The 230686-nt window shown below is 47.7% G+C and carries 190 protein-coding genes, 5 tRNA genes, 1 pseudogene and 1 riboswitch; of the genes and pseudogenes, 95 read left to right on the top strand and 101 right to left on the bottom strand.

The window, feature by feature from the left end:
• Positions 1–155: 155 nt before the first annotated feature.
• Together H6F73_RS25195 and H6F73_RS25190 are read right to left on the bottom strand one after the other, a co-directional pair.
• Entirely contained in the window at positions 156–1214 is a 1059-nt protein-coding gene (locus H6F73_RS25195; RefSeq protein ID WP_190761496.1) for an aromatic ring-hydroxylating dioxygenase subunit alpha, read from the bottom strand.
• Positions 1215–1409: 195 nt separating this feature from the next.
• Positions 1410–3359 carry an FAD-dependent oxidoreductase gene (locus H6F73_RS25190; protein ID WP_190761495.1) on the bottom strand — a complete coding sequence of 650 codons (1950 nt, stop codon included), beginning with the start codon at positions 3357–3359 and terminating at the stop codon, positions 1410–1412.
• Positions 3360–3382: 23 nt separating this feature from the next.
• On the opposite strand from H6F73_RS25190, the gene H6F73_RS25185 reads away from it, so the two are divergent.
• Positions 3383–4156 (top strand): ABC transporter permease, encoded by a 774-nt coding sequence (locus H6F73_RS25185; protein WP_190761494.1) that lies wholly within the window; start codon positions 3383–3385, stop codon positions 4154–4156.
• A 64-nt stretch (positions 4157–4220) separates the two neighbouring features.
• Positions 4221–5114 carry an ATP-binding cassette domain-containing protein gene (locus H6F73_RS25180; RefSeq protein ID WP_190761493.1) on the top strand — a complete coding sequence of 298 codons (894 nt, stop codon included), beginning with the start codon at positions 4221–4223 and terminating at the stop codon, positions 5112–5114.
• Between the two features lie 129 nt (positions 5115–5243).
• Here the strand turns inward: H6F73_RS25180 and H6F73_RS25175 are convergent, their stop codons facing one another.
• Both H6F73_RS25175 and fba read right to left on the bottom strand, forming a co-directional pair.
• The gene (locus tag H6F73_RS25175; protein WP_190761492.1) at positions 5244–11204 is read right to left on the bottom strand and encodes an AAA family ATPase; all 5961 of its coding nucleotides are present in this window, start codon (positions 11202–11204) and stop codon (positions 5244–5246) included.
• Positions 11205–11526: 322 nt separating this feature from the next.
• Positions 11527–12606 (bottom strand): class II fructose-bisphosphate aldolase, encoded by a 1080-nt coding sequence (gene fba, locus H6F73_RS25170; protein ID WP_190761491.1) that lies wholly within the window; start codon positions 12604–12606, stop codon positions 11527–11529.
• A 388-nt stretch (positions 12607–12994) separates the two neighbouring features.
• Here fba and H6F73_RS25165 point away from each other — a divergent pair, with 388 nt between their 5' ends.
• Positions 12995–13147 carry a hypothetical protein gene (locus H6F73_RS25165; RefSeq protein WP_190761490.1) on the top strand — a complete coding sequence of 51 codons (153 nt, stop codon included), beginning with the start codon at positions 12995–12997 and terminating at the stop codon, positions 13145–13147.
• Here the strand turns inward: H6F73_RS25165 and H6F73_RS25160 are convergent.
• Together H6F73_RS25160 and H6F73_RS25155 are read right to left on the bottom strand one after the other, a co-directional pair.
• Positions 13129–13659 carry a heme-binding protein gene (locus H6F73_RS25160; protein WP_190761489.1) on the bottom strand — a complete coding sequence of 177 codons (531 nt, stop codon included), beginning with the start codon at positions 13657–13659 and terminating at the stop codon, positions 13129–13131. The two genes, H6F73_RS25165 and H6F73_RS25160, sit on opposite strands and share 19 nt — an antisense overlap.
• A gap of 158 nt (positions 13660–13817) precedes the next feature.
• Complete coding sequence (locus H6F73_RS25155; protein WP_190761488.1) at positions 13818–15188, bottom strand: glycosyltransferase family 61 protein; 1371 nt, start codon at positions 15186–15188, stop codon at positions 13818–13820.
• Positions 15189–15675: 487 nt separating this feature from the next.
• Between H6F73_RS25155 and H6F73_RS25150 the strand changes: the two genes are divergently transcribed.
• Positions 15676–17382 carry an alpha/beta hydrolase gene (locus tag H6F73_RS25150; protein ID WP_190761487.1) on the top strand — a complete coding sequence of 569 codons (1707 nt, stop codon included), beginning with the start codon at positions 15676–15678 and terminating at the stop codon, positions 17380–17382.
• Positions 17383–17710: 328 nt separating this feature from the next.
• Here H6F73_RS25150 and H6F73_RS25145 read toward each other — a convergent pair whose 3' ends face one another.
• Both H6F73_RS25145 and H6F73_RS26815 read right to left on the bottom strand, forming a co-directional pair.
• On the bottom strand, positions 17711–18238 hold the full coding sequence (locus H6F73_RS25145) for an orange carotenoid protein N-terminal domain-containing protein (protein WP_190761486.1): 528 nt from the start codon (positions 18236–18238) through the stop codon (positions 17711–17713).
• A 442-nt stretch (positions 18239–18680) separates the two neighbouring features.
• Positions 18681–26183, bottom strand: coding sequence for a PAS domain S-box protein (locus H6F73_RS26815; RefSeq protein ID WP_190761485.1), 7503 nt, complete (start codon positions 26181–26183; stop codon positions 18681–18683).
• 273 nt (positions 26184–26456) lie between these two features.
• Here H6F73_RS26815 and H6F73_RS25135 point away from each other — a divergent pair, with 273 nt between their 5' ends.
• Positions 26457–27281 (top strand): stomatin-like protein, encoded by an 825-nt coding sequence (locus H6F73_RS25135; protein WP_190761484.1) that lies wholly within the window; start codon positions 26457–26459, stop codon positions 27279–27281.
• 134 nt (positions 27282–27415) lie between these two features.
• On the opposite strand, the gene H6F73_RS27160 is transcribed toward H6F73_RS25135, so the two are convergent.
• From H6F73_RS27160 to rppA, 3 genes are all read right to left on the bottom strand, one after another.
• Positions 27416–27730 carry a transposase gene (locus H6F73_RS27160; RefSeq protein WP_190761482.1) on the bottom strand — a complete coding sequence of 105 codons (315 nt, stop codon included), beginning with the start codon at positions 27728–27730 and terminating at the stop codon, positions 27416–27418.
• A gap of 279 nt (positions 27731–28009) precedes the next feature.
• Positions 28010–29290 carry an ATP-binding protein gene (locus H6F73_RS25120; protein WP_190761481.1) on the bottom strand — a complete coding sequence of 427 codons (1281 nt, stop codon included), beginning with the start codon at positions 29288–29290 and terminating at the stop codon, positions 28010–28012.
• Between the two features lie 9 nt (positions 29291–29299).
• Positions 29300–29986, bottom strand: coding sequence for a two-component system response regulator RppA (rppA, locus tag H6F73_RS25115; RefSeq protein WP_190761480.1), 687 nt, complete (start codon positions 29984–29986; stop codon positions 29300–29302).
• Positions 29987–30142: 156 nt separating this feature from the next.
• Between rppA and H6F73_RS25110 the strand changes: the two genes are divergently transcribed.
• From H6F73_RS25110 to H6F73_RS25095, 4 genes and pseudogenes are all read left to right on the top strand, one after another.
• Positions 30143–30520: a hypothetical protein gene (locus H6F73_RS25110; protein ID WP_206211203.1), complete on the top strand. Its 378-nt coding sequence runs from the start codon at positions 30143–30145 to the stop codon at positions 30518–30520.
• A 259-nt stretch (positions 30521–30779) separates the two neighbouring features.
• Positions 30780–33494, top strand: coding sequence for a cation-transporting P-type ATPase (locus tag H6F73_RS25105; protein ID WP_190761479.1), 2715 nt, complete (start codon positions 30780–30782; stop codon positions 33492–33494).
• Between the two features lie 75 nt (positions 33495–33569).
• Complete coding sequence (locus H6F73_RS25100) at positions 33570–34112, top strand: hypothetical protein (RefSeq protein WP_190761478.1); 543 nt, start codon at positions 33570–33572, stop codon at positions 34110–34112.
• Positions 34113–34197: 85 nt separating this feature from the next.
• A pseudogene (locus H6F73_RS25095) lies at positions 34198–35078 on the top strand (IS982 family transposase).
• Positions 35079–35295: 217 nt separating this feature from the next.
• On the opposite strand, the gene folP reads toward H6F73_RS25095, so the two are convergent.
• On the bottom strand, positions 35296–36156 hold the full coding sequence (gene folP / locus H6F73_RS25090) for a dihydropteroate synthase (RefSeq protein WP_190761477.1): 861 nt from the start codon (positions 36154–36156) through the stop codon (positions 35296–35298).
• Between the two features lie 17 nt (positions 36157–36173).
• Positions 36174–36899 carry a triose-phosphate isomerase gene (gene tpiA / locus H6F73_RS25085; protein WP_190761476.1) on the bottom strand — a complete coding sequence of 242 codons (726 nt, stop codon included), beginning with the start codon at positions 36897–36899 and terminating at the stop codon, positions 36174–36176.
• Between the two features lie 239 nt (positions 36900–37138).
• On the opposite strand from tpiA, the gene H6F73_RS25080 reads away from it, so the two are divergent.
• Positions 37139–37702 carry a hypothetical protein gene (locus H6F73_RS25080; RefSeq protein ID WP_147684147.1) on the top strand — a complete coding sequence of 188 codons (564 nt, stop codon included), beginning with the start codon at positions 37139–37141 and terminating at the stop codon, positions 37700–37702.
• A gap of 59 nt (positions 37703–37761) precedes the next feature.
• Here H6F73_RS25080 and H6F73_RS25075 read toward each other — a convergent pair whose 3' ends face one another.
• Both H6F73_RS25075 and H6F73_RS25070 read right to left on the bottom strand, forming a co-directional pair.
• Positions 37762–39918 carry a polyribonucleotide nucleotidyltransferase gene (locus H6F73_RS25075; protein WP_190761475.1) on the bottom strand — a complete coding sequence of 719 codons (2157 nt, stop codon included), beginning with the start codon at positions 39916–39918 and terminating at the stop codon, positions 37762–37764.
• Entirely contained in the window at positions 39887–40201 is a 315-nt protein-coding gene (locus tag H6F73_RS25070; protein WP_190761474.1) for a hypothetical protein, read from the bottom strand. The genes H6F73_RS25075 and H6F73_RS25070 overlap by 32 nt, the downstream gene beginning before the upstream one ends.
• A gap of 379 nt (positions 40202–40580) precedes the next feature.
• On the opposite strand from H6F73_RS25070, the gene H6F73_RS25065 reads away from it, so the two are divergent.
• On the top strand, positions 40581–43886 hold the full coding sequence (locus H6F73_RS25065) for a DEAD/DEAH box helicase (protein WP_190761473.1): 3306 nt from the start codon (positions 40581–40583) through the stop codon (positions 43884–43886).
• Positions 43887–44163: 277 nt separating this feature from the next.
• A complete protein-coding gene (locus H6F73_RS25060; protein WP_190761472.1) occupies positions 44164–45006 on the top strand; it encodes an SWIM zinc finger family protein in 843 nt (280 codons plus the stop codon).
• A gap of 137 nt (positions 45007–45143) precedes the next feature.
• On the opposite strand, the gene H6F73_RS25055 is transcribed toward H6F73_RS25060, so the two are convergent.
• Positions 45144–47045, bottom strand: coding sequence for an AAA-like domain-containing protein (locus H6F73_RS25055; RefSeq protein ID WP_190761471.1), 1902 nt, complete (start codon positions 47043–47045; stop codon positions 45144–45146).
• Between the two features lie 28 nt (positions 47046–47073).
• Positions 47074–48381 carry an AAA-like domain-containing protein gene (locus H6F73_RS25050; RefSeq protein ID WP_190761470.1) on the bottom strand — a complete coding sequence of 436 codons (1308 nt, stop codon included), beginning with the start codon at positions 48379–48381 and terminating at the stop codon, positions 47074–47076.
• 341 nt (positions 48382–48722) lie between these two features.
• Between H6F73_RS25050 and H6F73_RS25045 the strand changes: the two genes are divergently transcribed.
• The 4 genes from H6F73_RS25045 (at position 48723) to H6F73_RS26805 (ending at position 52186) form a co-directional block, all read left to right on the top strand.
• The gene (locus H6F73_RS25045) at positions 48723–49148 is read left to right on the top strand and encodes a hypothetical protein (protein WP_190761469.1); all 426 of its coding nucleotides are present in this window, start codon (positions 48723–48725) and stop codon (positions 49146–49148) included.
• Positions 49129–49578 carry a hypothetical protein gene (locus H6F73_RS25040; RefSeq protein WP_190761468.1) on the top strand — a complete coding sequence of 150 codons (450 nt, stop codon included), beginning with the start codon at positions 49129–49131 and terminating at the stop codon, positions 49576–49578. The genes H6F73_RS25045 and H6F73_RS25040 overlap by 20 nt, the downstream gene beginning before the upstream one ends.
• A 23-nt stretch (positions 49579–49601) precedes the next feature.
• Positions 49602–49898: a hypothetical protein gene (locus tag H6F73_RS25035; RefSeq protein WP_190761467.1), complete on the top strand. Its 297-nt coding sequence runs from the start codon at positions 49602–49604 to the stop codon at positions 49896–49898.
• 77 nt (positions 49899–49975) lie between these two features.
• Positions 49976–52186 (top strand): D-alanyl-D-alanine carboxypeptidase family protein, encoded by a 2211-nt coding sequence (locus H6F73_RS26805; RefSeq protein WP_242072648.1) that lies wholly within the window; start codon positions 49976–49978, stop codon positions 52184–52186.
• 31 nt (positions 52187–52217) lie between these two features.
• Here H6F73_RS26805 and H6F73_RS25025 read toward each other — a convergent pair whose 3' ends face one another.
• On the bottom strand, positions 52218–52688 hold the full coding sequence (locus tag H6F73_RS25025) for a VOC family protein (protein ID WP_190761466.1): 471 nt from the start codon (positions 52686–52688) through the stop codon (positions 52218–52220).
• Positions 52689–52770: 82 nt separating this feature from the next.
• Between H6F73_RS25025 and H6F73_RS25020 the strand changes: the two genes are divergently transcribed.
• Positions 52771–53253 (top strand): DUF4385 domain-containing protein, encoded by a 483-nt coding sequence (locus H6F73_RS25020; protein ID WP_190761465.1) that lies wholly within the window; start codon positions 52771–52773, stop codon positions 53251–53253.
• Between the two features lie 94 nt (positions 53254–53347).
• On the opposite strand, the gene H6F73_RS25010 is transcribed toward H6F73_RS25020, so the two are convergent.
• The gene (locus tag H6F73_RS25010) at positions 53348–55183 is read right to left on the bottom strand and encodes a WG repeat-containing protein (RefSeq protein ID WP_242072647.1); all 1836 of its coding nucleotides are present in this window, start codon (positions 55181–55183) and stop codon (positions 53348–53350) included.
• Between the two features lie 466 nt (positions 55184–55649).
• On the opposite strand from H6F73_RS25010, the gene H6F73_RS25005 reads away from it, so the two are divergent.
• Positions 55650–57911: a Tex family protein gene (locus H6F73_RS25005; RefSeq protein WP_190761464.1), complete on the top strand. Its 2262-nt coding sequence runs from the start codon at positions 55650–55652 to the stop codon at positions 57909–57911.
• A 45-nt stretch (positions 57912–57956) separates the two neighbouring features.
• Here H6F73_RS25005 and H6F73_RS25000 read toward each other — a convergent pair whose 3' ends face one another.
• Positions 57957–58727: a class I SAM-dependent methyltransferase gene (locus H6F73_RS25000; RefSeq protein WP_190761463.1), complete on the bottom strand. Its 771-nt coding sequence runs from the start codon at positions 58725–58727 to the stop codon at positions 57957–57959.
• A gap of 239 nt (positions 58728–58966) precedes the next feature.
• Between H6F73_RS25000 and H6F73_RS24995 the strand changes: the two genes are divergently transcribed.
• From H6F73_RS24995 to H6F73_RS24980, 4 genes are all read left to right on the top strand, one after another.
• On the top strand, positions 58967–59632 hold the full coding sequence (locus tag H6F73_RS24995) for a YqiA/YcfP family alpha/beta fold hydrolase (RefSeq protein ID WP_190761462.1): 666 nt from the start codon (positions 58967–58969) through the stop codon (positions 59630–59632).
• A 135-nt stretch (positions 59633–59767) separates the two neighbouring features.
• The gene (locus H6F73_RS24990) at positions 59768–60058 is read left to right on the top strand and encodes a hypothetical protein (protein ID WP_190761461.1); all 291 of its coding nucleotides are present in this window, start codon (positions 59768–59770) and stop codon (positions 60056–60058) included.
• 27 nt (positions 60059–60085) lie between these two features.
• Complete coding sequence (locus H6F73_RS24985; protein ID WP_190761460.1) at positions 60086–61117, top strand: BadF/BadG/BcrA/BcrD ATPase family protein; 1032 nt, start codon at positions 60086–60088, stop codon at positions 61115–61117.
• Positions 61118–61653: 536 nt separating this feature from the next.
• Positions 61654–63279 (top strand): GGDEF domain-containing phosphodiesterase, encoded by a 1626-nt coding sequence (locus tag H6F73_RS24980; RefSeq protein WP_242072646.1) that lies wholly within the window; start codon positions 61654–61656, stop codon positions 63277–63279.
• A 98-nt stretch (positions 63280–63377) separates the two neighbouring features.
• Here the strand turns inward: H6F73_RS24980 and H6F73_RS24975 are convergent, their stop codons facing one another.
• Positions 63378–63692 carry a WGxxGxxG family protein gene (locus H6F73_RS24975; protein ID WP_190761458.1) on the bottom strand — a complete coding sequence of 105 codons (315 nt, stop codon included), beginning with the start codon at positions 63690–63692 and terminating at the stop codon, positions 63378–63380.
• Positions 63693–63898: 206 nt separating this feature from the next.
• On the opposite strand from H6F73_RS24975, the gene hisB reads away from it, so the two are divergent.
• Genes hisB through H6F73_RS24960 form a run of 3 tightly spaced genes read left to right on the top strand, consistent with a single transcriptional unit; the run spans position 63899 to position 65876 of the window.
• A complete protein-coding gene (gene hisB / locus H6F73_RS24970; RefSeq protein WP_190666390.1) occupies positions 63899–64543 on the top strand; it encodes an imidazoleglycerol-phosphate dehydratase HisB in 645 nt (214 codons plus the stop codon).
• Between the two features lie 39 nt (positions 64544–64582).
• Entirely contained in the window at positions 64583–65713 is a 1131-nt protein-coding gene (locus H6F73_RS24965) for a histidinol-phosphate transaminase (RefSeq protein ID WP_190761457.1), read from the top strand.
• Between the two features lie 4 nt (positions 65714–65717).
• Entirely contained in the window at positions 65718–65876 is a 159-nt protein-coding gene (locus tag H6F73_RS24960) for a hypothetical protein (protein WP_190761456.1), read from the top strand.
• Here the strand turns inward: H6F73_RS24960 and H6F73_RS24955 are convergent.
• Together H6F73_RS24955 and H6F73_RS24950 are read right to left on the bottom strand one after the other, a co-directional pair.
• Complete coding sequence (locus H6F73_RS24955) at positions 65848–66375, bottom strand: hypothetical protein (protein ID WP_242072645.1); 528 nt, start codon at positions 66373–66375, stop codon at positions 65848–65850. The genes H6F73_RS24960 and H6F73_RS24955 overlap by 29 nt on opposite strands.
• Before the next feature lie 313 nt (positions 66376–66688).
• Complete coding sequence (locus H6F73_RS24950; RefSeq protein ID WP_190761455.1) at positions 66689–67312, bottom strand: GNAT family N-acetyltransferase; 624 nt, start codon at positions 67310–67312, stop codon at positions 66689–66691.
• Between the two features lie 854 nt (positions 67313–68166).
• Here H6F73_RS24950 and H6F73_RS24945 point away from each other — a divergent pair.
• From H6F73_RS24945 to H6F73_RS24920, 6 genes are all read left to right on the top strand, one after another.
• A complete protein-coding gene (locus H6F73_RS24945; protein WP_190761454.1) occupies positions 68167–70689 on the top strand; it encodes a GAF domain-containing protein in 2523 nt (840 codons plus the stop codon).
• A 1405-nt stretch (positions 70690–72094) separates the two neighbouring features.
• Positions 72095–75709 (top strand): response regulator, encoded by a 3615-nt coding sequence (locus H6F73_RS24940; protein WP_190761453.1) that lies wholly within the window; start codon positions 72095–72097, stop codon positions 75707–75709.
• 132 nt (positions 75710–75841) lie between these two features.
• On the top strand, positions 75842–76567 hold the full coding sequence (modB, locus tag H6F73_RS24935; protein ID WP_190761452.1) for a molybdate ABC transporter permease subunit: 726 nt from the start codon (positions 75842–75844) through the stop codon (positions 76565–76567).
• A 147-nt stretch (positions 76568–76714) separates the two neighbouring features.
• On the top strand, positions 76715–78064 hold the full coding sequence (locus H6F73_RS27155) for a TonB family protein (protein WP_190761451.1): 1350 nt from the start codon (positions 76715–76717) through the stop codon (positions 78062–78064).
• Positions 78065–78139: 75 nt separating this feature from the next.
• Positions 78140–78210, top strand: a tRNA-Gly gene (locus tag H6F73_RS24925).
• 177 nt (positions 78211–78387) lie between these two features.
• Positions 78388–79548, top strand: coding sequence for a DNA cytosine methyltransferase (locus tag H6F73_RS24920; protein ID WP_190761450.1), 1161 nt, complete (start codon positions 78388–78390; stop codon positions 79546–79548).
• Positions 79549–79623: 75 nt separating this feature from the next.
• Here the strand turns inward: H6F73_RS24920 and H6F73_RS24915 are convergent, their stop codons facing one another.
• The 3 genes from H6F73_RS24915 to H6F73_RS24905 form a co-directional block, all read right to left on the bottom strand.
• Positions 79624–79908, bottom strand: coding sequence for a hypothetical protein (locus tag H6F73_RS24915; RefSeq protein WP_190666408.1), 285 nt, complete (start codon positions 79906–79908; stop codon positions 79624–79626).
• A 38-nt stretch (positions 79909–79946) separates the two neighbouring features.
• Positions 79947–80951, bottom strand: a complete 1005-nt coding sequence (locus H6F73_RS24910; protein WP_242072663.1) for an ABC transporter permease — start codon at positions 80949–80951, stop codon at positions 79947–79949.
• A gap of 185 nt (positions 80952–81136) precedes the next feature.
• The gene (locus tag H6F73_RS24905) at positions 81137–81649 is read right to left on the bottom strand and encodes an adenine phosphoribosyltransferase (protein ID WP_190761448.1); all 513 of its coding nucleotides are present in this window, start codon (positions 81647–81649) and stop codon (positions 81137–81139) included.
• Between the two features lie 421 nt (positions 81650–82070).
• Here H6F73_RS24905 and H6F73_RS24900 point away from each other — a divergent pair, with 421 nt between their 5' ends.
• Positions 82071–82697 (top strand): DUF3038 domain-containing protein, encoded by a 627-nt coding sequence (locus H6F73_RS24900; protein ID WP_190761447.1) that lies wholly within the window; start codon positions 82071–82073, stop codon positions 82695–82697.
• On the top strand, positions 82694–84067 hold the full coding sequence (locus H6F73_RS24895) for a DUF4335 domain-containing protein (protein ID WP_190761446.1): 1374 nt from the start codon (positions 82694–82696) through the stop codon (positions 84065–84067). The genes H6F73_RS24900 and H6F73_RS24895 overlap by 4 nt, the downstream gene beginning before the upstream one ends.
• 69 nt (positions 84068–84136) lie before the next feature.
• Here H6F73_RS24895 and H6F73_RS24890 read toward each other — a convergent pair whose 3' ends face one another.
• The 5 genes from H6F73_RS24890 to H6F73_RS24870 form a co-directional block, all read right to left on the bottom strand.
• The gene (locus H6F73_RS24890) at positions 84137–85324 is read right to left on the bottom strand and encodes an aspartate aminotransferase (RefSeq protein ID WP_190761445.1); all 1188 of its coding nucleotides are present in this window, start codon (positions 85322–85324) and stop codon (positions 84137–84139) included.
• A 286-nt stretch (positions 85325–85610) separates the two neighbouring features.
• The gene (locus H6F73_RS24885; protein ID WP_190761444.1) at positions 85611–86783 is read right to left on the bottom strand and encodes an iron-containing alcohol dehydrogenase family protein; all 1173 of its coding nucleotides are present in this window, start codon (positions 86781–86783) and stop codon (positions 85611–85613) included.
• Positions 86784–87021: 238 nt separating this feature from the next.
• Positions 87022–87543, bottom strand: a complete 522-nt coding sequence (locus H6F73_RS24880; protein WP_190761443.1) for a Ycf51 family protein — start codon at positions 87541–87543, stop codon at positions 87022–87024.
• A 64-nt stretch (positions 87544–87607) separates the two neighbouring features.
• The gene (sufU, locus tag H6F73_RS24875) at positions 87608–88087 is read right to left on the bottom strand and encodes a Fe-S cluster assembly sulfur transfer protein SufU (RefSeq protein WP_190666427.1); all 480 of its coding nucleotides are present in this window, start codon (positions 88085–88087) and stop codon (positions 87608–87610) included.
• Between the two features lie 242 nt (positions 88088–88329).
• On the bottom strand, positions 88330–88482 hold the full coding sequence (locus H6F73_RS24870) for a hypothetical protein (RefSeq protein WP_190761442.1): 153 nt from the start codon (positions 88480–88482) through the stop codon (positions 88330–88332).
• An 81-nt stretch (positions 88483–88563) separates the two neighbouring features.
• Here H6F73_RS24870 and pheS point away from each other — a divergent pair, with 81 nt between their 5' ends.
• The 5 genes from pheS (at position 88564) to H6F73_RS24845 (ending at position 91624) form a co-directional block, all read left to right on the top strand.
• Positions 88564–89568 (top strand): phenylalanine--tRNA ligase subunit alpha, encoded by a 1005-nt coding sequence (gene pheS / locus H6F73_RS24865; protein WP_190761441.1) that lies wholly within the window; start codon positions 88564–88566, stop codon positions 89566–89568.
• 113 nt (positions 89569–89681) lie between these two features.
• Positions 89682–90602 carry a bestrophin family ion channel gene (locus tag H6F73_RS24860; protein ID WP_190761440.1) on the top strand — a complete coding sequence of 307 codons (921 nt, stop codon included), beginning with the start codon at positions 89682–89684 and terminating at the stop codon, positions 90600–90602.
• 143 nt (positions 90603–90745) lie between these two features.
• On the top strand, positions 90746–91069 hold the full coding sequence (locus H6F73_RS24855) for a hypothetical protein (protein WP_147688378.1): 324 nt from the start codon (positions 90746–90748) through the stop codon (positions 91067–91069).
• A 67-nt stretch (positions 91070–91136) separates the two neighbouring features.
• Complete coding sequence (locus H6F73_RS24850) at positions 91137–91502, top strand: DUF1818 family protein (RefSeq protein ID WP_147685521.1); 366 nt, start codon at positions 91137–91139, stop codon at positions 91500–91502.
• 48 nt (positions 91503–91550) lie between these two features.
• A tRNA-Pro gene (locus H6F73_RS24845) sits at positions 91551–91624 on the top strand.
• Between the two features lie 287 nt (positions 91625–91911).
• Here H6F73_RS24845 and H6F73_RS24840 read toward each other — a convergent pair.
• The 7 genes from H6F73_RS24840 to cysS all read right to left on the bottom strand — a co-directional run bounded on the left by H6F73_RS24840 (position 91912) and on the right by cysS (position 97721).
• Positions 91912–92745: a hypothetical protein gene (locus tag H6F73_RS24840; RefSeq protein WP_190761439.1), complete on the bottom strand. Its 834-nt coding sequence runs from the start codon at positions 92743–92745 to the stop codon at positions 91912–91914.
• Between the two features lie 36 nt (positions 92746–92781).
• The gene (locus H6F73_RS24835; protein ID WP_190761438.1) at positions 92782–93318 is read right to left on the bottom strand and encodes a hypothetical protein; all 537 of its coding nucleotides are present in this window, start codon (positions 93316–93318) and stop codon (positions 92782–92784) included.
• Between the two features lie 211 nt (positions 93319–93529).
• Entirely contained in the window at positions 93530–93865 is a 336-nt protein-coding gene (locus tag H6F73_RS24830; protein WP_190761437.1) for a XisI protein, read from the bottom strand.
• Positions 93853–94269 carry a XisH family protein gene (locus H6F73_RS24825; protein WP_190761436.1) on the bottom strand — a complete coding sequence of 139 codons (417 nt, stop codon included), beginning with the start codon at positions 94267–94269 and terminating at the stop codon, positions 93853–93855. Before H6F73_RS24825 ends, H6F73_RS24830 begins: the two co-directional genes overlap by 13 nt.
• Before the next feature lie 116 nt (positions 94270–94385).
• Entirely contained in the window at positions 94386–95492 is a 1107-nt protein-coding gene (locus H6F73_RS24820) for an AI-2E family transporter (RefSeq protein ID WP_190761435.1), read from the bottom strand.
• 62 nt (positions 95493–95554) lie between these two features.
• Positions 95555–96220, bottom strand: a complete 666-nt coding sequence (locus tag H6F73_RS24815; protein WP_190761434.1) for a glutathione S-transferase family protein — start codon at positions 96218–96220, stop codon at positions 95555–95557.
• Between the two features lie 43 nt (positions 96221–96263).
• Positions 96264–97721 (bottom strand): cysteine--tRNA ligase, encoded by a 1458-nt coding sequence (gene cysS / locus H6F73_RS24810; protein WP_190761433.1) that lies wholly within the window; start codon positions 97719–97721, stop codon positions 96264–96266.
• A 140-nt stretch (positions 97722–97861) separates the two neighbouring features.
• On the opposite strand from cysS, the gene H6F73_RS24805 reads away from it, so the two are divergent.
• The 5 genes from H6F73_RS24805 to H6F73_RS24785 all read left to right on the top strand — a co-directional run bounded on the left by H6F73_RS24805 (position 97862) and on the right by H6F73_RS24785 (position 103550).
• Complete coding sequence (locus H6F73_RS24805) at positions 97862–98992, top strand: GTP-binding protein (RefSeq protein ID WP_190761432.1); 1131 nt, start codon at positions 97862–97864, stop codon at positions 98990–98992.
• Between the two features lie 89 nt (positions 98993–99081).
• Positions 99082–99258, top strand: a complete 177-nt coding sequence (locus tag H6F73_RS24800; RefSeq protein WP_190761431.1) for a hypothetical protein — start codon at positions 99082–99084, stop codon at positions 99256–99258.
• Positions 99259–99599: 341 nt separating this feature from the next.
• Complete coding sequence (locus H6F73_RS24795; RefSeq protein WP_190761430.1) at positions 99600–101792, top strand: protein kinase; 2193 nt, start codon at positions 99600–99602, stop codon at positions 101790–101792.
• Positions 101793–102159: 367 nt separating this feature from the next.
• Positions 102160–102951, top strand: coding sequence for a nickel pincer cofactor biosynthesis protein LarB (gene larB, locus H6F73_RS24790; RefSeq protein WP_190761429.1), 792 nt, complete (start codon positions 102160–102162; stop codon positions 102949–102951).
• A gap of 197 nt (positions 102952–103148) precedes the next feature.
• The gene (locus H6F73_RS24785) at positions 103149–103550 is read left to right on the top strand and encodes a hypothetical protein (RefSeq protein ID WP_242072644.1); all 402 of its coding nucleotides are present in this window, start codon (positions 103149–103151) and stop codon (positions 103548–103550) included.
• Between the two features lie 28 nt (positions 103551–103578).
• Here the strand turns inward: H6F73_RS24785 and H6F73_RS24780 are convergent, their stop codons facing one another.
• The gene (locus H6F73_RS24780) at positions 103579–104019 is read right to left on the bottom strand and encodes a hypothetical protein (protein ID WP_190761428.1); all 441 of its coding nucleotides are present in this window, start codon (positions 104017–104019) and stop codon (positions 103579–103581) included.
• A 232-nt stretch (positions 104020–104251) separates the two neighbouring features.
• Positions 104252–104605, bottom strand: a complete 354-nt coding sequence (locus H6F73_RS24775; RefSeq protein ID WP_190666462.1) for a DUF4258 domain-containing protein — start codon at positions 104603–104605, stop codon at positions 104252–104254.
• Between the two features lie 636 nt (positions 104606–105241).
• Between H6F73_RS24775 and H6F73_RS27150 the strand changes: the two genes are divergently transcribed.
• Together H6F73_RS27150 and H6F73_RS24770 are read left to right on the top strand one after the other, a co-directional pair.
• The gene (locus tag H6F73_RS27150) at positions 105242–105370 is read left to right on the top strand and encodes a hypothetical protein (protein WP_277882649.1); all 129 of its coding nucleotides are present in this window, start codon (positions 105242–105244) and stop codon (positions 105368–105370) included.
• 207 nt (positions 105371–105577) lie between these two features.
• The gene (locus H6F73_RS24770; RefSeq protein WP_190761608.1) at positions 105578–106315 is read left to right on the top strand and encodes a Uma2 family endonuclease; all 738 of its coding nucleotides are present in this window, start codon (positions 105578–105580) and stop codon (positions 106313–106315) included.
• Positions 106316–106456: 141 nt separating this feature from the next.
• On the opposite strand, the gene H6F73_RS24765 is transcribed toward H6F73_RS24770, so the two are convergent.
• The 4 genes from H6F73_RS24765 to H6F73_RS24750 form a co-directional block, all read right to left on the bottom strand.
• A complete protein-coding gene (locus tag H6F73_RS24765) occupies positions 106457–108298 on the bottom strand; it encodes a DUF3685 domain-containing protein (RefSeq protein ID WP_190761427.1) in 1842 nt (613 codons plus the stop codon).
• Positions 108299–108520: 222 nt separating this feature from the next.
• Positions 108521–110818, bottom strand: coding sequence for a hypothetical protein (locus H6F73_RS24760; protein ID WP_190761426.1), 2298 nt, complete (start codon positions 110816–110818; stop codon positions 108521–108523).
• Positions 110819–110869: 51 nt separating this feature from the next.
• Entirely contained in the window at positions 110870–111067 is a 198-nt protein-coding gene (locus tag H6F73_RS24755; protein ID WP_190761425.1) for a hypothetical protein, read from the bottom strand.
• Between the two features lie 203 nt (positions 111068–111270).
• The gene (locus tag H6F73_RS24750; RefSeq protein ID WP_190761424.1) at positions 111271–111789 is read right to left on the bottom strand and encodes a Fur family transcriptional regulator; all 519 of its coding nucleotides are present in this window, start codon (positions 111787–111789) and stop codon (positions 111271–111273) included.
• Between the two features lie 255 nt (positions 111790–112044).
• Between H6F73_RS24750 and H6F73_RS24745 the strand changes: the two genes are divergently transcribed.
• On the top strand, positions 112045–112530 hold the full coding sequence (locus H6F73_RS24745; protein ID WP_190761423.1) for a CRR6 family NdhI maturation factor: 486 nt from the start codon (positions 112045–112047) through the stop codon (positions 112528–112530).
• Positions 112531–112665: 135 nt separating this feature from the next.
• Here the strand turns inward: H6F73_RS24745 and H6F73_RS24740 are convergent, their stop codons facing one another.
• The 3 genes from H6F73_RS24740 to H6F73_RS24730 all read right to left on the bottom strand — a co-directional run bounded on the left by H6F73_RS24740 (position 112666) and on the right by H6F73_RS24730 (position 116622).
• Positions 112666–114222, bottom strand: coding sequence for a peptidoglycan DD-metalloendopeptidase family protein (locus H6F73_RS24740; protein WP_190761422.1), 1557 nt, complete (start codon positions 114220–114222; stop codon positions 112666–112668).
• Positions 114223–114964: 742 nt separating this feature from the next.
• Positions 114965–115561, bottom strand: a complete 597-nt coding sequence (locus H6F73_RS24735; RefSeq protein ID WP_190761421.1) for an HAD family hydrolase — start codon at positions 115559–115561, stop codon at positions 114965–114967.
• Positions 115562–115650: 89 nt separating this feature from the next.
• Positions 115651–116622, bottom strand: a complete 972-nt coding sequence (locus tag H6F73_RS24730) for a glycosyltransferase family 9 protein (RefSeq protein ID WP_190761420.1) — start codon at positions 116620–116622, stop codon at positions 115651–115653.
• Between the two features lie 164 nt (positions 116623–116786).
• On the opposite strand from H6F73_RS24730, the gene ispD reads away from it, so the two are divergent.
• On the top strand, positions 116787–117482 hold the full coding sequence (gene ispD / locus H6F73_RS24725; protein ID WP_190761607.1) for a 2-C-methyl-D-erythritol 4-phosphate cytidylyltransferase: 696 nt from the start codon (positions 116787–116789) through the stop codon (positions 117480–117482).
• A gap of 64 nt (positions 117483–117546) precedes the next feature.
• Here ispD and H6F73_RS24720 read toward each other — a convergent pair whose 3' ends face one another.
• On the bottom strand, positions 117547–119331 hold the full coding sequence (locus tag H6F73_RS24720; RefSeq protein ID WP_190761419.1) for a tetratricopeptide repeat protein: 1785 nt from the start codon (positions 119329–119331) through the stop codon (positions 117547–117549).
• A gap of 298 nt (positions 119332–119629) precedes the next feature.
• Positions 119630–119941, bottom strand: a complete 312-nt coding sequence (locus tag H6F73_RS24715; protein ID WP_190761418.1) for a DUF4278 domain-containing protein — start codon at positions 119939–119941, stop codon at positions 119630–119632.
• Positions 119942–119976: 35 nt separating this feature from the next.
• A riboswitch (Glutamine riboswitch) is annotated at positions 119977–120065 on the bottom strand.
• Positions 120066–120240: 175 nt separating this feature from the next.
• On the opposite strand from H6F73_RS24715, the gene H6F73_RS24710 reads away from it, so the two are divergent.
• The 3 genes from H6F73_RS24710 to accC all read left to right on the top strand — a co-directional run bounded on the left by H6F73_RS24710 (position 120241) and on the right by accC (position 123338).
• Positions 120241–121155: a hypothetical protein gene (locus H6F73_RS24710; RefSeq protein ID WP_190761417.1), complete on the top strand. Its 915-nt coding sequence runs from the start codon at positions 120241–120243 to the stop codon at positions 121153–121155.
• A 108-nt stretch (positions 121156–121263) separates the two neighbouring features.
• On the top strand, positions 121264–121731 hold the full coding sequence (smpB, locus tag H6F73_RS24705; protein WP_190761416.1) for an SsrA-binding protein SmpB: 468 nt from the start codon (positions 121264–121266) through the stop codon (positions 121729–121731).
• 260 nt (positions 121732–121991) lie between these two features.
• Positions 121992–123338, top strand: a complete 1347-nt coding sequence (accC, locus tag H6F73_RS24700; protein WP_190761415.1) for an acetyl-CoA carboxylase biotin carboxylase subunit — start codon at positions 121992–121994, stop codon at positions 123336–123338.
• A gap of 62 nt (positions 123339–123400) precedes the next feature.
• On the opposite strand, the gene H6F73_RS24695 is transcribed toward accC, so the two are convergent.
• Positions 123401–123685, bottom strand: a complete 285-nt coding sequence (locus H6F73_RS24695; protein WP_190666491.1) for a YggT family protein — start codon at positions 123683–123685, stop codon at positions 123401–123403.
• A gap of 269 nt (positions 123686–123954) precedes the next feature.
• On the opposite strand from H6F73_RS24695, the gene H6F73_RS24690 reads away from it, so the two are divergent.
• The 5 genes from H6F73_RS24690 (at position 123955) to H6F73_RS24670 (ending at position 128319) form a co-directional block, all read left to right on the top strand.
• On the top strand, positions 123955–124074 hold the full coding sequence (locus tag H6F73_RS24690; protein ID WP_190761414.1) for a photosystem II reaction center X protein: 120 nt from the start codon (positions 123955–123957) through the stop codon (positions 124072–124074).
• 236 nt (positions 124075–124310) lie between these two features.
• Positions 124311–125213: a Ycf66 family protein gene (locus H6F73_RS24685; protein ID WP_190761413.1), complete on the top strand. Its 903-nt coding sequence runs from the start codon at positions 124311–124313 to the stop codon at positions 125211–125213.
• 76 nt (positions 125214–125289) lie between these two features.
• Positions 125290–125829 carry a PD40 domain-containing protein gene (locus H6F73_RS24680; protein ID WP_190761412.1) on the top strand — a complete coding sequence of 180 codons (540 nt, stop codon included), beginning with the start codon at positions 125290–125292 and terminating at the stop codon, positions 125827–125829.
• 88 nt (positions 125830–125917) lie between these two features.
• Positions 125918–126442: a PD40 domain-containing protein gene (locus tag H6F73_RS24675; RefSeq protein ID WP_190761411.1), complete on the top strand. Its 525-nt coding sequence runs from the start codon at positions 125918–125920 to the stop codon at positions 126440–126442.
• Between the two features lie 407 nt (positions 126443–126849).
• Entirely contained in the window at positions 126850–128319 is a 1470-nt protein-coding gene (locus tag H6F73_RS24670; protein WP_190761410.1) for a trypsin-like peptidase domain-containing protein, read from the top strand.
• A 23-nt stretch (positions 128320–128342) separates the two neighbouring features.
• On the opposite strand, the gene H6F73_RS24665 is transcribed toward H6F73_RS24670, so the two are convergent.
• The 3 genes from H6F73_RS24665 to H6F73_RS24655 all read right to left on the bottom strand — a co-directional run bounded on the left by H6F73_RS24665 (position 128343) and on the right by H6F73_RS24655 (position 132554).
• The gene (locus H6F73_RS24665; RefSeq protein WP_190761409.1) at positions 128343–131060 is read right to left on the bottom strand and encodes a diguanylate cyclase; all 2718 of its coding nucleotides are present in this window, start codon (positions 131058–131060) and stop codon (positions 128343–128345) included.
• A gap of 196 nt (positions 131061–131256) precedes the next feature.
• Entirely contained in the window at positions 131257–131448 is a 192-nt protein-coding gene (locus tag H6F73_RS24660; RefSeq protein ID WP_190761408.1) for a chlorophyll a/b-binding protein, read from the bottom strand.
• Positions 131445–132554 carry a succinate dehydrogenase/fumarate reductase iron-sulfur subunit gene (locus tag H6F73_RS24655; RefSeq protein ID WP_190761407.1) on the bottom strand — a complete coding sequence of 370 codons (1110 nt, stop codon included), beginning with the start codon at positions 132552–132554 and terminating at the stop codon, positions 131445–131447. Before H6F73_RS24655 ends, H6F73_RS24660 begins: the two co-directional genes overlap by 4 nt.
• A 178-nt stretch (positions 132555–132732) precedes the next feature.
• Between H6F73_RS24655 and H6F73_RS24650 the strand changes: the two genes are divergently transcribed.
• The 6 genes from H6F73_RS24650 (at position 132733) to H6F73_RS24625 (ending at position 140842) form a co-directional block, all read left to right on the top strand.
• On the top strand, positions 132733–133437 hold the full coding sequence (locus H6F73_RS24650; protein WP_190761406.1) for a Uma2 family endonuclease: 705 nt from the start codon (positions 132733–132735) through the stop codon (positions 133435–133437).
• A 176-nt stretch (positions 133438–133613) separates the two neighbouring features.
• Positions 133614–134135, top strand: coding sequence for an RDD family protein (locus tag H6F73_RS24645; RefSeq protein ID WP_190761405.1), 522 nt, complete (start codon positions 133614–133616; stop codon positions 134133–134135).
• Between the two features lie 43 nt (positions 134136–134178).
• On the top strand, positions 134179–134367 hold the full coding sequence (rpmG, locus tag H6F73_RS24640; protein WP_190761404.1) for a 50S ribosomal protein L33: 189 nt from the start codon (positions 134179–134181) through the stop codon (positions 134365–134367).
• A 90-nt stretch (positions 134368–134457) separates the two neighbouring features.
• A complete protein-coding gene (rpsR, locus tag H6F73_RS24635; RefSeq protein WP_190761606.1) occupies positions 134458–134673 on the top strand; it encodes a 30S ribosomal protein S18 in 216 nt (71 codons plus the stop codon).
• Between the two features lie 144 nt (positions 134674–134817).
• Positions 134818–136836, top strand: coding sequence for an RNB domain-containing ribonuclease (locus H6F73_RS24630; protein ID WP_190761403.1), 2019 nt, complete (start codon positions 134818–134820; stop codon positions 136834–136836).
• Between the two features lie 124 nt (positions 136837–136960).
• Complete coding sequence (locus H6F73_RS24625; RefSeq protein ID WP_190761402.1) at positions 136961–140842, top strand: DUF2157 domain-containing protein; 3882 nt, start codon at positions 136961–136963, stop codon at positions 140840–140842.
• 175 nt (positions 140843–141017) lie between these two features.
• Here H6F73_RS24625 and H6F73_RS24620 read toward each other — a convergent pair whose 3' ends face one another.
• Positions 141018–143855, bottom strand: coding sequence for a hypothetical protein (locus H6F73_RS24620; RefSeq protein WP_190761401.1), 2838 nt, complete (start codon positions 143853–143855; stop codon positions 141018–141020).
• 425 nt (positions 143856–144280) lie between these two features.
• Here H6F73_RS24620 and H6F73_RS24615 point away from each other — a divergent pair, with 425 nt between their 5' ends.
• Positions 144281–145657: a 1-acyl-sn-glycerol-3-phosphate acyltransferase gene (locus tag H6F73_RS24615; protein ID WP_190761400.1), complete on the top strand. Its 1377-nt coding sequence runs from the start codon at positions 144281–144283 to the stop codon at positions 145655–145657.
• Between the two features lie 97 nt (positions 145658–145754).
• On the top strand, positions 145755–145973 hold the full coding sequence (locus H6F73_RS24610; protein ID WP_190761399.1) for a hypothetical protein: 219 nt from the start codon (positions 145755–145757) through the stop codon (positions 145971–145973).
• 6 nt (positions 145974–145979) lie between these two features.
• Here H6F73_RS24610 and H6F73_RS24605 read toward each other — a convergent pair whose 3' ends face one another.
• Entirely contained in the window at positions 145980–147479 is a 1500-nt protein-coding gene (locus H6F73_RS24605; protein ID WP_190761398.1) for a DUF2079 domain-containing protein, read from the bottom strand.
• A 142-nt stretch (positions 147480–147621) separates the two neighbouring features.
• On the opposite strand from H6F73_RS24605, the gene dxr reads away from it, so the two are divergent.
• The 3 genes from dxr to H6F73_RS24590 all read left to right on the top strand — a co-directional run bounded on the left by dxr (position 147622) and on the right by H6F73_RS24590 (position 150259).
• On the top strand, positions 147622–148818 hold the full coding sequence (gene dxr, locus H6F73_RS24600; protein ID WP_190761397.1) for a 1-deoxy-D-xylulose-5-phosphate reductoisomerase: 1197 nt from the start codon (positions 147622–147624) through the stop codon (positions 148816–148818).
• Between the two features lie 35 nt (positions 148819–148853).
• Positions 148854–149525 carry a Uma2 family endonuclease gene (locus H6F73_RS24595; protein ID WP_190761396.1) on the top strand — a complete coding sequence of 224 codons (672 nt, stop codon included), beginning with the start codon at positions 148854–148856 and terminating at the stop codon, positions 149523–149525.
• A 512-nt stretch (positions 149526–150037) separates the two neighbouring features.
• Positions 150038–150259 carry a hypothetical protein gene (locus H6F73_RS24590; RefSeq protein ID WP_190761395.1) on the top strand — a complete coding sequence of 74 codons (222 nt, stop codon included), beginning with the start codon at positions 150038–150040 and terminating at the stop codon, positions 150257–150259.
• A 12-nt stretch (positions 150260–150271) separates the two neighbouring features.
• Here H6F73_RS24590 and H6F73_RS24585 read toward each other — a convergent pair whose 3' ends face one another.
• Complete coding sequence (locus tag H6F73_RS24585; protein WP_190761394.1) at positions 150272–151081, bottom strand: ABC transporter ATP-binding protein; 810 nt, start codon at positions 151079–151081, stop codon at positions 150272–150274.
• Between the two features lie 189 nt (positions 151082–151270).
• Entirely contained in the window at positions 151271–152620 is a 1350-nt protein-coding gene (locus tag H6F73_RS24580) for an FtsX-like permease family protein (RefSeq protein WP_190761393.1), read from the bottom strand.
• 975 nt (positions 152621–153595) lie between these two features.
• Here H6F73_RS24580 and H6F73_RS24575 point away from each other — a divergent pair.
• Positions 153596–154936 carry a choice-of-anchor K domain-containing protein gene (locus H6F73_RS24575; protein WP_190761392.1) on the top strand — a complete coding sequence of 447 codons (1341 nt, stop codon included), beginning with the start codon at positions 153596–153598 and terminating at the stop codon, positions 154934–154936.
• A gap of 168 nt (positions 154937–155104) precedes the next feature.
• Positions 155105–155950: a transglutaminase family protein gene (locus tag H6F73_RS24570; RefSeq protein ID WP_190761391.1), complete on the top strand. Its 846-nt coding sequence runs from the start codon at positions 155105–155107 to the stop codon at positions 155948–155950.
• A 240-nt stretch (positions 155951–156190) separates the two neighbouring features.
• Here the strand turns inward: H6F73_RS24570 and H6F73_RS24565 are convergent, their stop codons facing one another.
• The 9 genes from H6F73_RS24565 to trmD all read right to left on the bottom strand — a co-directional run bounded on the left by H6F73_RS24565 (position 156191) and on the right by trmD (position 166345).
• Positions 156191–157861, bottom strand: a complete 1671-nt coding sequence (locus H6F73_RS24565; RefSeq protein ID WP_347239613.1) for a glycosyltransferase family 39 protein — start codon at positions 157859–157861, stop codon at positions 156191–156193.
• Positions 157862–158056: 195 nt separating this feature from the next.
• Entirely contained in the window at positions 158057–159853 is a 1797-nt protein-coding gene (locus H6F73_RS24560) for an ABC transporter substrate-binding protein (protein ID WP_190761390.1), read from the bottom strand.
• Between the two features lie 29 nt (positions 159854–159882).
• Positions 159883–161670, bottom strand: a complete 1788-nt coding sequence (locus H6F73_RS24555; RefSeq protein WP_190761389.1) for an ABC transporter substrate-binding protein — start codon at positions 161668–161670, stop codon at positions 159883–159885.
• Positions 161671–161710: 40 nt separating this feature from the next.
• Positions 161711–162322, bottom strand: coding sequence for a PIN domain-containing protein (locus H6F73_RS24550; protein ID WP_190761388.1), 612 nt, complete (start codon positions 162320–162322; stop codon positions 161711–161713).
• On the bottom strand, positions 162322–162810 hold the full coding sequence (locus H6F73_RS24545) for a hypothetical protein (protein WP_190761387.1): 489 nt from the start codon (positions 162808–162810) through the stop codon (positions 162322–162324). The genes H6F73_RS24550 and H6F73_RS24545 overlap by 1 nt, the downstream gene beginning before the upstream one ends.
• Before the next feature lie 88 nt (positions 162811–162898).
• Positions 162899–163381 carry a 2-C-methyl-D-erythritol 2,4-cyclodiphosphate synthase gene (gene ispF, locus H6F73_RS24540; protein ID WP_190761386.1) on the bottom strand — a complete coding sequence of 161 codons (483 nt, stop codon included), beginning with the start codon at positions 163379–163381 and terminating at the stop codon, positions 162899–162901.
• A 74-nt stretch (positions 163382–163455) separates the two neighbouring features.
• Positions 163456–164052 (bottom strand): DUF1517 domain-containing protein, encoded by a 597-nt coding sequence (locus H6F73_RS24535; RefSeq protein ID WP_190761385.1) that lies wholly within the window; start codon positions 164050–164052, stop codon positions 163456–163458.
• 278 nt (positions 164053–164330) lie between these two features.
• Entirely contained in the window at positions 164331–165593 is a 1263-nt protein-coding gene (locus tag H6F73_RS24530; RefSeq protein ID WP_190761384.1) for a DUF1517 domain-containing protein, read from the bottom strand.
• 44 nt (positions 165594–165637) lie between these two features.
• A complete protein-coding gene (gene trmD / locus H6F73_RS24525; RefSeq protein WP_190761383.1) occupies positions 165638–166345 on the bottom strand; it encodes a tRNA (guanosine(37)-N1)-methyltransferase TrmD in 708 nt (235 codons plus the stop codon).
• A 305-nt stretch (positions 166346–166650) separates the two neighbouring features.
• Here trmD and H6F73_RS24520 point away from each other — a divergent pair, with 305 nt between their 5' ends.
• Both H6F73_RS24520 and cphA read left to right on the top strand, forming a co-directional pair.
• Entirely contained in the window at positions 166651–167514 is an 864-nt protein-coding gene (locus H6F73_RS24520; protein WP_190761382.1) for a cyanophycinase, read from the top strand.
• Positions 167515–167910: 396 nt separating this feature from the next.
• A complete protein-coding gene (gene cphA, locus H6F73_RS24515) occupies positions 167911–170610 on the top strand; it encodes a cyanophycin synthetase (RefSeq protein WP_190761381.1) in 2700 nt (899 codons plus the stop codon).
• A gap of 175 nt (positions 170611–170785) precedes the next feature.
• Here cphA and tatA read toward each other — a convergent pair whose 3' ends face one another.
• From tatA to H6F73_RS24470, 9 genes are all read right to left on the bottom strand, one after another.
• The gene (gene tatA / locus H6F73_RS24510; RefSeq protein WP_190761380.1) at positions 170786–170965 is read right to left on the bottom strand and encodes a twin-arginine translocase TatA/TatE family subunit; all 180 of its coding nucleotides are present in this window, start codon (positions 170963–170965) and stop codon (positions 170786–170788) included.
• 68 nt (positions 170966–171033) lie between these two features.
• A complete protein-coding gene (locus H6F73_RS24505; protein ID WP_199330763.1) occupies positions 171034–171603 on the bottom strand; it encodes a prepilin-type N-terminal cleavage/methylation domain-containing protein in 570 nt (189 codons plus the stop codon).
• A 114-nt stretch (positions 171604–171717) separates the two neighbouring features.
• Entirely contained in the window at positions 171718–172305 is a 588-nt protein-coding gene (locus H6F73_RS24500; protein ID WP_190761378.1) for a type II secretion system protein, read from the bottom strand.
• A gap of 12 nt (positions 172306–172317) precedes the next feature.
• Positions 172318–173361, bottom strand: a complete 1044-nt coding sequence (locus H6F73_RS24495) for a prepilin-type N-terminal cleavage/methylation domain-containing protein (protein WP_206754764.1) — start codon at positions 173359–173361, stop codon at positions 172318–172320.
• Between the two features lie 48 nt (positions 173362–173409).
• Complete coding sequence (locus H6F73_RS24490) at positions 173410–174129, bottom strand: prepilin-type N-terminal cleavage/methylation domain-containing protein (RefSeq protein ID WP_190761376.1); 720 nt, start codon at positions 174127–174129, stop codon at positions 173410–173412.
• A gap of 15 nt (positions 174130–174144) precedes the next feature.
• Entirely contained in the window at positions 174145–179205 is a 5061-nt protein-coding gene (gene hpsA, locus H6F73_RS24485) for a hormogonium polysaccharide biosynthesis protein HpsA (RefSeq protein ID WP_190761375.1), read from the bottom strand.
• 138 nt (positions 179206–179343) lie between these two features.
• Positions 179344–179949, bottom strand: a complete 606-nt coding sequence (locus tag H6F73_RS24480; protein WP_242072642.1) for a hypothetical protein — start codon at positions 179947–179949, stop codon at positions 179344–179346.
• 133 nt (positions 179950–180082) lie between these two features.
• Positions 180083–181261: a bifunctional diaminohydroxyphosphoribosylaminopyrimidine deaminase/5-amino-6-(5-phosphoribosylamino)uracil reductase RibD gene (gene ribD, locus H6F73_RS24475; protein WP_190761373.1), complete on the bottom strand. Its 1179-nt coding sequence runs from the start codon at positions 181259–181261 to the stop codon at positions 180083–180085.
• Between the two features lie 28 nt (positions 181262–181289).
• Complete coding sequence (locus H6F73_RS24470; protein WP_190761372.1) at positions 181290–181445, bottom strand: hypothetical protein; 156 nt, start codon at positions 181443–181445, stop codon at positions 181290–181292.
• Between the two features lie 62 nt (positions 181446–181507).
• Here H6F73_RS24470 and H6F73_RS24465 point away from each other — a divergent pair, with 62 nt between their 5' ends.
• From H6F73_RS24465 to secA, 6 genes are all read left to right on the top strand, one after another.
• Positions 181508–183307 (top strand): mechanosensitive ion channel family protein, encoded by a 1800-nt coding sequence (locus H6F73_RS24465; protein ID WP_190761371.1) that lies wholly within the window; start codon positions 181508–181510, stop codon positions 183305–183307.
• A gap of 633 nt (positions 183308–183940) precedes the next feature.
• On the top strand, positions 183941–184846 hold the full coding sequence (locus H6F73_RS24460) for an MBL fold metallo-hydrolase (RefSeq protein ID WP_190761370.1): 906 nt from the start codon (positions 183941–183943) through the stop codon (positions 184844–184846).
• A gap of 385 nt (positions 184847–185231) precedes the next feature.
• Positions 185232–186299, top strand: a complete 1068-nt coding sequence (locus tag H6F73_RS24455) for a bifunctional riboflavin kinase/FAD synthetase (protein WP_190761604.1) — start codon at positions 185232–185234, stop codon at positions 186297–186299.
• A gap of 211 nt (positions 186300–186510) precedes the next feature.
• The gene (locus tag H6F73_RS24450) at positions 186511–187419 is read left to right on the top strand and encodes a MoxR family ATPase (RefSeq protein WP_190761369.1); all 909 of its coding nucleotides are present in this window, start codon (positions 186511–186513) and stop codon (positions 187417–187419) included.
• Positions 187420–187490: 71 nt separating this feature from the next.
• Positions 187491–188021 (top strand): diheme cytochrome C, encoded by a 531-nt coding sequence (locus H6F73_RS24445; RefSeq protein ID WP_190761368.1) that lies wholly within the window; start codon positions 187491–187493, stop codon positions 188019–188021.
• 137 nt (positions 188022–188158) lie between these two features.
• Positions 188159–190969, top strand: a complete 2811-nt coding sequence (gene secA, locus H6F73_RS24440; protein ID WP_190761367.1) for a preprotein translocase subunit SecA — start codon at positions 188159–188161, stop codon at positions 190967–190969.
• A 68-nt stretch (positions 190970–191037) separates the two neighbouring features.
• Here secA and H6F73_RS24435 read toward each other — a convergent pair whose 3' ends face one another.
• Positions 191038–191196 (bottom strand): hypothetical protein, encoded by a 159-nt coding sequence (locus H6F73_RS24435; protein ID WP_190761366.1) that lies wholly within the window; start codon positions 191194–191196, stop codon positions 191038–191040.
• Positions 191197–191205: 9 nt separating this feature from the next.
• Positions 191206–193998 (bottom strand): GAF domain-containing protein, encoded by a 2793-nt coding sequence (locus H6F73_RS24430; RefSeq protein WP_190761365.1) that lies wholly within the window; start codon positions 193996–193998, stop codon positions 191206–191208.
• Positions 193999–194125: 127 nt separating this feature from the next.
• On the opposite strand from H6F73_RS24430, the gene H6F73_RS24425 reads away from it, so the two are divergent.
• The 3 genes from H6F73_RS24425 (at position 194126) to H6F73_RS24415 (ending at position 196891) form a co-directional block, all read left to right on the top strand.
• Positions 194126–195289: a quinone-dependent dihydroorotate dehydrogenase gene (locus tag H6F73_RS24425; protein WP_190761364.1), complete on the top strand. Its 1164-nt coding sequence runs from the start codon at positions 194126–194128 to the stop codon at positions 195287–195289.
• Positions 195290–195397: 108 nt separating this feature from the next.
• Positions 195398–196057, top strand: coding sequence for an ElyC/SanA/YdcF family protein (locus tag H6F73_RS24420; RefSeq protein WP_190761363.1), 660 nt, complete (start codon positions 195398–195400; stop codon positions 196055–196057).
• Between the two features lie 195 nt (positions 196058–196252).
• On the top strand, positions 196253–196891 hold the full coding sequence (locus H6F73_RS24415) for a transaldolase family protein (RefSeq protein ID WP_190761362.1): 639 nt from the start codon (positions 196253–196255) through the stop codon (positions 196889–196891).
• A gap of 195 nt (positions 196892–197086) precedes the next feature.
• Here H6F73_RS24415 and H6F73_RS24410 read toward each other — a convergent pair whose 3' ends face one another.
• Together H6F73_RS24410 and H6F73_RS24405 are read right to left on the bottom strand one after the other, a co-directional pair.
• The gene (locus H6F73_RS24410; protein ID WP_190761361.1) at positions 197087–197302 is read right to left on the bottom strand and encodes a hypothetical protein; all 216 of its coding nucleotides are present in this window, start codon (positions 197300–197302) and stop codon (positions 197087–197089) included.
• The gene (locus H6F73_RS24405; RefSeq protein ID WP_190761360.1) at positions 197289–198467 is read right to left on the bottom strand and encodes a PAS domain S-box protein; all 1179 of its coding nucleotides are present in this window, start codon (positions 198465–198467) and stop codon (positions 197289–197291) included. The genes H6F73_RS24410 and H6F73_RS24405 overlap by 14 nt, the downstream gene beginning before the upstream one ends.
• A 323-nt stretch (positions 198468–198790) precedes the next feature.
• Between H6F73_RS24405 and H6F73_RS24400 the strand changes: the two genes are divergently transcribed.
• Positions 198791–199027, top strand: coding sequence for a KGG domain-containing protein (locus H6F73_RS24400; protein ID WP_190761359.1), 237 nt, complete (start codon positions 198791–198793; stop codon positions 199025–199027).
• A 227-nt stretch (positions 199028–199254) separates the two neighbouring features.
• On the opposite strand, the gene H6F73_RS24395 is transcribed toward H6F73_RS24400, so the two are convergent.
• Positions 199255–199431, bottom strand: coding sequence for a hypothetical protein (locus H6F73_RS24395; RefSeq protein ID WP_190761358.1), 177 nt, complete (start codon positions 199429–199431; stop codon positions 199255–199257).
• A gap of 287 nt (positions 199432–199718) precedes the next feature.
• Here H6F73_RS24395 and H6F73_RS24390 point away from each other — a divergent pair, with 287 nt between their 5' ends.
• Positions 199719–199901 (top strand): hypothetical protein, encoded by a 183-nt coding sequence (locus H6F73_RS24390; protein ID WP_190761357.1) that lies wholly within the window; start codon positions 199719–199721, stop codon positions 199899–199901.
• A 19-nt stretch (positions 199902–199920) separates the two neighbouring features.
• Complete coding sequence (locus H6F73_RS24385; RefSeq protein ID WP_190761356.1) at positions 199921–200160, top strand: hypothetical protein; 240 nt, start codon at positions 199921–199923, stop codon at positions 200158–200160.
• A 351-nt stretch (positions 200161–200511) separates the two neighbouring features.
• Here the strand turns inward: H6F73_RS24385 and H6F73_RS24380 are convergent, their stop codons facing one another.
• Positions 200512–200691 carry a hypothetical protein gene (locus tag H6F73_RS24380; RefSeq protein WP_190761355.1) on the bottom strand — a complete coding sequence of 60 codons (180 nt, stop codon included), beginning with the start codon at positions 200689–200691 and terminating at the stop codon, positions 200512–200514.
• 918 nt (positions 200692–201609) lie between these two features.
• Here H6F73_RS24380 and H6F73_RS24375 point away from each other — a divergent pair.
• A complete protein-coding gene (locus tag H6F73_RS24375) occupies positions 201610–202239 on the top strand; it encodes a peptidoglycan-binding protein (protein ID WP_190761354.1) in 630 nt (209 codons plus the stop codon).
• A 154-nt stretch (positions 202240–202393) separates the two neighbouring features.
• Here H6F73_RS24375 and H6F73_RS24370 read toward each other — a convergent pair whose 3' ends face one another.
• Positions 202394–202537 carry a hypothetical protein gene (locus H6F73_RS24370; RefSeq protein ID WP_190761353.1) on the bottom strand — a complete coding sequence of 48 codons (144 nt, stop codon included), beginning with the start codon at positions 202535–202537 and terminating at the stop codon, positions 202394–202396.
• 77 nt (positions 202538–202614) lie between these two features.
• Between H6F73_RS24370 and H6F73_RS24365 the strand changes: the two genes are divergently transcribed.
• Positions 202615–202911 carry a 2Fe-2S iron-sulfur cluster-binding protein gene (locus H6F73_RS24365; protein ID WP_190761352.1) on the top strand — a complete coding sequence of 99 codons (297 nt, stop codon included), beginning with the start codon at positions 202615–202617 and terminating at the stop codon, positions 202909–202911.
• Positions 202912–202956: 45 nt separating this feature from the next.
• On the top strand, positions 202957–203073 hold the full coding sequence (gene psbM, locus H6F73_RS24360) for a photosystem II reaction center protein PsbM (protein ID WP_190761351.1): 117 nt from the start codon (positions 202957–202959) through the stop codon (positions 203071–203073).
• Between the two features lie 87 nt (positions 203074–203160).
• Here the strand turns inward: psbM and H6F73_RS24355 are convergent, their stop codons facing one another.
• Entirely contained in the window at positions 203161–203997 is an 837-nt protein-coding gene (locus tag H6F73_RS24355) for a universal stress protein (protein WP_190761350.1), read from the bottom strand.
• A 365-nt stretch (positions 203998–204362) separates the two neighbouring features.
• Here H6F73_RS24355 and H6F73_RS24350 point away from each other — a divergent pair, with 365 nt between their 5' ends.
• Positions 204363–204857, top strand: coding sequence for a thioesterase family protein (locus tag H6F73_RS24350; RefSeq protein WP_190761349.1), 495 nt, complete (start codon positions 204363–204365; stop codon positions 204855–204857).
• A gap of 161 nt (positions 204858–205018) precedes the next feature.
• Here the strand turns inward: H6F73_RS24350 and H6F73_RS24345 are convergent, their stop codons facing one another.
• The 8 genes from H6F73_RS24345 to hemC form a co-directional block, all read right to left on the bottom strand.
• Entirely contained in the window at positions 205019–205978 is a 960-nt protein-coding gene (locus H6F73_RS24345) for an NAD-dependent epimerase/dehydratase family protein (protein ID WP_190761348.1), read from the bottom strand.
• 11 nt (positions 205979–205989) lie between these two features.
• Entirely contained in the window at positions 205990–206523 is a 534-nt protein-coding gene (locus H6F73_RS24340; protein ID WP_190761347.1) for a peptidoglycan-binding domain-containing protein, read from the bottom strand.
• 182 nt (positions 206524–206705) lie between these two features.
• Complete coding sequence (locus H6F73_RS24335) at positions 206706–207692, bottom strand: M23 family metallopeptidase (RefSeq protein ID WP_190761346.1); 987 nt, start codon at positions 207690–207692, stop codon at positions 206706–206708.
• Between the two features lie 327 nt (positions 207693–208019).
• Complete coding sequence (locus H6F73_RS24330; protein WP_190761345.1) at positions 208020–209570, bottom strand: bifunctional metallophosphatase/5'-nucleotidase; 1551 nt, start codon at positions 209568–209570, stop codon at positions 208020–208022.
• Positions 209567–209758 carry a hypothetical protein gene (locus H6F73_RS24325; RefSeq protein WP_190761344.1) on the bottom strand — a complete coding sequence of 64 codons (192 nt, stop codon included), beginning with the start codon at positions 209756–209758 and terminating at the stop codon, positions 209567–209569. Before H6F73_RS24325 ends, H6F73_RS24330 begins: the two co-directional genes overlap by 4 nt.
• Positions 209759–209761: 3 nt before the next feature.
• The gene (gene glgA, locus H6F73_RS24320; RefSeq protein WP_190761343.1) at positions 209762–211195 is read right to left on the bottom strand and encodes a glycogen synthase GlgA; all 1434 of its coding nucleotides are present in this window, start codon (positions 211193–211195) and stop codon (positions 209762–209764) included.
• A 102-nt stretch (positions 211196–211297) separates the two neighbouring features.
• Positions 211298–212059, bottom strand: a complete 762-nt coding sequence (locus H6F73_RS24315) for a glycosyl hydrolase 108 family protein (RefSeq protein ID WP_190761342.1) — start codon at positions 212057–212059, stop codon at positions 211298–211300.
• 220 nt (positions 212060–212279) lie between these two features.
• On the bottom strand, positions 212280–213257 hold the full coding sequence (hemC, locus tag H6F73_RS24310; RefSeq protein ID WP_190761341.1) for a hydroxymethylbilane synthase: 978 nt from the start codon (positions 213255–213257) through the stop codon (positions 212280–212282).
• 163 nt (positions 213258–213420) lie between these two features.
• On the opposite strand from hemC, the gene H6F73_RS24305 reads away from it, so the two are divergent.
• Positions 213421–214263, top strand: coding sequence for a Uma2 family endonuclease (locus H6F73_RS24305; RefSeq protein WP_190761603.1), 843 nt, complete (start codon positions 213421–213423; stop codon positions 214261–214263).
• Positions 214264–214510: 247 nt separating this feature from the next.
• The gene (locus H6F73_RS24300) at positions 214511–215377 is read left to right on the top strand and encodes a lipid kinase (RefSeq protein WP_190761340.1); all 867 of its coding nucleotides are present in this window, start codon (positions 214511–214513) and stop codon (positions 215375–215377) included.
• 19 nt (positions 215378–215396) lie between these two features.
• Here the strand turns inward: H6F73_RS24300 and H6F73_RS24295 are convergent, their stop codons facing one another.
• Together H6F73_RS24295 and H6F73_RS24290 are read right to left on the bottom strand one after the other, a co-directional pair.
• Positions 215397–216866, bottom strand: coding sequence for a CHAT domain-containing protein (locus H6F73_RS24295; RefSeq protein WP_242072641.1), 1470 nt, complete (start codon positions 216864–216866; stop codon positions 215397–215399).
• 14 nt (positions 216867–216880) lie between these two features.
• Entirely contained in the window at positions 216881–217213 is a 333-nt protein-coding gene (locus H6F73_RS24290; RefSeq protein WP_190761339.1) for a hypothetical protein, read from the bottom strand.
• Between the two features lie 46 nt (positions 217214–217259).
• Here H6F73_RS24290 and H6F73_RS24285 point away from each other — a divergent pair, with 46 nt between their 5' ends.
• Positions 217260–217922: a DUF3318 domain-containing protein gene (locus tag H6F73_RS24285; RefSeq protein WP_190761338.1), complete on the top strand. Its 663-nt coding sequence runs from the start codon at positions 217260–217262 to the stop codon at positions 217920–217922.
• A 183-nt stretch (positions 217923–218105) separates the two neighbouring features.
• On the opposite strand, the gene H6F73_RS24280 is transcribed toward H6F73_RS24285, so the two are convergent.
• The 3 genes from H6F73_RS24280 to map form a co-directional block, all read right to left on the bottom strand.
• A complete protein-coding gene (locus H6F73_RS24280; RefSeq protein ID WP_190761337.1) occupies positions 218106–218930 on the bottom strand; it encodes a 7-carboxy-7-deazaguanine synthase QueE in 825 nt (274 codons plus the stop codon).
• Positions 218931–218953: 23 nt separating this feature from the next.
• Positions 218954–220366 (bottom strand): amidase, encoded by a 1413-nt coding sequence (locus tag H6F73_RS24275; protein WP_190761336.1) that lies wholly within the window; start codon positions 220364–220366, stop codon positions 218954–218956.
• Positions 220367–220917: 551 nt separating this feature from the next.
• A complete protein-coding gene (map, locus tag H6F73_RS24270; RefSeq protein WP_190761335.1) occupies positions 220918–221745 on the bottom strand; it encodes a type I methionyl aminopeptidase in 828 nt (275 codons plus the stop codon).
• Positions 221746–222255: 510 nt separating this feature from the next.
• Between map and H6F73_RS24265 the strand changes: the two genes are divergently transcribed.
• From H6F73_RS24265 to H6F73_RS24255, 3 genes are all read left to right on the top strand, one after another.
• On the top strand, positions 222256–223383 hold the full coding sequence (locus tag H6F73_RS24265; RefSeq protein ID WP_347239612.1) for a hemolysin family protein: 1128 nt from the start codon (positions 222256–222258) through the stop codon (positions 223381–223383).
• A 140-nt stretch (positions 223384–223523) separates the two neighbouring features.
• Positions 223524–223608 (top strand) — tRNA-Tyr (locus tag H6F73_RS24260).
• 56 nt (positions 223609–223664) lie between these two features.
• A tRNA-Thr gene (locus tag H6F73_RS24255) sits at positions 223665–223736 on the top strand.
• Between the two features lie 169 nt (positions 223737–223905).
• On the opposite strand, the gene H6F73_RS24250 is transcribed toward H6F73_RS24255, so the two are convergent.
• Positions 223906–223979 (bottom strand) — tRNA-Arg (locus H6F73_RS24250).
• A gap of 384 nt (positions 223980–224363) precedes the next feature.
• On the opposite strand from H6F73_RS24250, the gene H6F73_RS24245 reads away from it, so the two are divergent.
• From H6F73_RS24245 to H6F73_RS24235, 3 genes are all read left to right on the top strand, one after another.
• Positions 224364–225038, top strand: coding sequence for an Npun_F0813 family protein (locus H6F73_RS24245; protein ID WP_190761334.1), 675 nt, complete (start codon positions 224364–224366; stop codon positions 225036–225038).
• Positions 225039–225184: 146 nt separating this feature from the next.
• Positions 225185–226219 (top strand): hypothetical protein, encoded by a 1035-nt coding sequence (locus H6F73_RS24240; RefSeq protein ID WP_190761333.1) that lies wholly within the window; start codon positions 225185–225187, stop codon positions 226217–226219.
• A 180-nt stretch (positions 226220–226399) separates the two neighbouring features.
• Positions 226400–227299, top strand: a complete 900-nt coding sequence (locus H6F73_RS24235; protein WP_190761332.1) for a transposase — start codon at positions 226400–226402, stop codon at positions 227297–227299.
• 22 nt (positions 227300–227321) lie between these two features.
• On the opposite strand, the gene H6F73_RS24230 is transcribed toward H6F73_RS24235, so the two are convergent.
• The 4 genes from H6F73_RS24230 to H6F73_RS24215 form a co-directional block, all read right to left on the bottom strand.
• Positions 227322–227657, bottom strand: coding sequence for a LapA family protein (locus H6F73_RS24230; protein ID WP_347239611.1), 336 nt, complete (start codon positions 227655–227657; stop codon positions 227322–227324).
• Positions 227658–227692: 35 nt separating this feature from the next.
• Positions 227693–229132, bottom strand: a complete 1440-nt coding sequence (locus tag H6F73_RS24225) for a phosphoglucomutase/phosphomannomutase family protein (protein WP_190761331.1) — start codon at positions 229130–229132, stop codon at positions 227693–227695.
• A gap of 207 nt (positions 229133–229339) precedes the next feature.
• Positions 229340–230074: a hypothetical protein gene (locus tag H6F73_RS24220; protein ID WP_242072640.1), complete on the bottom strand. Its 735-nt coding sequence runs from the start codon at positions 230072–230074 to the stop codon at positions 229340–229342.
• Positions 230075–230485: 411 nt separating this feature from the next.
• Positions 230486–230686 (bottom strand): hypothetical protein, encoded by a 201-nt coding sequence (locus tag H6F73_RS24215; protein WP_190761330.1) that lies wholly within the window; start codon positions 230684–230686, stop codon positions 230486–230488.

Raw genomic sequence — 230686 nt, 5'->3', positions numbered from 1 at the left:
TGAAGCTAGAACTTTTTTATCATTTTTCAAAAACTGGTCATAGAAAATAGCTTAAAATTAACCAATCAATGATAAATAAAAAAATATTCAATATGAAAAAACGTTGGAAAATTGGTTTAAATTAGTGTTTATTGGAAAACCGATAATCTTGGCATTTACTCTACTTTTTGTGCTTGATTTTGCATCAGGCGTTGAACACTCACTAAGGCAGGATTTAATTCATAACTCCGTCTTTCTGGATGATTAAGATATGCCTGCTGTTCCTCCTCAATCATTTGCACATCTTGACGCACTAATCCATCGAGTAATTTTTGGGCTGAACCGAAAAGACTATCTTTCACAAGCCGGCGAAACGCTACCGGCAGCTTGTGCAATCGCCAAAAGGCATTTAAAGATGTGAAATGGATTAAATAAGCACGGGTTGCTGTTTGACTAACCGGACAAAGCAAACAATATATTTTAAAGTCTTGTCCTAATGTTGATACCCAATGGGGGTAAATGTAGCTGACATCCAAGGGTTCGGGGTGAAGCCGGCGTAACGCTGGAATAAATAGCTGAGAAATTGACCAAATTTTATCGATCTTGTAATAGCTTTGCGCTTGATAGTACGCGGTTACGTGGTTTTCATCTTCTTCGATATTTTCGAGAACTGCTGCTGTCCAAGCTTGCCAATCTTGATGTAGATGTCCGTGATACATATCCATCAGATTTTCTATCAAGAAGGAGTAATGAGCGTTGCAGTTTATAAGGGAAACGGTGGCGATGTAATTGAGGTGTTCCCACTCTGGAATATCTAAGGGAAAAACTTTTTCTGCAAGGGTTTCCTCTCCAGGAAAAAGCCAAATAAACCCGTTTTGCTCTTTAACAGGATAGCGGCGAATTTTGCAATTTGGTAATTTTTGGTTTTCTGCTAAATAGGGGACTGCGGCACATTCACCATTTGATTTAAATTGCCATCCGTGATAAGCACATTCTAAGGAGTTGTTAATAATTCGACCGTGGCTAAGTTTAACGTGCCGGTGAGGGCAGCGATCTTCTAGGGCGTGAATGGTGCCGGTGTTGTCTCGGAATAACACGATGGGTTGATTCCAAAGGGTAATACTTGCCGGCTGGGTTTTAACTTCTTTGCTGAGGGCGACGATATACCAGTGATTTGGGTTAATTTCTAGTTGCCGGGTATTCTGTTTTTGGGTGGTTGGGGAAGGAATGGGCATACGCTTAGTTGTCTATTGATTTTTGATTTTTTAACCGCAGATGCACGCAGATAAACGCAGATGAAGTCAGGATGGATTTTGGGTGGGGGTTAGGGATTTCTATTTTTTTAACCGCAGATGCACGCAGATAAACGCAGATGAAGTCAGGATGGATTTCGAGGGGTTGTGGTTTTATTGTTTAATAGGAAGTGATTTTCAAATCTGCAACACCCCCTCTGGATTTACAGATAAAAGGGTTCTTCTCTGTAAACTTTCTTGATGCAAAATGGCATTCGCTGCCAGTAATCCACTGCTGACGGCGCGTTCCATTAAGCCGCAGGGAAATGGCATTTTTACCCAATCACCGGCAAAGATTAAATTAGCAACTTCTGTGCTGGTTTCTGGGCGTTGGGCATAACTTCCCGGTGGATAACCGGAGAAGTTCTTTTGATTGACTAATTCTCGGTGCAATAAATTGGCTTCCTTAAGCACCGGCACGATTTCATACAATTCTTGTTCAAATGTGGCGAGTAAGGTTTGCTGATTAGGAAATTGTTTTTCTTTGTAGCAGTAAGCGTGTAACTCTACGACACTACCGCCGGTTTTTTGATGCCATTCGATAAATTGTTCCTGAATTTTGTGGTAAAGCGTAATGCTATCGGTTAGCTGATAACCAGATAAGGATGTAAACCAGCTATGTTCCCATTCAAAATCACGATCAAACCAGAAACGGGCGACGGCAAAGGGATCGGCAATGGCTAATTTTTCAATTTGATTGCGTACCGGCTCATTCACTTCACCTGTCATCCGAGTGAACAAATGTTGCACTCCGGGTACATCGGTTGCTAAAACATAGTAATCTGCTTCAATGGTTTTTTCGTTATTAGCGGGAAGTTTAGGGTTCTTCGTTGCGACTAACTGCACGCGATCTTCTTCACGTTCTACGACTTTAAATCGCGGTAAATCTCGCTCTGCCGGCCCTTTTATGACTTTGCCATTGCTATCAAAAACGGCACCGTGACAGGGACAGTGAAATTCCCCATCGGCTTGAGGTTGAATAGTACAACCTTGGTGTGTGCAGGTGAGAGAAATGGCTTCTTTACTTTTAACTTTGGTAGCAAAAACTCGGTCGCCGGCACCGTAATATTCCATCTGTCCACCGGCTAGCAAAGGATTGCGATTTGCCCAAAAAGGAACAGAATTTCCAGCGGTGCCGGTGTTATAGCTAATTGAATCAATTTGCCCTTCTTTCCAGTGAATGTTACTCACTGTTGCGCCGGTGATAATTTCGCCTGATTGCTGTTTAATTGCGCTAGCAATCGGTTGCACTAGCGAAGTGCCCATATCTTGCTTGGTTCCGTTAAAAGCCAACCCTTCTGGATTGCCAAAAAAGTAGAAGTGGAAAAACTGCATTAATTCCCCCACACTCATTTGATCCGGTGCATTCAAACTAGATTTGGCAAAGGGGAGAAAATATAAGTCATATAAGCCTTGAGGAAAATCTTTCTCAACCCAGTCAGCAACGGATAAATTGTCGAGACGCTGGAACGTTTTTTGGGGATGAAAACCGGCAATTGCTCGAAAAACTTGCCAATGTGCCGGCTTGGTGAGATTAATTCCCCAGCGCAGCCGGTTGGGGGAAGCAACTGCTAAATCAACGATATTCCAAGGAAAAGCAGAACGGCTGGGACGAAAGACTTCTGGTTGATATTTGTTATCTCGGAAAACCACCGAGTACATCTTCAAATCAACAAAATTTTCAGTAATGCTGAGTTCTTCCACAAGGCTTTTTAAGTTGTAATATTGGGGGAAAAAGCCGTGGAAGCCGTGTTCCATCATAAATGTTTCACCGGCAGCCTCAATGGGCCAACTGGCGATTTTGCCCCCCAGTTGTGGCGATCGCTCCAGCAGCGTCACCTTAAACCCTCTCTGGCTGAGTTCATAGGCGCAAGCCAGCCCAGCCAGTCCAGCGCCCACCACAACAACGCTTTTGGGACGATTGACCCAGCGCGGCAAATCTAGGGTATCTTGCTGAAATACTGCCGGTTGGGGTTTTGAGAAGCGGGAGTAGCCCACTAAGCCGGCAGCGGCACCGACACCAAACATCTTAAATAGGGTGCGTCGCGAGATTGGGTGCGATAGCGCGTACCTTGATAATTGACTCATGAACGACTTAGCTAACTCCTCACATGAAATACTGGCGTGAAACTGTTGCCGTTGCACAACGCATCCTGATAGAACTGTTGCGCCGGCGACGCAGTCTGATTTTTTGGGCGATTTTTCCGGTTTCTGTGCTGCTACTTAACGGTTTTATTCTGGCAGAACGAGCCAAGCTGTCAATGGCTCAAGCTTTTGAAAGTGCCGCGCCGTCAACGCTGGTGGGCGCTGCGCTGTTTTTCAGTTGCCTGGGAGGCACGGTGTCAACTGTGGTGGCAGAACGCGAACAGCACACGCTCAAGCGCTTGTTTATCTCTCCCCTCAGCGGCACTTCGTATTTTTTAGGCATTTTTGTTGCTCATAGCTGCATTGCTATGGGTCAAACGCTTTTGGTGTACACGATTGCGGCATTTTGGCAAGCTCAATTTCAGGGTTCACTTCTGTTGGGAGCAATCATTATTTTACTCAGTATAATTTCCTATGTGGGAGTTGGGTTTATTCTCGGCACGCAATTTGCGCGACGAACTGAGGATGTGAATGCTTTGGTTGCGACATTTGGGGTGCCTTTGTTAATTTTGGGAGGTGCGTTTTTACCCTCATCTTTGTTTCCAGATAAATTGCTGGAAATTGCCAAGTTTAATCCGATTTATCACATGAATGAGGCACTGCTGGGTGTGGCTGCCGGCGGTGATGGGTTAGAAGAAATTGCCGGACATTTTTGGTTTTTATCTGTGTTTGCTGTTTTGATGATCGGGGGGGGATGGTTATCTTATCGGCGAATGTTGAGTGTTGAGAGAAGGTTATGATTAATTGGGCATGGGGCATGGGGCATGGGGCATGGGGCATGGTAATTGAGGTAAGGATAAAATAGTGTTGCAAATTAAGAAGTTATGTAAGTCTTACGGGAAGCGAGAAGTTCTTCAGGATTTGACGCTGCATATTTTACCGGGAGAAATTTATGGGTTGTTAGGGCCAAATGGTGCCGGTAAAACGACAACGATTAATATTCTTTGTAATTTGCTGCAACCGGATAGCGGTTTGATTTTAATTAATAATCTGCCGGCTTCGGAAGAAACGAAATTACTGATCGGTGTCGCGCCTCAAGAAAACTTGCTTTATAAAAGCTTAACGTGTGAAGAAAATCTCAATTTTTTTGCTAAAATTTATGGAATAAGAAGTGAGAGCCGGCATCAACAAGTCAAAGCTTGTTTAGAAGCTGTAGGTTTAGCAGATCGGGCGAAAAGTCCGGTAGAAACGCTGAGTGGAGGAATGAAGCGCCGGCTCAATATTGCAGTTGCCTTGGCGCATAATCCTAAGTTAGTGATTCTCGATGAACCGACAACAGGTTTAGATATTGAAGCGCGTTACGAAATCTGGGATTTAATTCGGCGTTTAAAAAGTCAGGGAATTACTGTATTATTGACTACTCATTTATTAGATGAAGCAGAGCGGCTTTGTCAACGCATTGGAATTCTTAAAGGCGGAAAAATCTTAGCTGAAGGCAGTTTAGAGGAATTGCGGCAGCGAATTCCAGCGCAGGAAATTGTTACAGTGCAAACACCTGATGAGGAGGCGGCAATCGCGCGTGCAGAGGAATGGGGATTTACCTGCCGGCGCTATGGTAATGATCTCGCTTTTTGGCTCCCCGAACAATTAGAACTTAAAGAAATTCTCGCTCGGTTTGATGGAATTCCTCTAGATTCAATCGCCCGAATGCCGGTGCGCTTAGAGCATATTTATGTAGAAGTTACTCAACAAAAATAAAAATCATTAAACGCCCTGACAAAGCCTCCAATTAACCACTTGTTTTGACCCCAACCCTTAACCTATCTGTGTTTATCTGTGTTTATCTGTGGTTAAAAAAATATTATCCAAAAATCTATTCATAAAACCCTAGACGATTTGCTGCCGGCACCGATCCAAATATGTTTTAATCACTTTATCCAGTGGATTAATCCGCAAGCAATCTTGAAAGCATTGTGCTGCCTCACTAAAATTTTGCAAATAGTAGAATATTAAAGCTTGTTCAAACACTGTTTTTGTCGCTAACTTCGCTTCTTTAATTTCAGGCGGATCGGCATCAAAGATTTCAAAAACTGACACCATTTCTGATTTGCCCTTAACTTTTACCCGATCAATGACGCGAAAGCAATAATCAGCAGGATTTTCTAAACCCATAAAAGTATGGTGAGTGATTAATAGCGATACCCCATAATTTTTGGTTAGTCCCTCAATCCGAGAAGCTAAATTCACTGCATCTCCGATCACCGTGCCATCCATCCGATTTTGTCCTCCAACAGTGCCCAACATCAAAGAGCCGGTGTTGATGCCAATTCCAATCTGAATTGGTAGATAGCCAACAGATGTCCGATGTTGATTGTATGTGACAAGCCGGCGCAGCATCGAAATCGCTGCTTTCACAGCATCATCTGCTCCGCCGCTAAACAGAGCCATAATTGCATCGCCAATATATTTATCAATAAATCCATTATTTTCGATGATTACCGGCTCCATGCGAGAAAGATAGGAATTGATAAACTTAAAATTATTTTCCGGAGTCATACTTTCTGAAAGTGTGGTGAAATCACGAATATCAGAAAATAAAACCGACATCTCCTTCTGCACCGCATCGCCTAATTTAGCATCAACAATACTTTCATATCCCAGAAAAGATAAAAATTCATTTGGCACAAAACGTCCTGCTGCATCGGTTAATTCTAATTCAACCTCCAATGCTTGTTTCAAATCGCAATTCAGTTGAGCAAGTTCCTCAGTAAATCTTGCTCGCTCTGCTTCTGCTTTTTTACGTTCTGTAATGTCTTGAAAGGCGACAATCGCATAGGAAATATTGCCCTTTTCATCATAAATAGGCGTTCCCCAAGTTTCTAAGGGAATAATTTTATCGCCTAGATGAATTTCCATATCAGCATTTGTCACACTTTCGCCTTTCAAGGCACGTACAACCGCCAATTGCTCAGCGGGATATTGCTGATTGGTGCCGGCTATACAAATTTTATAAACTTCTGGAATTTTCTCGCTGGTGGTTTCCGGGATAACGCCTTTACCCAATAACTGCTGAGCCGTACGATTGGTATAGTAAACTTTGCCGCTGCTATCCAGTATTCCCACCCCCACCGGCAGCGCTTCTAAAAATTGAGTTAGCCGGCTCTCACTTTCCTTAACGGCTAAATAAAGTTGGGCATTTTCAATAGAGATTGCAGCTTGGGAAGATAAAATTTTTAACACTTCCAATCTGTCAGGAGTAAAGGCACCCGTTGTTAAATTATTTTCTAAGTAAAGAATCCCAATTAATTTATTTTGAGTTAAAATAGGAACGCATAAAACTGATTTGGGTTGATGTTCAATGATATAAGGATCGGCTGCAAAATTTTTCTCTGTTACAGCATTATCAAGCACGAGCGTTTCTTGAGTGCGCGAAACATAATTGATCAGCGCAATCGGAATTTCTTGGCAAGACTCAAGGGGAATTGATTGCAGTACAGTTAGCGTAGATTTTGCCTGTGCGCTGTCTGTTGCCGGCTTCACCTGCTCTGCTAAATCCGCTTCTAAAGATTGTCCACAAATTCCCTGCGCTTCTATCAAAAACTCTCCGGATTTTTGCAGAATAAGAGCGCCTTTTTCAGCGCCGGCATTTTCGATAGCAACTTGCATTAAACTTGAAAGCAAGTTATCGAGTTGAATTTCCTTAGCGAGAGCTTGGGAGGCTTTAATAACGGTTGCCAGATCCAAAGCTTCTGAAACACCTGTGCCGGAGGAGCTAATTGTTCCTACCGTCATTTGAGAGACTGTCTCGCCTTTATTTAAAGTTGTTTTCCGATTAAAAATAAAGCCAAGTAATTGAGGATAGCGTTTTTCTAAGTCTTCAATTTTTGCCTTAGCTCCCCAGCGTGCGTAGCAGTAATAGGCTTCAGTCAGATAAACTTGTGCTAGCTTTTCTTTGCCTTGTGAGAAGTAAAATTTGGCTGCGAGTTCGTTAGCCAGCGCTTCTTCATTGATATACTGATGTTCTTTCGCGAGGGCAATGGCGCGATCATAATAGTCCATTGCTTCCACATTTCGTCTGAGAAACCGGCAGCGCTCTGCCTCTACTAAATAAAATTTATGCAAATAATTCATTGGGGCATGATGCGCCCACTTTTTCATCTTTTTTTGGTTGGCGTTCACCTTTTGCCAAAGACGCTTTTTTTCAGATTCCGTGGCTTCATTTAATACGCTAATTCGAGCCAAAGAATCGTATAGGTGGAAAACCGTATACGGCATCGTGGAGGTAACGCCTCCGATATATTTTTCTGCCAGAATGGCATTATCAAATGCTTGCCGGTATTCATAAAATAAATAACATAAAATAAGTTTATTGATATATAACACGCACATAGCAGTGCTATCATTTGCTTGCTGATGAAGCGGCAACCTCGTTTCCTCGTTATAACTTTTACCCATTAAACGCCAAGGAATTTCCGAGGAATTTGTTAAGTTTAAGACCACCTGCTCGTAAATTTGATTATAGTTAAGAGCCGTTGCCTGTTTGAGTTGATAAATTGCTTCATTGTAAGACGCGATCTCTTTCTCAAAAACTGCTAAATCCCGGCCACTAAAATAAGCGCGGGAGCAGTAAACATAAGCCGAATAAGCAGCATACTGTAAATCGCCGGTTTCCAGCCCACTTTGATAAGCTTCTAGCAAGGGGGGCAATGTTTCATTCACTGCCTTCTTCCAATGGGTGATAAAGCTATTAACGATTTGGAAAATTCTAGCTTTTAATTCTATCGCGTTGAACCGTGCCAATATATTTAAAGCAAGCTGACCAAATTTAAAGCCGGCTTCAATATCGCCCACAACGCCGCAGAGAACAAGCCCGTAACCCACATAAGCATAGGCAGAAGAAGAAGCATTCCCATATTTGAGAGATAAATTGATCTGTTTAAAAACAATTAGCGGCAACAGCGTAGGGACAGCAAAATAGGCAGAAGTGGATGCCGTTGATAGAATTCTCATTGCTGCGAGCTTAGTTGGATCGGTCATTTCCGGCAAGTTAATTAAGTCTTCGATCCGCTTTCCGAACAAAGCCCGCTTTGTCTTTAATAAACCCAAAATTACATTAAGCTTTGTTGGATTTTCAGGTAAATTTACTTCTAAAAGTTTCAACACCTGTAATCCAATTTTTACAGTTTCTATCAGTTGATTTCGTGCCACACAAGCGAGCATTTTTACTTCATAAACCTTTACCCGATCTAATACCGTTTTAGCTTGTTGTAGCACCATCTGAACTAATTGCTCCATCCCCTCAAAATCTGTGTTGAGGTAAGCTGCTTCTGCCGCTTCCACATAGAGCGCTAATGTTAGTTCATATTGACTTTTCCAGCTATCTGCTGCTAGTAATTCTATGGCCGCAGTTAAATACCTAACAGCTGCATTATAAGCAGTAGAAGCCTTCGCTTTACGACCGGCAATCAAATTCAACTGAGCTAATTCATCTCGTTTTGTTTGAGCGCTAATTAATCCCGCCCCAATATTTAACTGGTTGACAATATCAAATATTTTCTCTTCTTGTTCTTTCACGGGTGTACCGCTTAATAGCAGTTGCCCAATTTTTAGGTGAGTCGCCTGTTTCTCAGTTTCAGGAATAAGAAAATAAGCCGCTTGCTGGACTCGGTCATGAAGAAATTTATAGAGAACCGCACCCTTGGATTCTGTATCTGAGCCAGCTGATAAGTTATCTTTTAAATTTATAGCTTTCAAAGCTGATATGTTATCAGTTTCTTGGAAAAATTTGTAAACTTCGCTGATCGGCAAGACTAACCCTTCTTGCAGCGCTTTCCACAAGTCAGTTGCTGTTTCTACTAATGACTTTTCCCGCACAATTGCCAAAGTTGCTAAGTCAAACGAGTTGCCAATACAGGCTGCTAGTTTCAATACAGCTTGGGTCGCGTCTGGCAGCTTTTTTAACTGAAGCGCCATAAACTCAACCACGTCGTCGCTCACAGTCAGCGCCGTAACCTTGGCTATATCGCACTGCCAGTAACCGTAATTAAAATCAAAAGAAATTAGCCCATCCTGATACAAAGATTTAAGAAATTGATTGGTAAAGAAAGGGTTGCCTTTAGTCTTATTTAAAACCAGTGCTGTTAAAGGAAGTGCCCGTTCAGATGGGCAACTCAGGGTATCCGCAATCAGGCAGTTTATATGATTCCCATCTAGAGGCGCTAGGGTAATTTGATTAACTTTAGCGCCGGCAGAGCGCATCTCTTCTAAAGTCAGCATTAAGGGATGTGCGGGACTGACTTCATTATCCCGATAAGCTCCTATTACTAACAAATGTTGTGAAACCGGCGTCCCGCCTGCCATTGCTTCAGTCATCAACAATTGCATTAATTTCAAAGAAGCAGAATCAGCCCACTGCAAGTCATCTAAAAAAATCACAAGTGGGTGTTCTTTGATGGTAAATATCCGAATAAATTTCCCAAACAGCAAATTAAATCGATTTTGGGCGGCTGCCGGCGCGAGTTCTGGCAAAGCCGGCTGCTGGCCGATAATCTTCTCTAGTTGTGGGATAACATCAATTATGACTTGAGCATTCTCTCCCAAAGCTGACAAAATTTTTGCTTTCCATTCTTGCAGAGATCCAGCGCTTTCTGTTAGTAGTTGCCCCATCAAATTTTGAAAGGCTTGCACTAAAGCAGAGAAAGGAATATTGCGCTTAAATTGGTCAAATTTACCAGAGATAAAATAACCCCGTTGCCGGACAATCGGTTTGTGAACTTCATTAACGACCGCTGTTTTCCCAATTCCAGAAAAGCCGGCAACTAACATCATTTCGGTAGTGCCTTTACTAACCCGCTCGAAGGCGGCTAACAAAGCCTTGACTTCAGCTTCCCTGCCATAAAGTTGTTCGGAAATGAAGAAGCGGTCAGAGATATCCCGCTGTCCCAAAGTAAACTGACTAATGCTGCCGGTGGTTTCCCATTGTTGTAAACAAATTTCTAAGTCGTAGCGCAGGCCAAAGGCGCTTTGATAGCGGTCTTCAGCAGTTTTTGCCATTAACTTCATAATGATGTCATTCACCATTTGAGGAATGGCTGGATTTAGCTCAATTGCCGGTGCCGGCTGACGAGCGATGTGGCAGTGAACTAACTCCATCGGATCGCTAGATTGGAAGGGAAGTTGCCCGCTCAGCAATTCATAGAATGTCACTCCTAGCGAATAAAAATCTGTGCGGTAGTCGATGCCGCGATTCATTCTCCCGGTCTGTTCAGGAGACATATAAGCAAGCGTCCCTTCCAGAACATTAGGATTTTGAATTTCCTGCGTTTCTCTGGGTAAGAGAGAGGAAATGCTGAAGTCAATGATTTTTACTTGCTTAGTTTCTGGATTAATTAAAATATTTTGAGGTTTAATATCTTTATGAATAATTCGGTTGTGATAAAGTCCTTCTAGCGTTCGCACAATTGCAACTGCAATGTTGAGAAACTCACCCATTGGTAAGGACAACGCGCAATCTTTAGCCTGATCTAGAAAACTGTCATTCAAACAGTTTTCCCTTAAATGGGTCACATATTCTTTGAGGGAGATGCCCCCGAAATCTTCCATAATTAGGGCAAAACTATTGCGGTAACTTTCCAGGCTAATCGGTTGAACAATCCCTGGTAAGTTAAGATTTTTAGCAATCGTGTACTGATTGCGAAACTGCACGAGTTCAGTAAAAGTGGGATAGTCTGTCTTAAGCAGTTTGATCACCACGGGTGTTCGGTCTGAATCGCGCAGCGCTCGATAAACTAGAGTTCTGGAACCGTCGTAGATTTTTTCAGTGACGCGATAGCCTGGAAGTGTAACCATAGCCCCTACCGTGTGCTGAGCCACTTGCTGTCTTCTTAAAACAAAACTGTTGTCATAATATTCAACAAGATAACCGGCTTTCCAGAGATTCTCCAATACCCTCTACCTCGCTGAGTGTCTGCCCTGCCCTGGAAAGCTGGCTAACCCGAAACATCGCATTTGTGATGCGCCACCGGCACTGCCAGAAAAACAAAAACCGGGCAGCTACATAGCCACCCGGAGAGCAATTTTAGATTTTAGATTGTTCTGATTCATTAGCCCTTTGTCTTTTACACAGACAAATGACTCATGATTTCCTCACAATCAACCTTTCAAAATTTAATTAGGCAGTCACAGCCTTCTTAGCAGCAGAACTCAATTCGCCCTTGGCATACTTAGCAGCAAAGTCTTCGAGAGACACTTGCTTGACCTTTGTACCATGACCGGCTGCGCCAAAAGACTGATAGCGGTCGGCACAAACCTTCTGCATATACTTGATAGAAGGCTTCAGGAAGTGGCGGGGGTCAAATTCTTCCGGCTTGGAAGCGAGTGCTTCACGTACGGCAGCGGTGATAGCCAGACGGTTGTCGGTATCGATATTCACCTTACGCACACCGCTCTTGATACCCTTTTGGATTTCTTCAACCGGCACGCCGTAGGTTTCCCGGATTTTACCGCCGTACTGGTTAATTAAAGCGAGCAAATCTTCAGGCACAGAGGAGGAACCGTGCATCACCAAGTGGGTGTTGGGCAAGCGGCGGTGAATTTCTTCAATGCGGCTGATTGCCAAAATTTCCCCAGTCGGCTTACGGGTGAACTTGTAAGCGCCGTGGCTGGTGCCAATTGCAACTGCCAGCGCATCCACGCCGGTTTGCTCGACGAAGTCAACTGCTTGATCGGGATCGGTTAGCAGTTGATCGTGAGACAGAACGCCTTCAGCGCCATGTCCATCTTCTGCTTCACCCATGCCGGTTTCCAGAGAACCCAAGCAACCTAGTTCGCCTTCAACGCTGACACCGATGGAGTGAGCGACTTTCACCACTTCGCGGCTGACATTGACGTTGTACTCATAGCTGGATGGAGTCTTGGCATCCGCCTCCAGAGAACCATCCATCATTACGCTGGTGAAACCATTTTTCATCGCAGAGTAGCAGGTGGAGGGAGCATTGCCATGATCTTGGTGCATGACAATGGGAATGTGGGGATAGGTTTCAACCGCAGCCAAAATCAGGTGGCGCAGGAAGTTTTCGCCGGCATAAGTCCGAGCGCCGCGAGATGCTTGCAAAATCACGGGGCTATTTGTCTCATCTGCCGCCCGCATGATCGCTTGGATCTGCTCCATGTTATTGACGTTATAAGCAGGGAGGCCGTAACCGTTCTCAGCCGCGTGATCCAGCAGCAGCCGCATAGGTACAAGCGCCATAGATGATCCTCCTAATTCTTTGTTGTCAGCGAGTTGGTGTTATAGCAGTCTAATTCTTACGATAATCTTAAGATACTTTGCAACGTCTGGCGAATTATATCTAAAAATTACATTCCAGACCTCTGCCTTCTAGCCGAACACAGGCTAAAGGATGGGGCTAGGGGGTAGGGGCTAGGGAGAACAGATCGCCAGAAAGATAGAGAAAATGATATTTTTTCAATCTTTATCGCCAATTTTAGCAGCAAAGAACAGCTCTGGGCGGATTGGAGGATGTCGTGGCTAGATTACAAGAAATTATACAAGTTGTCAAACTTAGCGAATAATTCTTATCTATTGCACAATTCACTGCACCCAAAGACACTTTGTCAGTAGGGGTGGAGGAATTTATTTGCCGGCTGGGAAAGTGCTGCCAGACGTTGCTATCGGGATCTGCAACCGTGGGTTGCTTGAGAAAATGCCGGTTTTGAGCGTGTTGATTGGGAAGAATTTGAGCCGGCAATCCCCAGATTCACGCGGCTGCGATCAAGAAATTGGCTTCTGAATCGGAATTTGGACTTCGCTGCGTTTCATCGATTCTGGCGTCATAGGTGAGTTGTACAGCAACCGGCGGGGAGAACCGGCTACTTGATACTGCGGATTTTCAGCCAGCCAATCGTGCAGCCGGCGCAAATTAATTTGATAACTTTCCCAAGTATAAGCCCCTTGAATGCCGGCGCTCACCACTGTCATGGCTGGATAATCTGTCACCTTCACACCCGCATCAATCTGCTGGGGATTAATATCAGGATTGGGATATAAAAAAGAAACTTCTACCGTGTTTGGTGAATCACTTTGTGCCGGCGAACTTTCTAGATAACGCGCTTCCACCGGCGTTGTCATTGCAATTTGGTTGCTGCTGATGTGTTGAAACAACGGATTAAAAGCCACTCCCGTTGCTTGCTGTGCCTCCCCTGTGTGGGTGTAAGTCACAGCACGATAGTCAGGATATTGCTTAACTTCAATCTCACCCATTTCAGTGGGCTGTGGAAATCCAACGGGTAAAGCAGCAGACATAATTAACTCGTTTGATGACAACTCGCACAATTGCAACAGAGCATCCTAATTTTGTTAGGAATCTCATCATTTTATCACAAACCTGTTTTGGTCATTGCCGGCATCCGTTTTAATTTTTCAGGAAAGCGGGATGCTTGCCTTATCTTACTTATTCTAAATTAGTAGACTTTTTCATGTAAGGCTCCCTCTTTAAAAGTACAATCTCCCAGGGCATAAGCCAAAACTTTTTGGAACTTACGCGGATCTACTTGAGTGTTCCAATTGCGATCAACATTCTCTCCGAAAATATGCCAATGCTCGTGTTTTAGGATACTAGAAATTTTGCGGGGGGCGTGTTCCCTGCGCTGACGATTAAATATTTCGATAACAGTCGCACCCGGATTGCAAAAAATTTGATTAAATATCCCGGCACCATGAGCGCCGGCAACTACGTTGGCTTCAGAAAATATGCGAATTTGATCGGCTAATTTGTAATCTTCACAGTTAATTACCTCAAACCCATATTCTCGAAGAATGGGTATTAATTCATTTTCATTACTAATGCTGCGGGAAGCTTTGGCGCGAGAGATATAAATCCGACGGTTTGGGGATGGATGGTGAGCAGTGCCGGTTGCTGCTGTTACCAAGCGTTCTCGCATTTTATACAAATGTACTGCTTTCGGAACCCCCATTTTATCGGCTGCGTGACAGAAAAGTAAGTTTTCAAAACAAAGGCATTCCTCGCTGACTTCAAAAATTCTATCTGGAGATACTCCTAATAATTCTAAACTTTCCAGCCGATACGCTTCGGGATCGGCATTAACAATTACCTTGAAATCAGTTTGTGAAGGATCTAAAAGTGCTAGTCTGGGTAGGTAATCCATCAGCCAGTGGGCGTAATTTGCTGCGGAATATTTGCCCACAAAAGAGAGATATTTACCCGGAATCGGTTGAGGAGGAAAACTTGCCGAAGCAGATGAGAGCGAATTCAATAAAACTGTTAAGCGATCAACCGATTCTGCGGTTGATTGGGAGATCATTTCGAGTTCAGGTGTCATCACAAATCCACTTGAACCTAAAATAATCGCATTAGGCATTTCGCAGGTAAATGTTTCGCGAATCGGGTAACGCACCATTCCGTAAAGATGAGAGTAGTAGAATTCGCCTCGTTTTACAGAGTGGCAGATCCGTGATTCATGAAATTGAGTTAACCGGAGCCGGCCATGCTTAACTAAATCAAAACTATATTCTACAATTGTTTTTGATGCTTCACACTCTTGAATAGTTGGCGGTTGAAGGTTTTCCACCTGCCAACCACGCTGTGATGCCAAATCGAGAAGATTAACAACCGTAATGGAAGATAATTCTTGCCGGCTCAATAAGCTTTTTATGAAAACGCTCAGTTGTTCAATTTTCGGATAAATGAAGTACATAAATAAATCCGAGTTGTACAGCTTGTTTGAGACAAACTTACGGAGAGGCTTAAGAAACTCTCGGAGATTGAAACCGGCAGCCTGCTCTGGGCTGGTTGAGTGCGTAGATTGCAGCATAATAAAATTGAGTGTCGCTTTAGTAAAGTTGGCGATAGCAAGCAATTGGCTTGCTCGGTGTTGGTTGAGCAAACCGTTTGTAGATGCGTTTCCCCAAGATATCCTCAAGCGCGGGGGGTGGCTTCCCTTCAGTACAAATCGGCGGTTAAGTCAGCGCTGGTACGCTCAGTGTCAACCATCTTTTTTGAGAAAGGAATGGCTCATTATAAAGCCTTTGAGCGAGCTAAGCAGTAGCGCCTGATATCTTGAGACTTTTTCAATTTTGCAGCGTCTTAAAGGCGGCAGATTTCGTGAGATAGCCGGCATCGGTGGAGGCAGCAAAAGCCCCATTCATTCTTTTAGGATGCCCCAAGCATTTTTTGATGATTAAGGAAGAGAAAAACCTGAATTTTTTTATTTTCCCACTTGCGCCGGCAGGAACAAATATTAAGGAATGGATTCGTTAAAATCACTGTGAGAGCGCAAGCGTAGTGGAACGTTTAATCAAATGAGCAAGCTCAACCGGCCTAATAGTAAGGTATCTGAAACCCAACGTCGTTTCAAGCAGCCAGTGATAAAATTTCCGGCGTGGGCAATAACGCCTATACTGCTAGGGAGTATTGCTCTAGCCGTCATCTGCACAGCCGCCATGCCGGCATCAGCAGCCGAACGCGTCATGCTGCGACTTGGCCCTTTTCAGCAGTCAATAGAAATTGCAGATTTAGAACGTTTCGCCGAGACAGGCGAAATCTCTACCAACCTTCAACCCATAGCCTATTTGCTAACCCCGGATGTGCGGCGAGTGCTATCTGATCGTCTGGAACTCACCGCCGATCAGGCAAACAATCTGGTGGATGAGCTATTAAAATCACCCGGTGGAGATCGAATTGTTCAGGCAGTTCGGTTAATATTGCCTGGGATCAGCATTGAGCAAGTTGAAGCAGCCTTGATGCTGGCAGCCAGACAGGCAAACAACGTCAGCATCAGCAGCCTGTTTCGGGCGTTGCCAGGGGAAACCATTACTGTGGATCTCAGTGCCCTGATAACGGCATTATCTAAACTTAATCTTCCCTATTTAGGCACAAAAGCCTTAGATTCTTACCTGCAGCAGGAGCAGGAGTTGAGCGTCAAAAACGAGCCGGTGTTGCCCAACTTTAACCCAGCAGCAGCCGGCGATCAACCTGTGCGGCAGCAAACCCTGACTTTTTCTGACCGGCAACGGGGACGTACCATTCCTGTTGAAGTTTACACGAGCACTGAGCCGGCAGACACCCAGCAACCCCTCGTGATCATCTCTCACGGATTGGGTTCAGATCGTCAAGTTTTAGCCTATTTAGCGCGTCATCTCGCCTCCCACGGCTTGACAGTCGCCGCCGTAGAACATCCCGGCAGCAATGTTGCTTGGCAAGCCGGTGCGCCGATTACCCTCGATCCGAGCCAGCTACTCGCGCCTTCTGAATTTATCAACCGGCCTTTGGATGTTAGCTTTGTCCTTGATGAATTTGCCAAATTGAACCGGCAGTCTGGCTTATTGCAGGGCAAACTTAACACCGATCAAGTGAGTATGATCGGTCATTCCTTGGGCGGTTACACTGCCTTAGCCCTTGCCGGCGGCGAATTACAGTTAGATGAATTGCGAGGCTTTTGCAAAAATAAGCTGCCGGTGGGATACTCTGCCGCAGACTGGTTGCAATGTTCGGCAGCTAACTTGATCGGCAACCGCCGGCAGCTACGAGATGAACGTGTCGTGCAAGTAATCGCCCTCAACCCGATTGTGGGGCGCTTATTCGGGCAAACCGGCCTCAGCAAAATTACCACGCCCACGTTAATTTTGGCGGCAACAGAAGACGTACTCGCGCCGGCACTTAACCACCAGCTACAGCCGTTTACTCAACTTGCCGGTACTAAATATCTGATAACAGCCATCGGTGGCACCCATTTAAGTGTGACTGAACCGGCCAACCTAACCCGTGCCGGTGGCCAAAATTCCATCGTCAAAGAACGTAGAGGCGCAGATACCGAACCCCTGCGCCAACTGCTGCAAGGCGTCAGTCTGGCATTCATCAAACAGCAGACACCAGAGGCTGAAACTTATGCCGCCTTCCTCTCACCCACCTACGCCCGATCCTTATCTACCGAGGCGCTGCCTCTGCGTTTGAGTACAGAATTGCCAGCGAATTTGAGCCGGTGGTTGCAAGTTGGCACTCAAAAATGAAGCGTGGACAAGGGCTAGAGATAAGAAAGGGAGAGAAAGAACAACCGCAACGATCATTTTATTGCAGATACACTAAGAACCTAGAATTCACACTTAACAACTTTTAGAAGTTGTGAATTCTAGGTTCTTTTTTCTTTTTCTTTTTAAGCTGTACTTTTGCTAAACTTTCACATTTAATACCCATTTCAACAAGAATGCGACAGATAAAACCGTTGGGTTGAGCAACAGAAAACTGAACAACGACAACAATTTGAGACGTTGTGTTACTCAACCCAACCTACATCATGCAGCACAATTATTTTTCAAATTGGTATCACTAGCCCTTCTCTTAAAGACTTGGAGTCACGCCGGTTTCTTGGCTGGTAACGCGTGTAATGCTTGTGTAGCCCATATTTCCTGCGATTTCGCGAAGCACTGTAATTTGCTCCTCAAAATTGAGCTTTTCAATGATGCCCAACACATCATTAGTTGCTTGATTTGCTTGATAGTTACCCGGCATATCCACAACCGTATCTCCCATCGCTTGCGACCAAGCAAACCAGACAACCAACTGATTATTTGCCGTTAGAGAACCGTAAGCGTGGGAAAATTCTGTGTCTTCCCGGTTTACAATCGCCCGCATAATATTCAATTGCTCTTCATCAGACAGCTCAAAAAAGTCTCCCAGGAGCATTGGGGCTAACTCTGGTTGCGCTACATCTGGAGCGGCGGGGGTGATGGAACCTCCCATTTTTTTGTAGATATAATACAGCAGAGCTAGCTTGTCATCGGTTCCCAAAGATTCAAACCTTTGAGCAACATTTTGCGTGTCTTTTGAAAGCGCTTCGGGAGCTTTAGAGGGATTATTTGAAGTCATAAACGATCTCCACAAATATTTTTTTGTTCAATTTCTTCGCTCCTATATATTTAATTGATATTTATTCTAAACTTCATCTACCCAATGGGAGATTTAAATAATTTTTATTGGTTAATAGGATCGCTCTTTTGGCTAAGATTCGGGGATTTGAGAGAGTTGGGACAACTCACAAAAAAGAAAAAATCTTATTTGACTTTTTACCTTATTTACCCACACAAAAGAATTCGAGTCGAATTATTTTGACCTAAATTATTATTCGCTTATATGCTATCAAATCGATATAATAATGTAATTTTCAAGTGATGAAAGTTTGAACCGGCCCGCGAAACTTGAAATGGTAAAAACCAGAACAAGTGCGTTTAACAGGCACAATTTGTTCGCATATAAGCCAAAGCAATTAGAAAATTAACGTCACCCAATTGTTTCATCCCCACCAACGCGCCTAAGCCTGCCCAGTGCGACCGGCAAGATTCGCCACCACCGCAGCCAGCTCAGCCGGACTCACAGGTTTTGGCACATGGAGTTGAAATCCCGCCAGCAAAGCCCTGCGGCGGTCTTCTTCCCTCGCATACGCCGTCAGTGCTGCTGCCGGTAGAAACCCCCCGCGTTCCGCATCAATCGCCCTCACCTCACGAATCAAAGTATAGCCATCCTCTTGAGGCATCCCAATATCGCTCACCAAAACATGAGGGTTGAACTTTTTGATCACCCCAATTGCCTCCCGAACCGATCCAGCCGTTTTCACAGCCGCACCGCACTCTTGCAACGCAGTCGAGAGAAAATCCCGCGCATCCGGCTCATCATCCACCACCAGCACCCGTAAGCCCTCAAGGCTAGGGGCCAGATCAAAAGCAACCCCAGTATCAACGGTTGGGTGTACCCGTTCCGGATCGTCCGTTACACTGCACATAGCCCGCAACGGCAACTTCACGGTAAAGGTCGCCCCTAAACCTTCCCCCAGACTCTGTGCGTGGGCACTGCCACCGTGTAGTTCTGCCAGGTGACGCACAATTGCCAGCCCCAGCCCCAACCCGCTAGACGACCTGGTTGTTGAGCCATCTGCTTGGCGGAAACGGTCGAAGACGAAGGGCAAAAACTCGGCTTTGATCCCTTGACCTGTATCGCTGACGGTAATTTCAACGTGGGAGTTAATGCGTTCAAGGGTAATCGTGACGCTGCCCCCTCTGGGAGTAAACTTAATCGCATTCGATAGCAAGTTCCAAATGATCTGCTGCAAGCGGTCGGAGTCGCCGGAAACCGAGCCGGCCTTTGGATCGAGGACAGACTGAATGCGAATCGCCTTAGCGTCCGCTGCAGGGCGCACAGCATTAATTGCCGCCTCAATCACCGGCACCAATTCAATCGGTCGGACATTCAAGCGCAACTTGCCGGTGATAATGCGTGAAACATCGAGAAGGTCTTCAATCAGCTGAGCCTGTGATCGGGCATTGCGCTCAATGGTTTGTAAAGCCGTTCGGATCTTTTCCTCAGACATCTGGCGGCTTTGCAATAACTGCGTCCAACCAAGAATTGAATTGAGCGGCGTGCGGAGTTCGTGGGAAAGCGTTGCCAGAAACTCATCTTTGAGCCGGTTCGCCTCCTGAGCTTCGCCATACAGACGGGCATTGTTAATTGCAAAAGCCGCACGGTGAGCCAGCGCCTCTGCCAGAACCAAGTCAGATGCCTCATAGGGCCGGCGATTTGAACCTTCTAACACAAAGGTAATTGCCCCCAGCGTCCGCCCACGGGCGATCAGTGGCACCACCATTGCCGAAGATAGGCCCAACTCCCGCAAAATTTGCAGATGTTCTGCATCATGAGCAGACGTGACCAGCAACTGATCAGAAATCTCTGAATACAGTTCCGAGCGTCCTGTGCGAATAACATTGGGCATTCCCCACTGGGCCTTCGGATCGACTCGATAGCGTTGCTGTACTTCGCGTGCCAAGTCTACCTTTGCCGGCTCGACATGAGCCACGGCCAGCGATTGAATTGAGCCATCGCTTTCGACCATATCAATCGCGCACCAGTCGGCAATGCGAGGCACTGCTAGACGGGCCACACTCTCAAGCGTGGTTTGATATTCCAGGGAGTGAGCCAGTACCGCACTGGCATCGGCCAGAAAGCGCTCTTGCTCCTCTGCCCGTTTTTGGTCTTCCGTATCCGTAGCAGTTCCCAACCACGCCAGAACCCGCAGACTCTCTTGACATTTGATCGGAACGGTGCGTCCTTGGTGCCAGCGATAAACGCCATCAGCCCGTCTCAAGCGAAACTCAATCGAGAAGCCGGTGCCGGTTTTAAGCGAAGCCGCCCAATGCACGAGGAATGAGCGTAAGTCGTCGGGATGGACAATCTGCCGTGCTCCGTACTGTTTTGTCTCCTCTAAGGTTAGTCCTGTGTAATCGAACCAACTTTGATTGCAATATTCGATTGCTGCATCGGGAGTAGACAAACACACCAGTTGAGGCAGCGCCTCAGCGAGAGAGCGGTAACGTTCCTCGCTCAGCCGCAGCGCTTCTTCTGTTTGCTTACGCTCTGTGATATCTAAAAATGCCCCGATGCTCCCTCTGGTGTTGCCCTCTTCGTCAAATAAGGGCGCGGCATACTCCAGCAGTTTCACGATTGTGCCATCTTCATGGACAACATCGACTTCTACATCCAAAACCTCTACCCCATTCGCGGCAGCCTGCTGCATGGGGAGTTCCTCTGGAGATAGTTCCTGTGCGTTTTGATAGACTTTGAAATTTGAAGGTTTTTCCTCAGGGGGAGCGCTTAGTGAACCATTGCTGTGCGGGGAAATCTTCAACTGTTTTGCAAAAGCTGGGTTAACTCGGATCGTTTTACAGTCCGGATCTTCGGCAATACCAATTCCAATCGGAATAACTTCTAATAAAGTTTGTAGCTCTTTGACGCGGCGCTCTAGTGCCTGATTCAGTTTGAGGATTTTTTCTTGAGCCAGCTGGCGTTCCGTGATGTCGGTATTCACTCCAATCCATTTATAGGGATTGCCTCGCTCATCCCACAAAACGGTTCCCCGATCCATCCAGTATAGGATGGTTCCATCCTGGCGCTGTACACGGTACTCTTGACAAAATGCTTCCCGTGTTTTTAAGTGCCGTTCCACCGCAGCCATGACGCGCCGGCGATCATCGGGGTGAATCGCATTTTGCCAGCCTTCCAACGTTCTAGGAAATTCTCCTGGCGCGTATCCTAAATGTTCATCAATATTGCCAAACCACTCGATGCGCCGGCTATTGAGTTCCCATTCATAAATTAAGTCGCTGGCGCATTCGGCAGCCATGCGAAATCGCTCTTTTGCTTGCGCCACAGCGGCTAGTGCACTGGATCGCTCGGTGACATCTAGAACTAAAGACAGCACAGAAACTAATTTGCCACACTCATCTAACTGAGCCGAGTTGTACCACTCACAAACAACAACTGAACCGTTCTTTGTATAGTTGCGATTGTATGAAATATTCCGCACTTCTATGCCGTCAACTAATCGGTTCAGGATGCTGGTGACCCCTTCTACATCTTCTTCGAAGACGAATGGCCAATCACTTGAATGCTTGAAGATCACTTCATCTGGCTGCCAGCCAAACAGCCTTTCAGCGCTTGTTGACCACCGCCTCACCCGAAATTCTCGATCCCATTCAATAACTGCCAGTGGTGTATTTTCGACATGAAAATTAAGTTTTTGAAGTGCGAAGCGCAGAGCTTCTTCCATGCGCTTGCGTTCTGTTAAATCAACAATAAAGCAAACACAATCTTCTTGAGATTCTTCTAGCAAAGCGGTGCCCACTAAAACGGGGACGCGAGTGCCATCTTTGCGAATATATTCTTTTTCCCAAGGCGTGCCATTTGCTGATGCTTTGATTTCGCAAATTTTTTGTTCGTCGAGCCGGCGATATTCTGGCGGGGTCATGACATCCCAACGTAAAGCGCCTGAGTGCAGCTCTGCTTTTGAGTAGCCAAGCATCTGTAAAAAGGCGTCGTTGGCGTCGGTGATGTGGCCGCTAAAGTCGGCGAAAAAGATTCCCATGAGGTTGGATTCAGCCATGCGCCGAAACCGTGCTTCGCTTTTCCTGAGCGCTTCTTCAGCCTGCCGATGTTCGGTGATGTCGATGCCGGTGCCAATGATATATTCAACTTCGCCGGCACCGTCGTGCAGAATTGTGTTAGACCAAGCGATCAGCCGGCGACGCTTGTCTTTGGTTAACCAGTCGTTGTCATATTGGTTGTGAAGCTCACCGGCTTGTAAGTTCTGGAATACGCGTTTAACCGACTCGACTTGTTCTGGAACGATGAACTTGTCCCAAACATAAGCGCCTTTAACTTCGTTAAATGTGTATCCTGTTGCCTGCTCACAAGCTCGGTTAAAGCTAACAATTCGCCCCTGCCGGTCAAGAACCACCACTAAACTGCCAATTGTATCGAGTACAGCAGTGGTAAAATCGCGCTCTTTGCGGAGTGCTTCTTCAGCTCTTTTACGCTCGCTAATATCGGCAATTAAAGCCATTGTGCTGTTTATATTACCTTCTGCATCCGGCAGTGGTGCTCCCCAAACAGCAACCTCTATTTTCTCTCCTGATTTGTTTTGCCGGCACACTTCTATCCCAGAGACTAGCTGTCCTTGCAACTTCAGTTTGTGCAAGGTGCGAAATTCTTCCTGTTTCTCTGGTGGGACAAAAGGAACGGGGCGATTTAACACCTCTTGTTCTGTCCAGCCAAATATTTTCTCAGCGGCTGGACTCCACATTTTAATGTTAGCTTGAGTATCCAAGGCAATAACTGCCACCGGCGAGGCTTGAATGAGCGTCTCAAGCTTTTGGTTGGTTTCTCGCAGCGCTGCCTCTGCTTGTTTTAATTCAGTTATGTCATGGGTGATATTCAACAAAGATTGGGTTGAACCATCCTTGGCAAATTCAGGAACAATCCGAGATTGATAGTATTTGATTCCGCTGGGTGTGGCGAAACTATTCTCCATTACGCACTGTTGTCCTGTTGCCAGCACTTGACGAAATGTTTGTTCCCATTTTGCGAGGAGTTCCGCTGGTAACCCTAACTCCCAGAGAGTTTTTCCGATGAAGAATGCCGGTGGCATTCGCGTCACTTGTTCAACCGCTTGATTCATGTAAAGGTATCGCAGATTTTCATCTAAACGTGCGATAACATCCGGCGCATTTTCGGCGAGTGCTTTAAATTCCTGTTCCCTCCGGTGCAGTTCTTCCTCCGTCCGCTTGCGTTCTGTAATATCGCGGAAATAAATAGAAAGCCCTTCCGGGGAAGGATAAGTGCGCGTTTCAAAACAGGTGTTTAAGGTGCAGGAAAACTCTTCAAAGGTGGCGGGGACTTGCTGTGCGAATGATCGCTGACATTCCTGATAAAAAATCTCGCCAACTGCTGTAGGAAATACCTCCCATATATTCTTGCCGAGCAATTCTTCTCGTGTTTTGCCAACCATTCGTGCGGCTGCTTGGTTGACATAGGTATACCGCCACTCGTGATCTAAGGAGATAAAGCCATCGGTGATGCTCTCTAGAATATTGATGGTTTGCTGCTGTGCTGCTTCGGCTGTTATGCGTAGCTGCTGCTCACGGCGAGTCGCCTCTTGCCGCAGTTTGGCCATTTGCAGGTGAGTGCGGACGCGAGCGAGTAATTCGCGGGCGGAGAAGGGCTTGATCAGGTAGTCATCAGCACCGGCTTCGAGTCCTTCAATGCTAGATTCTTCCCCAGAACGGGCAGAGAGCAGAATCACCGGCACTTGTTGGGTGTGTGTGCCGGCACGCAGTTCTCGCAACAGCCCGATTCCATCTAAACGAGGCATCATCACGTCGCTGAGGATCAAGTCAAAATTGCCCTCGCGTGCGGCGGCTAGGGCGGCTGCACCATCTGCCACTGCCTCAACTTCATAATATTGCTCTAGCAACCCCTTGACATAATCTCGCATATCTAAATTGTCATCAGCCAAGAGAATGCGCTCGGAGGAGGGGGAAGAGGAGGGGGTGAGGGGGTGAGAGGGTGAGACGGGAGAGGGGGATGGGCTTGGCGTCTGTTGTGTTTCTGCGGGTGCCGGCAGCCAGCGCTGTGCTTCTTCGATATAGGGGGTGCCACCGAGGGCGGTTGAGGCAAGGGTGCGGGTGCCGCCGATGCGCTCTGCCGGCAAGTGGCGGGTGCCGGTGGGAATGGAAACGGTGAACGTGGTGCCAATTCCGACTTGGCTGCTGACTTCGACGGTGCCGCCATGCAGATGGACGAGTTCTTGCACTAAGGCTAAACCGATGCCGGTGCCTTCATGGGTGCGGGAAGTCGCACCTCGCACGCGGTGGAAGCGCTGGAAAAGATGGGGGAGTTCTTCTGGTGGGATGCCGGTGCCGGTGTCGCGCACCTGGAGAATTGAGCATTGAGCGCTTTCTTGAGGATTACTTTTTGATGGTTTGCGTTCTATTTTTAAAGAAACTTCGATTTCACCGGCAAACGTAAATTTAAACGCATTTGAAAGTAAATTAAAAACAATTTTTTCCCACATTTCTTGATCAACAAACACGGGTTCGCCTAGTGGGGAACAATTGACGGTGAAACGTAAACCGGCTCGTTCGATAGCTGAGCGAAACACACTGGCAAGTTCTGCGGTGAACGTTGCCAAGTCAGTTTGCTGATAAACAGCTTGCACGCGCCCTGCTTCGAGGCGGGAAAAATCTAGCAGGGTATTGACCAGCTTGAGCAAGCGTAAGCTATTGCGGTGGACTGTTTCGAGCTGTTCGCGATACCTGGGCGAGAGTGAGTTTTCCGCATCGGCCAAAATATCCTCAACCGGCCCAAGTAAAAGCGTTAGTGGGGTGCGAAACTCGTGGCTGACGTTGCTAAAAAAAGCTGTCTTCGCCCGATCAATCTCGGCGAGTGCTTCAGATCGCTTGCGTTCTTCTTCGTAAGCGCGGGCGTTGGCGATAGCTGTAGCGATGTGGCCGGCTGCCAACTCAAAGAAATTTCGATAGTCTTCATCAAGTGCCCTGCGGGGGCTAATACCGGCCACTAAAATGCCGGCGGGTTGACTTTGGCCCGGTTGCGCCACCGGCAGTACAACGGTTGAGTTTTCAATTGCCACGGAGTGGTTGTGTGTTGAGCCGGCCAAGCTTTGCCCATCATGACAGGCCGGTTCTGCTGGGATTGTCTGTGTTTGTGCTAATAATAGCCAGCTTTTGGGAAATTCCTCGTAAGCGGATAAGTCGATGGTTTGGGGAGGTGTAGCGGGAGTTAAGCCGGTTGTTCCGGCGAGATGGGCGGTGTGTCCCTCAGCCTCAAGCAAATAAAGTAAAGCAAAGGGAATGTCTGCGGGGTTGCCGGCCAGTGTTTTGAGGGCGATAGAGCAGGCATCCCCGGCAGTTTTTGCTTCGGCAGCACCGGCAGCTAATTCGCGCAAGGTGCGCTGCCGGCGTTCCCTCAGGACGCGACTGGTGGTTTCGTTGACGGCTGTAAAGACTCCGCACACCCTACCCCTGTCGTCTCGAATCGCACTATAGGAAAATGTGAAGTAGCTTTCTTCAACGTAGCCGTTACGATCAAGTTCAAGCAACAGATCGTCTGACCAAGTGGCCTCTCCTGTTGCGAGTACACCCTCAAGCATTGGGCCGATGATATGCCAAACTTCCGGCCAAACGTCACGTCCAGGCTTACCCAAAGATTTCGGGTGTTTCTGGGTGCCAAAAATCGGAATGTAGGCATCGTTATAAAAAACAATCAGATCCGCACCCAACCAGAGAATCATTGGGAAGCGGGAGGCCAAACAAATGCTCAAGGCTGTACGCCAGCTTTGAGGCCAGTTTTCTGCCGGCCCAAGGGCTGTGCTTGACCAGTCGAGCGCTCGCATTAGGGCACCCATCTGTCCGCCGCCGGCGAACACATCTTCTGGTACAGTCGCCTTTATGGGATCTGTCCAATTTTCCATCTGGGCGTCTCCTTTTGCGTCAGCTCTCACGCGACTCTTCAAGCACTAAGGTATAAGAATTAGTTTACTGCCGGTATCCCTCATGTGTGGTAACTTGCCGGTCACCACGCATGAGGTGATTAACATGATGTCTTTGTCACAAAAACCGTCAATTTTACACTTTTGAGATGTGTTTTCTTGCTGCTAGGTACAGTCTTTTCCTGTCTACCTGCACTAGACTAGAGCTGCAACCCCATGCAATTCTTTGCCTAGCTTAGTACGAGAGCATCGATTATGGACTACTTTTTTGCAGTCGTCGCCCCCCTTGCAGTGGTAATTATTGGTGGATGTACTGTACGCTCTGTGAAAATTATCAGTGAAGAAAATGAAGCCTTGGTTGAGCGACTGGGCAAATTCCATCGCAAACTGGAATCCGGTCTCAACTTTATTAATCCTATCCTCGATACGGTTGTTTTAGAAGACACGCTCAGTGAACGAGTCTTGGAGCTGAAGCCAAGCCAAGCAATTACAAAAGATAATGTTTCGCTGATTATAGATGCAGTGCTTTACTGGCGGGTCATCGAACTAGAACTGGCTTATTACAAAGTTCAAGATATTGAAGAAGCGCTGAGAAAGTTGGTTCTTACCACGCTGCGATCTGAGATTGGCGAGATGGATTTACAGAAGACTTTCTACTCCAGAAAAGATATTAATAAAGCGATGTTGAGAGAGTTGGATGATGTCACTGATCGCTGGGGTGTTAAAGTCACGCGCGTTGAGGTGCAGGAAATTACGCCAACACCGAAAGTCATAGAAGCAATGGAGTTAAAACGAGCGGCGGAATTTAAAAAACAAGCAGATATTTTGGAGGCTGAGGGCACTGTGCGAGCGATGGAACTGCTTTCAACTGCCATCAAATCACAATCTAATAGTAAAGATATTTTGCAGTTTCTTGTGGCTCAAAGATATGTAGAAGCGAATCAAAAATTGAGTGAAAGCCCGAATGCAAAAATTGTTTTTATGGGTTCAGAACCTTTGGGTTCCTCAATGGGTGAGTTGTTAAATAACTCGACGATTAGTCCTCCTGAAAGCAATGGCTCGAATTCAAAGTCTAAATAACCTGAGTTCGGGTTAAGCAGAAGGAAGGAAAAACGCATTGATACAGTTGCTCAAACAACTTTTGGGATATATAGCCTCGCTCAGCCACCACCTTACCAGACAACCCTTTGAGTAGAGTGGGCACAGGCTTACGATCAAATGCAATTGCCAGCAGTGACAGCGATATTCAGCAGTTCCCCCTTGTCATTACAAACCAGATGTAGTTTAAAGCCTTTGAACCAATCAAAAGAAGTCTTACCCCGCCTGCCGATATCCTTGAACACCTTGTGCCCTTTGATTCGTCGGTTATGACAGACCGCAATCTTGGTCGAGTCCATTACAGACACGCCTTTCCACTGACCAAAACAACTGTGTAGATAGATACTTAAAGGTATCAGGGTGGAAGGCATCCATTCTACAAAGCGTTGATAACTCACCAACGCCGGGAAAGGCGCAACTCCACTGTCCACGTACCTTCTCCTGGTAAAACGCTTTAAAACTCCGCTAATGAGATTGATGAAATGCAATCTCGATGGTCATGATTTCACTGGGGCACAGTTGACGATGGCGGTGGCGATGTTTGAGTCCATCCCCCATCAGTTGTTTATGCCACAAAGGTTCAAAAAGAAGGCAAAAATCATCGACAGAGCAAAAAAGTTCTTCTAGACGGGGCATGGCACGAGCAAGTATTGCTGTTGTGTGATGACTTTTAGCTTACTCGCTTGTCCCTTCCTTATCGCGAACTCAGGTTACTGGTAGGGTTTGAGGGGCAATTCAACCTGGAACTTTGAGCCTTTACTCACTTCACTTGTGACGTGGATGTGCCCGCTATGGGCTTGAACAATTTGCTGGGCGATCGCCAACCCTAGCCCAAAGCCGCCACTGTCCTGAGAACGCTGAGTGTCTACCCGGTAGAAGCGATCAAAAATATAGGGTAAGTCGGTTTCTGGAATACCGACACCTGTGTCGATTACCTGAATTACTGCCCAACCAGGGTGGGGCACCAAGCGCACCAGGATTGTACCGCCAGCAGGGGTATATTTACAGGCATTGTTGAGCAAATTTTCGATCGCTTGTTGTAGCAAATCAGGATCAGCCCACAGTTCAATCAGTTGCTCAGACTGCTCGTAGGTCAGGTTGATAGTTTGCTGTTCTGCTAAGGTTGCAAACTGAGTTACCAAACTTTTGAGCAAACCGTTAAGGTTAATTAATTTGAGTGACTCTGGTGTAAGCTGCCCCTGATGACGAGCAAGCAATAACAGATTATTAACGAGCGTACCCATTGATTTCGCACTATCCACAATGTTTTCTAAAGGAGGGTGATAGTGAGAATCATTGACGGCGATGAGTAATCCGAGTTGAGCGTTGGTCAGAATCGCGGAAATGGGTGATCGCAACTCATGGGAAGCATCTGCTGTGAACCGTTGAAGCTGTTGATAGGCTTGCCGAATCGGTTGCATGGCAAAGCCGCTGAGAATCCAACCCGTAAGCGCAATTAGCCCTAATGTGATCGGTACTGTTAGAGTCAGCGCCATCTGAAGCTGCTGAAGTTCTTGTTGAGTCTCCATGAGAGGAGTGGCAACCTGAAGATACCCCAAAGTTCCAGTTCTGCCCTCTACAGGTAATGTCGCCTGACGGAGCCAAATTTTTTCCTCCCAAAGTGGATCTGTCGATTGAACCGTGAGATAACCAAGGGGTGTATTTAACTGGTCTGGAGAAGACGCTCCAAAAAAGCGAACGAGCCGTCCTTGCGCGTTATACCAGCGCACATAAATCAGATCCTCTGTAAGTGGGTGTGAACCACTGCCCAATAACGGAACATGGCTCAGATCGACCTGGCTTTGGTCTTGACGAACTTCATAATGCACACTGGCAGCCATTACTCTGGTCTTATCGTAGAGCAGGCGATCAAGTGCTTCCAGTTTTTCCTTGATCTCGATCTGATAAATCACTCCAGCAAACAGCACTAGAATGCTTCCCATCGAAAGGGTGAACCAACGAGCCAGGTTGCGACGACTTCGGTTAAACACGTCTTGCCTTCAAGATTTATGCTTTTCAGGGGGCGTCAGGCGATAGCCCATGCCATAGATGCTCTCCACCCAATCAGCCGCTCTTACAGTCTGCAAGCGTTGACGCAGTTTGCGAACCAGGACAGTCATTGCATTGCTTTCGGGTTCAGTTCCCCACTCCCATACTGCCTGCTCAATTTGGTTGCGGGTTAACACTTGCCGGGGATGGCGCATGAAGTACTCCAACAGTTGGAACTCACGACTGGAAAGAGAAACAGTTGCACCTTGCCGTTCGACAGTCAGGGTATCGAGGTGGAGGTGGAGATCCTCAAGACTCAGTGTATCTCCCTGCCAGAGGGGAGATCGCCGTCTTAATGCCCGGACTCGGGCCATGAACTCCATCAGGTCGATCGGTTTCACCAGGTAGTCATCTGCACCTGCATCTAATCCAGTTACTTTTTCAGGCGTGGTGTCTCTTGCCGTGATCATCAAGACTGGAGCCGTTTTTCCTGCTGCTCGATATTGCCGACAGAGGGTTACACCGCTGACACGCGGTAACATCCAGTCTAGAACCAGCAGATCATATTCTTTTTCGGATAAAAGCCACTGAGCGGTCTCTCCATCTTTTACCCCATCTACGCTGTGCCCTGCCTGGGACAGTGCCATTTGCAGCGGCATTAGTTGTTTTGGGTCATCTTCCACCAGCAAAACTCTCATTCCTTTGCTGCTCCCCCTTGCGGCTTGCAAGATTGAGAATAGGCATTTAGTGTAATGTAAACATCTCCTTTGAGCCAGATTTTGAGGCAGATCAGGCTGTACTAGAGTGCAGATAACGGAATATGCAAGCTGATGAGAAACAGTAGTGGGTGGCGTATGACAAAACGATGGCTGCAAGCATCAGGGGCAGAGTTCTGGTTGCCACTGCCGTTTGTGGCGATCGCCTTTTGGTTTGGCACCAATATTCTCATGGCTCAAGAGCTGCGGCAACCCCAACCGACTGAAACGAAACTTCAGGCAGATACTCAGCTTAAAGCGACTGTATCCATCAACATCCTGCTGATCAATGCAATCATCAATCGACAGCAGGGAGTTACGCAGGTTGAGGTAGAAACAACGGAACCTATCTTGAAGCGGTTGGAACTGGAATTGCCCATGACCAACACCAATCAAATCGAGGCAGCGATCGCGCAAGAACTTCAGTTATCTCGTCAAGATGTGCGGCAACTCGTTCGTTATGAAATTGTTGAATGAGGTTGCTGTGTCAATAGACAAAGTGCGCCAATCGCCATTGTAATCACATAAACCCAGTGAAATAGAGCTTGCAGATCCATAAGCTACCTCCGTTTCTTCTTAGTCCTAACTCACAAATGTGATCTAAAAGTGAGCAGTAAAAGTTTGGCCCTCACTTTTTACTCACTTTCTTGAAGGACGCTAGAGAGTAATGAGGTGGGCAAGGCCGGCTTACGGTAGCCTTGCCACTCCAGATTGTATGGGGCCAGGAGGAAATGAGATGGTAGTACTAGATAGCGTCAAATCAACGGAACACCAATGGCATCACCTTTCTCAGGAGCAGGTTGTCCACTCGCTCAAAACTGATCCTGAAAGGGGATTGTCTTTTACAGAAGCAGCAGAACGACACGAGCGCTTTGGTCCTAATCAGTTAACCGCTCAGAAAAAACAGAGTGCCTGGTTGCGATTTCTTCAGCAATTCAATCAACCGCTGCTCTATATTTTGCTGGTTGCGGGACTGGTGACAGCATTTCTGCAAGAGTGGATCGATTCGGGCGTGATTTTTGGGGTGACGCTGCTCAATGCCATCATTGGCTTTGTGCAAGAGGCGAAGGCAGAAGATGCGATCGCTGCTTTATCGGAAGCTGTCACAACTGATGCAACCATTCGCCGCAACGGTCAAAAGCAAGTGGTTTCATCCCGCGAACTGGTTCCTGGCGATCTCGTCCTACTGTCTTCCGGCGATAAAGTACCTGCCGATCTGCGGCTGATTGAAATTCGTGACTTACAGGTAGACGAATCAGCCCTAACAGGAGAATCAGTTCCAGTCGAAAAAACCCTTCAGCCTCTAGAAGCAGACACTCCGCTAGCAGAGCGCACCAACATGGCGTACACCGGCAGCCTTGTCACCTTTGGGCAGGGGCGTGGAGTTGTTGTAGGCATTGGAGAGATGACCGAAACCGGGCACATCTCCCAACTAATGCAGCAGAGTACAGCCATAGAAACTCCTCTAACTCGCAAAATCGATAAATTCAGCAAAACCTTGCTGTACGTTGTATTGGGCTTGGCGACCTTCACCTTTGCCGTTGGCGTTGCTCAAGGGTTTTCCTGGGTTGCGGTGTTCAAAGCAGCGGTTGCGCTGGCAGTCAGTGCGATTCCCGAAGGGTTGCCTGCCATTCTCACGGTGACATTAGCGCTCGGTGTGTCTCAGATGGCAAAGCACCATGCCATCATTCGTAAATTACCTGCGATCGAGACACTGGGCAGCACCACTGTAATTTGTTCCGACAAAACCGGAACCCTGACCCAGAATCAAATGACGGTTCAGGAAATTGACGCAGGTGGAAGACGTTATCGGGTGAGTGGAGGAGGTTATACACCAGATGGAGAAATCTCTCTGAATGGATATGCAATTGACCTGGCAAAGGCACCTGCATTGTATGAATGCCTGCAAGCCGGACTGTTGTGCAACGACTCTCATCTGGAGGTACAGGACGGAAACTGGATGGTGGTCGGTAGCCCCACAGAAGGAGCGCTGATTGCTGCAGCTCACAAAGCTGGACTCAGTACAGACAAGCTGGAGCAGGCGCTTCCTCGGCTCGACACCCTGCCGTTTGAATCTCAATTTCAATACATGGCAACACTACATCGCAGCCGCCCAGAACCGTTAATTTATGTCAAAGGTTCGGCTGAAGCCATCCTCAAGCGATGTCGTCAAATGCTGGATGAAGATGGAGAGCCACTCGCCCTCAACCCAACGCAAATTGAGCAAACTGTAGAGAGTATGGCAAAAAAAGGGCTGCGAGTTCTGGCACTTGCCAGGAAAGCTGTCCCTGATTCTCAAAGCTCTATTGAGCATTCTGATCTGGAGCAAGGTTTAGTATTTCTGGGGCTGCAAGGCATGATCGATCCGCCCCGTCCTGAAGCGATTCAAGCCATTGAATCCTGTAGATCTGCGGGAATTCAGGTCAAGATGATCACGGGCGACCATGCCAAAACAGCAGCGGCGATCGCTCAACAAATGGGTCTAAATTCAACTAAGAATGCACCTGTTGTCACAGGTCAAGAACTTGCGCGACTGGATGAGCAAGGATTAGCCAACGCCGTTGCACAGAGCAATGTATTTGCGCGCGTTGCACCCGAACAAAAACTGCGGATTGTGGAAGCCCTCCAATCCAAAGGTGAAATTGTGGCAATGACCGGAGATGGAGTCAACGATGCGCCTGCATTGAAGCAAGCTGACATCGGGGTAGCAATGGGCATCAGTGGCACTGAAGTCACGAAAGAAGCGGCAGATATGATTCTGACAGACGATAACTTTGCCTCGATCGAGGAAGCTATCGAGGAAGGACGCACCGTTTATAAGAATCTATTGCGGGCGATCGCCTTCATCTTGCCAGTGAACGGTGGCGAATCCATGACCATCTTGATTGCCGTAATGCTGGCAACTCCACTGCCCATTTTACCAATACAAATTCTCTGGCTGAATATGGTCAGTTCCGTTGCCTTGAGTCTACCGTTGGCATTTGAGCCGCCATCTCCAGATGTGATGCAACAGCCGCCTCGTCCTGTGAATGAACCGCTGTTGTCGCGCAGGCTAATCACACGAATTTTAACTGTTTCACTGTTTAACTGGATTGTGATCTTTGGAACCTTTGAATGGATTATACAAACTAGCGGAAATGAAGCCCTAGCACGAACAATGGCAATCCAGGCATTGGTTGCAGCAGAAGCATTCTACCTGTTAAGCATTAGCCGATTTGTTCCGGCAGTTGTTGCGAAGCTACGCGGTAAAAATGAATCACTCGGCTACGCAGTGGCAATTGGCATTGCAAGTGTTCTACTGGTTCAGTTCCTATTTAGTCAGTGGAGCATCATGAACCAGCTATTTGCGACTGAAGCATTAACTCTAACTCAAGGCTTTATCTGTGTCGGTATTGGGATACCTATGATTGCTTTAGCTGCGTTGCTAAAGCGGATTGCTCCACTGAAATAAATGGCTTCAATAAAGCCACTCTTCTAATTGTGCCGGCACCACGTAATTTGTAGCGTTAACTATTCATCTTTTATCATGACTCCTCATAATCTCAAACAGGCGATCGGCATCTTCTCTAATCGTCAAGACGCAGAACAAGCACTAGCTGAGCTAAAAAACAAGGGTTTTCCCATGCACAAGCTCTCAGTGATTACCAAGTCTTCTGGTAATGACGATAATTTAGATAGGCATTTAAATAGACAAAGTGTGCGGCAGCCTTCAATAATAAGAGCAGAAGGTGCAAAAACAGGCGCGATTACAGGAAGCATGGGAGTAGGTTCACTCGCCATAATTGTTGGACTCAGCAGCCTGCTAATTCCTGGTATTGGTCAGGCATTAGCGGTAGAAAGCCTTTTAACAACTTTTCTTGGCAGTGGAATTGCCGCAACTGCTGGTGGTCTATATGGCGCACTTCGAGGATGGCTGGTGCCAGAAGAACAGGCAAAAATTTACAACGACAGATTTAACCAGGGAGATTATTTGATCATCATGGAGGCAGTAGAAAACGAGATCTTGATTGCTGAACCTGTCCTTAAATATTGGGGGATTCGGACGTGGCGTGTCTATGATGTATCTTGAATCTAAACTAACGTGAGTTCGGGATAAGGAGGGGTGGAACAGATACAGTTGAAAGTGCCTAATTCTCAACCTATCTGACCACCCTATGCCTAGTCTAGAAGCCTTGTTTTGCCATGTGGATGATTTTTGCCGATGGTTTGAACCACGCTGGCAGCAACGCCTGTTGGATAAAGGGTTACAGCGTCGTTGCCGCTGCCGCAATCTGAGCTTAAGCGAGATCATGCCTTCTCTTGATTGCCTTCCATCAATCGGCGTATCGCAACTTCAAGTGGTTCAGTTGCCCAGTTCGTCTGTCGCTATTGGCGCAAAGCCTTTCCTCGATTAGTCAGCTACCAACGCTTTGTGGAATAGATGCCATCGACCCTGATGCCGCTGTGCGCCTACTTGCGCCACTGCTTTGGCAACTGTACTGGCATCAGCTTTATTGATTCGACCAGTATCAAGGTCTGCCACAACCGTCGCATCTCCTCCCACAAGGTGTTCAATACCCTAGCGGCTAGAGGCAAAACGTCCCTAGGCTGGTTCTTCGGGTTTAAGCGGAACCTGGTGGTGAACGAGCAAGGACAGTTGCTTAATGCAGTCCTCACTCCTGGCAATATGGATGACCGTGAGCCTGTCCCTCAATTGCTACAACAGCTTTTTGGCAAGGTTTTTGGTGGCAGGGGATATATCTCCGAGAAACTCGCCCTTCAACTTTGGCCCGATTGGGGGATTCAACTGATAACTAAGCTCAAACGGAACATAAAAAACCGCTTGATCACATGGGCAGATAAGTTGCTCCTACGGCGACGAGCCATTATGGAATCGGTGATTGATTAGTTGAAGAACATTTCTCAGAGAGAGCATTCTCGTCACCGTTCACCCATCAACTGCCTAGTCAATTTGGTCTGCGGCTTGATTGCCTATTGCCACCAGCCAAAGAAACCATCCCTCATACCCGATGCCTCTTTGCCCGCGTCTGTTTAACCCGAACTGACGTTAAATAAATTTAAGATAGTTTAATAGCAATTCTCAATGGCATAAAAAATGGGGAAAAGTCAGAAAGACCTGGGGGAAGCCTCCTAAACCCCCTGCAAATGGGGTGATCTGCTGAGCGTCAATACCCCCAAGGGCAATTCTGAATGAGTTCTTAGGATTTGAAATTTTAGATTGAACACACGAGAGAATTGCTATAAGCGCTTTTTTATTTTCGATAAATCGCGTCAGCAACGCGGCAGACATCGCGCATTTCTCGAACATCATGAACCCGCAGGATATCGGCAGCACCGGCAACGGCGGCACAACAGGCTGCAGCGGTTCCCCAGACACGGGCTTTGGGTTCGGGTTGATCTAAAATATGACCGATAAAACTTTTACGCGAAGGGCCAACTAAAAGGGGACAACCAAGGGATTGGAACACCGGCATCTGTCTAAGAATTTCTAGATTTTGCTCGTAATTCTTGGCAAATCCAATGCCGGGATCGATGATAATTCTAGAGCGCTCAATTCCTGCGGCAATGGCAGCATCAATTCGCTGCGTGAGAAATTCCGAGATTTCCCCAATCAAATCTTGATAATTTGTTAGCTTTTGCATGGTTTGGGGAGTGCCCCGGATGTGCATCAACATCACCGGCACCCCTAGCTGCGCCACAACCGGCAGCATTTGGGGGTCGAAGGTGCCACTGGAGATGTCATTGATGATATCTGCGCCGGCTGCAATGGCTGCCTGCGCCACCTGTGATCGGGCGGTATCAACAGAAATTGGCACCTCATTTAGAGCTGTTGAGCCGGCTGCTTTCCGCAGTTCTCGCACCACCGGCACCACGCGCTCGATTTCTTCCTCAACAGACACCTCAAGCGCACCGGGACGGGTTGATTGCCCCCCGACATCAATGATGTCTGCGCCGGCATCTGCCAGTTCTTGAGCCTGCGCCACGGCAGCAGCCAGGGTGTTGAACGATCCGCCATCGCTAAAGCTATCGGGCGTAACGTTCAAAACACCCATCAAATAGGTGCGACTTCCCCAATTAAAGGTGCGTCCCCGAATGGTTAAAGGTGCCGGCATTGCCTACGCCCTTTTTGCTATTTGTAATTCACAATTCGCGCAAAGCTTGCCGGTTCGAGACTCGCGCCTCCCACCAAAACGCCGTCAATTTCTGGCTGAGCCATGATTTCATCAATATTATCTGGCTTGACAGATCCGCCATATTGAATCGGTACATCGGCATTGCTGAGCTGCTGCCGAATTAACCCAACAACTCGATTGGCTTCTTTGGCTTGGCAGGTGTCGCCGGTGCCAATTGCCCAGATCGGTTCGTAGGCGACGATCAGGTTATTTTGATCGACATCTACGAGGCCTTTTTCCAGTTGGCCAATAATATGAGTTTCTGTTTCCCCGCCGTCCCGCTGTTGCTTGGTTTCGCCAACGCACAAAATTGGGGTGAGTCCGTGTTTCTGGGCGGCTTTCAGACGCCGGTTCACCGTTTCATCGGTTTCGCCAAAGAACTGCCGGCGTTCGCTGTGGCCAACGATCACGAAACGCACGCCAAGTTCTGTGAGCATTGGGCCAGAAATTTCACCTGTGTAAGCACCGGCGTCTTCCCAATGGACGTTCTGTGCTCCTAGCCGCAGGCGACTCCCGTGCATATTCTTTGAGAGATTTCCCAAGGTTGTGAAGGGAACGCAGAGGATAATTTCTCTTTCTTCTGGGGTTTCATCCAGGTGGTTCACAAATCCCTGCAAAAACTCCAGGGCTTCTGCCTGGGTTTTGTACATTTTCCAGTTGCCGGCAAGAACGATTTTCCTCACAGGTGATTCAGTTTAGTTAAGAATGGTATAAATAGCACCCTCCAGTCTAAAGCTTTTTGGGGGCGTATCAATTTTAGATTTGAGATTTTTAGTTTGAGTGCGACTGGTGAGCCGGCAGATTTTCTGGTTTGTCAGGGAAAAATCAGCCGGTGAGAAGTTCGGGAAAATGCCGGCGCTAGGCTCCGAGTGCGGTATTCTCAAAGTTAGGTTCTGTTTTCAGCTTATCCCCGCCGCTCGTTATGACACCGCCGGATCTTCGGGAACTCGCACAGCAGGGCGATCTTAATGCAATTGCGGCCCTGCTCAACCGCCAGTTGCAGCCTCTAGGCATGACGGCTCAAACTTCCCTACAGGGTGAAGAATGTTTGGTCGTTTTGCTGGAATCCGTTGAGTTTGTGCCGGATCGCTATGCGGTTGTGCAACTGATTCGCAACGAGCTGACAGATTTAGAGTTTGATGAGATTAATCGGGTGAAAGTTCGCGGACGACAAGCCGGTCAGGAAGAGTTGGCTTGGAGTCACGAAGTTGGGCTGGAGGTTGGCACCTATTCGATGCTCATGGTTTCTCAAGCCCAAGATCAAAATGCGTCGGTGCCGGCACCCGCGACTGAGGCTAATCAATCGCAACAATTGCTTTTAGAACCCCAACGCTGGCAGAAAATTGCAATTGGCATACTCACCGCAGTGTTAGTCTTGGCGCTGCTAGTTTTTGCCGGCCAGAAGTTAATTCCTGGGTTTTCAGACAACATTTTCAGACCTGGAAATAACGAGGGAAATCCTACCGTGCCGGCAACCCAACCCTGAGCTTGCAAACAGCTCAGGGCGTACGTTTTATTGACAAACGACCCAACAAAAGCGACGCTTTACGGATTCGCTGCCGCCGCCCGTGCTGCCGCCGCCTCATCTGGGTGAATACCCAAGCGTGTGAGATTGATGCGACCCTTCTGGTCGATTTCTCGCACTTTGATAATCACCTCATCGCCGACAGAAAGCTCATCTTCCACCTTGCCAACGCGATAGTCAGCGATCTGGGAAATGTGGATCATGCCTTCTTTACCGGGCAGAAACTCCACAAACGCCCCGATGGGGATAATGCGAGTGACGTGACCGACATAGACATCGCCGGCACTGAGCTTGCGCGTCATATTCTGGATAATGGTGCGTGCTCGCTGAGCTTTTTCGCCTTCTATCGCAGAAATTGTGACGGTGCCATCGTCCTCAATGTCAATCTTGGCACCCGTTTCTTCGGTAATGCCCTTAATCGTCTTACCACCCGGCCCAATGATCATGCCGATTAAGTCTGGGTCAATCTTAATCGTCAGCAGGCGTGGTGCGAAGGGTGAGAGTTCTTCACGGGGTTTGTCAATCGTGCTGAGCATTTTTTCCAGGATGTGCATCCGCGCCGGCTTGGCTTGGTGGATGGCGTCGGCGATCACCTGTATCGACAAACCGGATATTTTCATATCCATCTGCAATGCCGTAATGCCGGTATCGGTGCCGGCCACTTTGAAGTCCATGTCGCCCAAAAAGTCTTCGATGCCCTGAATATCTGTGAGGATGCGAACTTCGTCACCTTCTTTGATCAGTCCCATTGCCGCGCCACTCACCGGCTTGATGATGGGTACACCGGCATCCATCAAGGCTAAGGTTGAGCCGCAGACTGAACCCATTGAGGTGGAACCATTAGAAGAGAGAATTTCCGACACCACCCGAATCACATAGGGAAATTCTTCCTTCGGCGGCAGAATCGGCGTAATTGCGCGGGCGGCTAGGGCACCGTGACCGATTTCGCGGCGTCCGGGTGCTCTCATCGGCTTGGTTTCACCCACAGAGAAGGGAGGGAAGTTGTAATGGTGCAGGTAGCGCTTCTCGTCTTCCGGGTGCAAATCGTCTGCCAAATCTTGGGCGTCGCCAGGGGTTCCCAGTGTCACAACTGACATCACTTGGGTGAGTCCTCGGTTAAATAAGCCGGTGCCGTGAACGCGTCGCGGCAATAGCCCAACTTGACAGGAAACGGGACGGACTTGGTCGAGCTTGCGACCGTCAACCCGCACTCCATCTTCTACAATCTGCCGGCGCATCAGCTGTTTGGTGACATCTTTGAAAACAGTGCTGATGGCTTTGCTGTTTGCAGTGGCTGCGACTCGCAACGGGTCATCTTCTGACAGTTCTTCAATCGCGGTGACAACTTTGGTTGCTTTAATTTCATCCAAGGCTGCATCGCGGGCATTTTTATCGAGGTCAAACTGAGACAAAATGGCTTTGATGTCTGCGCTGACGCGATCGTGAATAAAGTTTTGCAGGGTTGGATCGACGGGCGGCTGTTCTTCTTGAATCAGCCCAATGCCGAGTGCTTCCATCAGCTCTCGTTGAGCTTTAATCAGGTCACAGGCGGCTTCGTAGCCAAAATCGATGGCTTCGATAATGTCCTGTTCTGGCAGTTGGTTCGCACCGGCTTCCACCATAATCACCCCATCTGGGGAGCCTGCGACCACTAAATCTAAGTCGCCGTTTTCAATCTCATGGTATGTTGGGTTGATAACGAAATCATCTCCAACTAAACCAACCCGCACTGCTGCCATTGGCCCATTAAAGGGAATTTGAGCTAATAGCACTGCCACAGAGGCTCCCGTCACGGCGAGCACATCCGGCGGTACTAATGCGTCCATCGACAGCGTTGTTGCGACGATCTGAATGTCATCGCGCAGCCAACCTGGGAATAGGGGACGCAGAGGCCGGTCAATCAAACGGCTGGTGAGTGTCACTTTTTCGGGGGGACGCCCTTCCCGCCGCAAGAACCCACCAGGAATCCGACCGGCAGCGTAAAGTCTTTCTTCGTAGTCTACTAACAGGGGCAGAAAATCGATGCCCTCTCTTCCTGTTGAGCGGGTTGCCGTCACTAAAACAGCCGTGTCTCCTGACTGAATTAACACTGAACCACCGGCCTGAGGCGCAAGTAGGCCAACCTTCAGCCGAATATCCCGTCCATCAAAGGATATCGACTTGTCGAATTCTTTCATGCAACACTTTTTCCTTCTCTATTCCTTTCTGTGGCAATCGTAGCACTGAATATACGGGTGCTGCCGCAAGGTTAATAAGTGTGTAAATTAGCCGGCTTGTCTGGTTTTGGATAGGGAATCTTCCTTTGTCTGGGACTTGCACAACTGCACCTGTTCCCCCACTCGTGGAACCCGCGCTCTCTTTGGGGTGCCGGTTGGGTTGTACAATAAAGCCAGGGCTGTAGATGTTGCCACAGGCTTGGGTGAAGTTTGGTTTCAGATATTCCCTAGGCTTCTCTTGCATTGTTGCCGGTGTGGCTGTTCTTGTTAATAGCTTGTGATGACCTATCCCCCAGCCGGCATATTCTGTCTGAGATAGAGCTTTAGCCTAAATTTACCCATCAATCATGACTCGATTCCCCAGCCCCTCTTAAAATTTGTTATTAAGGATGTCTCCCGGATATTTTTTACCGTATAGGGTTCGATTTGATACCATTAATACTGAATTTTGATAAGATTAATGTAAAATATTTTCTTAATAAAATTAATCAAAAATTCTCATATTTTCAAGTTTTAGAAAGTTGATCGGATGGGCGAATCTTTGAGGTGCTAATCGCAAAACCTCAAAGCAAGTTGCATTTTCAGTGTCAGTGTTAGATGAATTGTAAGGATTTCTAGATCGAATGGCAATTTTACATGGCAGTTGGTTAATTCAGCCTCAGGGAGGTTGTTTATTTATTTGGGGAGAAGTCTGGCGCAGAATGACGCTGTCTGAATCCCCAGAAGTTGCAGCGGTGTTACCTCATCCTTTGGCAATGGCACCGGCTGAACTAACAGAATTTATAAAATCGTTAAAAATAACCGCGATTAAGGGATTCGGGGAAAAGGGAAAAAGCAGCCGGTGGGAGTCTTTGATCTTTTCTGTTCCAACGCGGATCTCGGAAACAGGTGAGGTAACGCCTCAGCATTCCGCAGCAACGCCGGCAGAAAGTGAGGAAATGCCGGTTTATCTTTACCCTTGGCAAGTTGAAGGACTTTGTCTAGACGCTGTAGAGGCAATGCAATTTTTGCAAGCATTACCCCTGGGAAGTGTGAGTGAGGAAGACTCTTTTTTAGGGGCGGATTTGCGGTTTTGGTCACATTTGGCAAGATGGAGTTTAGATTTACGGGCAAGGTGTAAATTTTTACCGGCACTTCAACACAATACAGATAATTCCGCAGCCGGCACCTGGCAACCGCTACTAGACAGCGCCGCCGATCAAGGGCGTCTGGAACGCTTTTTAAAACAAATGCCGGCTGCTTGTCGGACATATCAGGTGAATGGGGAATGGGGCAATGGGCATGGGGCATGGGGCATGGGGAATGGGGGATTAGAAAGAGAAACGACAGCCAATTCCCAATCCCCAATGCCCAATTCCCAATTCCCAATAGCAGTGAATTTACCAACCACTCCTCAAGAATTGCTGTGGGGATTTTTGCAAAGTACCATTGATGCCCAAGTGCGACAGGTGGCGAAAAATCAAAGTGTGCCGGCATTCGTAACGCCGCTTCGGGAGTGGTTGCAAGCGTTGGGTTCGCAGTCTGCTGAGGTGAAAGCGCCGGCAATGGCGACGGAACGTTTGGAGGCTACACTCAAGGCTTGGATGGTGCCGGTGCAGCATCATTTGGCGGGACAGCAGTTATTTCGCACGTACTTTTCACTTCACCCACCGGCTGCCGGTGAGAAAGAGTGGATACTGGCGTATGGTTTGCAAGCTGCTGACGATCCGACTTTTGTTGTCGATGCTAAGACGATTTGGAGTCATCCGGTTGAACGCTTTGTTTATCAGGGGCGAATTGTTGAACAGCCGCAAGAAACGCTGCTGAGGGGATTGGGTGTGGCTTGCCGGCTTAATGCTGCGATTGAACCGAGTTTGGAGGAGGCGTCTCCCCAGTTTTGCCGGCTGACACCGCTACAGGCGTATGAGTTTCTTAAGAGTGGTGCTTGGCGGTTTGAAGATAGCGGTTTGGGGGTTATTTTACCGGCAAGTTTATCAAACCGGGAAGGATGGGCGAGCCGGCTTGGGTTAAGCATTCGAGCGGAAACGCCGAAAATTAAGAAAACTGAGCGGTTGGGATTGCAGAGTCTGCTGAGTTTCAAGTGGGAATTAACCATTGGCGGGCAAAATCTCTCTAAGGCAGAGTTTGAGCGCTTGGTGAAGTTGAATTCTCCCTTGGTGGAAATTAATGGCGAGTGGGTGGAGTTGCGCCCGCAGGATGTGAAGGCGGCGCAAAATTTCTTTACCAGTCGCAAAGATCAGATGGAACTGTCTTTGGAGGATGCGCTGCGGCTGGGGACGGGTGATTCGCAGATGATTGAGAAGCTGCCGGTGGTGAGTTTTGAAGCCGGTGGCAAGCTTGAGGAGTTATTTGCGAACCTGACAACCAATCGCGCACCAGAGGCGATCGCTACGCCAGAAAGTTTCCGAGGTGAATTGCGCCCTTATCAATCTTTAGGTGCCGGCTGGCTGGCATTTTTGGAACAGTGGGGCTTGGGTGCTTGTCTGGCGGATGATATGGGGTTAGGAAAAACCGTTCAGACGATTGCGTTTCTGCTTCACTTGCAAGAGCAAGATGCACTGGAATCGCCGGTGCTTTTGGTTTGTCCAACCTCAGTTTTAGGTAATTGGGAGCGCGAAGTCAAGAAATTTGGCCCGACATTGAAAGTGATGGTGCATCACGGAGATAAACGCGCTAAAGGAAAGGCGTTTGCCAGTGCAGTTAATGGCAAAAATTTGGTGATTACGAGCTATCCGTTGGTGTATCGTGATGCCAAAGATTTGCAAAGTGTTTCTTGGCAAGGGGTGGTTTTAGATGAGGCGCAGAATATTAAGAATTCTGAGGCGAAACAGTCGCAAGCGGTGCGGCAATTAGAGACTCAATTTCGGATAGCCTTAACCGGCACTCCGGTGGAAAACCGGCTGCAAGAATTGTGGTCAATTTTAGATTTTCTGAATCCCGGATATTTGGGGCAGCGGAATTTCTTTCAGCGCCGGTTTGCGATTCCGATTGAGAAGTATGGGGATACCTCGTCGTTGCAAACGTTGCGTTCGCTTGTGCAACCGTTTATTCTGCGCCGGTTAAAAACGGATCGTACGATTATTCAAGATTTGCCTGAGAAGCAAGAAATGACGGTATTTTGCGGTCTTTCTGCGGAACAAGCTTCTCTCTATCAAAAGCTAGTTGATGAGTCTTTGGCGGAGATAGAATCAGCGGAAGGAATTCAGCGACACGGCATGATTTTAGCGCTGTTGGTGAAGCTTAAGCAAGTTTGCAATCACCCGGTTTTGTTTACAGGAAAACCTGAGAAGTCAAAGGGTAAAAGTTCAAGCGAGGGTGGGAAAACTGCTAAGTTGGCAACTAATGCCGGTTTGGCGGGAATTAGCACGCAGCAATCTGGAAAGCTTCTGCGCTTACAAGAAATGCTGGAGGAAGTTTTAGCGGAAGGTGATCGGGCTTTAATCTTTACGCAGTTTGCTGAGTGGGGCAAGTTGCTTAAACCGCATTTGGAAAAACAGTTTGGGCGGGAAGTTTTGTTTTTGTACGGCAGCACCGGCAAGCAGCAGCGTGAGGAGATGATTGACCGATTTCAGCATGATCCGCAAGGGCCGAGAATTATGATTTTATCGTTGAAGGCTGGAGGAACTGGGCTGAATTTAACGCGGGCAAATCATGTTTTTCACTATGATCGCTGGTGGAACCCTGCGGTGGAAAATCAGGCGACTGATCGGGTATTTCGGATTGGTCAAACGCGGAATGTTCAGGTGCATAAGTTTGTCTGCAACGGCACTTTGGAGGAAAAGATTCATGACATTATAGAAAGCAAAAAGGCGCTAGCTGATCAAGTTGTGGGGGAAGGTGAGCAGTGGTTGACTCAAATGGATACGGATCAGTTGCGTAATTTGTTGTTGCTTGATCGCACTGCGGTTATTGATGAGGAGGGGGATTGAAGGATTTGGGGTAGTTTTTGGTGAGGAAGGAGGGAAGAGTTTTTTAACCGCAGATAAACGCAGATAAACGCAGATGGATATTCTCATTTAGTGTAATTTGTGGGTGAGGAGGGAGGGAAGAGTTTTTTAACCACAGATGCACACAGATGCACACAGATGAAAGCGTAGCGTGCCGGCAGGCATATACAGATAAATACAGATGAGTGCAGATGAGTTTTTGGGCTTAATTTAATAGTTGAGCGGGATAAGAAAAATATTCTATAGGGAAGGAGAGAAAATGACTGGAAGCAATATTCAGGTTAGTCGTGAGTGGTGGGTGGAACGGTGGTTGGAGTTGTTGGATTCTTACCGTTTTAAGAAGCGCTTGGAAAGGGCGAGGGTTTATGCAAGGGAGGGTAATGTTCTCAGTATTGAATTTAAAGGGCCAAAAGTATTAGCTAGGGTTCAAGGCACTGATCCTGAACCTTATCAAGTTTCTTTGTCTATGGATGCTTTTACCGATGAAGAGTGGAGTTATGTGATTGAGACGCTATCGGAAAAAGCGCTATTTTCGGCTAAAATGCTGGCAGGAGAAATGCCACAAAATATTGAACAGGTTTTTATTAAAAATGGGTTAAATTTGTTTCCCTACCGGCTTGATGATATTCGCAGCCGGTGTAGCTGTCCGGATAAGGCAAATCCCTGCAAACATATTGGGGCAATTTATTATCTTCTGGGTGATCGCTTCAGTGAAGATCCGTTCGTTTTGTTTCAACTCCGGGGACGCAGCAAAGAGCAAATTATTGATGCGCTACGCTTGTTGCGAGGGAAGGGAGAGGGAGAGAATGGAGGAGAGGGGGAAAAGACTCCTTTTCCTGCCTCTAGCTCTATGCCTCAAATCGAGCAGTTTTGGCAATATAATGAGCAACTGGAATCTTCTCTGGTTGTAATTGCGCCGGCACCCAGCAGTGAAACAATTTTAGATGTACTTGGTCCCATTCCTTTACCATCGGATGGTAGTGAAAATTCTCGCTCAAATAATGCGAATGCGACTGTGCCGGCTGTCATGCAGTATTTAAAAACGGTTTATGCTGAGGTTAGCCAGCAAGCCATTTTATCGGCAATGACAAATGATTCTTGAAGTAAAGGCGGGTTGATCTTGCGTATTGTGGCAAGAATAGAGGTTTTTAAATTAACCACAGATAAACACAGATAAACACAGATGGTTTATATAAATTTATCTGATCAAGTACGCTAACCCGCCTCTTGAATTAAAGTCTAGCCGTTTTTGTGTCGAGAACCTTCGCGCAAGTTTTCACGATATTCTTCCCGATCTTTTGAGTCTTGGAGGTGTCGCTGCATTAGTTCTATGATATCGTCCATATCCTCCTCGATCTCAAAGACAACAACCCGACAATCTTCATCGTAGAGGTCTTTATCTCCCTGTAAATTAACCTCCAAATCATCAAATTCTTTGAGGTTGATATCTTTACCTAGACCTAAGCCAATAATGATAAATTTGACAATTCTTTCATCATCTATTTTGGCACAAGTCTGTTTCAGCAAGGTTTTAAATTCGGGAAGATCGTCAAACCCACCATCAATGTAGATGATAAAGAATGCGCCTTTTGATTTGCCTTCCTGAATATCCTGAAGCGTTATTTTTTCGCGTCCATCAAACCAATTTTCTAAACACTTACGCAATGCCGGCGCGATATGGGTGTTGGCATCTGGGTTATTTTCCAAAAACAGAGAACGAACTTGTTCTGGGATGGAAACTTGACGGATCTGGCCTCGAAATCTGCGCCGGTTAAAGGTTGTGATAGCAACTTCTTCACAGACCTTTAAATCTGGGTTGTCTTTGGGACGTCTGGTTAAAATTTGCCCAACATGACCCATTACGAGTTCTTCCATTTGCTGCCAGCGGCTTTTGTTACTGCCAACATCTTTTAAACTCATGGAAGCGCTTTGATCGATGAGAATAAATACGTCACGGTTGTAAATTCTTTCAATTGGTTCGGCCATCATATCCTCCTGCAAAAATGCTTGTTTTTCTCGAACCCAAGTTAGATTGAAAACTTGTTGGTAAATCGGATTTGTGACTTTCAGGAGACCCTCTTCTTTTGTCACTAAACCTGAGATAATTAATTCCCACTGTTCAGAAAATCCTTTGAAACGAATCGAGCTTTGGGTTAAAATTTTATGATAAAGGGCTAAAGCTTTAAGCTTGAGAAGTTTACCACTTGTTTGACCCCGAATAAAATAGTTTTCGATTTCTTGAAAGTGAACATTTCTGTCTTGCTTACGCCAGTTTTTAATGATTTTAGTTTGGACAATTTTTGCTACATACTCTTCTAAATTTGAATTTTCTTGCAGCTTAGGACTGCTTATCACTAAATTGCAGACAACCTGAGTGAGAAAAGGTTGGCCCCCTGTCCAGTAAAGAATCAAATCTAGAAGTTTTGCGGCTTCATTTGCGTCTTTGGTGACTCGGTCGAGTCCCCGACGTAGGGGTTCACAGTCGCCGGTCAAATTGCTCAGTTCGATTTGAATTCCGACATTCAGTGGATAATTTTTAGTGACAAAATCTGAGGGTTTAGCGACGCCAAGCAGAACGAATGTGAGGCGGGTTAAGGGAGATTTATCTTTTTTGTCTGATAAGGCTTTAATTTCTCCAATAAAAGAATCTTGTAAATTCCAGTTTATCAAAGTTTGAATTTCATCGATAAAAATAACCAGTTTTTTGTCTTCTATTTTACTTAAAATTTCTTCAATTAAAAATTCTTCAAATCTGACTGAAGGCTGAATATCTTGGTTTTTATACCAGACAAAATCTAACCGTTCCAATAAATTAAGATTGGGGATAGAAATACCTTTGCAAATTTCCCGGAGAATGTTAAACCAAAGAAATTTTTCAGACTCTACGCTGCCAAGCCGGTGTAAATTTAGCTGAACACAGATTGCGCCTTCTTCGGTTAGTTTCTGTGCTGTTTTTACCATCAAGCTAGACTTGCCCATTTGACGAGGCGCAAGCACATAACAGACTCGCTCATAAATATGAGTAGAACGCGCAAAATTATAAAGTTCTTCGTCTGCCTCTCGTCCTACATAAGTTGGCGCTTCGAGAGGGAGTGTACCCCCCTGTACTTGATAGAAGCTACCCTGGCCATTATCTTCCATAAGCCACTCAATTATCCTTCTAAAACTATTATAAATGTTCCTGAAAATATCGTTTGTATAACTCAAACCTAACCTCCCAGGAAAACCCATCCTGTCTAATTAAGCCGGCTTTCTCTAACTGAAACTTTGCAAACTCATCTTTACAAGGTTCTTGCTTTAAAATATTGCTAAAACACTGACGTAAATTTTGATTTCTTTGTAGCAATTCTAAATGATTCAGTAAATAAGAACCGAATGGCCCGTTTGCCTGAACAGCCTTGCGTTCCAATTCTTCTAAGCTTAGGTTATTTTGACTAATTTGATAAAGACCCAAATTAACTAAAGCTGGATGGCCACCTACTAACGCTTTTAAAGTTTTGACTTCGGCGTTTGTCCAAGTTTCTAAGCCATATTTATTCGCAAGTTCTAAAATTTGATTCGAGTTAAATTCTTCTAATTCAACCGCATCTCCCACATTCGGCATCACAGAACCGCGAATTTCTCGATCCAAATAGGTTTCGGTTGAATAAGCAACAACAATACTTGGCCAAACAATTTGCGCCTGACTGACGACCTTCATTTCAGTTTCATTCCAAGTCCTCAGCAAGTTTAAAAAAGGTGTTTGAGTTTTCTCATACCCCAAAACTGCATCAATTCCGTCAATAATTAAAGTTTTGCTTTGCTTAATTTTTGAGAAAATACGATCTCGTAAATAATCTGTGCAATTTGTACCGGGAGCAACATCGGAACGCCAAGATTTTTTTAAATCTTCTAGATCATAGTTACTCAACGTGCCTTTGAATGATTGAGCAATGGCATAGGTAAAACGCTGTAAAAGTTTATCTAAATTTGTGAACGCTTCGGGTTCAAAACCAACGCCTCCCAAATCGACAAAACCAACTAAATGATTCGGTTGTTTCTCTAATAAGTGCCGGAGGTGAACTAGCAAAGAAGACTTACCCATTCCTTGAGAGGCTTTGATTCTAATAAACGGCATGGCGCTTTTTTTGCTGCGATCCGCTTGTAAGGCTTGCCGGCACGTTTTATCGGCTGCTCGTTCTATATACCGTCGATCTCCAATTGGCACAATTCCGATGAGGGGATAAATAACAGGTTTTTCTTGTTTGCCAACCCAAATAATTTCTTTTTTACTGTCCCGACCGGCACAATCAGGCGTGGTGATTTTAATAAACTTTTCTTCTTCGTATTTCTTCAGCCACCGATGAGCCGTGCTGCGTGCGCGTCCACACCATTGAGCAAAATCTCCGTCACTAATCAGCTTCTTCCAATCTTCGTTTGCCTTCAGCTCTGCCTCTAGCCGGCTCAACCCTTCCTCTTGACTCAGCTTTTTACTCATAAGCGCAGAAACCCACCCCCACACAACTTTAACTCACGCTTGTCACTTCCCTCTTCTATTTTAAAACACAGTGCAAGGAAAAAAATACGATTAACGCTTCACTCACGCTCCATCTAGAGAAGCATTTTTCGATTAATGCTCCATTTATGCTCTAAAAAGACCTAAATCTTGATTCTAAAAATATTTTATTGGCGAAACATAAAACAGTAATGACAGTTCTTTTTTTATCCTTTATACCTTTATATATGGATTCGATTCACAGTCAAACCAATCAGGGAAAAAATTAATTATTGGTAAAAATTCGGGAATTGATTGTTTTCCCACTACCTAATTTTTTAAATATGACACCAAGTAAAACATCCTCGGATGGAGAGATACGGGAAAAGCTATATCTAGTAGCCGGTGGTTCCGTGTTAGGTGCTGTCGCCTTGCTGTTAAGCGGTGTCGCCTTGCTGTCTAAAGTCCCGGCAAATTTACCCAGAGAACGCTCATCAGGGCCAACACAAACTTGCGCTGAAATTGTGCAACCAAAAGCGGCATTATCGCGAGAACAATTAGCAAAACTTTTGAGCGTGCCAGAGCGCACCCAGCGCCGCAAAGTGCAAGAAATTGCCAAAGAACCTTACTGCCGGCTGCCTTCTTTAAACATTCGCGCAGGGTCTACCACAGCTCGCGATATTTACCCCTTAGCATTCGATCCGCAAACATCCCTCGTGATTATCTATGAAGGAGAAACCTATGTTGGGTATGGCTTCAAGCGTTCGTAGAGCCTTGCTTGCCGTAGCATTACTCATCGCCACCGGCTGCACGCAACAGCCGGCAGAACCCCCCAGAGAACTAACCCTTTACCAATCTTGGGAATTGCAACCTGGGGATGAACTTGCCGGCCATCAAATATTAGGCGGACTCGGCGATATTTCCCTCGCTTTAAATGGGGATGCAATCTATGCACCTTTTGATGGCAAAGTGCAGCCACATAAACCAACCTGCGTCATTTTCTCCAGCGAAGAACTGCCGGTTTACCTATTCCGTTTGTGCGGACTTTCATCACCAAAATTCGGCCCCCGAAGTGCCGGCGAACCCATCGCCACCGGCAACGATCTGCGGTTTGCCTTGCTCAACAAACAACCCGATGGTCGATGGGCAATGGTAGAACCTTCTAAGAAAATTATTGAGCAAATGTTGTTGCCACCGTGAGAGAGGGGCATTGGGCATTGGGCATGGGGCATTGGGCAAGGCTTCGCCAACCTAAAGGTATGGGCATGGGGCATTGGGCATGGGGCATTGGGCATGGGGCAAGGCTTCGCCAACCTAAAGGTATGGGCATTGGGCATGGGGCATTGGGCATGGGGCATGGGGCATGGGGCATTGGGGAGAAATTAGCCTTCCTTAATTCAACCTACAAGATGCTGCTTAACCCATCTGTGTTCATCTATGTATGGCTAACGTCAGACTGCCCTATCATCTGTGGTGAAAAAAAAGCATTTTCCCAACTTCCATATCACACAAACCGTTAACTCATCTGTGTTCATCTGTGTTCATCTGTGGTTAAAAAAAGAAATTTCCTTGACGCCTCAGAAATCAGCACTCAAAAATGAAACGATACATCATTACAAACTTTCTTGTTCGAGTCTTAGTGCTGGTATTGGGAGCCGGCCAAGCCGCATTAGGCTCCCCAATCGTGCTGGATTTTAGCATTCAAGAGCCAGATATTCAAACTCCCCCACCGGCACCCATTCAAGAAATAGAAAAACCACAAAACATCCTGCAAAAACTATCCGCTGCCGAGCTATTTGCCACTCGTCAATCTGCCGGCAGTATCGCCATCGGAGCCGCTGAAGGCAACCTGACACCGGCAGGAAAAGCCACCTCTCTTTATCTAGGACATATCGATCCGGGAAATCACGTCACAAATCGCGGGTTTTGTAGCTGGAACCGCGCTTTAAACTTAACCGTTGCGGAAGCTGATCGCCGGTGTTTAGCAGCCTTACAGAGCCAATCAGCCGCCGTTGAGCGCAAGTTAAAAGATTTAGGAATTGACGTAAAAACTGACATTGAAGCGCTGGTTAACGGGGCTGATATTTGGAATCAGTCAAATTTTGCAGGCCGGCAATTTGCAGCAAAGTATAAAAAAGCCTTGGAAAAAGGACTACGCGGGGAACGTGCAATATTAGATGCGCGAGTGGAAGCGTTTCGCAATGAAGTCGGACAGCTCGATGCTAGCGGACTTTTCGGCATTTGTCTCAGGGAACCTCACTACCGGCGGCAATTGGCGGGACTGACAGCTTATTCAGAGGCTTGGCGGTGGCAGTGTATCGCACTCGATCAGGGACGCAGAGTGGGGGAAGTGAGTTATGCCTTAAAGCTAAATCTGGGAAATATTCAAATTGCTTCTAGTAAAGTTAACACCGTGAATCAGCCAATTCCTAGCAAACCCGCTCGTCAAGATGAGCCGATTTCCACACCACAAGCGCAATCGATATCAGAGTCAATGGTGCTAAGTTTTGAACCGACTTTAGATCAGGGTTCTGCGCCGGCTCGGATTCCAGATTCCGACAGTATAGATGTGTCGTTGCTGGTTTCAACTTCGGCAGATGTTGAAGATAAAAATCTGTTAAATAGCGTTCAAAATGTGGTGCTATCGGCTTCCAATCAACCTACATCTTCTGAAGCATTGACGCTGAGTTTTGAGCCGGCACCTCCTCCAGAAGTTCCCGTCGTCCCAGAGAAACCAAAGGGTGTGGAAATTGCCAGTGCTAAAGCTGTTTACTTGGGTGCCGGTGGGTATCAAAAGACAGTTAAATTTGATACAGGAAGCTTATTAGCGAGTTCCCCAAAATACGGTGATAGGGTTGGTTCCTACCGAATTGCTTCTCATTTTGGAATTAGACCCCAACCCTGCGCTGTTTGTAGCAAATATCACAACGGACTTGATGTGGGAACGCCTATTGGAACCCCGCTTTATGCGATGGCGCTACCGGGAGCAACCGTCAAAGTTCAATGCTTTAATACACATTTAGGGGGATTGACTGCTATCATCAATTCTCAGAGTATTCCAGATAGAAGCTTTGCTGCTGTCCATCTATCTTCTTGTAAAGCCGGCACCCATAAAGCTGGAGAAATCTTTGCAAGAACTGGCAACAGTGGAGCTGCTACAACTGGGCCACATTTGCACTGGGGAGAGAGCGTGAATCATCAATATGTGCCACCGCAACGGGGATATATAGAGTGGGCAATTAGTAGCAGAATCCCACAGAAATTTGAACCCAAAGCCACTACATCTGTCGCACCTAAACCTGTTTTATACGGGCATTTGGCTTACGCTGAAGCTCCACAAAATGAGTTGGTTAATGTGGGAAATGGCGAGAAACTCCGCCGAAATGCTGCGGCTAAGTTTAAAGAAATGGTTGCGGCTGCCGGTAAAAAAAATATTACACTTGTTCCCATCTCTGGGTTTCGCTCTATCCAAGAGCAGCGCTCTGTATTTTACGACACTGCAGCGGCTAGGGGGCAGTCCCCAGAAGAACGAGCTAAAGTGAGTGCGCCTCCCGGTTATTCGGAACATCACACCGGCTACGCAATTGATATTGGTGATGCCTCACATCCTGAGCTAAATTTCAGCCCAGATTTGGAAAATACGCCGGCGTTTCGCTGGATGCTGGCGAATGCTGAAACTTATGGATTTGAGCTGTCATTTCCACGGAATAACCGCCAGGGTGTCACTTATGAGCCTTGGCATTGGAGATATGTGGGAGACACACAAAGTCAAGATACATTCAAAGCCGCAAGGGTGGCGGTGAAGTAAAAAAAAGAACCCTAATTTATGAATGAGGGATTTAAATTATTGCTTCTGGATCACAACGAATTTCAATGAGAAATCCATCCGGATCATAAAAGTAAATCCCTCTGCCGGTAGGTCTTGTAACTGGGCCATGATCGATTGAAACTTGATTTTGTTTAATCACTTCAACGGCTGTATCGAATAACTGCGGATCGATATCAAAAGCGAGGTGATTGGCACGGGTAAAAGCGCGATGGGGATCTTGATCGGGGGGTGTTAAATCTGGTTCCCAAAATAAATCGATGACGGTGCCATCTGGGGTAACAAAATTGGTAACTTTCCCTGCTGCTACTAATTCTCGCAGGGTTGCCGGCACCTCATTGCCGGTGAGTTCATGCAAACCAAGGATACTGCCGTAGAAGTGGCGGGAAGCTTGCATATCCTGTACATTCAAAGCGATATGGTGTACACGCCGTAAATCGCCAGAGGCAAGGGCTGTAGTAAGGGACGCTTGGCTAGATACCATCGCAGAGCCGGCTCCTTTTTTGATTTATAATAAACCTGAGACGTTTACTTTAAAGTTTATCGTTAAAAAATAAAAGTTGCTCATGCCGTTTGACTACTCTTTAGATTTTAAAACCATTGATTTTCGCTTATCCCCAGAACTTTACCGCGTTGGCAAAGGTGAACAGGGGGTGCTGTTAGTAGAACCCTATAAATCTGAAATTCTTCCTCACTGGCGGTTTAAAACTCCGGAGATTGCGCGGCAGTCTAGCGAAAAAATTTATGAAATTTTTCTGAATTATCTGGAACAGGATGATTTTGTCGGGGCGGATATGGCGCGGAAGTTTTTACAAATGGGTTACACTCGCGCCCGCCGGTATGCCAATCATAAAAGTGGCAAAAAATATCAGAAAAATCCTCAAAAGGAAAGTTCGCAGGAAGCCCAAAAGGAAGCGAGAAAAGATATTTTGCCCTATGAAGTTGATCCGATAAAAGCGGAGTCTGCAGCAATATTTAAAGAAAAATGGATGTTGGCTAAAACCAACGAGAAATATCTTCAGCTTTTAGCCAAGTGGCCTAAAGATTAGGTAACCGTATGACGCTGCTAGATTTTGTATTCGTATATTTTTTGCGAGAGCGCAATTAACGCAATGATATTGCACTCTCGCAAAGATTAATTGCTTACTTTAGGGGATGTTTTATATACCCCCATTTCCCGCCTTCAATATAGTTTTGCATACCATTCCACTCTCCACCCACATTAACTCTTGCTAGCCCTTCAGAAAAAGCCCAAGCAGCCTCATATTGTGGCTGAATGACCATTTTCCCAGTCTTGTCAATGTAGCCCCACTTGCGCTGAATTTCAACGGCAGCTAATCCTTCAGAAAATTTCCCATCGCCTTTGAAATAAGGCGCATGGCGGGCATCACCAGGAAACACACCCGTTCCATTAAATTGTGCTGGGATGACGAGTTTCCCTGTTTCATCGATGTAACCCACACCTTCCCAGAGTTTTAAAACTTGTGCTAGCCCTTCAGAAAAAGGCCCAATAAGCTCATATTCACTAAGGGAATATTGAGGTGCGATTAAATATTTACCGGCTTTGTCAATAATCGCTCGTTTTCCCTCAAATCTCACTTCCGCTTTGTCTTGAGAAAAAGGCAAAGCACCATCAAACTTTGGCTCAATTACTATCTTGCCGGTTTTGTCAATATAACCGAATTTGTTATTCATTCGGATCACGGCTAGCCCTTCTGAGAAGTCATAGGATTCAGGGTAGGGATCTGCTGTATCAAATTGAGGTTCGATAACAACCTTTCCGGTTCTGTCGATATAGCCAACTTTAGAGTTAATGGTAAAAGCTGCTAATCCTTCAGAAAAAGATTTAAAAGAGCCTTCTGGCGTCTGAAAAACAATTTTGCCGGTGGTGTCGATAAAGCCGTTTTGAGGGCCGATTTTTACCTTTGCCAACCCTTCGTAAAATAGCCCTGCTTCATCAAATTGAGGCGGGATTACAATTTTGCCGGCTTTGTCGATATAGCCGCTTTTCCGATTGAGTCCCACTAACGCGAGTTCTTGAGATTTTGAAAAGGGATTAGCAAACTCAAATTGAGGCTGAATGATAAATTTGCCTGTTTGATCGATGTAGCCAAACTTATCGTTAACAATGACGACAGCCAAACCATTAGAGAAGGGAGAGCCGTTATCAAATTGAGGCTGAATAACAAGTTTTGCTGTGGTGTCAATATAACCTACTTTTGAGCCAATGGTAACAGATTGCAATCCTTCAGAACGCTCGCCGATACTATCAAATAACTGCTGGGTTAGCGGTTTGCCAGTTTTATCGATAAAGCTGTATTTCTCACCGATTGAGATTGAGGCAATACCCTCTGCAAAATCGCCGGCACCATCAAATTGCGGTGGAATTTCAAAAGCTCCTGCAATGTATTGCACCGGCACGGCATTAGCAATGTTTAAAGCTTGACAAATCAAAGCAGCAACTTCAGCGCGTGTGGCATTTTGCAGAGGTTTGAGTTGTTTCACATTGGGATAGTTGACAACGAGCCGGTTTTGAAGGGCTGCGGCAATTGCACTTGTGGCATAACCCGGAATTTGTGCGGCATCCTCAAAATATTTTTTAAGCGTTTCAGCGGAATTTGTGGGGGCACTGTATTTTAGCCCATTTGCCAGAGAAACAAAGGCTTGAGTTCGTTCTAGCGGTTGTTCTGGTTTAAAAATTCCCTCCGGATATCCGGATAAAAATCCCATTTCATAAGCGGTAGAAATCGCTTCAAATGCCCAGTGAGTTTTGGGCACATCGGTAAAATTTACCGCACTCCGAATTTTTGGGGCATTCGGGAATGCTTTACGCACAAGGGCAGCAAGTTCGGCGCGGGTAATGGTAGCATTTGGACGAAAGCTTCCATCAGGATAGCCACTGATGATCGATTTTTCAGCTAGTTGTGCAATTGGCGTTTGCGCCCAATGGTTTTGAATGTCAGAGAAAGTAGATGGCATAATTTAGTGTTGTAAATTAGGTTGGGAATTGAATATCTCATTACAACTCTAAAAGTTTATATTGAAAAAGCCGGTTACAACTGTCCGCCTGTTAAACTGTCACATTGTGAGTATTTGAACAGATTCATTTCTCAAATTTTAATTTTTTTTAAGGATTGAAGCAACAATTTTTATAGAGTAATACTTGGGATTTTATCTCAAAAATATTAAAAAAAATAAACTTTACAAGGACTAAGAGTAGGCCGCCATCTCTGCCTAAATGCCTAATCTCTTGTAGGGATATTTCAATTAAATAATGTAAATACGTTGTGAAGCGGTCTTCCTTGGAAAGAGCGGAAGAAAGCAAAATTATGTTACTCATCAAAAAGAAAGCGGAATGCCGACGATATCTTCAAATTTGACATCTTATCTTATCACCTCGTGAATTTCAGCTTATCCTATAAAAGATAGACTGAATACATACCTTATGCTGAACATCCCTCAACTTCTCGCACAAGAGCTTTCCATTAGTCCTTCCCAAGTGAAAAACGCTCTCGAACTTTTGAGTGAAGGCGCAACCATTCCCTTCATTGCGCGTTACCGAAAAGAGCGCACCGAGGGACTAAACGAAATTCAATTACGCGATCTTTTTGACCGGCACGCTTATTTAACCGAAATTGAAGAACGCAAAGCAGCAATTTTAAAAACGATCTCAGAGCAAGGCAAACTCACCGATGAACTGAAAGCAAAAATCGAAGCGTGTTTGCAAAAAAACGAACTCGAAGACCTTTATCTTCCCTTTAAACCCAAGCGCCGCACGCGAGCCACAATTGCTAGGGAAAAAGGACTTGAACCGCTGGCATCATTCATCAAATCGCTCAATAATAAGAGTGCTTCTCCGGTATCGCTAGAGCAAGAAGCAGTTAAATACATTTCTGAAGAAAAGGGTGTTAAAACTGCCGAGGAAGCACTTAAAGGAGCTTCTGATATTTTAGCAGAAGAAGTTTCGGAGAGAGCAGAATTGCGGGCTTACTTGCGAGATTATTTAATGCATTCGGGATCTTTTGTCTCGCAAATTAAAGATGAGCATCCCGAAGGCAGTACCAAGTTTGAGATGTACCGAAATTACCAAATTAAGGTCAAAGATATTGCACCGCATAATTTGTTAGCTTTATTTCGGGGAGAAACAGACGGAGTGCTGGATTTAGAACTCTCTTATGAGGAACCGGCAGTGATGCATTATCTGGAATCTCAGGAAATAAAAACCAAGGTGCCGGCGGTTCGAGAATTTTATCAGACGATGCTCAAAGATGCTTTCAATCGGCTGATGAAAACCTCCCTTATTAGTGAAGTACGTGCTGCTAAAAAGTTAGAAGCGGATATCGAGTCCATTAAAACGTTTGAAACCAATCTTCGGGAGTTATTGCTATCTGCGCCGGCAGGCATGAAACCTACTCTCGCAGTCGATCCAGGATTTCGCACCGGCTGCAAAGTTTCTGTCCTTAGCGAAACTGGGAAATTCTTAGAATATCAAACCATTTTCCCACACACGGGAGCCGGTCAACGCGCCTCTGCTGCTGTTACCGTTAAAAACCTGATTGAGAAGTACAAAATTGAGCTAATTGCCATCGGCAACGGGACAGCTTCCCGCGAAACCGATGAGTTTATTGGTGATATCTTGAAAACCTTAGATCGTCAACCGATTAAAGTCATGGTGAACGAATCTGGAGCTTCTATTTATTCGGCTTCAGATGTAGCAATTTCTGAGTTTCCTGAACTCGATCTTACCGTACGCGGTGCTATTAGTATCGGTCGCCGGTTGCAAGATCCCTTAGCTGAGCTTGTCAAAATCGATCCGAAGTCGATTGGAGTAGGGCAATATCAACATGATGTTGACCAAAAGTTGCTGAAGAAAAAGCTGGATGAAACCGTAGAAAGCTGTGTAAACTATGTTGGGGTAGACCTCAATACAGCTTCAAAAGAACTTCTAACCTTTGTATCGGGAATGACGCCGGCAGTCGCAAAAAATATTGTCACTTATCGCAATGAAAACGGGGCATTTAAAAATCGTCGGCAACTTTTGAAAGTGCCTAAATTAGGGCCAAAAGCATTTGAGCAAGCGGCTGGATTTTTAAGAATTCGCGGGGGTGAAAATCCGCTGGATAATACAGCCGTACACCCTGAAAGTTACAAATTGGTAGAAGCAATCGCCGCCGACTTAAGTGTGCCGGTTGATCGAATTTCTCAAGCAGCGGAAAAACTCAAGTCTCTAAATCTGAAGAAATACGTGACTGATACCGTTGGAGAACCAACCCTCCGCGATATTATCAACGAATTAGAAAAGCCGGGAAGAGATCCGAGAGCTGAGTTCAAATATGCCACGTTTAAGGAAGGCGTGAATGAAGTAAGAGACTTGATGGTTGGGATGGAATTAGAAGGCGTTGTGACCAATGTAGCCAACTTTGGGGCATTTGTTGATATTGGCGTTCATCAGGATGGGTTAGTGCATATTTCCCAATTAGCTGATCGATTTGTTGACGATCCCAAAACAGTTGTGAAAGTTGGACAGGTTGTGAAAGTGCGGGTACTAGAAGTGAATGAGAAATTGAACCGAATCAGCTTATCGATGAGATCGCCAGATGGCGCAACAACAAGTAGCGTGCGCCCTGCTAATAAGCACGAGAGTAAAGTAGAGAGTCGCAATCCAACGATTGACGATTTGAAGGCAAAGTTTGGTAAGAAAAAGTAGGGCGTTAAGTTTTTTCCTTCCCAGAAATACCTGGGAAGGTTAATCTCATGCTTTTGGCTTTTCAAAAATTAAAATATGCTGCTGCGGTAAAACATCTTTATTTTCTTTCCAGACTAAACCCACCGGCACCATTTCTTTTCGTACTTGTTTTTCGGTCATTTTATGCAGGGCTTTGATAGCAATAAAAGGATTTTCACCCCGGTATTCCACCAGAACGACGCGCCCCCCTGGTTTGAGTGCTTTGACAATTGCTTCCATCACTTCTCTGGGATATTCAAACTCGTGATAAGCATCTACCATGATGGCTAAATCAACGCTTTCAGCCGGCAGGTTCGGATCGCTCACGGTTCCCAAAACCGGCTCAACGTTACTAATCTTTTTCTCTTTTTTCAAAAATTCAATAATTTCTAGCATTTCCGGCTGAATATCGACCGCCAGCACTTTTCCGTCTGGCACTAATCGAGCAATCCGAAAGCTGATGTAGCCAGTGCCGGCACCAATATCCGCCACCACATCTTTCGGGTTAAGATTAAGAGAATTTACCAATTTATCCGGCTGTTCTTCATACTCGCGGCTTTGTCTTTCTAACCAACCGGCTCCTTGATGCCCCATCACTTGTGCAATTTCTCGCCCCATATAAAACTTTCCAATGCCATCAGGACTATGGATCGTGCGCTGCTCATAAACAGTGTCAGCGCTAACAGTGGTTTCTGAGTTTAAAGTTCTGGAGCCGGCAAATATCAAGCCGGTTAAAATTAATAAAATAACCAGCGCTCCACCCCAACCCTTGATTTTTAGATTTTTAAAAAAGTTCATTATCGCTCCTTAGTCAAAACTTAAATTGAGAAAATTTAAAGCTGGTTTGTTACAAAAGCTTTGATAATTTCTGAAGTTAGTTTTTAGCTTAGCAAAAATTTGGCTGGATATTCAAATTGAATCTTAAAATCAAAAACCTGCCTTAAAGAAGTTTTAAATAAATACATATTATAAAACTTTTAAGTAAATCTAATATAATATAATTAAGTTTAAATTTCGATTTTAGCTATAATAATAAGATGTATTCAGCAGATTTGCCAACTTATATCTACTTGCACGGATTTGCATCTAGCCCGCAATCTCAAAAAGCAACGTACCTTGCCAAATGTTTTAGTTCGTTGCAAATTTATATGAAATTGCCCGATCTAAATCAAGGGGATTTTTCTCAACTTACTTTAACGCGACAAATCACACAAGTTCAAGCTGAATTTCCACCGGCACCCTCATCAATTACCTTAATAGGCTCTAGTTTTGGCGGGTTAACCGCTGCTTGGCTGGCACAACAATACCCACAAGTCAAACGAGTTGTTCTCCTCGCACCGGCGTTTGAATTTCTCACGCATTGGCTGTCAAAACTCGGAGAAGAACAAATGCAACGTTGGGAAAGAGAAAAATATCTGCCGGTGTATCACTACGGACAGAAGCGATCGCTCCCTTTGAGCTATGAATTTATTAGAGATGCCGGCCAGTATCACGATCACCACTTGCAAAGACCCGTCCCCACCCTAATTTTGCATGGAATTGACGATGAAGTGATTCCAGTGCAAGCCAGTCGGGACTTTGCCGGCACTCGCCCTTGGGTGCAACTGGTGGAACTGGACAGCGATCACGGCTTGGGCAACGTCCTGCCCCAAATTTGGCAAGCAATTGACCGATTTTGTCAAGTATCAGAGGCTACTGAGTAAGCCTGTCAATGTGATTTTAGTCATCACAAGGGCAGGATGAAAAACACTCATAAAATGTGAGACTTTACATCCTACGATACATATATTTAAGCCACTCTGTAAGTATGATAAATTCAATCGCTTTCGATGCCCACAATGTCAAAGCTAATTTCTCAGGTTGCTCTATCGTTAATTGCCGTTTCCGGTGTGGAGATTTCTGCACTAGCCCTCGCGTCCCCCGCAGCGGCACAAAACGCCTCGTCGCCCACCGGCTGGACGCTGAATTGTAGTGATGGCATTTGCCGAAACCAGCGCATAGCCTCTAGCTTTGCCACAACACCCGCCCCAAAATCTATCCCAGAAAATAATCCGGTGATGGCCATTTTAGTTGTAGGGCTGGGAATGTTGCTCTATAACAAAAAGCCCAAGTCCTCACAGGCTGAGTAACAGGCAACCGGCACAGGAGTTGGCTTAATGAAAGGCTGTGTCTTAGGAATAGATGGCGGCGGCACCAAGACTGTTTGCATTTTGATGGATAAAAGCGGGCTAGTGATCGGGCGTGGAGAAGCCGGCCCTTCTAATTATCAAACAGTAGGACTCGAAGCAGCCGGCAACTCTATTAGAGACGCGATCGCCCAAGCAGCCGCACCACTTGGGGAAGTCAGCCTTGAAGCAATCTGTGTGGGATTAGCCGGCGTCGGGCGTTCCCAGGATGTCCAAGCGGTGCGCGGATTGGTGCAGCAGTTGCTTTCAAGCAGTGAACTGCCCGTAAAGCCTTCATTACAGCCGCCTTCTGTAGAAATCAATCATCAAGAATTGAGCGCTGATAATCTTCTGCATTCTCAACTCTCAATTCTTCACTCATCTCGCGTCATCGTTTGCAATGACTCTGCAATCGCCTTAGTTGGTGGAGTCGGTAAGCCGGTGGGAGTTGTGATTATTGCCGGCACCGGCGCAATTGCATTTGGGCAAAACCATCAGGGACAGACAAAAAGAGCCAGCGGTTGGGGCTATCTTCTGGGGGATGAAGGTAGCGGTTATCACATCGCCATCCGTGGTTTAAGAGCTGTTGTGCGCTCTTATGACGGGCGTTTAGGTCCAACAATTTTAACTGAGCGAATCACACAACATCTCAATCTCAACAGCATTGAAGATTTAGTTGAAGTCATTTACCGGCGCGGATGGGGTGTCAAACAAATTGCCGCTTTATCGCCAATAGTTGATGAAGCTGCAGCAGCCGGCGACTTGATAGCCAACAACATTATTAATGAAGCAGTTGAAGAATTAGTTTTAGCAGCACGAGTCGTAAGTCAAGCATTATTTAAGCCAGAAGAAGCCTTTGAAGTTGTCACAATGGGCGGAGTTTGGCGCGGGTTAGCAAATTTGCGAGGCCGGTTTGCCACCTCACTCGCAGAAATTGTCCCTTCAGCAACCGTAATTTGGGCAAGACATGAGCCGGCTTACGGTGCCGCTTTACTTGCCCTGCAGGCGCTCTCACCAGGTTAGATTCATAGAAATCAGCCGTTAATTCAGCCATTATTACAGTGAATTAAGGTTTTACAAAAGCAATACGAGTCACCTTCACACCACTTTATCTGGGCTAAACTTCTTAGAAAGGCTCCTAAGAGAAGACGAAAATTAATTAAAATTAATGCTTACTTAAATACAAACACCCTTGATTGCAGCTCTGACTACGGGTGCCTCAATCCCACTATTGGGTAAAAAATCGATTACGCTGCTGAGATCTAAATCGAATGCCTCGCAAGCACCATCTTTTAGAAAGATTTTACAAATGTAAAAGTTAAGTCTACCCTTGACGGCTCCTAACAAGTGGTAAATGATCAACCTTGATTGTGTCCTATGCTACAAAGAAACGCCGCTCAAGACCGCATATCTTAATTTATTAACAAAAGCTGAGTCATCCCTTAAGCCTGTGTTCGCTTAATCCCAAATTATTTCTCATGCATATCAATCACCCTAATCTTTGGCTGTACTCATTCCTATCTCGCTTTCAACGTCCGCCGAGCTACAAGGGCAAAATCATGCTAGTTGCCTTTTTAGGCACTCATGTACCCCTTTTGACCCTTTTGCTTTATTTTCTGACGACAAACTCATCATCATTTGAGATGACGCTGCGGGTGCTGGGAATTGCTTTAGTCGCGACGCTAACCGGCACACTCCTTACGCTCTATGCCTTGCATAATCTTCTCGCACCTGTGATTCTCACCTTTTTAACCTTACGAGAATACTCAAATAAGAAAAAGCTACCCAACCTGCCCACTAAATTTACAGATGAAGTCGGCATTTTGATGGCAGATACAGTCCGAACAATTAAACAATTAGACGAAGTTATTCAGCATCTGACGAATTACGATAACCTCACGGGTTTACCCAATCAAGCCTTATTCCAAGATCGTCTGCAACAGGCTTTAATCCGATCACAGGACAATAACCGACTATTAGCCGTCATCTCGTTAAAACTAAAGAACCTCTCAGAGATTAATAATGCCTTGGGGCGCGATGCCGGTGATTTACTACTCAGGGAAGCTGCTCAGCGACTGAGCGCTAGTTTGCGCTCAACCGATCTCCTCAGTCGTGTTGCCAAAGATGAATTTGCGCTGGCTCAAACTGACCTCGCTGCCTCAGAAGATATATTACCTTTATGTAAAAAAATTCTCTCTACTTTTTCAACAACTTTCTTCATTGAAAATAAGCCATTACATATAAGCGTCAGCCTAGGTATTGCAGTCTATCCTTTTGATGGCTCGCAAGTCGATCAGCTTTGGGAAAATGCCAGTACAGCAATGTATCTAGCAAGACGCCAAGCACAGAACAACTATCAGTTTTTCGGGGCTGATATGAAGGCTCAATTGCAGGAACGGTTAACTTTAGAAAATGAATTACGTCATGCCCTGACACGCAATGAAATTCATTTACACTATCAGCCACGAGTTGAGCTTCACCATAATCAAATTGTTGGTGTAGAAGCGCTTGTGCGCTGGCAACACCCTGAGCTGGGATTCGTCTCGCCGGTTAAATTTATCCCCATTGCCGAAGCGAACGGTTTAATTGTCCCAATTGGGGAATGGGTGTTACGCACCGCCTGCACTCAAAACCGTATCTGGCAGGAAGCTGGACTGCCCCCGATCCGGATGGCTGTCAACTTGTCAGCCCGTCAATTCGAGCAATCTGATTTAGTGGAGCGAATTAACCAAATCCTTGAAGAAACAGGTATGGATGTTGCTTATCTAGAATTAGAAGTCACTGAAAGCTTGTTTGTTGATAATATTCAAAATACAATTAATATCTTACAGCAATTGCGTGACAGAGGAATTACCCTTGCACTGGATGATTTTGGGACAGGTTACTCATCTTTAAATTACTTGAGACATTTTCCCATTGACACTTTAAAAATTGATCGATCTTTTGTCCGAGATGTTGTTGCCGATCCCCATAACGCAGCCGTTACAAACGCAATAATATCCTTAGCAAAGAGTCTGGAATTAAAGATCACTGCTGAAGGTGTGGAGACGCAAGATCAGTTTGAATACATCAAATCTCAAGGGTGTAATGAAATTCAAGGCTACTACTTTAGCCGGCCCGTTCCTGCCGATGCTTTGGCTAGACTTTTACAGACAGGCGTCACCGGCAGTGAATCAGCGTTATAAAGAACAGGCTGAAACTTGAATGAGAGCTTAAATTGCAAGGCAAAAAAATGAGCCGGCTACTTCGCCATAGCCGGCTCGAATTAGACTGCATTTTTTGTTTAATATTTTGTTGTTGTTGAGGAAGTGGCAGTCGGCTCTGGGTCGCGAAAACGGGTCGGTTCGTCCTTGCGGAAGAGATTGGCCAAACCAATTAAACCCAACAAACCTAGCGCACCCCAGTGATTGTTATCGTCCTCACTCTCTTGAAGAGGGGTTGTGTCAACGACAGTTCTATTGGTATCGTTATTCGTTCCATTCGTTCCGGCGGGAGCTGTGTTAGTTTGGGCAGAAGCCGGCATCACACCTGGAAGAATAGCTAAGCTTAGGGCAATAACGCCAGCACTGGCAACTTTCGACAAATCAGAACGCTTCATGTTTCTCTTCTCTTTTTTCAATTGGCTTGTCATAGCTATCAATGTATCAGTATCCCCAGTAAAGCGAATCCATCTTCAGCGGGAAACCAACCAACCTCTTCGCTCTCTCTGAAGTGATAAGCCGCGCCTCCAAAGACTGTAAAAACTGTAACCGGCACCAAAAAAGAGATAATAAAACGGATGCCTTTTCTAAGTCAGCAGCAATCATGCAGACACGCGACCGCAACGCTCAACCGCTTCCTAACCTCGATGTGCCCTCACCGGCACGCAGCGCCACCGTCAGCCGCACCACCGGCGAAACCGATGTACACGTCACCGTCAACCTCGACGGCACCGGCACCTGCACCGCCAACACCGGCGTTCCCTTTCTAGACCACATGCTGCACCAAATAGCCTCACACGGGCTGCTAGACTTAGACGTGCGGGCAACCGGCGACATAGAAATAGACGACCATCACACCAACGAAGATGTCGGCATCACCCTAGGACAAGCCTTGGGAAAAGCCCTCAGTGATCGCAAAGGCATCGTCCGCTTTGGCCATTTCATTGCCCCCCTTGATGAAGCCCTCGTTCAAGTCGCCCTAGACTTTTCCGGACGCCCTCACCTCAGCTACGGATTGCAAATTCCCACTCAACGCGTTGGCACCTACGACACCCAACTTGTGCGCGAGTTCTTCGTTGCCCTCGTCAACCACAGCCAAATGACCCTCCACATCCGTCAGCTAGACGGAATTAACTCCCACCACATCATCGAAGCCACCTTCAAAGCCTTTGCTCGTTCCCTGCGAATGGCAACCGAAGTCGATCCTCGCCGTGCCGGCACGATCCCTAGTTCCAAAGGCGTCCTGTAATTTCTCCCACTCAGCACTCAGCACTCCTCACTCCCCTTCATGCTGCCCTTCATCCGTTCAGATTTAAGCAAACTCCGCGCCTACACGCCCCACCCAGGCGGCAGTGCCGGTGAACCCGTTCAATCCTCCATTGATCGGCTGGATACCAACGAATGCCCCTACGACTTGCCTGACGAACTCAAACAAAAGCTAGCATTCACCTTTGAGCGGCTGATCGAATCCAACCGCTATCCCGATGGCAGTTATGCTGCCATTAAAGAAGCGATTGCCGAATATGTCTGCGAATCTGTGGGTTCTATTGAAACCGCTAAAATTGCGTCAGCCAATATTTCTGTAGGCAATGGCTCGGATGAACTGATTCGCTCTTTGTTAATCGCCACTTGTCTGGGGGGAGAAGGCTCGATCCTCGTTGCCAACCCCACCTTCTCTATGTACGCGATTTTGGCGCAAACCCTGGGCATTCCCGTTGTATCCGTTGGGCGATCTGAAGCGAATTTTGAAATCGACTTGGCAGCAGCTCAAAAGGCGATTGAACAAACGCAAAATCCACCCATTCGCGCGGTGTTCGTCGTCCATCCCAATTCCCCCACTGCCAACGCCTTAACCCCAGCAGAAATCGACTGGCTCAAGAGTTTGCCGGCAAATATCTTGGTGGTTATTGACGAGGCGTATTTTGAATTCAGTCAGACAACCCTTGTGGGAGAATTACCCCAGCGACCAAACTGGGTAATTTTACGCACTTTCTCCAAAGCCTTCCGCTTAGCCGCCCATCGAGCCGGTTATGCGGTTGCCCATCCGGAAGTGATCAGCGCCCTCGAAAAAGTCCGCTTGCCTTACAACTTGCCTAGTTTTACTCAAGCTGCCGTCGAAGTTGCCCTCGCCAATCGGCAACAGCTTTTAGACGTAATACCCCAAATTTTAGACCAACGCAGCCGGTTAATTAACGCCTTCAACCAAATCCCGCAACTGCAAATTTGGCCCAGTAATGCTAACTTCATTTACCTGCGTCTCAAAGATGCCGGTGACATGGATGCAGCCCTCAGCCACCTGATCCAGCAACTCAAAACTCAAGGCACCCTGATTCGTCACACCGGCGGCGGCATCCGCATCACTGTTGGCAGCCCCGAAGAGAACACGCGCACACTTCAGCGGTTGCAAGGGATTTTGTAGGGGCATGGGGCATGGGGAATGGGGCATGGGGCATGGGGCATGGGGAATGGGGCATCAAGATGATTGCTCCCTCTCTCCTCTTTCACTTAGCACTCAGGACTCAGGACTCAGCACTCAGGACTCAGGACTCCCTTCTACGCTCTTACGACTGCCGGCTTCCTAAGACTGTGGCGCACTATCCGTAGTGTTTGCGGTAAAACACCGACAAGGCCGGCTAAAGCCTCATCCTGTATTTGCGCGACCGTCTCTGGGTCAAAATAATATTCAAACTGCGTCAAAAGCATCTGCGCTCGCTGCATTGGCCCTGACTTTTCCGTGAGCTGTTCCATCAGCCGAATCCAATGCCGCCGAGTCCAAAAAGCCTTCTGTCTCGCCTCGTGGGTTTCTGGATAAACCAAACTCAGATTGCCCACCGGCACTGTGCGCTGACAGTCAATATCAAAAAAACCGCCAACCGCTGCTCCTGGCCCAGCAAATTCCGTGTGGAAGCGTTTATAAAGAATTAAGCCACTGCGCTGATGGCTGTCCACCACTAATAGCTGCCCGCTGTTGATCTGCGTCAGGATTTCAGAGCCTTGAGCGTACCGGATCAAGCTCTGAGAAGACTTTGTACTTTCATTATCAGATTTGGGGGCCGGCGGGTCAGTGCTGAAGTTATCCATTGCGTCAAAAGCCGACTGATAGTGCGGTTAGTTAAAGAGCGATGGGATCGCCCTCTTCACTTCTTATGATGACGCAATTTAGTTATCAAAAAAGACAAGATTCTTTGAAGATTCGCGCACACAACGGAAGGCGAATTTTCGGTTCATCTAGCCGGCTTATCTAAAGCAGTTTCCTGATTCATCTCAATTTCAGATAAGAATGCAACAGATGGGACGCTTGGGTAGCGCAACGGGAAACTCAACACCGGCAGGAATTTGAGACGCTGGGTTGAGAACCCTGCGTTTCACTTCGCCCAACCAACAGCAGATTGATTTAATCGCTGGTTTCCAGGCGCTTGCGTAACAAAATCCGTCTAGGCTGACCGAGTAACCAAGAATTCCAGCCGGCATCAACTTGTTGAATCCGATAGCCGGCCTTAAAATAAAGCCGTCGCGCCTGATTGTTATTTTCTAAAACATGGAGGTAAAGGTCTGGAAATCCCCATTCTAGAGCCTTGCCTTCACAGGCAGTCAGCAATTGCCGCGCCACTCCTTGCCGGCGAGAGGATCTCCGTACTGCCAAGTTTGACAAGTAGGGATATTGAAAAGATTTGCACTGCCAAGAATAGGAAGATCGCAAAGTCATCTCGACCGTGCCGACAATGTAAGGAGAACCATCTGTGGATTCTCCCACAGCAGGATCGACCGCCACAAAGCAGGCGTAGTGACCCCCGGCTGTGCGGAGCCGGTGTCGCAGATCCTCATAAATACCCATCCGCAAAAACGGATACACGCAGCCCATCCAACCGGCGCGAGAGTGAAAGCTATCCGTCAAAATTTCAGCTAAGCTTATCAGATCCGGGGACTGGGCCGCACGGATAATGAAACGCGTCTGATCGGCGGCGGTGCCGGAGCGTCCTGGCTGGCCATGCGTCGGGGAAGAAAAGCAGGGGTTCACAACTGGTGAGGGTACGAGCGCAAAACTTATCCTAATTGATTCAGCCGGCAAGAGCAGCGTTCTATCACCACTGAAATGTCAAATTTTATAACGACAACAAAATTGAGTGGTGAGACTGAACTCGCTAATTTCCAGCTTTTTTCTGAGTTTTTGGGGGTTCTACCACTATCTTACTCATATTTCTCTAAGCTCATTCGTCAAAAAACCTCTTAAGGCACTTGGAAGTTAAAAATAAAGAAAGTATAAAAATATAACGCACTATACTGAACAGTAAGCTCTTATAAGCAGGGTTGGGGCAAAAAGCATACACGGCATGATGAGCTACCACTTGGATGCCCTGTGGGAAAACCTTTGCTCAAAATTTCAGGGTGCCGGTCAAAATAGCTTGATGCAGATGGGGATCGAGACCTCAAGGGCATCTACCACAAGCAGTATATCGGGCCAACTCATTTCGTTGCGATGCAATAAATGAGACAAATCACTATACAATCTAAACCCATCTTCCATTCAGAGGTGAGAGCAGCCTTCAGCGGGTTATCGATCACGTCAAACACGTTTTCGCCGGCTCCTTTGCGCTCAGCGAAGCCTGATGGCTGCCATAATGCATCTATAAAAAAACAGTCCGCATTTCTCTTAAGACAGGAGCTAAGTGCAGCTTGGCATATCAAAATTGCCACTTACGTTCTCCCATCTCTTCAATATTTCCGCAAATTGCTGAAGTATTTGTGAAGTTACACTTCAAAAGCGAGAGTCTTAATAAAAAATGCAAAGTAGAGGCTCACGTTTTGCCGGTCAAAGCGTCAAACTTTGCGCCTCTAAAATTCAAAAACCAAAATAGCAAAACCAAAATTGATATGGCAATTAACCCTTATTCGGCTGAATCCTCTAGAGGTAAAGTACCCATCGACCTCAAACGACGCCACTTAAGACGAAAAATTTCACCTTCCCACACATGGCGAGATCATGAAGAAAAATTAACAACCAGCCAACAAGTGGCTCATTCGCCACTTCATGAAGCACTATCAAAGAGCGAAGCAGACATTGCCATCACAGAACTATTTCACCGGCTTTCCCACACCGATAGCGCAACGCCCCAAGCCGAGATCCAAGGTTGGACAAAAGGCTGGGTTGAATGTCTGCAATTTCTTGGCCATATCGACCCGGAAACAGGCAAACAACTACAGCAACTCTCTCACCAAGATCCGCACATCCCAACTCGCATCCCCCAAGAACCTGACAACTCGTTAGTTTCTCAAGCGCAGCGCTTACACCAAATTACCAGCCACATCCATCATTCCCTCGACGAAACCAAGGTGCGTCAGGCAATTGTGCGCCAGTTGTGCAGCCTTTTAGGTGCAGACTGTGCCGGCTTAATTCTTTATAACAGGCCGGCCCAAACCCTCGCCGTCGTCGCCACCTATTACCGGGCAGAAGCCACCGGCGCACCCATTTCTCCAGGCGAAACCCCAGAGGGTCTCACCCTACGGCTCGGATCGGGCTTAGATCGCGATACCTGCTGGAAACACTACTCACCTTGGATTGCTCAGGACGTAGACACCGCCGAAATTTCAGAAGTGGAGCGCCTGCTATTGCAAGCCTCCGGACTCCACTCAACCTTAATGGTGCCCATTGTCTATGAGGGGAATTTACTGGGCAGCGTTTACATCAGCCAATACACTTCTTGCCGGCTGTGGAGTGTTGCAGAAATGCAACTGGCCGAACTGGTGGCCCAACAAGCCGCCCTCGCCCTCAACCACGCCCGCCTTTACAGTGAATCGCAGCGACAAGCCCAGCGCGAGCAAGCACTCAACCGCATCGCCCATCGGATTCGTACCTTTTTAGATATCGACACCACAATTAACACCGCCCTAGCCGAGCTACTACAGCTCACTCAAGCGGATTTAATGATTTTTGTCGTCCCGCACCCCCACAACCCCAGCAGCCTGCAAATCACCCACCAAGCTTGCCGAAACCAAGTGTCCCAGCCGCAGCGCCGGCAATCCAGCGACACGTGGCTAGAAGTCGGTACAACCATTGAATTTAAAGGCGGTGGCCAGTATTGTAGCAACAGTTTATCGGGCCAAGTCGTGAACGTGGTTCCCAATACCCAAACAGCCCAGTTGGATGAGCGGGAACGCGCACTGTTCCAGCAGATGCAAATAGGAGCTTTGCTAGATACGGCGATTTGCTATCAGGACACCTTGCTGGGTCACATCTTGGCCATCAAACAGCAACCCTACGATTGGACGGAAGATGACACGGCGGCAGTGGAAGCGTTGGCTAATCAACTTGCGATTGCTATTACCCAAGCCCAACTGTACAAACGCACCCAGCAACAAGCCGAGGAAGCCAAAGCTTGGGGCCGGCAGCTTGCTAAAAACCTTGAGGAAAAAACCCAATTAATTGCCTCTTTACACGCCACCCAAGCACAACTGGTTCACCGAGAAAAAATGTCTTCCTTGGGGCAACTGGTTGCCGGTGTTGCTCACGAGATCAATAACCCAATTAATTTTATTTACGGCAATATCCCATATATCAGCAACTACACTGACGACCTTCTGGAGTTAGTTTGCCGCTATCAAAACGCATTTCCCAACCCACCGGCAGCCCTTGCTGAGTTTGAGTCCCAAATCGATATTGAATTTATTCAATCGGATCTGGGCAAAATTCTCAACTCCATGAGCAACGGGGCTGAGCGAGTGCGAGAAATCGTCCTCACCTTACGCAACTTCGCCCGTTTAGACGAAGCGGAAAAGAAGGCCGTCAATGTCCATGAAGGGTTAGAAAGTACCTTGATCTTGCTAAACAACCGCCTGCATGGTATAGAAATTGTGCGGCAGTACGGTGAGATTCCGCGTGTTGATTGCTATCCAGGCCAGCTTAATCAAGTGTTTATGAATCTTCTTTGCAACGCCATTGACGCGATCAAAGAAGCGCAAAAAGTTGGTTTGAAGTCTGCCAGAACAGAAGAAGGCGAACACTCAGAGCCGGCAAAACAGGTCTCTAGTGGGCAGCTAAGCATTAGTACAGAGCTGATCTCTAGTGCCGAATGTTGTTTGGCTGATATCTTGCAGGACTCAACCAATCTGCAACAACAGCAGCAAACTTCCGAAGATCGCCTCGCACAGATGCGCCCAAGCCCATCTCAATACAAAGTGCGAATCCGAATTCGAGACACCGGCACAGGCATTGCCCCAGAACACCAAGCCAAAATTTTTGATCCCTTTTTCACCACCAAGCCGGTGGGCACCGGCACGGGTTTGGGCTTATCCATCGCCTACAAAATAGTGGTACACAAACATCAGGGAAAACTCTGGTGTGAATCGACTGTTGGGGGCGGGACAGAATTCTTCATTGAATTACCACTGCGGCAGTAAAGGCAAACGGCAAAATTTTCTATTTTTCCTTTTGTCTTCTAACACGGCGATCCAATCTGAGGGGGTAAAAAACTGGAATCAAATCCCTATTTATCTCTTGTCATCTCTTCCAGATTTAAAAGAGAATAAACGATTGCTTCCACAGAACTTTCAACATAAAAGAAGTGACGGTCAGTATTGAAAAATCTGCTCGAAGTTGGGTGTGACAGTTAACTTAACAACCAAAAAAGGAACTGAAAGGCTGCTTAATCGCATTATGCAACGATATGTGGCAAGGCTATTCCCCCACAGGGCTAGGCTTTTCAATTGGATCTTGAACTTTTATTGGCTGTCTGTGAAAAGTTACAGATCGAATTAATTAGTTGCCATAAATTTTTGAAAATCACGGTTCAACAAGAGTGAATGCAAGAAATGTAAAAACTTATTAACGTGTTTTTCGCACCTCTGTACAATTATTCTAGAAACCCGAAAGACGAGAAACCAAGTGTCGGCGTGACTCAAGTCGTGAAGGATGTTCATTGATGCTTCTATACTTCAAAACCGAGTTAAAACTCAACAACGTTCAATGTACTCAATGAGCTAAACACGGCGGCGCTGCCCGTCATGCTTAGAATTGGGGAGAATCCACGCAAATGTAAGAAAAAAGGTCAGTGTGACAGGTTCACGGGTAATGGCTCTATTAAGGTTGAAGCGTTCCGACGTAAGTTTTATAGAAGCTAAACCTAGCGTCTGTTATCTAGTATAGAAAAGTAAGTGTGTTAGATAGGGTTGAGTCGGTCTTAGGTAACGGTGTATTAGGATCGTACTGAAGGAGTGCATCAACCTTCGTCGGAGTGCAAGCGCCAACTCCTTTACCCTGTACAAGCACCTTCCCAGCGCTATTGTGCGGTCAATCCAGTCCGGATAGGCAACGCTGATTTCAGCTTTTCCAGAAAAGCGGAGGTGTTCGCAGCGCTCTTGCTCGTGGCCAAGCCATAATGTGCTAACTATCATAATGACCAAAGCTCACTCCCAAACCTTATGGCAAGATGTAGTTAATTCTCTCAAGACAACTGCTGCCGCGATCAAGCGATGGGTTATTGTTGTGTCTCAATTTAAGGGTCGTCATCTGCACCCCTGTGCCTCTCCTCAGCCACCGGCTGTTTTTTAGGAATGCCGGCTTTTTTTGGCTTGGATACCAGGGAAATGCTTGCACTACAAGCGTTAGGGTTTATCCGTCCGGTCGCTCGGATGGCCCGAAAAGCTCCATTCTGATTGATTGGGTTTAAAAAGATTTGAGCTTTCTCAAATCCCAAATCTGCCCGTTAAAATGTCTTTGCCCCAAAGGGCGATTTCGACTGGGAAATTTATTTAGCCTGATGAGACGATGTTAGATCTAACTGCCTCAGCAGCAGGAGAGCGGTGCATGACATCCCAAGGAAACAGTAAAACTAAAATACTGGTTGTCGATGACGAACCAGATAACCTGGATCTGCTTTATCGCACCTTCCATGAGGAATACCAAGTGCTGAGGGCAGAAAGTGGGCCGGCGGCGCTGGATATTCTCGCCACAGCCGGTGATATTGCTGTGATCATTTCCGATCAGCGGATGCCCCTGATGAGCGGAACTGAATTCCTCAGCCTCACTGCAACCCAGTATCCAGATGTGATCCGAATTATTCTCACCGGCTACACCGATGTGGAAGATTTGGTGGAAGCAATTAACTCCGGTAAGGTGTTCAAATACGTTACCAAACCTTGGGACGCTGTACAGCTTCTAGCGCTTGTGCGACAAGCCGTAGACACTCACAATGTACTAAAAGCCCGCACAAAAGAACTCTGCCGCACGCTCCGTCAAGAATCACTGCTCAATGCAGTCACCAATACCATTCGCTCGCGCACCAACTACCGGCAGATTCTCCAGACGATCGTAGAAACCGTTGGCCAAATGTTTGAGGTCAGCTGCTGTATCCTGCGTCCGGTTCATGATGACCAACTAGCGAACGAGTGCTTTATCTATCAAAAGGATGAAAACGGCAAGAAGAGGGAGGAAAAAGGAAATTCTCATTCATCTTCTACCCTTCCCACTTCATCCTTATTCCAGACAGTTTGGGACACCCGCGATGTCGAGGTGATGAATGATGTGCTGGCGGATGAGCGGTTTAGCGAGACCGAAGAAGGCAGAGAGCGTGCCGCCATTTACCAAGCCGCAAATATTCGCTCTAGCTTAGTCGTCCCGCTGTTCTGCCGGCTCGATTTTATGGCAGTGCTGGCATTGCACGAGTTCGGGACGCCGCGTGTGTGGCAGGATGACGAAGTCCAGATGGTAATTATGGTGGCTGACCAAGCTGCCTTCGCACTGGCCCAAGCACGGGCTTACGAACAGGTGCGGGCGCTGGCCAAACGCGAGGCGCTGATTAATACGATCACCACCGCAATTCGCTCCAGCCTCAACCCGCAAGATATTTTTGCCGCCATCACCCAACAGTTGGGGCAAGCCCTTCATGCGGATGGCTGCGCCCTATCTTTGTGGACGGAGGAGGATGAGTATGTCCAGTGTGTGGGTTTGTATGACTCGTTGCAAGACACGTATCACAAAGAACCCCTGGAAAGTTCACATCAGCCGGCCAGCCCCTCTTACTCGCCGGGAACTCTCAGCCGGCCCGCAGGAAACGCTAAAGCCGGCGAAAACAAAGCGTTAGGAGCTTCTAGGAACGCCAGGGAGGCACAAAACACCCCAGCACCCTCATCGTTGCTTCCCCGGTCTGTCGTGCCTATTCGGGGCAATCCTGTGCTGCTCCAGCTGCTAATGACGCAACAGCCGGTGGTGGTGAGCGATCTGGAAAGCAAGCCCGAACTGAATGTGTTCGATATGCCGCTGCGTTCGCCGGCACGGGCGCTGTTAGTGGTGCCCCTGATCTCAGACGGGCAAATTATTGGCAGTATTTCTCTGCGCCAAACTCACGCACCCAGACAATGGGAGGCATCAGAAATTGAGCTGGCCCAGGCAGTGGCAGCGCAAGCGGCAATCGCAGTGCAGCAGGCCCGACTTTATCAAAAAACACGACAGCAGGCGGAACGGTTGCTCGAACTTGACCGGCTGAAAACCGAGTTTTTCCAAAATATTTCTCACGAGTTCCGCACCCCGCTGACGCTGATGCTCGGGCCGCTGGAATCGGTGGTGGCCCAGCATGGAGATTTGCCCTACGCGCAGGCGGAGATCGCTTTGCGAAATTCCCGCCGCTTGTTGCGACTGGTGAACCAACTGCTAGATTTACAGCGCATTGATGCCGGTCGGATGCAGCCAACATTCCGCCCCTGCGATTTGGTGGATTTTGTTAACCAAACTGTGGATTCGTTCCGCCCTTATTGCGACAAAAAAGGAGTGGGGGTTTATACGCATCTGAGCGAGTGTTCTTCAGTTTACTTAGATTTAGAAAAATTTGATAAGGTACTCTACAATTTACTGTCCAATGCGATGAAGTTTACGCCGAAAGGCGGCAGTATTATTGTTACCTTGCAACGAGCTGGGGATCATTGTCTTTTGCAAGTCAAAGATACTGGCGTTGGCATTCGCTCTGATCAGATTCCTCATTTGTTTGAGCGCTTCCGTCAGGCAGAAGGCTCGGCAAGCCGGTCTTATGAGGGCAGCGGTTTGGGTTTGGCTTTGGTGAAAGAACTGGTGGAACTCCACGGCGGCCAAATTGCTGTTGAATCAGTTTACCGGCAAGGGGCGACTTTCACGATTTGGCTGCCAATCGGAACGGCTCATCTGCCTCCGGAACAAATTATTGAAGTGCCAACCGGGGTGCTGCCTTCTCGCGCTGCAGTCGAGTTAGCAGATGTGGAGTTTGAGCAAGAAACTCATGATTTATTAGAGTTAAGTGAAGAGTTAAAAGAAGCCACTCGCAAAACTTCTGCATCTCCAACGCAGCCATCTGTGCCGGCACAAGGCGGACTCCCGAAAGCTCAGCAGTCGGTTTTATTTGTCGATGACAATCCTGATCTGCGTACCTATGTCTCTGGCATTCTCAAGCAACAAGGCTATCACGTTATTGTGGCTCGCAATGGAGCGGAAGGCTTCTCGCTATCAAAAGAACAGCATCCTGACCTAATAGTGACGGATTTGATGATGCCTTTGGTATCAGGTTTGGATATGATTCGCATGATTCGAGAAGAGGAGGGTTTAAAAGGAATTCCAATCATTTTGTTAACAGCAAAAGTTAATGAAGACACTCGCATTGAAGGTGTGGAAGGAGGGGCGGATGGCTATTTAGCAAAGCCGTTTAATGATCGCGAATTGCTGGCATCTGTGCGAAATCTCTTGGCACTGAAGGAAAATGAGCGCCGGATACAAGAACTCAATACCTATCTAACCGAGTCTGTGTTGCGCCGGTTCTTGCCGCCTTCAATGGTGATTAAAGCGGCTGCCGGTGAGCTGTTGCTCGATCTGCGTCCAGAACCCCGTTTAATCACGATTTTATTTAGTGACATTGTGGGATTCACCCAGTTAGCTAATACATTGCGCTCGCGCCGGGTGGCTGAAGTGCTCAATGAATATTTAGCGGAAATGACGCGAGCGGTGTTTGATAGCGGCGGTACGGTGGATAAGTTTGTGGGAGATGCTGTGATGGCTTTATTTGGGGCACCGGAGGAACTGACGCCTAATGAGCAGGTGCGGCGGGCGGTGGCAGCAGCACGGCAAATGCAGCATCATTTGGCAATCCTAAACCGGCGCTGGCAAGAGCAAGGTTTAGTAGGGGCGCAAGGTGTGGCACCTATTCAGTTTCGCTGTGGCATTCATCAAGGCACGGCTGTGGTGGGAATGTTCGGTGGGGCTGATCGAGCGGATTATACGGCGATTGGCCCTTCGGTGAATATCTCGGCGCGGTTACAAGAGGCGGCAGATCCGGGGAGTATTCTGGTTTCAGCAGCAGTTGCAGATTATCTAGATGAGGAGGAAATTACAAAATTCCGTCCACTTAAATTGAAGGGAATTGATGAGACGGTTCTCACTTTTGTGGTGAATTCGCACGAGTAAAGCGTTGAGAGTAAACTTCTGGCAAAAAGTTTTTTTAACCGCAGATAGACGCAGATTAACGCAGATAAGGTTATCTGTTTAAGGCGTTTATTTGTTGGTTTTTAAGATTTTTGCAAGAGGTTAAATTCAGAAATGAGTGTTCAATTCTCAATTCTCAGTTCTTTGCGCTTGTCGTTGCAGGTGGCACTTTTGGCAACAGTTTTTGTGGCGCTCATTGGGGGACTCATCGGCTACTTATTGGCGCGGCATAATATACAAGAAAAAAGGGAAAAGAAGGAAAGGCAAGTTAGATTTCTTCCTTCTAATTTTTTACTGTTTGTATTTGAAGCGTTGATTACTCTACCGCTGACGTTACCCCCAACGGTTGTGGGCTTTTATTTATTAGTTTTATTTGGGCGCAATGGGTTTGTAGGCCGGCCTCTTTATGAAATAACCGGCTGGAGTTTGGTTTTTACCTGGCAAGGCGCTGTGGTGGCGGCGGCGGTGATGGCACTGCCATTGATGGTGAAAACAACGCGGGCAGCTTTGGAAAGTGTCGATCCGATTTATTTACAAGCGGCTCAAACTTTGGGCCAATCTGAATGGCAAGTTTTTTGGCGGGTTTGGCTACCTTTGGCGTGGAAGGGGATATTTGCTGGGGTTGTTCTCAGTTTTGCGCGAGCTTTGGGTGAATTTGGCGCGACACTGATGATTGCCGGCAATATTCCGGGGGCTACACAAACGATGCCAATGGCAATTTATGAGGCTGCGACTGCCGGCAATGAGCGGCTGGCATTGATTTTAGTGGTAATTCTCAGTTTCATCTCCTTAGTGGTTGTCTCGCTCACCAATTATTTAGAACAACGTCACGCACAATAGAAAAGGAAAAGTTAACGGTTTATCATAATGGGTTTGGGATTCAAGAATAGCTCTTTTCGTTATGGGTCAAGAGTTATCTGTCATTTGTCAAGTTTTCAAAAGGACAAATGACAACGGACAATGACAAACTCTAGAATCTAAAGCTCAATGACTTCAACTGCTCCAACTGATCCACCGAACTGGCGCAGACACACCGATCCACCGGCACTCTGGGTGGGGGTGTCTCTGGGTTCTGTTTTTCTGCATTTGCTCGTTTTCTGGTTGGCACGATCTCTCAGCTTGCCGCTTCTCGTTCAGTCGGGGGATGAGCCAATTGCAATTGATCTGTTTGTAGAGACTCCAAAAACAGAAACGCCAAAAGCAGCGCCTCAACAAAAGGCGAAGCCACCAGCACCCCCAAAAACTCCTGCTAAAGCAATTCCAACGCCGGCGAGTAAACCGGCTGTTTCTTCTGCTTCAGGTAACACGGCGCTGCTGCCGGCACCAGCCAAGTCGCCACCGGCTTCTAAGGGTGGCGTTAATAAGCCGACTCCCACACCTACGCCAATTCCCAAGCCGGCACCCACACCTACGCCAATTCCTAAGCCGGTAGCTACAGCGACGCCAATTCCCAAGCCGGCACCAGCGCCAGCGCCAACACCAATTTCTAAGCCGGCACCAGCGCCAGCGCCAACACCAATTTCTAAGCCGGCACCAGCGCCAGCGCCAACACCAATTCCTAAGCCGGCACCAGCGCCAGCGCCAACACCAATTCCCACACCAACACCAGAACCAACTCCCACACCAACTCCCACACCAACACCAACGCCAGAACCAACTCCCACACCAACGCCAGAACCAACTTCCACTCCAACGCCAGAACCAACTCCCACACCAACGCCTGAACCCGAACCTGAACCAACTCCCACTCCAGAACCAACGCCAGAACCGACACCCACTCCAGAACCAACGCCAGAACCCGAACCGATTCCGGAACCGACACCCACACCAACGCCAGAACCCGAACCTGAACCGAGTGGGCCGGCAACATCTAGTGAAGAGTTGCCACCCGTACCACCACCAAGGGACAATCAACCTACAGAAACCGCTCAGGAGCCAGAGACTCCATCGGAACCGGCAGGGGAGCCAGAGCCTTCAGAGGGTGCCGGTGTCGGGGTGAGAGTCAGTGTTGTGGGGGTTCGCTTGGCTAACCCAGACAAGGATATTCCTGATGCCGGTCGAGAAGCCAAACCCATGAGGCTTTCTGACGAGTTTCCTGACTTGGCCTATCCGCCGCAAATTGATCAAATCGCTCTTGGTCAGGAGGTCACTTTGTATGTAATGGTGAGTCCCACAGGACGAGCTGAAGTCATACAGATGCGGCAAGGCAGTCAATCACCGGCTTATGATCAGTGGGCGGAAAACCTGATGGCACAATGGGAATTTGAGCCGGCATACCAAGGCGGTCAACCTGTTGCCGGTGAATTGGAGGTCAGGCTTAGAATTGACCCACTCTAGAACATCAAAAAAGAGTTTTTTCAAATTTTGTTCACATCTGGCAAAATCATGATATATTTAAAAATGCGTTGGATTGCGGGCATGGTTTAATGGTAAAACCTTAGCCTTCCAAGCTAAAGACGCGGGTTCGATTCCCGCTGCCCGCTTTTAAGTCAAACCTATAGGAAGCAAGGGGTTCAAGCTTTACTTTGTAGGTCGGTTTCAGTCTAAATTGACATTGCATCTGCAACAGTTCTATCAACTTCCTGCCGAGCGAGACGGTAAGCTAGAGTTTCGTCACTTCTGTGATTAGCGTTATCTCTTTTGCGGTTGCAGGTCATTGCATGAGTCAACGTCCCAGTATCTTCTCATTTTTCTCAGGAACCGGCTTTCTCGATTTAGGGTTTGAATTGAGCGGTTACAATATCGTTTATGTGAACGAAATTCACCCAGCTTTTCTAGCAGCCTACCGTTATTCTCGGCAAAATCTTAATTTGCCAGAGCCAAAATTCGGTTATTTTCAAGAAGATGTGATTAAACTAACCGAAGGTCAAGATAAATTAAAGCTCGAAGAATTAATCAAAGAGGCTCGCAAATCGAGTAATATTATTGGGTTTATCGGTGGCCCGCCTTGCCCTGACTTCTCGATAGGTGGTAAAAATAAAGGTGGAGAAGGAGAGCGTGGTAAACTTTCGGCTGCCTACATTGAATTAATTTGTCAGCAGAAACCAGACTTCTTTCTTTTCGAGAATGTTAAAGGACTGTGGCAAACGAAAAAACATCGATTGTTTTTTGACGAACTCAAATCTAAAACGCAAGAAGCCGGTTATATTTTAACTGAACGCCTTATTAACTCGTTAGAGTATGGAGTTCCTCAAGACAGAGACAGAATTATTCTTCTGGGATTTCGTGAAGAATTGATTAGTGATCAAAGCACTCATATTGCTCTGCAAAAAAATATTGTTGAGAGTGCTTTTCCTTGGAAAAAGTATATTAGATATTCAAAAACAGAAATACTGTCCTTCCCTTGGTTGCAAACTAACCCATTTCAGGAAGATTCAGAACTGCCTTTTCCGGATAATATTCCACAAGAGCTAACCGTTGAATATTGGTTTCAGCAAAATGAGGTACTTAACCATCTAAATGCCCAACATCATTTTAAACCGAGAGCCGGTCTCAACCGATTTAAATCAGTTGAAGAAGGTGATACTTCCAAAAAATCTTACAAACGCCTTCACCGATGGCGTTATTCTCCAACCGCTTGCTATGGAAATAACGAAGTTCATTTACATCCCTACAAAACCCGGAGAATTTCTGTAGCTGAGGCGCTGGCAATACAATCTTTGCCAAAAAACTTTTATCTGCCGCCTTACTTACCCTTAAACATTTTATTTAAAACAGTAGGGAATGGGGTTCCTTACTTAGCTGCACAAGCACTCGCTCAGACAATTTTGGATTATTTAGAAATCAGTAAAGTCGAGCGCGTCGTAGAATTAATTTCATGAACATTCAGACTCGGCGCTCGTCATGCCGCAAAGAAGATAAAAGTATCTTTTTTTACTTCTAAATGGGTGATAATTTCAACTGTTAGATAAAAAATCAACTGTTGGCAAAAGCGGATCTTTAACAATTCCCACACCGGCAAACCCCCAGCGAGTCAACAAACCCTTCAACTGAGAGCCGGTGATTGACTCCACGCCAAACTTATCCGCAACACCGGCACCGTGCGTATTGAGGTAGCTCAGCGCGTCAGAATGCTCTTGAAACATCAGCAAATAGCCTTTGCCGCCGCTAGTATTGGGATGAGCCGCCAAATAGCTACCGTCAGCTTTAGAACGAACTAAATAGTGAATTTGTGAAAACATATTCTCCCAGCAATAAAAAATTTTTTCCCTTATTTAGGTTAATTCATATCTTCCAGTTTAATCCGGGGATCAGAAACTTTTAGGAGTAAATCTGCTAACAAATTGCCTACAATTAGCATGACAGCACCCATCATCAAACTTGCCATCACTAAATACTTATCTTGATTCGTTACCGCTTGCAAAATCATCCGGCCTAATCCGGGCCAATTAAAGAAAAACTCTGCAATAAACGCCCCACCCAACAAGCCGGCAAACTCAAATCCTAATAATGTAATTAGAGGATTCACCGCATTTCGCAGAGCGTGTATATAGATGACTCGATTTTCTGGTAAACCCTTTGCACGAGCGGTTCGGATATAATCTTGGCGCAGTACATCTAGCAATTGTCCGCGAGTAATTCGCTGCAAGCCGGCAAAACTGGTAACACTGAGCGCGATTGTCGGTAAAATCATGTGCCAGCCAATATCCAAAACTTTACCCAACGGCGTTAAATCCGCATAATTAATGCTAGTCATGCCGCCGACTGGAAAGAGGGGGGAAGTCACTTGAGCGAAAAACAAGAGTACCAACGCTGTGATAAAGCTGGGAAAACCTTGCCCGATATAGCTAATGATACGCAGGATGCGATCAGCGAGATCATTTTGCTGAACCGCGCCAATAATCCCCAGAGGAATTGCAATTGCCCAAGTCAAAATTAACGATGAAATTGCTAGCAATAGAGTTGCCGGTATGCGCTCCCACAACAGAGATGCGATGGAGCGTTGGTAAACAAAACTTGTACCAAAATCTCCGTGAGTCAAAATTCGGCTTAACCAATGCCAATATTGCTCAACCGGCGGCCTATCTAACCCAAAATTAATACTTAATTGTTTGATAGTATCTGGAGAAATCTTGGGATTTTGTCGCAGCGTATCCAAGTAATCTCCCGGTGCTAGTTCAATAATTGCAAAGCACAGCGCCGATGCCAAAAATAGCGTTAAAAGTGCCTGTAGCAGCCGCTTTAACACATATAAAAGCGTCTCGCTAGTGGCTAGCGCCGCCATTCTATTTGTAAAAGATTCTAACCCCCGGCTGCCTGAGGAATGCTTAGTAGAAGTCATAAAAAAACCGATTAGATAGAGATGGAGGCAGGGGCAAAGCGGCAAAGCAACAAAGAAGCATAGAAATTACCCATAACCGATTTTCGCTGCTTCTACCTTTGAGTTGGCGAAGCCTTGCCCCATACGCCTTAATACTCGATTAAAGTCACCACCGGCACATCTGGCAGTTTGTGACGACCGCCCAAAGCCGCTAGCTCTAAGATAAAGCCAAAACCGACCAATTCGCCGCCCGTCTGCTGCACCAGATCCGCCGTCGCCTTTGCCGTACCGCCGGTTGCCATCAGATCGTCCACAATTAGCACCCGACTGCCCGGTTCCCAGGCATCCTGATGCATTTCGAGCCGGTCTGTCCCATACTCTAGCTCATACTCGACAGCATAAATCGCCGCCGGCAACTTGCCTCGTTTCCGCACCGGCACAAAGCCGGCACCCAGTTTATAAGCCATTGGCACTGCAAAAATGAAGCCTCGTGACTCCATGCCAACAATATAATCGGGTTTTAAATCGGCACATTTTTCTGACATCGTGTCAATGGTGTAGCGCAGCCCCTCTGGGTCGCGCAAGAGCGTCGTAATATCCCGAAACAAAATACCCGGTTTCGGAAAATCTGGGATGTCGCGAATCAGAGACTTCAAATCCATGAGTTGATGATTGAGGGTGAGTTTGGCATCAGTATCGTCTTGTCTGCCGGTTCGGGAACTATCCTCTAGCCTGACAGGGGTTGCGACAAAATCGTACAGCTCTTGATGGTGCGTTTGTCAAGCAATCTTGCTGTGATCCCCTACACTAGAATTTAGCACCGGCTCACCGCCAACCCCCATCAAAATGCCCAGCTCTCTTATGTGCCCTTACAAATCACTGTGCAGAAATCTTGCTAAAATTGACTGTTTGTTTGTACCCGGATTTTTAATTTCCAGTGCTGAATTTTGGTAGCACACAGATGGGTTCGCGCCATTAGTATAAAAGGGCATCAATGTCAATAGAAAAACTTAGGTATTTTTGTTTGCAAGCCATTATAAATTTAGTCTTGATTAGTCCAGTTGACCCCCCCAGGCAGTTAGCATGAATGGTCCAGTAAGCGTAATGCAATCCAACAGTCCGCCCGAACGGTCAACCCCGCTGATTTTGGACAGTCTGCCGAACCCTCTCATCTCTGAGCTGGGCTGTCCTCGTCGCACACGGTTGCAAATAGACCTGATTTTACTGGCCATTGAAGCCTTGGATCTTAAAGGCTCTGAAGCCATCTTAGCCTTGGCCAAAGAACTGGAGATCGACGAAATTATTCAAAATCGGGTCGTCCTGTGGCGACTTCGCAGTACCAACCCGCTGAGGCGTTACAGCCAGCGGCGTCCCCTGAGATTGGAAGAAGCCAAAGCGCTGGTAATGATTGCCTGCCACTTAGCACGTCGGATGACGGTATTAATTCGTCAGCTGCTCATGGACTACCAGCAACTACGAGACAAGCAAGTTCCCCTCGAACACCATTTGCGGCTGTCTGATTATTTAGAACGCTTCCGGGCGCATTTCCGCAGCCGGATGAACCCGCGCAGAGCCGGTGTTCTGGTGTACAACACCGATGAAAAATTGAACCAGCTGGCTCTAGAATTGCTGGGTAAATTACTGTTTTGCACCGGCACCGCCGGAATGCAACGATTTTGGATTAGTCTGTTTGATGGAGAGGTGGCATGACAATTCTACGCCAATACAATTTACCGAATTGCACCTTGCTCCTAGAAGGCATGAGCGAGAGCGCTTCTAGCAGCCCCTCAGACAGTCGCCCTTTGATGTCGCTGCTAATCGGTGCGGAATGCCGATTTGCCGGTCGAGAGCAGACACTGAGCGGGGGACGGGAGTTTTTAGAAAGCTTAGTTACGGCACTCAGCCGCTACGCCCAAGAAGTTTTGAGCGGAGTGCCCCACCCCATCGATCCAACTGCTCAGCCATCCTTGGTGGAGGTGCGAAAAATTGACGGAAACTTGCACCGGCTGACTCTACACTCCCCGGATGGGCACAGTGTCGCGAAACCGGCATCTCCGACACACTTTGATCTGACAACCGTGCAACTGTTTGATTTGGTAGAGGCAGTCGATCAGTTTTTTGCAGACTCTCGGACGCTGCCAGAGTTGTCTCTCCGCTTGACACCCGTTTCTAAGAAATCTGCCCAAACCTACAAGCCGGTAGCCCGCCGTGCCATGCCGGCAGCCATTGGGGTGTCAACTTTAGCCGCTGCAGCGATCGCGGCTTCTTTCTTTCCCATTCCCGACGTGCGACGCCCTACAGAGCCGGTGCAACAGTCGGGTTCTAGCAATAATACGTTAACCAACACCAGCGCTAACTCTAATGCCGGTGCTTCTCCCCCTTCCGCGTCAGAGTTAGAAACTGCCCTGTCAACCTTGCCGGAGATTAGCGATCCCAACCAACTCGAAGGTTTGAAGTGGAAACTTTACGACCAAATTGATCGCGCTTGGAAACGCGACAACTCGTTTGGACAGGAACTTGTTTATCGTGTTGGTGTGGGCCAAGATGGTGCAATTGTTGGCTATAAGCCGGCAAACCAAGGCGCGATAGATGCACGGGAAACGCCTTTGTCAGACTTAGTTTACATTCCCCCAGGCGGCGGTCAAGCCACTCCAGAATCTCTCGCCCAGTTCAAAGTCGTGTTGAGCGAGGGAGGGAATCTGGAAGTCAGTCCCTGGAAAGGCTACACCGCAGATCCCAGCCTACCCCCAGATATTTCCGATCCCGGACAGCTAGAAGATTTGCAGGATCAGCTGTACAAGGAAATTGATCGAAACTGGAAAAACTCTCCCTCGTTTGAGCGTGAGTTAATCTACCGCGTGGGTATTAACCCAGATGGCACCATCGCCAACTTCACGCCGCTGAATCAACCCGCCTTTGATTACGTTCAGGAAACGCCCCTGGAGAAATTGCAACAACTGGCCTCGGCTGCCGGCAACTCAACGGAGGGTGCCGATACTCAGCAACAACTGGCTCAATTTAGAGTCGTTTTTACCCCCAGAGGGGTGCTTCAAGTCAGTCCTTGGAAAGGATTCCGTTAACCGGCAGTTCCTGCTGTCGTTTAGAGGGGGGGAGCAAAGTAAATTTTGCTCTCTCCCCCAGGTAGTCCTTTACGACTGATAGCGGATACCGGCATCTTCAAAGCGGCGCAAGGCTTCGCCAAGGCGATCACAATCCGCAATTAAACTCACGCGCACATAACCCTCACCGCCTTGTCCAAACGCATTGCCTGGGGTCACAACCACACCTGTCTGCTGCAATACCGTCAAGGCAAAATCCGTTGAACCGGCACCAGGGGGACACTTCACCCAGAGGTACATCGTCGCCAGCGTTTTGTCAACATCCCACCCGAGTTTACCCAATCCGTCAATCAGAAAATCTCGTCGGGTTCGGTAACGATTTTGTACTTCATGCAGGTAAACATCCGGCAATTGCAGGGCAGTTTCCGCAGCCGATTGAATTGCGGAAAAAATCCCGTAATCCAAGTTTGTTTTTAACGTCCGCAGTCCTTGAATAATGTGCCGGTTGCCCACCACAAAGCCAACACGCCAGCCGGCCATGTTGTAAGTCTTGGACAAGGTGTGAAACTCAACCCCAATATCCTTAGCCCCCTCAATTTCCAGCAAACTTGTGGGCTGATAGCCATCAAAAGCCAGCTCAGCGTAGCACAAGTCATGGACGAGCAAGATTTCATACCGGCGGGCAAAAGCAACAATTTCCTCGAAAAATTCGCGGGGTGCGGTTGCGCCGGTGGGGTTGCTGGGGTAATTGAAATACAGAATCTTGGCTTGTTCTGCCACCGAGTCAGGAATCGCGGTTACATCAATCAGCCAGCCGTTTTCCGGTTTCAGGATTAAACTGTGAACCTTGCCGCCGGCAATCACCGGCCCGCGAAAATGGGCCGGATAAGCTGGGGATGGCACCAGCACCAAATCCCCAGGATTAATATAAGCAATGGCTAAATGAGTTAAACCTTCCTTAGAACCGAGGAGGGGCAGCGCTTCGCTATCGGGATCGAGTTCAACCCCATACCGGCGCTTATACCAATTGCTAATGCTGCGGCGGAAGCTGGCGGTGCCTTCAAAGGGAGGATAGCCATGATTGGCAGGATTTTGCATCGCCGCAATCGCCGCATCAATCACGGGTTGAGGCGTCGGGCCATCTGGATTTCCCATGCCCAAATCAATTAAATCCAGCCCCTGTTCACGCGCCCTGGCTTTAAGTTCATCCAGTCGCGCAAACACATAGGGCGGTAATGCTTGCAGCCGGTTAGCTGGCTCGATCCAATCCAACGTCATTAAATTGCCGCACTCTTCTGATTAATCAAAAAAACACTAATTTGAGAAGCGAGTTTTGAGCAAACCGATCGGCTGTCAGGGTGGGTTTTGAGCCAAACATTCTCGCTCAGGGTGAAAATTGATTGGCTGAATCCGCCACAACAAAGGCTTTACTGAACTTGCCACCCAGAGCGGCGATTTGCTCTACTTTGAAGTTGCAGCGGCAGCCGGCTAAATCTTTCCGAGGATAGATTGGAGTCTGGCAAACACGCTGGATTATTAGCTTATCAGCTATCAGCGATGAGAATTAACAAAGCCCCTCTTCAATTCCCAGCAAAGTTCGTCCTGAGTCCACCGGCACGGTTGTCGAAACCATTGCGGCCATCAGCTGTTCCGGAACCACTGTAAAGGGTAGCCGGTGGATATCTGAAGCCGGCTGACAGGCAATTTCAGCCGCTTGCTGCAACTGAGTTAGGGTAATATTTGCCAAACCCAACTGGCTCAGGGTTTGCGGCAAGCCGATTTCTGCATAAAACTTTAAAAGCTGTTGCCGCGCTGATGCCGCCAATTGGTTGCCTTGGATCGTTTCTTCCAAACGCAACTGCACGAGAATGCCATAAGCGACTTTTTCGCCGTGCAGCGTGCCATGACTCGCCAGCAAATGCGTTAAACCATTGTGTACAGCATGAGCGGCAACCGTGCGACACTGAGCACCGCCAATCCCCCCAATAATGCCGGCGAGTAAAACCGTTGCATCCACAACTTCCCGCCACACTGCACCGCCCGGTTCTTGCAGGGCAGCCACAGACTTTTGAAACAAGAGATCCCGCAGAACTCTGGCTTGTTGAACGGCGGCGATCAAGAGGGTTTGATCCGAGTGACCACTGCTAACAGATGCCTCATACCACTTAGCGAGGGCATCACCGATGCCGGCAACTAACGTGCGCTGGGGAGCAGTTTGAATCAAGTCATAATCAAGGATTAGCAAGTCCGGGCAGCGTGCCAGGGCTACGTCATACAGAAAAGCACCTTCGTTGGAGTAAACGTTGGAGAGGGCTGTCCAGGCGGCACAGGTGGCCGCTGATGTGGGGATCGTCACCACCGGCAGCCGGCAGCGATAGGCCAGGAGTTTGGCCATATCCAGTGCCTTGCCGCCACCGAAGCCAATAATCACATCGGCTTGATGGGACTTCACCGCTTCTTCCAGGGCTGCCAGGGACATCTCAGAGCAATCCGGGCTGTAAGAAGCTTGCGCCACGGCTAATTTCTGCTGTTCTAGCACTGTCAGCAGGGGCTGGCCGGCACTTGTCAAAGTGCGTTCGCCGGCCACCACTAACGGCCTCAGTCCCAAACGTGCGATTGCTTCGCCACTGAGGGCTTGGGAACCGCGAATCACTTGAGCCGGCGCAACATTCATCGAATAAAGCATCGAGACACCCTTAGAGGCGTCTGTGACGTTAGAAGCAGCGGGATGGGTCATACGGCAACGCCTTGTGGGTTGAGTAACAGGATAATCAGTCTACAAATTTTTACCGTGAGTGTGTCACACTGATCCGCTAACTGAGCGAAGTTCTTAACCTTAACTTAAGGTAAATCGGCGGGCAGCCGGTTAGCGAACGGTTAAGCGGCAGAAAAAGCACTGAAGCGCCGCTGGCGCTAGCGACTGGAATTTTGCCAAATCCCCACCCGCCGCCTTACCTGTCTCGCACACTACGGTTTTAACTTTTCTCTGGCTGGGGCAGTTGGGCGAATTTGTCTCGGAAGATTTCAACGCTCATGTTCTCGTCGTTGCGATTATGGAGTGAACGCTTGATCTGACCGATGTAAAGCGGTTCTGACACGCCGGGTTCTGGGTGGATAATGGTGCGGGCGCGGATGGTTAGCTGATTTTCATTTTGACCGAGCCGGCCTGGTGTAAACAAGTTGCTTGCCGCTTGGCGCAGAGTCGCGTCTAGTTCCGACTCGGTGATGGTGGGTGGAACCGCGATCACCGCATGAGGCCCACTGATATCGTAGACAGTGGAAAAGCGAATTGCACCGGGAATTGAGGTGCGAGTGATGGGGACGAGGGTGAGGGCGAATAAACCGGCAGTTAGCACGCCCATAAAGCCGGTGGCACCCACTAGCCGAAATCGGATGTCCCATTTAAAGACAAACGCCAGCCCAGTCAGAACGCCACAGGCTAAGGTGAGGATGGCTGCCCACTGGGTAGCGGTGATAAATTCAGCAATTGTTGGCATAGGAGTTATTTCGCGATCTGTAGTTCACTGTTCGTGAACAATAAACAATGAACAAGCTGGCAATTCAAGATTCTTTTTCGTTGGTAACAAACCCGTTGGACTCAGCATCGCCCGATGATTCGAGGGCAGCTTTGAGGGTGTGCCAGGTGAGGGTGGCGCATTTGATTCGTACGGGAAATTGTGAGACGCCTTGCATGACGTTTAACTTCCGCAACTCTTTGGGGAATTCGGCTTCGCCTTTCATCATGCCTTGAAAGCGCTGCACCATTTCCAAGGCTTCTGCAACGCCTCGCCCCCGCAAGGCATCGGCCATCAAGTCAGCAGAAGCCATTGCGATGGCGCAACCTTCTCCCTCAAATTTGACATCTTCAATGCGATCACCGGCATCGTTCAGCCGCAGGGTTAGCTCAATCGTATCGCCACAGGAAGGATTATGGCCCCGTTGCAGCCGATGTGCCGGCTCGGTTTTACCGCGATGCCGGGGTTTTTTATAGTGTTCCAGAATAACTTGCTGGTAGAGGTCGCGCAGATTGCCAAGAGACATGATGGGATGGCTCAGATGTTAACTTATCGTTACTTAGATCCTATCAGTGTCTATCGATTTGGCGGGGTAACTCTGCCCCAACAACTCAGATGCCGGTTGAATTGACCTCTAGAAGTTGCTTTTTTACTGATCGCTGATGTTGTGAATTTTTTGTCTTTCAGAACTGACTTGAGCCGGCGAAATTTGCCGAACCTTTGTCCAACATCTGACACCTGTGGCAAAGCCTCATCAAATTTGCCCTTTCATTTATCTTTAAATAAATATCGGCTACTTTGTTGGAGGCTGCCGGTGGTGGCAGGGTCAGCAGCTAGCCTCGTTTGGCCGGCTGCTAAATTTGCCGGCTCACACCCAACAACAGCGGCAATTGTCAGGGCAAATTGCGATAAACTCAGCATGATCACGAAATCTGGCTGTAGCCTCTAAACTAATATAAATGGGCTGCATTCAAAAACTCCATTCCCTTTGCAACCCCTAGCATGACGATTCAGATTAGCGATATTGAGGCTCAACTAGAAACACTGCGGCAGGAAGCGCAAAGTGCAATCACCACTGCCGGCACTCTCGAACGCCTAGAGGAACTCAGAGTCGGCTACCTGGGCAAAAAAGGCCAACTGTCTCAAGTCTTAGGCAGCATGGGCAAATTAAGTCCAGCCGACCGGCCTCGCATTGGGGCAATGGCCAATGAGGTTAAGGAAGCGGTGCAAACAGACCTGGATTCTAAGCGGACAGCGCTGCAGGCCGCTCAAATTCAAGCCAAGCTGGAATCAGAAACTTTGGATGTCACCATGCCTGGGGTTTATCGTCCCCAAGGTCGAATTCATCCCTTGAATGGAATGATTGATAGGGTCGTGGATATCTTTGTGGGACTTGGTTATACCGTGGCCACCGGCCCGGAAATGGAAACCGATTACTACAATTTTGAAGCGCTGAATACGCCACCGGATCATCCAGCGCGGGATATGCAGGATACTTTCTATTTACCAGATGGCAACCTGCTACGCACCCACACTTCCTCGGTGCAAATTCGCTACATGGAAAACCACGAACCGCCGATCCGAATTGTCTCACCTGGACGCGTTTACCGGCGCGATACCGTGGATGCGACTCACGCGGCAGTTTTCCATCAAATTGAGCTTTTAGCGATTGATGAAGGGCTAACCTTTACGGATCTTAAAGGCACGCTCAAAGAATTTTTACAGCAAATGTTTGGCGCTGATTTGCCGATTCGTTTCCGTGCAAGTTATTTCCCGTTCACTGAACCTTCTGCTGAGGTGGATGTGCAGTGGCAAGGCAAATGGTTAGAAGTCTTGGGTTGCGGCATGGTCGATCCGAACGTCCTTAAAATGGTTGGTTACGATCCGGAAAAATATACGGGTTTTGCTGCCGGTTTTGGAGTAGAACGCTTCGCAATGGTGCTGCACCAAATTGACGATATTCGCCGGGTTTACAGCAGTGATTTGCGCTTTTTGCGGCAATTTTAAGCAAGTCATTGTGCTAATCGCTAAAGGTAGATTGTGCTGCCGGTAGCGATTAGCAATTTATCGTAAAAACTTTTCAAGATCATACCTCTAGACTACTCCTCAATAGAAGTTTTATGGCACTTGACAAACTGACCTGGTGGCGAATAAGTTTACGGTTAAAAGGGTCAGTCGCTCCAGCAATTTTTGGTCAGGTGCTTTTTTGTGGAGTATTTGGCTTTTTTATTTCCCTACTCTATCATTTTAAAGTACCCGTTGGCTGGAACATAATTGGGTTTGTCCCTAATATTATTTTAGGGTTATTATTAGTATTTCGTACAAATACAGCTTACGAGCGATTTTGGGAAGGTCGCAAACTTTGGGGAACTTTAGTCAATACTGTTCGCAACTTTGCGCGTCAAATTTGGGTAGCGATAGAGGCGAAGGAACCGCAGGATACACAAGAGAAAATAGCAACTTTAAGACTCTTGGTTGCTTTTGCTGTGGCGACGAAATTGCATCTGCGGCAACAGGCAATGAACAGCGAGATAGAGGCGTTAATATCGCCGAAGCAGTATCTCAAGCTGAAAAGCATGAACCACCCTCCTTTAGAAGTTGCCTTCTGGATTGGAGATTATTTACAAAAGCAAAATGAACGGGGGTGCATCAATAATTATCAACTAGCGGCGATGCATAAGCTACTAGATAATATGGTAGACGTTTTAGGAGGATGTGAACGGATTTTAAAAACTCCGATTCCTTTGGCTTATGCCATTCATTTAAAGCAATTACTATTAATTTATTGCTTGATATTACCTTTTGAAGTTGTTGATAACGTGCAGTGGTGGACAGGGCCGATTGTTGCTTTAGTTAGTTTTATGTTGTTTGGAGTGGAAGAAATTGGCATTGAAATCGAAAATCCATTCGGCCATGATTTCAATGATTTACCTTTAGATACGATTTGCGCTACTATGCTCCGCAACATTGAAGATTTAATTTCCCTCTCACCTAATGCTCATGTTAATCTACCTGAGGAAAAATCAACCCTGAGAAATTAGAGAAGAAGCCAGAACTGGCTCAAATTTTAAGATGTTAAAAATAATAGAAATTTAAGTTAAAAAAGAGAATTATAAAATAGCTTTTTCCGAAAAGCAGGAAAATTGAAGGTAAAATTAAAGTAGCGTAATTGGCAGGAAAATATATGGCAGAAGTTACTATGGCAATTGAGGGAACAGGCGCAGTTGAAGCAGCTGAAGCGCTGTTAAGCAGTCCTGACATAACACGAGGAACCTGGCAACCCGTAGAAGCAACAAGACCGGATAAGGTCGTGTCAGTGATTGTTCACATTCTATCAGCCGCAAGCGGAGAAGCTTTATCGCAACAAATTAATAATTGGTATCAAAAATATCAAGAAGCATTGTTGGCTAAAAAAATTGATAAGGTGGTACTGGTGGCGAATGGCAAGCGACTCTTGCTAGAAGAGAGTAGTCTCGATGATCTTCGTCAGACAATCTTAAATACATAAGGTTGTTGTGAAAATTTTAAATACTAGCATTGCTTAAACCTTGAAATAAAAAAGCCGGCAGAATTTCATGGATCGTCTCGTCAAGACTGGCACAGGTTGGCGCTTAGGCTGGAATCCCAGCGCCGCTGAATATAAAGGTTTAGTGGGGGGGGAAGATTGGGCGCTAGAGTTGACAGAGGCGGAGTTGAATGATTTTTGCCGGCTTCTAGGGCAACTGGCCGCTACAATGAGCCAAATGGCGGGGGAATTGATGGATGAAGAGAACATCGCCTGTGAAGCCGAAAGTGATTTACTTTGGTTAGAAGTGGAAGGCCGGCCTCATGCCTACAGCCTGCACTTCATCTTATATTCAGGACGCGGTGCAGAAGGCAAATGGCCGGCATCCGCAGTTCCCAGTCTGGTTCAAGCCGCGCAGGCACTCAAAGTTTTTTAATGGGGTGCTTGCTTGCCGTGGAAGATGTGCTATTATAGGAATTCGTAACGGGGCGTAGCGCAGCTTGGTAGCGCACCACTTTGGGGTAGTGGGGGTCGTGGGTTCAAATCCCGCCGCTCCGATTTCAAGAAACCACTAAAAAAGCCGGTTTGATCGAATGTCAAATCAGTTGTCTGGGAGGACAAATTGTTGCCCGAATTGACAAATTGTTTGGTACTTAGATTTAAAAAAAGACTCCTGTTCAGGAGTCCTTTTTTGTAGCTGCACTTTATAAGCTTGTACTAGAGAAGTTACTTGACAGCAAAGATGATGATCTATGTTGCTTTGCTTTGGAGATGACTGAAGAATGCGATCGCTCTTAAGCGTGTGGTGCCTCGTTAAATCGCTCTACAAAATGTGCAGCGCTTTCCTACCGTGTAGGTGCTGATTTAATTAAATCTTGCACTAATTTATACGCTTCTTTTAAAGGCACTTGACCATTCTCTACATTCGCCATTAAATTCTGAGCATCCTTCGGGCTAATTAGATCGAGCCTTACTGGTTCCTTCAAGAGAAGAATGAATTTTGTCTTGTCACTATCTTCAAGTTTAGATGCTCTTTCTTTAGCTTCCGCTTCCCTTAACTGTTCTTTCAACTGCTTCAGCATTTCTGCTTTTTTTCCGTCATCAAAAGTGCCATCAATAAACATCTTCTTTACTCCTACAAGAGCTAGTCCACCTGTAGGTGCTGATTTAATTAAATCTTGCACTAATTTATACGCTTCTTTTAAAGGCACTTGACCATTCTCTACATTCGCCATTAAATTCTGAGCATCCTTCAGGCTAATTAGATCGAGCCTTACTGGTTCCTTCAAGAGAAGAATGAATTTTGCCTTGTCACTATCTTCAAGTTTAGATGCTCTTTCTTTAGCTTCCATTTCCATTAGCTGTTCTTTCAACTGCTTCAGCATTTCTGCTTTTTTTCCGTCATCAAAAGTGCCATCAATAAACATCTTCTTTACTCCTACAAGAGCTAGTCCACCTAATGCAGCACCTCCAGCAACTACTGCTAATGGGGCAGCAACCGGAATTAGCCCAAAGAAGAGGGAAGCTCCAAAGATAGAAGCTGCATAACCAGCACCAGCAGCACCTACTACTCCAATTCCAATATCGGATAGGATTCCTATCTTATCGTGAGGATTTTTTTCTAATTTCTTTATAGCTTCAAGAATTTGCTCTTTTGTGGGGGTTTTAGTGTCAGACATATTAGACCTCTTGAAATTACTTGAATCTGTTTATATTTAGGCAGTTATGACATTTTGAAAGACAACATTAAAAACATCAATCATTAATTGAAAAAAGGCTTGGACTATTTCAACAACGTCCTCTGCATATCCCATAAGTCCGTTCTGTACTTCTTTCCCTTGAGCGCGTTTGTCTAGCCTGTGTCCTGCTATTCCAAACACGACTATTCCGAATGTTGCTGCTAATGCTGCTGCTAAGGGTGCCAACAACACTCCTATAAAGGGTATAGAACTTACCAAGTAGTTGACAGCAAATCCTAGAGCCACTCCTATCCCAACTCCTGCAACTAAATTAGGATGTGCCTTAACAAACTCAATAATTTTAATAAGGATAATTTTGCCGCAATCAAATACTTTATTTCCAATTTTCTTAGTGTAGTTAGCTAGTTCATGTAATCTAATCGTTACTTCGTGGGGCAATCCACTATCGTTCAACCACACATACAGGTCACTGCTACTCATCGATCCTGCATCTGCTTGCCATAGAGCCATCTTAAAGTTGGCTTGTGCTTTAGATAGTGTTTGTCCTGCCATTTTTTATTTATCCCCCAGAGGAGCAATTAATCTCTCCACTCAATATGGAATGCTGATGTATATAGGCGTGATGATAAAAGCACGGAACTTATTTTAAGTGTGCTCAACAAACTCCGTACTATTACGGAAAGGACGTAGCGGTTCATAGGCATTCCCGATACATATAGGATCAGCAATGCCGGCACTGTAGACAGCTTAGCGACTGAACTTTTCAAGCTACACCGTACTCGGTGTACTGTCGTTTGTAAGGAGGCTGTAATCCCAGTACAATATCCTTCCTCGGCACACCCATTTCAACTAGCTCCTCAGCAGGATTCTGATCGGTTAAATTTTGCTGGAGCCAAATCTTTCCATCTTTAATATCAAAATGGATCACGCAGCGGTAAATCCTATTGAACTGTTGCCAACCTACATTCATCCACAGGTAATGATCTCCTTCGGTATCGAAAATGAGTTGCACTTCGAGCGCATCATCCGAAACATCATCGTTGGCATACCGGCTCATTAACGTCTGAATATATTGCCGGTATTGAGCTACCTTGTCCATTGCACAATCACCTCATTCGCTGGATCGTACACAATTAGCAAGACCTGATACCGTTGTACCGCAGTTTGAGTGAATCCGTACTGAAAAAACGTTTGATACACATCAACTGGGACTGCCAAGTACAATGTCCGATCTGGCTCAACAGACTCTAGAGCAAGACGATAGCTGAGAAATTGTCCTAGCGCAGAGTAGAAATCCGTAATCGCAGAGGGATTCAAGAAGCTCTTGATCTCAACCGCAATTTTCTCTCCAGCTCGCTCCGCTGCCAGCAATTGTTCTGCCCCTAAATCCACTTGAAAGTTGACGTTGCCGAACTTAAATCTCAAAGGATCGTTAGTAATCACCCACTTCTCTTTTTGAAGTGCCTGTTTTACAGCTTCGTGGAAAACATCTTTAGCGGACACAGACAGAATCTCAACTTTGCATCTTTATATTACTGGCTACTGTTCAAGACTCTGTGGGAACTGCTCCACAAATTACTTTTTAGCAACTTAACTCTGGGTTTCGCTCTACCCCTGTCTCAAGTTGAAGGAGCCACCGGCACCGCATTTGCCTTTGCTTGAGCTTGTGCCTCTCGCCTCTCCGCCATCAACTTCGGTCTTAGATAAAGATTTTCCACCAAAGCAGCCGCGCCGGCAAACCAAGGCGGAACAATCAGCGCTCCAATAATCCCTAAAACCTGAACACCCCCCAACACTGATAGTAGTTGGAACAGGGGATGCACCCCTACAGAAGACCCTACCAGCAAGGGATCAAGCACATAAGTTTCCAGATTTTGAATCACTACAAATAAAATTAACACCCACAGGAATAGCAAACCGCCTTGGGAAATGGCGACAATCAGCGCCGGCACTACCCCTAAAATTGGGCCTAAAAACGGAATCAAATTTGTCACGCCGGCAATGGCACCCAAACCCAAGGCAAAATCTTGCAGTCCCAAAAAACTCAAGCCGACAGTTGTCCCCAACGCCAAAATTCCCGAAACCAAAACTCGCCCTCGAATGTAACTTCCCATTCGCTGACTCACCGGCACGACTTGAGCCTCTAAGCGCTCATCCCAAGGCTTCGGAAACAACCGCACTAAACTTTTAATTAAAGTGCGACTGTCTGCCACCATATAACCTGACAGAAACAGAGACAAAATCAAACTAAAAAAACCGCCCACAATCCCCCGCGTAATCCCATAAGAACGCAGAAGTAACTGTTGACTAGAACGAAACACCCAACTTGTCAGCGCTTGAGTATTAAAAAATTGACGGATTAAATCTGGACTATTATCACTGAGTCGAACCGCTATATTTTCAACCAAAAGGCGCAGCGCTTCCAAATAAACCGGCAATTGACGAATCAAGCGATCAATTTGCTCAATGACAGTCGGCCCAATTAACAAACCCACCCCTGTTAATCCGCCTATCAAAGTCAGATAAGTAAGAATTGTCGCCACCCACCGGGGAACGCCAAATTTTTCCGCCCAATTAACCACCGGCACAATTGAAGCTGCCAGCACCACTGAAACCATCAGCGTTACCAGCAGACTTCGCAACTGCCAAAGTAGCACCAGCAGCAAGCCGGTGGCTAAAATTACCAACAGATTAGATATCGAAACGGTAATGCGCTGCTCTGACATAAACAGATTAGGTGATTCCTGACACTCCGATTCCGAAAAGCAATTGTTTTTAACAACAATTTTTAGCGATTAGAAGGCCCTTGCATTCGAGCTTTCAATCGAGAGATAAACCCTAGCATTTCTTGTTGACTGACTTGAGTTTTTTGCCAGCTAGGATGTTGCGTCAATCGCTCAGTCCACGCACTCAATTTAGGGTAATTATCTAGAGACATACCAATCCCAGGCAACTGAGTCACCACCGTGCCGGCGACGATATCCGCTCGATTGATGCCCTCGCCACCAAATAATTGAGAGTCTCCTAAAACGTCCTCAAAAAAACCGAGTGCTATATTAATTTGCTGCTTCGCCTTTTCCTGTTTCTGAGGATCGGGTTCAACAATGCCCCAGGCTTGAGTCGCTAAGGGTAATAAAAGCGGCATCAATTCATTAACTGTTACTAACTCCACCATTCGCACCCTTGCCAAAGATTTTGCATCCTTCGGTAACAGTGGGGGATTGGGGTATTTTGCCTCTAAATAATCCAAAATTGCTAGAGATTCAAACAGGCTAAAGTCATCATCTTCTAACACAGGAATGTGGTGAAACGGATTAAGTTTTAAAAACTCTGGTTGAAATTGATCACCATCTAGGTTAAGTTTCACCAACTCAAATTCAACTTGTTTTTCCAGTAACGTAATCCAGACGCGGCGGGAGTTGGGAGAAATCGGAGTGTGATAAAGCTTTAACATGAAAAAACCTCTCTGTTTTGATTAAACATTCAGGAATTACCGCTTAATTGCGATGCCAGAGCGTTACACCTCCCGGCTGATCAATTAAAGTTATTCCTTGATCTTGAAGTTCATTGCGGATGCGATCCCCTTCCGCAAAGTTTTTCGCCTTACGAGCATCCTTTCGTTGCTGAATTAAAGCTTCAATCTCCGCGTCACTTAAACCACCGGCAGCCTCAGCTTTTTCCACCGGCAGCGCTTCTAAACCTAACACTTGCGCTAATTCTACGAGCGTGTGCCACTTTTGCTGTAACTCACCGGCAGGCGTTTTTGTTTTCCCCTCATGGACAAGAATATTTTGCTCTTTTTGCAACTCCTTCGCGAGTTCAAACAGCACCGCTAAACCGCCTGAGAAATTAAAATCCTCATCCACCGCCGCTTGGAATCTCTCAACCTGTTCAGTGTTTAGTAAATTCTCCCCTGCTTTCTCCCAACCGAGTCGATCCCCGCACTCATAACCAAACAGCAAACCATCTTTGAGGGTATTCCAACCATTTTGAATCGCAGCCATTGCCTCGCCGGTGAAATCAACCGGCTTGCGGTAGTGCGCTTGCAAAACAAATAACCGCACTGCCATTGGATCTGGCGCATTGGGCGCATCTAATAACTGTCGAATTGTAGTGAAGTTGCCCAAAGATTTAGACATTTTTTCACCATCCACATTCACCATGCCATTATGCAGCCAGTAACGCGCTAAAGGTTGGCCGGTGACTGCTTCAGATTGGGCAATTTCATTCTCGTGATGGGGGAAAATTAAATCTGCGCCGCCGACATGAATATCAATGCTTTCTCCTAAGCGATCGCGTACCATTGCTGAGCATTCAATATGCCATCCCGGACGACCGGCACCCCAAGGCGACTCCCAAGCCGGTTCTCCGGGTTTTGCCGCCTTCCACAGGGCAAAATCAAAGGGATCTTTCTTCTTTTGCGCTTCTGGATCTTCCACTCCCACGCGTCCACTCGCGCCGGCTTGCATATCGTCTAGCTTGCGTCCCGACAGCTTGCCATACTCCCCAAACCGCCGTACCGCAAAGTAAACGTCCCCGGCTGCCGGGTAAGCAAAACCTTTAGTTTCCAACTCGTGGATCAGCCGCTTAATGCCATCCAGGGTGTGAGTGGCGCGGGGATACTCATCCGCTTCCAATACATTCAGCCGCTTCATATCTTCAAAATAGGCTTCCGTAAACCGATTGGCCACTTCTTCCATTGAAGATCCTTGTTCCCTAGCGCGGTTGAGAATTTTGTCATCAATATCGGTAAAATTCTGCACGTAGCGCACATCATAGCCCCGCCATTTTAAATACCGGCGCACCGTATCCCAAACAATATAAGAGCGGGCATGGCCCAAGTGGCAGTAATCATAAACCGTGACGCCACAGCAATACATCCGCACCTTGCCGGCTTCTAACGGCTGAAACGGTTCGTCGCGACGAGTCAGGGTGTTGTAAATTGTAAGGGCCATAACAAAGCAATCGTGAAAACAGCTGGGCTGAAACCGGCAAGAACAACCTATAGATCGGCAATAATGAGGTTAGCTGGGATATCAGCCAACATCCTCGTAACGCTATCCTCCCATTTTCTGACGTTTTTGACAGCGACGCTATGCAATCAGCAGTCACCCCCGACAACTCACCGACGATAGAGACTCCCAAACATGGGCTGCCGGTTACGATCATCACCGGCTTCCTTGGCAGCGGCAAAACGACCCTACTCAACCACATCCTCACCAACCAGGAAGGCGTAAAAACAGCGGTTTTGGTGAATGAGTTTGGTGAAATTGGCATCGATAATGAGCTGATTGTCGCCACCGGCGATGATATGGTGGAGCTGAGCAACGGCTGCATCTGCTGCACCATCAACAATGATTTACTCGAAGCCGTCTACAAGATTTTAGAGCGACCGGAGAAGGTGGACTACATGGTTGTGGAGACAACCGGCCTAGCCGATCCGCTGCCGGTGGCATTCACGTTTTTAGGCACCGAACTGCGCGATTTAACCCGCTTAGACTCCATCGTTACGGTCGTAGATGCAGAAAATTTTAGCCTTGACTTGTTTAACAGCCAAGCCGCTTCCAGTCAAATTGCCTACGGCGATGTCATTTTGCTCAACAAAGCAGATTTGGTCGATGAAGCGAATTTGGATCTTTTAGAAGTCAAGATTCGTGATGTGAAAGCAGGGGCGAGAATTATTCGCACAAAACACTCACAAGTGCCGCTGCCATTGATTCTCAGCGTGGGTTTGTTTGAGACTGATAAGTATTTCCAAACGAATGAGCCGGCGCACGAACACCACGAACACCATGATCATCATGATCACCACGATCACGATGACCATGCGGAATGCGATCACGATCATGGTCATTGCGCTCACGACCACGACCACGAACACCACCATCATCACTCAAATCACTTAGAAAATGACGGGTTTATTTCCGTTTCTTTCGAGACTGACAAACCCTTGTCAATTAAAAGATTTCAGTATTTCTTAGACAATCAATTGCCCGCTAATGTCTTCCGCGCTAAGGGAATTATGTGGTTTGATGAAAGCCCCAAACGTCACATTTTTCACCTCAGCGGCAAGCGCTTCTCAATTGATGATGACGAGTGGAATGGTAAGCCTAAGAACCAATTAGTTTTAATTGGACAAGATTTAGACCGCGAAACTTTACTCTCGCAAATTCAAGCTTGTGTCTGCCTGCCTTCTACCAGTCGCGGCAAGGGTTTTGGCAAATAAACCTAAAAAGAAAAGAATCCAATAAAAACTAGATTCTTTTCTGAAACTGCCGGCGGGAAATCGCTCAACCATTTCGGGCAAAAACGGATTTGAGCAACTTGGCAAACCCAACCCATTGTTCCATCCAAAAGTGCAGCCGGTTGAGCGATAGCCCCCAAATTCTGAGAGAATTACCTGCAGGGCCGGCAAATTCTTTGATTGAGTGTGCCGGCTCTCAATTGTCCCAACACACGTTGGCTGCCGGTCGCAACTGCCCACTATCTTAAAACTGGCTCATTTGGGGGCACAAAACTTCATCCTGTAAATTTTTCCTTAACAAAGGAACACAATTTCAAATTCCCTCATTCCCTAATCCCGGCTTCTCGCTTTTTGAACAGTCGGCAAATTTTCACGACTGTTGTACCATACAGGAAAAAGCCTTTAACATAGATAACCACTAACGCTCAAAACCCTAAAGCTGCCCTGGCCCAACCGGATAATTTTAATTTCCGGGAAAAAGACACCGTTAGCGCAATCATTTAACATGACTCATTACAGAGGTGGTCGCTCTGTCCCCTCTAGGTTTGTAATAATCTTCAAAACTTAACTTAAGGTTAATGTACCTTCCGTGAGTTACTGCCTTAATCCCAACTGTCCCAACCCAGCTGACTCATTGAACGCTCAAAACCGCATTTGCCGGCATTGCGGCTCATTGCTGGTAGTGCGAGGAAATTATCGAGTCAAGCAGCTCTTGGGAGAAGGCGGCTTCGGCAAAACTTTTGAAGTCGAAGATGACCGAGGATCGCTGAAAGTCTTAAAAATTCTGATAGGCAACAACCCCAAAGCCGTCTCTCTGTTTCAGCGAGAAGCCCAAGTTTTAGGAAACTTGCAGCATCCCGGCATTCCCAAAGTGCAGCCAGATGGCTACTTTACTTTTTCGCCCAGAAACAGCCCGCAGCCATTGCACTGCCTGGTGATGGAGAAAATAGAAGGCTCTAATTTAGAAGAGTGGCTAAGCGGTCGGGCAAACCGACCGATCTTGCAAAATCAGGCACTGCTCTGGTTAAAACAGCTGGCAGAAATTTTACATCAAGTCCACCAGCAGCAGTATTTCCATCGCGATATTAAGCCGTCTAACATCATGGTGCGCCCCAACGGCCAGCTGGTGTTGATTGACTTTGGCACCGTTCGGGAAGTCACCGGCACCTATTTAGCTAAAGTTGGCGGCGGTGGCCATAAAGTCACCGGCATTGTTTCACCAGGTTATACGCCACCTGAACAAGCGAATGGCAAAGCAGTTCCCCAGTCTGATTTCTTTGCCTTGGGACGCACCTTTGTCTATTTGTTAACCGGCCACGATCCCAATGATTTCCCCGAAAGTCCCCTGACAGGGGAGTTAATCTGGCGAGATCAGGCCAAGCAAGTTTCCAAGCCGGTGGCCGATTTAATTGATTATTTGATGGCACCGTTTCCAGGAAACCGGCCTCAAAACACCCAAGTCATTTTACAGCGCCTCATCGATTTGGAACGCGCCGCACCTCAGCCTCAGGTTTCTTATCAGCCGGCGCAGTTTCCAGCCAACCATCGGGGAGTTCCACAATACCGAGGCGCGGCGGTTCCCCTGGCTAGCTTGCGCCGTGGGAAAAGCAAAAGACGGTCTGCTACAGTCGCCAAGTCCAGAAACAAAAAGCTCAGCCCGCTTCACCAGAAGTTAGTGGGTGGCCTTGTCTTCCTCGTCGTTGCCGGTGTGGGCGCTAGCCTGCTGTTTGCTGGGGCGGGAATGGAATTTTATCAGTATTTTCCCGCTCAGGTAAATCTGCCGGTGGCCAGTTCGGTGCCACGGGAAGCAGTTTCTGCGAAGGAATTGCAGAGTGAAAAAGCTGTGCGCCGGCCAGAGAACCTTTGGAAAAAGGCTGTTTTCGCCACTACCCTTGCTGATCATTTATGGGGTGTCACCAGCGTTGCCATTAGCGCAGATGGTCAGACCCTTGTCAGCGGCAGTGTTGACAAGACGGTGAAAATTTGGAATCTGCCGGCGGGTAAACTGCTTCATACCCTCACGGGCCATACTAATGAGGTTTGGTCAGTTGCCATCAGTCCAGACGGCAAAACCCTAGCCAGCAGCAGTGGCGACAAAACCGTTAAATTGTGGGATCTCGGCACCGGCACCCTGAAAAGCACCCTGGATGGACATTCCGGTTCGGTCAACACCATTGCTTTCAGTCCCGATGGCAAAACCTTAGCCAGTGGCAGTTTCGACAGCACGGTTAAGTTGTGGAATTTGGCCACCGGCCAAGTGGGCAGTACACTTTCTGGCCACGCAAGCGGGGTGAATGCCCTTGCCTTTAGTCCGGATGGCCGGATGCTAGCCAGTGGTGGCTTTGACAGCACGGTTAAGTTGTGGGATCTGCAAGTTGGTTGTGCCGGTGCACAGCCTTGCAGTCCGATCCAATCCCTTGAGGGTCACTCACGCCGCGTCCAATCTGTTGCCTTTAGCCCAGATGGCCGTACCCTCGCCAGTGGCAGCGTGGATGGCAGCATTAATGTATGGGATCTCAGTCTCGGCCAGTTACAGCGCACATTTCTGGGGCATTTAGATGCAGTCAATGCCGTTGTGATTACTCCAGATAGCAAGACTATGGTCAGTGGGGGGGGCAGTGTGGACGGCACAATAAAGTTGTGGGATTTGGCTACGGGTCAGCTACTGGCTACTGTCAAAGGACATTCAGACTCGATTCATGACCTCGCTCTCGGCCCGGATGGCCAAACCCTGGCGAGTAGCAGTGAGGACTATACGATTAAGATTTGGCGATTGCAGTAGAATAATACAGGAGCAAAAAACTGTTTTCAACGTGTTCTCTTGGATTTTATCTTCGTAATTTTTTTCTAGCTTTTACAGGTTTTGTAACAAAAACTCTTCTTGATTCTATTTTTTTAATCATCTCTTTCTTAGTGTTTAAAAATCAAAAGTATTTTCATCAGTGAACGATTAAAACTTGCCAAATTATGAGTTGCTTAAAACTTGCCGAAAGCCGTGTTCGGTTATCTCTGGAAACCGGCAGCGCGTCTGGTTAAGTCTGGCAGAATTTTAGTGCTGCTTTCTGGCAGAAAAATTCCCTTAAGCTAGCAATCAGATGTCAATATAAAATTTGCTCCCTCTAATACTGTCTTTGCTGATAGCTGATACTGTGACTCAACCTGAAGCTTTACAATCTTTACTCAAAGCTGTTGCCGCCGGCACTGTAACCCCAGAAGACGCCCTGAATAAACTCAAGCATTTTGATTTTGAGCCGGTGGGTGATTTTGCCCGAATTGACAATCACCGCAGCTTGAGAACCGGCTTTCCCGAAGTGATTTGGGGACCGGGTAAAACTCCTGAACAAATCGCTCAGATTATCGAAACAATGCGCCGTAATCATCCGGTTGTGATGGCGACGCGCATTGAACCGGCTGTCTGCGCTCAGTTGCAGGAGAAAGTTAGGGGTCTTTATTATTATCCAGAAGCCCGAATTTGCGCCACTGTGCCGGCAGCGCTACAACCTCAAAATCCAGGTGTAGTTGGCATTTTGAGTGCCGGCACAGCGGATTTGCCGGTGGCGGAGGAAGCCGCTTGCACTGCCAGCCTTTGTGGCTTTGAGGTGCTTCGCCTCTGGGATGTGGGGGTTGCCGGCATTCACCGGCTGCTGAGTAACCGCCATGTGATTGACGCCGCCGATGTGCTGATTGTCGTTGCCGGCATGGAAGGGGCTTTACCGAGTGTCGTTGCCGGGATCGCCGATTGTCCGGTGATTGCTGTTCCCACCAGTGTTGGCTATGGTGCGAGTTTTGGTGGCCTCGCTCCCCTCTTGACAATGTTAAATTCTTGTGCTGCCGGTGTGGGTGTAGTGAATATCGATAATGGCTTTGGTGCAGCTATTTTGGCTGGGCAAATTTTGAGAACCGCTCACAGGTTAAAGCTATCATCAGAAGGAACGTGTTGAAATTTTAACCTCAAAAAATCGGGAGGTTTTACCGGCATTTGGCATTGTTCAGCACGCTAACCCAGGAATCCCAGTTTAGCCTTTGAGTGGAAAAGATGTTTAGCCGGTGTTCGCTAACAGTCTCTAGCAAGCCCATCTGATCGAACAGACCTGCAATAATGTTTAAACGTTTCATATTTTTGACCTAAGTAAGACAGATGGGCAGCACGAACAGTGGCCAAAATTTAGATTCAGAACAATTGCCGGTTGAACTGCAAGCCCTTGCCACTGAGATCCGTACCTTAGCCAAACACCGGCAAGGGGATACACTGGCGATTTTAGAGCTATTGCGGATGCTAGAGACTTTGCATCGAGAGGTTCAGGATAATGTGTTTCAACCGTCTTTACCCGATAACCGGCAGGCGCTATACGCCTTGCTGCGGGATATTGAAGCTGATGGCGGGTGGCCTTATATTCCTCGCATGAAGCTACAATCGCTGTTAAGGAATTTTGCCCCAGAGTCTGCCGGCAAGCCTATCTCAGAAATGCTGACTCCTCAGCATCCTTCCAGTTTCGATAGAGAGAGGGGCAAAGGGGGTAACAATGATAGCGCAGATTGATTCTCGATTTTCAATCTCAAGCCTTGAATTAATCCACAGCTTTCCATTCCACGTTTAATTTGATCCACTTATTTGGCTCAAACTTTAACACTTGCTTGAACACATACAGGCAATCTAACATTTCCGCCGGCTTCATCGGTTGTTCGCAACTGCGCTGCCAGTCAGCCCGATCCATTGTGCCCATAATTAGGTACTCGTTGCCGGTTAAGTCTGGCTGCCGCTGGCTGCATAGATAGGCTAGTTGCTCCTCAACTTCATCCTGATGGGCAATTAGCAAGTCGCAGGCGGGGCAGTAGCGACAAGACTTGTTAAGGACAACCGGCTGTTGCGGTTCAAGATGAATCACCAGGGGCACTTTACGCAGTTTTGTTTTGCCTTCGCACTTCGGGCAGTAAGAGAACCGCACGTCCCTGTAAGGGTTCTGAAAGAAGAATTTGTACCGGCGTGGCTGCTTTCCGATTCGTTTCATCGCCCAAGTCCCATAGCACCTAAAAATTAGATGAGCTTATTATATTTCTGTTTAATGACTTCCTGTTTACCGCTGATCTTAAGTTGCCACCTAAACCGTAATTCTCACACTTCCCGATTCCTTATACCCCTGATCAGCCATGCAGCATCGCCCCACACTCTCTAGGGCGCGGGTATTGCCGGTTTAAGCAGTAGGTTTATTTGTTGCAAGCTTTATTGAATAGCGTTTTGCTTTATTTACGAACCCGACGCTTCGTTTTTTCGTGCCAATATGCGGTTAGAATTTTGGGATTAGGCGGGCCGGCAAGACAGACAACTCTTAACCCTCTTAAAACATCAATAAACTGATAATAAGGGCTATGTCGCAAGCTTCGATCATTCAGGGTAAATACGAGCGCCCCTCTACTGAATCCTTTGGTTCCATACATAAGAGCGACTTCAATCATCGCATTACTAATCGCCCGCTGCTGTTGCCGCCTTTGCAAATGATTGCTATCTTTTCGGCGATTTACGCTAATTAAAATCCCGATATGGGTTTGATTTTCATCTTTTTCGACCAGTCGCGTAATTTTCTTGTTGGCGTCCATTTTTGTAGCCTCTGATTTGATAATTCATGTGGAAGAAGTAGGTAGAACTGGATAGAATATAGAAAAGAGAATCAGGAAAATCAAGCAAAAATTAAATAGAATTCATGCAAACTATTAATTTTTGCGAAGAAATGTAAAAACTAATTAAAAAATTCCTCCATTTGTTAAATACACTCCGCAGAAAGCAGTTTCGGAAAGCTTGGCAAAAATCATGTGCTAGAAGCGTGTAGAGCACCTGCAACCACTCTCACCCTCAATGCAGCAAAGCAGAAAATACCCAACAATTGGGTATATTAAAGTTTTCCCAGTGTTGTCCTGAGATTAACATCGGCACTCTCACGAGGTGTTAAAGATTATTGACTTTTGGAGCAAGAAGCGGGTTAGCGGCGGATCGCGAGGCTTTTTTGACGAAATCTTCAACTTCAGCCAAATGTACAAGGAAATAAAATTCCTCACTTTGCAGCGAATACGTTTGTGAGAGCGAGGAAATCGGCGAGAAATTGGTGATTTGAGAGTATTTTGCCTAATTGTCAGTTTTAAAAGCATTTTCCTGATAGCTGAAAACAGCGATAGCGCAGAAAACCCCGATGAAGAAGTATCTGCTTTGTTCATCTAATGTTTTAGGAGGGTTTCGCTGTGCCGGTGAATACAGATTGGCATTTTTTCCTCAACCTGATTCCCCACAACCGGGTTGCAGGAACCTATGGCATTTTTAAGCCGGTAGGAGAGTTGCTAAGTTTAATGATTCCTCTAAAGCCGGTATAATATTGAATTAATTGGAAAAATCTGCGTGATATAACAAGCCTTCATTACTTCTTTACAGAGTGCAGGCAATCCTTAAATCTTTGATATCAACGCCGGCAATAACAAAGGCAGAATAAAGATAGATTTAATTGTTAAACAATTAGCAATTAGTAAAATAAGATAGGCTAAATTCAGATCAAATATTGTCAAGCTACACTGGAGGGCATGATGACTGTAGCCGTTAATAACTATAGTATTACGTGGGAAAAATTGCCTGATGATTATCAACTAGATGACGAGCCGGTGGATAACCTTAACCAGCCATTGCTAGCCGCAGCCTTAAGCGAAGCCTTAGAATTAGCAGGGCGCATTCAAGAACCGATGCTAATCGCCACTAATTTCGGTCTGTGCGCCACTGTAAGCGGCAAATTTGTGATTAAAGCTCCCGATTGGGTTTATGTGCGCTCTGTGCTGCCAGATGACTCTGATCAGCCTCGCCGCAGTTACACACCTAACCTGGAAGGTGAAGTTCCCTCAATTGTGATGGAGTTTCTTTCAGCGACAGAGGGAGGCGAGTATTCGATTAAGCCAACTTACCCTCCCGGTAAGTGGTTTTTTTACGAACAAATCTTGCAAGTGCCAATCTATGCAATTTTTGAACCGGCAACTGGATTACTGGAGGTGTATCAGTTAAATTCAGGACGCTATCAGCTGCAACAGCCAGATGCAAATCGGCGCTACTGGATTGCCGGCATCGAGTTATTTCTAGGCGTCTGGGAAGGCACAAAGGCAGATCGCACCGGCTACTGGTTGCGCTGGTGGGATGAAAGTGAGCAGTTGTTATTATGGGGTGTGGAATTGGTAGAGCAAGAGCGTCAAGCAAAAGAAGCTGCGCTGCAACAAGCTGAGCGGTTAGCGGCTCACTTGCGTTCCCTTGGCATCAATCCTGATGAAATCTCATCTTGAGTTGACAAGGCAAAAAACCGAGTCTGGCTTGAGTTTGCACCATGCGGTTGGCATGGGTCGAAGTGAAGGAATAACAAACGGCTCAAATGATTCCTATTAAAAGTGGTTAGGCCGTTGTGCGTTTAAATAGGCAAATTAAATTTATTTATTCTGCCGTGGGCTGCTTTTATTAAACTTGCTTTCTTGCCAAGAACTCCCGATTCCCTGTATAATTCCGCGACCGATCAAGCCTAGACCCCGGCCAATTACTTGAGTAAGTACATAAACAACACCGTTGCCGGCAAAAGCAACCGCTGATCGCAAGCGAGGCGCAACCGCATCACGGCTTTCTAGTACCAGCGTTACCGCTAGGGGAATTCCTGACAGTTGCATTAACTCCTCACGGCGGGGGGCATAAATAGGAATTTTCCCGATGCCGCGATAAGTGAACAAGAACAACCAATACCGGCTTTCAAAAATCGCTGTGGGTTCCCCAAAATACTTTTCCAGACGGTATTTCCAAGACAAATTGTTGCGAAACTTTTCAATTGATCGGGTAGAAATCCAGCGCCGGTCATAAAAACTCTGTTTAATTTCCTCTACATCCGGAAAATAATTTAACAGAGGTTGGATCACTGCATTTGCAACTTGAATCATCAAGTTGTGCAGTAAAGCCTCCGCTCGGAGCAACGCTTCTGTACTGCCGGCAGGGTAGGCAACATTGTCAATTTTTAAGGGAGTTTGAAATAGCACATGAGCAATAAATTCAGCAACTTGAGGGATTTTATTCAAAATAGCATTCTGGACAACTGCCTCTTCTTGCAAGAACACCGGCACCACTTCCACCTCACCCACAGGTAGCAATAGCGTATAATATTTGCCAAAAAATTCGGTCGTTACCTTTTCCCACAAATCCCGGACAATTGCATATTGTTTTTCACTAAGCTGATCTGCCTGTACTTCGGAAAAGCGCAGTTCATCCAGCACTTCTTCTAACTGACGCAGGATAATAGATAGCAATTCTTGTTTTTTTTCTGCCCGTAAAATATCAATTTCCAGGGCTACACTCGTCAAATTGGGCAGACTAGAATTTAGCTTAGCAAGAGTCGCTTCAAATAATTCTGAGCGCAACGCTCTAAAACTCATTTCCGAGCCGGTTGTTTGGCGCTGCAACCGGCCTGCTTCCGGGTCAAGCTCTATCGTTTGCCCAGACGCTTCAGGCGAATTTTGGGGCGAAAAGTCTTCTCGCTCGCTCCAGTCATAGGCAGACGGGGGCTGGGGTGCCGGTGGTAAAGAATTTGGAGCCAGCACTTGGTTCACCAACCAGCGGGCGGCTCGCAGTTCTCTTCGGCGTCCCTGTAGAACCGCTCGATCCAAGTCTGATAGAGCCGGATTTTGCAGTTGGACTGTCAAATTCTCAATCGTTGCATCAATTTGCCGCAGCCCAGGTAAACTCAGGGTTCGTCGCAGGTTGGCCAGCGGGCGGCTTGCTCTGGCGTCCGACTTTGCCGGCATTCGCACTTCGGCTGAAGACGGGCGGGGAACCAGCGATCTCAGACTTTTGACATCTGACCAATAAGTGCCGCCATCGGCAACCTCACGGATCGCAGCAATTAACTCAGCAGTGGCTGTACCTTTCGGGCAAAAACCCTTAACACCGGCTCGCTGTACTGCTGTTAGTACCGACAAATCGCTGAAAGCACTGATCACCAACACCGGCACTTGAGGGTACTGAGTGTTCAGCCGGTCGCACAAAGTCAGTCCCGGCATCCCAGCCGGCGCAGACAAGCCCGATCCTAATTCTAAAATGACTAAATCGACCTGATCTACAGCTCTCCCCGTCTCCTGTTTGACACGCTCCTCTAGCAGACGTAAAGCCTCTGAACCCTCTGCAGTTTCTGCCACTACTTGCAAGTCAGGAAACTGCTCACACACAGTACGCAGACCGATGCGAAAAATGGGGTCATCATCAATTAGTAGCAGTTTCAAGGAGCGCTCGCTCATGACACTGGTCAGCGACAAGATAGGATTTAAGCATTTTAAGGATGGATTGCCGCACATCTATTTGTCATTGCCATTAATCTTCCCGCTATCTCCTAGGGATATAGCGGGAAGATCAAGGGTGACATGAAGGTTTGTTTTCAACAATCAAGAATAAAGCAGCGAAAAACCGATTAATCGCTTCCTCTACTTTCTATTCTCAATTCTGCCACCAGGTAGCTCACCTCACTCAATTCCATCCATAGGTAGGGGTTCAGCCGCTGGGGGTGCAGCAGGTGGCGGCGCAGCTGCCGGGGGTTCAGCCGGCGGGGGGTTGTAAGACTCTGCCGGCGGGTAATAAGGTTCTTCTGGCGGGGGGTTGTAAGACTCTGCTGGCGGGTAATAAGGTTCTTCTGGCGGGGGGCTGTAAGACTCGACCGGCGGCACATAAGGTTCTGCCGGCGGCACATAAGGTTCTGCTGGCGGCACATAAGGTTCTGCCGGCGGCACATAAGGTTCTGCCGGCGGCACATAAGCCTCTGCTGGTGGGTTATACGGTTCTGCCGGCGGTGCGTAATTTTGGGCCGGTGGGTTATAAGCTTCTGCGGGGGGATAATACTCTTGTGCCGGTGGGCTGTAAGATTCTGCTGGATAACTTTCCTGAGCCGTTACAGCAGGTTGCTGAGCCGCACGAATAGCATCCCGTTCTGCCGCCCAGCGACCGATCCCGTCCTGCGCTTCATAATACAGCGCCCGACCGTAACCGATTTGCGATGCCACTTGAATCGCCTCTGTCAGCCGGCCTTGAGCGGCCAGTTTTGTTGCTTCATTCAGCTTAGGCCGGTCTTCCGCAATTTGAATTTGGCCCACCCACTCATCAATAGATGTCCGAGCCTGTTTATATAGTGCCCGCCCTTGGCCAATTTTTTCAGCAATGCGAATTGCGTTGCCCAGATTGCCCTGCTTCGCCACTGTTTGCGCCTGATCCAAGATTGGTTGGTCTTCCAGCGTTTGGATTTGTTTATTCCAAGAAGCGATCAGAGTTTGAGCCTCTATGCGTAAGGGCCGGCCTTGGGTGACTTGACGCGCTTTGGTGATCGCCGCCTTCAAAGCATTAATCGTTCCCGACTCCGCTAATTGCTGGGCCAGCACGACATAAGGCCGGTCTTGTGACTGTTCTAATTGCTTGCGCCACTGGGCGATCAAAGTTTGTGCATAGATGCGTCTGGGGCGTTCCTGCTTCACCATTTGCGCTTGGTCAATGGCCAATTGGTAGGTCAATCCCTGGCCCACACTTGCCAGAGAACTCGCCATCTGAAGCTGAACCAAATCTTTCAGTTGTGCCTGCCAGTCTGTAATTTTTGCCTGAGCTTGTTTGTATAAGGGGCGCTCCGGCCCGAGCTTGCGGGCAGCGGCTTGGGCTTCTAGAACCGCCACAATGGTTGCCGCCGGCTGTTGAGGCCCACTTTTTGTATTAGGTACAAGTATTTCTGCGCGGCTCAGCAAGACAAAGTCTTGAGCTTCTGCATACAGTGAGGATTCCTGCGGAACGCGTTTAGCGATAGAAATCGCCCCATCCAAATCCCGTTCTTGTAGCCGTTTAGCCGCCAAATCGAGCAGCTTTCGGCTCCATTTAACAATATCGGCTTTGGCTAACGTATAGGCATAGCTATTCGAGCCGATTTTGCGAACTAGCGAGAGCGCCTTTTCTAAGTCGTCTGGTGTTTCGTAGGTGGCCAAGTCCCGCGCTTCTTTCAGCTGACCCCACGCCTGTCTTTCCGCAACGATCTGCTTGAGCAACTCACCGTAGCGTTGCTGCCCCCAGTAATCATTTCGCAGACGAACCATCTGTTGAGCGTAGGCGGTTGCTTGCTGCCATTGCTGGGTTTTGATCGCCTCTATCGCTTTATTGTAAAGAATTTTTCCTTTATCCCAATCCTTCTGCCAAAGGGCCATCAGCATTTGAGCGTCGGCATAGACTGGGCTGTTTTTCGGAACATTACCGGCAATTGCGATTGCGCTCTTTAAGTCGCCCCCATCCATTTTATTTTGGGCGATTTCAAGCAGCGATTGTGACCATTCGTCCCGCATCTGGGTTGCCTGACCATAAAGTGGGTGTTCTGCCGGCCAGTCCTTCACCAAGGCCAACCCTTTTACCAGCTGGTCTACCTTGCGCGATGCAGCAGCCTGCTGAGCGCATTGCAGCCGCTCCATATCGGGCGACAGGGGCGAAATACTTTCGCAATTGATGGGCGGCGGCATGGTGATTAACCAGAAAAAGGCACCAGCTGCGGTTCCCCCAAATATGAGAAGCACGCTCAGCCAAATGAGCGGCCATCCCCAATCCCGGCGTCTGGGCTGGCTGTGAGGTTTCGGTGTGTCAGTTTGAACGGGAGTCATCGTGTCACTACTTGGTTGGGGCATCGCGGCAGTGGGGGGATCGGAGTTGGCCCTTGTTGGCCCTACGATCGGTTGGCGCCGGCGTCGCATCAGGAATTTGCGGGCTGTAGGTGTTCGGGATTGGTCAAATTGTCTGTTCGCCATCGCTTCAGCTTTCCGGTGCGCTTTGTTCGCTTGTTGCCTCGGAGGTCTCAGTTAAAACGCCATTAACAGTTTGCCGGCAGCAATTTGCTTGGGTTTAACTTCGATCCCCAAACTCGGTTGGGAACTGGCAGCTTGCCAGCAGAAGGAACGCGTTGTAGCAGGCCAATCTGATTTCACTTCAATACCCACTAAATAAAGTTGGGTATCCGGACAGTTGAGCGTGCCTGCGTTGCTTCCTCTTTTCAGCATGGCTCCATCAGGGCCAAGTCGCTCAATGGCTGCTTGTCAATTGTGAATTGCAAGTCAGTTTGCCGTCATATTATAGGCTTGAGAAGCAACTTGAAAGTGTTTTTAGGCTGAATTGATCGCAATTTGTGTTTGTATTGCCTTAATTTTTTTTCTGACCTTACCGGCCTGAGCAATGGCTAGCCAGACAAACTCAGACTTTTCCCCTAAAATGACACATCAGTGCGATCCGAGCGCTCTATCTGAGCGGGTGCTGTTGTGGCAAGGGTGTCTGCTGGCGAGCGAGCCGGCACTGAGCGATATCCGTAAAAGTCTATCCGATACTCAGTTATCCGCACGCCCGTTTGTTTTTCAAGCTGCTCAATTAATTCTTCCGGTAGTTCCACGTGTACGTCCATAATCTGATTGGTATCCAGACAGTTGACGTGACTGTGGGAGTCGCTGATATTGCCATATAAACGACCGTCAGAGCGTTCTATACACTCGATGATGCCCTGAGTTGATAACGCCTCTAAATTCTGGTACACCGATGTATGACCGATGGCTTTCCCTTGGTGATTTAATCGGTCATAAATCTCTCGTGCTGACAGGTGTTCTTGCGCCTGCCAGAGGAGTTCCAGAATGAAGCGGCGCTGCCGGCTCAAACGCATACCTAGCGTCTGGCAGCGATTCAGAGCATCTTCTAATGAGCGAATTGGTTTCACAGCTACCGCCTCATCTTTCATGCTTCTTTTTATAAAAAGTCAGTCTCAAGAGTCTTTCTAATTATTCTATCCTAGGTTTTTTGAGGCCGGTTGCGATTTCTGGATGCAGCCCCTGTGCTGGGGATGAGCTTAGAGCGAACTGAGGGTGGCAGCAGATATCTCATCATAGCCTCAAGTATTAGGCCAACCGGCACGGGCTGGGTGATCGGCTCTCTGATAAACTACAGGGAAGCGAATCATCTTCGCCTCTTGTTTTTCCCTCTTTCCGTTGTTTTCATGGCCATCACCATCCCGCTTAATTTGGAGTGCTTGCAGCAGTTGGATCTGTCGCCGGCTCAAACTGCGATTGAATCATTGCTCCAGTTGCCAGCGCTTTCGGCTGATGGGCAGCTGCGCTTTGAAATTGACTATCCCAGAGAACCCGAAGATCCGCGAGAACTTTCAGAAATCCCGGAACTGCGGCTGTGGTTTATTCGCTTAGACGCTCGCTATCCCTGGTTGCCGATTTTGCTAGATTGGAAAGCCGGTGAGTTAGCTCGTTATGTGGCAATGCTGGTACCCCACCAGTTCCACCGCACTGAGGGAATTCAGTTTAACCCAGAAGCTTTAGAAATTTTCTTAATGCAGAAAATTTTTGCAAGCGCCGACTGGTTGCACCGGCAGGGTGTCCCCAGCAAATCTAAGTTGATGTCGATGGCTCAAACCCTCGGCTATGACTTGGACGAGTCGTTATTTGACTTAATTAGCAATCCCAATTCTTGACTAACTCCTAGATATAAAGAGTTGTCTGTCAAGTTTTCGCAATATCCTGCGCGACTAATCCGGCAATTGCCAATTTGTAATGAAGAGTGAATAGAACCGATTGCGTTTTTCACTCTTCAGTTCTTCCGCAACAAACTACGCCGGCGGCAAATAAGCCATTGGGTTCTGCGCCCCACCGCCAGGGTGATGAATTTCAAAGTGCAAGTGAGGGCCGGTACTAAAGCCTGTGCTGCCCATTTCAGAAATTTGCTCACCTTGCTCGACTTGCTGACCTTGGCTGACTAAAATCCGGTCGTTGTGAGCGTAGCGAGTCATGCTGCCATCAGGATGTTGAATCTCTACTAAATTGCCGTAGCCCCCTTCATCCCAACCGGCATAAGTAACGACCCCAGAAGCAGCAGCAACAATGGGTGTCCCGATGGGACCAGCAATGTCAATGCCGGCGTGCATCCGCCCCCAGCGCCAGCCATAACCTGAAGTCAAAACTCCCTGAGCCGGCCAGTTATATCCATTAGAATAAGCTGGACTTTTTGGTAAATATGTGTCTGGAGAATTGAGGGGCGGTAACTGTGGCGAATTCATTAAAGGGTTCATTAATGATTCGTACAGTTCGGAACCAAGAGAGGCTTTTGCAATCTGTTGTGGTTCAATTGTCGATTCAGCAACTGCGGTTTCCCAAGCGCTACTTTGAGTTTTTGATGCAAGTTCCCGTTGTTGTTCCCGCAGCTTTTGAATCTGTGCCTGTGAGGTGTTGGAATTTGCAGAGAAACCAGAGGCAGATACAGAGCGATTTCTCTGCGCCGGCACTACCACCGGCTGCTGGGCATCCTGCACTTCTTGTGCCGGCAGATGGGCTTGATTTCTGTCTTTGTGAACCTGATACTTTTCCCGAAGCCTCATCAGATCCGCTCTTAAATTCTCAACGTATTTCTGATTGGGTTGTTCGCTTTGGGAGGCGAGAGAGTTAGCATACCCGCTGGCAATAGAAGTTGAACTTGCTGCTAAAGTTGTGCCGGCTACAGACTGATTACTACTTTCATCAGAGGCTGTTTCCGAAAAGTCAGAACGAATCGCACTTGTTTGAGGAATGTTGAGAGTTTGATTAATTTCGAGCCGGCTCGGATCACTTAACTCATTAAACTTGAGCAGCTCTGTTAAAGAAACCCCATAGGCGCTGGCGATGGACGAGAGTGTTTCTCCGGGCTGTACTTTGTGAAGCACAATATTGGGGGTTACCTCTACGACAGGTACTGTCAGCACTGCCGGTGCCGGTTGAGCGGTGATGGCAGCGGCAGGAAGGACTGTAGCTGGAGATTCAGTCTTATCGGCAACCCTAGGCACTACAGTTTTGAGAGCCGGTTGATCTGCTAGTTTCCCAGAAGACTGTATCAAATCTTTAAACTTCACCTGAACGCCGGCATTAAACGACTCCCTGACGGGGACTGTTGGGATTAACTCTGTGGCTGTCAATTTCTCTTGAGGCGTGCCACTCTGCGAGGCGGGAATCAAGTCGGGTGTGTAAAGGATAACCCGTGTCAGTTCGGGTGCTGCCGGCTCAGTTGCATAGGCAGCATCACCTTGTTGAGGCACGATCAGGCTAGACGCCCCCATCGAAATTGCCAATCCAATTAAAGCCGCTGAAGGACGATCTTTATGACCGGCATCTGAAAAACCTGGCGTAGCGTGTTCCACGATTGCATTCTCCTGTTCTGACTAGCACTTAATCTGACTGGGCAAACCAGTCTAGGCAGATGCACCGAGGAGCTTAGAAAAGTTCAAAATCAACGTAACCGGCTCTATTTAATGAAGTGAGTGTTGATGTGACGCTGTCTTCAGTTTTTTTGTGTTTTCCATCTGTTTCGCTTTTTGAGGGCTAACAGTTTTTGATGACCCGATTGATTGCCACTTCACCTAACTCTTAACTGACACCTATGTTGCTCATGATTCTGGAAAAATCGTGATTCTTTAGAATTAAGGTGGCATTTTCAGAGCCTTCGCTCTTCCAGGGGCGATACGATTTCTTGTCAAATTTAGTGATTGGCGAATGTCGTCTCAAGGATGAGGCTCTACTCAGTCTAGCTTTGCTGATGTCCCCTCAGCAGTTTTAGCGCAGCTATACATCTAGACTCTAGACGGCTCCTGTCTTTATGTAGTTTAAATACTTAAAGAACTATGATCGGCTTCACTGAGAGCTAAATGTAACATTTAATAGTGTCTATCCAAATGCAGAAATTTTTATCAGTAAATTCCCTGATCTTTTTTTTGACTTATTAATAAAATCATTCAAAATATCTGTAAAAGTAGCATATTGGTTAGCTAAACAGTATGAGTTTTTATAGCTATGAAAAAGTTGCTTTATCGGCTCTGTGGTTGAAGAGATCGGTGGAAACGGAAAACAGCGCCTGAGGCAAGAGGCGAAAGCGGGAGCTGAGCACTAAGTACAAATACGATTTAAAATCCATTCAACGGCAATGGGTAAATTTTGGGCGATGTAGTCGGGTTTCGTATGGTGCTGGTAGTCACCGGCAAGCACGCGTTCGCCAAAGCCGGTTTGCACTAAAATGCCAGTACAGCCGGCATTATGGGCCATATCAACATCCGTTGCCTTGTCACCCACCATAAAACTCTGGCTCAAATCCAGATTATGCTCCCACGCGGCAGCGACGAGCATCCCTGTATTAGGTTTGCGCCAAGTGCTCCACCGGGTAAACTCAGGATCGGTTCCGCCTTCCGGTGCGCTTAAGTAAGGACAGTAATAGAGCGCATCCAGTCGAGCACCGGCTTCGGATTCCAGTAGTTGGCAAAGACGCCGGTGTAAAGCGTCCACATGAGCTGCCGGGTAGTAACCCCGCGCTGGGCCAGATTGATTGGAAACTAAACAGCAAAAGATTTGCCGGTCGTTTAACCGGCGCACCGCCTCAGCCACACCGGCAATTAAATGCAGATCCTCCACCCGGTAGAGATAGCCGGCTTCTACATTCAACACACCATCCCGGTCAAGAAATACCGCTGTCCTTTGTGCTTTATCCATACTCCAATGGTCGTTAGTCGGTGATTCGTTATTGCTAATCGCTGAGTGCTGACAAAGGACAAATCATCACTCAGCACGAGAAGGCGCTACTAGCTTCCCCAAACTTTGTCCAGCACCATTTTCGGGGAAATATCCCCCATTTTGCCGGTCGGAGATTTGATGCCGATAAATTTATCGTTAGCCGGCAGCAATTTCTGCGGATCGGTGGGGCCAAACAAAGCAATCGTATAAGTTTGAACGGCTACAGCCAGGTGCATCGGTGCGCTGTCAGTACACAGCATCAAATTTGCGCCGGCAATCATCGCCGCCAACTTTCCAATATCCGCTGGAACAGTCAGTTTGAGATTGGGATTTGACTGTACCAACTGCGTAATCAACGCCTCATCCTCTGGCCCTTGAATCACTACTACCGGCAACTGCGGCTGTCGCTGCTGCAAATCTTGAATAATCTTCTGCCAGCTTGCAGCAGGATAGATTTTGTCAAGACCTTTCGATAGGGCCATTTGGCTAGAACCGCCGTGAACGATCACATAGCCACTTTCCTGAATTCCCAGCTTTTTCTGTTCCTGTTCCGCCCACTGAATATCCTCCTTAAGCAAAGTTACAGCCAACTCTGGACAAGGAGTGGTAATGCCGAACCCTTGCAGCAGATCGTGATACATCTGGGCTGCATATTGCTCAGTTTTGAGAGAAACAGGATTGGTGAGAAACGGACTGCCGATGCCGGCGTAGCCGATGCGCTGGGGAATTCCCGTCAGCCAAAGCAGTAACCCCACACTGGGGCGCTGTCCCAAAGACAGCACAGCTTCGTACTCGCGATCTCGCATGATGCCCAGCAGGTTTCCCCAATCAGCCAGTCCATTGCGATCTTTAAAGTCGAACGCAATTAGCTGAAGAGACTTGTCGTGGAAAAACTTACAAACGCGGTAGGCTCCTTTCGCACGAGGTTCTACAATCACGTCAATTTGAGCGTCGGGGTAAGACCGCTTCAGGTCGTCCAGCGTGGGGAAAAAGAGTATTTGGTCGCCAATTCCACCGGGGACAAGTGCCAGTATTCGCATTGTGGTTGATTGAGCTTGCCAAAGTCTTATTCTATAGGTTGATAGGTAATTTGTACGTTGTCTGTTGCTATCTGCCGGCTCTCTGTTGTGCGAATTCCTCTGCCAATGACCCGCAAGCGATGACTAATGGTGCGTTACCTGTAGCCGTTTTCGAGGAACAAAGCGTGCATTTATTAATTCCAGCGGCAGGAATGGGACGCCGCATGGGGAGCGATCGGAATAAGCTTTTGCTAACTTTACTGGGCAAACCGTTAATTGCCTGGACGCTGCAAGCTGCTGAGGCTGCTGACAAAATTAGCTGGATTGGGATTATTGGTCAGCCAGAGGATTGGCCAGATTTTAAGGCGATTCTGGCAACGTTGTCGTTGCAGGTGCCGGTGGAGTTTGTTCAGGGTGGTGCGACGCGGCAAGAGTCGGTTTACAACGGGTTGCAAGCGCTGCCGGCAGATGCAGAACGGGTACTAATTCACGATGGGGCGCGGTGTTTGGCGACTCCTGAGTTATTTGATCGCTGTGCTGACGCCCTCCTCGATTGCACCGGCCTGATTGCGGCGGTGCCGGTGAAGGATACGATTAAGGTCGTCGAGCCGGCAACGCAAGTAATTCAGCACACACCGGATCGGCGGAATCTGTGGGCCGCCCAGACACCGCAGGGATTTGATGTCAAACTTCTTAAGCAGTGCCATGATCGCGGGCAAAGCGAAGGCTGGGAAGTAACCGATGATGCCGCTTTATTTGAAATGTGTGGCTTGCCGGTGCGAATTGTGCCGGGAGAAGAAACGAATTTGAAGGTCACAACGCCGGTGGATTTGGCCATTGCAGAATTTATCTTACGCCAGCGCCTGCTCAAGCCTGAGTAGGGGCACTGCCGGTTGGTCTATATCCAACGTGTATGTACACGGTAGCTCACAAAAATTGAGCCGGTTATATGCGCTGACTCATTACCCGCTGGTAATTTTTAATAGCTTCAGTGCAATTCGGCTTAATTTCCATTGCAATCCCGTAGGAACTGACAGCCTCTTTATATCGCTGTAACGTTTCGAGTACCTCACCGCGTTTCAACCAAGCTTCATACTCACCCGGCTGGAGTTGAATCGCCTTATCGTAGTTACTCAAAGCTTCTGCGTGCATCGACATTAAACTGTACAGTTGGCCGCGTTTTACCCAGAGTGGGGCATGATTGGGCCATTTTGCCAAAGCTTGATCGTAAGTCGCCAAGGCTTCCGCATATTCCTGCTGCTCTTCTAACGCACGGGCGCGTTTTAGCCTCGGTTCCAGCTCATTGGGCAGCAGTGACACTAATTCGTCATAAACGTTCGCTGCCTCTTCATAACGCTCTAGTCGCTCTAGCGCATGAGCACGTTTCCACCAACAGCGAGAAACCCAATCCGTATCATTTGGGTGTAATTGAATGATTTTGTCATAAGCTGCGCTCGCTTCTGCATATCGATCAAGTGCCTCCAAGGCTTCGCCGCGTTGAAACCATGCCTCAGCAAAATCTGGCCGTAATTGAATGGCATTGCTATAGGCAACAATCGCATCTTTAAACCGGCCTAATCCATAAAGCGCCTTACCCCGACCCACCCAAGCATCCGGCCAATTTGGATTCAGTTTCGTTGCTCGATCAAAAGCAGACAGTGCCGGCGCATATTGTCCCGCTGCAACCAGCGTCAAACCTCGGCCATGCCATGCCAGGGGAATTTCTGGCTGCAATTCAATCGCTTTATCCAAGCACGCCAGCGCCGCCTCATACCATTGATGCTTCAGCGCCATCCCTTTGTGAAACCAAACCGCATAAACATCCGGCTGGATAATAATCGCTTGGTCATAGGAAGCCACAGCATCTGTATAGCGCTGCAACTTTTCAAAAGCCAGCCCCCGATTCAGCCAAGTCTCTATATGATTCGGGTTAAGTTGAAGTGCCCGGTTATAGGAAGCCACTGCAGCGTCGTATCGCTTCACCATCACCAGCGTCGCACCTCGATGAAACAAGGTATCAAAATCATCCGGCTTGAGGTGAAGAGCTCGGTCATAAGCATCGGCTGCGGCAGAGAACTGCTGCACTTGCTGTAGGGCATAACCGAGATGATACCAAACGCCGTGTACATCGGGCTGGAGTTGGCTGGCTTTGCGATAGGCATCCGCCGCCGCTTGGTACTGTTGCAGCGCATCAAATGACCGGCCTTGGTAATACCAAGCTTCATAGCGGTTTGGGTTAATTTGAATGCCCTGATCTAACGATGCCACTGCCTTTTCATACTGCTGCAAGTGGTAGAGCGATTTGCCGCGAAATGTCCAGATCGAAAAGTCATCCGGTTTGAGTTGTAGTGCTTTGTCGTAAGCAGCAACTGCCTCTTGATACCGGCCTAATTTTTCCCATGCCTTACCCAACTGCAACCACCCTGGATGCAACTCTGGCTTAAGTTGCACTGCTTTTTCATAAGCTGTGATTGCTGCTTCATAATTGCCCCGGCTGTACAGCTTGTTGCCTTGCTTTAAGTCGGAGACTTCTCCGCTAAATTTAGAAACCAGCGAATTGGTCAAACCAATTAATTGCTCCAGAGGTCGCCCCAGATCAATCGATTGCCGATTGCGCCGGCGATCTCTGCGACTGCGCCGGCTTTGGTTTACATTGTGGACAATCGCAGTAGAAGACTCTGGCTGGCCTTGGTCAATCCGGGTGTCTGTGACATTGACGGGGTTAGACATAAAGGCAGGACTCCGGTGCTGAGGCTATCACAACTGGAAAGAGTTTTTTATCATCTTATCGCTACCCTCACGAATGTAATCAGCAAATCGTTGTTTAACTGCCGGCGTCACTCTCCTACTGCCGGGACACAATGCGAGTTAAACACTCATTGCCTGAGCAAAAAAAAACACCCCCAACGGGGGTGCTGATAGGAATGAGTGGTTTGACAAACTTTAGTTATTAACTGAAGAGAACGCCACAGAAGAACACTCATCGATCATGTTTGGCTTCTATGGAGTTTGCGTAGCCTTGAAAGTCTTACAGAGCCAGACCAATCTCAGAGGCAACGCGGCTCAACAGTGAGCGCTGGCGGTTTTGACCGGCACGCTGACGATCCAACATCAAAGTGCGAGCTTTTTCTGTAGTAGACAGCGCTGACTTTTTCTCTGAATCTGTTGTGTGAGCAACACCGCGATACTTCAGCTCAACGGTGGGTTGCTGCACCAATTCTTTGTGAGTATTGCAAAATCTCCAATCAAGCCCACGATACTTGCCGGCCAGTTCGCCTTCGTTTGTTTCAACGGCTGCTGGGGTGTAGTCGTAGCTGATTCCGCGATATGTCAATGTCATGGGATTCGCCTCTTAACTTTTATGGGGTGACTTGAGGCGCGTTCCTTCGGGATTACTCCCTACTTCCGTCTCTCTTGTGTCTCTGTGCAGCGACTTGCTGATGAGCTAACGAGAGATGAACGATTTACTTTCTGTATTCATTGTTACCGTTTTTTGGAAAAATGTCAATCTTCTGACAAAACTTTACAATTGCGCTTCCAGACCGGCAATTTCCCCAAAATCGGTAGATCCGGGCACAGAAACGCGCAACAGAAGATTCGCAAGGGCAACTCATCAAGCACTGTTGCCGTCCACATATCGTGCGACACATCAGAGTCAGGGGAATTCGCCTCAACTTACCCGATGCCGGCATTAGCCCTGTGGGCGATGATTGCCGAAAGTTTCCCAGAAACCGTTTAAAACCCAAAGACACTATGAAGCGAAATCAAATAGCAGCGAGTTTAGTTACAGGAAGCATGACGCTAATTCTGGCGTGTGCCCTCAAGCCGGCTGGTGCCCTTTATTCCTCAAATAATTCAGCCCAAAACACCAAGGCTCAAGGACTGCCGGCACAAATAGAAACCTCAAAACCCGTTTATTTAGCGCAAAGCCGGTCAGAAAACGAGAATGAGATAGAAGGCACCTGGAAAATTACCGAAGGCAAAAACCTTGAGGGCGACAAATACACCGGCACCGCAGAAATAGAAGCCCAAAGCAGCGCTGACAACTTATACACTTTCTCTTGGAAAACCTCAGAGGGCGAGTATACAGGACTGGGATTCTTAGAAGATGACCACCTGTTTATTGGCTGGGCACCCGAAGGGGAAGTTTATGGAGTGCTGCTGTATGAAATTCAATCAGACGGCACCTTAGAGGGGAGGTGGACTTACAATACAGCCCCAGATGGCAAAGTCGGCAGAGAAACAGCCACCGGCGGCAGAAAAGACAAAATCGAGGGTGAGTACGAAATTAACGGCAAGGACATTGGCGGGGAATACAATGGACGTATGAACATCAGCCGGTCGGGTGACACCTACCAACTTTCTTGGACAGTCGATGACAAGACCTATCGGGGAGTTGGCTTGCGTTCGGGCGATTGGCTCGTAGTCGGCTGGGGGCCAAAAGATGATTTCGGTGTTTTAGACTATAAGATTAACGGCAGCAAAGCCACAGGTCGCTGGGCGCTTCCAGGCCGGTCTCAGTTAGGCGTAGATAAAATCACCCGCGAACGCTAACACAAAGGCTAGAGGTTAGGTCTAGGGGCCAGAAAGAATCGCAATTTTATCTTCACCCCTAACCTTTCTCTCAAGCAGCTATAACAACAAACCACGAAAGAAATACTGATGGCAGAAAAAAACGAAGGATTCAAAATTGTTAGCGATAACCGGCAAGCCCGCTTCCTTTACGAAATTTTAGAAACTTACGAAGTTGGGATTGAACTCAAAGGCACCGAAGTGAAATCAATCCGTGCCGGCAAAGTCAACCTGCGAGATGGCTACGTCCTAATTCGCAACGGAGAAGCATGGCTGATCAACGTCCACATCTCGCCCTATGAAACAGCCAGCCAATATTTTAATCACGACCCCCGCCGCACCCGCAAGCTGCTAATGCACCGGCAGGAAATCCGCAAATTAATCGGTAAAGTCGAACAGCAAGGCTTAACCATCGTGCCCTTGAAAATGTACTTCAAGCGCGGTTGGGTCAAAATTGACATCGCCCTCGGCAAAGGTAAAAAACTACACGACAAACGCGAAGATGAAAGACGCCGGGAAGACAAGCGAGATATGGAACGGGCCATGAAGCGCTATTAATCCCACTATTCGCGCTATCTGCGTCACAGATGAAGAACGCTCAAAAGCAGACCCCTGCCGGCTTTAAAAATATTTGCCTGACAGCCTCCCTCACCCCACCATCAAGCCATTGTCTCCCGCATGGTACGATTAACGATCTGGCATCCCAATGCCGCTCCCATCTTCCCACCCGATAGCAATGCGTCCTGCCACTGCCTCTGAAACTCTCAGACTCAGTCTCTAGACGCCATGCCAATTCAGACAGAACCCAAAGCTGGCCAATGCGTTTTTCCAAAATTTTGATTGCCAACCGAGGGGAAATCGCCCTCCGCATTCTCCGCACCTGTGAAGAGATGGGGATTGCTACTGTTGCGGTTCACTCCACCATTGACCGGCACGCCCTCCATGTCCAACTGGCTGACGAAGCCGTTTGCATCGGTGAACCCCCCAGTAACAAAAGCTATCTCAATATCCCCAATATCATTTCAGCCGCCCTGACTCGCAACGCCACTGCGATTCATCCAGGGTATGGGTTTTTAGCCGAAAACGCTCGATTTGCTGAAATCTGCGCCGATCACCAAATCACCTTTATTGGCCCTTCCCCAGATGGCATCCGCGCGATGGGCGATAAATCCACCGCCAAGGAAACCATGCAACGTGCCGGCGTTCCCACTGTGCCTGGAAGTGAGGGATTGCTGACGGATGAACGGGAAGCCCAGGAAATTGCCGGTAAAATTGGTTATCCCGTGATGATTAAAGCCACTGCCGGCGGCGGTGGACGCGGGATGCGCCTGGTGCGAGAAGAAAGCCAACTGCCTAAACTATTCCAAGCCGCCCAAGGTGAAGCAGAAGCCGCTTTTGGCAATCCAGGCGTTTATATTGAAAAATTCATCGAACGTCCCCGCCACATCGAATTTCAAATTCTCGCGGATAGCTACGGCAACGTGATCCACCTCGGCGAACGCGAATGCTCTATCCAGCGCCGGCATCAAAAACTCTTAGAAGAAGCCCCTAGCCCAGCCCTCACCCCCCAATTGCGAGAAAAAATGGGGGCGGCAGCCGTTAGAGTCGCTAAATCGATCAACTACATCGGTGCCGGCACGGTGGAGTTTTTACTTGACAATTCGGGTCACTTCTACTTCATGGAAATGAACACCCGGATTCAAGTCGAGCATCCCGTTACAGAAATGATCACCGGACTCGATCTAATCGCCGAGCAAATTAAAATCGCCCAAGGTGAAAAACTCCAACTCACCCAAGATCAAGTGGTGCTACGTGGCCATTCCATCGAATGCCGTATCAACGCTGAAGACCCCGATCACAACTTCCGTCCTTCTCCAGGGCGCATTACAGGGTTCTTGCCTCCCGGTGGCACCGGCGTGAGAATGGATTCCCACGTTTATACGGATTATGAAATTCCGCCCTACTACGACTCTTTAATTGGCAAATTAATTGTCTGGGCACCGGATCGAGCCGGCGCACTCCAGCGAATGAAGCGGGCGCTGCGGGAGTGTGCCATCACCGGCTTACCCACCACAATCGGCTTCCATCAAAGAATACTAGAGAACCCGGCTTTCATAGAAGGCGATGTCTACACCAATTTTGTTGAGCAGATGATGGGGAAATAATAGGTGATGGGGAATTAATTTTTTCGATTCCCCATGCCCTATGCCCTATGCCCTATGCCCCATTAACGCAACATCGTTAACAAGCCTTGTTGACCTAAAAGAATTTCCCGGATCAGGCTGAAAATACCCACCCAGATAATCGGGGTGATATCTACCCCACCAATGGGAGGGACGATTTTACGAGCCGGCACCAAAAACGGTTCAGTGGGCCACGAAACCAAATTAAAGGGCATTTGGTTGAGATTTACTTGGGGATACCAAGTCAAAACAATCCGAAAAATAAATAATAACGTCATCACGGCCAGCAAGGGGCCAAGAATCCAGGTCGCAATCGTTGCAGCAGTCATGGGCAGTTGAAATTCTTAAGTTTTGTAACTGTCTTTCATCTTTTATTGTATCTTCCCTAAGAGCCGGCAGCCCATTCAAGAATTTAGCGCCAGTAATAATAAAGGGATTTAACTCCTAAACTCCAGACGCTCAGGCTCATCGGGTGCGATAAGTCGGCCAGATTCACGCCGCGCTTAGATAACTGCCGGCTCGAATAGCTTCTCAATGGTGTAACAAATGATTAAAATCAAGATTAAAGAAATTTTTCTAAATAAGGAACCCAGAACTTATGACACCTTCACTCGCTAACTTTTTGTGGAGTCTGCTGTGGGGAACTGTAATTGTCCTCATCCCAGCAACCGTCGGTCTGCTTTTTATTAGCCAAAAAGATAAGGTTCGGCGCTCCTAAACCATCTGGGCCTAAAAAACCTCAGTTATCACCAAGGGCCATAACTAAAAAAACTGGCCTGGACTAAATAACTGGGGTTTTGTTATTGTTGAGAGCGAACTTTTTGGACGCACCCGTCAGTCAGCCGGTCGCTGCAAGCCGCCAGATAACCTAGCCACTGAGGTTCAGAACCCCTAACTAGAGGTGGAGATTTTGAGCGTGACTCGCTAACATAGGACTGACACAGGAGATAAGAAATGGTAAACGTCGGATTTAGCTGGAGCAGTCTGCTAGGCATTACGCTGGCGGTGGCGGGGGCAGCACTTTACTTTTTGCGCTCAGTGCGTCCCAGTCTCGCCCGCGATCACGACATTTTCTTCGCAGCAGTGGGTTTACTCTGCGGCGGGATTCTATTTTTCCAAGGATGGCGGCAAGACCCTATTTTGCAGTTCGGTCAATTCTTGCTGACGGGTTCCGCTATCTTCTTTGCCGTAGAAAGCATCCGCCTGCGAAATGTGGCGACACTGCAAGCAAAGCGGAACACACGCATTGTAGATGACGAACGACCCGTCAGCTCGGCATACACTTATGTGGATGCTGAACTCGATGAACTTGAACCGGCAGAAGAAATGCCCCCCAGAGCAAGGATACGGGGAACTCAAGAGTCCCGCCCTTCTCGCAGCAGTCAAGGGTATGAAGATGAGGGCCGGCGTCGCCCTCCCAAGCGCAGCAGAAATGATGACAGATATGGGCCGGAAGATGGCCCTCCTCCCAGCCGCAGCAGAAGTGATGACAGGTATGGGCCAGAAGATCCCCCGGCCTCCAGCCGCAGTAGAGGTGAAGATAGATACGGCACAGAAGCACAGCCTCGCAAGCGCCGGCCACGTCCAGGCGCAGAACGCCCGCCAGCAAGCCGAGCAGACGAGTGGGATGATTCGCCAGTAGAGACGGAAGAAAGACCCCCACGCGCCTCCTCAGCCGGCGCAAACCGCAAACCAAGCGATGGCGAAAGACCGAGAAGGAAACGTCCGCCACAAGAAGAAAGAACCAGCCGGCGGACTTCGGAAACAACAGATCCAACCCCAGGCGAATATGTTGATTTCCAACCCATAGACTCCCCGGATGATGAGCAGGACAATACAGGAAATTTCGATTACTAAATTTGTCCTTTGTCTGATGTTGTTGCCCATGACAACAGACAGAGGATAATTTCATTCTTGAAGCCGGTAACTTCTGGTGAACAGATTCACGCCCAAACAATCTATTCATCGCTGGCTCACCTTGAGCGTTGCGAGTTTAGCAGTCGCCTGTAGCCCCGTCAATCGCACCTTAGAACCCGTTGCAATTAACAGTCGCTATACTGACGAACAGCCGGCGCTTAGTGGCAATGGTCGCTTTTTAGCATTTGTATCTAACCGGGAAGGCAGCCGCAATATTCTGCTGTATGACCGGCAAACCCAGCAGTATGTCAATTTGCCCTACTTGAACCGGCCCGATGCCGTCGCCGACAGTCCCAGCATCAGCAATACAGCCCGTTATATTGTCTATATAGCCAGTGATCGAGGCCGGCCAGAAGTTGAACTCTATGACCGAGTTACAAAAAGGCCAGAAGTTTTAACGCGGGGATATGTCGGCTGGGTACGCAATCCCAGTATTAGCCCAGATGGCCGGTATATCGTGTTTGAGAGCGGGCGGCGCGGTCAGTGGGACATTGAAATGATAGACCGAGGGCCGACCATTGAATTGGATCGTCTTAATGGAGTCCCGTCAAAGTGAAAAGGCTCTAGGGTTTAGAAGCTAAGGGAATATCAAGTTCGCTCTTATCCCATCTTCCCGTCACCCCGTCACCCCCTCTTTTCCGCCTGTGAAACGCGCTATCTTTCTCCTGACTGTCGCCCTCACCGGCACGCTGAGCAGCTGCACCGGCTACCCCCGCATTCTCAGCTTTCCCTTCGATGCCGGAGGGCGAAGCTTAAACAGTCCAGCCGGTGAAGTTACGCCTCAGCTTGCCGGTCGTTATATTGTTTTTATCTCTGATCGCCAGCAAAGCCAAGACGTTTACCTTTACGATGCAGTTGAGCGCCGGCTCATCGATTTGCCTGGGTTAAACGCCCTCGATACCCTCGCTTCCCACCCCGCTGTAACAGAAGACGGGCGCTCAATTGTGTTTGCCGGCAGCCGTGAAGGGCGAGTGGATATCTATCTTTACAACGTACCTACTCGCCAGCTGCGGAACCTCACACCAAACCTTAAAGCTGAAGTTCGCAACCCTACAATTAGTGCCGATGGCAGCACCATTGCCTTTGAAGCCGGTGCACAGGGTCAGTGGAATATTACACTTATAGATGCCTCTGGAAACCCTATAAATACCCCAGATGCGCCTCGCTAAACTCAAGCAACTTTAAATTTAAAAATGTAGATAGCTCGCTCAGTGCCGGCGCTACTACGAACGCAGATACAGGGTGAAAATCCTTTTCTCTATAAGATTCCTAAATTTTAAACCCTAGCCTATAGCGGATAAACGCAGATATCAGTACATTGATCTGTGTTTATCTGTGGTGACAATTTTGATTTCTAATGCCGCCACTCGTTCCGGAAACTCAAGATGAGATTAGGAACGAGTAATCAGTGCTGAGCGTCTTAGCGAAAAAGATAGCGAACGTTGCCAACTTATAAAATAATCCACTCATAAAAACAGTAATTATAACCGCATTATTAAAACTTCGCCTTTCTTTGCGCTTTCCTTGGCGACCGTTGAATTAAAAAATAAAATTATTTATTAATAGGAGTCAAACTATGAATACTAAACTCTTGCCTCTGGCGACATCTGGCATTTTAGCAATTGCAACAGTCATCGGCTCAATCACCATTCCAGCCCTCGCCCCTGCCGGTTTGCTGCCCTCAAGCCGTGCCTTCGCCCAAGACGTAGATGAACAAACCAATATTCGCGTTTACGAAGTCGCCAGTCCTGCCGTCGTCTCCATCGATGCCGGCAGCAGTAACGGCAGTGGCACTATTATTAGCTCTGAAGGTCTGGTGCTAACCAACGCCCACGTTGTCGCCGGATCTCCCCGCAATGTCAGCGTGATTTTATCCGATGGCCGGCGAGTCCAAGCCGAAGTTATTGCCTTTGGTGAGAAGGATCTAGACTTAGCCGTTCTCAAGATTCGGGGACAGAATAACCTGCCCACCATTCCCCTAGCACCTTTGGGTTCCGTCAGAGTGGGCCAGCGAGCCTATGCCATCGGCAATCCCTTCGGACGATTTCAGGGAACCTTTACCGTCGGCATCGTCAGCCGCATCGACCGGCAGCGCGGCTTGATCCAAACAGACGCCGCCATCAATCCCGGCAACTCAGGCGGCCCACTGCTCAACAGTCAGGGAGAATTAATTGGCGTTAACACCGCCATTTTTACAGGTCGTCAAGGCGGCAACATTGGCATCGGTTTTGCCATGTCCCTAGACCGAGTGCAGCCTTTCCTGACAGCAGTCCGGGAAGGACGCGCCCCCCGTGTCTCTCAGGTACAGCAGCAAGCGACCGCTTCGACTAATAACAACTACAAACCCCAGCAAATCGCGCTCAATGGGGCACCCGTCAGCGGCAGACTTGGACCCGGTTCCCTCGTTTTACGGGCAGATAACAGCTTTTTCAACATTTACACATTTCAGGGGAAAGCCGGCCAGCGGATCTCGATTGAAATGGACAGCCAGGAGATCGATCCTTTTTTAATCCTACTCAGCCCTAACGGTCGCGATCTTGGGCAAGATGATGACGGAGGCGGCGGTAACAGCGCCAAAATTGAGGCAACCCTCCCGGGAAACGGCACCTATACGTTGATTGCCAATTCCTCTCAGCCGGGAGAATCCGGGTCTTACAACTTGCGAATCGTTGCCAGTGGTGCCGGCGGTGATACCAGAGGCAATGCCAGGAATCAAGGCCAGCAGGGGAACGTGATCGCGCGGCTAGAAAGCGTTCTCGGTCCCGGCGCGTCTGTTCTTCCCTCTGACGGCAGTTTGTTCCGGCAGACGACCTTTACAGGCCGTGGCGGCCAGTCTGTAACGATTAGCCTAGAAAGTCCTGAGTTTGACACCTATCTCGTCCTGCTCAGTCCAGAGGGTAAAGTTCTTGCACAAAATGACAATGCCGGTGCTGACACAACCAATTCTGCAATTACAGCGACTTTGCCCCGCAGCGGTGTTTACCGCGTGGTTGTTAATGCGCGGGACAGACAAGGCCGAGGCCGGTATACTCTTACCATTCGTTAAACCGTCACGGAGGAAAGTCAGGTTTAGTCGGGTAAATTTTTTCTTGAGGAACCCGACCGAGGTAAATTCCCCATATCTAGACTATTCTCTAACAAATTGACCGAGGGAAAAACTGCGATTGCAATGCGATTTCTTCCCTGCCTTTTAGCTTGATAAAGTGCTTTATCAGCCACACCAATTAGTGTTTCAGGCGAACATTCTTGAGTAGGAATTGTCGTAGCTAATCCCAAACTCAACGTCACATATTGGCTCACCGAAGATTGAGCATGGCCAATCCTAAGCTCTTGGATAGCTAAGCGCATTGCTTCAGCCACGGCGGCTGCCGCCTCAGCGCTTGTATTGGGCAAAATCACCGCAAATTCTTCTCCACCGTATCGGGCAAGTAAATGTGCCGAACTCTGAATTGCTCGGTTTAATGCTCGGGCAATCTGCTGCAAACAATCATCTCCAGCTTGATGCCCATAAGTATCGTTATAGTTTTTAAAATAATCAACATCACACAAAATTAAAGACAGGGGCTTCATCTCCCGCGCCTGCCGCACCCACTCTTGGGATAAATACTGGTCAAACCGGCGGCGATTGGCTACTTGGGTTAAGCCATCTAAGGTCGCGAGGCGCTCTAACTCTCGATTGGCTTTTTGCAGAGCGGCTTCGGCTCGCTGACGAGCGGTGATATCAGAAAATGAAGCAACGACTGCATAAGGTAAAGTTGCACCGGCTCGCAACAGCGGTTGGCAATTAATTGAAATCCAGATCAGTGTCCCATCCGGTTTGTGCAAGCCCATAATTGCATTAGACTGGGGCAAGCCGGTTCGCAAAGCAATCGTGGTTGGATGATATTGTGTTGGAAAAGGAGAACCATCTTCGCGGATCGCTCGCCAGCGCAAAGTGGTATAATTTCGCCCCATTATCTGTTTGGAAGAAAGCCCCAAAATCCTCTGTGCGCTTGCATTACAGGCACTGATGCGTCCATTCGCCTGAACGAGAACAATTCCCTCTGCCATCGCCGCAATCACTGAGCGATAACGCTCCTCACTCTCGCGCAGCGCCTCCTCTGCCCGCACGCGGTAGGTGATATCACGTGCCACGCAAATCACAGAGTTTTGGGAAATGGGAGCAATACTTGTGGCAAACCAAACTTCTCGCTCTTTTATCATCAAGCTGTATTCAAAATTGACAGTCTCTTGAGTGCCAAGCGCAGTTTGGATGTGAGCCATAAAAATATCTGCCGACGTTCTGGGAAAAATTTCGTAGACGGTCTTACCCATCAATTCTTCAGCCGGTTTATATAACAGTGCTGGATTTGTCGGTGCGACTTTGAGATGGCGTCCCTGGGCGTCAATTACGAAGATCAGTTCGCTCATTCCCGCAAACAGTGCTCTCAATTCAGCCTCAGCTTGCTGGAGTGAAGCTGTGCGCTGCTCAACCCGCAGCTCTAGCTGATAATTTGTCGTTTCCAAGGCAGTAAACGACTCGCGCAGCTGTCGTGCCATTTGGTTAAACGCACCCGCCAGAACCCTCAGTTCATTTACCCCTCTAAATTCAATATTTTGATCAAGTTCTCCGCCGGCAATGGCTTTGGATGCTTCACTCAAATGGTGTATAGGCTGAGTAATCCAGCGAGCGGTCAAAATTCCCATCACTGTAGCTAACGCTAAAGCAGCCAGCCCTAAGGCGATAGAACTGCGGTTGTTGGCGTGTATTTGCTCCATGAAGTCAGCTTCTGGAACGACGACAACAATTAACCAGTCCAAACCTCGATTGTCACGCAACGGAGTTATCTGAAGGAATTCCTGCTGATCCTCTAGCTGGAAGGTCAGAGACTGGCTACTATTAATTTCGTTAAGATTGCCAAAGCGCTCGATTAAATACTTTGCAGTGGAGCGAATTAAAATATCTTTGCTTTCGGTCGCTTTCATCCGTTGTGCCTGACCGTTTCGCATGACAAACGGCTTATCAAGCGTGGAAGAAGCAATCAATAATCCCGAACGTTCTACGATAAAGCTCTGTGCGGAAGGACTAATTTTTAAGTTGCGGAGAAAGTCACCAATTTGTGAGAGAAATAACGTCGTTCCTAAGACTCCTAACTTCTTGCCGTTTTTGTCGTAGACAGGAAGAATGGCATCGGTTACAACTTCCGCCGTGCCGTAGCCGAGGTAAAGTGGACTCCAGCCCGGTTTCCCTTGTTGCATCGCGGCTTTATACCAAGGCCGTTTTCGAGGATCGTAGGGTCCATTATCTCTTAAACGTTTGTCTCGGTGGCCTTTGCTATTTACCGTGTAGGTATAGAAGTGATTTTTGGTGGAGGCGTCGGCGGCTTCAATGTTAAGGGTGCCATCATCACGAACTCGCGCCACGCCAACAAACTCTCCAAACTCATTGCCCCATTGAATATAGCCCACCGCTTTAAACAAGTTGAGCTGTTTTAAAAAGTAGCTCTCGATGTTGCTTAAGTCTCGCGGACGCAATAAACCCTGCTCAATAGCATCGAGGTTTATCTGATTAACAATGTGGGGGGTTTCTAAGTAGGGGCGAAAGCGTTCTTCGATGCGGGCCGTGGCTGCGGTTTGCAACTGAGCAGTCAGCTCACTCACTGCCTTTTGCCCGTTGCGAAACGATAGCCAGCCGGTCAGTCCCACTGCGGCAAAAATTTGTAAGAGGAAGGGGATAACGAGGACAATGCGAAGCGGCACTTTTGTAGAAAGCTGCGTCGCATTACTGATCAGCAATTTCAGTAACATTTTGACCCTGGAGCCTTAAGGGAGCCAAACATTGAAACTACAAAAAATAACGCGCTGACGTAATAGTTGCTCCGTTTAACCATCGGAGTTTGTTTCAATGTATTACTCTATTTAAATGTCCAGCGTTGTTTTTTGTATGTTTGCTGTGATTAGAAGTGAATAAAGCGAGTGACTCGCAGCCACTCGCTTCGTTTCTTTAGCGTAGCCCCAGCCACGTGAAGAAATCTTGACGGGTGAAAAATTCCAGCACCAGAAGCGCCACAAATCCTAGCATGGCAAATCGCCCGTTAATTTGCTCTGCATAGGCAGTCCAGCCAAAGGCCGGTTCAGGTTGGTTATAAGATTCGGTTTGAGTGGGTGCCGGCGCGGACGGTGTTTCTGGCTTCATAGTTTTTCAGGGGTTTCTTGACTTTCTTGAGCCGACTGTTGCTCTAAACTTTGTACGGATTCAATCAGCGATCGCACAACCGCTGCTCCTTCCGACGGTTCAAATGATAAAGGAAATTTGCGTTTTGCCAACATCCGCAACCCTAATGGGCCGAGGCTGGCTAATCCTTTGATATCACGGAAACTGTTCCCGACAACTTGCAAACCGAACTTGCGCTCATCGATCCAACCACCTTCTTTGACGAGATTGATTAATACTTTGCGGTGGCGGATTTGCCGGCTATCTTGGGCGGTTTTGCGCTCAAGAATTTCTTGTTTGATTTTGCCGATTTGATCCATTGGTGCGACTTCCATCGGACAGACGGCGTTGCAGTAATAGCAGCGGGTACAACCCCAGACGCCGGCGGTGCCTTGGTTGTATTGTTCCAACCGGCTTTCTGTCTGGCCATCGCGGGAGTCTGCCACCATCCGGTAAGCTTTCGCGAGGGCGTGAGGACCGACAAACTGTGGATTGACTTCGCGGGCGTTGCACTCGGAATAACAGGCACCGCAGAGAATGCAATTGCCGGTTTGATTCAGTTGTGCCCGTTCCTCTGGGGTTTGCAGGAACTCACGTTCTGGAACTTGTCGTGCGCCGGTGCTGACATACGGATCGACTGCCTGGAGGTTATCCCAGAAACTGGCCATATCCACGACCAGATCCTTAACCACCGGCATATTGCCCATTGGCGCGATGGTAATTTCTGGGATGCCGTCTGCCGGTGTTCTGGGGGGTGCATCTTGCCCGCCTTTGTTTTTGAGGAGGGCATCCTGTCCTTCCTGTGCCGGCACTTGGGCAGCCTGATTTGCAATTTGCTGTAATCTCGCGAGTTCGCTGCCCACATTCTCCTTACAGGCTAGCGCGGAGCGCCCATCAATTCGCATGGAACAGCTGCCGCAGATGGTGTTGCGGCAATTTTTGCGAAACGCTAGGGTTCCATCTTGCTCCCACTTAATGCGATTGAGGCAATCTAAAATTGTATTGCCCGGTTCCACCTCCAGCGTGTAAGTCTGAATGCGAGGAGAGGAATTTTGATTTTGTCGAACGACCTTAAAACGAACTTGCATAGTTGCTACTCCACCAATCCCGTATAGGGGGATGCTTAGACCATTGTATGCCGGTTAATTCATCAGTTGTGTCGCAGTTATATCCTTATTCAACCCCAGTCGGCAACTTATAGCCATTAGCAATTAATAAAAGGTGAGAATGTTAAATTAAAGCTGTTGCCAGTTGAGGGCTTTGCCAATGACAGTCTCAATTCTCGCCTCAACCCAAATTGAATACCCCGATGAAGATGGCTTACCAATGGCTGAAAGTGATTTCCAGCGCGATTATTTAATGGCTGCTGTTAAATTGCTGGAAATTCACTTCCAGAACCGGCCTGATGTTTACGTTTCTGGAAATCTCTTTATTTACTACGAAGAAGGAAATCCCCAGTCGGTTGTCGCTCCCGATACTTTTGTTGTTATTGGGGTGGAAAAATGCCAGCGCCGTTCCTACAAAACTTGGGAAAATGGGGACAAAACCCCTGATTTTGTGCTAGAAATCACGTCAATGAGTACCCGCAGTCAAGACCAAGGCGCGAAAAAAGGTATTTATGCTTTTTTAGGGGTACGAGAGTATTTTCAGTACGATCCAACCGGCGATTATCTTGATCCTCAACTTCAGGGACTACATCTGGTTGAAGGCAATTATTTTCCAATGCCTCAAACAAGTTTGCCAGATGGGACAAGTTCGGTATCCAGTGAAGTTTTAGGGTTAGATTTGCGAGTTTTGCCAGATGGTAAACTTCGCTTTTACAATCCGACAACAGGTGAATTTTTGCTCACCCATGAAGAAACTGAGCAGGCGCGACGGGAGGCTGAGGCAGCGCGGCAGGAGGCTCAAGAGCGAGCGCAGCGATTAGCCGCTAAACTGCAAGAGTTGGGAATCGATCCAGATGCACTTTAATAAGAGTTGGCGCTCGATTAATGGGGGATGCTGAGGGAAAAGCAATCTCTATGCCGGCTCAAAGCGACTGCACCACAGAAACACGCCCTCGCAAATCGAGCATTTCCACCCGTTAACATCTAGCCGGTGGAAGTGCCAAGATAGTTAACGTAGCCCCTCAGAATTCCCCAAGTCCCATGCAAACCGAACCTCTCTACACCCGCTTGCCCAAAGTTCCGATGTGGCGACGGGCGTGTGCCCTGTTCGTCGATATCCTGCCGGTTTGGCTGCTCAGTTCGCTACTGGTCAATAGTTTTATTCTTGACTTTCTGGTTTGGCTGGGGCTAAGAGTGCTACTGGTGTCGGCAAATCAGGGGCAAAGTCTGGGACGCTGGGCATTTGACATGAAGGTGGTAGACGAACGTTTCGGGAAGTCACCCGGACTGCTAGAGTTAACCAAGCGGGAAGTCCTCACCGGCATTGGAGCTAGCTTGGCCGTGTTTGGTGTTACCAACCTCAATCCCTCAACGGCCCAATACTTGCTGCTAATCGTTCCTTTGCTGCTCGATTGTAGTCTCGCTTACTTCGACCCCATGCGAAAGCAGGCATTTCATGATCGCTTTGCCGCTACGATGGTGGTGTCAACACGCCGGGGTTACTCGCTGGATATTAAAGTTAAAAAATGGGTTGCTCAGTTGCGCCGTTTTGTGAAACAATAGATATTTGTGTTTAATTCTGTACCCCTTCTGATTTTGTAAAAATATGGCTAAGGGTGTCCGCATAATCGTAACCTTGGAATGCACCGAGTGCCGCAGCAACCCAGACAAGCGTTCTGCCGGCGTCTCTCGGTACACCACCACCAAAAACCGCCGCAACACGACGGCTCGTCTAGAACTGAAAAAGTTCTGCACACACTGCAACAAACACACCGAACACAAAGAAATTAAGTAGTCATGAATCATGCGTCAGTCCTCAAAAAACTGACAAATGATAAATGACAACCGACAACCGACAACTGACAACCGACAACTGATAACTGCTATGGCTTATTTCCGCCGCCGTGTTTCCCCCATTAAACCTGGCGATCCGATTGATTACAAAGATGTCGATTTGCTGCGTAAATTTATCACAGAGCGTGGGAAAATTTTGCCACGCCGCATTACAGGTTTGACAGCCAAACAACAGCGAGACATGACACAAGCAATCAAGCGGGCTAGGCTGATTGCTTTATTGCCCTTCATCAACCAAGAAGGATAACTCATTGAGTGGCCAGCGCTGAGTGCAGAGTTTAGTTGTTAGCTGTTAGTTGTAAAAAACTGAGAGCTAATAGCTGATAGCTAAACCTCATTGCTCATCGCTCAAAATCCAAAATATAACTATTCAAAAATCGCATAGAAGCTTGTGGACAAAGGAACGCTGATCGAATTTCGGCTGCACGGAGAGCGTCGGCTCGCTGTGGCAGAATGTCCAGATGGGAAAAAGAACTGGAAAGTAACCGACGAACAGGGTCTATCCCACAGCATTCCTCCCCGACAGCTCAGTTATGAAGTGAAAGGGGCGACTTACAAACCTTCAGAAATTGCCCTTTTTAAAAAAGAAATCCAGCCCTATCTAGACCCATCTAGTTTAGAGGTGGCTTGGGAATTTTTAGTTGAAGAAAATCAGTCAGTGGAGCCGGCAGAAATGGCTCAACTGCTATTTTCCGATCAAACGCCGGCTCAGTGCTACGCGGCTTATTATTTATTGTCTGAAGATAAACTTTATTTCAAGCAAAAAGGCGACCGTTACGAACCGCGCTCAGCGGTTATGGTGGCCGAACTAAAACACCAGCAAGAAGTAGAAAAGCAGCGGCAGCAAGAGTGGCAAGAATTTTTAGAGCGGGTACAACACCGGCTCTGTGGAAAACTGGTGGAGTGGCAAAGCAGCGATCGCGTTCGCATTGAAGCCCTAGAAAGGGTTGCGGTATTAGGAGATGAAGCTTCTCACCGCGCTCCCGCCCTAGAAACACTAGCAGCATTGAAACGCCCCGAAACTCCTCAAGGGGCTTTTCAGCTTTTGGTAGATTTAGGACAGTGGACTGTGCACGAAAATTTATCTTTACGGCGCAGTCAAACTCCGACTCACTTTTCTACCAAGGTGCTGGATGTGGCTCAAAGTTGTTTGAATTCTCCGCCTCCCGATCCTGACACAAATCGGCTGGATCTGACCCATCTTAAGGTGTACACCATCGACGATGAAAGCACCCAAGAAATTGATGATGGGTTGAGTCTGGAATATTTGGAGGATGGGCGAGAACGCTTATGGGTTCATATCGCCGATCCAACTCGGTTGCTGTCGCCTGGGGATGACTTAGATTTGGAAGCGCGCCGGCGCAGCACTACATTGTATCTGCCCACCGGCATGATCCCAATGTTCCCCCCAGAATTGGCAACCGGCCCAATGAGTTTGGTGCAGGGACGCATTTGTTATGCGCTCAGTTTTGGCATCATTTTGGATGAAACAGGGGGCGTGCGGGAATACACCATTCACCCAAGCTCAATCAAACCGACTTATCGGCTCACCTACGAAGATGTGGATGAGATGCTGCATCTGGATCTGCGAACAGAACCAGAAATCTCTGCAATTGCTCAGTGGGCAAAACGCAGACAGACATGGCGGTTATCCCAAGGGGCGATCAGCATCTCCATGCCCGAAGCCATCATTAAAGTTCATGAGGACGATATCACCATTGACGTGATGGAAGACTCGCCCTCACGGCATCTGGTGGCAGAAATGATGATTTTAGCCGGCGAAGTGGCAGCTCGTTACGGTCAGACCCACAGCTTGGCCCTGCCGTTCCGCCATCAACCCCAACCGGAACTGCCTTCAGATGAAGAACTAATTCTGCTGCCGGCAGGGCCAGTGAGAGCTTGTGCGATTCGCCGGTGTATGCCCCGTAGCGAGATGAGTATCACACCGGCACGTCACGCGAGTTTGGGTTTAGATACTTATACTCAAGTCACCTCGCCCATTCGCCGGTATACCGACCTGCTCGCTCACTTTCAACTAAAAGCTCACCTGCGCGGCGATCCCCTGCCCTTTTCGGCAGAACAGATGCAAGAGTTGGTGATGAGTGTGAGTGCGGCTGTGAAAGAGGCAACCTCAGTGGAACGTCAAACCCAACGTTATTGGGGCTTGGAATACCTGCGCCGGCACACAAATGAAGTTTGGCAGGCATTGGTGCTGCGCTGGCTCAGAGAAGACGATAATTTAGGGCTGATTCTGTTAGAAGAATTAGGCTTAGAGTTGGCTTGGCGTTTTCCCCGTTCTGTGACACTGGGCGAACGCTTAGAAATCAAGGTGAGCTACGCAGATCCGCGCAAAGACGAGATTCACTTCCAAGAATTAGTCGCTCAGCCGGCGCAGCACGCAGCTCACTAATGGTTAATCTAATTTCCGCTGAGTTCATGGGAAAAAGTCACTTTATTAAGTAACTTTGTAAATAACAGCCAATCTCTTCCGTATAAAGCATGATAGGTTATCGCCGTTTGTGATAGCTGAAGTCATGTCACTTCAACCTGAGCGCTCCATCAGAATTGAACTCAACATCCAAGCCGAGCACCCAGAGTTATTAGAAGGTTTGGATTTGTGGCTGCGTCTGGGGCTGATTTCTGATGCCCAAGTGAAGCAGTTGTGCCGGCAGTATCTCACCTGTGGATTAGCCTACCAGCCTGTCGTTGTGCCGGCAGAAAAAGAAAGAGACATAACGGTAGAGGAAGCGCCGCCTCCAGCGAAACGCCGCACGCCGCAACCTGTACACTCACTGATGGCAGAACTCAGCGTCCGGTGGCTGCTGTTTCTGGGCGTTTTCATGGTGGTGGTGTCTTCAGGGTTGCTTGCCGCTAGTCAGTGGGAACGCTTTCCGGCATTTGGGCAATACGGCGTTTTGCTGGCTTATACTTTAGTGTTTTGGGCGGTCAGCTACTGGGCAAACCGGCAGCGAAATTTACAGTTAACCGCTCAAACCTTGCAACTCGTTACCCTCCTCTTAGTGCCGGTGAATTTTTGGGCGATGGATGGGTTTCGGTTGTGGAATAATCCCCTGGAATGGCTAACCGTTGCCATTGCGACGGCTTCTCTCACCGGCATCACGGTTTTGCTGCTGAAAAATCAACCCAATGCTTCCCGTCTTGCCCTGATTAATACGTTGGGACTCAGTTACCTGCACTGGGGTTGGAAATTGCCGGCACTTCCCGTTCCCCTGATTGCCGTTTATGCCGGTACAGTCGGAACTTCCCTCGCCACATTTTATCAATACCGGCGCATTTCTCCTCAAACCCCAGAACCTCCTGCCGGCACTGAGGAACAAGCTTCTAACAATATCCAAAAATATGCCCTAACTGGGGCAGCCGTCGTCGCTTATGCCTTAACAATTTTACTGTTCCGGGCGATATTTGTAGCCCGCGTGCCGGTCAATCAGTTGGGGTTAGCGATAGGCATTTGCGGTTGGCTGTTTGCATGGCTATCTCAGCAGGAAACCACCAACCTCACCCCCTCACCTTCTCCCCGTCTTGCCCCGTGGGAACAGATGGGTGCCATTTTAATGCTGATAGGCTGGCTGGTTGCTGTTATGACAGAACCCTGGCAAGCGTTTGGCGTGAGTGGGCTGTTGTTGTGGTTTTTAACCAGTCGTTTGCGCCGGCATTGGCAGCAGGATGATTTAACCGGCATTTACATCATTGGCTTGCAAAGCGTTTGGCTAGCTTGGCGGTTAATTCCAGAGGCAACCCAGCAATGGGCGATCGCCACCGGCACCCAGTTAGCCGGCATTCCCGCAGATGCGCCTTGGGCTTTATTGAGCCTCGCCCTGTTTCCCTATCTAATTTTCATGGTGTGGGTGACAGATTGGCTGCGCCGCCGGCAGAAATTGCCACTTGCCCGCTTTAGCGAACAGCTAGCACTGATATTTGGGACTTGTTTAACGCTGCTGAGTTTACCCTCTGCCTTATTGCGAACGCTCAATTTAGTGGCTTCGACACTCACTTTGGCAGTTCTGACTTGCCGGCAGACGCCCACTAGAGTCGTGCCGGTGTACCTCACCCATATTGCCGGTTTATTAACCATTTGTTCAGCAATTGATTGGATTTGGCCAAATCTCAGTTTAGGCGTTTGGGCGACCATTTTATTAGGGTTGGCAATTGCTGAATGGTTAGTCAGTTTGTATTCAGAATCAAAAATTGGAAATGAAGAATCCAGCGAGCAAAATCTATCTCTATTTATTAATAAAAACAGTAGTTGGTATCTAGGATTAGTGCTTGCCGGCATCAGTTATTTTTTACTTCTCAATAATTACTCTAACTTCCTTAACAACATTGGGAACAGCGATCCAGAATGGGGTCTTGTTTGGCTGATTGCGCCCCTTGCGCTTACGGGGATTGCCAGCCGGTTAAACACATCCCGACGCCCAATTTCTGCGTGGTTGAGTACATCTGCCTTATTCATGGCACAAATCCTCACAGTACAGATGCCGGCAACCCGATTAATTGGTTTGGGTGTCGCCACCGGCTTGATGTTTCTCAACACGCGATATTTAAGGCAATTAAGCGCTGCTATTATCACCCTAGGATTTGGGCTGAGTTTCTTTTACGCCCGACTTTATGAAGGCATTGCCGGTTTTGCCCGACTAACAGCAAATGGCTGGTTTGTTACTGTTGCCGGCACCTTTGCTGTTTTATGGCTATTACGGAGTTTACTGCTCCTCGCCTCTCCTCCAAAAATCGAAGGAGAAAAACCTTCACTCACGGCAATTTACGCACCGGCAGCAGATGCTTGGGCGATTGTATTGGGTGGTGTTGAGCTGTTAATTTTGACGTTTCACTCGTTTGCAGTTTACTGGAAATGGCTCGATCCGAGTGTTCTGGTTTTGATTGCTGCCGGTATTACGCTAGCTGCAATTTTCTATCGTGGCTGGCGGCAACCTTCCAACTGGATGCTTTACAGTTTTGGTTGGGGTTTAGAAGTTTTGGCAGCAGAAACCCTTGGCTTTTTTGGGCGTGAGGTGATTCATTTAGCGATTGCGAATATCGCTTTGGGTTTGATTTTCCAATTGATAGGAGATTGGTGGCAAAGACGTGCCGGCACAGAAAATTTTCCCAGCAGTTGGCACATTTTGCCCCTGCTATATGGCGGTTTGGGTGCGCTATTACGTTGGGGAATTTTTGCAAACTGGACGGGTTTAACGTCTTTGGGTTTAGCCTTAATTGCCATTGGTGTGGGACGCCGGACTCAAAAACTCAAATTTTTAGTTTACTTGGGTTTAATTGGGGCGTCGGTTTCTGCCTATGAAATTCTGGAATATCGAATTTCATCCCTGCCTGCCGGTGATCAATTAATCGCAATGGCTGCTTTAGGAACAAGCATTTTATATACTTATCGCGTACTGAATTTTTGGTTGAGCGATTATTTGCGTTTAAGCAGAGAGGAACTGAAGTTTTTCGCACATTTGCATTGGGCAATTAGCAGTTGCTTCTTGCTTTTAGCTATCAGCTATCCGATTACATCTTACGATTTGGTGGGATTAGGTGCCGGCATTGTTTTAACGCGCTACGCGATTATGCAAGGGCGCGACAACTCTAGTTTAGTTCAGGCGGAAAGCTGGGTTTATTTAGGGATTTTAGAAGCTGCCGGCATCGGAATTTATATGAGCAATAAGCTGCAACTAGCAGCACTATTGCTTCCGTGGGCTGCTGCGATTGCTGCTGCAATTTCTTGTTTTCTCTACGCCTTACCTTGGGAAAATTGGGGCTGGCCAAAAAGACCGTGGTTGCGTTCCGCAGTTGTCATTCCAACCGCAACGGCATTATATAGCAGTCCCACAATTAATCCAACCAGTTTGTTGTTAGTGGCTGGATTTTATCTTTTCCTGGCGCAACTAAATCGGCAAATTCGCATTACCTATCTCAGTGTCTTTTTTATCAATTGGGCGCTGCTTCGCTGGTTTGTGACGTTAAATCTCACCGATGTTTTAGCCTATACAACTCCACCCGCGCTTTCCTTACTTTATCTCGCCCAAGTCGATCCAAGTTTAAAATCAGTAGAACAAAGAGAATTGCGCCACATCCTGCGACTGCTGGGCACCGGCACGATTTGCTTTGTGGCTTTATTCACTTCTAATTGGTTTGTCTGTGGTGTATTGAGTGTTGTGGCAATTTTTGCAGGGTTAACCTTAAGAATCCGGGCTTTTTTATATGTCGGAACTGTAACTTTTTTACTCAACGCAATTAATCAGTTAGTCATTCTCAGCTTAGATTATTCGTTTATGAAATGGATCATCGGTTTGCTCGTTGGCATTGCTTTTATTTCCATTGCTGCCAATTTTGAAACGCGCCGGGAGCAAATTGTCGCTTTTGTCCAGAATTGGATTGAGGAATTACAAGAATGGCAGTAAATAATAAGTCCTGTGTTTTAAGGTAACCCTACTTATTGCCAAAATAAATTTTTTAGATTTAACCACAGATAAGAACGCATCATGCCGGCAGGCATAGACAAAGCATTTATCTGCGGTTAAATCTAACCATTGAGTGAGTCGAATACACCCCTAAAAATCACTCAAAGCTTAAGGCTTATGAGAGGTAATCAGGAGCAAGCGCAACTGACTCAGGTTTGTTCCTCGCCGTTGATAGCGTTGGAGCAATATCGAGGGAACCCAACTGGTTGAGAATGCCATCAAAGCGCATGATTAAATTGTTGGATTTCTCAGCGACATAAAGGTTGGCACCGTCGAATGTAATATCAACAGGATTTCCTAATTTCGAGTTTGCGCCGGCAATTTGGGCGCGAACTGCAACATTGCCATTTGCCGCACCGGCATTATTAATTACAAACAGTTGTCCGTCAGTTGCACTCATGGCACTGCCGACATCTGAAAGCAGCAATGTGTCTGAAGATTCCACGTAGATAATTCCATGCAAGTTGATAGATGCTTTTGCCGTTCCTGTCGGATCGAACGGAGTGATCACTCGTGTTGGGCCGTTGGCACCTTGGGTAACAGAATACTGGTCATAAACGAGTACAGTGCCATCGGTGGCGGCGACAAACAATCGATCTTGTGATGGCGCATAATCAACATCCCAAGGCCGGCGTCCGCCAAGGTCGGTTGTCTTGAATACGGGTGCCACATCGCCTTGCGCTTGGGTACTAAAGGCGAGAATTGCCGGTGTTGCGGCATTATTTTCGGCAACAAAAACCAGACCTAAACTATCAGCAACCTCGACGCCTTTCGGACTAACCATGCCGGTGTTTACACCTGTAATTAGTCGGTCACGCGACGCACTAAATGTGCCGCCATTTCGGCTTTCTGCCTGCCGGTTTACGACTAAAATTCCGCCGTTGGTGTCATTGGTATCAAAGGTAATAAAGGCATCGCCTGTTTGGTCGAAGGTGATGTTTTCTACGCTTGCCACCCCATTAGCGGTGTTAAATGTCGTTTGGGTGGTTTGCAAATTCGTAGAAAGCCGTGCGACGAAGTCAGTGGCACCGGCAGATGGGGGGTTGCTAGTTGTAACGATGGAATTGATAAGCGTGCCTGTAGACTCGATATCGGTGACATCAGGATTAGCCGGCCCTTGAGAAAGTTGAGCAACTAAAGATTCTGGCTTGATTTGGCTGACACTGACTTGAGGCGCAATATCGCCGCTCGGTCCATTAAAGATATTCCTGAAAATCAACAGCCGATCTTTTGCTTTTTCTGCAACTTGAACATCGTTGCCGGTCAAGATCATATCCACTGGATTACCCAGTTGAGTAGCCGGCCCTTCTAGGGTGCGAGATGGAACCACGTTGCCATCAGCGGCGCTGGCGTTGTTGATGACATAAATTCGCCCGTCACTGTTAAAATTGGAGCTTTGCATTGCTGTAGCCGCGCCAACATCAGTAACGACTAATTGATTGCGATTGGGTTCATAAACAATGCCGTGAAGATTCGTAGAAACTTTAGTTCCACTCGCATTTACGAGGTTAATTCTTCGAGAGCTGCCGGCACCGATATTGCTGCCATTTCCAATGTAATTATCGAAGACGCTAACAGTTCCATCGACTAAGGCGACGAACAGCCGGTCTGCGTTTTCATCATAGGCAACGTCCCAAGGTTTGGCCGGCAAAGCGGTGGTCGCAACCGGCGGCACATTCCCTCCGGCGGCGGTTCCAAATACTTTCACATCCCCTGCACCATTGTCTGCAACAAGAATAAATCCTGCTTCCTGCGCGATGGCGATGCCTTTAGGATTGAGCAAGCCGGTTTGAGATCCGGCAATTTCACGGTCTTTTAAAGCTGTAAATGCGTCACCGTTTGCCCGGTTGGCGATTTGAGAAATGGCGCGAATACTGCCGGCACCGGCTGTTACGTCACCGGCTTGATAAAGATTACCGAGTTCATCGAGTTCTACGCCTTCATTGTTGCCGGCGTCAAATCGTTTTTGGAAGTTTAAAGTTCCTATAAACTGATCAACATCGCCAACGTTACCTGTGCCGTTACTAGAAACGTAAATTGCTGAAGGATTGACGGTTTCTCCACCGCCGCTACGTCCTTCTGCAATGCCAAACCGAATGTAATGTTCAATCGCACTCTTACGATTTCCGTTGCTGACATCTGCTGCTACGTCAGCATTATTTTGTAGATAAAAGTTGGGATTAAATTGAGAACTGGGTTGGCGGTTGTTTTCAAATTGACCGTAAACGACGTAATGCTCAATCGCTGAAGTTCCCCCTGATGAGACTGCGGTTGCTACATCTGAATTGTTCTGGAGATAAAAATCGGGATCGAACAAAAATTGGGAGGTGCGGTTGGTTTCAAATTGACCGTAAACGACGAAATGCTCGATTGCCGAGGTTCCGCCTGATGAGACTGCCGTTGCTACATCTGCATTGTTTTGCAGATAAAAATTGGTGTCGAATAGCGCATTCGGGTTACGGTTGGCTTCAAATTGACCGAAACCCATGTATTGCTCAATCGCTGTAGTTGCGCCGGCTGCTACAGCGGCTGCTACGTCTGCATTGGTTTCTAGATAGTAACTTTCGTCAAAAAATGGGTTGACTTCGCGGCTTTCAAATTGCCCATTCTCGATGAAGTGTTCGATGCCGGTGATCACGTCTTTATCAACGTCTGCTTTAACGTCTGGATTTTGATCTAAATAAAAGCCGGTGTCGAAGATAGCGTTAGGATTTCTGCCTTCAAATTGACCATGCAAAATGAAGTGGTCAAACGCATTGCCAGTTACATCTGAATTGGTATCAATATAATAGCCTTGATCAAAAAAGGCGCTAGGATTACGCCCCTCAGATTTACCGTATAACTCGAAGTGTTCATACCCGTTGTTATAAATGCCGGCGTTAACTGCTATTGCTACATCCTGGTTCTGGGATAAGTAAAAGTTTTCATTGAACAGCCCTTGCGCGTCTAACATAAGTGATGATCCGAAATACAAAGTACAAACAAACTGAAAACTAGAATCGTCTCTGGTGCGATCCCGAAGCTGGATGGAGTGCTAAAGGGCTACTTTCACAGCTAAAGCAGTGGTGAGCGCAGCTAGAGCAATACAGTTGCAAGATTTTACCACAAAGCGTACTCATCCTTATTTTTTAGTGAATGATTTGCATTTTGCCTCTCGTCGATCAAACGTTTGTGAAGAACCCACTAAAATTGTGAAAAAAAAATGAAATTAGGATTTAATAGGTTTTAGATTTTCTAGCCTTCGGGAATTTACAACACCTATTTCAGCCTATATTTAAAAACATTATTAATTAATATTTAAAAACCTTAAAATATTGAAAATTAATCTAGAATTTTTATAAAGACATAGTTTAACACGTACGCCCCCTTCAAAACTTTATGCCAGATCAAATTATTCACGCTCAACCGGCTTTAGAATTTATCCCACCGGCACTTAACCCCCTAATTTTATGGGGCTGTCAAAAGCTGCTGCCGGCGTGGCTGCCGTTGCGGACAACCATTACGGATATTCAAGCTGATAATGTTGCGGAGTTAGTCGAACTTTTTCATCAATTTCAGGAAGGTAAAATTCGCTTTTTGTTGGCATTCCGTCACCCGAATACAGACGATCCTTACTGTCTAGGATACTTAGCTTGGCAGCTAGTGCCACAAGTTGCCAGAGAAAAGGGAATACGTCTAAAATATCCCACTCATTTTCATTTTATTTATGATCGAGGAATTCCTCTGTGGGCTGGGGAACAAATCGGCTGGTTATATTCCCAATTAGGTGGCACTCCTATCCAGCGAGGAAAAATAGATCGCCTGGGATTACGTTCGGCGCGTGAGTTATTTGTTGACGGTAAATTGCCAATTGCAGCCGCCCCAGAAGGCGCTACAAACGGTCATAATGAACTCGTCAGTCCTTTAGAACCTGGAATCGCTCAATTAGGCTTTTGGTGTGCGGAAGATTTATTAAAAGCTGGACGATCTGAACAAGTTTTAATAGTCCCCATCGGAATTCAATATAGTTATGTAGAAGAACCTTGGGATGCAGTGGATAAACTATTAAGTCAGTTAGAGACAGAATGCGGTTTGCCGGCTTTTGAAAGCAGTTCAGAATCTCTGGAAAACCCAAACTCTGAAATTCAAAGTTCTTTTTACCGCCGGCTGATTCGGATAGGGGGGCACTTATTGGCGATGATGGAGGAATTTTACAGCCAGTTTTATCATCGGAAATTACCCCAAACCAGCGGAAGTGAAGAATTATCTACTCGACTTTATGCCTTACTGGATGTCGCCTTGCAAGTTGCAGAAGAGTATTTTAATTTACCACCTAAAGGCAGTTTAATTGATCGATGCCGGCGATTAGAACAAGCCGGTTGGGATCGAATTTATCGAGAAGATATCAAGGACTTTGAAACATTATCTCTACTAGAACGTGGACTTGCAGATCGCATTGCCGAAGAAGCTAACTTGCGAATGTGGCACATGAGACTCGCGGAAAGTTTTGTGGCGGTAACAGGGCAATATGTTAAAGAAAAACCCACGGTTGAACGATTTGCTGAAACCGCTTTACTCTTGCGAGATGTGATGACTCGGATTCAGGGAGGCAATCCTTTTGGACGCCCGAAATTAGGTAAACAACGCGTGCAAATGACGGTGGGTGAACCGATTTCTGTTACCGATAGGTGGGATGCTTATAAAAGCAGCCGGCGATCTGCGGTTGCCGGTTTAACGAAAGACTTACAAACGGCTTTAGAAAGTATGATTTTTTAGTTTTTCAGGAAAAATCTCGCTGCCGATGGGCGAGATTTCGCTAAACTAGAGTTAAGCAAAAACGCACAATTTCTCGCAGTTTGGAGTTTCCCTCAAAATGCTAAAATTGAAAGTAGCTTCTTTAACAGTAACCAGTCTCCTTTTATTTCTATCTGCCGGCTGTTCTAACTCGTCACAACCTCAAAATACTCCGGCTTCACCAGCCGTAACAGAAACACCGGCACCTGGATTAACTCCCATTAATAGAGTAAAAGATAAAGTGAATGACGCACAGGAAAAAGATAACCAAAGACGAGAGGAGACGCAGAATCCTTAAAATTATTCAGTCGTCTTTTTGAATAAACAGGTAAACATCATCTTGCTGGTAATGAAGTTTAAATTCTGGCTTGTTTTTAAGTTGAGTGACTAAGCCGGCAGCAAATTCTGGCGAACTATTCCACCCCGGATCTCGCAAATTTAGCAAAATATATTTAAATTCAGCTAAATTTGCCGGTGGTGAAGTTGTATCGGTAAATTTTATAAATTGCCGATTGCTTAAATGCGGGGAAATTTCATGAGTTGTTAAAACGCTTTCTTCTGTTTTAATTTGAGCAATTGCCTGTCGTGTCGCTTTCCAAGTATCTAGGGAATCTAGATAGATAGATCCAAAATACCCGTATTTGGCTAAAGCGAGAAATGCTAAAAATGACCATAAAATAAGCGACAATAAACTTCCCTGTCGCATTGCGAGAAAAGAAACAGAAGGAAAATTTGAGAAAAAAGAATTCTTTTGTTGCCTTTCTAAGGCAGGATATTTTTCCTTTGCCGCAAGGTTAGAAATGACTGCCAGCAGCAGAAAAGGCAACACCGGCAGCGAATATTGCTGCACCAAATTTCGTTGCGTTGCCGCTTCTGATAAAATATTTAAAACGAGTGTGGGAACCGCACCCACTAACGGCGCAAGATGCTGCGGCGACAACCACCAAATCACTGGCAATACCAATAATGCCAAATATTCTAATGTTGTAAGGGAAAAGATTTTGCCCAAAATAAGTGCCGGTTGCAATAGCACATTCTTAAGGACTTCTGGCGCAGAATTCCCCAGATAACTGTAACGCGGTAAATGACGCGCTACAGATGCCGCATTGCTCCCAAAAAATGGAATAATAAACTGTGTGGCAATGAGAAACCAAGCGACACCGGCAGCAATGGCAATTGTTCCAAATAACCGCTTTTTCTCAAAAAAAATCAGCCAGAAACCCATCGCCACAATTGTCAGCGCCAAAACCGCTTTGCAACTTAAAACCAAGGCAATTGCTAAACAAAACCATCCGATTTGATTCTGTCTCGCTGCTAAAATTGCCCATAAAAGTGCCGGCAGTGCAATCACTTCTGGGTGAAAATCGAATAAATTGAGATTAAAAACCAGCGGATAAAGAAGATAAACCCCAGCCATTGCCAACGCCGGCTTCTCCTGCAACCCAGCTAACTTAGCAAGCTGCCATGCCGGCAGTGCACCCAACGCCAAGGCAACCGCTTGCACAGCCAGTAACCCGTGCACATCGGGATAAATTTTGTACAGCAAAGCCAGTGGGTACAGAATTAAAGCGGCATGATCGCCAAGAATGTGAAACCCGATAAACGAAGAAATTGCCGGCTTTCCCTGGCTAATCAGATAAACCGCTTGATCAAAAATTCCCAAATCAAACGCGCCAGATTGAAATAAAGCGTGTCGCAAACTGCTGCAAGCAAAAAAAATCACCGCAGCCGCGCCGGCAATCCAATACACTGCATTATATTTAATATTTGTCAAGATAAAGCTACGAATATTTTGACTCAACATAATTAATTAACTATGCCCAATGCCCCATGCCCAATGCCCCATGCCCCATCCCCCTCTTTTCCCAAAAGTGAAACGCCACGTCTCTATATCAGCGATCCCGTCCTTGTTTATAGTGGAATTGCCCTATAAATCTTAAACAATTGTGAAAGCGATTACTCTCCTCGGCTCCACCGGCTCTATTGGCACTCAGACCTTAGATATTGTCGCTCAATACCCCGATCAGTTTCGCATTGTCGGATTGGCAGCAGGACGCAATGTGGAAATGCTGGCGCAGCAGATCCGGCAGTTCAAACCGGCAATCGTCGCCATTTGTGACGAAGACAAATTAGCCGAACTGAAAGAAGCGATCGCAGATATCGATCCCCAACCGATCCTGCTAGCTGGGGAAGCCGGTGTCATAGAAGTCGCCCGATATGGAGATGCCGAAGCCGTTGTCACCGGCATTGTCGGTTGCGCCGGCTTGTTGCCTACGATTGCCGCCATCGAAGCCGGTAAAGATATTGCCTTAGCGAATAAAGAAACATTGATTGCCGGTGGGCCGGTTGTCAACCCCCTCGTCGAGAAACACCGCGTCAAACTGCTGCCGGCGGATTCTGAACATTCTGCCATTTTTCAGTGCCTCCAAGGCGTCCCTCCCGGAGGCTTGCGGCGAATTCTGCTAACCGCCTCTGGGGGTGCCTTCCGTGATTGGCCGGTGGAGAAACTGTCACAAGTCACCGTTGCCGATGCACTTAAACATCCTAACTGGTCAATGGGCCGCAAAATCACCGTTGATTCTGCCACTTTAATGAATAAAGGTTTAGAAGTCATTGAAGCGCATTATCTCTTCGGTTTAGATTACGACCGCATCGACATTGTGATTCACCCGCAAAGCATTATTCACTCCTTAATTGAGTTGCAAGATACCTCAGTTTTAGCTCAATTAGGTTGGCCTGATATGCGTTTACCCTTGCTTTATGCCTTATCTTGGCCAGAGCGAATTTATACCGATTGGGAACCCCTAAATTTAGTTAAAGCTGGGGATTTAACTTTCCGTGAACCGGATCATCAAAAGTATCCTTGTATGCAGCTTGCTTATAATGCCGGTCGTGCCGGTGGTTCCATGACGGCTGTTTTAAATGCCGCAAATGAGCAGGCTGTCGCCCTATTTTTAGATGAAAAAGTTCAATTCTTAGACATTCCCCGATTAATTGAATCTGCCTGCGATAAACATCAAGCCGATAACTCTCAAACTCCTTCTTTGGATGATATCCTGGCAGCCGATCAATGGGCGCGGCAAGAAGTTCTCGCGGCGAGTGAAAAGCTAGATGGGCGGGAACGTCTAATTTCCCTGCGATAAAATGAAGTAATCCCCATTTTCCAGGTAAAAATTGAATGAAAGCTGAAACGAAGCCGGCAGTGTTTGAACTGAAGCAGCTAATTGTCCCTCCCGGCAATAGAGTGGAATTGAAAAACATTTCTTGGGAGATGTTTGAAAACATCCTTACCTCTCTGGGTGAGGGTTACGCGGCTCGACTTGCCTATGATAATGGAACCTTAGAAATCAAAATGCCACTACCAGGACATGAGGATGACAAAGAAATTATTAGTGATTTAGTGAAAGCACTCTTGGAACAACTTGAAATTCAATATAGAACGCTCGGTTCTACCACTTTCAAAAATCAAAACATGGCTAAGGGGATAGAACCCGATCAGTGTTTCTATATTCACAATGAACCTGCCATCAGAGGCAAACGTGAGATTGATTTAAACACAGAACCTCCACCAGATTTGGCACTTGAAATTGATATTACCAGTGATTCGCGCGTCCGATTTAACAGCTACGAGGGTTTGGGCGTACCTGAATTGTGGAGATACGATGGGCAACTGCTGCAAATATTCCTCATTCAGGAGGGAAAATATGTTGAGTCTAACACCAGCCAAAATTTCCCAACAATCCCCATCATTGAGGTAATTCCGCAATATGTTAAGCAAAGCCAAACCGCAGGGAGAATCGCAACTTTCAAAACTTTTCGAGCTTGGGTAAGGGAGCAATTACAGCAGTGAGCCGGCTCCAAAATTAAAGATATAATAGAGATGGATATTTCAATCAGTTGTAAAATCTGGTTCCCAAAAATTTGGTTTCGGCATTTTAAGGAAAAACCCAGGCATTAAAAGACAATTTGCCCTAAAAAGTTGCTTTAAATAAGCAGAAACAAGCAACTCCTAGAGCGAGTTATAAGCCGGCTCACTTCTAAATTTAGGCCAAGCTAAAAAAGACAATTAAGCAAGCTAACCAGTTGCCGGCGCAAGAACCCCTGCCGGCGACTAAGGTGTGATTAAGAAGCAAATGAAAGTAACAAGCTTGAAAACTCTTACAATCTGACTTTGCTTAAACTTGCCGGCTTAGTAGCGCAATCAAGCCGGCGTAGGCAAATCGCCATCACAAGGTGCATCCCCATGCGTGCAAAAATGATTAATTTCCGGACTTCCCGTAGAATCCGTTCTTTCTACTGAAGCCCCTTTAAAGTGCCCAACCCAGTTTTTACAGTTGTTTCAATAGGGATGCTACCACGCTTATGTCACTCAACCTAATCACTCTACTCGCTGCCTTAATTGTGTCTTGGCTGGTTTTTACCGCGTTAATCAACTTGCTCAAGACCACCCTTAAAACCGCAGTTTCAATTGCAGCCATTGTTCTTGTCTTGCAACTGGCTTTCGGCATTGGCCCTCAACAGCTTTGGCAGCAGCTGATCGAACTCCCGCAAACAGTTTTGCAGCAAGTCATCGGCAAGAAATGAGATCCAGAAAACTTAAAGCTTCCTGGTATCAGCAACCTCAGCTAGCCCTAACCCCTCTGCCCTAGACCCTTTTAATATTCCATCTTCCACATAAAGGACTCGGTCAGCAATATCCATAATCCGGGGATCGTGCGTCACCATTAGCACGGTGCAGCCACCTTCTTTGGCCAACTGACTCAGTAGTTCAATGACTGCGTGCCCGTTTTGCGAGTCTAGGGCAGCAGTGGGTTCATCCGCCATAATCAGTTGAGGACTGCCGGCTAGTGCCCGTGCGATCGCCACTCGCTGTTTTTGCCCACCCGACAGTTCACGAGGCAGCAGTTTCGCTTTGTCGCTCAACCCCACCTGTTCTAGCAGTATTTGAGCTTGATTTCTCCGATTTCGGCCCCCAACGCCTTTCACTTTCAGGGCCACTTCCACATTCTCTGCTGCCGTTAAGGCTGGAAATAAGTTAAATCCCTGAAAAATAAAACCAATATTGTGCAAGCGGAAGTGAGCTAGCTCAGCACGAGACATACTGGTAATCTCTTCTCCCAGAAGGTAAACTCTGCCGGCACTGGGCGTCAGCAGCCCAGCTAAAATTGACAGCAAAGTTGTCTTGCCCGAACCAGAGGGACCCATCAACAGTTGAACATCGCCCCGCTGGATATCTAAGTTGATTCCTTTGAGGGCTTTAAACTGCTGCCGTCCAGATTGGAAGACCATCTCTAATCTCTTAGCAACGATGGCTTCTGTTTTGGTATTGACCGAGCCTAAAGTAGCAGCTGGCACCTGAGTTTTTATGTTAGCCGACTTAGTAAGGTGAATTTGAGAAACAGTCATATATTAAAGTGTTGAGGAGACTGGCTCAGCTAGCAAGAGAGAAAGAGAAAAATTTAAGAAGAGGTTTGGCGGTTCATATTAACTCCAAAATCATCAGAGATAAATCCGGAGTCTAACCCCATCAAATACTGGTATTTAACAGCATTGAGACCGCTACAACTATCAAGACGCCAGCCACAATTTTAAGTGTCATGCCTTGAATACAATAGCGGGATCGACACGAGTGACTTTTTGAATTGCAAACAGCGCTGAACTGACGCACATCAACACGGTGATCCCAAAGACAATGCCGGCGCTTGTCGGTGTAATTAAAATCATGATTCCCTGAGTTGCTAACGTCCAATTGCCCAAACCCCAGCAGACCAGCATACCAGGGACATAGCCTAAAACTGCCATCCATAATGCTTGCTCCACAATAATGCCGTAAATTACCCAATCCGATGCACCCATCGCTTTGAGCGTGCCAAATTCTTTAATATGGTCGGATGCTGAGGCGTAGAGGATCTGACCAACAATGACGGTGCCTACAAGGATACCGACTGCCGCCCCTAATCCTAAGATGAAGCCAATTCCAGTTCGCTGCAACCAGTAATTTCGAGTATGCTGTGCCATTTCCGCTCGCGTATAGGCTCGTGCGTTTGGCAAAGCGGCTTCGAGATCCCGTTTGAGTGCCTGCAGATCGTAGCCGGCTTTGGCTTTTACCAACACATAAGTGATCTGATCTTTGGCGGTTAATTTTCTGGGTGCTGCCGGCTTTCCCTTGTCAGCGGCAGCGGTTTCCAACTTCTGCCTAAATTCCTTGGTGGCCGCTAATTCTTTAAGCTTTTCTGGGGGTAAACCGGCTAGCTGTTCGGCGAGTGCTGGATCGATTTGACCGCTGGCGGCTAATGCTCGGATTTGATCTGGAGTGAGATTTTCTGGCGTAGCAGCAAGGGTTGCTGAGGGGGGAGTGGAATTGACATAGACGTTAGCGTTTTCCAGTGAGGTGTACATAAAAGCACTGGAGACGATGGATTGAGTGCCGGCTGTCCAACCCACCAACCGAGCTGGAAAGGCTCCGACTTCAACCTCATCACCCACCCATTGCACGTTCAGGGATTTTAAGGTGCTTTTGTCCACCATGACGGTGTAAGGTTCTTTGAGGAAACTCAGGCTTCCCCGTTCAATTGGTTGTGGTGCAAATAATTGCCCTTGTGGGTTAAATCCGATGACTCTCACCAGAGAAATCGTCCCCAAGGGATCGCGCCAGATCGAGGCTTTCACCTGAAGCGCTTCTGCTCGCTCGACACCGGCTATTTTTTGCGTTTGGGCGACTTGCTCGTAAAAGAGGGGTAGGGTGAGTTCAAAGTTCACCATGTATTTTGAAGCTACCCAAATATCGGCGTTGGATTGATCAATGACAAGGGCAGTAGAGCGGGTAAATCCATTGAGAATGCCGGTTTGGATGGTAACTAAACTCACCGCAAACATAATCCCAGCTTGGGCAACGAGGAAGCGAGGAATGTCTTCAAATAAGTTTTTACGCGCAATTGAAGCCATGCTGGGTTTTGCTCTATCAATAAGGCAAGATGCGATCTGTCAGGCTGTTCCTTTTTAAGGCCAAAGCCGGCGCAGTTGTGTTATTCAGGATTAATCAATCTGCTGGCTGCTAATCGTTTTATTCTGAGTGCCTAGCTTAAGCTCAGGATTGCTTTCTAGCTTACTCTGGGTCAGAATTTTGTGACTTCATCTATTTGAATCACCCAATCAGGTGATTTTAGATGCTTGCAGATGTAAACGCCGAGCCGGCTGCGTTTCTCAGAAAATGACGATTTTAATCAGTAAAGCAGCCTGAGCGTTACTTTGCTATTTTTAATACATTATAACTATTTGTAAACTTTGCTAGGAATTCTCCCGTTTTCTGCACCCGCTAAGGTTTCAGGGGCGACGGCTGATCGTTGTGTGTTAATAGCTGTACCCTCTGCGCCGGCAAGCTTTTAAGAGCGCGGCTACGTTGCGGCGAAGAGTGAGTGCTATTGATTTGATAGCTTAGTTGGCCGGCTGTGTCCAGGGGGTGGCACCTATCATGCGGATGTGCTTGTCTGAATTGTTTATTTTTGGTTGATTTTTTCACCGTAGATAAACGCAGATGCTGGCGCAGTCTGTCGTTAATAATAGATAGATAAGCGCAGATAGCATTAAGAGTTTAATTGGCTTGAGTTTGGGATGTTAATTTTTTTTGAAGTTTTATTTTTATTGTTTAAATGAGGATTATTTGCGCTTTATTTTTAATAACTTTACTGACTTTGTTAAAAAAATAAGATTTCAAAAGTTAAAAAAATAAATTATTACATAAATACACAATTAAATTTAAGCCTTAAACAAAATTTAAACTCTCCTGCATTTAGCTCTAAAATTTTGCAACTATTATGCCCTCAGCATAGATTTGGCAGATGGATTCCAGTAAACTAGAGTACATCACGACGGAGTTGAGAATTTCTTAAGTCGTTGTTTTTTTTCAGGGAGAGTTCAACTATGGCAACCACCTTTACAGGAAATTCGTTCGGTCAGTTTGGAGAGCCATCTGAGCCAAACTCTTGGGCGGTAATTTCGCTAACCAATCAAAATACTGGCACGAACAACCGGCTGACTTGGGGAATACCGGCACAGGACAGTTTCAACAGCTACGTCCAATATGACGGCACAAACTTTAACGCTGAACCAAATAGCCTCTTCAGCCTTGGACAACTAACTTACGCGAATGGAAGCTTTCAATCCGGCGGCTTTAATGGAGATTTCCCCCTCAATGTTTCTCTGGCCTTAAACTCTCCGATAACTGGCCAAACCAACTTTGACTTTTCATTTAACATCTTCAACACGCCGAACACCACTGGCGATCCAGTTGAGGATGGGGATCGGCTGCGGTTTTCCACTGGGGGTCTGAGCCGTCAATCATTCACCTTTGACGGGAAACAATACACGCTCGAATTGTTTGGTTTTTCAGCGGATGGTGGCAACCAATTCACGAGCCAATTTAACTCACCCGAAGAAACCGTTGCCACAGCCTCACTGTACGGCAGAATCTCGCCGGTTGTCACCTCTACAATTATTCAAGATTATGACCTCCTGTTTACATTTAGGAGTGTCACAACTGTGATTGCAATTGGCTATATCAATGCCAATTATTATGATTTGTCTGATGCCGGCGAAACCATTGAAATTTCTAATTTATTAGATGCCGGTCAATATCAAGGAGGCGTGCGGGGTTTAGCCGGCAACGACCGAGTTTTCGGCACCTTTGAAAATGATGTCGTCAACGGCGGCAGCGGTGCAGACTTTCTTGTTGGATACGGCGGCGTTGACTACTTGGTGGGTGACGACGATAGCGATCAGGTTTTCGGCGGCCAAAGCAATGATATTCTCAACGGAAATATGGCCGATGACTGGGTCTCAGGGGATGAGGGTGAAGACTATGTGCGCGGTGGCAAAGGCAATGATATAGTCACTGGCGGACAAGGCAATGATTTCCTGTTTGGCGATTTTGGCTCAGATAGCCTAACCGGCGATGAAGGTGCAGACTGTTATGTTCTCAGGCGGGATGTGGCAGTTGGGAAATTTGACATCAGTTCAGTCTCTCGCATTACTGACTTCACTCTGGTTGAAGGTGATCGCATCGGGTTGACGGAAGGCTTGACAGTAGCGGACTTGAGCTTTGAGGATATCGATATTGACTCAGATGGAGTCAGCGATACCACCATTAAACTCGCGGCAAGCGGTGAATTTTTGGGCGTAGCAATGAGTGTGACATCCGTCAGTCTTCAAAGTTCTTTCTTCTCGGTTACGTCAGACGATCCAGGGTTAAGCCTCCTTTCCTAAAACGACCGGCTTTTGATCCCACCGGCATCAACAAGTTCATTCCCCTGCCGGTGGGTTTATCGCTAAATATCCGTGTTTGTTAACTTATCCAGCCAAGGCCGGCAAAAATTTGTCAGAATAAGAGATCCTAGAGATGAGCTGCAATCATTTCTGCAATCCAGTGCAACTATGAAACTTCGCCTTGGCTGTCAATTAAACTATCAAATTGCCCAATTCAGCACCTTCGTGTTTAATATCAGAGTGGGCGACAGCGACCATCAAAAAGTTTGTCAGGAAACCCTAAAGATAGAACCCCAACAAGATTTTGACGAGTTGCTTTCTCCCGTTTCTGAAAATCGATACTTCCGACTCAACGCACCGGCAGGCAAGTTACAAGTCTCGTATCAAGCAACCGTTGAAGTTTCTCAATTTTGTGCCAATCCCGATGAGATTCTAGAAGTTCCGCCGGCTGATTTACCTCTAGAAGTCGTACCTTTTCTTTTTCCTAGCCGCTACTGCCAGTCAGATAAATTGATGCAATTGGCGCAGAGTGAATTTGGAGAACTCTTACCGGGGTATTCCAGAGTTACAGCAATTTGCAATTGGATTTATGACAAAGTTGCCTATTTATCTGGCAGTACCGACTCCCAAACCTCAGCTTATGATACTGCAACAGAACGAGCCGGTGTTTGTCGGGATTTTGCCCATTTAGGCATTGCTTTTTGTCGGGCTTTAAATATTCCAGCACGCTTTGTTGGAGGATACGCGTATGGCTTAAATCCACCGGATTTTCACGCTTATTTTGAAGCGTATTTAGGGGATCGCTGGTATTTGTTTGACGCCACCCGGTTAGTTCCGCTTAATGGAACCGTCCGCATTGGTACAGGAAGAGATGCAGCCGATGTTTCTTTTGCAACGATTTTCGGGCCGGTGCAGATGAACCAAATGCAGCTTTTTATAGAGCCGGTATTAGACGAAAACACTTCAGTGCAAGACGTACTCACGCCAACAACGGAGGCAATTTCAACCTCATGAATTATCTAAAATCTCTTGCCGGCAGCAGATAAATTATCTGTGTTCAATTGCGGAATCTGTGGTTTTCATATCAAATTCCCTTTCTAGAATATCTGGCCGGCAGCAGATAAATCATTTGTGTTTATCTGTGGATGCAGGTGGAACTGGAATGACGAGTGCAGCACATTCAAGTTTCACCTGCTGAATCTGTGGTTTTAATCCCAAATTGTATTCAAAGAAATCTGATGAATTAGGCACTCTTTATCTGTCTTTTTTCGGATGTTCTCTCGTTACCAAAGTCCAATCGCCCGTGCTTCCCACCAACGACATTTCCCCTAAATCGAGCTGTTTGAGAGCGTCTCGATTTAGCAGTAAATACGGTTGAGAATCATTCTGCCAGTGCCGGCTCAGTTCTTCAAGTTCAGCAGGAATAACTTTGCGATCACTATAAAAATCAAGAGAAGGCCGGCTGTAGGGATGAGAGGTGTAAATATCCTGACCCTTTGGGGTATCCTCCGCAATAATTTGGGCAACCGGCTTAACCGGATAATCTTCCCCTAATTCCCAAACCCAGTGATTAGAAGCCGTGAACAGTGTGAGGGAAACATAAGTGCCCCAAAATAAAATTAAAATAAATTGCGGGTTTTGCCGGTAAGTGAGAACAGCCACAACACTCATGGTTAAACCAAAACACCCCAAGGTGAGCTGTAAATCGGGTGCCGGCACAGGGGCAAACCAACCAAAATAAAGGCAGCCGGCCCAACCTATAACAGCCAGCAGTGCAAAAATAACCACCCATCGCCGGGAATACACCACAGATGAGTCGGGCGCAAAGGGTGTTGCCTCCTGTCTTGAAAGTCGATAGTTGTCGCTGCGCCGGTGCCAAATTTCAGCCAACTGAGCACCGCCGGCAAGCGCCAAGGCTGGATAAACCGGCAACACATACCAGGGAAGTTTCGTGTTCATCAGCGAAATGGCTAGCAGATAAACACCACTCCAAACCAGCACTAACTTAGCCCAGCCCATATTGCGATTTTCCCAGGCTAAGCGCAACCCCTGCGGCCAAAACAGCACCCACGGCCAGCTATATTTCAAAATTTCTAGGAGATAGTACCAAGGCGGGCCGGTGTTCCCCTCGACCTGGGCTGAAATCCGATTGAAGGATTGGTTGATCAGATGGGCGGTGATGAATTGTTGGTCATAGTGCTGCCACTGCGCGACATACCAAGCAATTGCCGGACTCAGGCCCAACAGCAGGCCAATCCACATATACCCAGACTTGAGGAGTCGTGGGGTATCCCAGGCGATAAAAATCGCGGCAATTGCGCCTAGTAATAACCCCAAAATGCCTTTGGTCAAACAAATCAGTCCCAAACCAATGCCGGCACCCAATGCCCAGCGTAAATCTCGCCGCGTTCGCAGCAAACACCACACCATCAGTAAGAAAAAACACAAGACCGGCCCATCTAGCATTGCCAACCGTCCGTGGCGTACCACCGGCAACAGCGTTAGGTAACTCAGCGCCGCAAATAGCGCCGGCGTCCTACGGGGAAAAACTTCACGACCGATCCAGTAAAGCAGGGGCACACTCATCGCACATAGCATTGCCGGTGGCCAGCGAGTAGTCCATTCACTGACACCTCCGAATTTATAGGCAATCGCAATGAGCAAATGAACCAGGGGAGGTTTATTGAAATACGGTTCGCCGGCTAAAGTTGGGTAAAGCCAATTTAAATCCCCGCGCCAAATATCACGGGCGACTTGAGCGACAATTCCTTCATCCCAATCTCGCAGTGGCAACTCACCCAGGTTCATCCCATAAAGAAGAACCGCTGCTAAAAACAGCCCCAAAACCCAAAGCTGTTCAAGCCGGCGGTCAGTGCGGCGATCTCGACCGTGTGACTCATCCAAAGTAAAAATTTCCCGGTACACGCTCCTGCCCCCCTGCTCTCCTGCTTCCCTCTCCTGTGTTCTCCCAATCTTCGCTCAACAAACGGCAATTGGGTAGGAATCTGCTAGACAATTTGCCGGCAATTAAGCAGAAAACGCTAAAACACTGCTTCAGGCATATTGTTACTCATGGCTTGTTATTACTTGCTTGTGAAAAGCACAAATTACACTAAATTATTAATTTTTCTCTTTAATTTTTAGTCTAGCTATATTCCAAAATGCCCCTCCCAGTGAGGTATACTTAACGCCTTCCACCCGATCTCGAATTGCTGCCATTGATAAGGGATTAACGAGATAAATCATGGGTAAATATTCTTGAGTCAGCTTTTGAGTTTCGGCATAAATTGCTTTACGTTTAGTTTCATCTAACTCTTGAGCCGCTTTAATATAAAGATCGCCAATTTTTTGCTCCCAAGCTGCTACTTCATGCCCTTCAATTGCCGGTTTTGCGGATAATGGTTTTTGATTGAAGCTGTGTAAACCCCCATCAGGCAACCAGACATTTGCACCATTATGCGGCTCTGTGCCGCCGGTGAATCCTAAGAGATAACATTCCCAATCTAGCGTGTCAGAAAGCTTGTCTACGAGCGTACTGAAGGCGATGGGGTTTAAATCTACTTGAATGCCTATTTTGCTTAAGTTTTGCTTAATTTGCGCTCCCATTGCCACACGAGTTTGATTGTCAGCATTCGTCATCAGTGTGAAGCGAACTCGGTTGCCGGCTTCATCAAGGAGTTGTCCTTGTGGATTATATTTAAATCCCGCACTGAGCAGCAACTTTCTCGATTTTTCTGGATTGTAATCGTAAACTTTTAACCCTTCTTTTGGAGAAATATAGTAAGGACTTTGCACGGAAATCGGGGAGTTTTGCAATTCTCCTAAACCGCGCAAGGAGTTGTTGATCATTGATTGCCGGTCGATGGCATGGGCAATTGCCTGTCTAAATGCTACGGTATTAAACCAGCGAGATTTGACAGGATCAACGAATGGGCGTCCGTTGCGCCGGCCTTTATTTAAGTTAAAGGAAATAAAGTTTGTCCCAGGTCTAGGGCCGGCTATATGGATTTTAAAATTTCCCCGTTTTTCTTCTCGTTTCAGTAGCGGAAAATCTTCAGGACGCATTCGACCCCAGCCATCTGTTGTATCTAAATCTTGAGAGCGAAATTGCAATAATTGCGTATCCATGCTATCTGTAATTTGCCAGATTACACGCTCGATATAAGGCAATTGATTTCCCTGAGCATCGCGCTGCCAGTAATAAGGATTGCGCCGAAATATTACTCGCTCACTTGTCGTATAACTTTCGATTAAGTAAGGGCCATTAACAATAATTTCAGTGGGATTCGTGCCGGCACCCCAGGTTGAGAGAAATTTAGGCGTTCCCGTTGAAGTTTTAGTATTTACAGCGGTTTCCAGGGCGTGTTTTGGCAAAATGATAATGCCATCTGGTGGCCCTGTTGTTGTTCGCAGAAAGGGCGCGAAAGGCTCTGGTAAAATAAATTCAATCCGCCTAGCATCTAGCTTTCGGAGTTTGGGAAAAGCACCACTATTTCCGATTTTGAGGCTATCTCTGGCATCTGTGGGAATTGCTGGATTAAAAACTATTTTTTCGTAGGTGAAAACTACATCATCCGCAGTTAATGGTGTGCCGTCAGACCACTTCAAATTTTCTCTAAGGGTAAAAATAACGTGTTGTTTATCTTTAGAGATTTCCCAGGATTCTGCAAGTGCCGGCTCAACTTTGCCAGTCAGGCTATTTTCTTTGGTTAAACCCTCACTTGTGAACAGAAAAACATTCGGAAATTCTTGATTTAGTGCCCAGTTGAAAGTTTTGGGATCGCTGAGGATGGCGCTGACTAATTGGGAACCTTTGGCTGCCGGTGTTGTGAGGGAGGTTGATTGGCAGCCGGTTAAGAGCAGGCAATTAAAAAATAAAAAGGCAAAAGTAACGAAAAGAATTTTTGCCTTTTGCATGAGTCTTTGTTTCCTTATTAACGGGGCTGCTATTCTATGATTTTGAGTTCGGTAAGATTCCAAAGGGCACCGCCAAGTGCTGAGAATTTTATTCCTTGCAGGCGATTACGAATTGCCGCTATTGTTAGGGGATTTACTAGGTAAATAAACGGCAAGTTTTCTTGAGTAATGCGCTGGGTTTCCGCATAAATCTCTTTGCGCTTTGCTTCATCAAGCTCACCGGCACCCTTAATATAAAGCTGTTCTATTTCTCGCTCCCAGTCTGAAACTGTCCAACCAGTTATTGGTGGCTGACTTTCTTGCGGGCCGAGGTTAAACGCGTGCAAACCGCCCTTGGTTAACCAAGTATTTGCACCTCCATTTGGCTCGACACCGCCACCCCCTATTTTGCCAATGTAACTCTCCCATTGTCGCCGATCAATCTGTTCTAAAAGGGTATTGAAAGCGATGGCAGTAAAATTTACTTCGATACCAATTTGACTGAGGTCTTGCTTGATTTGAGAGCCAATTGCTTCCCGCAGTTTATTACCGGCATTCGTCAGCATTGTAAAGCGTACTTGGTTGCCTTGGGAATCGAGCAGTTGCCCTTGAGCGTTGTATTTAAAGCCGGCTCCTAAAAGTAATTCTTTGGCCCGCTTTATATTATAGTCGTAGACTTTCAACCCGGCTTCTGGAGACAGATAATATGCGCTTTGTTTGTAAATCGGTGAATTTTGTGGTTCTCCAACCCCCCGGTAAACGTTGTTAATCATTTTCTGCCGGTCGATCGCATGAGCGATTGCTTGTCGAAATGCTTTGGTGTTGAACCAGCGAGACTTAATTGGGTCTACCAGAGGCTTATTATTCGCATCTTTTGCTTGATTTAGATTGAATACCAAGAAGGTGGTACTCATTTCTGGCCCGCCTATATAAACGGTAAAGTTTCCCCGTTTTTCTTCTTGCTTCAGCAGCGAAAAATAGTCAGGTGAAACTCCGAATACATCCAAACCTCCAGAGCGAAACTGCAGCAATTGAGTATCAGTAGATTCTACAATTTTCCACACATACCGCTCGATATAAGGCTTGGGATTTCCCTGCTTATCTTGCTCCCAATAATAGGGATTGCGACGCAATACTATCTGCTGACTAGGAATATAGCTTTCAAGCGTATAAGGGCCGTTTCCAATTATTTTTTTGGGATCGGTGTCTGTATTCCAAGTTGATAAAAATTTAGGTTTGCCGGCACTGTCTTTTGTCGTGACAGACTCCCGCAAAGCATGAGCCGGTAAAATTGCCAATCCGCCAGTATAGCGAAGAAAAGGAGCGAAGGGTTCTGGGACTGTAAATTCAACCCGACGATCATCAATCTTCCGCACTTTTGGCAATAACCCATTCTTGCCTATTCTGAGAATATCTCTAATATCGGTTGGGATTTCCTCATTAAAAAAGATATCTTGATAAGTAAAAATAACATCATCTGTGGTTAGAGGCGCTCCATCAGACCATTTAAGTCCTTCTCGCAGCGTAAAAACAATTCGCTGCTTATCTGGGGCAATTACCCAAGATTCTGCTAAAGCCGGCTCAAGTTCGCCGGTAATCCCGTTTTGGCTAAGCAGTCCCTCATAAACCAACCCCAGAACATCCGGTGCTCCTTGGCTGAGAATATAGTTAAAAGAATTCGGGTCGCTCAGGCTAGCGTCTACAAGATAAGGCACTTGAGCGGCTTCAGTTTTGAAGTTACTAGGGTTGCAGCCTCCCAGCGTTACTGCTGTGATTAAGGCGAGCAAAACGGCTAACCACCGGCGTCCAGTTGCCAGAACAATTTTAGAAAATTTCATAATCGTTTCTTCTGTCGTAACTTTTAATTTTACAACTAACTCACAAAATTTGCCCGGAGTTTAGCCAACCGATAAAATCTTGGCTGCGAAAGAAATATTTTTCGATGCCGGCGTCGCGCAACGTTTCTTGAAGTTTTCTCACTCCAAATTCTTTAGAGTTCCCGCTCAAAAATACTTTGGCTTCAGTTGCATTTGAGCGGGCGTGGTTCAAAATACAGTGTAAAATCAAGTTATCTGTCGGGTTTTCTAAAATTAAAACATTCTTCAAGTTATCTTGAAGTATTGCTGCATTTAAGCTAATCATTTCTGCTTTTGTCGCCACATTTTCTAAGGCTTGAAAAAGACGCACCTGAACATCATTAAGTAGCCCCTTATTCTCAGTTAGTGATTCCTCTAAATGAAAAAGCAGAGACTTGGCGGAAGGTGAGGTTAAATCTCGTTTTAACTGACTGATTTGGTTTTCCAGTTCTCCTGTAAAACGGTTACGGCGTTTTTGCTCATCCTCTAAAACAGAGAGGGCTTCCATGCAGCAAATGCTAGGTATTGCTATTTGTACGGATGCGGGGGGGTTTAATAGCAAGTTGTCTGCTTCGGGGTCACGTCCTGTCGCAATGCTCATCAAGAAGTTCGTTTCAACATACAGGATCGGCATTAATCCTCAACACGCCCCCTCAGAACTACATCAGTTTTTGTGGTGCCATCTTTGAGTCGTAGCAATAAACCAATTGCTGCCATTTCTTCTGAGGCTGGAGGTGTTTCCGTTTTCCAGTGATAGGCTAAGTCGCGCAGCCACGCTTCAACCAACCTCGTTAGATATTGATAAAATATCCGTTTTTTGTCGAATTCTGGCTCATAATGGCGCAGGATATCACTTGTTTTTAAGGAGCAAATTGGCTCCGACAACTTGACACCGTTCCATTCAAAAATTTCAATGGTTTCTAAATTAACAAGCATGGCGAAGGGAATTAAAACTTTCGAGCTTTCTAAGTTGTAAATTAGCTGCTCAATTCTTCTGTGTTTTGCTTCTGTTGGTTGAACTGCAATTAACAGAATGATGTTGCCTTTAACGTCTTCCGCAACACTGTCAGCTACAACAACTGGTTGCTCGTCAAGCTCAAGTTCAAAATTTGCTGCTTCCATTGCTTTAATTCCCCTCGGTGGTTGAGAGTCTTTTTCCGATTTCCTTTTAATCTCTATGCTAGCTGCTTTTTATGCCAGATATTGAAGGTTAATCAGCAGCGACTAGCAAGACAACCGCATGAGCAGCAATTCCTTCTTCTCTTCCCACCGGCCCTAATTTTTCATTGGTGGTTGCTTTGATGCCAATTTGGTCAGGCTTGATGCTTAAAACCTCCGCCAGACGATCTCGCATTGCCGGTATATGAGGTTTCAATTTAGGACGTTCCGCCACAATTACTGAGTCAATATTTCCGATTCGCCAGCCTTTTTCTTGAATGAGCTGATCAACCTGCGCCAACAACATCAAACTATCAGCACCGGCCCACTTTTCATCTGTTGGTGGAAAGTAATGACCGATATCCCCCAAACTTAAAGCGCCCAGCATCGCGTCCATAATAGCATGAGTTAATACATCTGCATCACTATGTCCTAACAAGCCTAATTCATGGGAAATCTTGACACCTCCCAAAATTAAAGCGCGATCAGCGACAAGCCGGTGGATATCGTAGCCATTGCCAATTCTGATATTCATTTAGTTTTGTTCTTTGTCTTTGTCCTTTTTAGTTTCTCACTAACAACTGTCTATTGACAACAAATATTTGACAGCTATTCAGCAATTTGCATCATATCAGCATACTGAAGCGCCATTTGCTGTTGAGTGAGCTTGTCTGTTTCTGCTTGGGGACTCCACAGCAGCTCAAAAACCATTAAATAGTCGGTTCGCATTGATAGCAGTTGCTCTAAAGCTTCTTTTACTGCTTCAGTCGATTTAATTTCTCCAAATAGGGGTTGATCGTCGGCAGTTCCAATTAGCAGGGTTACGACTATATAAGCTGCCGATTCTTCATCTTGAGCAGCGGAGTCGGGTTGTCGCTGCGTGATTTCACCATCTACATTACTGAGCGTTTCTGTACTGAATTTACTCCGCTCGTTAAGGGAAACGCGCTCAAAAACTGTTTCAGCTTCTTGCCGGCTTGCAACGGTTTGGGAATTCGTTAATACATGAGTCCAGTATTCTGAGTTTGTGAGCAGCAGTTGGCTTGTATTTTGCAAAATTCCCCACAATCCTTCGGGTGTTTCGGTATCCGCGCTGAGGCTAAGTTTAGATAGTTCAGCCGGCACTGAGGAGGCTTGAGCGCTTAGAGCTATTTGCAGCTTGGTAACTGTGACGATATCGTTGTCTCTTTCGTTATTTTGAGTCATGGTAATTTGGATTTTTGGATATTTTATGTTGACAGGATGATTTTTTAACCGCAGATAAACGCAGATGATAGCGCAGCGTGCCGTTAGGCATATACAGATAAGATTGATGGTAGAGTGGTTCCTATTTTTTAACTTTTTAATAGTTCAATAAAAACTTGACCTTTAATATATTTTATGCTTGTTTAGGTTGAATTAGAAAGTTCTCTGAGTTGCGATTCAGCACAATGGTTGGTGAGCAGGGGCATGAATTTTGTTGTTACCCCCGCTTTTTTCTGGCATTAAGCAATTTGAATCATGTCAGAGTATTCGGTCAGTAGCTGATCGTAGGAAAGGGTATCTGTTTCTTTTTGCGGACTCCAAAGTAATTCAAAAATGAGTAGATAGTCGGGTGAGATGGAGGCAACTCGCTGTAGGGTTTGTTGCAATTCTTCCGCTGAGTGAATGCTGTCAAACAGTGGGTTATCGTTTTCTGTTCCTACCAAAAATGTGACGACGATATAAGTAGCCAAATCATCACCGGTATCGGCTCTTGCTCGATCTCCATAGCGGATGTTGCCTCCGACATTACTGAGCGTTTCTGCACTAAATTTGCTGCGCTCCTCAATAGATAATTGCTCAAAAAGTTGAGCGGCTTCTTCTCGACTTTTAACGGTTTGTGAACTCGCTCGGACATGAGTCCAGTATTCTGGCGAACGCAGCAATGCTAAGGCTGATTCTTGCAATAATTGTGTTAATCCTTCTGAGCTATCTAAATCTGCACTCAGGGAGAGATCGGACAGATGGGATTGAATGTGACGCGCTTCAGCTAGCAGGGCGACTTGCAATTTGCTAACCGTAACAATGTCATTGGTGAGTTCGTTTTGGTTGGGTTTCTTTCTGCCGGCAAAAATGTACCAAGCAAGAAATACTAAACTCCCGCATACCAAGAGAAATAGCAAAAAGCTCCAAAATGAGCCGCTAGAAGAGGTTGAGCGGTTTGAAGAAGAATAGCCAGAACCCTGATAATTTGCATTGGGTTGGGAGACAGAGGGATCAGCCGGCGGATAGTATGGGGCTTGACCAGGATTGGAATAATAAGGTACTGGCCCCACCGGCACCGGCACCGGCACAATCACCGTCCCACCTCCACGCGGGTAGTAGGGATCGGCTTGCCGAGGGTAATAATTGGGGGGATAATTTGTCGTCCCTGTGGAACGTGGGGGATTGTAAGGGACGGGTGCCGGTGCGGGGGTTTGGAACGATCCACCCCGGACGCGTCCCCCAGTGTTGCTAGAACCACTAGAATTCGCAGGTGCCGGTGCTGGAAAACTGGGAGAGGAGTCACGAGGGGCACTGCTGCCACTAGGCCGGCTGGGAGAGGAGGGACGCGAAGGACTAAAGGAACCCCCTCGCGATCGCCCGCCACTGCTTCCTCTTCTCGCATAGGCAGCAGAATTGAACTCGACCCACTTCCCGACCTCGCCTTTGCTGGGATTAACGTTGACTTCATTAATCAGCAGAAATGACAAAAGTGCCATCCAAATAAATTGGAATTTTTTCATGGCTAAAACACCGGCTACCTACTCTACCGTCATAGCCGGTTTTACTAGCTATCGTCTTCCTCTTTATGGGTGGTTTCAAAATCTTTTAACAAATCAGGCCGGCGCTGGCGGGTGCGTTGAATTTGTTGTTCTTTGCGCCATTGAGCGATCGCTGCATGATTTCCTGACAGCAAAACATCAGGAACTTTCAAATCCCGGAAAACAGGCGGTCGCGTGTAGTGGGGATAATCTAAAAGGCCGGCTTCAAAACTTTCAGCGGTTAGGGATTCAGCTTTGCCGACGGTTCCCGGTAGCAACCGCACCACACCATTAATCAGCGCGAGTGCCGGAATTTCGCCGCCGGTGAGGACGAAATCGCCCAAAGAAACCTCGCGGGTAACTAAATGCATCACTCGCTCATCAAAGCCTTCATAATGGCCACAGAGCAAAACCAACTGGTCGTAACCGGCTGCTAGTTCGCGAAACAATCCTTGATCCATTCGCTCACCCTGCGGGGTCAGCAAAATGACCTCGCGCCTGGGTTCTGCCGGCAGCGACTCCACCGCTGCAAAAATCGGTTCGGGTTTGAGTACCATCCCCACACCGCCGCCGTAGGGTTCATCATCCACGCGCCGGTGCTTGTCGGTGGTAAAGTCGCGGGGGTTCACCAAGCCGACAGAGGCAATGTTGCCGGCTAAAGCTTTTCCCAGCAGTCCCGATTGCAAGGCTGAGGTGAAAAAATCTGGAAATAAAGTGACTACATCAAATCTCACGAGTTTTAGCGATCGCACAACTACCACAAGAAAATACAATAGAAAGCACTCCCAACGTCATTTATGCCAGATCACAGCCGGTGGCAAAATCTGAAGTGCAAAAACAATCTTCTACTGGCTGCCGGAGATTGGTGAAAAACAGCGTGCCAATGACGTGGGAAGATTGTGAGACAATTGAATCCCAGCCTGTAATTGATTCTGTTAGCCAGAAAGCCTACACTGGGCAGTAAAACTTTATAAGAAGCAACATCTGCTGAGTGGGCTACAACTTTTACAGTGTCCCCCTCACGCCCAGAAGCAAGGCTATGCTGCAGTTACAAGATAAATCTCTGGAACCGAGAATGCCCCAACCAACCAAAACGACCATCATGGTGATTGGCGGAGCGGAAGACAAAGTGCATGGACGCGAGATCCTGCACACGTTTTTCGCTCGCGCTGGAGGGCCGGCAGCACAGATTGCGATTATTCCGTGCGCTTCGCGAGAGCCAGCAGCCATTGGCGAGCGGTATACGACCATTTTTCAAGAAATGGGTGCCAAGGCGATTCAAGTGCTTGACATCCGGGAACGGTCCCAGGGAGAAGACCCTGCTTGGCAAGACTACCTTGAAGGCTGTACCGGCGTGTTTATGACCGGCGGCGACCAATTGCGGCTTTGTGCACTCCTGGCGGATACACCGTTGATGGAAAAAATCCGGCTGCAAGTGCAACTGGGTCAGATTACTTTAGCCGGCACCAGTGCCGGTGCGGCGGTAATGGGACACCACATGATTGCCGGTGGCGGCAGTGGCGAGTCTCCAAATCGTTCACTGGTGGATATGGCCACCGGCCTGGGAATTATCCCAGATGTCATCGTGGATCAGCACTTCCAAAACCGAAATCGCATGGCACGACTGCTGAGCGCGGTTGCCGCCCACCCCGATAGAATGGGCATCGGCATTGATGAGGACACCTGCGCCATGTTTGAAGGTGATGGTGTGATTCAAGTGCTGGGCAAAGGCACAGTGACGATTATTGATCCCACGGAAATGTCCTACACAAATCAGCCGTTTGTGGCAGCGACAGATCCCCTGAGCATTTGCAACCTGCGCCTACACCTCCTTTGCCACGGTGATCGCTTCGACCGGCACAAGCGATGCTTCATTCATCCGGAACGAAGAGTTTCTAGTTGAGCGCTTAAGGCGATGTGCCTAAGCAAATACAGCCTCAGCAAATAAAGATCATGAGAGTGAGTAGAAGCAAATTTCTACTTCTCTCTTCATTTTCTTCTTCTTTTTCTGCCACAGCCCCAACTTCCTTCGCAGCAGGCTTCCGCCACCCACTCCCCACTCTCCCACTCCCCCACTCAGGACTCAGGACTCAGGACTCAGCACTCATAACTCAGCACTCCCTAAATTAAAGTCCAGTTTAAAACCCCTAACTCTTGATCAGGGTGGTATCTTGAGGAATAAAGCAAGTAGCAGGCAAGAAATGTTCACAATGAACAGTTTGCAGGGACCGGCAAGCCTGAAACTAGATTAGTTGCCCCCTTTGCTGCCAAGATTCGCGCATCACCTTCGGACACGGATATGAGAATACTTAAAATTCAGACATTACGGGGTCCAAACTACTGGAGTATCAGACGCCACAAGCTCATTGTTATGCGTCTCGATTTAGAAGACCTAGCTGAGAAGCCTACAAGCGAAATTCCCGGCTTCCATAAAGGACTGACCGAAGCGCTACCGAGTTTAGTAGAGCATTTCTGTTCGCCCGGATGTCGAGGGGGATTCCTTCAGCGTGTCCAAGAAGGCACGATGATGGGTCATGTGGTGGAACACGTTGCCCTAGAACTTCAAGAATTGGCGGGAATGCCAAGTGGCTTTGGCCGCACTCGTGAAACCGGCACGCCTGGTGTGTATCAGGTCGTGTTTGAGTACCTCGATGAGCAAGCCGGTCGCTATGCGGCACGGGCGGCAGTCCGTCTGTGTCAGAGTATTGCCGACACCGGCATCTACTCTCCAGCGGAAGTCGAGCAAGATATTCAAGATTTGAAAGAACTGTGGGCTGAAGCGGCTTTAGGCCCAAGTACGGAAACCATTGTTAAAGAAGCGGAACTTCGGGGCATTCCCTGGATGCCGCTGCCGGCCCGCTCGATGATCCAGCTCGGTTACGGGATTTACGGCAAACGCGCTCAGGCAACGCTGACCGATTTTAGCGGCATTCTGGGCGTTGAACTGGCTTGTGACAAAGAAGGAACAAAAACCCTGCTGCGCTCAGCCGGCGTGCCGGTGCCAAGGGGAACGGTTATCTATTATTTAGATGAGCTGGATGAAGCAATTGAGGAAGTCGGTGGCTTCCCCATCGTGCTTAAACCCCTCGATGGCAACCACGGACGCGGCATTACGATTGATATCAACGACCGGGAACACGCGATAGAAGCCTATGACGTCGCGAGTGCGGCTTCTAAAACTCGTTCTGTGATCGTTGAGCGCTACTATACAGGCCGTGACCACCGAGTGCTGGTAGTGAATGGCAAGGTGGTGGCAGTGGCTGAACGAGTGCCGGCTCATGTGCTGGGAAATGGAAAGTCTACCATTGCAGAACTGATTGAGGAAACCAATCGCGACCCGAACCGGGGCGAGGGCCACGATAACGTTCTGACAAAAATTGTAGTGGATCGCACCAGCACGAAGCTGTTAGATCAAAAAGGCTACAATCTCGATACGGTACTGCCCCTTGGGGAGATTTGTTATCTACGGGCAACCGCGAACCTCAGCACCGGCGGCATTGCGATTGACCGCACGGATGAAATTCATCCAGAAAATATTTGGATCGCCCAACGAGTGGCCAAAATTATTGGGCTTGACATTGCCGGCATGGATGTGGTAACATCCGACATTTCTCGGCCATTGGGAGAAACCGATGGGGTGATTGTTGAAGTGAATGCCGCTCCCGGTTTCCGGATGCACGTTTGCCCCAGCCAGGGTTTGCCTCGGAATGTGGCTGCGCCGGTTTTGGATATGCTGTTTCCTGCGGGTACGCCTTGCCGGGTGCCGATTTTGGCAGTCACCGGCACGAATGGCAAAACCACAACCACACGCCTACTGGCTCATATTTACAAGCAGACGGGTGCGACGGTGGGTTACACGACGACGGACGGCACCTACATTGGGGATTACCTGGTGGAAAAAGGCGACAACACCGGCCCTCAAAGTGCGAATCTGATTTTGCAAGATCCCACAGTTGAGGTAGCAGTGCTGGAAACGGCGCGGGGTGGGATTCTCCGCTCTGGTTTAGCTTTTGATAGCTGTGATGTGGGCGTAGTGTTAAATGTCTCGGCTGACCATTTGGGGCTTGGGGATATTAACACGATTGAGCAAATGGCTCATGTTAAGAGTGTGGTGGCTGAATCGGTAATGCCTGCCGGTTATGCGGTGCTGAATGCCGATGATCCGTTGGTGGCGGCGATGGCGAAACGGGTAAAGGCAACGGTTGCTTATTTCTCAATGAACCCGGACAACCCCCTGCTGCGTGAGCATACCGGCAAGGGCGGTTTGGCGGCGGTTTATGAGAATGGCTATCTGTCGATTCTCAAGGGCGACTGGACGCTGCGAATTGAGCAGGCGGTGAATGTGCCTTTGACGTTAAAGGGGATGGCACCATTCCAGATCGCCAATGCCCTGGCCGCTTGTCTGGCAGCCTACGCTCAAGGGGTGACGATTGATTGCATTCGCAAGGCGCTGGCGACGTTCCAAGCGTCGGTAAATCAAACGCCGGGACGGATGAACTTGTTTGATTTGAACAGTTTTCACGCCCTGGTGGATTACGCCCACAATGCGGCAAGCTATGAGGCGTTGGGCGGTTTTGTCCGCAACTGGCCGGGTGAGCGAATTGGCGTTGTGGGAGGGCCGGGAGACCGCCGGGATGAGGATTTCGTGGCCCTTGGGAAGCTAGCGGCAGAAATCTTTGACCGAATTGTGGTTAAGGAAGATGATGATACGCGGGGACGTCCGCGTGGGGATGCTTCGCGGTTGATTTGCGAGGGGATTGTGAAGGCAAAGCCGGATTGCCGGTATGAGTCGATTCTGGATGAGACGGAGGCAATTCAGACAGCCCTGGATCGGGCCACGAATGGCAGTTTGGTCGTGATTTTACCGGAAAGTGTCAGCCGTGCGATTCGCTTAATTGAGGCGCGTCGCCCGATTTCTGGCAATGGTGTCTCACCGGCAGCTTCCGGAGTTCCGGGCGATGCGGATGGGTTGGCTTCTTCTGGAATCAGGCCGATGTGAGTCAATCTGCCACACAGCTAGGGCCGGTTGGGTGCCGGCTTCATTAAAATCAATAGTCTTCTGAACAGGACTTTAGCGATTAGCCTGGGGTTTAAACCCCAGGCGGATATCTGAAAAACTGATTTTAATCCCATCAATTGGAATAAGCATATAAACCGGCTGTTTAAACCCCCAGCTAATTCTCGCGCTTTTGTTCCTGTTCCTCTGTTTCTTCTTCAGGAGATTGCAATTCATCTTTAAACCCGCGCAAGGTTTTACCGAGGGTGCGACCCAGTTCTGGTATTTTCTTAGGGCCGAAAATGAGGACGGCGGCTAAGGCAATGATGCCCATTTCTGGCAATCCTAAACCAAACATATTAATCTCCTAGCTTATTTTTGTATTATTATCATTTGCTTTCAATCATCGGCAACGCTCCATTTCCCCTACTGACACCGCTTATCGCCGGCACTGCGGACGTAACCTAAGAGAGTGGAAACAATGACGCATCGCTTAACTTTACTATTATTTTGAGAGGTTAAAGTAATTTTTCCTAGCTGTCCGTTGGTATGGCCTTTGTAGTTAAATTGAACTCGCCACGGGCCGGTTGATTTCTGCTTGGTATATAAAGTGGTGTTGGCTGTATCAACTTTAACGCCTGGATACTCTATCGTCTGCCACTGGATATCCGCCGGCACAATTTCGCCATGCGGCGGATCTGGATGAACCGCCCACTGAACATAAGATTTTCCATTAATTTGCGCTTCCTGAAAACTGGCTTGCCAGATGAGTTTCTGCTGCGTGGCGCGGTTTTTGGCTTCGTGAATGGCGTTTAAGGCGGCACTTTGGGCGGCGTTAACTCGCAAACGCTCTAACCAGCCCAAGAAGCCGGCGGTTCCTAGCACTGCCAGCACACCAACAATAATGACCACTGTCAGCAACTCAAGCAGGGTATATCCGGCACTTGAGGAATTCAGGTGCTGTAAGAGTTTATTCGGTTTTAAAATTCGCTTCAATGGAGGCACCCTCGCTTAAACAAATTATTTGAAATTTGGTTATGCGTTTTAGATTTTTATAAAAATTTTCAAAAAATTACAACTAGATTTTAACGCCTTTAAATGAACCCAGCGTTAGTTTTGCCCACATTTATCATCTGAATCAGGCGTGATTGCGCCTAATATAGTTTTAATCTTCACGCACCGCTTTCTGCTAAGCTTTGAGGAAAAAAGCGTTATTCTAGGCAAAGGAGCATTAACAACCTTATTAACAACATTCCCCCTATGGTCAAATTCAGCTTGCCAAATAAATCCTTGGCTGGGGTTTCCAGCGGGGATGAGATAGTTTGCTGTGCCATCTATCTTAATGTCTGGCTGACCGATATTATTCCAACTTGCAGATGTTGCAGGTGGAACTACATTTGACGGGTGAACCATCCACTTCACCTGGTTATCTTCTTCCTTAAAGCTGACTTTCCAATTACTTTTTTGTTGCTGAGCGCGAGTTTGAGCCTCGCGAATTGCGCTCAAAGCAATATCTTGAGCCGCGTTTAACCGTTGTCGATTTAACTGACTTAGAAAGCTAACCCCTCCCATTGCTGCCAAAATACCAGCCATAATGATCACGACTAACAATTCCACCAAGGTAAATCCTGTGGTTGAGCTACTTAACTGTGGCTGCTGACGCTGAGATTTTCTTAGTAAGAAATTAAGTGCTGTCATAGCGGTTATTAATTATTGTAAAGGAGGAGGAGTTAGGTTAAACACACTACGAATTTGAACCTGAGTCTGTACTTTAGGTAAAAAACTAGCGTTATTATAGAGCGTCGCACCGGCTCGTTTTACGGCGTTACCGCGCAAATTAACGACGACATCCTGTAGTTGCGAGTTACCATTAATGTCCGTTGGCGTTTTCACGCAGGCATAGAAGCTACTGTTGTTAGAGGTGTTGAGCGAATCAGGAGGCGTTAAGCTATAATTAGCTGGGCAATTTTTCCACTGGTTGCCTGACTCGGCACGGAAATCGACTAAGTCCACTAAGACGGGATTATTACTATTGTTAAAATCTCTTGGATTCGTATACCCCGCAGGGGATGTACCATCCTTATTCCGAGGCCATGCACTAAAACTTGAGCCAGTCTCTGTAGGCTTACGATAACCAGGGGTTGTCTCTAGGGTAGATAAGTTGGCATACTGACGGAGTTCATAGCGGGTAATTCGGGCTGGTCCGTCCCATGTCCCCTGAGTGTTATCTGTGGTTAAGCCGTAAACAATAAGGGTGTAGGTGCTGCGAGATATGAGAAGGCTTGTACACTCTGATTGTTTGGCTGCCAGCGCGCTGCATTGTGTGGCATCGGGCATCTTGTCAGCCGCAGGAGTAGTGCCGGAATCTTCTACATAAGGTACTGGCTCAACTTTCCAAAATGCCAGAATCGGCGTTACCCTATTCGCAGCAAAAGGAAGAACATTGGCTAGACCCGGGCAATATGTAGGCGTGTTGACAGCACGACCTGGATTACTACCTAAGCATTCTCCTTCATAAACATACGCAGCCTCTTTGAGTTCTGAACTCATGTAATCTAGCGCTTGAGACATTTCTTGCTGCGTTTGGGACAGTGCAAATTCCCTTCTGTCTGTCTGTGTTAGCTGAACAACAAAATACATGAGTGCGGAAATGATTATCCAGCCGATCGCGACAACTACTAATAGTTCCATCAATGTAAAGCCTGCCGGCTTACGCTGAGGGAGAAAAATAAGTTTAAAAATTTTTTGAGCCATTGCTTCCACCAGAAATTTGCTGCAAAATGTCTCCTTCCCAACAACTAATTAATCGCAAGGATTTTGACCGCTTCCTCCTGCAATTCGCCAGTTCAGCTCACAATAAGCCGCTCTAGAAGTCGGTAAGTCACTTCTAACTATCGGTTCGTAACGAGTGATAAGAGGCAAACTCAGTGACTCCCCGGCTGTTAAGCCCAAGGAAGCAGTTTTTCGTCCGGGCGGATTGATTAACCGACTAGGTGAAGAGGTGAGAGCTGTTTTTGAATAGACTCGCACTCCCATAACAAAAGCAACCGGTCGATTCCCGGCACTAGCATAAGCAGTAGACGGGGTATTTGAGCGAAACGTTTGGACGCCCAAATCCCAATCGCCATCACCGTTAATATCTACCGTACACCAGGTGGTCGGTTGCGTACTGCCTTGCACATTTAGCTGAGGACACACCCCCATATTTTGACTAGGTTGTGGTGCCCCCACTTGGTTGAGATCGGCGTTAAAGGCCCCTGCTTCCGGGGATATTCTTGGCGGAAGTTGTTCAGTCCAATTGCCACTATAATCCCCTTTTTCAATGACAGAGCGCACACGGTCTATTTCCCCTTGAGCCGCTTTCATCGCCTGATCAGCTTTGTAATTTTGCACGCGAGAGGCAAAGGCAATCAGCAGTGCTGGCGAAATAGCGGTAACAATCACGGCTGCGACCATCATCGCCACCAGGCACTCCATAAGTGTTACACCTTGTTCAGTCGCTTTGCGTTTAGGGGGTCGCATTTTCTGCCTCCACTATTATGAGCAGGGATAATTGATAGCTTGACGCAGCTTACAGATATAAGGATCGTCAGCCTTGGGTTCCCGGTAAACTTCATTACGCTCCCGCGCTAAGTTCACCATCCGTCTGGATACCGCGCCGGCAGGGGCATATTGCAGCCCAACATCGTAACCCCAGCGCCGTGGTGCCGGATTATAGTAACTCCACCATTCACCAGTATTCCCCCCACCTTGAGGCCGTCTGGGTGTTTCCCAAGCATCCTGGTCATACGGTGCTGTTGCATAGTTGCTAAAGTTTAGCTGAATCATTGACCCAGAAAACCATAGCGGTGTATTACTTGTATCTCCGCCCCAATCTTCAATCAACCGAGGGAAGTTGTGCATCCCACCATTACTCTGCTGCACTCGCGAAGGCACAATTCCACTAATCAGAACCGTATTAACTCTCGTTGTAGACGCGCGGTTTAAATTTCTACCTTCAGCTTTGGCAAAAGCCCGATATCTTGTGTAGGAGCTGACAGTACCTGCGGTGGAAACGTATTGAATATCGCCATTACGGAACACCTTTATTGGGCCTTCACAACCTTTGCGGTTTGGGTTGGCAAAAGCTCCTCTCCTGATATCGAAAGGATTTTCGCAAATATACCCTTCATTTGCTGTTGTAGAGAGTGATGGAGTAGTTGGATCACCTTGTAGGTGACTGTTTCGATAAGAGGTATAAGGCGTACCTGTGCCAACAGTTCCAGTAGTACACCCTTCATTGGTGCCGCGAATCCCACTTTGAATGGTGCCGTCACAGAAGGTATTGGAGAGGATATTCACTGCATCGGCAATGATTTCAGTTGGTCGCCAAGTGTCGGTCCTGGGTCTGGCAAAGTCTGTATTCAAGTTGCTTGACGAGGTTCCTCTGCTGTAAAAATTACTGTAGCTGTCTGTGAGCTTTGTGTTAAATTCTTCCAGCAGATTACTGTTGTTGACAGTGCCATTCGTACTATGTGGGTTAAAGTCCCCTTGGATATAAACCGGATTATCGGAAATAAAAGACAGACCATTAGTACCTGTGGCATCCACGCTTCCATTAACGAACCGTCGCAGGTCAAGTCCATTCTTTAAACGGAACCCGTAAGGACGCCGATCTGGATCGGCATAGTAATCAACAGGTTTAGGACTAATGTTTAGATCCGCAGACACCGGGGGGTCTGCCGGCAGCGGTGAAAGCTGCATTATTCGGTTAGCTGCTTCCGGATCGCCTGGGTTTGCAGAAGTGTTCCAGGCATTTTGATAAGTAGTCCAATCTGAGAGAGCCGGCCTTGCTATTGCGTCTTCTCGCACAGCATCTTCCCGGAAGGCATATACAAGACCACTTTTAGGAAGCCATGTATCTTGAGCGGTTGTAAGTACGCGTTCCCTCCTAATCATGTCTAAATCAATATCCAACACGCGCGTATTTATCAGCTCTCGCCCGTCAAACATAGCTTTGTCAAGGAAGGGAATGGCTATTTCGGTGGCGTTTGCGTTAGTTGTGTGATCAGTTATTCTGTTAACTCGGTTGGTTATTGTTGAGGATGCCGGCAGACACCAGTTATTTTGAGTGCATCTCGCTCCAGTGGTTATTAGAGTTCTTGGCTTGAGTGCAACTCCGGTTAAATCATTAGGATTTGCAATACCCCCAACAACTTGGTATAACGTGGTATTCCCGCCATTAACGGCGTTTGAGGAGATATAGGGATCGGTGACATAGGGTTCTGCTGGAGGCGCAGGAGAAGCAAGAGTATCTGTGATATCCTCGTTGCCCGGTTGCAGATATTCATTAGCAGTCGCCCCTGGCGGCACACTATTAGGCACAGCCTCCCCTTGATGTCTGTGATTATAGGTGGGGAAAAGATAATAAAGTGAGGGAAATTTAGGCTGCGTGGGACACAGCGATGTTGCTAAACGGATAAACCTTTGCTCTGATGGCGCATCTGTTGGGGCACCAAAACCGAAGTAGTTGTTTCCGCTTGCTGTACTAAAATTACATCCCAGATTAATGTCATCCCCTACGTTATAAGTCAACCCCGCATAAGGGAAGTTACCCCGCGCCACTGTATATTGATAAACGCCTGGGGTTGTGGGTGTTTCTCTGAAACCAAAGTTGCGATCACGTTTCACCTGCTCCTTCAGATGAATTAGCTTTGCCATTTGCAAATCAGTCTCCGCAGCCACTTTATCAGCAGGAGGAACGTTTTCTACTTGGGCTTCTAGGGCTGCTATAAATGCTTCTGGTGGGGTCGCTTGCGGGGCAGCGGGATTAATCTTTACTCTGGCAACTGGTGTTGTACTGTTTTGGTAAACGTCTATAAATGTTCTGCCACTGACAGTTGTAACCTCAATTTCACCCCCATTGTTTCTGCGAGTAGCCTCAGCAGTGGTTTCACTAAGTTTTGCGAGTCGAGTGTCTAGATCAGTAAGTAACTTTTTATTGGGGTTGGTGTCTGCGGTCGTAGGGGTTGTGTAATCAAACTCCTGAAGATAACTGATGTTGTATCCCAGCATTCCCAAAGTGCCGGCTGCTGTATGAAGGGTGGATTTATCGGCAATGCTGAGGTTTTGGTAGTTTGTACCCAAAAGTCCGAGGGTTTCTCGCAGGTTAGAGAAGTTCCCCCACATCGTCAAGTTAGAGTATGGGTGAGTAACTTTGTTAGCTGCTGGTGGGGCCGGTTCCTGCCTAGGAGGAAAAGCACCTTCAGGGTCGCCGGCAAACAAAGCCAGATTATTTAATGCTCTTCTAAGTGGGGAATTTTGGTTTTCAACTAAAGCCTCAAATGTCGCTTCCGTTTGGTTAGCCGGTGATGGGGTTCCATTTGGTACTGGTACAACGCTGAATTCCCAACCATTCGTTCCTTCTCCTAGGAAGAAATTGCTGAGAATTTCGTTATTATCATTGCCAAATTGTTGTTGTGCTCCTGCGCCAAAATAGGTCGTGGTTGTATTAAAAGGAGTTGGGTTTTTAAATGTTGTACTGTCCCGAAGAGTTTTCTGAGTTGCTGGGTGAACCGTTGAGGCCACAAAAGCAATCGGGAAAAACCCTCCCTCTGGCTCTGGTGTTCCTGCAGTATCGCCAAAAGTATGGTGATAAACCGCTGTTGTTTGGACTGCCGCTAAATTATCTCGAAGGGTGACATATTGCCGGCCTTCATTTATCCGAGCTGGTAAATTAGGATTCTCTCCATTTGGAGGATAAAGGGCACCGTCAGCCGGCAAAGGTGTAGTAGGTGGTGTTCCAGTGGGGTTACTTGTATCATTCGTGAAATTGTTATCCCCATCACTATCATTGAGATCGACATTCCATCCAAAGGGATTGCCCAACTCCAGCCGTTGCCCCACAATCAGTCGCAATCCATTCGATCTAGCTCGGCGTTCCCAGTAACCATCCAGACCCACAGTCGCTCGTTCTAAGTCACCTGGTATAGGGTTATCCCTTGTCAGGCGGTCGGTGGCGGCTCCTGGCGGAATGCTTGCCCCAGCTATCGCATTAGGCTCAGGAGTGGCTACACACACTCCATTAGTAGATTCTTCTTTGTCATAGCTAGGCTTAGGCCCATAACGATTATCAGCTCGGTAGGTGTCATCCACGTAAGGAGCGCAACTAGCCGCCCGGTCAACTCGCGCCTCTTGTTCGGGTCTCAGAGGACCTGCTGAATCTCCAGTCCCCCAGAAAGTATCATTTTCTTGCCAACTATTAGGAGCCTGTGGTACTCGAGCTTTCGCTATTCCTTGGGTATGCAAACTCAGCGGATCTGTAGAAATGCTAATAGGAGTGCCGATATTCCGGACTGAATCTGCAGATTGATTACCTGAAGCACCTTCGGCAACCAATTTAATCGACTGAGCATCATTATCATTAGGCTTATTGTCAATGAAAACAATATCCGGCTTGAACTCATTATCGCGAATTGTCCCGGCGATCATCTGTCCGCCTGGATCGGCAACATCTCCTGGGTTTTGTGCCTCCACAGGCTTCCTCATAGTTAATGAGGAGTTTCCAAACGGCTTGTATAAACAAGAACCTTCCGCACTAATTAAGTAAGATCGGAACCCGGAAAAACTGCGGACAAACATATTTCCTTGTGAGTGCATCGCGCCATTCCAGTTAAACCTAGGCCCAGGAGCGATTTCCATGTCATAACGGAACCAAGCACCCCACTTGTTGATGCGCTCATACTTTCGATCTTGCTGATACTCAATCGTAGCGAGTGCGGTATTCGATGTAGCTTTGCGATTGGCTACGGCATTAGGAACTGTAATTGCGTAAACTTGAAAAGCCTTATTAACTTGCGCCGTACTGGTTCCTGCAAACCAACCACTTTCATTCCCCGCAACTGATATAGGGCAATTCTGGCTGGTAGTTCCCTGAAGACTGGCTAACGGGCCATTGCGAACAATGAAAGCATCTGCTCTCCTTTTCTCGTCCTTGTTATAAATAGCCGTTTTGGCGGGATCGATAGAAATGGTTGGCCGTTCTGCTCTGGAAACAATGGCATAAATAGTAGTGAGGTCGTTATCATCTGTAACGTCTCCATCACCATTAGTATCTGTTTGGTAAGTCCAAGCAGTCCCTCCCGGTACATCCGCAGCTAGACCAAGGGCAGCAGGATCGCTAATCCGCGTTTCATCTGTAAATGTATAAGGATCAGGACTGCGGCTAAAATCACCAAAATTAAGTAGCTTATTTTCGAGATCTATTTCATTAGGAACATCAGCCGACGGATTATCATTAAACAGATATTCTATTTTAGATTTAGCTCGCTGAACGGCTGGCGTGGCAGCGTTATTAATAATCTGCACCTGCCCCTGACGAATGACCTGAGATGAGCGGGTGAAGGTGCGGAACATGATAGCTGTGACAATCAAGCCCACAGCCAGCAGCATAAAAACAGTTGTAGGCAGCACAAATCCCGCCTGGCGCTGCCCCCACCGGCCTGCTACGAAAAATGTCCGTAAAAACCAGCGCATGAACTGGCCAGTCAGTGTTTTGAAGAGTTTGACAATCTCGCGCAGTAGGCGTGCAAACGTCTTGTTGAATTTGTGCTTAGCCATAGGTCCTCGGTAGACGCAGATGACAGTAAATGATCTGGATGCTCCTGCTTCTGTCTTAACTTATAAAAGCAGCGAATGCAACCATCCAAAAAAAGTCCTATCTAGTCTACAGAATACCCACGAACAGCCTCAGAACGATCACGGCAGTGGAGAATTTTCCGGATCAGTTAAAGTTGGTGCTGCCGGCAGTGGCGGTGGGGATGCCGGCGAAGAGGAGCGTGTATTTGCTAAAGTATTTGACACCAAAGCAAAACCTAAATAGGCCGGCAGCACTAAAGCCACAACAGCTACAAACCCGCCTGCCCACGTCATCCAGCTCGTTGCCGGCCCATAATGAGAGCGATAGGGATCGAAAGAAAGCTGCTCAGTTTGTATTACTTCGCGCATCCCCAAAGGACGTTTAAATCGCACACGCCGATCATCCAACTTTTCTAATAAAATCCAGCCGGCTTGTGACTCTTCCTCACACAAATTCTGAAAAATAGCTGGATTACGAAACAAATCCGAGCTAGCACGCACAATTTTATATTCCCAGCCGACTAGCCGAGGATCTTTAGACACCTGTTGCCCCATCCTATTTGATGGCTCAGAATCAACCGGCATATAATAATTTTCCTTAGAATCATACAAACTCAAAATATCATCCTCCTCTCGATGCAATTCCTTGGCCAAAACTTGCTGCCGGCGTATCCAACCACTGGCCATTACGGCTTCAATGCCAAGGGTGCCGACGAATGTACTCAAAATTAGGATTTCTAGCATTTTTTAATTAGGGGCATTGGGCATTGGGCATTGGGCATTGGGCATTGGGCAAGGCTTCGCCAACCTAAAGGTATGGGCATTGGGCATTGGGCATTGGGCAGCCTTGTCCCATCCCCTATGCTCCTCTCAAATACCCCTCCACCACACAATCCTCCCCCACCGGCTTCCAGCTCACCCGTTCTAGCGTCAAAGCATTTACCATCTCTGTTAAACCCAAATCGCCCACCGGCGAGGGAGCCATTTGGCCACCCACAATCTTCGGAGCAATAAAGGCTAAAATCTTTTGCACTGACCCATCCGCAATCGCGCTAGCCGCCAAAGTTCCTCCGCACTCCCACAGCACAGAAAGTAACTGCCGGTCGTAGAGATAAGCCATCGCCTCAGCCGGCGTCAAAGCCTTCAACTCCACAACTTCAACCCCCTTATTCACCAGCCGTTGCTTAACATCAGGATTGGCTCCTTCCTGAGTCAATACTAAAGTGGGTGCCGCCTCTGTTTCCCATAAATAAGCCTCAGCCGGCAAATTTAAGGTGCGACTCATCACCACCCGCAAAGGATTATTCGCGCCGGCATGACGACTGGTTAAGCGGGGATTATCCAACCGCACCGTATTTCCCCCGACTATCACCGCATCACAAGCTGCTCGCAAGTGCTGCACCTCATTTCGCGCCTCTGTTCCCGTCACCCAGCTACTATGGCCGGTACTCGTGGCAATTTTGCCGTCCAACGTCATTGCATACTTTAAAATTCCAAAGGGACGCCGGTGGACAATGCGATGGATAAACGCCTCATTCAGCCGCAGACTCGCCGCTTCCTCCACCCCCACCACCACCTCAATGCCGGCTTGCCGCAGCCGCGCAATTCCACCCCCAGCGACCAGCGGATTTGGATCAACCATTCCCACCACCACCTTTGCCACCCCAGCCGCCACCACCGCCTCTGAACACGGCGGCGTCCGTCCGTAATGATTGCAAGGCTCCAAATTCACATAAATGGTCGCCCCCTTCGCCCGTTCCCCCGCCGCCTTCAGAGCAAACACCTCCGCATGAGGTTGACCGGCACCCGGATGAAATCCCTCCCCCACAATCTGGCCATCGCGAACAACCACCGCCCCCACCAACGGATTTGGAGCCGTTTTACCCAAAGCTTGTCGGGCGAGGCTGAAACATCGCTGCATCATCGCGCAATCAAAAGCACTAGCACTCTGAGGGCGAATTTGGTCTAAAGGATCGGAATCGGTATGAGCCACAGTTGCCTTGGTATCCGGTTGAGCATCTACAGAAAAATTTTCCATCAGTTTTATCCCAACTTGCTACGAAATCTCATAACAGACTCTCCCCATGCCCCATGCCCCTACCTTTAGGTTGGCGAAGCCTTGACCCTACCTTTAGGTTGGCGAAGCCTTGCCCCATGCCCAATCCCCCATGCCCAATCCCCCATGCCCAATCCCCCATGCCCCATGCCCTTCTCCTCTGCATATTTGTGCTTGTTGAAAAAGGTTTGTTAAGTTTTACTAAGTCGAGTCAGAAGAACTACAGTCATGAAGATCCTTCAATCGACCGTGAAAATTAGATCGAAAACGGGCAAAAGGCGTGCTAAAGCAACCTTGCTAGCGCTCAGTGCTATCGCCTTCACGCTGACTGGCACCCATGCCCCCAACGCCTGGGGACAAACCCCAGAACCACAGCAGCTCAAAAAAACCCAGCAAAACTGGAGAGTGCTGCTCAACAGCATCCCGACCTTAAAACCAAGCTCAACCATTTCCAAGCGTCCAGTTAGGCTAGACGGACGTGAACTTTTCCAAGTCGCCCTGATAGCACCGGGACGAGTTGAGAGTATCCAGGACAACCTACGACAAGCGGTGAAAAGGGATGCCATCCCCCCAAATCTGAACGTCACCGTTGAATTAGACCTGCAAACCCAACAGCCGGTGATTGAAGTAAACGGTCAGTATTTACTCACAGTCACCAATGCAGATGCGCCCCAAGGCATCGCTCCTCTAATTCAAGCAAAAGAGTGGCAACAAGTCATAGAAGACGCACTGCTTGAGGCGCACCTAGAGCGCCAGCAAGATATCCTCCAGCAGCGGGCTTTACTGGCTGCAAGCATCTCGCTAGGGATGTTATTGGGTAGCTGGCAAGTTTCCAGATTACAGCGGCGTTTAAAAGCCCAACAAGCCCGGATAAAGACACAAACCCCCCCGCCATTAGAAGAAGTTCTGCCGGCACCGGCAGATCCGGCGACTAACCCCAGTCAAAACACTGCAACTGAGCCGGAACCGATCGTCGTCTTGCACAAAAAAATTACCCACCAGCAGCAGCACAATCTCAACGATATTAAACAGCGGCTGTTGCAAGTGGCGCAGTTAGCAATTTGGGGCGGTGGCACTTACCTTAACCTTGGTCTTTTCCCCTACAGCCGGTGGCTGCAACCCCTCATTGTTTCTGCCCTTAAGCTTCCGCTACGATTACTGGTTGTTGGGTCGATTGTTTATGTGATCATTCGCCTCAGTGCCGTCTTAATTGACCGCTTATTCGCCACATTAGAAGACGGGGCAAGGCTTGATCAAGATGCGTCTCGGCGGCTAGCCTTGCGTTTTTCCACCTTCTCGGTTGTCTTCAAAAGTGTTATCTGGGCCGGCAGTGTGAGTGTGGGCATTCTGGTCGGACTTGCCGTGATTGGAATTGACATTGGGCCAATTTTAGCAGGTGCCGGTATTATTGGTCTGGCCGTCTCTTTTGCCTCCCAAAGCTTAATCAAAGACACGATTAATGGATTTTTGATTTTGCTAGAAGATCAATATGCGGTTGGCGATGTGATTGTCGTCGGTGATGTGGGAGGGTTAGTCGAATACATGAATCTGCGGATCACCCAACTGCGGAATGGAGAAGGGCGACTGATCACGATTCCAAACAGCGCGATTTCAATTGTGCAAAATCTGTCTAAAGATTGGGCGCGGGTTGATCTAACGGTTGATTTGGCCTATCACACCAATGTAGATGAAGCCCTTGCTGTGATTAAAACATTGGCTGACCAACTCTACAATGATCCTGAGTGGAACGACAAAATCATCGAAGCTCCAGAAGTGTTGGGAATTGATGAAATTGACCACGCGGGGATTCTGGTTCGTATTTGGATTAAAGTTAAACCGCTACAGCATTGGAGTGTAGCGCGAGAATTCCGCCGGCGTTTGAAGCAGACATTTGATCGCGCCGGCATCGCCATCGGGGCACCCCAACAAGCCCTATTATTCCGTAATTCCCTGGATCTGCGCGACGGGCACAACGGCAAAAACCGGCAAGGGGCAACCCGCGAGGAATCTTTCGATTCTATAAACTGAGCGATTAGTCAGCAATTTCCCCTCCTCTATCCTTTGGGAGGTAGGGTTTTAATCGCTCAGCCGGCAAGGAGGAAGAGATGGGGTAGGGGCGCTTTGCAATGGCAAGAAGGCAATAAAGAGCGAAAATCTCAGTGTTTAAGCCATTCCCTTCAAAACTGCCGGCGGCTCAAACAAAAAACTGACCCTTGTCAGTTCACTTCCTCTAGCCCTTAATTCAAGCTCCCCTCACCCCTGTTTAAATCTGTTAAATTATTTAAATTCAAAAAAATTTACTTAATTAATACGGTGTATCTAGCCCCAGCCCTTCCGCAAGTCTGCATATTTAGAGCAGCCATCAGGGCAGACTTAAGTATTGGCATCCCCCACCTATACAAAAGGGCATCCGAGAAGGTTAGGCTAGTAATAACTTCTTCAAAACCCCTTGCCATTCAAACTCGTTCGTCTACTTCATCCCCCAAGTGCAGCAGATAGCCGGCTTGACCGTGCTGTTGCATCTAGCAACACTTGTAGTTCGCCCACTCAGTTGAATTACGCACAACTGCCGATCTCAAGATTAAATTGGATGATATAGACTGTGCCGAGATGTAAAACCTTACCGATGAACTGCCTAAGGAAGGAAAGCGAGAAACACCCATGTCTAGCAAGCAAAATCAATTCACCATTCACTTCTGGGGCGTTCGAGGGAGCATCGCCTGTCCAGGATCGGAGACAGTACGATATGGCGGGAACACCCCATGTATTGAGATGCGGGTGGGAGGAAATCGCCTCATCTTTGACGGAGGCACCGGCTTACGGCTTTTAGGCTTATCCCTGCTGTCGCAAATGCCGGTGGAAGCTAATATGTTTTTCACTCACTCCCACTGGGATCACATTCAAGGGTTCCCTTTCTTCGTGCCGGCCTTTATTAAAGGCAACCGTTTCCACATTTATGGCGCTGTCGCCCCCAATGGCTCTACCATTGAGCAGCGTCTCAATGACCAGATGCTCCACCCGAACTTTCCAGTGCCTTTGCAGATCATGGGAGCTCAGCTAGATTTCAACAACTTAGAAATCGGGCAGCGCGTCCAGATCGGTGATGTTTTGGTAGAAACCGCCCTTTTAAACCATCCAGGCGAAGCCGTGGGTTATCGCGTGAACTGGCAAGGGTGTTCGGTTGCCTACATCAGTGATACGGAACATTTTCCAGATCGCATTGATGAAAACGTCCTGTGGCTTGCTCGCAATGCCGATGTGATGATCTACGATGCCACCTACACAGACGAAGAATACTATTCAGAAAAATCCAGTAAAGTTGGCTGGGGACATTCGACTTGGCAAGAGGCTGTGAAAGTCGCCAAAGCAGCCAATGTGAAAAAACTGGTGATTTTCCACCACGATCCCCTGCACAATGATGATTTTCTTGACAGTATCGCCGAGCAAGTGGGTCAGCAATTCCCCGACAGTCTAATGGCCCGCGAAGGACAGTCAGTTCAGTTAGTTCCCTCTTTTGTCCCCAGTTCTGAGCCAGAGGCTGTGGCGGATGCCAAAGTTTCTGCGTGAACGACTCCTGAACCCAATCGCCAACGAGATGAAGTGGGCTTCGCGCTTCGTTAGGAAGACTATGCAAGACCCCTCAAGGCACAGGCACGGGCGTAGCAACCGGCGTAGATGTATGTAGATTCCAGTAACGCCGTTTTATTCACCAAATCAATGGTATCAGTATGTAAGGTTTTCTAAACCCTTCCACTGAACCCGCAGCTCTTATCGGCAGCATGATTTGGGGATAACTTCGTCATAGGTCAGGGTTTCATCAAGAGCGCTAAACGAGTCCGTTATAGTGCCGGTTTCCCATGAGTCAGCTAACTGAATTGAGATTTTAGATTTGACAAAAATCCAAAATCTGCTAAGCAGGCGATCTTTATTTATGTGTCAAAATCTAAAGCGCATGAGGGTGCTGTCCTCTTTAACAAAAGCGCTAACACCAACTGCCATTGCCTTGGGAAATTTTGATGGTGTGCATCGTGGGCATCAACAGGTGGTGCGGCCTATTTTAAATAGCTATGTCACCCCAGAAGCTTTTGCTGATTCTGCGCCGGCACCTGGGCAGCAATGGCAAATCAGCAATTTGGAACTCGCTAGCAGCCGGGGAGAAAACCTCTCTGCGCCTGTGTTTAACAGTTCCACGACTTCTCGGTCTTTATCCGCACCCTGCGCCACCGTCGTCACTTTTAACCCTCATCCGCAAGAGTTTTTTACCGGGCAACACCGGCCTATGCTAACGCCTCTGGATGAAAAAGTGGCGTGTTTGCAGGCAATGGGGGTAGAACAGCTGGTGTTACTACCCTTTAACCAAGAACTGGCTGACTTAAGCCCCCAACAGTTTGTTGAAGAAATTCTGGTCAGGCAACTAAAAGCCACTCAGATCAGCGTGGGACAAGATTATCGCTTCGGGCACAAACGGGCGGGAACCGTCGAAGAGTTGAGTGCCTTCGCAGCCAAGTATGGTGTTACCGTCACGATTGTCCCCCTACAAACCTGTGAGGGCGGAAGAATTAGCAGCTCAAACATCCGTCAAGCCCTACAGCAAGGCAACTTACCGCTAGCAAACAAACTCTTAGGACGTGCTTACAGCCTCGTCGGGCCGGTAGTCATAGGTCAGCAGTTGGGCAGAACTATAGGATTTCCCACAGCAAACCTGCAACTGCCCCAAGACAAGTTTTTGCCCCGATATGGTGTTTATGCCGTGCGAGTCTGGAAGGACAGCCACACAGCCGGTGCTCAGCCGGCATTTGGGGTAATGAACATCGGCTGCCGGCCCACTGTAGAAGGCAAGCATCCAACTGTTGAAGTTCACCTGCTAGATTGGTCTGGGGATTTATACGGCCAAACCTTAACTGTCAGTTTGGAACAATTTTTGCGCCCCGAACAAAAATTTCCTTCTATAGAAGCGCTTAAAGATCAAATTCAAGCAGACTGCATCGCTGCCAGAAGCCTGCTAATGGCTAATTGTTAGGAGGGAGGGAACAGAGAGAAGAGAGGGACTAGGGCCTAGGGGCTATAGAACAATGGTAGAAATGCCTCAACCCTCTACTGTTTCCCGTCTTCTCCCACTCACAACTCAGCACTCAGCACTCAGCACTCAATCTAAAATGTGCTTTTCAATTATTTGTTAAAAAAAGCATAGAAAAAGACAAACGACAACTTTATAGGAGCATCTACCGGCTATGCGGGAAAGTATTGATCGCCTCACCCAAAATCTCAATCAAACTATTGTCGGTAAAGCCGATGCCATTCGCTTAGTGATCGTTGCCCTGCTAGCCGGCGGCCACGCCCTCCTAGAAGACGTCCCCGGTGTGGGTAAAACCCTGTTGGCCAAATCCCTCGCCCGTTCAATTGCCGGCGACTTTAAGCGCATACAGTGTACCCCCGATCTTTTACCCAGCGACATCACCGGCACCAATATTTGGAACCCCCGCAAAGGAGAATTTGAATTTCTAGCAGGCCCGGTTTTTGCCAATATCCTGCTAGCCGACGAAATTAACCGCGCCACTCCCCGCACCCAGTCCGCCTTACTAGAAGTCATGGAGGAACACCAAGTCACCGTGGATGGCTTCCCCCATCCTGTTCCTAGACCGTTTTTTGCCATTGCCACTCAGAACCCGGTTGAGTATCAAGGCACCTTCCCCCTGCCAGAAGCGCAAATGGATCGCTTTACCCTCTCCCTTTCTTTGGGCTACCCCACAGAAGCCGAAGAAATGCAAATGCTGCAACGGCTTCACCAGGGCATCACAGTAGACGAACTCCAGCCCTGCATTACCTTAGAAGAAGTGCGACAGTTAAGTTCTCTGTGTGCTCAAGTCAAAGTTGAAGCGTCTTTGCAACAGTACATCCTCAACCTAGTGCGGGCAACGCGGGAAGACGAAGAAATCACCCTTGGCGTCAGTCCTCGCGGTGCGGTAGCTTTGCAGCGATCCACTCAAGCTTTTGCATTTCTGGAAGGTCGCGACTACGCCATTCCCGATGATGTCAAATTTCTTGCGCCCCATGTGCTGGCCCATCGAATTATCCCAGCCGGCGGACGGCGCTCGAAGACGATTGTAGATCGGTTACTGCGCTCAATCCCCATTCCTTAGACTTGCGAATCTCTAATGGCTAATGGTTAATTAAATTAGTCATTTGCCAATAGCCATTAGTGCAATTAAATATGCCAAATTTTATCCAGCTAAAACCGCAACAACAGAAACGCCGGCGCACATTCGTTGTGCTGTTATTGTCAATCTTAATCTGCACTCTGGTCATGGGAAAAGCCTTAGCCCAATCCCTAGAACCTTCTAGAATTAGCACGATAGATCCCATCGGCAAAAGTCACCAACTGGGAAAAGAACTGTATCTGGAAAACTGCGCCGGCTGTCATGTGGCGCTGCCACCAGAAGTGATGCCCACAGAAACCTGGCGGCAACTACTGCTAGATCCCCAACATTATGGGCGGCAATTACAACTGCCGGTGGGTCCCCCTCGCATCTTAATATGGAATTATCTGCGAGATTTTTCTCGTCCCCATACTGAAGAGGAAGAAATTCCCTACCGGCTGCTGCAATCTCGCTATTTTAAAGCCCTTCACCCCCGCGTAAAACTACCCAGGCCAACCAGTGTCGGCACTTGTCTCACCTGTCATCCCTCTGCAGATCGATACAATTTCCGGCAGCTAACGCCAGAGTGGCAGGATTCTCCTTAATATAGGATCAAGAAGAACTGTGAAGTATCTGTCGTCACTGGGTTGGCACAGGTGGAGATTGCCCCACTAACCCCAGGCCACAGACCGCTAACATCCTTCATCCTCGATCCTCCATCCTTTCGACTCCCTCTCCTGCCATGCTGAAAAATTTGCTCGGAGATCCAAACGCACGCAAACTAAAGAGATATCAGCCCCTGGTCGCTGATGTCTACATTCTGGAGCAAGAAATCCAGGCGCTCTCCGATGAGGCTTTAATAGCCAAGACAGCAGAATTCAAACAGCGGCTAAAATCAGCCAAATCTCTCAACGAAGAGAAAGAAATGCTGGATGAACTGCTACCGGAAGCCTTTGCGGTGGTTCGGGAAGCAGCTAGGCGGGTTTTGGGTATGAGACATTTTGATGTCCAAATCCTTGGCGGCACCATCCTCCACAAAGGACAAATTGCCGAAATGAAAACCGGCGAGGGCAAAACCCTGGTTGCTACCCTACCCTCCTACTTAAACGCACTCAAAGGCAAAGGTGTACACGTTGTCACCGTCAACGACTACCTGGCTCGCCGGGACGCTGAATGGATGGGACAGGTGCATCGTTTCCTGGGATTGAGCGTAGGTTTGATCCAGCAGGGGATGAACCCGGATGAGCGCCGGCGCAACTACAACTGTGATATCACTTATGCGACAAACAGTGAGCTAGGCTTCGACTACTTGCGCGACAATATGGCCAGCTCAATGGCAGAAGTGGTGCAGCGACCCTTCAACTACGCCATCATTGACGAAGTTGACTCGATTTTAATTGACGAAGCCCGCACCCCGCTGATTATTTCAGGACAAGTCGAACGCCCCACAGAAAAATATCTAAGGGCGGCTGAAATTGCCAATGCCCTGAAAAATGAAGAACATTACGAAGTCGATGAAAAAGCTCGCAACGTTCTTTTAAGCGACGAAGGGTTTGCGGAATCAGAGAAACTCTTAGGCGTTAAGGATCTCTACGACCCTAACGATCCTTGGGCGCACTATATTTTTAACGCCATTAAAGCGAAAGAATTGTTCATCAAAGACAAAAACTACATCATTTTTGAAGATGAGGTGGTGATCGTTGATGAATTTACGGGCCGTGTACTTCAAGGCCGGCGCTGGAGTGATGGTTTACACCAGGCAATAGAAGCGAAAGAAGGGGTAGAAATTCAACCAGAGACTCAAACTCTGGCTACTATTACCTATCAAAACTTCTTCTTGCTGTATCCCAAGCTGTCTGGCATGACCGGCACTGCGAAAACAGAAGAAGCCGAATTTGAAAAAATTTACAGCTTAGAAGTCACCGGCATCCCCACCAACCGTTCTGCTGGACGCCGGGATTTAGCCGATGTGGTTTATAAAACCGAAGCCGGCAAATGGGTTGCTGTGGCGGAAGAGTGTGCGGAAATGCACGAAAAGGGACGCCCGGTTTTGGTGGGAACAACCAGTGTGGAAAACTCGGAACAGCTTTCCATCCTGCTGCGTGAACGCGGCATTCCTCACAACCTACTCAACGCAAAACCAGAGAACGTTGAGCGAGAATCAGAAATTGTGGCCCAAGCTGGACGTAAAGGCGCTGTAACCATTGCCACAAACATGGCCGGTCGAGGCACCGACATCATTCTGGGTGGGAACGCCGACTACATGGCAAGGCTGAAAGTGCGGGAATACTTCATGCCGTTGATCGTACAGCCAGAAGATGAAAGCAACTTTGGTTCGATGCGCGTCGCGGCAGCCGGTGGCAGAAACAATGCCCAAGGTTTCGGCACCACTAAGAAAGTCAAAACTTGGAAAGTCTCTCCCCAGATTTTCCCCACTCAACTTTCCCGCGAAGCCGAGCAAATGCTCAAAAATGCCGTGCAGTTTGCCGTGCAAACCTATGGGGAACGTTCTCTGTCAGAACTAGAGGCGGAAGACAAAGTGGCGGTTGCCTCAGAAAAAGCCCCCACGGATGATCCTGTCATTCAAAAGCTGCGGGAAGTTTACAATCTTGTTCGCCGGGAGTATGAACACTACACCAGCCGCGAACATGATGAAGTGGTGAACTTGGGCGGGTTGCACGTCATCGGCACCGAACGCCACGAATCTCGCCGGATTGACAACCAACTGCGGGGACGTTGTGGCCGGCAGGGTGACCCCGGTTCTACCAAATTCTTCCTCAGTTTGCAGGATAACTTGTTGCGGATTTTTGGCGGCGATCGCGTGGCCGGCTTGATGAACGCCTTCCAAGTAGAGGAAGATATGCCCATCGAGTCGAGAATGCTGACGCGTTCCCTCGAAGGCGCTCAGAAAAAGGTCGAGACGTACTACTACGACATCCGCAAACAGGTGTTTGAGTATGACGAAGTAATGAATAACCAGCGTCGGGCGATTTATGCCGAACGCCGGCGAGTGTTAGAAGGTCTTGACCTCAAAGAGCAAGTTATCAAGTATGCAGAAAAAACGATGGATGACATCGTTGAAGCTTACGTGAATCCAGATTTGCCTTCGGAAGAATGGGAACTCCCAAGATTAGTTGAGAAAGTGAAGGAATTTGTCTATCTGCTGCGTGATATGGAACCCCAGCAGTTAGAAGACTTGTCAATGGAGGAAATTGAAACGTTCCTGCATGAACAAGTTCGGATCGCCTATGACTTAAAAGAAGCACAGGTTGATCAAATCCAACCCGGTTTGATGCGTCAAGCTGAACGGTTCTTTATCCTGCAACAGATTGATACCCTCTGGCGCGAACACTTGCAACAGATGGATGGTTTACGGGAATCGGTGGGACTGCGTAGCTACGGTCAAAAAGACCCCTTGATTGAATACAAGAGTGAAGGCTACGAACTTTTCCTCGATATGATGACCGATATTCGCCGGAATGTGGTATACTCCCTGTTCCAATTCCAGCCGCAAGTGCAGCAGCCGGTGCAAGCCTCCTCGGAAATGGTTTGAAGAAGGGACTAGGGCTAGGGGCTAGGGAGAAGAGAGGGGGAGAGTAGAGGGATGAAGCATTTCTTTTACTATTCCTTAGTCCCAATGCCCATACCTTTAGGTTGGCGAAGCCTTGCCCATACCTTTAGGTTGGCGAAGCCTTGCCCCATGCCCATACCTTTAGGTTGGCGCAGCCTTGCCCATACCTTTAGGTTGGTCGAAGCCTTGCCCAATGCCCAATGCCCCATTCCCCAAACTTACTTTTTACTGATGAGAGGCATGAGGATCTGGCTGGTAATGCGGCCATCTTCAAGCTGGTAAAAATTTAGCTGTCCGCCCATTTGTCGCATTACGCGCTGGCAAATAACCAAATGTAGACCGGGTGGCTGTTCTAGGCTGGAAGGAACGAGTAAATCGAGATCATTACCGGCCTGTAACTCGGTCAGCAGGAGAGTCGGCATTTCCCCAGAATCAGTAATCGACAATTCTAAACGGTTTTCATCAAAAGGCCGGCACCAAATATCTATTCTCGCGCCGGTTTCAGACCGGCGGCACGCTGCCAGCAACACCTCATAAAGCACCCACTCAATTTTGATCGAGTCACCGCTAACATTGAGATGAGTTTCCGTGTGTACCTGAGTCCAGAGCTGACGCTGATGAATCACACCACCGGCACGATCAAGCGTTCGCCGCAACAAACTGGCAACGGGAATAATTTCACCTTGGGTTTGCAGATGCCACTGTTCCTGTTTCAGCAGATCGCGCATTGAATGAATTGAACTGCTTAACTGTCGCAAAATCTGCTGCAGGCGCATGATCTGCAAGGAACCGAAACTGCCCTTATGATTGCCCAGCTCGGTTAGTTTTTTCACCCCCGACTGCATGGCTCGGAAAAAGTCCTCCAAGCGCCGGTTCTTATACCAGTTCAAACATTCCAACTCTTCTCGCTGCCACTGAAGCGATGAAGTAAGCATCAGGTAACGGCGAGACCAAGCAAGTTGGTTAACTAAAAAAGTCATTGCCCTCACAGCATTCGGCGACCACCGGCGATCTGCCTGATCGGCAACCACCAAAATTCCCGTTGGCTGATGAGCCGGTGAAGTTCGCAGCGCCATCACCAAAATCTGCCCAACTCCCGGCCCATTGAGCCACTGCCTCGTGTCCAAAGGCAAATCGCTTGCTTTCACCTCCAGCGGTTCTGACATTTGCAGCAGCGCCCATTGAACCAAAGCATCCGTTTGGACAGGGACACCGATCTCGGTATTCAGCGAAAACAAACTATTGGCGATCACCGGCGCAACAATCCGGCCCGTTGCCCTCCCCGGCAACCACGTCACCAACGTCACCAGAGGACAGCTCATCACTTGAGCCAACTGCTGCACCCCTAACCGTTCTATCTCCTCCAATGGCAAATGGCCTGATTGCAGCAAATTTGTCAACCCTGATTGAATCATGGTCAGAAGTTGTTGCTGTTGCTCATTAGCGGCTTGTAGCTGCCACTGGTGCAGAATCAGACCGATCTGCTGACTCACGACGGCAATCAATTCTCGCTCTCTATGGCTCCAAGAACGCGTGGTTTCGCTGCCCACCACCAGTAGCCCTTCAATACCATGACCTGGAGAAGTGCCACACACCAAAAGAGAGCGCATCCCCAAGTCGAAAAACCCAGGCCGCCAAGCCATCAACTTGAAATCTTCGTTCCAATTTTCAATGGCGATCGCTTCGGGACTTTCTTGCAGCATCTGAGTGTCTACCTCAGTGAGGGGACTCAGGGGGGTTGATATCGCCCGCCGGTTGGCCGGCTGGTTTTGATAGCAGATGTCAAACTGATTGTGTTCGGGGTTGTAGAGAAGCACAAGAAATCGATCAGCTTTCAGGTGTGATAAAAGTTGCTCTCCACAGGTTTTTAACGTGGTATTCCAGTCATCGTCACTGTAAATCGCATGGGTGACGCCGGCAGTTAACGCCCGATCCAACTTTGTTTGATCGAGGGTGGCTTCCATTTGAGACAAAGGAGCAACCAGGGCCAGCAGTTGAGCCGCCCCCCGGACATAGTTTTTCTCTTGTTCCTGCCAAATCCGGGCATCGTTGCCTTCCACTGCCAGAAACCCCAAAATTTCCTTTTGAAACAAAATGGGGGCTGCAAGCAGCGATCTCGCCCGGATCTGCTGCATTAAGCGAGCGGTAATATCTCCTTTGAGGGAGGAATGAGCTTCTCCAATGGAAACAATTTGATCGCTCAGTAGCGCTTGATAGAAGCCACCGAGATCGGACACCATGATGCCAGAGGCAGCTTGATTGTTTTCTCCAAAAGGCGATGTTTTTTGATGATTGCCGACCCTGCGCCAGAAGTAGCGCCGAGTCGGTTCAAACCAGTAGACATTGGTTCGGTTGGGGGCAACAAATTTATGTGTTTCTTCAACCACCGCCTCTAAGCATTGATCTAGGGTGGTGAGAGAACGCAGCCGGGGAAGCAATGCCAGCAAGGGCTGTTCGGCGTGCTTGGTTTGCCGGCACTGCCAGTCAATCTCTAGCCGGTAAAAAGCTGCCGCCAGCCCGCCCAAAATGATAGACAGCCGCGCCTTCTCGTGGGCTTTGGGTGAGACGCCCCACAAGTTAGAACCCAGCAAGGCAACGCCAAAGCAGCGATCTTTGTAGCGCATGGGAAAAATTAGCGTGCCTTGGATGCCCAATTGTTGGGCTGCTTTGCGCCACTCTCCAGCCCGCGTTTCTTCTCGCAAATCCGGCACGCCCACAGGTCGTTGCTGGATCACCACCTGCTCTAAAATATCACCGGGAGTGAGGTTAAAACGCTGTTTGAGGATGGAGGATTCTCCGTTGGTACTGCGCCCTCCCTTGCCTAATAATCGGTGATCGAGCCGATCATAGACGCCAATCCAAAGCAATTTGTATTCAAATGCGGTTTCAAGGTATGAGAGGGTAGTTTCTATTAGAACATCGACATTCTCCTCTTCCCGGAGAGTGTGGAGAGTACGCCCCAAGGCAATGAGCTGTTTTTCGTAGGTCGTCGGCTGTTTTTGCTGACCCATCTCAACTATTTTAGATTTTAGATTTTAGATTTTAGATTGGAGATTGGGGATTGGAAAGATTAGTTACCACCCACTACCCATTACCCATTACTTGGTCTTTAGTTACTAGCCACTGTGAGGATTGATCTTGGATATTTATCGATCGGGTATACGTCCTGTTTTGTTTTCTGGATTGAATGTTGATCCAGAGTGGTTGCATCATCAGACTATGGATCTGCTGAGCTGGCTTAACCGGCAAGGCGATCACCCACCTGCTAGTTGGATTCAATCACAATTTCAGCGTTCTTGTTGTTTTTCTGACACCCGATTGGAACAAAAATTGTGGGGGCTGAATTTTTCTAATCCCGTTGGTTTAGCTGCTGGGTTTGATAAGGATGGGGTTGCCGCCGGCGTTTGGGCAAGCTTTGGCTTTGGCTTTGCTGAATTGGGAACTGTCACTTTGCAAGCTCAAGCCGGTAATCCCCGCCCTCGATTATTTCGCTTGCCGGCAGATCAAGCTGTCCTGAATCGCATGGGCTTTAACAATCAGGGGGCAGCGGCTATGGCAGCGAGGTTATCTTCTTCCCCGCCTCATTTGCCGATGGTAGATGAACCCGAAGCAGTGACTGATCGCAAAATCCCGATTGGAATTAATCTGGGTAAATCTAAGGTAACACCGCTAGAGGAAGCTGCGGCAGACTATCTTGGCAGCTTTCAGCTTCTTAAAGATTTGGGGGATTATTTTGTGGTGAATGTGTCGTCTCCCAATACTCCCGGACTGCGCTCACTACAGGATGCCGGCCAGCTTGCCACGATTTTGGACGCTTTGCAACAAGAAAACCAGAATAGTAAGCCAATTTTGGTTAAAATCGCGCCGGATCTGGAATGGGAGGCAATTTCACAGGCGATTGAGGTGGCCCAACAGTATCGGCTGGCTGGAATTATTGCGACGAATACCACCATTCGCCGGGATGATTTAAAGACGGAAATTATATCACAAACTGGCAAATCTGTCAAAGAAGAAGCTGGGGGAATTAGCGGATTCCCGCTGAAACAGCGATCAACAGAGGTGATCCGGTTTATCAGGCAGCAAACAGAAGGACAGTTGGCAATTATTGGCACCGGCGGGGTATTTACGGCTGAGGATGCTTGGGAAAAAATTACTGCCGGTGCGAGTTTATTGGAAGTTTACACGGGTTTTGTTTATGAGGGACCCTGGATGGTGCGCCGAATTCTCACCGGCTTGCTGCAAAAGCTGGAGGAACGAGGATTGGCTAATATTTCTGAGGCGGTTGGATTAGAAGGAGAGTAAAGGAGGTTTGAGTGCCCTTTGCCCCATGCCCAATGCCCAATGCCCAGTTTTTAAGAACGATAAGTTTGCTAAAACATAAAGGTTCAATGCTGCTGTCATTTTAGATTTATGCTGCATAAAAGGTTTCTTCTTCGCCGGCGCTTTGTCTTAGTGCTGTTAGGATTAGGTGCGGCACTGACGCCACTGATGTTGAACTACTATGTCAATGCTGTGACTAGCAGCCGGCGCTACACGGAAATTTCCCAAGTGCCTGAAGAGGATGTGGCTGTTGTTTTTGGGGCAGGTGTATGGGAGGATGGTAGCCCGACGCCGATGCTGGCTGATCGGGTACAAGCTGCGGTGGATCTTTACAAAGCAGGGCGGGTTCGCAAAGTTTTGATGACTGGCGATAACAGCAGCAAAGATTATAACGAAGTGAAAGCGATGCAGGAATACGCTGCAGATCGTGGGGTGCCGGCTAAGGATATTCAGTTGGATTATGCCGGGTTTAGCACTTATGAAAGCTGCTATCGCGCGAAGGAAATTTTTGGTGTGAAACGGGCTGTTTTAATTACGCAAAGTTACCATTTGCCGCGTGCGGTTTATACTTGCCGGCATCTGGGTGTGGATGCTGTTGGGTTGGGAACGCCTGATTGGGAAAAGTTTCGAGATCGCTCAATGATGCGCTATGCAACGCGTGAGGTGTTGGCTGTGATTAAGGCGTTGTGGGAGGTTCATGTTACCCGTCCAGAACCTACTTTTTTGGGTCCATTTGAGGGGATTAAGTGATGTTTTGTAGGGGGTTATAAAGAGTTTTTTAACCGCAGATGCACACAGATAAACACAGATGTAAGCCTAGCTTGTGGTTAAGTATAGGCAAATAGTTTCATGCCTGTTGGGTATTTTTGTAAGTGGGGGAGTTTTGGATTTAACCGGCATAATATTTAGCAGTTCATAAAAATAATATTAGTTTGGGGAAAGTAAATGGCTCTTTATCTCGATTCGGCAATCATTAGTGAAGCTCAAGCTGCTAGGAAATTGGGGTGGGTTACGGGGATTACGACGAACCCGACTCTTTTAGGGAAAAGTGATTTAGCGCCGGCAGAAACGCTTAAGCAATTGAAAGCAATTATTTCTGGAGAGTTGTATTACCAACTCACGGCTTCTGATTTTGATGGCATGGTAACGGAAGGAAAGGCGGCATTTGAATTGATCGGTGAGCAAACTGTGTTGAAGGTGCCGGCAACTGAGGTGGGTTTTGAGGTTGTGGCGTCTCTGTCGCCGAATATACCTTGTTCGGTTACAGCAATTTATAGTCCAGCGCAGGCAGTTGTGGCAAAAGAAGCGGGGGCGAAATATGCGATCGCTTATGTTAACCGCGCGACTCGTCTGTTAGGGGATGGGGTGGCTTTGGTGCGAGATATGGCGAGTGTGCTGGCAGGCAGTCAGACAAAAATTTTAGCCGCGAGTGTGAAATCTCCAGAAGAAGCGGTGGCGACGCTACAAGCGGGGGCGCATCATTTAACTTTACCGCTGCCGGTTTTACTGGCAATGGCTAGCCATGAGTTATCGCAGCAAACTGTTGATGAATTTGCTAAGAATGGACGCGGCATTTTGGGATGAAAATATGCCGATTGTTGAGAGGATGTTTTATGAGTGGAGAATCGAACTTTGAAGCGCCCTCACCCTAACCCTCTCCCACAGGAGAGGAAACCGGAAACTCTTTACCTTTCGCCTGGGGGAGAAGGGTTATATGTTTTGCGACTTTTCAAATATCTTTTTAGAAAAGGGTGATAATTAGGGCTTTGAAAAATGAAGTTATATTGCAACTGAAAGGTAGGCTGTCACGAAATTTAGCTTTAAAAGCCGGCAGATTTTTTTCGCTTCTGTGCCGGTTCTCCAATTTTGGCAGCAAGGTATATTGAGAGAAAAGGGTGTTGTGTAGGCGGGTGGTGCCGGCACCACCACTCTTAACTTAGCAAGCAGAAGGTACTTTTTCCGCCCGTAGTAGAGTCCGGCATTAAAGCTTGCCATTCTGAAGACTGACATCTTTTAAAATAATGTGCTGCTTGCTATCAAACAGGATCTTCCCTTGCTGCTGTAATTTACTCAGTAGCCGCGTGATTGTCACCCTGGTGGTACAGCAGGTGTTAGCCAGATCCTCATGGGTGAGACGAACACTCAAACGAGCTCCTTTTTCCACAGGTTCACCAATCTGCTGTTTTAACAGATACAACAAACAGATTAATCGGTCGATGACACGCCGCTGCCCAAAAATCGCTAATAACGATTCTGTGTGCTGTAGGCGCTGGTTCATTTGAGTTAAAAGACTTTGGGCTAGACTTGGCGAAGCTGAGATTTCTGCTTCAGAAAAACACACTAGATGAACGTCGGAAAGCGCTTTTGCTTCGTAAGTTTGTAGGGAAGTGGAACTCAGTCCAAAGTGCATTTGTGGCCCTAATAAACCCACGATTACCTCTTCGCCATTTGCACAAAGAGTGCTCAACTTCACCAACCCTTTAGAGACTTGCCAAATTACTTGGGGCTTGAGGGAGATAATTTCCCCTTTGGTATAAACATAAACAGGACGATCTTTGCTATTGTCGAGGCCATTATTTTCTCTTTGCGCTCGTTTTTGCTCTGTAATGTCACGCAGCAGCCACAGAAGGACAACTGGCTGGTTCGGGGTGCGGATAGTGGCGACTCTCATAGCCGCCTCTAAGATTTCACCGTGACGCTGCTGTAGGCGCATTTCCCCCCATATCGCTTGATTGTCGTGGTACAGCCGGTTTACTTGGGTGCGAAAGTCCTTGCGTTCTTCTGGGGGGATAAAAATGGCCAGCGGTTTGCCGGCTAATGCCATCTGGGAAACGTTGAGCATCTGGGCTGCGGCCCGGTTTGCTTCGATGATCTTGCCGTCGCGATCCGTTACAATGTAGCCGTCTGGAGCGAATTCAAACAAATCTTCATAACGCTGACGTTCGGCTTCTAAGGCGGCTCGTGCTGATGTTAGTTCCTCATTCTTGAGCTGTAGCTCTTCCAGGGCTACTTGCAGTTCTTCAGAGGCGATGCCGAGTTCCTTGAAGGCTGCCGGCAGCAAATTCGGTTGCTCATCAATGGAAGAATAAGCGTATTGATAAAGCTCGGCCAGCTGCCAGTGAAACGTCTCTACTTTCTTAGCAAATAACTTTACATTCACTGTCCACCTCTACCTTTTGCGCTCGACAACTGAAGCATACAAACGTTCGAGCTAGTCTTACAACAACCCATTGAGAGATTTTTAAACAAATTCTGAATATTTCTGCCTAAGTTTATAGAATTTTACACAAAAATACCCTAAAAAAACAACCGGGCGCAGTAAAGAGGCTGCAGTCATGCTTCCTAGCCTTTTAAGAATTTCTTGTGTTCTTTGGCACAGCTAAATTTAATGCTGCTGTGTCTCTCCAGGCAGATGATTCAAGAGAGCAGCAGCGATAATTTGTTAAAAATGTCAAATATTCTAGAAATACAAGGATTAAGCTCATGTCAGACACCAGCAAGCGTGGTTTTGCCTCGATGGATGAAGACAAACAGCGCGAGATCGCTAGCAAAGGAGGTCATGCAGCACACGAAAAAGGAACCGCGCACGAATTCTCCTCAGAGGAGGCTAGAGAAGCTGGCCGCAAGGGTGGTGAAGCTGTAAGCAAAAATCGGGAACACATGGCTGCAATTGGCCGTGAAGGTGGGAAGAAAAGCCGCAAGAAAAGTAAGGAGTCATGACATTTGCAGCACAAGAACATTTCGCAAGCGCCATCTCTTGCCGATTTAAAATCTAGAATCAGTCATCCATAGATTAGGTTTTCTGACGTTGTCTTGTTCTTGAAAAGCACAGTGGGTACACCCGATGAACTCCAACCCCGGTTCAAAAGCTGGGGTATTTTTTTGCCGGCTAAATATAAATTGCTGGGTGATCGCTATCTCATCCCAGGCTGCACTCAGAGGTGTGCTCAGATTGGAATTGCTGTCTCGCTGCCGGCATCGCCTGCGCCTGTATAGGGGGAACAGCCGGCAAGTAGGGATGCAACTCCCGATAAATTTAGAAACTCCAGTTTACTGGCATCAAGCTTCAAAATATTAAAGAAATCTTTAAAGTTTCTGCTATTGTCATTTAAAATGATAATCATAAAAAAAATGACTGTAAAATCAGATAAGCGTCGGCACGACAAAAAATATTATTTTATGTATTAATTGACACTAAAAAAATTTACACGAAGCCTATTCTTCAGATAGATAGTTGAATGAAAAACTAGCCGGTATTCTATTAATTAGAGATAGCAACTCACATTTAACACCAAAATAGTAGGGAGGATTGCAAAAGCGCATAAGTCAACCTCTGTTGCAAAGACCGCGTCTACTTAGCGCTAGGCATCCTCCCGAACTTTTTTTTCATTTTTAGAAAGAGGGAAGAGTTATGGAAGAAACCTACAGCCAACAACGATTAACTTTATCTTCTTGTGATGGTTACGCATTTGATGTTTGGCAATTGCCCCTGCTACCCCGTCACTGTCAAGCTAGGGAAATCTGGAAAAATATCAGTTTAGCCGACTGCAAATATCAAGTAACCCCAGCAAAGATAGAATTATCAAAGATATAAAATTACGAGGTTAGGAAAAATGTTTGATTCTGAACCTGTTGATAAGTTCAACTTTTTTTATCCCCGGAGTCGTTACCACGGCGAGTTTACCCCGCAACAGCTCGCTTTTAATGCGAACTTACAAGAATTTTCTCAGAAAATTAGTTATATCTCTGCTTTAGAAACCGGCGGTAAAATTTCTCCAGAGCAAGCCTATCAAGATATCAAAAGCCTCTGGAAGGAATTAAAGCGCAGCAAGAAAGAACTGATGCCTGATTAAATGATTGTAGCCGGCTAGGAGAGAGCAATCCTTACTAAATCAATGTAATTTATAGCCGGCAAGATGCCCCCACTACAAGCTTTTCAGTGAAGATTGTATCCGCCTAGGAGAGAGCAGACAAATCGCCGAGAGCAACGGTCTGTGGTTGAGGGTTGAGTATGATTAGAAAAAATCGGCAGAAGACTTCCTCAGATTGCCGGCTTGTGAAAGCCAATTCCCCTATGTATTTCAGCATAGGGGCAATTGTTTTCAGTATTTTGTGAATGCGTTTAACAAGTTCAATAATCTGCCGACACCGCAGCAAGCCGGCGAGGGTATGAAGCGGGCGAAGCAAACACACTCAGAAATTATTTACTTCTTATCAAGCAACCCAACCTGCGCCCAAATCGAATGAACTGCTAAAGCACGGACTAAAGCTTTCATATCCTCAGACAGTTTCTCCTCAGTTTTCTCAGACTGAATCTGTGTTTGTGCCGGCGCAAATTCTTTGTTGCTCATAATTATGAGTTGTTGAGTTTCGTGTGTGGTCATATTCTAATGACCCTCCTTTATTGCGGTACAACTCCTATATACCAACTATGCCGTGTTTTCCCTGAGACTTCTGTGACGGTTGTCGCCGGCAACTGTGACACTCGTCTCCCATTGCTGCGATCGTTCCCAAATTCCCTGGCAAACTTGGGTTGGCGAAGAAGACTGAGAAGGAGACGGGAAGAGGGGGAGACAATTAAATCTGGATTAAGCGATTTTTAATCGCTTTTGTGTAGTTGAACCGACTACCAATTAGCACATTCCCGGTTTTTTAAGTAGCTTTACAGAGAACCCGAACGTGCCACTTAATAAATTGTCTACTTTCATCAGCCATCTGCTTAACTTTTACCGGACTCATCAATGCACGGTTGTGTCGCTTTAAATTCGGGATGCCGGCAGGAATTGTTTAAGCTGATATGAGTGCCGGCAGTCAAATTAAACATCTTATCCCTGGCTGTCAATTTAGAGAGTGACACATAACTGAACGCTTCACTCAATGCAAGCAACCTAAATTAGGCAACAAGTGAGACACACTTTTAAGATATCAGGGGAGCAAATCGATGTGGGAAAAACTAATTCAAGCCGCGTTGATCACATTCTTACTCTATCATTTCTTGAATCTCACTCCTTCGGCAACCTACTCCACATCAAATGAAAACTGGCTTTCTTTGTCGGAAGTTTTAAAAGGCTATAACCCTTAAAATTGTTCGATTTTGAAAAGCCTATGACTTGCCACAAATCGCCCACCGAACACCTAACAGCTTTGACTTGTTAAGCGATAAGACTTTTTGTTGCGCTCAGGTAAGAATTCTGTCCGATAAGCAAAACTGCTGAGTTTTAGCTTTGGGATCGAGTACACCTGAACCAAAGCGAAAAAAACGACTTCTTGAACAGCATTTTCTGACAATTTAGAGGTAAATTATGGAAACTCTTGCTTACACACATCTAGCGGCAGCGTATGAAGAAGCCGCCAATAGCGAGCTACATTTAGCCGGCATCAACTGGAAAAAGCTTTCTAGCCGTACTTTTATTCGTTTCCTGTCCCTAGCAATGGCGCTGAGTGTTGTTAGCATGGCCGGCAACGCTTTTGCAGCACTGCGTCGTGGCAACAGTGGCGCACAAGTCACCAATCTTCAAACTCGCTTGATCACTGCCGGCTACTATAATGGCCCTGTCACCGGCTACTTTGGCAGCCTGACTGAGGCAGCAGTCAAACGCCTTCAGCAAGCCAAGAAGATATCTGTCGATGGCGTTGCCGGCTCGGTGACGCTGTCATACTTGCCAAACAGTGGCGGTGGCGGTACTGGCTATCCCAGCCGTACCCTCTCTCGCGGCTCTAGTGGCCAAGATGTGGTGAATCTTCAGAATAAGTTACGCTCATCAGGCTTTTATAATGGGCCGGTGACCGGATATTATGGCTCCTTGACTGAGGCAGCGGTGAAGCGCTTCCAACAGTATTACGGGTTAAAGAGCGATGGAATTGTCGGTTCTCGGACGCTTGGGGTGATACAAAGTGTGGCCATCGTGCCCTCACCCTCTCGCCTGTCGTAGACTGGGGAACGACCACGCTGACAACAACTATCGGTGGTAGTTCAAGCCAATAGACGTGCCGGCGCGTCTCGATAAATCTTCAAAAGCGCATGAAATTAAATGAAACCGGCATCAACCTGTCGTTGGTGCCGGCTCTTTTACGGTTTATTTTAATTTAACTTTTTTTAACATTTCGTAATAAAATGTAGGTAAAGAAACAAAAGCGATTGATAATAAACCGCTCATGCCATTGCCAAGTCTGAGTGTTGGCATCAGCTAAACCGTCGAGACAAATCGCACCACTTAGCTTTGCCGGCATCGACAACGGCTAATGTCACCAAGCATTGAGCCAAAACCCGTGCAGCTATCTGACACACCACAGTAAGGAGAATCAGAATGGGTAACATCAAATTTGAACAAGAAAACAAGGAAGTGGTTGCGGCAGATGGGGCGAACTTAAGGCTCAAAGCCCTAGAAAATGGCATCGACCTCTACAAAACCTGGGGAAAGATGATGAACTGTGGGGGCTACGGTCAGTGCGGCACTTGCTTAGTGGAAATCGTCGAAGGGATGGAAAATCTCTCGCCCCGCACTGAGGTAGAAAATCGCAAATTGAAGAAGAAACCTGAAACTTATCGCTTAGCCTGCCAAACCCTCGTCAATGGGCCGGTCACTGTGAAAACAAAGCCGTGATATTCTAGAATTACTGAATTTTGAGATAACACAGAGGCGGGTTTAATGGAAGTTAATGATTTAGGATTTATTGCGAGTATCCTGTTTGTGCTAGTCCCAGCCGTTTTCCTCTTGATTCTGTACATTCAAACGGCTAGCCGCGAGAGCAAAAGAGATTCTTAGGAGTTGGCTATAACTAACTCAATACAACAGGCACCCGGATAGTTTTCCGCTGGTGCCTTTGCTGTATATAAGCGCGTCAAGAGTGCCTTATGCCTCAGCCACACTCCGGGCTAATAACACAGGGCAGTTGGCATAAACCCGAACATAGTCTGACAGAGAATTGCCCAGAAGCCGGTCGAGATCGACAAAGCTTTTAGCAATTGAGGGACGGCGATCTGGGGAACCCAACATCAACAGGTCAACATTTGACTCCTCGGCAATGCGGCAGATTTCTTCGCCGGCTTTCCCTTTAGCCGTAATACAGCGCGTGGCAACGCCGTACTTTTTCGCCTCAGCCACTGCCGCCGCTAAAACCGGGTCAGCTTCAGGTTTGGCGGTGGGATCGGGGGGATTGACGTGGGAGAGCACCAGTTGTCCGCCTTTGATATCTCGCAGCAAGAATAAAGCCAGCTTCAAGCAATTCTGGGCGGACTCGGATTTGTTCATCGCCACCATGATGCTTTTGATCCGTTTGACATAAATATCATCCTTAACCAGGAGCATCGGGCGAGAGGTGAGCTGGAAAACGTACTGACTGACAGAGTTTTCTAAGATCGATTGCAGCCGGCCTAGGCCGCGCGAACCCATAATAATCAGGTCAGCATTAATTTCCTCAGCGATTTCGCAAACCGTGGTTTTGGGATCGCCTTGCTTCAGCCTTGCCGTAACTTTTTTGGGGTCTAAGTTCAAAGTCTGAATCGCTTCAGCGAGAATTTTGCCCCCTTCTTCCAGTTTGGCAGCCATTGCGTCAGCGCTGACTTGCTCTGGCACGACGTGCAACACGGTGACGGATGCCTTTTGGATTGAAGGAATTTCCATCAGCATCTTGAGCATCTGTTCGCACAGCCCGCGACCGGCAACGCCTATCAAAATTTTTTCTATCATGGGTTCATCTCCTTAAAATAGTTGGGTGTGTTGGGCATCAGGCTCGGTAATTTCTTTGACTTGTTAAAGGGAGAGAATCTCAGTTCCATCCTAGCTTTCTTGCAAAAATCGCTCTACCGCTCACCTTGTGGCCCGGAGACTACAAGCACTCGTCTTGCCTCCAGGCGGGTTTCAAGCTAAATTTTCTCTCAGTCTGCCGTTGCCGGCTGCTTAGCGTCTGCGCTGACCCACAGATGAGAGTAGGCATTTCCATCTTCTAGGATTTTTGCAACAGGTTTAGTGAGCCGGCCATTTACGATTTAAGGATAAAATTGAGTCCTCACTCGGAATTTGTAGAAATTTAGCGTTTTTCAACAATTTGTAACGTGTCTGAGCAAAACCAAATACAACCGCAACTGCAACCCACTGTCGCACTCGACAAGCTGTCGTCAGCGACATCGGGAACCTGGTTTGAGTATCCGGTACGAGTGCAACCGCACCACACAGACTATAGCGGCAATGTCTGGCACGGTTCTTACATTGCCTGGATGGAAGAGGCACGGGTGGAATGCTTGCGATCGCTTGGCATCAACTTTGCCGATCTTGTCGCGTTGGGATGCGATCTGCCGGTGGTGGAACTCACCGTGCGCTACCACCGTTCTGTGCAGATGGGAATGGCTGTTGTCGTCAGGACGAGCATGGCCGATCTCGAAGGGGTTCGGCTGAATTGGGATTATCAAATTCAGTCGCCCGACGGCCAACAGCTATATTTGACGGGTCGGGTGACGTTGGTGGCGGTTGACCGAGAAAAGGGTAAGATTATGCGCCAACTGCCGCCGGCAGTTAAAGATGCCTTAGCCCGACTGACGGGTGGGCGCTAGTTCTGTGAGGGTGATTTTATTGTCTTTAATCACAGCATTGAACTCAAATTGAGCGGCCACGAAACTACGAAACTCGCTCAGGGCAAAGCATTCGGATATAAAAATCGTCGCTGAACACGATCAGTTATTCCCGAATGTTTTGCCCCTACAGAACCGCCGATCTAAATACTTTTGACGATTTGTCGCAGGGTTTCTTCAACTGAACGTGGTTGCCAGCCGAGTTCTTGTCGCGCTTTACCGGCATCTACTCGGACGCAGCGATCATAAACATAGTGAACTCGTTCTCGGCTGAGAGGTGGTTGCCAGGAGAAAAAACGTCCGATTGGATCGAGGACATTGCCGGCCAGCCTAACGATAAATTTCGGTGCCTCAGCCGGCACTTTAATCCCAGTTTCCTGACTAAAAATCTCAAACATTTTGCGAGTGGAGAGATCGCCGGCAGAGATAATGTAGTGTTCCCCCGGTTTACCGCGTTCTGCCGCCAAAATCATCGCGGTGGCCAAGTCATCGACGTGAACGATGCCGGTGATTCGTTCACCCCCCGCCCACAACTTCAAACCTCCCTTGAGAAATTGCTTCATCACCGGCCCAAAATGAGGGTCATCACTGCCAAAAATTCCAGAAGGCAGAAGACTGACCACCGGCAGTCCTTCTTTAGCAAATTGATCCACCAACTGCTGCGCTTCGTATTTGGTGCGATCGTAGGCAGAGGAGAAGTTGGTTTGCGTACGTTTAAACGTTTCACTGACAACTTTTCCGCCGGTATCTCCAAACACCCCAATGGTGCTGCAATAAACCATTTTTTGCACACCGGCAGCTTTTGCCGCTTCCAGGACGGCGCGGGTTCCTTCCACATTCACCCGGTGCATTTGCGCCTCATTGACTATACCCAGTTCCACATAAGCCGCTGTGTGAAAGACAGTATCCGCGCCGGCAATTGCTGCTTTCAAGGCTTCGCTGTCGGTAATATCACCATAAGCGAGCTTGACATTGCAATCAGCAAGGCGAGATAAATCGCTGGACTTTCGCACAAAGCCGATGACTGAGTGACCTTGCGCCAACAGCAACCGCACTAAGTGAGAGCCGGTGAATCCATTTGCGCCGGTGACAAGTGCTTTCATAACCACCCTGATTAAACTGGTTCAATAAACTTACGGTTTGCTCTCACGAAGAATGCTGCGCCCCTTTCATTGACGACCATCCACGGCTTACCTACCCAATCAAATTGAATGGGATGGGTGTAGTCTTGATGGGGAGAAAACCTCTGACCGTTCGGGAATACATACTCAACGGGATACTCCAGTCCAGGGCCACTACGACCGTTCAGACCGCTAGCAATGACACGCCATGCCGGCCAGCGTCCCTCGATAAAATCCCCACTGATATTGGCTTCAGGGCGCGAAGCGGGAGCGGCAAATTGTTCCAGTGCCCCTCCGATATTCGGGATGGTAACGATTCCCTGAGTTGCCTGACTCAGCGCCCCGCTGGTTGTTGGGCCAACAATCCCGTCAATTTTCAGCCCTGCTTCTTCTTGAAAAGCTTTGACAATGTCATCGGTTCGCGCGTCGAATTCACCGTTAATTCGGCCAATACTGTATCCCAAAGTTTCTAATTGTCGCTTTAATTGCTCAACTTCGTAACTTTGATCTCCAAGTTTTAAAGCCATTGTTTGACCTCCGCTATCAATTCACGTTTGCGCTCACAGCGAGTCTAGCTTGCTTTTGGGTTCAGGCTTATCGCGGTTTGCCAGTAGCTTACCACACCGATGTCTGGGGCAGATTTGTGTGTTCAATTGTCACTTTGCCAACCGAGATTATTTTAAACCGGCCTATACTGTTTTTCCGAATCTCACTTGGTTGGAAAAGTGCTGTCATTTGACACCGAGACTGATTGCGACCCCGGCATTGATCCGATGTACTTTTGTGGATCTTCTGCTACCCAACCAAGTTGAGTCGAATAGCGAATTTCAAAATGCAAGTGCGCTTCCTTGACATCAGGACTGCCGGTGGAACCCACTGTACCTAGGGACTCTCCCTGGTTAACCTGCTGGCCGGCTTTTACGGAAATAGTGTCAAGGTGTGCATAGCGAGTTTGTTTGCCGCGCGGGTGATTCACAACGACTAAATTACCGTAATTTCCTTGTTCGCCGGCAAACGCGACGATGCCGGTGCCGGCTGCCAAAATTGGCGTTCCCACCTTTGCTTGCAAGTCTATTCCACTGTGGAATCCCACTTCACCGCGCAATGGCATCAGTTGCCAGCCATAGCGCAAAATCACAGGCGCTTCTTCTGACAAAGGATAGCCGGCAACTGCACCGGCATCGCGATCCGTTGTACTCGGCGCATTTTGTTCTGCTGGATCTTTTGGCGACCAATTCACTCCCGGCACAAACACCACTGGCGGTGCCGGTTGGCAGCCATTGACCTCGAAAAGCACGTCCGGACGCACATTATAGGCCGTTGCGATACTCTCCCACGTTTTGCCGGCAGGAACTTCTACACGAATGCCATTGTAAGGTGGAATCAAAATTTCACTTCCCACCGGCACCTCACCCTTTTGCAAAATTGGGTTCATCCCCATCAGTGTTGACTCAATGAGATTGTATTGACGCGCAATAGTTTCCAGCGTTTCGCCCGCAGCAATCGTGTGCCGTTTCACGCGAGACAGTGCCGGTGGTTGGCAGTTCGCGCTTTTCGTTTGCTGCGCGTTCACCTGAGTTTCTATAGTGCCAATTCCCAAGCACAGCAGGGTAATGAAAAAAGAGCGCAATTTTAGGTGTTTGCTTTGAGATTTTGGCTTAAAAGTTACCTGAGAGATTTTATGGAGTTTCAGCATTTTACAACTTCACTCAAAACTAATAATTTTCCAAAGGATACGTTTTGACAATCTAAAAGTTTTCGTGCCATTTTCAGGCACAAACCTTATCTTCAAGCTTTTACGCTGATAGATGGGATTCATTTGTCAACTTAGATATTAGATAAAATTGAAAGTTTTAATGTTCCTGAAAAATTTATATAACAATTGAGCAAATATTTACAAGGTTGCGTTTGCTCAGGTTTTCGCATATCTTCTCTAATTTTTGTCGCAATCCAAATTTATTATAATATTTATCTTTTCGGAAAGGAGAGGGGAAAGAAGCCACCTTTCTCCCGCTTTCCTCGCTTATCTGTGAACAACTGCCGGCAAGGCTAACGATTGCTTTGCTTGAGGCTGCAATTTAGAAGAAACCGAAGAATTTTGCCGTTTTAGCTCATCTATCAAAGCAAAACGCATATCGCGCTTTTTCTCAATCACTTGCACACCCGGTTGTTCTGGAGTTAAGAAATTTAAATTCTTTTCTTTGCCTTTAAGCAAGAAATCATTAATCGCCACAAGATAGCGCCGGCTGAGGTTGAGTGGTTCGCCGGCAATCAGCCAAGTGCGACTCTCTGGACTTAAACTCACATTAGCGGTTTGCAGATAGCCGCCGGTGCCTCGGTTAGCAATTCCTTGATCCAGCACCCGTTTAAGCACTTGACCTTCGATTGATACAGCCAAAACATTCCCACCAAAGGGCATAATCCGAATTACATCATATTCCGTCACCGGCCCAGGTGGAATCACATCATCAATCCGAATTGAACCCCCATTAAAAATAGCGAGATCCGCATTGGTTACTTCTCGCAACATTCCCATCGCAATTAATTCAGTTAGCAGAGTAGGCCGGTTGCGGACGCTTGCTTCCAAACCATCAAGCGTTACAGCCGTTGTCGTTATCTGTTTTTCCGGTGCAAAGCCATTCGCACGAAATCCTTGAAAACCTCGTTCTTGCCATTCTTGAACCACTTTTGCAGTTGCAGGATCTTCAGGGATATCAGTTGTCAGTGGCGTCAGGCGAGATTCAACTTTGATGCTGCGGGTTTTTGGATTGTAATGCAGATGATGAATGTAGACGGTGCGGACATTAGAATCTGCTTTAAATAAGGGGGTTAAATCACTGCCGCGCCACTGCTGAATGTTTTCATGTTCGTGTCCCCCCAGAACTAAATCAATTTCTGGGACAGATTCAGCCAGTTCTTGATCTCGCGCTAAATTTAGGTGAGTGACTGCGACGATAATATCAACACGACCTTTAAGCGCTTGCACCTGTTCTCTCGCTGTTTCAATCGGATCGCGGTAGCTAACATAATTGGGACGATTGCTGTCAATGGTAACGCCTATCAATCCAATTTTAACGACCGTTCCATCCTTACTTTTAACATTAATAATTTCAGATAACGGTACATCTGGAAAAGATTTGCCGGCCGCGTCAAAGACATTACTAGAAAACCATTTAAACTGAGATTCTTTAAGTCGCTGGTAGAATTGATCTTCTTTAAGGTCAAACTCGTGATTTCCAAAAGTTGCGTATTCTAACCCCATTGCATTCAGAACCGCCACCATTTGTTGGCCGGCAAGGGGTTCCCCATTAACTTTTGCGGTGCCAAGTGCGGAAGGACTGAAAAAATCGCCAGCGAGAATCGTGTAAGTGTGGGGATTCTGCGCTAAAAGACGCTTGCGAATAGTAGCGACACGAGCCAATCCCCCCATTTTTCCACCGGCAACCGGCGTAATTTCATAAACATCATTGAATTGCAACAACGTAATGTCAACGGGTTGGGCGAAAGCCGGCCTGATTAAAGCAATCGCCAATACCAGCAGCACCAGAATTAACACTTGCCATTTTCGTTTCATAGCCGGCATCTAAAAAAATAAAAATTGAGTAGATAGAGCGGAAGAGGGGTTCCTAGGGGCATTTCGCGTACCATTTTTGTTGGTACACCTAACGCCCCTATAGAGAGAGTGAGAGTGGGAGAAATACCCATACCTTTAGGTTGGCGCAGCCTTGCCCTATCCCCCATGCCCAATGCCCCATGCCCCATTCCCTATTTCGCCTTCGCCAATTTTGTCGCTGGCTGCGGATCTGCTGGTTCCTCTGGTTCCTCAGTGATGCCTAAAATTGAGTTGTACAATTTGACATACTCCTTGGCAGATTTAGTCCAGCTAAAGTCTTGTTGCATCCCCCGCTTTTGCAACTCCTGCCATTTGTCGTGGAAACGGTAGGCTTCAGAGGCACGAACCATCGAGGTATAAAGGTCTAGGGGTTCGTAGCGGTCGAAACAGTAGCCGGTGCCGGCATTAGTATTGGGTTCATGGTGAGAAACCGTATCCACTAAGCCGCCGGTGCGCCGCACGATAGGGACGCAACCGTAGCGCATAGCGAGCATTTGGCTAATGCCGCAAGGCTCAAACCGGCTTGGCATTAGGAAGGCATCGCAGCCGGCATAAATGCGCCGAGACAAGGCATCGTTATACAGCAAATAGGTGGCCATGCGACCGGGGAAACGGGAGGCAATCTGCCACATTTGGGTTTCGTAATAGCGATCGCCGGTGCCCAGCAAAATTAACTGGGAATCCGTATAAGCCATAAATCGATCAAGGATCTGCAAGATCAGATCGATTCCCTTTTGTTCCACCAACCGCGTCACAATCCCAATTAAGAAAGCACCCTTGTTGACTTCTAAGCCCACTTCTTCTTGCAGCGCAATTTTGTTTGCAATGCGGTTATCAAGGGTCTCAGTCGTGAATGTTTCGGGGAGATATCTGTCAGTGGCAGGGTTATAGCTTTCGGTATCGATCCCGTTAAGAATGCCGCTTAATTTACTGCTGATAAAAGATAGTAACCCTTCGATTTGTTCTCCATAAGCGGCTGTCTTAATCTGCTCAGCATAGGTGGGAGAGACGGTGTTAACGCGATCGGCAAACTGAACAGCAGCCGCCATCGTGTTGTGACCCTGCATATACCAAGGGCACCAGGTAATTTTATCTAAATACCAACGCCACGGCCCTTGATAGGCGAGGTTGTGAATCGTGAAGACAGTGCTGATATCAGGATCTTGGCTCATCCACACGGGGATCATGCCGGTGTGCCAGTCGTGGCAGTGAATAATCTGGGGCTTCCAATAGTTCCAGGCAAACTCAGCAGCTCCGTTGGCAAACAGGGTGAAGCGCCACTCTTCGTCATCGCCAGAGTAGATGCGGCGAGGTAAGAAGGAGGGATGGCCAAATAAGTACAGGGGGACATCGCTGCCGGGGAGAACGGTTTCGTAAACGGAAAAGCTCTGGAACATGGCATATCCTTGCCAGACAGGCTCTTTGGGAACCTTCATTTTGTCTGGCACGAAGCCATAGTAAGGCATGAAGATGCGGACATCATGCCCCATTTTTCGCAACACTTGCGGCAGAGCACCGACAACATCGCCCATGCCACCCACTTTTGCTATGGGAGCCGCTTCTGCGGCAACAAAAAGAATTCGCATTATTTCTTGGTGTTCCCTGATATGGTCAGTTTGTACCGTCATCATACCTGTGCGATAGCACAGCTGTACTCTATGCCGGCACTAACGCCTCTTTGAATTCTTTTATTGAGACTGTTTGAGCGTCACTACGACTTCTTCAAGCAGGTTGATGACTTGCGCTAGTTTTTCAACAATCTTGTCTTTCTTTTCCGAATTAACGCTTAACTGGGGACTCACAGACTCTTCCTTGCTCCCTTGCTCCTCTAAAGCAGGTGGGTTTGGCTGAGCGTTTGTCTGATTAACAGTGGGGTTGTTAGCCTCCGCAACTGCTACATCTGCGCCGGCAGAGGTTTCGTTGTTAAGCTGGCTAATTAAGCGCAGTAAGTCCTTATCCCGATTTAGCCATCCCTCTAAAAAGATTTTGTGGCTAGGGGTTGATTTGACTCGCTGCTGCCGATAGTCGAGCCGGCACTGACAGTAACGCTTGGCTGTTTCCAAGTTATTTGCTTGCTGCAGTGCTGCCATTGTTTTGGGGCCAAAATCGCCGTCCACCGGCACTCCGCCGAGTGCTTCTTGCAAAAATTCGGTACTGCCGGTGACGCCAAAATTTACGGCTGTATCGAAGTGGACAATCGCCAAAGGCAAACACATCAAGTCTGCTTTCCCTGGCTTCCAGTAAAGTTCAAGATAGGCTTCTTCGACTTCGGCTTCGGTAATTTTGCTAACTGTCTGTAGGGGTAAACTTTTGTTTTGGCGATAGGTGTCGTAGGTAGCTTGAGTAATTCCGCGATTCACCGCACCATTTACATCGTTGGGGGAATAACCTCCTTCCCATTTGAGGGTGAACTGAAGTGCTGTTTTAAACGCATCAATGGGTTTAGTCATATTTTCGGTTTTGAATTTAAAACCGCAGATCAATTGCCGGCAGGAATGCTTGCGCCACAATGTAAGCGATAAATGCTGTCGGGCATACGCCGATATTTGTGGAGTTCTAAAAATATCTGCTACCGACTGTATTTACCTGCGGTTTTTATAGTTTTGAGCTACTGGTGAGATTCAACCGATTGTAATTCTCACCAGGAATTCTCAACCTAAAATCTTGGATCTAATGTTTTTGCTCCCGTTGAATTTGGGCAAAGATTTCTGCCAAGATTTCTTGTGCGCCTTGTTCCCGCAATTTGTGGGCAAGTTCGATGCCAAGTTGTTCGGCGTTTTCAGCAGGGCCGGTGATGGTATCTTTGACCAATTGCTTGCCGTCGAGGCTGGCTACCATGCCGGTTAAGGTCAGTTGATCCCCTTCAATTGTGGTATTTACGCCGATAGGAACTTGACAACCACCTTCAAGTGTGCGTAGCAGAGCGCGCTCCGCATAGCAGCGCTGGGCGGTGGGGGTATGTTCGAGGACTTTAAGAAGATTTAAAATTTCCGTGTCACCGGCACGACATTCGATGCCGAGTGCGCCCTGCCCGACGGCGTGGAGGGAAATTTCAGCCGGGATAACTTGGTGGATGCGATCACTCATTCCCAGCCGGTGTAGGCCGGCAACCGCTAAGATAATCGCGTCATACCCGCCCTCATCCAGTTTCGCCAGTCGGGTATTGAGGTTACCCCGAATATCTTTAAATTCCAAATGGGGATAGTGGTGGCGCAGTTGAGCAAGGCGTCGCAAAGAGGAGGTGCCAATCACTGCACCTGCCGGCAATGTTTCCAGTTGCTTGTCTTTGTGCTTTTCATGCACCACCAAGGCGTCTGCTGGGTTTTCCCTTTCGCTAACGCATCCGAGGATTAAGCCTTCCGGTAAGTTGGTGGGCAAATCTTTGAGGGAATGCACGGCTAAATCCGTCTCATGGTTGAGCATTCCGACTTCGAGTTCTTTGGTAAAAAGTCCTTTATCACCAATTTTGGCCAGGGCGACATCCAGAATTTTGTCACCTTGAGTGGACATGGTGTGGACTTCAAAGGTGCAATCTGGGTAGTGTTTCTGGAGTTGTTCTTGCACCCAGTAAGTTTGGACAAGGGCGAGTTGACTTTTGCGGGAACCGATGCGAACTGTACGAGTAGGGGCAGATACGATTGGGGACATAGAACGATCGCGTCAAATGAGCGAATTAAAGTCACTTTATCTAGGCTACCGCAGTGCGTGACTCCTAAATACCTTGAGGCGAATTTGGGCGATAAAGTAGAAATGGCACCGGCATGGGATGTCCCGACATAAACTTTCTCCCACAGTGGAAGTGAGGCTTGTTATGTTTCGAGTCAAGTATCCGGTTGAGCAAAGCGATCCGCCCCTTTCTCCAAGGGAAACGCTGCCCACGATGTACGATCTGCCCAGCGAGAACCCGGAGGAACCTGGTTTGCCTGACGAATTTCACGATTTACAACCGGAACTGCTGCGGCGCACTTTCTGCCCTCGCCCTTATTTTCCGGATCTGCTATTTGCCGGCAGCGACATAAATCTTTACTATGATGTGCGTCATCAAAATAGGTATAAACGCCCAGATTGGTTTGGAGTCGTAGGTGTGCCGAGGCTCTACGATGGGCATGATCTACGCATGAGTTATGTGATTTGGCAAGAAGGAGTCAGTCCCTTTGTCGTGGTGGAATTACTATCACCAGGAACAGAAAAGGAAGACTTGGGAGAAACTGAGCGGGGTGCTAACCAACCGCCTGGGAAGTGGGAGGTTTACGAGCGAATTTTGCGGATTCCTTATTATGTGGTGTTTAATCGCTACAACGACCAGTTACGCGCTTTTAGTTTACAAGCCGGTAGCTATCAGGAATTAGAGCTAAGTGAGCCGAAAATTTGGATGCCTGATATTGACTTAGGTTTAGGCTTATGGCAGGGAGTTTATGAAGGTTTAGATCGCTTGTGGTTACGTTGGTACGACGCTGAAGGAAATTGGATTTTGACTGAAGAGGAAGCAGCACAGCGACAGGCTGAGGCGGCACAGCAACAGGCTGAGGCGGCACAGCGACAAGCTGAGGCGGCACAACAGCAGTTAGAAATAGAACGACAACGTGCGGAAGAAGCCGAAAGACGCGCTGAGGAATTAGCGCAAAGATTGCGTGATTTAGGAATAGAATTGTAGTCGATGGACACTGGGCGCGAAATTGATTTTTGAATCTAGCTGTGAGGCAGATATTCTTAAAATTATGAAGTGTCCAGATTTCATTTTCTGTTAATGAAGCCGGCTTTTTATAACAGAAGGGCAATAAAGAGTTTTGCGGAAATAAGGGAGTAAAGTTCTTGACTGCTCAACTTCCCTATGACAACCGGCACATTTAGCCAGACAATAAAGAAAATAATCTTGCTGGATTGGTTATCCATGAGGCCGAATGAGTCAACGCGCACTGCTGCTAGTTAATCCTAACGCTCGCCTGGGACAAGAAGGCCGGCTGCAAGCTATTCAACTATTGCAAGAATTAGGGCTGGAACTGATAGAGAAGCCGGCTGAAAACCCAAAAGCATTACCCGATCTGATCCGCCAACACCGGCAACAAATCGATTGTGTGATAGTTGGTAGTGGTGACGGCACGATCAACGCCGCCTTGGATGGTTTGGTAGACACCGGCTTGCCTTTAGGAATCTTGCCATTAGGCACTGCGAATAATCTAGCCCGTAACTTAGGAATTCCCCAGTCCCTACCGGCAGCTTGTAAAATTATTGCCCAAGGAAAACTCCGCACGATAGACATCGGCAGCATCAATGGCAAATACTTTCTCAATGTTGCCGGCATAGGGTTGAGTGCTGAAATTAATAAGCGAGTGTCAAAAGAATTTAAGCGACGTTGGGGATCAATCGCCTACGCTGCCACCGCTTTACAAGTTCTCTGGCAAAGCCGGCCTTTTTGGGCAGATATTCATGGGAATAACGAGTATATTCGTGTTCAAACCGTTCAAATTACTGTCTGTAACGGTCGTTATTATGGCAGTGGCTTGAGTGTATCTGAAAATGCAAGGATTGATGATCAAAGGCTGGATCTCTATTGCGTAGAAATTCAGCATTGGTGGGACATAATTCCCCTATTACCGGCGATTATTAAGGGCAAACCGGGTCGTGGTGTGCGGACATTACAAGCCCAAACTATCGAGATTCAAACGCGCCGGTCTCACTTAATTGATGCGGATGGCGAATTGAGTGGCGAAACTCCTGCTCAATTTCAAATTATTCCACAAGCACTATCTGTTTTTGTGCCTGAATAAACACGGCAGAAATCAAAGCTTACCAAGGGCTGCCAATCATCATAAAAGCTCCCCAATAGAAAGGATGGGATAAATTTTGAGTCTCAAGAGCTTTCAATTCTGCCGGCAGAGGTAAACTCCAGGTAGATCCCTGTAGCTTGCCATTTTCTACGCGGACTTTCCCTTGAATCATCGCAATTTGAGCTTCCCGAAGCGCCTCGGCTTTAAAAGGTGCTGTTTGCAGATGTTGATAAAACTCACTCATCAGCGCTAAAGTGCCGGTATCGCTAACATACCACAGACTTGCCAAAGCTGATTTAACGCCACTTTGAACGGCTAAACCCCCAAAACTTAACTCGGCTTTATCATCCCCAAAAGCAGTTTTGCAAGCACTTAGCACTAGCAGATTCACAGGGGGGTTCTTCCAACCTAGTCCGTTCATTTTATCGAGGGTTAACTTACTATCCCAAAACTGAATAAACGAGTTACTGGGTTGCCCTGGCTTGAACTCTGCATGAGTGGCGAGATGAACAATTAAAAATGGCTGCTGCCGGCGTTGAGATTGTAAATTTTTTAGTGTGAATGCTTGGTTTAAAAAAGATTGACCATTCCCCACTTGCTCTGTAATATTAGACAATTCCACCGGCACAGCCGGCAACGGAGTGAGGTCTTGGAATTCTGAAGCCCCCATTGCCAGAACTTGTGAATTTTGAATATTTACATAAGCTGGATCTATCAATTTGAAAGCAGGAATTCGTGTGAAGCTGTACTTTTCCACTAAAAACTGTTTTCCATCGTGCAACGCTCCGTAAGGAATCGCGCTTAAGTGTTTCCCCAAGCATAATAGTAGGGTATCTATTCCTTGACTTTCTAACTCTGACTCTAAAGGCGCAATCATCCACTCATAGAGTTGCTGAGCTGCCGGTAAATAAGAACTCGTGAGCGTTTCTGTTGGATTTGCTGTGGTATTACGAAACTCTTTAACGACCTTCAGCAGTGCTTCTTGATTGGCTTCTGGCAAGCTTTTACGAATTAATTTGCCGTGGGGAGTGACTAGCAACAGTTCTAGCCGATCTCGCGTAGAAGTGATATAAATTAGAGCCGGCTTTATTTGGGCTTGCTTTTCAACTTCTGACAAAACACCGGCTATCTTATCCGCTGTCATCACCTCATCAGAGAAATTAATTCCCCAATAACCTTCATAAACATCTTCCCAGTGTTTTTCTAGTTGCTGCACTGTATCAGCTAAATTCATGACCTTAAAGAGTATCGCCAAGTTATTGCTCCAACTAATCTCAATTCCTGAGAAACTTTTCTTTGGAGTAATAATTGGGTCGGCGCTACCGGCAGCCAAGACAGAGGATTTTGCCGGCACTAAATAAGGAAAAAGCAATAAAACAAAAGTCAACAACAAAAAATATTTACTCACACCCTTTGCCTTGGGACGATTGCCTTCTTCAGCGCCTTTTGCCTTGATTAATTGGCTAATAAATCTCGCTGGTAATTTCATGGCTCTCACTCAGGCTAAACTAGCTTAATTGATTCAGAGTTCTGTGGCTGTAGTTTAACAAGGTATTCGTCCAATTGCCGGCAAATCGCAAATTTCCAGTCAATCGCTGCGATCTGGCTCAACAGTCTTTGTTTCAACTGCAACAAAAGCCTCGTTGAACACTGCAAGCCGGTTGGCAGCGCCTCCCTCACAGATAAGCCCAGCACAGAGGTAAGATTTTTATTAAGGAAAGGCGCAAATCCCCGGCAGAGGTAAAACGAGTGCCGGATACTTATCTGTACAGTGACAAGCGGCAAGCACTCGCCTTTGCCGGCAATAATATTCGGTGAAGTTTTACAATACTTCAAAGGACAAGGCTTGTTTTCTGTTTGAAACCTCCTAGGGCTGGATTCTATGACATCTTATGCAACCTCCACGGCTAAAGCCGAAATGAATGAACTCCGGCGCTTGAAAGGCTTACTGCCGCCGGAATTGCAAAGTTGGGTCATGGTAGAGAAAACTACTGAGATCAATCCCCCTCTGCTGCGATCCGAAGAAATTGGCAAAGATCAGGTGGAGATTCAGATTGACCTCATTCGCTGGGAACAACTGGCCCTCGATCAGCGAAATTTGTTGTTTTGGCATGAAGTGGCCAGAATTCAAAATGACACCATTCCCAAAGAGGGATGGGAAATGGCAGCGCTTGCTATTGGCATGGGGGGTGCTGTGGGCGAACTCTGGGTTCAAGATGGGTTGCTGCTGCTGTTAGCTTTGGCCCTATGTGGGGTAGCCGGCTACCGGCTTTATCAAAAAAATAATGGCGATAAGCAACTCACTGAAGCAATTGACGCTGATGAAAAAGCCATCGCACTCGCCACTCGCTTCGGTTATTCCCTCCCTAACGCTTACAAAAGCTTAGGCAGCGCTTTAAAAGCCTTGATCGAGCAAACCCCTAAAAAGCGGGTACGCTCTAAATACGAAGCGCGGTTACAAGCTCTCAAACGCAGCGCCAACAAAGCCAAAACCAAAGCCAAATCTGGCCGCGAACCCAACATACAATCCGAGAGTATTTATTAAGAGTGCTGGGTGCTGAGTGCTGAGTGCTTAGTAAAAGAGGGGGAGAGTGAGGGAGTGGGAGTGGGGGAGAGCATTCTCTATTATTTATTAACCATTCCCTATGCCCTATGCCCCATGCCCCATGCCCCATGCCCCATGCCCCATTCTCCAACGCCTCCCAAATCATCTAAGGTTCTAATAAAATTACAATTGCCCCAGCATTTTATGTGTTTGCGGCACAACGCGGACGTGCTTGAGCCGGCACTTCATCAATGCCTGCCATTCCAGCACTTGTTCTGGGGAAGGCGGCGAGAATAAAGCCATGCTTTTGCCTTGATCTTTCCCTAGCGCAGTCACCGGCTGCAAAAATACCGGCACTTCAGGATTCACCCCGGCCACTAACTCAGCCGTCTTTTCTAACTCGGCTGGGTCAGTTTGATGGGAAATAATTATCTTGACAAATATTTCAACTTGTGAATCATGACATAGTTGGAGAAACTCTGCGTGAGCCGGCCAGTGAGATTCCCCACTAACGCTGGGCAGCTTGATGTCCATGCCCACTAAATCCACATCGGGCAAAATCATTGCTAATTGTTCTGGATGGTGCCCCCCCGTTTCCAGATAAATCGGTAAGCCGGTTGCAGCCCGCACTTGGGGCAAAAATTCTACCAAAAAAGGGGCGTGAAGCAACGGTTCCCCGCCGGTAATGCTGATGCTGTCGTGTAGCCTCGGTTGATTTTGCCGGCTCACCCATTCCAGCAAAGTCGCCATCTCTACTGGATTTGAATAAGTTTCAAAGTCACGCAGGCCGGCAGTTCGCTCAATCTGACAGGTTGCCGGTGCGTGCCAAGTATGGGCGCTATCGCAAAACCGGCAGCGCAGATCGCAAATCGCAAAGCGAATAAAAAGTTGGCGAGTGCCCACATTTAACCCCTCCCCTTGGATTGCGGAAAAGACTTCAATCAGCCTTGCAGTCGGGGCATTAGAGGAGGGGGAGAGGGGGGGAAGGGGAGAAGGGGAGAGGGACATGGGGCTAGTTAAAGACTCAGGACTTAGGATTGCTGGCCAAAAGCAGGCCGGTGTTCGCGCCAAGGTTTCGCGGCTTCAATTTGAGCGGCTAGGGCTAGGATAGTGGTTTCTGCTGCCGGCCTACCGATGAGTTGGACACCCACCGGCATCCCTACACTATCGAAACCGGCAGGGATGGCAATCGCCGGCTGTCCCGTCGCATTGAAGGCTGGACAGGGCGCAACCCATTGAATCACCTTGTGCATGGTTTCTTCTGGTGTTAGGTTGGCCCATTCGCCGACGCGGATGGTGGGATACATATAAACCGGCAGCACCAAAACGTCAAAGTTCTCAAAAAATCCGACAATTCGCCGGGAAATGATTTGCATTTGCGCCACAGCCCGCAGATACTGGCCGGCAGGATAGCTATGTTCTAGTAGCCAGCGATTCATCGGTTCTAACAATTCCGGGGGAACCCCAGATGCACCCACACCAGCTTGCCAAACCACTGTAAACGGCTCAATTAAGCCGTCGAAATCCGGGCATCCCTCGCTGACACTGTGACCCATTTCTTCGAGCAATTGGACAGTATCTAACACAGCTTTCGCACAGATAGGCGCAGTATCCCCCACAGGCGCAAGCGTTGTAGAAAAAGCAATTCGCAAGGAATCCAGCCGGTCTTGGGTGGCTGCTAAAAACGAGGTTTCTGGCTTTGGCAACCAGTAGGGATCGCCGGTAACGTAGCCTGAAACGACATCGAGGAAGGCGGCAGCATCGGCAACCGTGCGGGTTAAAGGGCCACTCGTGGCAATCCCACTTTGATAATCACCCACCGGCGCACTGGATATCCGTCCTCGTGAGGGTTTTAGCCCGACGATCCCGCAGCACTGGGCAGGGCCACGAATAGAACCTCCGCCATCAGAACCTTGGGCGATCGGGGACAAACCGGCTGCTACGGCTGCGGCTGCACCCCCGCTAGAACCGCCTGGGGTGTAATCTAGGTTCCAAGGGTTACGGGCTGGGGGAAAGCCTTGGGGTTCTGTATAGGGCATCGTTCCTAACTGGGCTGTAGCGGTTTTGCCTAGAATCGTAAAGCCGGCCTGCTTAATCTTTGTTACGACGTTGTCATCATGGGCGGCTACCTGACTCCGCAGTGCTGCTGTGCCGTAGCTACAAGGGACGCCGGCAACAGAGTTGAGGTCTTTAACGGAAATGGGAACGCCAAAGAAGGCCGGCAGTTCTGAGGAGTCACCGGATTTGGCGAGATATTCTGTTTTAATTTTGGCATCAGCAAGGGCGAGGTCTGCACTGACGGTGAAGTAGCTGCCCAGTTGACTGTCGAGCCGTTCTATGCGTTTTAGGTAAAGTTCGACTAATTCTACCGGCGACACTTGTTTACTGCGGATTAGCTGGGCTTGTTCGAGTGCCGGTGTAAAAGCTAATTCTTCTTGATTCATAATTATTTCTTTATATTTGTAACTTCCTAATAGGGGCTATGGGCGTGAATACTGAAATCCTACCTTGCTTGAGTAATTTTTTCATCCTAGGGTGCCGGTTAAATCTAGGCTAGCCGGTTGTTTAACTACACGATGATTGTGCCGGCGATTAAACACTTTCGTTAAATTTTCTTTTTTTTTGTGAGTCTGAAGGTTTTCAGTTGTTCAATACTCATGAATTAAGTTATTTCGCATTCTTGCTATAATTTTTCAGGGTATTTTGGTTATATTTTTCACAGCCTCTCCCATAATTTACAAGGTTATCGTTAACACAAATATTTTTTTGATGACTTTAAAACGACTCCAAAATTATTCCAGCTATAAAATTTTTTAAATCTAGAATTTCCTTATTTTATTTTTCTAGAAATATGGGGTTTTATTGAGTCAGGAGTGCTTTAATTTCTTCTAACGGTTTATCCTGCAATTCGCTTATTTAAAAAAAACAAAAGACGTTGTCGGCAACGTCTCTAATGCTTATTTTATTTGAGAAAACGCAGGTAAAGCGCGACTGATTAAACCTTCGTTCGATCTGTCAAAATCTCATAACCGTCCTCAGTCACCAGTACCGTATGCTCGAATTGAGCGGATAGGGCATTATCTACGGTGACTGCCGTCCATTTATCACTTAAAATTTTAGTGAATCGAGAACCGGCATTTAAAATAGGTTCAATGGCTAATGTCATGCCGGCGCGAAGCTTGACATTCGGCATCTCGCGGGTACGGAAATTGAACACCGAAGGTTCTTCATGCAAATTTCGTCCCACACCATGCCCGGTGAAATCTTCCACCACACAAAAGTTATTTGCCTTCACATGGTCTTCAATGGCACCGGCAATGTCAAGCAAGTAGTTGCCGGCTTTCACTTGTTCAATGCCTTTGTAAAGCGCTTCCTCAGCCACCCGAATTAACTTAGCCGCAGCCGGGGTTACTTCAACAACGCCGATTGTGATGCAGGAATCTCCATGAAAGCCTTCATAATAAGCGCCGGTGTCTACTTTCAACACATCGCCGGCACGAATTACCTTTTTTCGGCTAGGAATTCCATGCACCACTTCATTATTAATACTTGAGCAAATCGAGGCGGGAAATCCGTGATAGCCTTTAAAACTAGGAGTCGCGCCCATTTCACGAATCCGCTTTTCCGCGTGAGCATCCAAATCAGCCGTCGTCATTCCAGGCTCAACCATCTCAGAAATTTCTTTGAGTACGGTTGCCACAATCTTCGCCGCCTGCCGCATAATTTCAATTTCGCGCTGCGACTTAATCTCAACGCCACGGCGCTGCTTTTTCACACGGGGAGGCTGGGAGGATTGGGAAAGAAGATTGCCAAGAATGTTCATATTACCGATAGGTGGCTAGGGGTGAGGGTTCAACCGAACTCAGGAATTGTCATCCCAACACTGAAGGGATGAGGCGCAGCAGCTCGATACCGAATTGATTGGCAACGATTGCCGCAGACTTGCCAAGCAATTTAGCTGCTTAAACCAATGAATGCAGTAGTCTTTAAACTAAGTTAACAGATCCAGGTGACTTCCTCCCTGTATCCAGCTATCGGCAGCCAGAAATGCCACCGGCTCATTTTGTTGTTACGATAATTTATCGCTTGCCGGCGCAAACAATGCTATAATTATGAGCTAAACATTGTTAAAATCCGCCACCCCCAGTATTTTGAATCTCTATGAGGGATTTAAATAGCATTGGAACTAGCCGTGGTGGCATTCAGACAATCTTTTCCCCTATTAAGCTTTGTTCATAACACTCAACCTATCTGAATTAAAGCCAAAGGATATGCTTTCACAACCTGTGCGAAGCAGACGCAGGCAGCAGCAGCCGCGCTACCCGGAGGTTTGGTGATTTCTCAACCGATTCAGTCATACATTGTAGCCGTTGCTGAGATTGGCCCTGTCTTGGGAAGTGTTTGGCTCGACATTGCCATACTGGTATTGATGCTGGTGCTTTCGGCCCTTTTCTCAGGTTCTGAAACGGCTATTACAGCCCTTGACAACCTCAAACTCAGAGCGCTGATTCAAGAGGAAGGAGATCCTAAGCGGCTGTTTCGGCTGGTGCTAGAAAAGCGGGGCCGGTTTATCACCACGCTTTTGGTGGGCAATAATCTCGTCAATAATTTTTCTGCAGTTCTCACCAGTAATCTATTTGCTCTGTGGCTAGGCAATGCCGGCTTGGGAATTGCCACTGCGGTTGTGACATTTCTCGTGCTGATCTTTGGCGAAGTTACGCCCAAATCCCTGGCTATCAACAATGTGATGCCGATCTTCAGGATCGTCGTTCGCCCCATTTACTGGCTTTCGATTATTCTTGGCCCGCTGATTTATCTATTTGAAAGCATTGTTCAGGTCGTCATCCGTTTGTTTCAAGGGGGAGCGGTGCCGCAAAGAGAGTCTTTGCAAGACTTGCAGCTCATGATTGAGATTTTGGGCGGTCAGGGACAGCTAGATCTGCACCAACACCAGTTGTTGAATAAAGCATTAATGCTCGACCGGCTGAGTGCGCGTGAGCTTGTTAAACCTCGGATTGAGATGCGAACCATTTCCCACGAGGCGACCTTGCAGGATTTGGTGGATTTATGCTTAGAAACTGGCTTTTCTCGCATTCCAGTGCAAGAGGAGTCAAAGGATCAAATTGTGGGCATTGTTCACCTCAAGCGGGCGCTGCAGCATCTAACCGCTTTGCAAAAAGAAGGCGCTGGCAACGGGCGCGTGACAGAGACAATGGACCCGCCGGTTTATGTTCCAGAAACGAAGCGTGTGGCTGATTTGCTCAAGGAGATGTTGCAACAGCGCTTGCATATTGCGATTGTGGTCGATGAATATGGGGGCACCGTAGGGTTGCTGACCCTTGAAGATATTCTCGAAGAACTTGTCGGCGAAATTTACGATGAAAGTGATTTTCCGGTGTGGGCGCGTCTAGCGAGAAAGGCCGGTAGCGCCGGCGCTCCATCCCTATTTGGCCGGGGGTAGGTGTAGATATCCTTTGCCTACCACCGATGAGTGAACCGCAAAGCTCCCGCAGCCTGGATTTCACCAAATCGAATTTAATTTCAAAAAAAAGCTTGGTATTTCTGAATTGTTGTGCTAGGATTAGTTTCCGTGGGTAGAGAGGGTCGGTGCCCGAGCGGTTAATGGGGGCGGACTGTAAATCCGCTGGCTACGCCTACGCTGGTTCAAATCCAGCCCGGCCCACCACGAAAATTGTAGATTTTAGATTTTCGATGATTCATCAAAAATCCAAAATCATCTCTGCCCGTGTAGCTCAGTGGTAGAGCACACCCTTGGTAAGGGTGAGGTCATGAGTTCAATCCTCATCACGGGCTTTTAAATAAAAGAATGAATAAGGGTTCTGGAGGTTAACAGCCATCAGAACCCTTAAATTATTGTAAATGTGGGTATCTGGACGATTGATAGCGCTCAGCCGCGAGTTTTGCCGCCGCCAACCGGGAAAGACAAAACTTAAGCCTTTTTTTAGATTAACAATCGTTTAAGCCCCCCAGGTAGGACTTGAACCTACGACTCTCGGTTTAGAAAACCGATGCTCTATCCGGCTGAGCTACTGGAGGAAAGTTGTACGGGTGTGCCGGCAGAGCCGAATACCACCACCCCAAGGACTGACTGATAAGAGCCTCAGACCATCTAGTATGATAAGGCAATTAGCTCTGTTTAAGCTATGAGCTTAGGGTATCAAAATTGTATCTGGGCTAGCCGGCTAGAAGCAAGCTAACAAGACACACTTGACCCTTGGACTGTGAAGTGCAACTCGCTTTAGGATAAATGTACACTAAAAACCAGATAATAAAGCATGGATTAAGATAGGGTGTTAATCAACGCGAAGGCGACTCGGCTAACTCCCTAATCTGGCATTCTGCAAATCGAGACCGTCGCTGAGTGATGATCGTGTACTCTCACAGCACCCCCGGCTCTGACAGGACTTAATTGGCATTGTCATGTTTATTCTGAAACGGCAGGATGTTGATATCTCTAGTATTCAGCACCCCAAAACGGGCCAGCAGGTTCCCATTCTCAATTATCAGGGGCAGACCTTTCGCTTAATCAGCGTGTTCAGCGCCAAGCAAGAGGAAGAAGCCAAAGCTTTCTGGCGGGATCTGACAGATAACCGTGGGAAAGCGTGCGTGCTGCTCGAAGAGCCAGATCGATACAGTGTCTGGGGCAAAATCCGCATCGATCAACTGAATGAAGAAGGCGGCGGCGGCACCAGTGTGGCAGTCGCTCCATTTTTTATTCAAGCGTGCCTGTTACTATTGCAGGCAATTTACTTTGACGTAGAAGACTTGCTTGGGCCAAGACAAGCCGGCTCATTCCAGAAAGACATCTCGGATGTGTTTCGACAGTGGAAATTTCCCCAAACAGACTCGGCAGATGCAATCAATCAACTGCTGACTCAAGATCCCCTAGAGAGTACCCAGATGCCCTCCTGGCAGGAGCATCACCTCAATACCCTAATGCAAGAATTGCATCGCTTGGGCAAAGGGTACTTCGGTAACGCTAGCTTTACAGAGCGAGCGATTGACGCGCTTCAAGATATGCCCGACAGCGAGCGCAAGCAGTTTATCAGTTGGTTAAACCAATCGCGCCTCGGCCAGTTGTGGGCGACAGGTTAAAGAATGGTTTACAATTTCGCCGCAGCCCACCGAGATATGCGACGCTGGATGACAGACGGGAGTTGAGATGCTGATTTATAAGCCGGTCAATTCGCATCTACCCAGTTTTAGCAACAAAATTGCTAGTTAGACCTCTTGAGACCCCTATGAGCAGCACATCAGAAAAATCATCGACTTCTCAATCCTTCCTATCAGCCCAGACGATCGTCATGGCGGGGATTGTCTGGGCTGTTTTATCACTGTTGTTTTTTCTACTGTTTAGCGTTCCCGCCAAGGGCGAAGATCTGCCGTTTTGGTATGTCATTGGGACTTACGTTTTTGAACTGGGCGCACAACTGGCGGCAGCTTTACTGTGTTTGAGAAATTGGCGCAGCCCTCAAATTGTCAGCGGGCGGAATGTCTGGCTGGGGATTGGTTTGGGCGTGCTGTCATACTTGATCGGGAACTTGCTGTTTGGCTGCTGGGAAGTGGTGTGGGGTCTTGATCCCGATGTGTCCCTAGGGGATGTGTTTTATATCGCCGCCTACTTTTTGCTGGCGTGGGGGATGATTTTAGCCGTGATCTCCAGGCGGCTCAATTTGGAAATTTGGCAGTGGGCGGTGCTAGCGGCAATTGCGGCGGGTGGGATTGCTTTGGCTGTATGGGTAGCTACCCCCGCCAACAAACTAACACCGGCAGCGATCAATCCGGCGGCAACTGAGCAGGTGGCCACATCCGTTGCCCCGACGGCAAAAGCACCCAAAGCGCCGGCAATCAAGCCGACTGCTAAACCTGCGGACAAAACCCCCGCCATCACCGAAGATGAAGCAGAGGAAGAAACTGCCGCGCCGGCATGGGTTCAAGCACTCGACAAGCAACTCGAACCCTTTGCCTATCCGGTGAATTTGTTTTACATCATTGGCGATGTCTTCCTGCTAATTATTGCCACAGCCCTGCTGCTAGCCTTCTGGGGCGGTCGCTTTTCTAATTCTTGGCGAATGATCGCTGCCGCTACTTTTTCGCTCTACATTGCGGATATGTGGTTTAAATACGCCGAGACTCGGATTCAAGGCGAGTACCAAAGCGGCAGCCTTCTAGAAGTATTTTTTGTGTTCATGGGCGTCTTGTTTGGCATTGGTGCTGTTTTGGAACATGACATCTCCACCCGCACTCGCCGGCCTGGACGCAAACAGCGCGGATAGTCATTTGTCAGCAGGTAAGGGCGGGTGCGTGCCGATTAATCTCGGTTTCCACCGTTACAATCTGACAAAACCGCCCTTAGCGCTGTTTGAGCGTTAATGACCAATGACCATCAGCGCCTCTAAAATAGATGTGGCCAACTTATCTCTTAGCAGTTTCGCTCTTTTGCGTGGCTTAGCGGCATGACTCCTAGAAAATTATCCGATTCTGATAAACGTGAGATTCTCGAGCAATACCGGCAGCCAGGAGAAACCACTGTCACCTTGGCGAATCGCTACGGGGTTAGTAACTCGACGATTAGCCGCATCCTCAAAAGCAGCTTTTCGGATGAAGAATACAAAGAGCTCGTTCAGCACAAGCGCTCCGCAAATAGCTCCAGTAACGTCCCAGTTGCTGCCGATCTTGAGGAAGTTGAAGAGCCGGTGGAGTTAGAAATAGAAGCCTCACCTTCACTGCCAGTTCCCAAAGTTCGCCGCCGGCAGCGAACCTCTGAGGCGACTGAGGCAGACACTCAAACCAGCGCTCAGACAGCGATTCAACTGGAACTGTTACAGAATTCAGACTTGGTGAATCATTCCAGTGTTGAGTTACCGGAAAATCATTCACACGCCGAGGCGAAAGTCCTTGAGGAAATGCTGGGGGAAGATCTTCTAGATCAGGAGGACTTCTCAGATTTAGATGAGGATGACGATGATTTAGACGATTACAACGGGGATGACCTTGATGATGATAATGATATGCCACTGCCGCAGCGCAAAGTGCGGCCAACCGGCATCATTCAGGTCTTGCCGCTGTCGGAAGCGACGCTTCCCAGAACGTGCTATTTAGTCGTAGATCGGGCGGCGGAACTGATTACTCGGCCCCTGAGAGACTTTGGCGATTTGGGGGAAATTCCCACCTTAGAAATTCAGCAAAAAACGCTGCCGGTTTTTGACAATCACCGGGTTGCCCGCCGGTTTTCCAATCGCACTCAGCGAGTGGTAAAGGTTCCCGATGGCCGAATGCTGCAAAAAACAAGTTCTTACCTACAAGCCAAAGGAATCACACGCCTGCTGATTGACGGTCAGGTGTATTCGTTGTAAAGGTCAAGAAAGAAGCGTTTCGTTACCAGGTTTGCCGATCCTCTGGGGAAACTTGATAAGCCTTTCCTCGCCGGCTGTCCGAACCAGGCAACCTGTCTGGGTTATCGGATTTGCGCCAAAGCAGTTGAGCAATTGCCCCGCCAATTAACCCGATGCCGGCACTAATGGCCAAAACAACGCCCACCGGCATCTGAATCGATTGGAAACTCAGAAATTTTAAAAAGACTGGTGTGGCATTTTGTACAGAAAGGATGGCCATTGCGACCAACCAAATGGCCACAACTAAGGAAGTGATGACAGGAGCGATGGGTTTCATGGATAAAACCGCAGATAAACGCAGATGAACACAGATTAGCATTTGCTATATCTGTGTCGCTCTGCGTTGCTGCGTCCTTAGACGGCTACAGGTTGCAGATCGTTGATCACGCGCTGCATATATTCAGCGACTTGGGCTTCTTTTTCAGGAGAATTGGTTTCCATGTAGACGCGCATCAAAGGTTCTGTGCCAGAGGGACGTAACAGAACCCAGCCGCCATCTTCTAAATAAAGTTTAATTCCGTCTTTGCGGCCTAATTCTTTAACCCCAATACCGGCCACTTCTTTCGGTGGGTTCTTGGTGAAAGAATCGAGGACAGCAGCCTTGTGGGCGTCATCTAAGTGTAGATCCAGACGCGTATTGTAGAGCGGGCCGCCGGCTTCGCTAATCGCTTCTGCTACAAGCTGCGATAAGGGCTTGCCTTCATAAGCGATGACTTCAGCAACCAGCATATCGGCTAAAATGCCATCTTTTTCTGGAATGTGGCCAATAACGCTCAATCCGCCCGATTCTTCGCCGCCGATGAGAACCGCAGTTTCCCGCATCTTTTCGCCGACGTATTTAAAGCCTACGGCAGTTTCATAGATTTGCAGGCCATAGGTGGCAGCCAGGTTATCTAACAGATGGGTGGTGGCAACGGTACGAACAATTGCGCCGGTTTTGCCTTTGTTTTTAACCAGGTGACGCGCTAGCAGCAGCAGGATGGTGTTAGGGGTGAGGACGTTGCCTTGTTCGTCTACAATGCCGAAACGGTCGCTGTCGCCATCGGTTGCCAGCCCTAAATCAGCGCTATCTTTCTTGACAGATTCCACCAATTCGATGAGCTGTTCTCCCTTGGGTTCGGGCATTCCGCCACCAAACAGCACATCGCGGTAGGTGTGGAAAGATTCTGTCTGGCAACCGCAGTGTTCTAGAACGGTATCCAGGTAGCCACGGGAGGTGGAGTAGAGGGCGTCATACTTCACATTCAGCTTGGCGCTGCGAATGCGTTCAACGTCGATGAGGGTGTAGAGAAACTTGAGATAATCGGGTTTGGGGTCGAAGGTGGAAATTTTGTCAGAATTTTTGCCAGAGGGGGGTGCGTCAGATGCCCCTTCAATATTGGCCACAATGGTATCAGTAATTTCGGTTGTAGCCGGCCCTGCATAGTCGGGGATATATTTAATGCCGCAGTAGGGCGCTGGGTTGTGACTAGCGGTGAACATCAGCGCACCGGCAGAGTTCAGGTGCTTGGCGTTGTAGGCAATCACCGGCGTTGGGCAATCGCGATCAACGACCTTGACAGTCCAACCCAAATCTGCTAGTATCTCAGCCGCCGTGTGGGCAAATTGGTCAGCTAAGAAACGGGTGTCGTAACTAACCAAAACGGGCCGGTCTTTGCTGTAGGCATTTTCTAAATAGCTGGCAATCGCGCGAGTTACCTTGCACACATTGGCAAAGGTAAAGTCTTTAGCAATAAGGCCGCGCCATCCGTCGGTTCCAAACTTGATTTGTCCTGAATTGCTGGCTGCACTCATATCTGCCTCTTCCTCCTCGATTCACCCTTTATAGTACCGGAAGGTCGGTAGCGTAGGAATGCAGCCACGGGAATGAGTTTTAATGGGGGATTGGGCATGGGGGATTGGGCATGGGGGATTGGGCATGGGGCATGGGGCATGGGGGATTGCCGGCACAATCGTTGCCCTACAGTCTAATTTCTGGGCAAATGAAGGTTAAGGATGAGGTTAGTTTGAAGGTTTGGCGCATTCTTGGCCCCGACAATCAACGAGTATTGAGCGAATTGTTGCGGTTTCGCGATATTCGTTAGTTTCATGGAATTCGTTTGTCGAGGTGGGATAGATCCCTGCCAAACTGTTATCCCCAGCCGCCCCCAGCCTGAACGAGATATTTTTAGCCGGCCCGTTGGCAAATTTGACATATTCTCTGCCTTCATTGGCGAGATTGTAAGACAAGGTCGCATCGCCGTAAACTTCTTCAGCTTGTTTGAGGGGTGTACCAGGGCCAACTCCTGTGTCCGTTCGATACTGGGGATTATCCGTTAGCAAAAATCGGATGGGATCTGAATCTTCGAGGGGCGTTTTTGCTGGATAGAGGATGTAATATTGCACGGTGCCGGCCTCGCTGACTGCAATGGCGTCAAAATCTACGATGTAAGGCGACTGGACTGTAAATTCGGCAGTTGTACCGAGTTTCTCCTTGAGTTCGCCTAAAGTCATTCCCACCGTGGCAGATCCAATCCCTAATTCTGAGATTGTCTGGCTATTCGCGCCGGCTGGCGTGTCCTTGGCTGGGGTGTCATTGGGAGACTCTGCCGATGACTGAGGGGCGACAATGCTGCCGGGTGGTGGGGGAGGTGGCGGCAGTGGCGTGGTACTCGATGTGGGAGAATTGTTGGCTGCTGGGTTCGTACAGCCGGCGAGGGTGATGAATATGCCGGTGAGTAACCAATGAAGTTTCATCTTTTTCTTTGAACAACGGTTATTTCATTATTTAAGCTTAAAACTTCAAAAATTTTGCTTTTGATCTTTTGCCTTTTGTTTTCATCAAGGTGCCCAGGAACCCACAACCGACTCACCTTGTTTTTTTCTGATAGTTGTTAATTAAATTTCAGAAGCTCCTCAAACTTAATATTTTACTAACATTTATCTGCGCCTATCTCTCTACCCCTGACGACAGACTATCGCCAACATCTGTGTTTATCTGTGTGCATCTGTGGTTAAAAAAATCCCCCATCCTTGCTTATCTCCCTACCCCCAACAACAAACTATCGCCAACATCTGCGTTTATCTGTGGACGCAGGTGGAACTTGAATTACAAGCAAAGCGCATTCCAGTTTCACCTGCGGAATCTGCGGTTAAAAAATAAACCGTTTAATCATCCAAAATTGTCAAAGCCAACTGATAAATTTGCCGTCGAGGAAGAGACGTTTGCTGCGCCAATAACCGGCTGGCTTCAGAACGAGAAATTCCCTGATTTAACATTGCTTGTAATTCCGCCTTGAGCGTTTCCTCAGAAATTGCCGATCCCTCCATCTCGCAGCCGGCAACCACCAAACTCAACTCACCTTTCAC

This window comes from Microcoleus sp. FACHB-68 (genome assembly GCF_014695715.1).
GTDB lineage: Bacteria > Cyanobacteriota > Cyanobacteriia > Cyanobacteriales > Oscillatoriaceae > FACHB-68.
This window is presented reverse-complemented; position numbering and strand designations above follow the sequence as displayed.

Coding starts and splice junctions, on each gene's coding strand:
- H6F73_RS25195 (WP_190761496.1), bottom strand. CDS start 1,214: ATGCCCATTCCTTCCCCAACCACCCAAAAACAGAATACCCGGCAACTA.
- H6F73_RS25190 (WP_190761495.1), bottom strand. CDS start 3,359: ATGAGTCAATTATCAAGGTACGCGCTATCGCACCCAATCTCGCGACGC.
- H6F73_RS25185 (WP_190761494.1), top strand. CDS start 3,383: ATGAAATACTGGCGTGAAACTGTTGCCGTTGCACAACGCATCCTGATA.
- H6F73_RS25175 (WP_190761492.1), bottom strand. CDS start 11,204: ATGGTTACACTTCCAGGCTATCGCGTCACTGAAAAAATCTACGACGGT.
- fba (WP_190761491.1), bottom strand. CDS start 12,606: ATGGCGCTTGTACCTATGCGGCTGCTGCTGGATCACGCGGCTGAGAAC.
- H6F73_RS25160 (WP_190761489.1), bottom strand. CDS start 13,659: ATGTCTGCTGCTTTACCCGTTGGATTTCCACAGCCCACTGAAATGGGT.
- H6F73_RS25155 (WP_190761488.1), bottom strand. CDS start 15,188: ATGCTGCAATCTACGCACTCAACCAGCCCAGAGCAGGCTGCCGGTTTC.
- H6F73_RS25150 (WP_190761487.1), top strand. CDS start 15,676: ATGAGCAAGCTCAACCGGCCTAATAGTAAGGTATCTGAAACCCAACGT.
- H6F73_RS25145 (WP_190761486.1), bottom strand. CDS start 18,238: ATGACTTCAAATAATCCCTCTAAAGCTCCCGAAGCGCTTTCAAAAGAC.
- H6F73_RS26815 (WP_190761485.1), bottom strand. CDS start 26,183: ATGGAAAATTGGACAGATCCCATAAAGGCGACTGTACCAGAAGATGTG.
- H6F73_RS25135 (WP_190761484.1), top strand. CDS start 26,457: ATGGACTACTTTTTTGCAGTCGTCGCCCCCCTTGCAGTGGTAATTATT.
- rppA (WP_190761480.1), bottom strand. CDS start 29,986: ATGAGAGTTTTGCTGGTGGAAGATGACCCAAAACAACTAATGCCGCTG.
- H6F73_RS25110 (WP_206211203.1), top strand. CDS start 30,143: ATGACAAAACGATGGCTGCAAGCATCAGGGGCAGAGTTCTGGTTGCCA.
- H6F73_RS25105 (WP_190761479.1), top strand. CDS start 30,780: ATGGTAGTACTAGATAGCGTCAAATCAACGGAACACCAATGGCATCAC.
- H6F73_RS25100 (WP_190761478.1), top strand. CDS start 33,570: ATGACTCCTCATAATCTCAAACAGGCGATCGGCATCTTCTCTAATCGT.
- folP (WP_190761477.1), bottom strand. CDS start 36,156: ATGCCGGCACCTTTAACCATTCGGGGACGCACCTTTAATTGGGGAAGT.
- H6F73_RS25080 (WP_147684147.1), top strand. CDS start 37,139: ATGACACCGCCGGATCTTCGGGAACTCGCACAGCAGGGCGATCTTAAT.
- H6F73_RS25075 (WP_190761475.1), bottom strand. CDS start 39,918: ATGAAAGAATTCGACAAGTCGATATCCTTTGATGGACGGGATATTCGG.
- H6F73_RS25070 (WP_190761474.1), bottom strand. CDS start 40,201: ATGCAAGAGAAGCCTAGGGAATATCTGAAACCAAACTTCACCCAAGCC.
- H6F73_RS25065 (WP_190761473.1), top strand. CDS start 40,581: ATGGCAATTTTACATGGCAGTTGGTTAATTCAGCCTCAGGGAGGTTGT.
- H6F73_RS25060 (WP_190761472.1), top strand. CDS start 44,164: ATGACTGGAAGCAATATTCAGGTTAGTCGTGAGTGGTGGGTGGAACGG.
- H6F73_RS25055 (WP_190761471.1), bottom strand. CDS start 47,045: ATGGAAGATAATGGCCAGGGTAGCTTCTATCAAGTACAGGGGGGTACA.
- H6F73_RS25050 (WP_190761470.1), bottom strand. CDS start 48,381: ATGAGTAAAAAGCTGAGTCAAGAGGAAGGGTTGAGCCGGCTAGAGGCA.
- H6F73_RS25045 (WP_190761469.1), top strand. CDS start 48,723: ATGACACCAAGTAAAACATCCTCGGATGGAGAGATACGGGAAAAGCTA.
- H6F73_RS25040 (WP_190761468.1), top strand. CDS start 49,129: ATGGCTTCAAGCGTTCGTAGAGCCTTGCTTGCCGTAGCATTACTCATC.
- H6F73_RS25035 (WP_190761467.1), top strand. CDS start 49,602: ATGGGGCATTGGGCAAGGCTTCGCCAACCTAAAGGTATGGGCATGGGG.
- H6F73_RS26805 (WP_242072648.1), top strand. CDS start 49,976: ATGAAACGATACATCATTACAAACTTTCTTGTTCGAGTCTTAGTGCTG.
- H6F73_RS25025 (WP_190761466.1), bottom strand. CDS start 52,688: ATGGTATCTAGCCAAGCGTCCCTTACTACAGCCCTTGCCTCTGGCGAT.
- H6F73_RS25020 (WP_190761465.1), top strand. CDS start 52,771: ATGCCGTTTGACTACTCTTTAGATTTTAAAACCATTGATTTTCGCTTA.
- H6F73_RS25010 (WP_242072647.1), bottom strand. CDS start 55,183: ATGCCATCTACTTTCTCTGACATTCAAAACCATTGGGCGCAAACGCCA.
- H6F73_RS25005 (WP_190761464.1), top strand. CDS start 55,650: ATGCTGAACATCCCTCAACTTCTCGCACAAGAGCTTTCCATTAGTCCT.
- H6F73_RS25000 (WP_190761463.1), bottom strand. CDS start 58,727: ATGAACTTTTTTAAAAATCTAAAAATCAAGGGTTGGGGTGGAGCGCTG.
- H6F73_RS24995 (WP_190761462.1), top strand. CDS start 58,967: ATGTATTCAGCAGATTTGCCAACTTATATCTACTTGCACGGATTTGCA.
- H6F73_RS24990 (WP_190761461.1), top strand. CDS start 59,768: ATGTCAAAGCTAATTTCTCAGGTTGCTCTATCGTTAATTGCCGTTTCC.
- H6F73_RS24985 (WP_190761460.1), top strand. CDS start 60,086: ATGAAAGGCTGTGTCTTAGGAATAGATGGCGGCGGCACCAAGACTGTT.
- H6F73_RS24980 (WP_242072646.1), top strand. CDS start 61,654: ATGCTAGTTGCCTTTTTAGGCACTCATGTACCCCTTTTGACCCTTTTG.
- H6F73_RS24975 (WP_190761458.1), bottom strand. CDS start 63,692: ATGAAGCGTTCTGATTTGTCGAAAGTTGCCAGTGCTGGCGTTATTGCC.
- hisB (WP_190666390.1), top strand. CDS start 63,899: ATGCAGACACGCGACCGCAACGCTCAACCGCTTCCTAACCTCGATGTG.
- H6F73_RS24965 (WP_190761457.1), top strand. CDS start 64,583: ATGCTGCCCTTCATCCGTTCAGATTTAAGCAAACTCCGCGCCTACACG.
- H6F73_RS24960 (WP_190761456.1), top strand. CDS start 65,718: ATGGGGCATGGGGAATGGGGCATGGGGCATGGGGCATGGGGAATGGGG.
- H6F73_RS24955 (WP_242072645.1), bottom strand. CDS start 66,375: ATGGATAACTTCAGCACTGACCCGCCGGCCCCCAAATCTGATAATGAA.
- H6F73_RS24945 (WP_190761454.1), top strand. CDS start 68,167: ATGGCAATTAACCCTTATTCGGCTGAATCCTCTAGAGGTAAAGTACCC.
- H6F73_RS24940 (WP_190761453.1), top strand. CDS start 72,095: ATGACATCCCAAGGAAACAGTAAAACTAAAATACTGGTTGTCGATGAC.
- modB (WP_190761452.1), top strand. CDS start 75,842: ATGAGTGTTCAATTCTCAATTCTCAGTTCTTTGCGCTTGTCGTTGCAG.
- H6F73_RS27155 (WP_190761451.1), top strand. CDS start 76,715: ATGACTTCAACTGCTCCAACTGATCCACCGAACTGGCGCAGACACACC.
- H6F73_RS24920 (WP_190761450.1), top strand. CDS start 78,388: ATGAGTCAACGTCCCAGTATCTTCTCATTTTTCTCAGGAACCGGCTTT.
- H6F73_RS24915 (WP_190666408.1), bottom strand. CDS start 79,908: ATGTTTTCACAAATTCACTATTTAGTTCGTTCTAAAGCTGACGGTAGC.
- H6F73_RS24910 (WP_242072663.1), bottom strand. CDS start 80,951: ATGGCGGCGCTAGCCACTAGCGAGACGCTTTTATATGTGTTAAAGCGG.
- H6F73_RS24905 (WP_190761448.1), bottom strand. CDS start 81,649: ATGGATTTGAAGTCTCTGATTCGCGACATCCCAGATTTTCCGAAACCG.
- H6F73_RS24900 (WP_190761447.1), top strand. CDS start 82,071: ATGAATGGTCCAGTAAGCGTAATGCAATCCAACAGTCCGCCCGAACGG.
- H6F73_RS24895 (WP_190761446.1), top strand. CDS start 82,694: ATGACAATTCTACGCCAATACAATTTACCGAATTGCACCTTGCTCCTA.
- H6F73_RS24890 (WP_190761445.1), bottom strand. CDS start 85,324: ATGACGTTGGATTGGATCGAGCCAGCTAACCGGCTGCAAGCATTACCG.
- H6F73_RS24885 (WP_190761444.1), bottom strand. CDS start 86,783: ATGACCCATCCCGCTGCTTCTAACGTCACAGACGCCTCTAAGGGTGTC.
- H6F73_RS24880 (WP_190761443.1), bottom strand. CDS start 87,543: ATGCCAACAATTGCTGAATTTATCACCGCTACCCAGTGGGCAGCCATC.
- sufU (WP_190666427.1), bottom strand. CDS start 88,087: ATGTCTCTTGGCAATCTGCGCGACCTCTACCAGCAAGTTATTCTGGAA.
- H6F73_RS24870 (WP_190761442.1), bottom strand. CDS start 88,482: ATGCTGAGTTTATCGCAATTTGCCCTGACAATTGCCGCTGTTGTTGGG.
- pheS (WP_190761441.1), top strand. CDS start 88,564: ATGACGATTCAGATTAGCGATATTGAGGCTCAACTAGAAACACTGCGG.
- H6F73_RS24860 (WP_190761440.1), top strand. CDS start 89,682: ATGGCACTTGACAAACTGACCTGGTGGCGAATAAGTTTACGGTTAAAA.
- H6F73_RS24855 (WP_147688378.1), top strand. CDS start 90,746: ATGGCAGAAGTTACTATGGCAATTGAGGGAACAGGCGCAGTTGAAGCA.
- H6F73_RS24850 (WP_147685521.1), top strand. CDS start 91,137: ATGGATCGTCTCGTCAAGACTGGCACAGGTTGGCGCTTAGGCTGGAAT.
- H6F73_RS24840 (WP_190761439.1), bottom strand. CDS start 92,745: ATGTCTGACACTAAAACCCCCACAAAAGAGCAAATTCTTGAAGCTATA.
- H6F73_RS24835 (WP_190761438.1), bottom strand. CDS start 93,318: ATGGCAGGACAAACACTATCTAAAGCACAAGCCAACTTTAAGATGGCT.
- H6F73_RS24830 (WP_190761437.1), bottom strand. CDS start 93,865: ATGGACAAGGTAGCTCAATACCGGCAATATATTCAGACGTTAATGAGC.
- H6F73_RS24820 (WP_190761435.1), bottom strand. CDS start 95,492: ATGTCAGAGCAGCGCATTACCGTTTCGATATCTAATCTGTTGGTAATT.
- H6F73_RS24815 (WP_190761434.1), bottom strand. CDS start 96,220: ATGTTAAAGCTTTATCACACTCCGATTTCTCCCAACTCCCGCCGCGTC.
- cysS (WP_190761433.1), bottom strand. CDS start 97,721: ATGGCCCTTACAATTTACAACACCCTGACTCGTCGCGACGAACCGTTT.
- H6F73_RS24805 (WP_190761432.1), top strand. CDS start 97,862: ATGCAATCAGCAGTCACCCCCGACAACTCACCGACGATAGAGACTCCC.
- H6F73_RS24785 (WP_242072644.1), top strand. CDS start 103,149: ATGGGCAGCACGAACAGTGGCCAAAATTTAGATTCAGAACAATTGCCG.
- H6F73_RS24780 (WP_190761428.1), bottom strand. CDS start 104,019: ATGAAACGAATCGGAAAGCAGCCACGCCGGTACAAATTCTTCTTTCAG.
- H6F73_RS24775 (WP_190666462.1), bottom strand. CDS start 104,605: ATGGACGCCAACAAGAAAATTACGCGACTGGTCGAAAAAGATGAAAAT.
- H6F73_RS24770 (WP_190761608.1), top strand. CDS start 105,578: ATGACTGTAGCCGTTAATAACTATAGTATTACGTGGGAAAAATTGCCT.
- H6F73_RS24765 (WP_190761427.1), bottom strand. CDS start 108,298: ATGAGCGAGCGCTCCTTGAAACTGCTACTAATTGATGATGACCCCATT.
- H6F73_RS24760 (WP_190761426.1), bottom strand. CDS start 110,818: ATGGCGAACAGACAATTTGACCAATCCCGAACACCTACAGCCCGCAAA.
- H6F73_RS24755 (WP_190761425.1), bottom strand. CDS start 111,067: ATGCTGAAAAGAGGAAGCAACGCAGGCACGCTCAACTGTCCGGATACC.
- H6F73_RS24750 (WP_190761424.1), bottom strand. CDS start 111,789: ATGAAAGATGAGGCGGTAGCTGTGAAACCAATTCGCTCATTAGAAGAT.
- H6F73_RS24745 (WP_190761423.1), top strand. CDS start 112,045: ATGGCCATCACCATCCCGCTTAATTTGGAGTGCTTGCAGCAGTTGGAT.
- H6F73_RS24735 (WP_190761421.1), bottom strand. CDS start 115,561: ATGGATAAAGCACAAAGGACAGCGGTATTTCTTGACCGGGATGGTGTG.
- H6F73_RS24730 (WP_190761420.1), bottom strand. CDS start 116,622: ATGCGAATACTGGCACTTGTCCCCGGTGGAATTGGCGACCAAATACTC.
- H6F73_RS24720 (WP_190761419.1), bottom strand. CDS start 119,331: ATGTCTAACCCCGTCAATGTCACAGACACCCGGATTGACCAAGGCCAG.
- H6F73_RS24715 (WP_190761418.1), bottom strand. CDS start 119,941: ATGACATTGACATATCGCGGAATCAGCTACGACTACACCCCAGCAGCC.
- smpB (WP_190761416.1), top strand. CDS start 121,264: ATGGCAGAAAAAAACGAAGGATTCAAAATTGTTAGCGATAACCGGCAA.
- accC (WP_190761415.1), top strand. CDS start 121,992: ATGCGTTTTTCCAAAATTTTGATTGCCAACCGAGGGGAAATCGCCCTC.
- H6F73_RS24695 (WP_190666491.1), bottom strand. CDS start 123,685: ATGACTGCTGCAACGATTGCGACCTGGATTCTTGGCCCCTTGCTGGCC.
- H6F73_RS24690 (WP_190761414.1), top strand. CDS start 123,955: ATGACACCTTCACTCGCTAACTTTTTGTGGAGTCTGCTGTGGGGAACT.
- H6F73_RS24685 (WP_190761413.1), top strand. CDS start 124,311: ATGGTAAACGTCGGATTTAGCTGGAGCAGTCTGCTAGGCATTACGCTG.
- H6F73_RS24670 (WP_190761410.1), top strand. CDS start 126,850: ATGAATACTAAACTCTTGCCTCTGGCGACATCTGGCATTTTAGCAATT.
- H6F73_RS24665 (WP_190761409.1), bottom strand. CDS start 131,060: ATGTTACTGAAATTGCTGATCAGTAATGCGACGCAGCTTTCTACAAAA.
- H6F73_RS24660 (WP_190761408.1), bottom strand. CDS start 131,448: ATGAAGCCAGAAACACCGTCCGCGCCGGCACCCACTCAAACCGAATCT.
- H6F73_RS24655 (WP_190761407.1), bottom strand. CDS start 132,554: ATGCAAGTTCGTTTTAAGGTCGTTCGACAAAATCAAAATTCCTCTCCT.
- H6F73_RS24650 (WP_190761406.1), top strand. CDS start 132,733: ATGACAGTCTCAATTCTCGCCTCAACCCAAATTGAATACCCCGATGAA.
- H6F73_RS24645 (WP_190761405.1), top strand. CDS start 133,614: ATGCAAACCGAACCTCTCTACACCCGCTTGCCCAAAGTTCCGATGTGG.
- rpmG (WP_190761404.1), top strand. CDS start 134,179: ATGGCTAAGGGTGTCCGCATAATCGTAACCTTGGAATGCACCGAGTGC.
- rpsR (WP_190761606.1), top strand. CDS start 134,458: ATGGCTTATTTCCGCCGCCGTGTTTCCCCCATTAAACCTGGCGATCCG.
- H6F73_RS24625 (WP_190761402.1), top strand. CDS start 136,961: ATGTCACTTCAACCTGAGCGCTCCATCAGAATTGAACTCAACATCCAA.
- H6F73_RS24620 (WP_190761401.1), bottom strand. CDS start 143,855: ATGTTAGACGCGCAAGGGCTGTTCAATGAAAACTTTTACTTATCCCAG.
- H6F73_RS24615 (WP_190761400.1), top strand. CDS start 144,281: ATGCCAGATCAAATTATTCACGCTCAACCGGCTTTAGAATTTATCCCA.
- H6F73_RS24610 (WP_190761399.1), top strand. CDS start 145,755: ATGCTAAAATTGAAAGTAGCTTCTTTAACAGTAACCAGTCTCCTTTTA.
- H6F73_RS24605 (WP_190761398.1), bottom strand. CDS start 147,479: ATGTTGAGTCAAAATATTCGTAGCTTTATCTTGACAAATATTAAATAT.
- H6F73_RS24595 (WP_190761396.1), top strand. CDS start 148,854: ATGAAAGCTGAAACGAAGCCGGCAGTGTTTGAACTGAAGCAGCTAATT.
- H6F73_RS24590 (WP_190761395.1), top strand. CDS start 150,038: ATGTCACTCAACCTAATCACTCTACTCGCTGCCTTAATTGTGTCTTGG.
- H6F73_RS24585 (WP_190761394.1), bottom strand. CDS start 151,081: ATGACTGTTTCTCAAATTCACCTTACTAAGTCGGCTAACATAAAAACT.
- H6F73_RS24580 (WP_190761393.1), bottom strand. CDS start 152,620: ATGGCTTCAATTGCGCGTAAAAACTTATTTGAAGACATTCCTCGCTTC.
- H6F73_RS24575 (WP_190761392.1), top strand. CDS start 153,596: ATGGCAACCACCTTTACAGGAAATTCGTTCGGTCAGTTTGGAGAGCCA.
- H6F73_RS24570 (WP_190761391.1), top strand. CDS start 155,105: ATGAAACTTCGCCTTGGCTGTCAATTAAACTATCAAATTGCCCAATTC.
- H6F73_RS24560 (WP_190761390.1), bottom strand. CDS start 159,853: ATGCAAAAGGCAAAAATTCTTTTCGTTACTTTTGCCTTTTTATTTTTT.
- H6F73_RS24555 (WP_190761389.1), bottom strand. CDS start 161,670: ATGAAATTTTCTAAAATTGTTCTGGCAACTGGACGCCGGTGGTTAGCC.
- H6F73_RS24550 (WP_190761388.1), bottom strand. CDS start 162,322: ATGCCGATCCTGTATGTTGAAACGAACTTCTTGATGAGCATTGCGACA.
- H6F73_RS24545 (WP_190761387.1), bottom strand. CDS start 162,810: ATGGAAGCAGCAAATTTTGAACTTGAGCTTGACGAGCAACCAGTTGTT.
- ispF (WP_190761386.1), bottom strand. CDS start 163,381: ATGAATATCAGAATTGGCAATGGCTACGATATCCACCGGCTTGTCGCT.
- H6F73_RS24535 (WP_190761385.1), bottom strand. CDS start 164,052: ATGACTCAAAATAACGAAAGAGACAACGATATCGTCACAGTTACCAAG.
- H6F73_RS24530 (WP_190761384.1), bottom strand. CDS start 165,593: ATGAAAAAATTCCAATTTATTTGGATGGCACTTTTGTCATTTCTGCTG.
- H6F73_RS24520 (WP_190761382.1), top strand. CDS start 166,651: ATGCTGCAGTTACAAGATAAATCTCTGGAACCGAGAATGCCCCAACCA.
- cphA (WP_190761381.1), top strand. CDS start 167,911: ATGAGAATACTTAAAATTCAGACATTACGGGGTCCAAACTACTGGAGT.
- tatA (WP_190761380.1), bottom strand. CDS start 170,965: ATGTTTGGTTTAGGATTGCCAGAAATGGGCATCATTGCCTTAGCCGCC.
- H6F73_RS24500 (WP_190761378.1), bottom strand. CDS start 172,305: ATGACAGCACTTAATTTCTTACTAAGAAAATCTCAGCGTCAGCAGCCA.
- H6F73_RS24495 (WP_206754764.1), bottom strand. CDS start 173,361: ATGGCTCAAAAAATTTTTAAACTTATTTTTCTCCCTCAGCGTAAGCCG.
- H6F73_RS24490 (WP_190761376.1), bottom strand. CDS start 174,129: ATGCGACCCCCTAAACGCAAAGCGACTGAACAAGGTGTAACACTTATG.
- hpsA (WP_190761375.1), bottom strand. CDS start 179,205: ATGGCTAAGCACAAATTCAACAAGACGTTTGCACGCCTACTGCGCGAG.
- ribD (WP_190761373.1), bottom strand. CDS start 181,261: ATGGAAAATTTTTCTGTAGATGCTCAACCGGATACCAAGGCAACTGTG.
- H6F73_RS24470 (WP_190761372.1), bottom strand. CDS start 181,445: ATGCAGAGGAGAAGGGCATGGGGCATGGGGGATTGGGCATGGGGGATT.
- H6F73_RS24465 (WP_190761371.1), top strand. CDS start 181,508: ATGAAGATCCTTCAATCGACCGTGAAAATTAGATCGAAAACGGGCAAA.
- H6F73_RS24460 (WP_190761370.1), top strand. CDS start 183,941: ATGTCTAGCAAGCAAAATCAATTCACCATTCACTTCTGGGGCGTTCGA.
- H6F73_RS24455 (WP_190761604.1), top strand. CDS start 185,232: ATGAGGGTGCTGTCCTCTTTAACAAAAGCGCTAACACCAACTGCCATT.
- H6F73_RS24450 (WP_190761369.1), top strand. CDS start 186,511: ATGCGGGAAAGTATTGATCGCCTCACCCAAAATCTCAATCAAACTATT.
- H6F73_RS24445 (WP_190761368.1), top strand. CDS start 187,491: ATGCCAAATTTTATCCAGCTAAAACCGCAACAACAGAAACGCCGGCGC.
- secA (WP_190761367.1), top strand. CDS start 188,159: ATGCTGAAAAATTTGCTCGGAGATCCAAACGCACGCAAACTAAAGAGA.
- H6F73_RS24435 (WP_190761366.1), bottom strand. CDS start 191,196: ATGGGGCATTGGGCATTGGGCAAGGCTTCGACCAACCTAAAGGTATGG.
- H6F73_RS24430 (WP_190761365.1), bottom strand. CDS start 193,998: ATGGGTCAGCAAAAACAGCCGACGACCTACGAAAAACAGCTCATTGCC.
- H6F73_RS24420 (WP_190761363.1), top strand. CDS start 195,398: ATGCTGCATAAAAGGTTTCTTCTTCGCCGGCGCTTTGTCTTAGTGCTG.
- H6F73_RS24415 (WP_190761362.1), top strand. CDS start 196,253: ATGGCTCTTTATCTCGATTCGGCAATCATTAGTGAAGCTCAAGCTGCT.
- H6F73_RS24410 (WP_190761361.1), bottom strand. CDS start 197,302: ATGGCAAGCTTTAATGCCGGACTCTACTACGGGCGGAAAAAGTACCTT.
- H6F73_RS24400 (WP_190761359.1), top strand. CDS start 198,791: ATGTCAGACACCAGCAAGCGTGGTTTTGCCTCGATGGATGAAGACAAA.
- H6F73_RS24395 (WP_190761358.1), bottom strand. CDS start 199,431: ATGATTATCATTTTAAATGACAATAGCAGAAACTTTAAAGATTTCTTT.
- H6F73_RS24390 (WP_190761357.1), top strand. CDS start 199,719: ATGGAAGAAACCTACAGCCAACAACGATTAACTTTATCTTCTTGTGAT.
- H6F73_RS24385 (WP_190761356.1), top strand. CDS start 199,921: ATGTTTGATTCTGAACCTGTTGATAAGTTCAACTTTTTTTATCCCCGG.
- H6F73_RS24380 (WP_190761355.1), bottom strand. CDS start 200,691: ATGACCACACACGAAACTCAACAACTCATAATTATGAGCAACAAAGAA.
- H6F73_RS24375 (WP_190761354.1), top strand. CDS start 201,610: ATGGAAACTCTTGCTTACACACATCTAGCGGCAGCGTATGAAGAAGCC.
- H6F73_RS24370 (WP_190761353.1), bottom strand. CDS start 202,537: ATGCCGGCAAAGCTAAGTGGTGCGATTTGTCTCGACGGTTTAGCTGAT.
- H6F73_RS24365 (WP_190761352.1), top strand. CDS start 202,615: ATGGGTAACATCAAATTTGAACAAGAAAACAAGGAAGTGGTTGCGGCA.
- psbM (WP_190761351.1), top strand. CDS start 202,957: ATGGAAGTTAATGATTTAGGATTTATTGCGAGTATCCTGTTTGTGCTA.
- H6F73_RS24355 (WP_190761350.1), bottom strand. CDS start 203,997: ATGATAGAAAAAATTTTGATAGGCGTTGCCGGTCGCGGGCTGTGCGAA.
- H6F73_RS24345 (WP_190761348.1), bottom strand. CDS start 205,978: ATGAAAGCACTTGTCACCGGCGCAAATGGATTCACCGGCTCTCACTTA.
- H6F73_RS24340 (WP_190761347.1), bottom strand. CDS start 206,523: ATGGCTTTAAAACTTGGAGATCAAAGTTACGAAGTTGAGCAATTAAAG.
- H6F73_RS24335 (WP_190761346.1), bottom strand. CDS start 207,692: ATGCTGAAACTCCATAAAATCTCTCAGGTAACTTTTAAGCCAAAATCT.
- H6F73_RS24330 (WP_190761345.1), bottom strand. CDS start 209,570: ATGAAACGAAAATGGCAAGTGTTAATTCTGGTGCTGCTGGTATTGGCG.
- H6F73_RS24325 (WP_190761344.1), bottom strand. CDS start 209,758: ATGGGGCATGGGGCATTGGGCATGGGGGATAGGGCAAGGCTGCGCCAA.
- glgA (WP_190761343.1), bottom strand. CDS start 211,195: ATGCGAATTCTTTTTGTTGCCGCAGAAGCGGCTCCCATAGCAAAAGTG.
- H6F73_RS24315 (WP_190761342.1), bottom strand. CDS start 212,059: ATGACTAAACCCATTGATGCGTTTAAAACAGCACTTCAGTTCACCCTC.
- hemC (WP_190761341.1), bottom strand. CDS start 213,257: ATGTCCCCAATCGTATCTGCCCCTACTCGTACAGTTCGCATCGGTTCC.
- H6F73_RS24305 (WP_190761603.1), top strand. CDS start 213,421: ATGTTTCGAGTCAAGTATCCGGTTGAGCAAAGCGATCCGCCCCTTTCT.
- H6F73_RS24300 (WP_190761340.1), top strand. CDS start 214,511: ATGAGTCAACGCGCACTGCTGCTAGTTAATCCTAACGCTCGCCTGGGA.
- H6F73_RS24295 (WP_242072641.1), bottom strand. CDS start 216,866: ATGAAATTACCAGCGAGATTTATTAGCCAATTAATCAAGGCAAAAGGC.
- H6F73_RS24285 (WP_190761338.1), top strand. CDS start 217,260: ATGACATCTTATGCAACCTCCACGGCTAAAGCCGAAATGAATGAACTC.
- H6F73_RS24280 (WP_190761337.1), bottom strand. CDS start 218,930: ATGTCCCTCTCCCCTTCTCCCCTTCCCCCCCTCTCCCCCTCCTCTAAT.
- H6F73_RS24275 (WP_190761336.1), bottom strand. CDS start 220,366: ATGAATCAAGAAGAATTAGCTTTTACACCGGCACTCGAACAAGCCCAG.
- map (WP_190761335.1), bottom strand. CDS start 221,745: ATGAACATTCTTGGCAATCTTCTTTCCCAATCCTCCCAGCCTCCCCGT.
- H6F73_RS24245 (WP_190761334.1), top strand. CDS start 224,364: ATGTTTATTCTGAAACGGCAGGATGTTGATATCTCTAGTATTCAGCAC.
- H6F73_RS24240 (WP_190761333.1), top strand. CDS start 225,185: ATGAGCAGCACATCAGAAAAATCATCGACTTCTCAATCCTTCCTATCA.
- H6F73_RS24235 (WP_190761332.1), top strand. CDS start 226,400: ATGACTCCTAGAAAATTATCCGATTCTGATAAACGTGAGATTCTCGAG.
- H6F73_RS24230 (WP_347239611.1), bottom strand. CDS start 227,657: ATGCTAATCTGTGTTCATCTGCGTTTATCTGCGGTTTTATCCATGAAA.
- H6F73_RS24225 (WP_190761331.1), bottom strand. CDS start 229,132: ATGAGTGCAGCCAGCAATTCAGGACAAATCAAGTTTGGAACCGACGGA.
- H6F73_RS24220 (WP_242072640.1), bottom strand. CDS start 230,074: ATGAAACTTCATTGGTTACTCACCGGCATATTCATCACCCTCGCCGGC.